Source organism: Klebsiella planticola ATCC 33531 (assembly GCF_000735435.1).
GTDB classification, from domain to species: Bacteria; Pseudomonadota; Gammaproteobacteria; order Enterobacterales; family Enterobacteriaceae; genus Klebsiella; species Klebsiella planticola.
This window is the reverse complement of record NZ_JMPP01000014.1, coordinates 170,928-401,613: the sequence shown is the minus strand read 5'-3', so window position 1 is coordinate 401,613 and position 230,686 is coordinate 170,928. Positions and strand designations below refer to the sequence as shown.

Here is a 230,686-nt window from a genome sequence, read left to right as displayed (position 1 = left end):
TTCTACACCATAAGAAACGGGCGGCGGGGTGGGATTTGCGGCGACGGTAAAACTTCCGCCGGCCAGCAAAGCAGCGATGACCACCTGACGCCAGGAACGCGTGTTTATCATTGTCTTACTCCTGAAGTGTTTTTTTTCCCCGCTTAAGCCTGGTTGATAAGTCCTAAAAAATCATTGTTATGCCGAAAAGGAGGTACACTTAAGTGATCCCACGCACGGGAGGAGAGAACCATGAAAGCACTGTTATTTCTGGCGGCGCTGCTGCCGCTAAGCGTCCTGGCACAGCCACTCAACACCACCAATAATCCCAACCATCCAGGGTACGTCATCCCCAGCCAGCAGCGGATGCAAAATCAGATGCAGGTGCAACAGCAGCAGCACCAAAGCATGCTGAAGCAGGATATGCAGAGCCAGACACGCGCCCAGCAACAGCATCTCCAGACGCAGCTCAACAACAACCAGCAGCGGGTCATTCAGAGCGGTAATTTGAATTCGTCGCAGCAGATGTTGCCGAATAACAACGGAGGGATGTTGCAACGGCAGACGACGCCATAACGGCCGTCTGCCGGTGGATCAGGCCTGGAAGTCAGGACCGATGACATCAATGGCATCGGTACAAATGCAGTCCACGCCCCAGCGCAACAGCTCAGCCGCCCGCTGGGGTTTGTTGACGGTATAGACGAGGATGTGCAGGCCCGCGGCCTTCAGGCTTGCCACTCGCGACTCATCCAGCAGTTTATGGTTAAGGTGGATCGAAACGCACTCCAGGCGCGTGGTCAGCTCGCGCCAGTCCTCGCGCCACTCATCCAGCAGCAGCCCGCGCGGCAGCTCAGGCACCGCCTGCTGCGCCGCCTCCAGCGCGTCAATTTCAAACGATGAGAGCAGCGGCGGCGTCATCCCCTGCCACAGCTCACGGGCCGCCAGCGCCACCGCTTTCCCGGTGAGCGGCCCGGTGCCGGTCGTTGGTTTAATCTCGATATTCGCCATCATGCCGTGCTGACGACAGCGTTCGGCAACCTCGGCCAGCAGCGGCAGCGGCTCGCCTTTGAATTCATGGCTATACCAGCTTCCGGCATCGGCTTTCAGCAGTTCGCTCCAGGCCAGCTCGCCGGCGACGCCCCAGCCGTTGCTGGTGCGCTCGAGATGGTCATCGTGCAGCAAAAAAATCTGTCCGTCTTTCGATAGCTTGGCGTCAAACTCGATCATCGTATGCCCGAAACGGGCGCCGACGTCGATGGCCGCCAGGGTGTTTTCCGGCGCCAGTTTCCCGCCGCCACGATGGGCGACGATGTGAGGATAAGGCCAGTGACTCATGCGCGTTGTCCTGTTTCACCATCAAAGAGGTGCAGATGATCCTCGGGCAGATGCAGCCACAGCGTGCTGCCTGCTGACGGACGCTGCTGATGCGGCAGCCTGACCACCAGTTTCTGCTCGCCCCAGCGACCGTGGGCAAGGTTATCGGCACCTAAAATTTCCAGCGTATCCATCACCAGCGGTACGCCACCTTCCGCCTGGGAGCTTAATGCAAAATGCTCGGGGCGGATACCTAACGTCATCTTACGCCCGGCATGGCGGCGATGCTCGCCATTCATCGGTAAACGCAGGCCGCCTTCCAGTTCAAAACGACGACCATCTTCGCTGATGCGCCCGTCCAGCAGGTTCATCGCCGGACTGCCAATAAAGCTCGCCACAAAGCGGCTGGCCGGTTTCTCGTACACCTCGACGGGGGTGCCAATTTGTTCGGCAATACCTTTATTCATGACCATCACCCGCTGGGCAAGCGTCATCGCTTCCACCTGGTCATGCGTGACGTACAACGAGGTGGTTTTCAGACGACGATGCAGCTGCTGAAGTTCAAGACGCATCTGGACGCGCAGCTTGGCATCGAGGTTCGATAGCGGTTCATCAAACAGAAATACCGCCGGGTCGCGCACGATGGCGCGGCCCATCGCCACACGCTGGCGCTGACCGCCGGAGAGCTCGCGCGGGCGGCGCTTGAGTAGCCCGTCCAGCTCCAGAATGCGCGCCGCTTCCTGCACCCGTTCGGCGATCAGGCCTTTGCCCATACCGCGTATTTTTAGCCCCCAGGCCATGTTCTCTTCCACGCTCATGTGCGGGTAAAGCGCGTAGTTCTGAAACACCATCGCGATCCCGCGATCCTTCGGTTCCATCTCGGTCACACGCTGGCGGTTAATCCAGATATCGCCGCTGGTCACGCGTTCAAGCCCGGCGACCATGCGCAGCAGCGTTGATTTCCCGCAGCCGGACGGTCCGACCATGACGATAAATTCCCCATCCGCGACGTCCAGCGTCAGCGGTTGAATCACCTGGGTTTTGCCATCCCAGCTTTTGGTTACAGCCTGTAGTTTTAAACCTGCCATTTTATTTCTCACTGTCCACTAAACCACGCACAAACGCCCGCTGCATGGCTAAAACGATAACGACCGGGGGAATCAGCGTCAGCAGCATCGCGGCCATCACCTGATTCCACTGCGTGGTGCCTTCTCCGGTGGCGATCATGCCTTTGATACCCGCCACTGCGGTGCCAAGATTGACGTCCTGAATAATCAACAGCGGCCACAGATATTGGTTCCAGCCGTAGATAAAGGTGATAACAAACAGGGCCGCGAGATTGGTTTTCGACAGCGGCAGCACGATGTCGCGGAAAAAGCGCATCGGTGAGGCGCCATCGATACGCGCCGCTTCAATCAGCTCGTCCGGCAGGGTCATAAAGAACTGGCGGAACAGGAAGGTGGCGGTCGCCGAGGCCATCAGCGGTAGCGTCAATCCGGCATAGCTGTCGAGCATCTTCAAATTGGCGATCACTTCCACGGTGGGAAAGATACGTACCTCAACCGGTAGCATCAGGGTAATAAAAATCATCCAGAAGAAGAGGTTACGCAGCGGAAAGCGGAACCAGACGATGGCGAATGCGGAGAGCATCGACACCACGATTTTGCCCACCGTGATGCTGAAGGCCATGATGAAGCTGTTGAGCATCATCAGCCAGAATGGCGCGCTGTTCACGCCAACGCCCTGAGTCCAGATGGTCGCCATATTTTCCAGCAGATGTCCGCCGGGAATCAGCGTCATCGGCGTCTCAAAAACGGCTTTGTTATCCAGCGTCGCGGCAACAAACGCGACATACAGCGGGAACAGGATCACGGCGATCCCCGCAATCAGCATGGTGTGGCTGAAAATCGTCAGCCCGCGACGGTTCTCAATCATTGGTAGCGCACCTTACTTTCAACGTAGCGGAACTGAACGACCGTCAGCACAATCACCAGCAACATCAGAACCACCGACTGGGCGGCGGACGCCGACAGGTCGAGCCCGGCGAAACCTTCGCGATAGATCTTATAAATCAACGTAGTGGTTGCCTGTACCGGGCCGCCGGCGGTGGCGGCATCGATCACCGGGAAGGTATCGAAGAAGGCGTAGACCAGGTTGACCACCAGCAGGAAAAAGCTGACCGGCGCAATCAACGGCAGCGCCAGTTTAAAGAAGCGGCGAATCGGCCCGGCGCCGTCAATGGCGGCAGCCTCAACCAGCGAGCGCGGGATCGACTGCAATGCAGCGAAGAAAAACAAAAAGTTATAGCTGATCTGCTTCCACACCGAGGCAAAGACCACCAGGAACATCGCCTGGCCGCTGTTCTGCGCATGGTTCCAGTCGTAGCCCATCTCGCCGAGGAAATGGGTTATCAGCCCACGACCGGGGTTAAAGAGGAAAATCCACAGTACCGCCGCCACCGCTGGTGCTACGGCATAGGGCAGCAGCATCAGGGTTTGATAAAAGCGGCTGCCGCGCACGACATAATCCACCAGCGCAGCAAAGAACAGAGAAATCATCAGCCCGCTGAAAGTCACCAGGCTACTGAACTTGATGGTGGTCCAGAACGAGTCCAGATAGTACGGGTCGTGGAACAGGGTCACGAAGTTGTCCAGGCCAACGAACTGGCTGGAAAGACCAAACGGATCGACGCTCTGTAGTGAGTACCACAGCGCTTCGCCCGCGGGCCAGATAAAGAAAATAATGGTGATAATCAGCTGCGGCGCGACCAGCACATAAGGCAGCCAGCGCGAGCGGAATACCGGACGGGATGATGACATAGATGGACTCTTTTCCAGAAATCGCCGGGTGGCAGCTTCGCCTTACCCGGCCTACACATGGCACGTCGTCGGCCCGGTGAACATAGCGCCACCGGGCATTTCAACTATTACGATTTAGTTGATTGCTCGAAGCGGCGCAGCAGTTGGTTACCACGTTCTACCGCTGAATCCAGCGCCTGTTGTGGCGTCTTCTTCCCGGTCCACACGCTTTCCAGCTCCTCATCCACAATGGTGCGGATCTGCGGCATGTTGCCCAGACGCAGCCCTTTGGTGAACGGCAACGGCGGCTTGTTCAACATCTGACGAGTGGCAATATCGGCGCCAGGATTCTTATCGTAGAAGCCATGCTGGCGGGTCAGGTCATAAGCGGCGGTGGTAATCGGCAGGTAGCCGGTTTTCTGATGCCATTCCGCTGCGATTTCCGGTTTAGCGAGGAATTCCAGGAATTTCGCCACCCCGGTGTAAGTCTCTTTATCTTTACCCTGCATCACCCACAGGCTGGCCCCGCCGATAATGGCGTTCTGCGGCGCACCCTTCACGTCGGCGTCGTACGGCATCATCCCCACGCCGTAGTTGAACTTCGCGTACTGGCGGATATCGGCCAGCGAACCGGAAGAGGCGGTTGTTATCGCGCAGTCCCCGTTATAGAACTTCTCGGTAGACTCATCTTTACGCCCGAAGTAGCTGAAATCACCCTTCTTGTTCATCGCTTCCAGCATGGCGATATGCTTGACCTGCTCCGGCTTGTTGAACTCCAGAACCGCATCAGTCCCGTCGAAGCCGTTGTTTTTGGTCGCCACCGGCAGGCCATGCCAGGCGCTGAAGTTTTCAATCTGAATCCAGCCCTGCCAGCCGCTGGCATAACCGCACTTCATCCCGGCAGCTTTCAGCTTATCGGTATAGGCCGCCAGCTCTTGCCAGGTTTTCGGCGGCTGATCCGGGTCTAAACCGGCTTTTTTGAAGGCATCTTTGTTGTAGTACAGCACCGGCGTGGAGCTGTTAAACGGCTGGGAGAGCAGATGACCACTTTTGGAATCGGTGTAGTAACCGGAAACCGTCGGGACGAACTGCGATTCATCAAACTTGATACCCGCATCGCTGAACACCTGATACACCGGCTTAATGGCTTTCGAAGCCATCATTGTCGCAGTACCCACTTCATAAACCTGAAGGATCGCCGGCGCATTGCCGGTACGGAATGCCGCAATGCCGGCACTCAGGCTCTGTTCATAGTTACCTTTGTACACCGGCGTAATTTTATAATCCGGATTGGCCGCGTTGAAACGTTGCGCCAGAGAATCAACTTCTTTACCCAACTCCCCTTCCATGGAATGCCAGAACGGAATATTGGTCACTGCCAACGCCTGACCGGCACATGCCAGGCTGAGCGCCAGTCCTAAAGCTGTATGTCGTAACGATATCATCGGTTATCTCTCTTGTTGTTCCAGATGCGCGATTTCACGCGTTTTATGTTCGCGGGGGTAACATGACATGCTCGAATTACAGAAAAATAACTTTTTTATTACAAAAAAAAGATAGTAACGCGTCAGAGAGATGGCAAGACGATGAAGGATTGGAGACAGGAAAGTGGGAGCTGAGGCACGTATAGGGGGCGGAACGGTTCCCGGGGTCGGCGCAGGCGCCTCGCCCGGGTGATGAGTGCAGTTTGTCGCCCGGCCAGACCTGGCGCCGCCGGGGAAAATAACGAATTAGCCGCCCAGATAGGCGCTACGCACCGCCTCGTTAGCCAGAAGCCGCTCGCCGGTGTCTTCCAGCACGACGTGACCGTTTTCCAGCACATAGCCGCGGTCAGCCAGCTTCAGCGCCTGGTTGGCGTTCTGCTCGACAAGGAAGATAGTCATCCCCTGTTCGCGCAGCTGTTCGATGGTGTTGAAAATCTGCTGGATGATGATCGGCGCCAGTCCCAGCGAGGGTTCGTCAAGCAGCAGCAGGCGCGGCTGGCTCATCAGCGCCCGACCAATCGCCAGCATCTGCTGCTCGCCGCCGGACATGGTGCCCGCACGTTGAATACGGCGTTCAAGCAGACGCGGGAACAGTTCGTAAACCCACTTAATACGGCTCTGGAACTGGTCTCGATCGGCAAAAAAACCGCCCATCGCCAGGTTTTCTTCAACGGTCATACGCGAAAAGACGCGCCGCCCTTCCGGGACAATCGCTACCGCTTCACGCATGATTTTTGCGGTCTGCCAGTCGGTAATATCTTTCCCATCGAAGACCACTTTTCCGCTGGAAGCCCGCGGATCGCCGCACAGGGTACCCAGCAGCGTGGTTTTCCCCGCGCCGTTGGCACCGATCAGGGTCACGATTTCCCCCTGATTAATATGCAGACTGACGTTATGTAGCGCCTGAATCTTGCCGTAGTGGGCGCTTACGTTGTCAAAAGATAACATCACTTTTTCCATACTTATGCCTCACCAAGGTATGCGCGGATCACGTCCGGGTTATTGCGGATCTCTTCCGGCGTACCGTTAGCCAGCGGCGTGCCCTGATTGACCACATAAATACGATCGGAAATGCCCATCACCAGCTTCATATCGTGCTCAATCAGCAGGATGGTGGTGTTGTGATGACTGCGCAGCTCGGCGATCAGCTCGTCCAGCTCTTTGGTCTCTTTCGGGTTCAGACCGGCCGCCGGTTCATCCAGCATCAGGATTTCCGGCTGGGTCACCATACAGCGGGCAATCTCCAGACGCCGCTGGTCGCCATAGGCCAGGTTACTGGCCTGGCGGTTAGCATGCTCCAGCAGGCCAATACGCTCCAGCCAGGTCGCGGCGCGATCCAGCGCTTCGCTCTGCGCGCGGCGGAAGGACGGGGTTTTCAGCAAGCCGGAGAAGACCCCGGTTTTCAGCTGCTGATGTTGCGCCACCAGCAGGTTTTCAATCACCGTCATTTCGCGGAACAGACGCACGTGCTGGAAGGTACGGACCACGCCCATCCGGGCGATCTGCTGTCCCGGCAGCCCTTCCAGGTGCTGATCGCGCAGCATGATGGTCCCGCCGGTCGGCTTATAAAAACCGGTCAGGCAGTTGAAGACCGTGGTTTTCCCGGCGCCGTTAGGGCCAATCAGCGACACGATCTCCTGCGGGCGCAGCTCCAGCGACACGTTGTTGACCGCCAGCAGGCCGCCAAAGCGCATCATCAGGCCGCTGACGGATAATAATGGCTGACTCATGCCTGCTCTCCTTTCGCCTGACCTTTTTTCAGCTTCAGCTGCGGACGCGTCATCGGCAGCAGACCCTGCGGACGCCAGATCATCATCAGCACCATCAAACCACCCAGCATCAGCATGCTGTATTCGTTGAAATCACGCATCAGCTCGCGCGATACCACCAGCAGCACCGCGGCGAGAATGACCGCAAACTGCGAGCCCATCCCACCCAGAACCACAATCGCCAGCACGAAAGCCGACTCGGCAAAGGTGAAGGATTCCGGGCTGACAAAGCCCTGGCGCGCGGCGAACAGCGTACCGGCAAAACCGGCAAACGCGGCGCTGATGGTAAAGGCGGTCAGCTTGATGCGCGTCGGGCTAAGGCCCAGCGAACGGCAGGCAATTTCGTCTTCACGCAGCGCTTCCCACGCGCGTCCCAGCGGCATACGCAGCAGGCGGTTAATCACAAACAGCGACAGCACCACCAGCAGCAGCGCCACCAGATAAAGGAAAATCACCCGATCGCCCGGGTCGTACTTCAGGCCGAAGAAGTTACTGAAAGTATCCCAGCCGCCTTCACGGGCGCTGCGGCTAAACTCAAGGCCAAACAGCGTCGGTTTTGGAATCTGGCTGATGCCGTTGGGACCACCGGTGATTTCGGTGTTATTAAGCAGCAAAATACGCACGATTTCGCCGAAGCCAAGCGTGACGATCGCCAGATAGTCGCCGCGCAGACGCAGCACCGGGAACCCCAGCAGGAAGCCCGCGGCGGCGGACACCAGCCCTGCCAACGGCAGACAGGTCCAGAAGCCAAGACCGTAATAGTGGTTCAGCAGCGCAAAGGTGTAAGCGCCGATGGCGTAGAAGCCGCCATAGCCCAGCACCAGCAGGCCGGACAGCCCCACCACCACGTTCAGCCCAAGACCGAGAATGATATAGATCATGGTCAGGGTGGCGATGTCCACCGTCCCGCGCGACACCATAAACGGCCACGCCACGGCGATAACCAGCAGCGCTATCAGGAACAGCTTCTGCTTGACCGTCGAACCGTCGATAGCCGGCATAACAAACTTCGGCCCGGAGACATTTTTCAGGGTTTTCTGGAACAGCGGACGCATCAACTGGAAGAAGAAGACCACCGCGGTGCCGATGAAGATCCACTGCCAGCGGATATCGGCGGCGGTATCCACAACCAGTTTGGTGCCATCCAGCTCCAGCTGTACGCCCATAAACACGCCAGCCAGGACAAAGAACATCGCCGCAGACAGCAGCGACATAGCAATATGCATCGGTTTCATACTTTCTCGACCTCCGGGCGACCCAGAATGCCGGTAGGCATCACCAACAGCACCAGAATCAACAGGGCAAAGGAGACGACGTCTTTATATTCCGTGCTGAGATAGGCAGACGAAAGCGCTTCGGCAATACCGAGGATCAGACCGCCGATCATCGCCCCCGGGATACTGCCGATCCCACCCAGTACCGCAGCGGTAAAGGCTTTCATCCCGGCCATAAAGCCGATATACGGGTTAATAACGCCGTAGAACTGGCCCAGCAGTACACCTGCTACCGCCGCCATTGCCGCGCCGATAACAAACGTCAGGGCAATCACCCGGTCGGTATTGATACCGAGCAGGCTCGCCATTTTGAGGTCTTCTGCGCAGGCGCGGCAGGCGCGGCCCATGCGTGAATAGCGGATAAACAGCGTCAGTGCCAGCATCGCCACAAAAGTCACGACCCAAATCACCAGCTGCATCGTGGTGACGGTCGCGGCGAAGTTTTCGCTGCTGCCGATAATCCACTGGCCGTTAAACAGACTCGGCAGCGCGATATCGCGCGAACCTTCCGTCAGGCTGACGTAGTTTTGCAGGAAAATGGACATCCCGATGGCGGAAATCAGCGCAATCAGACGCTTGGAGCTGCGCACCGGCCGGTAGGCCACGCGTTCAATGCTCCAGCCGTAGGCGCTGGCGATAATAATCGCCCCGATAAACCCGGCGGCCACCAGCAGCCAGCTGGTATCAATCCCCATCATCATGAGGGCGGCGATGATCATGAAGGAGACGTAGCTGCCAATCATGTATACCTCGCCATGGGCGAAGTTAATCATGCCGATAATGCCGTACACCATCGTATAGCCGATGGCGATCAGCGCATAGGTACTGCCCAGCGTGACGCCGTTAAACATCTGCTGCAGAAAGTAGAGAAACTGCTCGGACATAAGGTAACCTTTTTCATGCCGCCCGCTTCACGCGGGCGGTGGGATAACGCATCTTATTTTGCGACAGAGGATGATCCATCCGCATGCCACTGGAAGACACCAAACTCAAATCCCTTCAAATCGCCTTTTTCGTCCCAATTCAGCGGCCCAATCACGGTTTTCGCTCCGTGAGCTTTCAGATCTTTGATTAAGTCCAGCGGCTCCTGACTGCTGCTTCTGTCCATCGCCTGCGCCAATGACTGCACGGCGGCGTAGGTGATCCAGACATACGGACCGCTCGGATCTTTCTTCTCTGTTTTCAGCGCCTCAACGATAGCGCTGTTCGCCGGATCCTGGTCATAGCGTTTCGGCATTGTTACCAGCATGCCTTCCGCTGCTGCGCCGGCAATATTTGACAGCGACGCGTTGCCGACACCCTCAGGTCCCATAAAGACGGTTTTCAGCCCCACGGAGCGAGCCTGACGCAGCATCTGCCCCATTTCAGGGTAGTAGCCGCCATAATAAACGAAGTCGATATTTTCTTTTTTCAGGCGCGCCAGCAGCGCGGAGAAATCTTTCTCCCCCGCGGTGATGCCATCAAAGAAGACGATATTAGCGTTGCCTTTCTTCAGGCTCTCCTGGACGGATCGCGCCAGACCTTCGCCGTACTGCTGTTTGTCATGGATGATGGCGATACGCTGTGGTTTTACTTTCTCCAGGATGTATTTGGCGGCGGTCGGCCCCTGTGCGGAGTCCAGGCCAGCCGTACGCATGATGTACTGATAGCCGCGCTGGGTCAGTTCCGGGTTCGTCGCGCCCGGAGAGATCATCAGAATGCCTTCATCTTCATAGATATCGGAGGCAGGCTGGGTAGAAGAGGAGCACAGATGGCCGATGACGTACTTGATGCCTTCATTAACAATTTTGTTCGCTACCGCAACGGCCTGTTTCGGGTCGCAGGCATCGTCGAACTCAACGCCAACCAGCTTATCGCCTTTAATTCCGCCCTGCGCGTTAATGTCTTTAATGGCCTGCCGCGCGCCGTTGAACTCCATGTCGCCCCACTGAGCTACCGGACCGGACATCGCGCCGACGACGGCGACTTTAATATCCTTAGCCATGACCGCGTGAGACATCGTCAGTGCAACGAATCCCGCAATAATGGTTTTTGCGTTCCTTTTCATGCTTCAGAACCCCGTTCGTGATGTGGTGTAAATATTTTGTATTTTTATGGTTAAAAAGCATTCTGTGCTTTTATTAAACAACGCTACTTTTACCATTATCTTTAATGGTTTAGCGATGTTTTTTGCCTGAATTGGGATTAAAATCTCTATTTTTCAGGCGATTAAGCAAAGATAATATTCTGTATTAAAGCGAAGATAAACAAAAAAAAGTCCTCTTCACAGCATAAAATAACGATACATAAGGCGGAATAAAACGCTGCACATTAGGTTAAAATTCTGCTTATTTTTCGATCCATGACGGATTGCTCTACTCTGCACTCATCAAAAGAACGAATCCCCTAATGAATGGATAAAAAACAGCGCCCCTTCCGACAGCAAATTTGGGTACACTGCCCCATCCGTTTTGACTGGACTTGTCGCGCATGAAACTGACCATTATTCGATTACCGCTTTTCAGCGATCAGGATCGCATCGACTTAGGGAAAATCTGGCCGTCGCAGGATCCCGACGATATCCCTCTGGACGATCGTCACCGAATTTACGCCGCCCGCTTTAACGAACGTCTGCTGGGCGCCGTGCGCGTCACGCTACGCGGCAATGAAGGCGAGCTCAGCGCGCTGTGCGTACGCGAAGTCACCCGTCGGCGCGGCGTCGGGCAATATTTAGTCGAAGAGGTGCTGCAGGACAATCCGCAGATCGAGCGCTGGCGGGTCAGTAATGCGGGGGTGGAAGATAACGCGGTGATGTCCGCCTTTATGCAGGCGCTGGGTTTTAGTGCGCAGCAGAGTGGTTGGGAAAGAGCGCTCCGGTAAACGCCGCATCGCCAGAGGAAAATCCCGGATTACGGCGTAAACGCCTTATCCGGGCTACCTCTAACCGTTGCCCCGGTAAGCGGAGCGCCACCGGGGAAATCCCCGGGTTACGACATCAACGCCTCCCCCGGCGACCTCTAACCGTAGCCCCGGTAAGCGGAGCGCCACCGGGGAAATCCCCGGGTTACGACATCAACGCCTTCCCCGACGACCTCTAACCGTAGCCCCGGTAAGCGGAGCGCCACCGGGGAAATCCCCGGGAGTTGACATCAGTAACTGACCGGGGTTGAAGAACGCCGCCAACGAACCTGCGGCGCGAGAGGCGAAGGTTAAATTATTTGGCGTCGGTTGCCGTACCATCAGCATGCCAGGTAAACACGCCGAACTCGAAGCCTTTCAGATCGCCTTTCTGATCCCAGGAGAGCGGCCCCATAACGGTATCTACAGAGTTGGCCTTCAGGTATTTCGCGATCGCCGCCGGGTCTTCGGACTGATTCAGGCCAGCCTGCAGCGACTGAATTGCCGCGTAGGTTGTCCAGACGAAGGCGCCGCTCGGATCCTGTTTCTTCGCCTTAATCGCGTCCACAATCGGTTTGTTCGCCGGGACCTGGTCGTAGTTCTTCGGTTTCGTGACCAGCATGCCTTCCGCAGACTGACCGGCAATGTTAGACAGGGAGACGTTGGCGACGCCCTCCGGTCCCATAAACTGCGTTTTCAGACCTGCCGCGCGGGACTGACGCAGAATCTGCCCCATTTCCGGGTGGTAGCCGCCGTAATAGACGAAGTCGATATTTTCTTTCTTCAGGCGCGCAACCAGGGTAGAGAAATCTTTCTCCCCGGCGGTGATGCCGTCAAAGAACACCACGTTGGCACCGCCCTTCTTCAGACCATCCTGCACCGCACGCGCCAGACCTTCACCATATTGCTGTTTGTCGTGAACGATAGCGATGCGCTGAGGTTTGACCTTCTCGATAATGTATTTCGCCGCCGTCGGCCCCTGGTCAGAATCGAGACCGGTGGTACGCAGAATCATTTTATAGCCGCGTGCGGTCAGCTCCGGCGCTGTCGCGGCCGGGGTAATCATCAGAACGCCTTCGTCTTCATAGATATCGGACGCCGGCTGGGTAGAGGACGAGCACAAATGGCCGATAACGTACTTAATGCCATCGTTAATCACTTTGTTGGCGACGGCCACCGCCTGTTTCGGGTCGCAGGCATCATCATATTTAACGATCTGCAGCTTGTTACCTTTGATCCCACCCTTCGCGTTAATATCGGCAACCGCCTGCTCAGCACCGGTAAACTCCTGGTCACCGTACTGGGCCACCGGGCCAGACATCGCGCCAACCACGGCAATTTTGATATCTTCCGCAAACGCGGCATTGCTCATAATCAAGGCGATACATCCTGCCAGCAGCGCTTTACCCTTCATGTTCATCCTGAGGCTCCCCATTATTATGGTTTTTTGCATTTGTTGTGATGTTGTTTGTTAGCGCATTATTCTAATTAAAGTCATAAAAAAAGCATATGACGTCTACTTTGAGGTCTGCCGCCTGCGCTTTTGCAGCACACTATGCTAAACATACCGCCATTCAGGAGAATTTGAAATGACAAAATTGCGGGTTATGTAACAGATAAGTGACAAATAAAAAACCGCGTCAGGATGAACCGGACGCGGTGGAGTCAGGCGCCAGATTACCAACCGGCGGGCAGGTAGCCCAATGCGGAAGCTATCGCGTAAACGGCGCTACAAAGGTAAAGCAACACAATGAAGGTCTGGATCAGCGGATGGGTTATCAGCGCCGGACAGGTCCAGCCTGGCGTGATATCACCGCGCTGCCGGGCACCTTTGAGCATCAGAATCGGCATGATGGATAAAATCACGCCGCTGAAGACGCCGGCAAAATAGAGTGCATTCACAAACGACACCATACCGCTGTACGCCAGAATAAATGGCGGGATAGCCACGACAGTCAGCACGATCAGGCGCTTGAGCGGTTGTTCATCGTTACCCAGGCGGAACTGATCGAAAATATTCGTCAGGAAGCTTCCCCCCAGACCCCAGTAAGAAGTCAGCATCGCGCACAGGGCAAACAGGTTAGCCGAGAAAAAGGCCCACTCACCGAGCGCTCTGCCCCAGGAAATCGTCGCCACGTCGGAAATATTATCCAGACCGCTCAGGGCGATCACCGACAGCGGGACCAGCGCCAGCAGGCAGAAAGTCAGCCCCATTCCCACCATAATCGCTTTCGGCAATTTCTCCGGCTTATCCGCAAACCCGCGGGCCATTTCCGGAACGATATACTGCGCCGAGAAGCAGAATGCGACCACGTTGAACACCGGCACCATATATAGCCAGTTGCCGTCGAGCAAATAGCGAACCTGGGTCGTCTCTTTGAGCAGCGTCGCCGCCACCAGCACGGCGATCATGACCACCATGCCGATACTGATGAATTTTTCACCCCGCCCGATGGCCTTCAGCCCGAGATAAAGCACGCCTGCCGCCGGGATAAAAAAGAGCGCACTCCCCAGCGCCGGAGAGATACCGAACAGCGAATGCAGCAGCTTACCGCTTCCGGTCATATAGGCCGTCAACGCGCCGATGCTGTTCACGCAAACGGACAGGAACATCATCAGCGCCCCGAAGCGTCCGACATAGCGATGCGACAGCCCACTCAGCTGTAAATGTTTACGGGTGCGCAGCGTCGATTCCGCGACATACAGCATGGTGATCGTCGTCAGGCTGCCGACCACCACCAGCCAGAACAACAGCGGTAAAAAGCCGGCCTTGCTGGACGCATAGGCGATAGACAGAACCCCGGCACCGATATTGGTGCCGACGATCATTGAGACCCCTTCGACGAAACTAAGGGATTTTGCAGGTACAGCGGTACGCTCCCGGCTCGTCAGAACCGAGGAAAAGGTGGAATGTTCAGACATAATATTTTCCGTTTTATTCCGGCGACATGCGCCGCCGGAAAAAAGGTGATATCAGGGTGATAAACCACTCACGCTGAGTATGAAAACTCATGTGCGGCATCCTGTTTTATCTGGCTTCCTTGCCGCCGCACAGGAGTCGGGCACATCATCCCTTCAGGACGCGCGCCAGAATATCCAGCGCTTTTGTAAACTGCGCATCGGGGATAGTTAACGGATACAGGAAACGGATAACGTTGCCATAGACGCCGCAGCTCAGCAGCAGCAGACCATTTTCCTGCGCCTTTTGCTGGATGTGGCGGGTGAACTCCGGTGACGGCGCGCCGGTCTGCGGATCGTTAAACTCCACGGCAACCATTGAGCCCTGCCCGCGAATATCAACGATCGCCGGGCAATACTCGCGCGCCTGATTCAGCACCTCTTTCAGGTGGCTGCCAAGCTGTTCCGCACGCTGACACAGCTGCTCTTCTTCGATGACGTCAAGGACCGCATGAGCCGCAGCGACCGCCAGCGGGTTACCGGCATAGGTGCCGCCCAGTCCGCCCGGCGCCGGCGCATCCATCACCTCGGCGCGCCCCACTACGCCAGACAGCGGGAAACCGCCGGCAAGGCTTTTCGCCATCGTCATCAGGTCCGGCTTCACATCGTAATGCTGCATGGCAAACAGCTTGCCGGTACGGGCAAAACCGGTCTGTACTTCATCGGCAATCAGCAGGATGCCGTGGGTATCGCACAGCGTACGCAGCGCCTGCATAAACTCCGCTGGCGCGACGTTAAAACCGCCTTCGCCCTGAATCGGTTCGAGGATAATTGCCGCCACCTGGTCCGGAGCGATATCGGCTTTAAAGATACGCTCAAGGCTTTTCATCGCCTCATCGGTGGTAATGCCGTGGGCAGCATTCGGGTATACCCCGTGATAGACCGAACCAGGGAACGGTCCAAAACCGATTTTGTAAGGTGCGACCTTACCGGTCAGCGCCATGGTCATAAAGGTACGGCCATGAAAACCGCCGCCAAAAGTAATCAGCCCCGGACGACCGGTATAAGCGCGGGCAATCTTCACCGCGTTTTCCACGGCTTCCGCACCGGTGGTGAAGAAAGCGGTTTTGGCCGGGCCATCAACCGGCGCCAGCGCGTTAATGCGCTCCGCCAGCGAGACATAGCTTTCGTAAGGGACAATCTGATACGCCGTATGGGTAAAGGCCTCCAGCTGCTGCGCGACGGCGGCAACAATTTTCGGGTGGCGATGGCCGGTATTGAGCACGGCAATTCCCGCAGCAAAATCAATCACCTCATTGCCTTCCACATCCCACAGCGTGGCATTCTCCGCCTTCTCAACAAAGTAATTGCACATTACGCCTACGCCGCGCGGCGTCGCCTGCTGGCGACGTTGATTCAGTTCTGAACTTTTCACCCTCGAATCTCCTGTCATGTATGTCACGTTATCGCAACAATCTCGAAACTATGTCGTTTATTTACACAGGAGTTGGCCCTATAATCGAGTACCAATTTAGATTATCTGAGGGATCCAATTGCGTTCACTCGTCGGTGACCTTGTGCTGGTCAGATTGCAGGAGGAGACAGACCCGCTGCTGCATAAACGCTTATATAACGCGGTTCGTCGCTCAATTCTGGACGGTTCTTTAGCGCCCCATAGCCGCCTGCCCCCCTCGCGAGATCTGGCCGGGGAGCTCGGCGTATCAAGAAACACCATATTAACAACTTATGAACAATTGCAGGCGGAAGGATATGTGGTTTCCCGCCGCGGGAGCGGCACATTCGTCGCGAAAACCGGGCCGGATATTTCTCTTTCTACTGGCAACATCGCCGTAAACAGCAGCGACTTGACGGCAACCCCCTTTTTGTCCCGTCGCGGGCAACAGTTGCTCAGCCACGTCAGCGCCAGTCCGCGCCAGTGGGGAGCTTTTATCCCCGGCGTACCGGACGTCAATGCCTTTCCCCACCCGCTATTTAGCAAGATTCAGGCCCGTATCAGCCGCCGCCCGAAACCCGAGCGACTGAGCTACAGCTGTAACGGCGGTACGCCTGAACTGCAGCAGGCGTTAGTGGACTACCTTCGCGTGTCCCGGGGCGTCCACTGTCAGGCAGATCAAATTCTTATTACGGAAGGGATCCATCAGGCAATCGATCTGGTGACGCGTATGCTCTGCGATAGTGGCGATCTGGCGTGGGTCGAGGAGCCCTCCTACTGGGGGATCCGCCACGTACTGGCGATGAATGATGTGCGGGTCAATCCGATTACCGTCGATGCCAACGGCCTGTGCCCGCCGGAGACCGTTGAGGAGGCGCCGCATCTGATTTTTGTCACCCCATCGCATCAGTACCCGCTGGGGGCGGTGATGAGTCTGGAACGCCGTCAGCGTCTGTTGGCCCTGGCGCGCCAGCACGGCAGCTGGATCGTCGAGGATGATTACGATAGCGAATTTCGCTTTTCCGGCCAGCCGATTCCGGCGCTGCAGGGACTGATTGCCGACGCGCCGGTGGTCTATATCGGAACGTTCAGTAAGACCCTCTATCCGGGGCTGCGGCTGGGGTATGTCGTGTTGCCGCGCCCGCTGATTGCCGATCTGAAAAGCGCCCATGCCGAGCTCTATCGCGGCGGCCACTCGCTGATTCAGATGGCGCTGGCGGAATTCATTAACGCAGGCCATTACTCCGCTCATATCCGACGAATGCGCCTGCTGTACAGTCGCCGTCGCGCCTGCCTGACCGAGCTGATTCAGCGCTATTGCAGCCCGCAGGCGCTGTCAGATTTCAGCGATAACGCCGGTCTGCATCTGATCCTCAACCTGCCAGATGATGCTGACGATGTTACGATCGCCAGACAGGCCAACGCCCGCAATATTCTGGTGCGTCCGCTGTCACGCTACTATCTGACGGAAGAACGTAAGAAGGGGCTATTGATGGGCTTTGCCAGCCTGGCGGAGGCGCAAATGGAGCCGGCCTTCCAGATCCTGCTTGAGTGCCTGCAGACCTTGTGCCCGCAGGCGCTGGCCGTCGGGGAAGAGGCAGAAAAACAAAACGCCCCAACATAATGTGGGGCGTTATCGGGTGCCTGCGCAGAGGCGAGTATGTACGCTGCCGCGTTATGCTTCGATGGCAGTACGCAGTTTCTTCATCGCGTTCTTTTCCAGCTGGCGCACGCGCTCAGCCGACACGCCATAGCGATCCGCCAGTTCCTGCAGCGTCGACTTATTGTCTTCGTCCAGCCAGCGGGCGCGGATGATATCCTGGCTACGCTCGTCCAGGCCCTGCATCGCGTCGGTCAGCTTGTTGGCCGCCTGCTCTTCCCAGTTATCATCTTCAATGCCATCGGCAAAGTTAGACGTTTTATCCTGCAGGTAGAGCACCGGCGCCATCGGCTGGCTATCGGACTCGTCGTCCGACGACATGTCGAAGGTCATGTCCTGCGCCGCCATACGGGATTCCATCTCACGTACGTCTTTGCTCGACACGCCCAGCTCGCGGGCCACCATCTCGACTTCATCCTGGTTAAACCAGCCCAGACGCTGCTTAGTTTTACGCAGGTTAAAGAACAGCTTACGCTGCGCTTTGGTGGTAGCGACTTTCACAATACGCCAGTTACGCAGAACGTATTCGTGAATTTCAGCCTTAATCCAGTGTACGGCGAAGGAAACCAGACGCACGCCCACTTCCGGGTTAAAACGACGCACGGCTTTCATCAGGCCAATGTTGCCTTCCTGAATCAGATCCGCCTGCGGCAGGCCATAGCCCGAGTAATTACGAGCAATATGAACAACAAAGCGCAGGTGAGACAGGATCAGCCTTTTCGCTGCTTCCAGATCGCCCTGGTAATGCAGCTTTTCAGCAAGCTCCCGCTCTTCATCAGCCGATAACATCGGCCAGCTGTTCGCAGCCCGGATATACGATTCCAGGTTACCAACGGGGGCTAAAGCTAAAGTTTGCATATCTTTGGTCATTCAAATCCTCTCAATCGATATCGTCTGACGTGATGGTTCCCATGAGATGAGCAACAAACATGCCAGCGTTTATGAGCAACGAGAATATCACCCACATTAGTATCAGACAGTGATTTTATCCACAAGTTCCATGCAACGATGTGAATAGATTACGCACAAAATGTGACATGGAAATGAAACGTAGGGAAGAGACAACAGGGACTCTTTCCCTGCAGAGAGACATTCATCAGTGCAGGGAAAGATTATATCAGACTTTTTTTAATCGGGGGTAAAGTGACGTAAATGTTGCACGGTAGCCAGCCAGGCCGCAACCCAGCCGATCATCGAGCAGACAATCAGCATCAGCAGACACTCGTCGAAGCCTAACCCGCTGAGTTCAAACCTGGTGCCAAACACCTGCGCGACTTCCGTCACCGCGGACGACAGTCGCATCACCATAATTTCCGACAAAATCAGCGACAAAAAGGCACCGCAGAAGCCCAGCAGCGCACCGCCATACAGGAACGGGCGCAGGATGAAGCCGTCGGTCGCGCCAATCAGTTTTTGCACGTTAATGGTATCGCGACGAGCAAAAATGCTCAGGCGTACGCTGTTGCCGATAACGAGGAACACGGCCGCCACCATCAGCACGCCAATCAGCGCCGACACACGGCCCACCAGCCCGGTCAACGAGGAGAGGCGGGCAAACCAGCTGTCATCCATACGCACTTCGTCCACGCCCTGAATGTGCGTCACGCGATCGCGCAGCGTATTCAGCGCATTGGTGCTCTGGAAATCCAGCTTCGGCACCACAATCGCGACGGCCGGAAGGGGGTTCTCTTCCAGCATATCCAGCGCGCCACCAAAGCCAGACCAGTTGCGGAACTCGCCAAGCGCTTCATCCCGCGACAGATAGTTCACCTTCTCTACGCCTTGTTCCGCCTGGAGCTGGCCAACCACCCGCGCCGCCGCGTCATCATCCAGCGTTTTCTCAAGATAAACGGTGATCTGCGGTGACGGATAGTACTGCGCCGCCGCGCTGTTGACGTTCTTGTACACCATGTAGCACACGCTTGGCAGCGTCAGCGAAATGGCGATAACCATAATGGTCAGGAAGGTAGCCAGCGGCGTACTTTTTAAATCCTGGACCGCTCCATGCCAGGCATAGCGAACCTGTTCGTTAAAGACGTTGCTCTTACGAGAAGCCGGGCCCGGCGCCGCTTTTGGCCGCTTCGGCGCATTACGCCCGCCACCGCCGCCCGCGCCTGCGCCATTGCGGAGGCGATCGAGCCGGCTACCGAACTGGCGAATCTGGTTTATTGCGTCGCGCTTATTCACCCCAATGGCCTCCATGCATATGACCGTCGCTCAGGGTCAGCATGCGATACGAGCGGCTGGAAATCAGCCCCAGGTCGTGCGTCGCCATCAGAACCGTTACCCCTACGCGGTTAAACTCCTCAAACAGGCGTAAAATCCCTTCCGAGAGCGCCTCATCGAGGTTACCGGTGGGTTCATCCGCCAACAACACCGCGGGCTTATTGACCACCGCGCGGGCAATCCCCACGCGCTGCTGTTCACCGCCGGAGAGTTGAATAGGGAGGTTTTTCGCTTTGTCCAGCAGCCCGACCTTGTCCAGCGCCGCCGACACGCGGCGACGAATATCATCGCCGCTGGCGCCGGCAATAATCAGCGGAATAGCGACATTATCAAACACCGTACGGTCCATCAGCAGGTGGTGGTCCTGGAAAATCATGCCGATCTGACGGCGCAAAAACGGCACCTCACGGCTTTTCAGGCGGCTAATGTCGTGGCCGCCGAATAAGATTTTCCCGGCGCTCGGCCGTTCAATACCGCAGATAAGCTTAAGCAGGGTACTTTTCCCTGCGCCGGAGTGGCCGGTCAGAAATGCCATCTCGCCCGACTGCAGGTGGAAATTCACCCCCTGCAGCGCTTGTCTCCCACCGAGATAGGCTTTGCTGACTTGTTCAAAGCGAATCATGATTAATCCTCTCGGGCAAAAAGTGCCTCAATAAAGTCGCCCGCATTAAACGGACGCAGATCCTCAATACGTTCACCGACGCCAATGTAGCGAATCGGAATACCGAACTGGTCGGCGACCGAGAAGATAACCCCACCTTTCGCGGTACCGTCCAGCTTAGTCAACGTGATGCCGGTCAAGCCAACGGCTTCATGGAACAGTTTGGCCTGGCTAATCGCGTTTTGCCCGGTGCTGGCATCGATGGTCAGCATGACCTCATGCGGCGCATCTTCGTCCAGTTTTTTCATCACCCGGACAATTTTCTTCAGCTCTTCCATCAGGTGCGATTTATTCTGCAGACGACCCGCCGTATCGGCGATCAGCACGTCAACGTTTCGCGCCTTCGCGGCCTGAATAGCATCGAAGATCACCGATGCCGAGTCCGCGCCGGTATGCTGAGCAATCACCGGAATGTTGTTGCGCTGACCCCAGACCTGCAGCTGTTCTACCGCCGCGGCGCGGAAGGTGTCCCCGGCCGCCAGCATCACCGATTTGCCCTGCTGTTCGAACTGACGGGCCAGCTTACCGATAGTGGTGGTTTTACCTACGCCGTTCACGCCCACCATCAGAATAACAAATGGCGTTTTCCCTTCAACATTCAGCGGCTCATCCACTTTCGCAAGGATATCGCCCATCTCTTCTTTCAGCAGGCCATACAGCGCTTCCGCATCACGTAGCTGCTTACGGCTGGCGCCTTCGGTAAGATTGGTAATGATCTTCCGGGTCGTTTCCACGCCGACGTCGGCAATCAGCAGCTGCTCTTCCAGCTCTTCAAACAGATCATCGTCGATTTTTTTGCCGCGGAACAGACTGATAAATCCGGAACCGAGATTCTGTTTGGTTTTAATCAGGCTGCGTTTCAGACGGGCGAAAAAGCCCTCTTTCGTCGGTTTTTCCTGCTCCTGTTGGGCGGAATCATCCGGCTGGCTCTGTTCTTCCGCTTCAACAATCTCTTGCTCATCAAGCGGTTGTGAAGCCAGCGCCAGAGCTTCAAGCTCTTCATCAGACAGTGCAGATTCAGGCTGTTCCTCAGCGCGCGTCTCATCACTCACCGCATCGTCCACGGCAGCGACTTGTGGTTCATCCGTCACCGCTTCCGGCGTCTGCCCGGCTACCGCTTCCGCGACAACCGGTTGAGCGATCACTTCTTCGACCAGCGGCTCCAGGGCAGCGAGGTCTTCTGTCGGCAGCGGTTCAGCGACAGCCTCTTCCGCCACGGTCTCCGCCACAACCTGTTCAACGGCGGCCTCTTCGACCCACGTACTGGCGGCTGGCGCCTCGTCAATCGCAGCATGCGGCTGAGGGATCTCTTCGGCTTCAGCCGGGGCTTCGACCACAGGCGTCACCGGCGCTGAGTGCGGTAATTCGCTCTCAACAACCTGTTCCGTCACCTCAACGACCTCGGCCGCAAAAGCTTCCGCGTCCTCTTTCTCCACCGCAGAAGCGCTTACCGTCTCCGCTTCTGGTGCCGCCACCGTCTCAGCAGGCAACGCTGTAGCCGAATGCTGTTCGGCAACGTCGGTTTGCCCTTCTACTTTCTGTTCGGTCTCGGTTTCCTGCGCCTGTTCTTTTTGTCCAAAGCCCAGCCAGGAAAAGAAGCCACGTTTTTTCTCTTTTGCCATTTGCGACGACACTCCCGCTGTTTATTCATGGCACAGCTTCGGCATAACAATAGCGGAAGCTGAAAAATGATGAAATTAGTCGGATAGTCTATCACTTAACTTAACTCGCATCACCGCCCCCGGATTAAGGTTTCGTCATCCGCGTTCGATCGCTAGAATAGCGGACTGAAAGTGGAGACCTGAGCAACGAGATGAAGAAACCAAACCACACGGGCAGCGGCCAGATCCGTATTATTGGTGGGCAATGGCGGGGACGGAAATTACCGGTGCCCGAGAGCCCAGGCCTGCGCCCGACGACCGACCGGGTCCGTGAAACCCTTTTTAACTGGCTGGCGCCTGTCATGGTCGATGCGCAGTGCCTGGATTGCTTTGCCGGCAGCGGAGCCCTCGGGCTGGAAGCGCTGTCGCGCTATGCGGGCAGCACCACGCTGCTGGAAATGGAGCGCGGCGTCGCTCAACAGTTGCAAAAAAACCTGGCGACCCTGAAAGCCAGCCATGGCAAGGTGGTCAATACCAATACGCTCAGCTACCTTAATCAGCCCGGCACGCCGCACCATATCGTGTTTGTCGATCCGCCTTTCCGCAAAGGTCTGCTGGAAGAGACGCTGCGTCTGCTGGAAAATAACGGCTGGCTCGCCGATGAAGCGCTCATCTACGTTGAGAGCGAAGTCGAAAATGGTTTACCGCCGGTGCCGGCATGCTGGCATCTGTATCGTGAGAAAGTGGCCGGACAGGTCGCCTACCGTCTCTATCAACGTGAGGCAAAAGGAGAAAATCATGCTGATTAATTTTGGCCGCGTGTTGATGCTGTGCGTCTGGGCATTTTTATTATTAAACCTGTTTCAGCCTTTCCCGAAGCCACTGAACATCTTCGTTAACGTTGCCCTGATTTTTATGATCCTGATGCACGGTCTGCAGCTGACGCTGCTAAAGGCCACTCAGCCGAAAGATGCCCCGCCGCTGGGCCGCTTTGAACAGATCCGTATTTTTATCTTCGGCGTGTTCGAACTGGTGGCCTGGCAGAAAAAGCTCAAGGCCACGCTGCGTAAGAAGTAACCCCCTGGGCTCAAGGTTCTGGCGTAAACGCGACAAACCTTGAGCCTTTGTAGCTTAGCGTTCCCCGATCACCGACGCTCAACGCATGATATTGCGCCGCCTCAAGTCGAAAACTGACTTCCAGGCCACCGCTTTCCGGCCTGAAGCTCACGTCATAGCGCATATCGCTGCCGGCGGGGGCAACGGTTTGCTGGCGCGACCGGCGATCGTTGAGCACCTTCTCCCGCTTGTTACTCACCACCACCCGCTTTTGTAGCAGCGGCGCGGCGTCGTTATTCATATTTTCCCGTCGTTGCTGCACATAGCGTACCGATGCGGCCACCACAATGATGGCGACGACGATCATAAAAAACAGGGGAACCTTGCTCATTCATCTAACCCATAAGAATTCTCAGGAATAAGCATACCGCGCCTTGATTAACGTTGTCATCTGCCCGCCCGAACCACTACACTAAGTTTCAGTACCGCCAATACACCACTCACTTAATAATAACAGATACAAGGACTTACTATGCTTTGGTCGTTTATTGCTGTCTGTTTCTCCGCATGGCTTTTCGTCGATGCGTCCTATCGCGGCCCCACGTGGCAGCGCTGGGTTTTTAAACCCGTCACGCTGATCCTGCTACTGCTGCTGGCCTGGCAGGCGCCAATGTTCAACGCCATCAGCTACCTGGTACTCGCCGGGCTGTGCGCTTCGCTGCTGGGCGATGCATTAACGCTGCTGCCGCGCCAGCGGGTGATGTATGCGGTGGGGGCCTTTTTCCTGTCGCATCTGCTGTACACGATCTGGTTTGCCAGCCAGATGACGATGTCGTTTTTCTGGCCGCTGCCGCTGGTGCTGCTGGTTATCGGCGCGCTGCTGCTTGCGGTCATCTGGAGCCGGCTGGAAGAGCTGCGCATGCCGGTCTTCACCTTTATCGGTATGACCCTGGTTATGGTCTGGCTGGCCGGTGAGCTGTGGTTCTTCCGCCCGACGGATACCGCGTTCTCTGGCTTCGCCGGCGCGTCATTCCTGCTGTTGAGTAATATTGTCTGGCTGATCAGCCACTATCGTCGTCGCTTCCGCGCCGATAACGCCATCGCTGCCGCCTTCTACTTTGCTGGCCACTTTCTGATCGTCCGCGCGCTGTATCTGTAATTTTGCGCTTGACTCTGGAGTCGACTCCAGAGTGTATCCTTCTGGTAATGAGAAAATTATCATTACCGGGAGGGTCCCATGTCGACTCCAGAAACGCAGGATAAAAAAGTCCCACAGTTCTCGTCATTCAAATTAAAGCCGGTTGTCGCCCAGGCTGACAGCTGCTGCACGGAATCTGGCTGTGCCGCCAATAACGCCACCGACAGCGAGGCGTTAAACGAGGCGCGCTATAGCTGGCTGGTTGAAGGCATGGACTGCGCCGCCTGCGCCCGTAAAGTCGAAACTGCGGTGCGCCAGGTACCAGGCGTCAACCAGGTACAGGTTCTGTTTGCCACCGAAAAACTGCTGGTCAACGCCGATGCCGATATCCGCGCTGCCGTCGAAAGTGCGGTACGTGCCGCGGGCTATACGCTGCGCGATGAAAGCGCCCCGCCGCCGGAAACCTCGCCTCTGCGCGAGAACCTGCCGCTGATAACGCTGGTACTACTGATGGCGCTGAGCTGGGGTCTGGAGCAGTTCAACCACCCCTTCGGCGAGCTGGCATTCATTGCCACCACGCTTGTGGGCCTGTGGCCCGTCGCTCGTCAGGCTCTGCGCCTGATCCGCAGCGGTAGCTGGTTTGCCATTGAAACACTGATGAGCGTCGCCGCCATCGGGGCGCTGTTTATCGGCGCAACGGCCGAAGCCGCGATGGTGCTACTGCTGTTTATGGTTGGCGAGCGTCTTGAAGGCTGGGCGGCCAGCCGTGCCCGCCAGGGGGTAAGCGCGCTGATGGCGTTAAAACCCGATACCGCCACTCGTCTGCGTGACGGCGTGCGGGAAACCGTCGCCCAGCGCGATCTCCGCCCTGGAGACATCATTGAAGTCGCAGCAGGTGGTCGCTTGCCTGCTGATGGCCAGCTGCGCACGCCGTTCGCCAGCTTCGATGAAAGTGCCTTAACCGGTGAGTCGGTGCCGGTCGAGCGCCGGTCCGGCGAACGCGTGGCGGCAGGCGCCACCAGCGTCGACCGTCTGGTTCAACTGACGGTGATTTCCGAGCCGGGCGACAGCGCCATTGACCGTATTCTGAAGCTGATTGAAGAGGCAGAGGAACGTCGGGCACCCATTGAACGCTTTATCGATCGCTTCAGCCGGATTTACACGCCGGCCATTATGGTCGCCGCCCTGCTGGTCGCCATCGTACCGCCGCTGTTCTTTGCCGCCGCCTGGCTGCCGTGGATCTACAAAGGTCTGACGCTGCTGCTGATCGGCTGTCCTTGTGCGCTGGTTATTTCCACTCCGGCGGCCATTACTTCCGGGCTGGCGGTGGCGTCGCGTCACGGTGCCCTGATTAAAGGCGGCGCAGCGCTTGAGCAACTGGGTCGCATACGTCAGGTGGCTTTTGATAAGACCGGGACGCTAACCGTCGGCCAACCGCGCGTCACCGCCGCAATCGCCCTGAATGACGTGGATGAAGATGGCCTGCTGGCACTGGCGGCGGCAGTAGAACAAGGCTCCAGCCACCCGCTGGCGCAGGCCATCGTGCGCGAAGCCCAGCAGCGCCAGCTGACGATTCCGTCTGCCCGCGGTCAGCGCGCGCTGGCGGGTTCGGGTATTGAAGCCGAGGTTGACGGTCGTCAGATACTGATTTGCGCGGCAGGCAATGACGCCGCCGCAGAGCATGAGGCGCAGATTCAGCAGCTGGAGAGCGCGGGTCAGACGGTTGTGCTGGTATTGCGCGAACAGTCTCTGCTCGGCATTCTGGCGCTGCAGGATACGCTGCGCGATGACGCCCGTCAGGCGGTCGACGATCTGCATCGTCTGGGGGTGCAGGGCGTCATTCTGACCGGCGATAACCCGCGTGCGGCTGCCGCCATTGCCGGGGAGCTGGGGCTGGAATTCCGTGCCGGACTGCTGCCGGCCGATAAAGTCGAGGCGGTCACGGCGCTCAATGCCGCTGCGCCGCTGGCCATGGTCGGTGACGGGATTAATGACGCGCCGGCAATGAAGGCCGCCACCATTGGTATCGCCATGGGCAGCGGAACCGACGTGGCGCTGGAAACCGCCGATGCCGCCCTGACGCATAACCGCTTAACCGGTCTGGCGCAGATGATTGCCCTGGCCCGCGCCACCCACGCCAATATTCGGCAGAACATTGCGATTGCGCTTGGCTTAAAGGGGATTTTCCTTATCACCACGCTGCTCGGATTGACCGGGCTGTGGCTGGCAGTGCTGGCCGATACGGGGGCAACGGTGCTGGTGACCGCTAACGCCCTGCGACTGTTACGTAAGAAATAAGCGGAAAGACCCCGGTGGCGCGTTGCTTACCGGGGCTACGGGAGCGTGCGGTCTTTGGATTTTGCAGGCCGGACAGGGACGCAGTCCCGCCTCCGGGAAGACGGTCTACGGCAATCGCACCGTTTATCCCCCGGTGGCGCGCTGCTTACCGGGGCTACGGGAGCGTGCGATCTTTGGATTTTGTAGCCCGGACAGGGGCGCAGCCCCGCCTCCGGGAAAGGCCGTGCGGCACGCAAACCCGTGCTTAATGGCTTTTACGAATCAGATAGCGGTAGGGCAGCGCCGCGGTTTCTTGCGCCAGCAGCTCATGCTCCATAAAGCGGCAAAAACCCGGAATATCGCGGGTTGTCGCCGGATCGTCGGCGATAATCAGCAGCGTTTCGCCCACCGGCATGGTACGTACGGTCTTACGCACCATCATTACCGGCTCCGGGCAACGCAGGCCCTGAGCGTCCAGAGTGTGGTCAGGGCTGGAGAAAAGTTCGGTCATTTTTATCTCACATCAACAAAACGGCCCTAGTTTACCCCCACTTTTCCGCTACGCAAGTCAGGTTAACGTTTGCGCGAAAAACAACCATTGCAATACCCGCTCAACGCAGTATCATTCTGCCGCTTCAAACTGGTACTCGCGCGTTGGCAAGCCACGGCACGAGTATTGATTTATTGGGTTCCCTCACCCCAACTCTCTGGTCCTGAATCATTCGAGTTGCAGAAAGGCGATACCGCAGTGAATTCCCGAGGGCTTACCCAGGTAAGCGACTGGAATACACGAGGAGAGTCAACGCATCTGCAGTCTGAAGGATAACGGGCATAAAAAGGTCACAATATGAATCCGTTTACAACGTCACAGCGTCAAAAAGCGCTGGTCTGGCTTTCTCTTTTTCATTTGCTGGTTATCACCTCCAGCAACTATCTGGTGCAGCTCCCGATCACCATTTTTGGTTTTCATACCACCTGGGGCGCATTCAGCTTTCCGTTTATCTTCCTCGCCACCGATCTGACGGTGCGGATTTTCGGCGCGCCGCTGGCACGACGCATTATCCTGGCGGTGATGGTCCCGGCGCTGCTGATCTCCTATGGCATCTCGTCCCTGTTTTATATGGGCGAGTGGCAAGGCTTTGCCGCGCTGACCCACTTTAACCTGTTCGTCGCCCGTATCGCCGCCGCCAGTTTCATGGCCTACGCGCTGGGCCAGATCCTCGATGTCCACGTCTTTAACCGCCTGCGGCAAAACCGCCGCTGGTGGCTGGCGCCGACTGCCTCGACCCTGTTCGGCAACGTCAGCGATACCCTGGCCTTTTTCTTCATCGCTTTCTGGCGCAGTCCGGACCCGTTTATGGCAGCGAACTGGGGAGAAATCGCGATTGTCGACTACAGCTTCAAGGTACTGATTAGCATTGTTTTCTTCCTGCCGATGTATGGCATGTTGTTGAATATGCTGCTGAAAAAACTGGCAGATAAATCTGATTTATCCGCATTGCAGCCAGGTTAAGAGTACTCGCAGGTTGATGTGATAAGATAAGCGAATGAGCCGTTAATGGCCGTTTATCGAAAGGAAGATGTCAATGCGCAATTTGGTTAAATATGTCGGTATTGGCCTGCTGGTTATGGGGCTCGCGGCCTGTGATAACAGCGACACAAAAACGCCGACTGCCGGGGCAGCTGCGGAAAGCAACGCCAGCGGACAAACTATCAGCCTGCTGGACGGTAAGCTGAGTTTTTCCCTGCCAGCAGGAATGACCGATCAGAGCGGCAAGCTGGGTACCCAGGCCAACAACATGCACGTCTATTCTGACGTCACCGGACAGAAAGCGGTGATCGTGATTGTTGGCGACAGCACCAATGAAGAATTGAGCGTGCTGGCTCAGCGCCTGGAAGATCAGCAGCGCAGCCGCGATCCGCAGCTGCAGGTTGTCACCAATAAATCGATTGATATCAAAGGCCACACGCTGCAGCAGTTGGACAGCATCATCTCCGCCAAAGGCCAGACCGCCTGGTCTTCCGTGATTCTCGGCAAGGTTGACGATAAGCTGCTGACCCTGCAGATCACGCTGCCGGCAGACAACCAGCAGCAGGCGCAAAGCGCGGCTGAAAACATCATCAACACCCTCGTCATCCAGTAACTACTGGCCTGACGTAGCGGCCTCCGGCGCCACCGCCGGGGGCCGTTTTTTTAACCGCCAGCTCAACAACAGCGCCACCGCCACCAGCCCCGCCGCCGCCAGATAAATGGTGGAAATCCCGGCCCATGCCATCAGCAGCCCGGCCAGCGGCCCGGTGATGCCTAAAGACAGATCCATAAATACCGTATAGGTCGCCAGCGCCGAGCCCTGATTTTGCTGCGGCACCGCCTTCACCGCCACCACCCCCAGCGCAGGGAAGACCAGTGAAAAACCGGCGCCAGCGAAGAAGGTCCCGACTTTGGCGATCGGCGAAGTTTCAGCCAACCCCACCAGCAGAAGTCCGACAATCTCAACGCTAAAGCACAGCATCGCGACGTTCAGTCCCCCCAGACGATTAATGCCATTAGGGAACAGCAGACGCGTACCAACAAACGCACAGCTAAATAACGTCAGCGCAAACGCCGCGCCGTCCCAGCCTTTGGCGTCGTAGAACAGGGTAATAAACGTCGCGATCGTGCCAAACCCGGCGGAAGCCAATGCCAGCGCCATCCCATACGGCCAGACCCGGCCCAGCACGGCGCGAAACGTCATCGCTTTACCCTTCGTTGCTCTGACCGCCGCCCTCGGCAGCGCACACAGAATAGCGACCAGCGCCACGGCCATAATCGCCCACGCCAGCCCCGGCAGTCCGACAAGGGAATAACAGAGCACGCCGAGCGGCGCCCCCATCGCCATCGCCCCGTAAGTCACGATACCGTTCCACGAAATAACCCGCCCGATATGCAGCGAGCCCACCACGCCCACCCCCCATAGCGTTGAACCGGTGCCGGCAAAGCTTTGCCCGATGCCGAGAATCACGCGACCGAGGCACAGCAGCGCCAGGCTAAAGATCGGCCAGCCGCTGCCGACGGCCGCCAGCAGATAGCTCAAACCGCTGAGAAAACAGCCGCACAGCCCGAAGATCACGATCTTTTTCGGTCCAAGAAGATCGGCGTAGCGTCCGGCATGAGGGCGGCTGAGGAGAGTGGCAAAATACTGCAGGCTAATGACCAGGCCGGCCCAGAACGCGCTAAATCCCATCACATCATGGACATAGCCCGGCAGAACGGCCAACGGCAGGCCAATTGTCAGGTAGCTGGCAAAATTAAACATCACAACGGAGACAATCCGCAGATTAAGGCGCACGCCATTCAGCGCCGGTTCGTCAACGGGTTCGGGCATGGGGGTCCACCAGACTTTTACAACAGTGTTTCACTATTACCACGTCGTCTGCTCAAAAGCAGCCCGCGGCGCAGAAATTCGCGCGCGACGGGCCGCACGATCAACCTCAGCATCGGGTACAGCTTCTGCCAGCAAGGACTGCTACAGGGCAACTGGCGTTCAGTTTCGCTTCGCCATGGGGGAATGTTTGTGTCGCTAGCCGGAACCGGCCGGCAAGAGAGCCGCATTGGTCAGGAACGAATGTAAATAGCCGAAGGCGGCATCGGTGAGGAGCCAGGATCGCCCGGGAACACAGATAACCCGATAGCCGGAGTGAATGGGCCTGGTCAACACATGCGCAACCGGATGTCTAAGGCATATTTATTTAAATACCGTCAGCGATATACCTGAATATCCCCCGCGAATTAACTGTCTGGCGAATAATAATGTCGTTGGTATAAGCTTCGGAAATTCCCGCTATGCCGTTAAAATTCAACCTCATAAAACCATTCATTATCACTCATTACTGCTGGTGGCCTCGCTCGCTATCCTTTATGATGAAAACCGTCGCATCATTAAGACAACACGAAAATCCATACCGGATATTTATCCGGAACTTTCTGGTGGCCGACATTCATTTTTAACGTCAGCCATTTCATTGTATTACCGGTAATTTGACAGGGAGTGTTCATGAAAAAGTATGTGCAGTGGTTCGCCGCTATTGCGGTTGCAGGCGCGTTGGCCGGCTGTGCGCGCACCGCGCCGGTTGAGCAAATCCGGACCACCGTGAGTGCCGGTCATACTGAGGCTCAGGTGAAACAGGCCATTCTGCGGGCCGGCGTGCAGCGCCAGTGGATCATGTCGCAAACCGCGCCTGGCGCGATCGCCGCGCGTCAGCAGGCTCGCGACCATGTCGTTGAGGTCCGTATTAATTACTCCGCCAGCGGTTATTCTATTCACTACGTCAGCAGCAGCAATATGCTGGCCTCCGGTGGGAAAATCCATAAAAACTATAACCGCTGGGTCCACAATCTGGATAAAGATATTCAGGTAAATTTAGCCGCTGATTCAAGCCTGTGATTGTCCTCGTCATCCCATCATTGATTCAGGAGTCAGCGCGCAAATGCTGACTTCTGAAGAGGCACAGGATCAGAGACTATTCTGATGCTCGACAGGATTCGGCATTATCCTATGTATTCGTTTGCCACCCGGTAGAATATGTGGCGGAAATGTCAGAGTCAGGTCACTGACCTGTTGATGGAATAACAGAATATCTCTCTCAGGCGCGAATAGTTGCCATAATAAATTGCGCTGGCATAGGAAAATATCGAAAATACGCCCTGACTTCGCCGCATAAATTGCCATGCGGTGAATATGCTTGCCGATATGCCCTCAGACTCACCCTGAGGCCGGATATCCGGTCGGCAAAAAGCGGAACGGTAAACAATCCAGGCCGGTAATGCGCCGTTGGTCAAGGCGTTAGCCATACTGTATACGCGTGCCACAACAAAAATAAAAAGTGCCGTTAAAAAATGGCGCTAAGATCACCGATTTATCGCGGATACGCGTTGATGAAATTTGCACTAAACATAGTTGACTGGCAGGGCAGAGCCCCGGGAATGAGCGAAGCGACACAGTGGCAGCAATGGTCACGGCATCCGCACGCCTTCGATCCCTCAGCCCCACAGGCAAAATTAACCGAATTACCGATGATGACCGCCAGACGCCTTAGCTCCGGCAGTAAACTCGCCGTTGAGTGCGGGCTGGCAATGCTGCGCCGTCATCAAATCGACGCCATACTGTACACCAGCCGCCACGGCGAACTTGAACGCAATTATCGTATTCTCCACGCCCTGGCGACGCAGCAGGCCATCTCCCCGACCGACTTTGCCCTGTCCGTCCATAACTCGGCGGTGGGGAATCTGACCATTGCTGCACAGCGGCCGATCGTTTCCTCCTCTCTGTCGGCCGGGCGGGATACCTTCCAGCAAGGGCTATGCGAAGTCATGTGCCTGCTGCAGGCGGGCTATCAGCGGGTATTAATGGTGGATTTCGACGGCTACCTGCCCGAGTTCTACCATCCGCAGCTATCGCCAGAAATGCCAACCTGGCCCTATGCGCTGGCGCTGGTGATTGAAGCCGGGGCGGCATTGCGCTGCGCCACCCGTCGCAGCGCACCGTCCGCAGAGAGCGCGCTGCCGCAAAGCCTGTTATTTTTACAACACTATTTGCAGGACAGCCCGGCCTTTACCCTGCCCGGCGAGCGCGTGCAGTGGCAATGGAGTCGCACATGAGCCCTCTGCTGGCACGTCTGAACCGAGTCTGGCGGGGAGCCATGACCGGCGTCTGTTTCGCCTTGTTCGGTCTTGGTGGACTGCTGCTGTCTCTCATCTGGTTCAACCTGCTGCTGATAGTTATCAGGAACAAACCCCGTCGCCGCCGTCTGGCGCGGCGCAGCATTGCCGCCAGCTTCCGCCTCTTTTTGGCGGTGGTCAGAGCCGTCGGCGTGCTGGATTACCGCATTGAAGGCGGTGACATTCTACGCCAGGAGCGCGGATGTCTGGTGGTGGCCAACCATCCCAGCCTGATCGACTACGTGATGCTGGCGTCGATCATGCCGGAGACCGACTGCATGGTAAAAAGCAGCTTGCTGAAGAACCCGTTCGTCAGCGGCGTGATTCGCGCGGCGGATTATCTGCTTAATGACCAGGCGGATTCGCTGCTGCCCGCCAGCCTGAACCGCCTTCAGCAGGGTGATACCATTTTAATTTTCCCCGAAGGCACGCGGACGCGCCCCGGTGAGCAGATGACGTTGCAGCGCGGTGCGGCCAATATTGCCGTGCGCTGCGCAAGCGATTTACGGGTCGTGACAATCCGCTGCAGCGAACACATGCTTGGCAAGCAGTGCAAATGGTACGATGCGCCGCCCAGCAAACCTCTGTTTACGATTGAGGTGCGGGATCGGATACGTATCAACCAGTTTTTCGATGCCAGCTCACAGACGCCATCGCTGGCGGCACGGCAGCTAAACCGGCATCTTTTGCTTCAATTACAATCAGGTACTACGCCTACTTCAGGAATTAATGATGCAAGCGCTCTATCTTGAAATTAAAAATCTCATAATTACTACGTTGAATCTGGAAGAACTGTCGGCTGACGACATTGACACCGATGCGGCACTCTTTGGCGATGGCCTGGGTCTGGACTCCATCGACGCCCTGGAGCTAGGGCTGGCGGTAAAAAACCGCTATGGCGTGGTGCTCTCCGCCGAAAGCGACGAGATGCGCCAGCATTTCTTCTCCGTTGCCACCCTGGCCGCGTTTATCGACGCTCAACGTACCTGAGGCTCGCCCCATGACTGAATCACATGATATTTATGCCGACGTCTCGGCACTGCTGGTTAAGCTGTTTGAAATCGATCCTGAGGATATCAAACCGGAAGCGCGGCTGTACGAAGACCTGGAGCTGGATAGTATCGACGCGGTCGATATGATCGTCCACCTGCAGAAGAAAACCAGCAAGAAAATCAAAGCAGAAGAATTTAAAGCCGTGCGCACCGTGCAGGATGTGGTTGATGCCCTCGAACGCCTGTCCCGGGAAGCCTGATCCGCATGTCGGGGGCACTTTCACGCAAGGGTATTCTGCTGCTGACAAGCCTGCTCCTGCTGGCCTGGCCTTGTGTTATCTGGCTGGGCCTCGCGCATAACAGCCTGCGCTGGCTGCTTCCTTTAATGGCGCTGCTGCTGTATTTACGCCTGCGCCAGACCCGGCGTCAGGCGGGTCCGCTGCGTATCGTCACCCAGGTGGTTGCGCTGGCGGGGATCGTCCTGTGCGTGGCCAGCACGCTGTTGAAAACGCACCAGCTGCTGCTGTTTTACCCGGTGGTGGTCAACGCCGTGATGCTGGCTGCGTTCGGCGGTTCGCTGTGGACAACCATGCCGCTGGTGGAACGCCTGGCCCGCATACAAGAGCCTCACCTCCCCGCCGCCGCCGTGCGCTATACCCGTCGGGTCACGCAGATCTGGTGCCTGTTTTTTATCGTCAATGGCAGTATCGCCCTCTTTACGGCGCTGTACGGTGATATGGCGCTCTGGACCGCATGGAACGGCATGATCGCCTATCTGCTGATTGGCGCGCTGATGGCCGGAGAGTGGCTGGTACGCCGTCGGGTGATTAAGCGAGAATCCTCATGATGCCGCCTCTTTCTGTGGTCCGCTGGCTGAGTACCCCGCGTTCGGCCGACACCCTCGTGGCCTGGCGAGGCGACCAGGTTTGGACCCTGGGCCATCTGCGCGATGACGTTGCGCACTGCGTGGAGCGGCTGCAGCAGCACCAGGGTCAACGCTGGGCGCTCTGTTTTGACGACAGCTATCTGTTTCTGGTCGCGCTGCTGGCCACGCTGCATGCCCATAAAACGCCGGTGATCCCGGGGCATAGCCGCCTCTCTCAACTGGAAGAGCAACGCGCGCTGTTCGATGGCGTGCTCAGTGAAAAGCCTCTTGGCTGGAGCGGCCCGACATGGGTCATCAGCCGTTCCCGACGCCCTCCCGCGCAGACGGTCACCTTCCACCAGTTGGCTGATGACGCCACCATTGAGCTGTTCACTTCCGGTTCGACGGGGCAGCCGAAGCGAATGATCAAATCGCTGGCCGTTCTCGACCGCGAGGCTGAACTGCTGGCCACGCGCTTTGCCGACCGGCTGGCCGGCTGTCGTATTGTCGCTTCGGTGGCGCCCCAGCATCTTTACGGCCTGACCTTTCGCATTTTCCTGCCCATGGCGCTCGGCCTGCCGCTAGATGCGGCCATGCTGAATTATGCCGAACAGCTCAGCGCGCTGGATCCCCGGCATCGCTATGCGTTTATCAGCAGCCCGGCCTTTTTGAAGCGCCTTGACCCCCGACTGACCCCGCCGCCGGTGGCAATCCTGTTCTCTGCCGGCGGAGTACTGCCCTGGGAACAGGTGACCGGAGCAGCCGACTGGCTTAAATGCTGGCCGGATGAGATTTACGGCAGTACCGAAACCGGCATCCTTGCCTGGCGTTGCCGCGAGCAGGAATATGGCGACTGGCGGCCTTTCCCCGGGGTCAAACTTCTCCCCGAGGGCGAAGCGTTTCGCGTATTTTCGCCGCTGATTGCCGAGCGAGATGGTCTGTTACTCGACGATACCCTGCAACTCACCGCCGACGGACACTTTCGCCTGACCGGGCGCCGTGGACGGGTGGTTAAAATTGAAGAAAAGCGGATTTCGCTCAGCGAAATTGAACAGCGCCTGATGGAACTGGAGGGGATTCGCGACGCGGTGGCTTTACCCGTCAGCCGCGGTGGCCGACAGGCCATCGGTGTCCTGCTGGTGCTCAATGACCATACCCGTCAGCAGTGGCTGTCCGCCAGCAAACCCCTTGAGCAGGCGTGGCGGCGAGCGCTTCGGCCAACGCTTGAGCCGGTCGCCATTCCCCGCTACTGGCGCAGTATCGACGAGATCCCGGTGAACAGCATGAATAAGCGCGTGTATGCGCAATTACAGGAGTTATTTCATGAAACCCCATGAAATTAAAGGGAATCAGGCGCATCAGCAACAGGTTGAGATTGTCTTGTACCTCGATCCTGGCCTTTTCTGGTTTAGCGGCCATTTTGCCATACAGCCGCTGCTGCCCGGCGTTGCCCAGCTGGACTGGGTAATGCATTACGCCACCACGCTGCTGGCGCCAGGCTGGCGGTTCCACAGCATTCAGAACGTCAAATTCCAGGCGCCGCTGCTGCCGGATGCGACCGTCACGCTCACCCTGCACTGGCAGGAAGCGCGCCAGATACTCACTTTCAACTATCAGCGCCACGATGGCGAAGCGCGGCATACCGCCAGCAGCGGGAAAATCCGTCTATGTCAGTAACCTTCGCGCCCTGTGTGGTGATCCCTTGCTACAACCACGGCGCGATGATGCCCCAGGTGCTGGCCCGTTTACGGTCCTGCAATCTGCCGTGCATCGTGGTCGACGATGGCAGCGACGCGCCGACGCGCCGGGTGCTGGAACAACTGGCGGCGCAGGAGCCCGGGTTGACGCTGATTCGCCTGACGGAAAATGCCGGCAAAGGCGCGGCGGTGATCCGCGGCCTACAGGCCGCAGCCGCGGCGGGTTTCAGCCACGCCGTGCAGGTGGATGCCGACGGGCAGCACGCCATTGAGGATATTCCGCAGCTGCTGGCTCTCGCGCAAGCGCACCCGGCCGCGCTGATCTCCGGGCGGCCCGTTTACGACGACACCATTCCCCGATCGCGCCTCTATGGCCGCTGGATTACCCACATCTGGGTGTGGATAGAAACGCTCTCGCTCCAGCTGAAAGACAGCATGTGCGGCTTTCGCGTCTACCCGATTGCGCCGACGCTACAGCTGGCGCAGCGCGTGGCGCTGGGTAAACGAATGGATTTTGATACCGAGGTCATGGTGCGTCTCTACTGGCAGGGCAATGACAGCCATTTTGTGGCGACCCGCGTGACCTACCCCGCGGACGGGCTGTCTCATTTTGATGCGCTAAAGGACAACTGTCGCATCTCCTGGATGCACACTCGCCTGTTCCTCGGCATGCTGCCGCGTATCCCTTCCCTGCTGTTTCGCCGTCGGGCAAGCCACTGGGCGCAGCAGCAGGAGCTCAAAGGGCTGTGGGGAATGCGTCTGATGCTGCTGGTCTGGCGGCTGCTGGGGCGTAGGGCGTTTTCGTGGCTGCTCTACCCGGTGGTGGCCGTCTACTGGCTGACCGCGCACCGCGCCCGTCAGGCCTCGCAAAACTGGCTCTCCCGCGTGCGCGCGCAGCTTAGCGCCCGTCAGCAACCGCTGCCCGCGCACCTCAACAGCTATTGCCATTTTCTGCGCTTTGGCGAGGCGATGCTCAACAAAATCGCCGGCTGGCGCGGCGAATTACGCTTCGGACGCGATGTGGTTTTCGCCCCCGGAGCGGAAGACGCGCTCAGCCACACCACGCCAGGCGGCAAGCTCTTACTGGCCTCCCATCTCGGCGATGTCGAGGCCTGCCGGGCGCTGGCGCAATTGCAGGGCGGTCAGGTCATTAACGCGCTGGTGTTTAGCGATAACGCCCGCCGCTTTAAACAGATCATGGAGGAGATGGCGCCGCAGGCCGGGATCAACCTGATGCCGGTGACCGATATCGGCCCGGAGACCGCGATGCTGCTCAAAGAGAAGCTGGAGCGTAACGAATGGGTGGCTATCGTCGGCGACCGCATCGCCGTGACGCCCCAGCGCGGCGGCGAATGGCGCGTCTGCTGGAGCAAATTCATGGGGCAGCCCGCGCCTTTCCCGCAGGGGCCGTTCATTCTGGCGTCGATCCTGCGCTGTCCGGTGCAGCTGATTTTCGCGCTGCGCCAGCAGGGCAAACTGCATATCCATTGCGAACCCTTCGCCGACCCGCTGACGCTGCCTCGCGCAGAACGCCAGGCGGCGTTACAGCATGCCATTGACCGCTATGCAAAGCGCCTTGAGCACTACGCGCTGCAGTCGCCGCTGGACTGGTTCAATTTTTTCGATTTCTGGCAGCTGCCGGATGCCAAAGAGAAGGAGTAAAGGGTGCTGAACGATCCCCGTTTTACTGCCGAGGTAGAGCTGACCGTACCGTTTCACGACGTCGATATGATGGGCGTGGTGTGGCATGGCAACTACTTTCGCTACTTTGAGATTGCCCGCGAGGCGCTGCTTAATCAGTTCAACTATGGCTACCGCCAGATGAAAGAATCCGGCTATCTCTGGCCGGTGGTGGATACCCGGGTGAAATACCGCGACGTGCTGACCTTTGAACAACGTTTTCGCGTGCGTGCCCGGATAGAAGAGTACGAAAACCGGCTGCGCATCGGCTATGAGATTTTTGCCGCCGACAGCGGAAAACGCACCACCACCGGCTATACCATCCAGGTCGCCGTGGAGGAGAAGAGCCGTGAGATGAGCTTCGTCAGCCCGGATATCCTGTTTGAGCGCATGGGGGTGAAGCCATGAGATGGTGGCCCCTGCTGGCGCTGCTGATTAGCCCGTTGGTCAGCGCCCTGACGCTTGACGATCTGCAGCAGCGCTTTACCGAACAGCCGGTGATCCGCGCCCACTTCGATCAAACCCGTACCATTAAGGATCTGCCGCAGCCGCTGCGATCCCAGGGCCAGATGCTGATCGCCCGCGACCAGGGGCTGCTGTGGGATCAGACCGCACCGTTCCCGATGCAGCTCCTGCTGGATGATAAACGGATGGTACAGGCGATCGGCGGCCAGCCGCCGCAGACGATCACCGCCGAGAACAACCCGCAGATGTTCCAGTTCAACCATCTGCTGCGCGCGCTGTTTCAGGCCGACCGTCAGGTGCTGGAGCAGAACTTCCGCGTTGAGTTTGCCGATACCGGCGAAGGGCGATGGACCCTGCGCCTGACGCCGAAAACCACACCGCTGGATAAAATCTTCGCCACCATCGACCTGGCTGGCCAGCGCTACCTGGAAAATATTCAACTCAATGATAAACAAGGCGATCGTACCGATATCGTCCTCTCTCAACATCAACTGACGCCCGCGCAACTGACCGATGACGAACGACAACGATTTGCTGCACCGTAACCGCCGGAGCATCGCGCTGCTGTGGGGCTGCGCCTGCCTGCTGATGCTGGGCGTTCTGCTGACGCTGCTGCCGCAATCGCGGGTCAACAGCAGCGTGCTGGCGATGTTGCCGAAGCAGACCCTTGGCGCGATTCCCCCGGCCCTGAACGATGGCTTTATGCAGCGGCTGGACCGGCAGATAGTCTGGCTGGTGAGCCCCGGCAAGCAGGCCGGTCCTCAGGCGGCAGGCGAATGGCTCACTCTCCTTCAGCAATCGCACGCTCTCGCAGAGGTGAAAGGCCCGATGGATGCCGCCAGCCAGCAGGCCTGGGGAACATTTTTCTGGCAGCACCGCAACGGGCTTATCGATGATGCTACCCGCGCCCGCCTGCAAAACGGCGGCGCGGCGCAGGCGCAGTGGGTCCTCTCCCAGCTCTACTCCGCCTTCTCCGGCGTCAGCGGCAAAGAGCTGCAAAACGATCCGCTGATGCTGATGCGCGGCTCGCAGCTGGCGATGGCGCAAAACGGCCAGCGTTTGCAGCTCAAAGATGGCTGGCTGGTGACCCAGGATAAGCAGGGAAACGACTGGTATCTGATCCACGGCGAGCTGGCCGGATCCTCATTCGATATGCAGCAGACGCACCGCGTCGTGACGACCCTCGCGGAGCTGGAAGAGCAATTAAAAGCGCGCTACCCGCAGGCACAGGTGCTCGCCCGCGGGACGGTGTTTTACAGCGACTACGCCAGCCAGCAGGCAAAGCAGGATATCTCCACCCTCGGTATCGCCACGCTGCTTGGCGTGATCCTGCTTATCGTTGCGACTTTCCGTTCGCTTCGTCCGCTGCTGCTGTGCGTAATTTCCGTTGGCATTGGCGGGCTGGCGGGCACCGTCGTCACACTGCTGCTGTTTGGCGAACTGCATCTGATGACGCTGGTGATGAGCATGAGCATTATCGGTATCTCCGCCGACTATACGCTGTACTATCTCACGGAACGAATGGTCCACGGGCATGATGCCACGCCGTGGCAAAGCCTTGCCAAAGTCCGCCGCACGTTGCTGCTGGCGCTGCTGACGGCCGTGGTGGCCTATCTTATCATGATGCTCGCCCCCTTCCCCGGTATTCGTCAGATGTCGGTGTTCGCCGCCGTCGGACTGAGCGCCTCCTGCCTGACGGTGATTTTCTGGCATCCGCTGCTGTCCCGCGGTCTGCCGGTTCGCCCGGTGCCGGCGATGGGGCTTATGCTTCGCTGGCTGGCGGCATGGCGACGCAACAAAAAACTGTATATTGGCCTGCCGCTGACGCTGGCGCTCTTATCGCTGGCCGGTATCGCCACCCTGCGGGTCGATGACGATATTTCACAGCTCCAGGCGCTGCCGCAGCATCTTCTGGCCGAAGAAAAAGCGATCGTCGCCCTGACCGGCCAGAGCGTGGATCAGAAATGGTTCGTGGTCTACGGTGCGACGCCGCAGCAGACGCTGGAGCGGCTGGAGGCCTTTACTCCTGCCCTTGCCCAGGCGCAACGTCAGGGGATGCTCAGCGGTTATCGCACGCTTCCGCTCAATTCGCTGGCCCGTCAACGCCAGGATCTGGCGCTGCTCAACGCGGCGGCCCCGGCGGTCACCGCCGCGCTGCAAAACGCCGGGCTCAAAACGGTCGATGCCGATCTTTCCGCCATGCCGGTCACGGTCGATGACTGGCTTGCCAGCCCGGCCCGCGAAGGCTGGCGCCTGCTGTGGCTGACGCTGCCAGGGGGCGAAAGCGGGGTGCTGGTTCCGGTTGACGGCGTGAAAACAAGCGCGGCGCTACGGGCCCTGAGTGAAAAACAGCCCGGCGTCGCGTGGGTAGACAGAAAAAGTGCCTTTGACGAACTGTTTACTCTCTATCGCCATATTTTGACGGGGCTGCTGGTGGTTGCGCTGGCGGTCATCGCCTGTGGCGCCATATTGCGTCTCGGCTGGCGCAAAGGGTCGATCGGCCTGCTGCCCTCCGTGCTGTCATTAGGCTGCGGGCTGGCGGCCCTCGCCTTCAGCGGCCACCCGGTGAATCTGTTTTCACTGCTGGCGCTGGTGCTGGTGCTGGGGATTGGTATCAACTACACCCTGTTTTTCAGCAACCCGCGCGGAACGCCGCTGACGTCACTGCTGGCGATCATCCTCGCCATGATGACCACCCTGTTGACCCTCGGCATGCTGGTCTTCAGCGCCACCCAGGCCATCAGCAGTTTTGGCATTGTGCTGGTCAGCGGTATTTTCACCGCTTTCCTGCTCTCCCCGCTGGCGATGCCCGGTAAAAAAGAGAAAAAAAGACGATGATTAAACACAGACTCCGGTGCGCCGCGGCGCTGGCCGCCACCTTCATCCTCGCCGGGTGCAGCCACTCGTCGAGCCCCATGCAAGGGCGACCGCAGGCATGGCTGGAGCCGGGAACCCGCGTGACGTTACCGGCGCCGGGCATCACCCCGCCGCTGAATGCCCAGCAGCTGCTTACCGGGCGTTTTCACGGCCAGACTCAGTCGCTGCTGGTGATGCTCAACGCGGATGAGCAAAAAGTCACGCTCGCCGGTCTCTCATCGATGGGGATCCGCCTGTTTCTTGTGACCTATGATGAAAAGGGGCTGCACACCGAGCAGTCTATCGTGGCCCCGCAGCTGCCGCCGGCAAGTCAGGTGCTGGCCGATGTGATGCTCAGCCACTGGCCTGTCGCCGCCTGGCAACCGCAGCTGCCGGGCGGCTGGACCCTGACCGACACCGGCGACCGCCGCGAGCTACGCAACGCCAGCGGCCAGCTGGTGACGGCGATCGTCTACCTGAACCGGCATGGTAAGCGCGAGCCGATCAGCATTGAGCAGCGGGCCTTTAAATACCACATCACCATTCAATATCTGGGTGACTGAGATGATCTACATTTCTGCTGTCGGCATGATCAATGCGCTGGGCGACAACTGCGATGAAATCGCCGCGAATCTGACGCGCGGTGTTGCCCCCGGCATGCGCCCGCGTGCGGGCTGGCTAGAGGGACAGCCCGCAGCGGTACTCGGCGGCGTGGATGCCGTCCTGCCTGCCATTGCCGATGATTTTGCGGCCCACCGTTCGCGCAATAACCAGCTGCTGCTGGCGGCGCTGACCCAGATTCGTCCCCAGGTCGATGAAGCCATCGCGCGCTTCGGCAGCGACAGAGTCGCGGTGGTGCTTGGCACCAGCACCTCCGGCCTCGACGAAGGTGATATTCACGTGGCGGCCTCGCTTAACGGCGGGGCCAGCGCTGGCTGGCAATATCCGCAGCAGGAGCTGGGCGATCCTTCGCGTTTTCTGAGCCACTGGCTGGCGCTGGACGGCCCGGCGTTCACCCTCTCCACCGCCTGCTCCTCCAGCGCCAGGGCCATGATCAGCGGGCGACGGCTGATTGAAGCCGACCTTGCCGACGTCGCGATTGTCGGCGGCGCCGATACGCTGAGCCGGATGCCGGTGAACGGTTTTCATAGCCTGGAGTCCCTCTCGGTGACGCGATGCCAGCCTTTTGCCCGCGACCGCTGCGGGATTACCATCGGTGAAGGGGCGGCGCTGATGCTATTGACGCGCGAGCCGCAGCCTATCGCACTGCTGGGCGTCGGCGAATCAAGCGATGCGCACCATATTTCGGCCCCGCATCCACAGGGCGAAGGCGCCATCCGCGCCATTACCCAGGCGCTTGACGATGCCGGCATCACCGCCGGGGCGGTGGGCTACATCAACCTGCACGGCACCGCCACGCCGCTTAACGATCGGGTGGAGTCGCAGGTCGTGCAGCAGCTGTTCGGCGACACCGTGCCGTGCAGCTCAACCAAACACCTCACCGGACATACTCTCGGCGCCGCCGGGATCACCGAAGCGGCAATCGGGATGCTGATTTTGCAGCGTCATTTGCCACTGCCGGCCCAGGATTTCAGCCTCTCGCCGCGCGACCCGGCGCTGGCGGAGTGCGGTATTATCGCCACGGCGCAGCCTCTTGAACGCCCGGTGATTTTGTCCAACTCATTTGCCTTTGGCGGCAACAACGCCAGCATTTTGCTCGGGAGAGTTTCATGAGCCATTACCTGACGCCCGGCGCCTATCTGCCGCACGATGCCCCGATGCTGCTGCTCGAAGAGATGCTGGAGGTGACCGAGGAAACGGCCGCCTGCCGCGTGACCGTCGCCTCCGGGGGCGTACTGACGCCGTTTCTTGATGCCAACGGCGATCTGCCGGGCTGGTTTGCGCTGGAGCTGATGGCGCAGACCATTGGCGTCTGGTCCGGCTGGCATCGTCAGCAGAAAAACCTGGACAACATCGCCCTCGGTATGGTGCTGGGAGCCAGAGAACTGGTATGCGCCGCCGGCGTTCTGCCTGCCGGGCATACGCTGACCATCGCAGTCAGCTTATTAATGCAGGATGAACGTTTCGGTAGCTTCGAATGCACCATCTGCTGCGGGAATGACACGCTGGCAACGGGCCGCATCAACACCTTCCAGCCCACCCAGGAAGAGTTAACGACGCTTTTTAATCAGGGAGAGAAACCATGAGTCGTTCCGTATTAGTGACCGGTGCCAGCAAGGGTATCGGGCGTGCCATCGCCTGCCAGCTGGCGGCCGATGGCTTTATTGTCGGCGTCCATTACCATCGTGACGCAGAGGGCGCGCAGGAGACGCTGAAGAGCCTCCGCGCCGCCGGGGGAGCAGGCCGGACATTGAGTTTTGATGTCGCCAACCGTGAACAGTGCCGCGAGGTGCTGGAGCAGGAGATCGCGACTCATGGGCCGTGGTACGGCGTGGTGAGCAATGCCGGCATTACCCGGGATGGCGCCTTCCCGGCGCTCAGCGACAACGACTGGGATGCGGTGATCCACACCAATCTCGACAGTTTTTATAACGTCATTCAGCCGTGCATCATGCCGATGATCGGCGCCCGTCAGGGCGGACGGATTATCACGCTCTCTTCGGTGTCAGGTGTCATGGGCAACCGCGGGCAGGTTAACTACAGTGCCGCCAAAGCGGGCATTATCGGCGCGACCAAAGCGCTGGCCATTGAGCTGGCAAAACGCAAGATCACCGTCAACTGCATTGCCCCTGGGCTGATTGATACCGGGATGATCGCCATGGAAGAGACCGCCCTCAAAGAGGCGATGTCGATCGTTCCGATGAAACGCATGGGTCAGGCCGAAGAAGTCGCCGGACTCGCCAGCTATTTGATGTCGGATATTGCGGGCTATGTGACGCGTCAGGTGATTTCCATCAATGGAGGTATGCTATGACTCGTCGCGTCGTCATTACCGGCATGGGCGGCGTCACCGCCTTCGGTGAAAGCTGGCAGGCGGTATCCGCCAGACTACAGGCCTACGAGAACGCCGTGCGCGCAATGCCGGAGTGGCAAATCTATGATGGTCTGCATACGCTACTCGGCGCGCCTGTCGACGATTTCACCCTGCCAGAGCACTATACGCGCAAGCGTATTCGCGCCATGGGCCGCGTCTCGCTGATGTCCACCCGCGCCAGCGAACTGGCGCTGGAACAGGCCGGACTGATTGGCGAGGCGGTTCTCACCAATGGCGAAACCGGTATTGCCTACGGTTCCTCTACCGGCAGCACCGGTCCGGTCAGCGAATTCGCCACCATGCTGACGGAAAAGCATACCAATAACATCACCGGCACTACCTACGTCCAGATGATGCCGCACACAACCGCAGTGAACACCGGCCTGTTCTTCGGCCTGCGCGGGCGGGTCATTCCCACCTCCAGCGCCTGCACCTCCGGCAGCCAGGCGATTGGCTATGCCTGGGAGGCGATTCGTCACGGCTATCAGACCATCATGGTGGCCGGCGGCGCTGAAGAGTTGTGTCCGTCGGAAGCCGCTATTTTCGATACGTTGTTCGCGACCAGCCAGCGTAACGATGAGCCGAAAACCACACCGTCGCCGTTCGATGAAGCCCGTGACGGACTGGTGATTGGCGAAGGCGCCGGCACCTTTGTGCTGGAAGAGCTGGAGCATGCCAAAGCCCGAGGGGCGACGATTTACGGTGAAATCATCGGCTTCGCCACCAACTGCGACGCGGCGCATATTACCCAGCCGCAGCGGGAAACCATGCAAATCTGCATGGAGCAATCGCTCAGAATGGCCGGTTTAAGCGCCGAGGATATTGGCTATATTTCGGCGCACGGCACGGCGACCGATCGCGGTGATATTGCCGAGAGCCAGGCCAGCGCGGCCGTGTTTGGCGACCGCGTTCCGATCTCTTCGCTAAAAAGCTATTTTGGCCATACCCTGGGCGCCTGCGGGGCGCTGGAAGCCTGGATGAGCCTGCACATGATGCGGGAGGGTTGGTTTGCCCCTACGCTCAACCTGCGCCGTCCGGACCCACAGTGCGGCGAGCTGGATTACATTATGGGCGAGAGCCGGCGGATCGACTGCGAATTTATTCAGAGTAATAACTTCGCCTTCGGTGGGATCAATACGTCAATCATTATTCAGCGCTGGCCCTGATATGTATCGACTTTTTCTGGGAAAAATCTCGACGTTAAGCACCCGGCCTCTGCCGCAGAACCTCGCGGCTCAGGCGCCGCAGGGCAGTCGTCGCGCAAGCTGGCTGGCGGGTCGGGTCCTGTTGGCGCAGGCGGTGTCGCCGCTGCCTGAGATTATTTACGCTGAACACGGTAAACCGGGGTTCTCCGGCGAGACGGGGCTGTGGTTTAACCTCAGCCACAGTGGCGATGATATCGCCCTGCTGCTCAGCGATGAAGGCGAGGTCGGCTGCGATATCGAAGTGATTCGCCCTCGCCCCAACTGGCGCAGGCTGGCTAACGCCGTATTCAGTCTCGGGGAGCATGCGGAGGTCGAAGCGGAGCATCCGGAACGGCAGCTCGACGCCTTCTGGCGTATCTGGACACGCAAAGAAGCGATGGTTAAGCAGCGCGGCGGCAGCGCCTGGCAGATTGCCAGCGTCGACAGCACACGCGGCGCGACGCTCCCGGTCAGTCAGATTCAGCTTGCCGATCTGAGTCTGGCGGTCTGCACGCCAACGCCGTTTGCGTTGAGGGCCGACAGGATTCGCTGACTCAGGCTTTACGCTTCGCCGGCCAGAAGATTGTCAGCACGCCGGCGATGATAATCAGCACCCCCAGCAGGGAACGCCAGTGGAAAGGCTCATGCCAGCCGGGCAACCAGATGGCGGCGGCCCAGACCAGAATGTAGCTAAGGCTGAGCAGCGCGTAGGCTTTAGCCAGCGGCAGCTGGTGCAGCGCAAAGTACCAGCAGACCATCGACAGCAGGTAGCCGCTCAGCCCCAGACCCAGGCCGATAGTTCCGGCACGCAGGTGTAGAAGATGATTGAGAAACGCGAACAGGTCACTCAGCGGCGGCAGCTCAACCATCGCCCCGCGCAGCAGAAGCTGTGCGGCGCTGACCAGCCCGACGCTGAATAACGCCCAGATTAACCCCATCAGACGCTACTCCCGAGCACCACGATGCCAACCACAATCAGCCCTACGCCGACCCAGTGCCGCCGGGCTACCGGCTCGCGCCAGATCCCCCAGGCCGCTAACGTCACCCAGACAAAATTGAGGCTCAGCATGGGATAGGCCACACTCACCGGAATGGATTGCAGCACGCTCAGCCACAGCAGCATACCGCCGCCGAGCGCCAGGAGCGCAAGGCCCAGCCAGCCGAGAATATGGCGACCGCGCCGCCGTGATTTAGACGGGCGCGTCGCCTGTTTCTGGCACAGCTGCCCGGCGCAGCTTAACAGGCTCGCCAGCGCCAGGCAGATCCAGGTACTCATTGCGGCAGATACTGGAGAAACACAACCCGCTCTAACACATAGCTGCTGTCAGGTTTCGGTAGCGGTAAATCGGCCATGTTTTCTCCTTTATCCATCAACAGCACCAGCGATACCGGTCCTTCCTGGCGATGCGCTGCCAGCCAGCTGGCAAACTCACTCTGGCTCACAAAGCCATTCTTCGCATCCGGCCAGTCTAAACCGTACTTCAGTTCGCCCTGCTTGTCATACATGATGATATCGTTGCGCTTGAGTTCCCACGCCAGACCCGCGGCAATGCCAACGTTGTTGCTCAGCACATAGCGGCTTGGCGCCAGCGATTCACCAATAATATCGACCATGAACTGCGGCTGCTTACTATCAATCACCCGGTCAGGAATAGCAAAGCCAATCAGCAGCGCCAGCCCCAGGGGACAGCAGGCGGCTAATGTCCAGCGACGACCGTTATCTTTCATCGCCAGCCAGCCCATCAGCGCCCAGACGGCAAACGCAATCGCCGCCAGCAGACATTTATACAGCTCGATCTGCGTCCAGACCGGTTTATGCATCACGCCCCACGGCGACACCACCAGCACGGCAATCAGGCCAACCAGACCAAAGACAAGGTTGATGAGGCCGTTAATGCGCAGCGCTTTCGCTCCCGCCTTCGCCGCATCCAGCGCATAGCGTGCCATCAGAATCGATAGCGGCCCGAAGCACGGCAGAATGTAGGTCGGTAGTTTCCCTTTGGCGATGCTGAAAAACAGGAACGGCATCGCCACCCAGCCAAGCAGATACAGCGCGCCGCGCACGTCATCGCGCTCGCTCCAGCCGCGCTTCAGCGCCCCGGGCAGCAGCGCCAGCCACGGCAGGCTTCCGGCGAGCAGGAACGGGATGTAATACCAGAACGGCGCCTTGTGCTGGGCATCTTTTTCGGCAAAGCGTTGAATATGCTCCACCCAGAAGAAATAGCGCCAGAAGTCCGGTTCGCGTTTGGCGATAGCCAGGCCCCAGGGCAGCACCGTCAGGATACAGACGCCCACCGCCAGCCAGCCGTAGGTCAGCACTTCACGCCAGCGTTTCTGGGCAATCACCCACGGCAGGACCCCGACAACCGGCACCGCCAGCGCCAGGAAGCCTTTGGTCATCACCCCCATTCCACAGGCCACCCCCAGCAGCGCGTAGCCGATGAGTTTACCGTTTCGGGTCTGCGCCTGAGCGGCGCCCCAGAAACTGCACATCGCCAGCGCCATCCACAGGGTGATCATCGGGTCCAGCACCGCATAGGTGCCAATAGCGTAAACCAGCAGAGCGGTCAGGAAGATCACGGCGGACAGAATCGCCACCCGTTTGTCCTGCCAGATTCGCCATGCCAGCCACGCAATCAGCAGCGCGGTGACGCTAATGGAGAATACCGAGCCAAAGCGTACGGCAAAGTTATTGTGACCAAACAACCACTGCCCGATGCTGTTAATCCAGTATCCGGCAATCGGTTTTTCAAAATAGCGCAGCCCGAGAAAATGCGGCACCACCCAGTCACCGGACGCCAGCATCTCGCGGCTGATCTCCGCATAGCGCGTTTCATCAGGCTGCCAGAGCAGGCGGAAATTCAACGGAAGTAGATAATACAGCGCAAATAACACCACTAAAGAGACGCTATAACGAATGCTTTTCATACGTCCTGACTCAATAATTGTTCACGCCCAAGCCAGCCTTCCCGGCCAGCCAATTCACCGCGAACCACTTTACCCAGCGGCAGCTCGCTAAAATCTGCGGGCAGCAGTTGGCTCAGCGGGCAAAACTGGATTTCTTCCTGTGCGGCCATCGTCAGCAGTTCATCAAACTGCCGGGCAAAGGCAATTCCTTCCACTTCAGCATGAATGGTGTAGACCGGCGTACCGCTATCCTGATGAATACAATCCAGAAGATAGCGATTGAAGCCCCCGGCATCGACGCTACTGCCGACCACTTCATCCCAGGTAGGCAGCGTAACGGGGATCTGCACCGTACCTGTCACCTTGTCGCCCAGCAACGGCAGGAAGGGACGCGAGCCCCGGCAGTCGCTGTTGTAGAGGAAATTGAAGGACTCTTTGGCTTTAATCACCCGCTGATCCGCGCGCCAGCCCGCCACGGCGGAACAGGTGACCGAACGGCCGATGATCCGCTCCAGCTCGAGCAGGCCACGTTCGACCTCCAGCGCCAGCCGCTCCTGTGGCCAGACGCCGCTCCATGCCTGCCAGCTGTAATGATCCCAGGCATGCAGACCCACTTCATGCGTCTGCGCCGTCGCACGGATAACCTCTTCATTACCCGCGCCAATCCGTCGCCCAGGCCAGGCGGTGCCGGCCAGCAAAATATCCCAGCCGTACAGCGAAGCGGCGTTTGAACGCAGCATCTTCCACAGAAACTTCGGTTTTATCAAGCGCCATAAATGACGCCCCATATTGTCCGGCCCAACGCTGAAGAAGAAGCTTGCCTGAACCCCGTGCTGGCCCAGCAGGCTCAACAGGCGCGGTACCCCGTCCCGGGTACCGCGAAAGGTATCGACATCTATGCGTAAGCCGACCTGTTTCATGATGTCTTATCGTCCACCAGCTCAACCGTGCGCAGGAAGAAGTCGAGCGTATGCTCCACGGTTTCTTCCATCGGAACCGTCGGCGTCCAGTTCAGGCAGCGCTTCGCGTTACGAATGCTCGGCTTACGATGCTCCACATCCTGATAGCCCTTACCGTAGTAATCGCTGCTCTCGACGTCGCGGAAACCGGCGAACGGCGGGAAGTTATTGCGCAGCGGATGACGCTCGAAGCACGCCAGCAGCATCTCCGCTAGCTCTTTGATGCTGGCTTCGTTTTCCGGGTTACCGATGTTGATAATCTGCCCGTCGCAGCGGCCGTCTTTGTTCTCAATAATGCGGAACAGCGCTTCGATACCGTCGCTAATATCGGTGAAGCAGCGTTTTTGTTTACCGCCTTCGATCAGCTTGATCGGCGAACCTTCAACCAGGTTCAGGATCAGCTGAGTAATCGCACGAGAGCTGCCGATACGCGCGGCGTTCAGGTTATCCAGACGTGGTCCCATCCAGTTAAACGGGCGGAACAGGGTGAAGCGCAGACCGGACTTGTCGCCATAGGCCCAGATAACGCGGTCGAGCAGTTGCTTCGATACCGAGTAAATCCAGCGCTGTTTGTTGATCGGGCCGACCACCAGGTTTGAGGTGTCTTCATCGAAGTTTTTGTCGGTGCACATGCCGTACACTTCGGAGGTCGACGGGAAGATAATGCGCTTATCGTATTTCACGCAGTCGCGGATAATCTTCAGGTTCTCTTCGAAGTCCAGCTCGAACACGCGCAGCGGGTTGCGGGTATATTCGATTGGCGTCGCGATGGCCACCAGCGGCAGTACCACGTCGCATTTCTTAATGTGGTATTCGATCCACTCGGAGTGAATGCTGATATCGCCTTCAACGAAGTGGAAGCGCGGGTTGCCGAGGAAACGACTGATCGCGTCCGACCCGATATCCAGGCCATAGATTTCATAGTTGTCGTCGGCGAGCAGGCGCTCGGTCAGGTGGTTGCCGATAAAACCGTTCACGCCAAGGATCAGCACGCGGGTACGACGTTTCATCGCCACAACCGGTTTGCTGCTCAGTACCGCACCGGATACCAGCCCCAGCGCCTGCGCCAGCTGCGTACCCTGCATGTAAACGCCGCGCTCGGTTTGACCGGTTACGATCTCCAGCGCGCCATCCTGACAAGCGACCACCAGCGGAGAGGTCGACATCACCGTTCCAGGCTTCGCCGCTGCCAGGTCCTGACGCACGCGGGATTTCCAGACGATAAATTTATTCGCGCCCACATAGCCAAACGCCCCCGGCCACGGATCGGAAACCGCGCGGACCAGGTTATGCAGCGTCAGCGCAGGTTTGTCCCAATCGAGACGGCCATCTTCCGGCGTGCGGCGCCCAACGTAGGTGGCCTGGCTTTCATCCTGGGCACGAGCCTGGATTTTATCTTCACGAATCGCCGGCAGAGCCTGGTTTAGCAGCTCTGACGCCGCGGCGCACAGCTTGCGATGCAGGCTCAGCGCGACATCATCAGCACCGATAGCCACCGTCTGCTGCGCCACGATATCGCCGGCATCCGCACGGCTGACCATGCGATGCAGGGTCACGCCGGTTTCCGTTTCACCGTTAACCAGCACCCAGTTCAACGGCGCGCGGCCGCGATATTGCGGCAGCAGAGAACCGTGCAGGTTGAAGCCGCCTTTTGGCGCAAGGCTGAGGATATCGTCGCCCAGCATGTTGCGATAGTAGAAAGAGAACAGTACGTCCGGCTTCATGTCGCGGATGCGTTCAATCCACAGCGGGTGGTTAACATCTTCTGGTGCCCACACCGGGATACCTTGTTCAGCAGCAATACGCGCAACCGAGCCAAAGAAATGGTTTTCGCCAGGGTTATCCGGATGGGTGAAAATAGCGGCGATTTCATACCCGGAATCCAGCAGAGACTGAATGCCAGCACAACCCATATCGTGATAAGCGAAGACTACAGCTTTCATGAACGATCTTCCTCTTGAGACGCCGTTTCCGGCTGACGAACAACACGTTGAATAAAGTAGCGGGGACGGGCGCGGACATCGTTATAGATGCGTCCGATATACTCCCCGAGCAGCCCCATGCCGACAAACTGCGCTCCGATGAACATGAACAGTACGGCAAACAGCATGAACACCCCTTCCGCCGCCCACTGCGGGCCAAATACCAGTCGCAGGAACACCAGCAGGAAGGCGAAAGCGAAGCCCAGCAGGGCAATCACGCTGCCAAAGACGCTAAGCAGACGCAGCGGCGTGGTGGTCAAACAGGTCACCAGGTCGTACATCAGATTAATCAGGCGCATAAAGCTGTATTTGGAATCGCCAAATTCACGTTCCGCGTGCATCACCGGGATTTCGACCGCCCGGCGGGCAAAGGTATTTGCCAGAATCGGGATAAACGTACTGCGCTCATGGCAATTGAGCATTGCGTCAATAATGTGGCGACGATAGGCGCGCAGCATGCAGCCGTAGTCCCCCATCGCTTTACCGGTGGTACGTTGAATCAGGCGGTTGATCATCTTCGACGCGCTTTTGCGGAAGAAGGTATCCTGGCGGTTCTGCCGAACGGTACCGACCACGTCGTAACCTTCGTCCGCCTTCGCCACCAGGCGCGGGATCTCTTCCGGCGGGTTTTGCAGGTCGGCATCAAGGGTAATAATCAGATCGCCGGTGGCATGGCTGAAGCCCGCCATAATGGCCGAGTGCTGGCCATAGTTGCGGTTAAGCAACACCGCGACCACATGGCTGCCCTCGGCTTCTGCCGCCTCGGTCAACATACGGGCAGACTCATCGCTGCTGCCATCGTCGACCAGCAGAATCTCATACTGGCGATCCAGCGTCGCGCAGGCGGCATCCGTACGGCGAATCAGCTCGGGCAGGCTCTCCTGTTCGTTATAAACCGGAATAACGACCGAGACTTTTTTCACGGGTGGGTAAGTAAACATATCAACATCCTGACAGCTGGTGCAGCGCGGAAATGACCCGAGTGACGTCATCGTCGGTCATATCCGGGAACAAAGGGAGTGAACAGATACGCGCGCTGTTCCATTCCGTATTCGGTAAGGAAAGCGTCGGGAAACGCTCGCGGTAGTATTTTTGCGTGTGGGCCGCGCGGAAGTGCAGGCCGGTGCCGATGCCCATGGCTTTCAGTTTTTCCATCAACGCATCGCGGCTAATCCCGCAGGTGGCTTCATCCACGCGAATAATAAACAGGTGCCAGGCGTGCTGGTGTTCCCATTCCGGTATCGCCAGCGGCTTAAACGGCGTATCCGCCAGCTCGCGCAGATAGCGTTGGGCAATCTCGCTACGCCGCTGGTTGGCATGGGCCAGTTTATCCAGCTGTACCAGCGCCAGCGCGGCGTTGATATCGGCCAGATTGTATTTAAAGCCCGGCGAAATCACCTCCGCCTGCGGCGCCCGGCCATGCGTCTGACGGTCATAGGCATCGACGCCAAGTCCGTGAAATTTCAGGCTACGAATGCGCGATGCCAGCGCATCGTCATCGGTCACGATCAGACCACCTTCGGCGCAGGTCATATTTTTGATGGCGTGGAAAGAGAAGATCGCGCAGCCGCGTCCGCCCACGTGTTTGCCCTTGTAATACGTCCCCGCCGCGTGCGCGGCATCTTCAATCACCGGAATGCCGTGACGTTCTGCCACGGCGCGAATCGCGTCGATATCCGCAGGCGCACCCGCATAGTGCACGGGAATAATCGCCTTGGTGTTGGGGGTAATCGCCGCTGCCACAGCTTCGGCGGTAATCATCAGATTGTCGCGATCGACATCGATCATCACCGGTGTCGCACCCAGCAGACAAATCATGTTCAGCGTGGAAACCCAGGTCTGGGATGGCGTGATGACTTCATCGCCCGGGCCAATGCCCAACGCCATCAGCGTGACGTGCATGCCGCCAGTCGCCGAACTCACCGCCACGGCGTGACGGTTGCCGGTCAGCGTACAGAATGCCTCTTCCAACGCCTGGTTTTTCGGTCCGGTAGTGATCCAGCCCGATTGCAAAACTTCACGCAGCGCAGCCAGCTCTGCGTCGCCCATCGACGGGCGCGAAAACGGCAAAAATTCGCTCATCATGTTCCTGTTCTGTATATGACCCTTTCAGGGTTACGGGGTCGATAGAAAAAATATCCTGCGCCAGCGGACTTAAACAAAATGAAAATGGAATCTCTTCAGCACCACTTTTCATTCCAGGGTATTTGACGTTATTAAATTTAGACGGGGTTGCTTAGGATAATATTAAGAAATTAATATAATTTGCCAGACAGACAATAATCAATTGTTTTTAAATGGAATTTACAAATGACGAGGCGGGAGAAGAGAGGGAAACCGGCTCCCGTTCATGGGCAAAACAGGAGCACGATGTAGTAAAGTAAACAGACATTAAACGGTTAAACAATAAATAGAATTTTATTCTGCAATCTGAATTTCAAAAACAGATCTTAGCTCACAAAATCATTTCCGGTAGATGACAAATTTGCAGGAAAGTCAGCCGGTAATTGATTAGCCGGGCAATTAATGACGCTGTTATTATCCGCGCCGCAATCACGTATAAAGGTAATGGTGGCGAACTCGTCAATCACTTCCGTCGGGTAAGCCGGTCCGGCTTCACGGTAAGAAACCATCAGCGGGATATGATCGTTCTGGAAGCAGACGGTTTTTTCCGGATTATTCATCACCCAGCGCGGGAAGAAGATGGTGCCGTGAAACAGTTTGTCGCCGAGATTGACGATCAGGCTCACATCAGTGCCTGTCGGTTCGGTCCAGGAAATTTTGTAGATGCTTTCACCAACGCGAACGATGTAAGCCTGCTGATCTTTCACCCAACGATTCGCGACGATACCGCTGTGAATTCGGTAATCCAGGGTGTTGGCGTTTTTCACGTAAATTTCGTAATTCCAGCCGTTATCGTAGGTATAAACCAGATGTTTGCCGATAAAACCGCTCAGGTCATGTTTGTCGAATGTGCTCATAATCTGTTCTCCTCTATTTGTTGAGAACAAGCATACTGCTTTAAAAAATGGATGAATAACGCTATGTTTTGATGAAACTCATTCACTTTTTCGATAAATAATGCACAAAACGACGCTGGAACAATGGGCCTTGCTGGAAAAAGTCATCGCGCTCGGTAGTTTCGCAAAAGCAGCAGAAGAGACTCACCGCAGCCAGTCTTCGGTGAGCTATAACCTCGCCCTGTTGCAGGAAAGGCTGGGCGTCGCGCTGCTGCACCCCTCAGGCCGCCGCGCGGTCCTCACTCCGGCCGGAGAGCTGCTGCTAAGCCAGGTAAAACCGCTCCTGCAGGCATTTTCATACGTTGAAACCCGCGCGGCGACCCTGCACAACGGCGCACGAACCCGTCTGGACCTGGTTGTGGACAGTATTTTCCCTCGCGAACGGCTGTTTGCCATTCTGCGCCAGTTTCAGCAGCGCCATCCGCAGACTCAGGTGAGGCTGACCGAAGTCCTCGAAAACATGAAAGATGAGCAGGAGGCCCGCAGCGAAGCCGACGTGATGGTACTCACCCGCCGCCAGGATATTACCGGGCGCGGCGAATGGTTGATGAACATTGATTTTGTTGCCGTTGCCCACCGGGACCATCCGCTTGCCAGACTGAGCGGCCCCCTCGACGACAGTGCGCTGGCCTCCTGGCCGCTGGTACGTATCGCCGATCGCAGCGACGACCCGCAGACGGGGCGCGAGGCGTGGACGTTTTCCACCATTGATGCCGCTATCGATGCCGTGCTCTATCAGGTCGGCTTCGGCTGGCTCCCGGAAGAGCGCATCCGCTCCCGGTTGGATCAGGGTCTGTTGAAAATATTGCCGCTCAGCCACGGCGCCCGACGCGCTACCCCGCTGCACCTGATCGTCAAACGCGATCTGGCGCCCATTGATGAGCAGCTCGCCACGCTGCTGGCGCTGTTCAGAGCGCCCTGAATCGCCCGCTTGCGCGGGCCTACGGGCCACTCATCCTTCACGTTGTCTCGACCTGGCTAACCTGCAGACAATCTGAATGATGAAGTGTGTATATGAAATTCTTATACTTTCTGTCCTGACATTGATCCAGGTTAGGCCTGAAGTATGATGAATTATTAAAATCATCATACTTTCCTTCCTGTTGAGATAAAGACCTTGTCTATTTTCCGCACCACGCTGCTGGCGCTCCTCGCCTGCGCACCTCTGCTGACCGCCGCCGCTTCCTACGACATCACCACCGCCTGGCCGGTGAACGTGGGTCCGCTGAATCCGCATCTGTATACCCCCAACCAAATGTTTGCCCAAAGCATGGTGTATGAGCCGCTGGTCAAGTACCAGGCGGATGGTGCGGTAAAGCCGTGGCTGGCCACCCGCTGGAGCCACTCTGCGGACGGGAAAGTGTGGCTCTTTACCCTGCGTAACGACGTGCAGTTTTCTAACGGCGAGCCGTTCAATGCGCAGGCTGCGGTCGCCAACTTCCAGGCGGTGCTGGCTAACCGGCAGCGCCATGCCTGGCTGGAGCTCACCAATCAGATTACCGACGTGCGGGCGCTCGGCGATACGCAGCTGCAGATTACGCTCAAAAGCGCCTACTACCCTTTCTTGCAGGAGCTGGCTCTGCCGCGCCCGTTCCGTTTTATCGCCCCTTCGCAGTTTGTGGAAGGGGGAACGCAACACGGTATCAAAGCGCCCATCGGTACCGGCCCCTGGGTACTGAAAACTTCGAAACTCAACCAGTATGATGTGCTGGTACGTAACGACCGCTACTGGGGTGACAAACCGGCGATCCGCCAGGTGACCGTGAAAGTGATTCCGGATCCGATGACCCGCGCCGTGGCCTTTGAAACCGGCGATATCGATCTGCTTTACGGTAACGAGGGCCTGCTGCCGCTGGATACCTTCGCCCGTTTCAGCCATAACCCGGCCTGGCGTACCCAGCTCTCTCAACCTGTGGAAACGGTGATGCTGGCGCTTAACTCCGCCAGAGCCCCCACCAATGAACTGGCGGTGCGTGAAGCGCTGAATTATGCGGTGAACAAAAAATCGCTGATCGACAATGCGCTGTACGGTACGCAGCAGGTGGCCGACACGCTTTTCGCCCCTTCCGTGCCATACGCCAACATTGGTCTGAAACCGCGCCACTACGACCCGCAGCAGGCCAACGCCCTGCTGGAGAACGCCGGTTGGATCCGGCCCGCGGGCAAAGCGATTCGCGAGAAGAACGGCCAGCCGCTGCACATAGAACTGTCGTTTATCGGTACCGATGCCCTGAGTAAGTCGATGGCGGAGATAATCCAGGCGGATATGCGCCAGGTCGGGGTGGATGTGGCGCTGGTCGGTGAAGAGGAGAGCAGCATTTACGCCCGCCAGCGCGACGGCCGCTTTGGCATGATCTTTAACCGTACCTGGGGCGCGCCGTATGACCCGCATGCTTTTATGAGCTCAATGCGCGTCCCCTCGCACGCTGATTACCAGGCGCAGCAAGGGCTAGCGGACAAATCACTGATTGATAAAGAGATTGGTCAGGTTCTGACCACCAGCAACGATGCGCAACGTCAGGCGCTGTATCGCGATATTCTGACTCGTCTGCACAATGACGCGGTCTATCTGCCCGTCAGCTATATCTCAATGATGGTGGTGGCGAAACCCGAGCTGGGAGCGATTCCTTACGCACCGGTTACCGCTGAAATTCCGTTCGAACAGATCCAGCCGGTGAATCCCTGATGCAACGTTATCTGCTGCGCCGCATTCTGCTGCTGATTCCGATGATTTTTGCCGCCTCGGTGATTATCTTCCTGATGCTGCGCCTCGGCACCGGTGACCCGGCGCTCGACTATCTGCGGCTTTCAAACCTGCCGCCCACGCCGGATATGGTGGCCTCTACGCGGGCGATGCTCGGGTTGGATCAACCGCTCGTCGTCCAGTACGGCCGCTGGCTGTGGCGGGCGCTGCATCTCGATTTTGGCGTATCATTTGCCACCCAGCGCCCGGTGCTTGACGATGTGCTGCGCTTCCTGCCCGCCACGCTGCAGCTGGCGGGCGCGGCGCTGGTGCTGATCCTGCTGACCTCGGTACCGCTGGGCATCTGGGCCGCGCGTCACCGCGAGAATTTGCCGGATTTCATCGTGCGGATCATCGCCTTTCTCGGCGTGTCGATGCCAAACTTCTGGCTCGCCTTTTTACTGGTGCTCTTCTTCTCGGTCTATTTACAGTGGCTGCCGGCTCTGGGCTACGGCGGCTGGCAGCATATCATCCTGCCGGCCGTGTCGATTGCGTTTATGTCGCTGGCGATTAACGCCCGCCTCCTGCGCGCCAGCATGCTGGAAGTCGCCGGACAGCGCCATGTCACCTGGGCTCGCCTGCGCGGCCTGAATGCCAGGCAAATCGAACGTCGCCACATTCTACGCAACGCCTCGCTACCGATGATTACCGCCGTGGGAATGCACATTGGCGAACTGATCGGCGGGACGATGATCATCGAAAATATCTTTGCCTGGCCGGGCATCGGGCGCTATGCCGTTTCGGCCATTTTTAACCGTGATTATCCGGTTATTCAATGCTTTACGCTTATCATGGTGGTGGTATTCGCCCTGTGTAATCTGGCGGTCGATCTGGTAAATGCCGCGCTGGACCCGCGCATTCGTCGTCATGAAGGAGCGCGCTCATGAGCTTTTTCTTCTCAGCGCGCGGTTCGGTGCGCGCGGCGCTGGTCATCATCGTCCTGCTGACGCTGGTGGCGCTCACCAGCCAGTGGTGGCTACCGTATGATCCGCAGGCCATTGATTTACCTTCCCGTCTGCTGTCGCCAGACGGCCAGCACTGGCTGGGAACCGACCATCTTGGCCGCGATATTTTCTCCCGTCTGCTGGCGGCGACCCGGGTGTCGCTGGGGGCGGTGATGGCCTGTTTACTGCTGGTTCTGGCGCTGGGGCTCCTCATTGGCGGCTGTGCCGGCTTGATGGGCGGGCGCGTCGATCAGCTCACCATGCGGGTGGCCGATATGTTTATGACCTTTCCTACCTCCATTCTGTCGTTCTTTATGGTCGGCGTGCTGGGGACCGGGTTGAGCAACGTGATTATCGCCATCGCCCTGTCGCACTGGGCGTGGTACGCGCGCATGGTTCGTAGCCTGGTGGTGTCCCTGCGCCAGCGCGAGTTTATTCTCGCCGCGCGGCTGAGCGGCGCAAATCGCTGGCGGCTTTTCCTCGATCACCTGGCCGGCGCGGTGGTGCCGTCGCTGCTGGTCCTCGCTACCCTCGATATCGGTCATATGATGCTGCACGTCGCCGGGATGTCGTTCCTCGGCCTTGGCGTCAGCGCACCCACGGCGGAATGGGGGGTAATGATTAACGATGCGCGGCAGTTTATCTGGACCCAGCCGCTACAGATGCTGTGGCCCGGCCTGGCGCTGTTTATCAGCGTGATGGCCTTTAACCTGGTGGGCGACGCGCTACGCGATCGTCTCGATCCTCACCTGATCGCGGAGCACAGCCACTGATGCCGCAAAAGATCCAGTTAGAACACTTTACCCTGCGCGCCGGCCGCCCGCTGGTGACGGAGCTGTCGCTGACCCTGCGTCGCGGGCAGGTGCTGGCCCTGCTGGGCAGCAGCGGTTGCGGAAAATCGCTGACCTGTGCCGCCGCGCTTGGCGTTCTGCCCCCCGGCGTCCGGCAAACCGCCGGGCGTCTGCTGCTGGACGGCATTCCGGTGCACGGCGAACAGCTACGGGGCGGTACCATTGCCACCATTATGCAGAATCCGCGCAGCGCCTTTAATCCGCTGTATACGATGGCGACTCACGCGCGGGAAACCTGCCGCGCCACCGGCCAGCCTGCGGATGATGCGGCGCTTATTGCCGCCATGACCGCCGTCGGTCTGGAAAACCCGTCTCAGCTGCTGAAACGCTATCCCTTCGAGATGAGCGGCGGGATGTTGCAGCGAATGATGATCGCTCTCGCCCTGCTGAGTAAAGCCCCCTTTATCTTCGCCGATGAACCCACCACCGACCTCGATGCCGTGGCGCAGGGGCGCATTCTGGATCTGCTGGAAGAGATTGTCTCCAGCCGCGGCCAGGGACTGCTGCTGGTGACTCACGACATGGGCGTGGTGGCGCGGCTGGCGCACGAGGTCGCGGTGATGGACCGCGGGCGCATCGTCGAGCATTGCGACGTCAATACCCTGTTCAGCGCTCCCCGGCATCCGGTGAGTCAACGGCTGCTGGCGGCGCACCTGGCGCTGTACGGAATGGAGTTTGCAGGATGAACCTACTGAATGTTACCGACGTCAGCCACGATTACCCGCACCATCCGGGCGTGCTGCGCGACGTCAGCCTGAGCGTCCAGGCGGGTGAAACGGTGGCGCTGCTTGGACGCAGCGGCTGCGGTAAAAGCACCCTGGCGCGGATGCTGGTCGGCCTTGAGACACCGGATCACGGCGAGATAACCTGGCGCGGGACGCCGATTCATACGCTAAAAGGCGACGCGCAACGGGCGTTTCGTCGTGATATCCAGCTGGTTTTCCAGGATGCTCAAAGCGCGGTGAACCCGCGAAAAACGGTGAATGAGATCATCAGCGAGCCGCTGCGCCATCTGTTTCGCTTCGCGCGCGATGAGCGCCAGGCGCGGGTCGAAGCGATGATGCAGGCGGTGGACCTTTCTCCACACCTGCTCGACAAACGCCCGCACCAGCTCAGCGGCGGGCAGCTGCAGCGGGTCTGCCTGGCGCGGGCGCTGGTTGTGCGTCCCCCCTTACTGATCCTCGATGAGGCCGTCTCGAATCTTGACCTCGTTTTGCAGGCGGAGATCGTTGCGCTGCTGAAGCGTCTGCAGGTACAGTTTTCTACCGCCTGCCTGTTTATCACCCACGATCTGCGGCTGGTAGAGCGCTTTTGTCAGCGGGTGATGGTGATGGAAAGCGGGCAGATTCTTGAGACCACGGCGGTCAACACGCCGCTGCGCCTTCAGTCAATGGCAGGACGGACACTTCAACGTGCGGTCCTCCCTGCTTTTCCACCTTCCCTTGCCATAGAGAAACGACCATGCAGCGCGTAACCCTGACTCTTGATGACGATCTTCTGGCGACCCTGGACGCGCTGAGCGCCCAGCGCGGCTATCACAACCGTTCGGAGGCGGTGCGCGATATCTTGCGCAATTCGTTGATGCATGAGCATGCGCAGCGGCCCGAACAGCGCGGTTACGCGGTGCTTTCCTATGTCTATGAACATGAAAAGCGCGAGCTGGCAAGCCGACTGATCGCCACGCAGCATCACCATCATGACCTGTCCGTTGCGACGCTGCATGTACATATCAGCCATGACGACTGTCTGGAGATTGCCGTCCTTAAAGGTGAAATGGGCGAGGTGCGGCATTTTGCCGATGAGGTGATTGCCCAGCGCGGCGTACGTCACGGGCATCTGCACTGCTTAACCGCGCAAGACGAGGGTCCGCACGACTGACCCGCCGATGATGGCGGAAACGCAATTCGACGTATCGCCCTGAAAACCGACCAATTTAACGTGGTTTATCAACAGTTGATAAACCACGTAAATTATATGCTTTCACCACTTTTCTACCTGCCTATAATGGCCGCTCATTTAACGATCTCGTTATGGCGAGGCTCCTGCACAAATACAAGTTACCGCCCTGCTGGTATCGAGAGAGACCACTCAGGGAAATACAGGCATCCATCGAATCAAGGTGTTGCCAAGGTAACTTCTGACGGCATTCATGCCGGACAGATACGTTGTGCAGTGCTAAAACCAGGACGTAGGGATCTGCCTGTGCTCATCCTGTCTTGTTCGCCCCTATGAGTGATTTTTTATAGGGAATTACACCATGTCTTCAATGCAACACTGCGCCGCGCATCTGGCCACTTCCGCCTTCGACGGCGATGCGATCGCCCAGTACATGCGTACCGATTTTATCACTCTGCCCGAGCACCTCAGCGTCTATGAAGCGCGGGAGCTCTTTGTCTCGCAGCTCACCAGCGATGATATTCCAGGCCAGGTCTTTGTGGTGGCCGGAAAGAAGCTGCGCGGCAGTTTATCGATTAAAAAGCTGCTTCAGGAGAGCGATACGGCGCAATCCATTCGCTATCTGATGGACAGCTGCCTGTTTCGCGTGAAGCCCGATGATGAGCGTCAGGAGGTGGTCGCCGAACTGAGCGAGCGCGGACTCGACCTGGTGCCGGTGGTTGAAAAAGGCGAACTGGTCGGCTGCCTGATGGAGAAAGAGATTGCCCATCTGCTGGAAGACGACGTCACCGAAGATGTGCATCGCCAGGGCGCAACGCTCCCGCTGGATAAGCCCTATCTGGAGATCAGCCCGTGGACGCTGTGGAAAAAACGTTCGGTGTGGTTATTGCTGCTGTTCGTCGCGGAAGCCTACACCAGCAGCGTCATTCAACATTTTGAAGAGGCGCTGGAATCGGCCATTGCGCTGGCCTTCTTTATTCCGCTGCTGATCGGTACCGGCGGTAACAGCGGTACGCAGATCACCTCCACGCTGGTCCGTTCCATGGCGCTCGGGGAAGTCCGCCTGCGCGATATGGGCCGGGTGATTCGTAAAGAGATGACGACGTCGCTGCTGATTGCCATCACTCTCGGTCTGGCGGGCTGCCTGCGCGCCTGGATGATGGGCATTGGCATGGAGATCACCCTGATTGTCAGCCTGACGCTGGTATGTATTACGCTGTGGAGCGCGGTGGTATCGTCAGTGATCCCTCTGACGCTTAAGCGCGTGGGCATCGACCCGGCGGTCGTCTCCGCGCCGTTTATCGCCACGCTGATTGATGGCACCGGGCTGATTATCTACTTCAAAATCGCCCAGCACTTTCTTGGTCTGAGCTGATAAACCGGGGGCAGCTTCCCGTAACAGGAGGCTGCCCCTGTCTTACGCTTCGACCAGCGCCTGGGCGCAGGCCCAGGCGGAAGACCATGCCCACTGGAAGTTGTACCCCCCCAGCCAGCCGGTCACATCCATCACTTCACCGATAAAATAGAGCCCCGGCACCTTGCGAGCTTCCATGGTCCGCGACGACAGTTCGTGCGTATCGACGCCGCCGAGGGTCACCTCCGCCGTACGGTAGCCTTCGGTGCCGTTGGGCTGCACGCGCCAGGCGGTCAGCGTCTCCACCAGCATTTCCTGCTCACGCACATTGAGCTGTTTTAGCGTGACGTCCGGAATTTGTCCCAGCTGCTGCAGGCACTCCACCAGCCGCTTCGGCAGCTGCATGGCGAGGGTGTTTTTCAGGCTTTGATTCGGATGTTCGCTACGCTGCTCGTTAAGGAACTCATCAAGATGGCAATCAGGCAGCAGGTTGATGGTGACAAACTCGCCCGGCTGCCAGTAGCTGGAAATCTGCAGCACCGCCGGCCCGGAGAGCCCGCGATGGGTAAACAGCAGATTCTCGCGGAACAGCGTGCCGTCCTGTGCGGTAATGGTTGATGGCACCGAAACGCCCGAGAGCACCTGCAACTGCTCAAGCAGCGGTTTATGCAGCGTAAAGGGCACCAGGCCCGCACGGGTCGGCAGCACCTTGAGACCAAACTGCTCGGCAAGTTTATAGCCAAACGGCGACGCCCCCAGCCCGGGCATCGACAGGCCGCCGGAGGCGACCACCAGTTTTTTCGCCGCCACCTCGTCGCCATTAAGTTGCAGTCTGTAGCCTTCATCATCGCGTTCGACGCTGATAATTTCGCTACGCAGGCGAATTTGCACGCCGCCCTTTTCACATTCCGCCAGCAGCAGGTTGACGATTTGCTCAGCAGAATCATCACAAAACAGCTGGCCGAGGGTCTTCTCATGCCAGGCAATGCCGTGTTTGCCCACCAGTTCGATAAAATCCCATTGGCTATAACGCGCCAGCGCAGATTTGCAAAAATGCGGGTTCAGGCTGAGATACGCTGCCGGCTCAATATACATATTGGTAAAGTTGCAGCGGCCGCCGCCGGACATCAGGATTTTACGGCCTGGCTTTTTGCCATTATCCAGCAACAGCACGCGCAGCCCCGCCTGGCCCGCCTGCGCTGCACAAAACATTCCCGCCGCTCCGGCGCCAATTACAATGGCATCAAACCTTTCCACGCAACTTTCCTCATATCCCGATTGTCGGGAATTGTAAATTTTTCACGCTGGTCGCACCAGCACGAAAATCGATGTATTCATGTACATCATTGAAAGATATAGGATTACTCTCAAGCAGGTAAAATCCAGACAGGAAGAAAATCAAAAAAAGTCTATATTTCACTTTGCCCGCGCCGCTAAAGTCACTGATAATGCGCCGCGTTCATGTCCTCAAAATGGCGTAACGTCCTATGCTACATTTATTTGCCGGTCTGGATTTACATACCGGGCTATTACTATTGCTTGCTTTAGCTTTCGTGCTGTTTTACGAAGCGATTAACGGTTTTCATGATACCGCAAACGCTGTTGCTACTGTGATTTACACACGCGCAATGCGGTCACAACTTGCTGTTGCGATGGCGGCCCTCTTCAACTTCTTCGGCGTTCTGTTGGGTGGTCTCAGCGTCGCTTATGCCATCGTGCATATGCTGCCGACCGACCTGCTGCTTAACATGGGTTCCGCACATGGCCTCGCCATGGTGTTTTCTATGCTGCTGGCAGCGATTATCTGGAACCTCGGTACCTGGTATTTTGGCCTCCCGGCCTCCAGTTCGCACACGTTGATCGGCGCTATCATCGGTATTGGTTTAACCAATGCGCTGATGACCGGCACGTCCGTGGTCGATGCGTTGAATATCCCGAAAGTCATCGGTATTTTTGGCTCACTTATCATCTCACCGATTGTCGGTCTGGTGGTTGCTGGCGGCCTGATTTTCATTTTGCGTCGTTACTGGAGCGGTACCAAAAAACGTGCCCGTATTCACCTGACGCCTGCAGAACGTGAAAAGAAAGACGGTAAGAAAAAGCCGCCATTCTGGACCCGTATTGCTCTGATTCTGTCCGCCATTGGCGTATCGTTCTCACACGGTGCGAACGACGGCCAGAAAGGCATTGGTCTGGTCATGCTGGTGCTGATCGGTGTGGCGCCGGCAGGTTTCGTGGTTAACATGAATGCCTCCGGCTATGAGATAACCCGGACCCGCGATGCGGTGAACAACGTGGAAACCTTCTTCGAACAGCGCCCTGAGCTGTTGAAAAAGGCCACCGGCGTTGATCAGCTGATTCCGTCTCCGGAGGCCGGGACGGCCGCCAGCGGCGGCGAGTTCCATTGCCATCCGGCGAATACCATCAACGCACTGAATCGCGTGAAGACGGCGCTGACCGGTATTGAAAGCTATGACTCGCTCTCCATTGATCAGCGTAGTCAGCTGCGTCGCATCATGCTGTGCATTTCCGACACGACCGATAAAGTCGCGAAGTTGCCGGAAGTGAATGCTGACGATCAGCGCCTGCTGAAGAAACTGAAAACCGATATGCTGAGCACCATCGAGTACGCGCCAATCTGGATCATTATGGCCGTGGCGCTGGCGCTGGGTATCGGCACCATGATCGGCTGGCGTCGCGTGGCGACCACTATCGGCGAGAAGATCGGTAAGAAAGGTATGACCTACGCGCAAGGTATGTCAGCCCAGATGACCGCTGCGGTTTCGATTGGTCTGGCGAGTTACACCGGTATGCCGGTTTCCACCACCCACGTGCTCTCCTCCTCCGTAGCGGGGACGATGCTCGTCGATGGCGGCGGCCTGCAGAGAAAGACCGTCACCAGTATTCTGATGGCGTGGGTGCTGACCTTGCCGGCAGCGATTCTGTTGTCAGGCGGACTGTACTGGATAGCCCTCAAGCTTATCTAAGTCCGGTTATTAGCGCTGAGCGAGCAAACATAAACGGGTCAGGAAACTGGCCCGTTTTTTTTACCTGACATCCGGCTAGTGCCAGATCAGTAACGCGATCAGACTCACCACCACCAGACCGCACAGGGCGCTGGTCAGAATAAACTGCCGCCGTACCCGCTCGCAGCGACGAATAAACTCCTCATCGTGATGATCGCGATAACGTTGGGCATAGATATACCACACCAGGCGCACCTGTTTGCCCGGCTGCCCATGCGAAGTAAAAAAGCCTCCGCCATCAACATATTGATAAAGCAAGGGATCGCAACCACGTAGCACAACCAATAATGCACGCAATGATGAGAAGTAGCGTGCCATATTCACCACACAAACGATACACAGGGCCCAAAACAGCGCAATAGTGCTGATCATACGTCCTCCCCGGCGACCCGCCCTCGGAGACATCTCCGGAGCTAGCGCTTCCCAATACCCAACCCAACATACAATACGAGAGTGCGATTCCGATCACGTTTATTTATCCGATCGGCTCATTAAATAGTGTAGGAGATCAGTCAATTTTTTTACCACAAGGTTAATCGTTATCAATACGTAAGATGAATATATTTGTTTAACTTTTGGTGAACCAGGTGCATTGACGGAGCGCGAGGGGCGCTATAAGGTAGAAATATCTTCTACAATTAAGTCCTTAAAGGGCTGAACCCCCGCGGATTAGCACGCAGGACGCGGGCGAAGCGGCAGCACCAGCTGTCTGGTCCAATGGTCATCGACAACTTATGGAAGGAGTAACACTATGGCTTACAAACATATTCTTATTGCAGTAGACCTCTCCCCGGAAAGCAAAGTTCTGGTAGAGAAAGCCGTTTCTATGGCGCGTCCTTATAATGCCAAAGTCTCTCTGATTCACGTGGATGTTAATTACTCCGACCTGTACACCGGTCTGATCGATGTCAATCTGGGCGATATGCAGAAACGTATTTCCGAAGAGACGCACCACGCGCTGAGCGAGCTGTCCACCAATGCGGGCTACCCCATTACCGAAACCCTGAGCGGCAGCGGCGATCTCGGTCAGGTGCTGGTTGATGCGATTAAAAAATACGATATGGACCTGGTGGTCTGCGGTCACCATCAGGATTTCTGGAGCAAGCTGATGTCTTCCGCACGTCAGCTCATCAACACCGTTCACGTCGATATGCTGATTGTGCCGCTGCGCGATGAAGAAGACGAATAACCGTTCGCGCGGTTAACCATCAGAATGCCAGCGCCCGCCTTTGCGGGCGTTGTTGTTTTTCACGAAGGGCATATTTGCCCGCGCCCCTTGCCTGCCTCCATTGGCCGATTCAAATATTACTTACCCACCTTTACTACCAGGATATCAAACCGAGTATTTATTATTGATTAGTGTGATCAACCAGTTATTAGAAAAATAATCTATATAATAATCTACCGTCAAAGCCAATAGCCGCATCATTGCGCTTCACCATACTTTTTCAGCGCGTTCTGGCATACGCGTTCATACTTTTTTGGGATTGCACTACAAGGCGAAGGAATATGAAAACTACTGCACCTACGGGGCTGTTGCAGCAACCTCGTCCGTTCTTCATGATTTTTTTTGTGGAATTATGGGAGCGATTTGGTTATTACGGCGTTCAGGGGATCCTGGCGGTCTTTTTTGTTAAACAACTTGGATTTTCTCAGGAACAAGCGTTTATTACCTTTGGCGCCTTTGCCGCGCTGGTTTACGGGCTGATCTCCATCGGCGGCTATGTTGGCGACCACCTGCTCGGCACCAAACGCACGCTGGTTCTTGGAGCCGTGGTGCTGGCGCTGGGCTACTTCATGACCGGGCTGTCGCTGCTTAAACCGGACCTGATTTTTATCGCCCTCGGGACGATTGCCGTCGGGAACGGGCTATTTAAAGCCAATCCCGCCAGCCTGCTGTCAAAGTGCTATCCCCCCAAAGATGCTCGTCTCGATGGCGCATTCACCCTGTTTTATATGTCGATTAATATCGGCTCGCTGCTGTCGCTCTCTCTGGCGCCGGTGATCGCGGAAAAATTTGGCTATGCCGTGACCTATAACCTGTGCGGCGCGGGGCTGATTATCGCCCTGCTGGTCTATTTCGCCTGCCGCGGGATGGTGAAAGATATCGGGTCGGAGCCGGACCATCGGCCGCTTATTGTGCGCAACCTGCTGTACGTGCTGGTCGGTACGGTGGCGATGGTGTTCCTTTGCGCCTGGCTGATGCATAACGTCAAAATCGCTAACCTGGTGCTGATTGTCCTCTCTATCATCGTCATTATTTTCTTCTTTCGCGAGGCCTTCAGGCTGGATAAAACCGGGCGCAACAAAATGTTTGTCGCCTTTATCCTGATGCTGGAAGCGGTGCTGTTCTACATTCTGTACGCGCAGATGCCGACCTCGCTGAACTTCTTCGCCATCAATAACGTTCACCACGATATCCTCGGCATGACCATTAACCCGGTCAGCTTCCAGGCACTGAACCCGTTCTGGGTGGTGGTGGCCAGTCCGGTGCTGGCGGCGATTTATACCCGCCTTGGCAACAAAGGCAAAGATCTCACCATGCCGATGAAATTTACCCTCGGCATGTTTTTATGTTCGCTGGGCTTCCTGACCGCCGCCGCCGCGGGAATCTGGTTTGCCGATGCACAGGGGCTGACGTCGCCGTGGTTTATCGTGCTGGTTTATCTGTTCCAGAGTCTGGGGGAGCTGCTGATCAGCGCATTGGGGCTGGCGATGGTCGCCGCGCTGGTGCCACAGCATCTGATGGGCTTTATTCTGGGAATGTGGTTTCTGACTCAGGCGGCGGCCTTCCTGATGGGCGGATACGTCGCCACTTTCACCGCCGTGCCGGAAAATATCACCGACCCGCTGCAAACTCTGCCGGTTTATACCAGCGTGTTTAGCAAAATTGGCCTGGTGACGCTGGGTGTAACCATGGTGATGGCGCTGCTGGTACCGTGGCTCAACAGGATGATTAACACGCCGTCGAGCGACAAATAACAACCTGTTTCACCTCAGCGGCTGGCGCCGCTGAGGTGTTCCTTTCCGCGCGGCAATCCAGTCTCGCACTTCAATGACAAACTCGTCCGGCGCTTCAGGTCGTTGGACATGCATCCCGGATAAGGCTTGCGGCTGCTATCCGGGATAGTCCACAGCAGTGAAACGCTACTCGGGCGTCCCGGCGTAAATATCGAAGCGGTGTCCTTTGGTGACCACTGCGTTCGGCGTGGTGACATCCGCCAGCGGCGGGGCGTAATCCGGACGTTTCACCACCACCCGTTTGGTCGCCAGATGACGCGCGGGTTCCAGCAGGCCGTCGGCATCCAGATCCGGCCCCACCAGCGACTGAAACACGCGCATCTCTTTCTTTACCAGCGCACTTTTCTGCTTATGCGGGAACATCGGGTCAAGATAGACCACCTGCGGGCGCGGCGTAATGTCCGTCAGCGCCGTCAGGCTGGAGGCGTGAATCAGCTGCAAACGCTCCCGAAGCCACGGGCCGATTTCCGGGTCGGCGTAGCCGCGAGCCAGCCCATCATCAAGCAGGGCCGCCACTACCGGGTTACGTTCCAGCATGCGCACACGGCAGCCCACCGAGGCCAGCACGAAGGCATCGCGCCCCAGCCCTGCCGTCGCATCCACCACATCCGGCACGTAGTCGCCTTTGACGCCAACCGCTTTCGCCACCGCCTCGCCGCGACCGCCGCCAAATTTACGTCGGTGGGCCATCGCCCCGCCGACGAAATCAACGAAGATCCCGCCGAGCTTCGGCTCGTCGCGCTTACGCAGCTCCAGATGTTCGCGGGTCATCACCAGCGCCATCGGATTGTCATCGTCCTGCGTCAGGCCCCAGCGAGCGGCAAGAACAGATAAGGCGCCGTCTCCGGCGCCCGTTTCATCAATTAAGCAGATTTTCACGTCCACTTTACCCTAAAGAATTCGCGTTGCCTCAAGACAACAAAAGAACCAGTCCCTGGCCACGTACAGAGAGTATGCGGCCAGGGTGAGTGAGTGCAGTTGCCAAAGAGGCAGCCTGAAGAATGACGGGAAATTAGCCCTTAATCCCGTAATGCTCCAGCATCGCGTCGAGCTGCGGTTCGCGCCCGCGGAAGCGTTTGAACAGCACCATCGGCTCTTCGGAACCGCCGCGGCTCAGAATGTTATCGAGGAACGACTGGCCGGTTTCACGATTGAAAATCCCCTCTTCTTCAAAGCGCGAGAAGGCATCCGCCGCCAGGACATCGGCCCACAGATAGCTGTAGTAGCCTGCCGCATAGCCCCCGGCAAAAATATGGCTGAAGGCATGTGGGAAGCGCCCCCAGGACGGCCCAGGCACCACGGCGACCTGCTTTTTGATTTCCGCCAGCGTTTCGAGGATTTTCGCCCCTTGCTCCGGTTTGTACTCCGCATGCAGACGGAAGTCGAACAGGCCGAACTCCAGCTGACGCAGAATGAATAACGCGGCCTGATAGTTTTTCGCCGCCAGCATTTTTTCCAGCAGCTCCTGCGGCAGCGGTTCACCGGTTTCATAGTGGCCGGAGATAAACGCCAGCGCTTCCGGCTCCCAGCACCAGTTTTCCATAAACTGGCTCGGCAGCTCGACCGCATCCCACGGCACCCCGCTGATGCCGGAGACGCCGGCGGTATCGATACGGGTCAACATATGGTGCAGACCGTGACCAAATTCGTGGAACAGCGTGATCACTTCATCATGGGTAAACAGCGCCGGTTTGCCGTTCACCGGGCGGTTAAAGTTGCAGGTCAGGTAGGCAACCGGCTTTTGCAGCGAACCGTCAAGCTTGCGCATCTGCCCGACGCAGTCGTCCATCCACGCTCCGCCGCGTTTGTGCTCGCGAGCATACAGATCGAGATAGAAGCTGCCGCGCAGTTCGTGGTTCTCATCATACAGTTCAAAGAAACGCACTTCCGGGTGCCAGACGTCCACATCGGTGCGCTCTTTGGCGGTAATCCCGTAAATGCGGTTCACCACTTCAAACAGGCCGTTAACGGCTTTGTTTTCCGGGAAGTAAGGGCGCAGCTGCTCATCGCTGATGCTGTAGAGATGCTGCTTCTGTTTTTCACTGTAGTAAGCGATATCCCACGGCTGCAGCTCGTCGACGCCGAACTCCGCTTTTGCGAAGGCGCGCAGCTGAGCCAGCTCTTTCTCACCCTGCGGACGAGCGCGTTTCGCCAGGTCGGTCAGGAAGTCGAGCACCTGCTGCGGGTTCTCCGCCATTTTGGTCGACAGCGATTTGGCGGCATAGCTGTCAAAGCCCAGCAGCTGGGCCAGCTCGTGGCGCAGCGCGAGAATTTCCGCCATCACCGGGCTGTTGTCCCATTTGCCGGCATTCGGCCCCTGGTCTGACGCGCGGGTGGAGTAGGCGCGATACAGCTCTTCACGCAGCGCCTGGTTGTCGCAGTAGGTCATCACCGGCAGATAGCTCGGAATGTCCAACGTCAGCAGATAACCTTCCTGCTCTTTCGCCTGAGCCTGAGCCTGGGCTGCCGCCAGCGCGCTTTCCGGCATCCCGGACAGCTCAGCGACGTCGGTCACCAGCTTGCTCCAGCCCATGGTGGCGTCGAGCACGTTGTTGCTGTACTGGTTGCCGAGCTCAGACAGGCGTGCGGCAATTTCGCCGTAGCGTTTCTGCTGCTCTTTCGCCAGGCCGATCCCCGACAGTTCAAAATCGCGCAGCGCGTTATCCACCGCTTTTTTCTGCGCGGTATTCAGCGTGGCGTAATGGTCGCCGTCACGCAGATCGCGATACGCTTGATACAACCCTTCATGTTGACCTACCCAGGTGCTGTATTCCGACAACAGCGGCAGCGTTTGTTCATAGGCTTCACGCAGCTCAGGGCTGTTCTTGACCGAGTTCAGATGGCTGACCGGCGAGAAGATGCGTCCCAGCACATCATCCACTTCAGCCAGCGGCTGGCAGAGCGTTTCCCAGCTGTATGGCGCGCCTTGCGCGACCACGCTTTCTACCGCGGCCCGACAGTCGGCCAGCGCTTTGGTCACCGCAGGGACGACGTGTTCCGGCTTGATCGCAGAAAAAGGCGGCAATGAAAAAGGCGTCAATAATGGATTGGTCATATGCGCAGTCCTGTTGAAAAGGGTGAATGAAGCGCGCGTTCCGGCGCTTTAGCATGAGATCTAGAATGGGGGATCGTGACGGGAATTTCAATGTCACACCGTGCCAGGCGCCGGGTATTGCTGCAATAAGTCGGCATTATTGGCGCAGGCAGTTTGCACCCGGCCAGCGCGGAGCAACCGGAGCGGACACGTAGCAGGTGAAGAGTTGATTTGCTTCGCTTCGCTCCCCATTCGGGCCGCCAGGGGGCATTCAAACATAAATCGTTGCGGGCGTCGCCCCGCTTCAAAATGACAAGCAAAACAGTGCTGGTCTGACTCGCGCCGGTTTTCCCCGGCTATATGGGCCGGGGACATTGTCATCCTGCAAACCGGGAAGCTGGATTAATGTGCTTTCTGCGCCATCTGATATGCCGCCGGCAGATTCACCCGCTGCCAGAACTGCTGGTCGGCGGTCTCGCCCGACAGCGGATAACCCGCCGGAAGCGCGGTTTTCACCATCAGCGCCCGGCGCTGGGCGGCGGACAGATGCGGCAGCGCGGTCTCCAGCAGAACCTCTGCGCCTTCCGGCACCGTCAGAGCTGATTTCTCCCCCTTCTGCTGCGGCAGGTTGTAGGTCATGGTGAACGCGTAAAATGCGTTCATCGCCGGGTCGCGGTACGGGTCATCTTTTCCGGCCGGCTTCGCGCACTCGGCCAGTGAGGTCGCGCACTCTTTTTCCAGCGCCGTCCGCAGCTGATCGCGCGCTTCATTGAACAGCGCACGATACTTCGCGTCGTTGAGGTAATGCGCGACATTACGCTGCGCCACCATCCGCGAACCCATCACATCCAGCGGGTAATGTACGCCAAGCACGATGCGGGAATAGCCGTAGCGCGCGCCGCGGGTCACCAGCGCATCAAAGCGCTCCGGGATCATTTCCGCCATCAGCAGCGCATCGGTGTAGCCGGTGTTGGTGTGTCCGCTGGGGAAGGAACCTCCGTCGGCGGTGTAAGGCTGGTTGTCCTTTATCACCACATCGTCCGGCACCAGATGAATGGTATTGCCCTGGATCAGGAACGGGCGCGGATTGTTATAATGCTTTTTCGCCGCCCCCGTACTGACTTCACTGGCCTTAATCAGCGCCGCCGCTTTACCCAGCTCACCTTTGTCGTAGGCCGTGAGGAAGGCTTTGCCGAGCCGCGGACCCAGCGCATCGCTGAGGAAATAGAGATAGCTAATCCCTTCCGCATCCGCCAGCGCCTGATGGCGGGTCGCCTGCGTCGCATCGCGATTAATTGCGGTCACCGTAGCCAGGTTATCCTTCACCACCGAATCCGGGAGCGTGCTGAAGGCGGCAAGCAGCGCGATACCCGCCTGCTGATTCGCTTTCTCCTGGAAATCGTAGCCGCTGGCCTTCAGCCAGGCCTTATCCGCCTGGGTTTTATTCTGTTTTGCGTGCGCGAGCTGACCGCGGGTGAGCGTGGCGGCATCGCCCTTCAGCGCAGCGCGCAGCTGCGCCAGCGTCTGACCTTCAAGATCGTCAAACGCCGGGCTGGCCGCCGCTGGCGTCACGCTACCGGCGATCGCTGCCGCCTGGTTCAGCGGAACCTCTTTCGCCAGGGCCGGCAGCGCCAGGATCAACGCTGAGGTCAGGAGTGTGATTTGCAATTTCATTATTTTTCCTTTTATTCAAACAATTACCTTGCCTTCACGCGACGCTAGCGCTGATATTTGACATTTTTATGACGCAGTCATGTTTTGCAACGCTTTTGACCCCATTGAAACAGCGCGGCGCTACAGCGGTAATCTGTACGGATCTGCGGTAAACTATCGGTCATCTTGTTTAATTCCCGGAATCTCTGCATCCATGCTCAGTTATCGCCACAGCTTTCACGCAGGCAACCACGCCGACGTCCTTAAACACACCGTTCAGAGTCTGATCATTGAATCGCTGAAAGAGAAAGAAAAACCGTTTCTCTATCTGGACACTCACGCCGGCGCGGGCCGCTATCAGCTGAGCGGCGAGCACGCCGAACGTACGGGTGAATACCTGGAAGGCATTTCCCGTATCTGGCAGCAGGACGACCTGCCAGCCGAGATGGAAGCCTACATTTCCGTCATCCAGCATTTCAACCGTAGCGGCCAGCTGCGCTACTACCCGGGTTCTCCGCTGATCGCCCGCCAGCTGCTGCGCGAGCAGGACAGCCTGCAAATGACCGAACTGCACCCGAGCGATTTTCCGCTGCTGCGTTCGGAATTTCAAAAAGATGCCCGTGCCCGCGTGGAAAAAGCCGATGGCTACCTGCAGCTGAAAGCGAAGCTGCCGCCGGTGTCCCGTCGCGGCCTGATTCTTATCGATCCGCCGTACGAGATTAAAAGCGACTACCAGGCGGTCGTGGCCGGCATCCACGAAGGCTACAAACGCTTTGCCACCGGCACCTATGCGCTGTGGTATCCGGTGGTGCTGCGCGCGCAGATTAAGCGCATGATCAAAGATCTGGAAGCGACCGGCATTCGCAAAATCATGCAGATTGAACTTGCCGTGCGTCCTGACAGCGACCAGCGCGGCATGACCGCTTCCGGGATGATCGTCATTAACCCACCGTGGAAGCTGGAACAGCAGATGAACAACGTCCTGCCGTGGTTGCATAAGAAACTCTCGCCGACCGGCATCGGACATGCCACCGTTGGCTGGATCGTACCGGAGTAATCACAGCCATCGGTGGAACCTTTTACGCCTCGCGCTACAATCGCGGTCATTCAACGATTAAGGGCCTACCAGGATAGGTCTTCTAAGGATACAGGCTATGAGCAAACATTATGATTACATCGCTATCGGCGGCGGCAGTGGCGGCATCGCCTCCATCAACCGTGCGGCAATGTATGGCCAGAAGTGCGCGCTGATTGAAGCTAAAGATCTGGGCGGCACCTGCGTCAACGTCGGCTGCGTACCGAAGAAAATCATGTGGCATGCGGCGCAGATTCGCGAAGCGATTCATCTGTATGGCCCGGACTACGGTTTCGATACCACGATTAACCACTTCGACTGGGACAAACTGGTGGCCAGCCGCAGCGCGTATATCGACCGTATCCACACCTCCTACGACAACGTGTTAGGCAAAAACAAGGTTGATGTCATCAAAGGCTTCGCCCGTTTTGTGGATGCCAAAACCGTGGAAGTGAATGGCGAAACGATCACCGCCGATCATATCCTGATCGCCACCGGCGGCCGTCCGAGCCATCCGTCTATTCCGGGCGTTGAGTACGGCATCGACTCTAACGGCTTCTTCGAGCTGCCGGCCCTGCCGAAGCGCGTCGCCGTGGTGGGCGCAGGCTATATTGCCGTTGAGCTGGCTGGCGTCATTAACGGCCTCGGCGCCGAAACGCACCTGTTCGTGCGTAAACATGCGCCGCTGCGCAGCTTCGATCCGCTGATCGTCGATACCCTGGTCGAAGTGATGAACAGCGAAGGGCCGCAGCTGCACACTCACGCCATTCCGCAAGCGGTAGTGAAAAACTCGGACGGCAGCCTGACGCTTCAGCTGGAAGATGGCCGGAGTCAGACCGTGGATTGCCTGATCTGGGCCATTGGGCGTGAGCCGGAGACCGATAATTTCAACCTCGCAGCCGCTGGCGTAAAAACCAACGACCAAGGCTATATCGTGGTGGATAAATTCCAGAACACCAACGTGCCGGGGATCTATGCCGTGGGCGATAACACCGGGGCGGTGGAGCTGACGCCGGTGGCGGTAGCGGCGGGTCGTCGTCTGTCTGAACGCCTGTTCAACAACAAGCCGGAAGAGCATCTGGATTACAGCAATATCCCGACCGTAGTCTTCAGCCATCCGCCGATCGGCACCGTCGGTTTAACCGAGCCGCAGGCGCGCGAGCAGTATGGCGATGACGCCGTGAAGGTCTATAAATCCGCTTTCACCGCCATGTATACCGCCGTGACCTCGCACCGCCAGCCGTGCCGCATGAAGCTGGTATGCGTCGGCCCGGAAGAGAAGATTGTCGGCATTCACGGTATCGGCTTCGGCATGGATGAAATGCTGCAGGGCTTTGCGGTGGCGCTGAAAATGGGCGCCACCAAGAAGGACTTCGACAATACCGTGGCGATTCACCCGACGGCCGCGGAAGAGTTCGTAACCATGCGTTAATCCTCTCAGCCCCGTGTTCTCACGGGGCTTTTAAACCTCATTGCGTGATACCTTCAGGCGCTATCGCCTATCTCAATCAGGACTTTTACAAAAAACGTTTCCCGCTGATATAACCCGGGAAAAATAGCCGGAACATCTTTAAGCGCGACGCGTTTAGTGATTAAAGGCTGAACATCAATGACGCCGGAACTGAGGTACTTAATCGATGTTTCCCACTCCGGGCCTGGAAAAGGCGCTGAAATAGAATTCCACGAACCCAGCACTTTAATTTCATTGCGGATGATTTTCTCAAAGTTAAGCCGGGGGAAAGCGACGTCGCCATAAGGAATACCCAGGAGGACCACGGCCCCACCTTTCGCCGCCAGAAGCATTGCGCTGGCAATCCCCGCGGGATGCCCTGAAGACTCAATAACGATATCTACGCCGGAGCTTTCTGTGAGCTCATGAAAACGGGACAGATAGCCTTCATCCTCGACCGAGAAAACATCTCTGGCCCCGGTCTCTTTGGCGATATCGAGCTTCTTTCGATCGGTATCAAAAGCAAATACTTCCCCGGCACCACAGACCTGGGCCCACTGTACTGCCAGCAGCCCGATGGTACCGCAGCCAACCACCGCCACCCGGCAGCCAACTTTCATATCGACCTGGCGTAGAGCGTGTACCACTACGCTGGAAGGTTCAATAAAGCTTGCCGTCGCAAAATCCATGGTCGCAGGCAGAAGTAAAACATTACGCGACGGCACCACAATATATTCAGCAAAAGCGCCGTTTTTATGTCCCCCGAGAACGTTGAGATCGATGCACTGCGAATAGCGCCCTTGTTGGCAATATTTGCATCGAAAACAGGGGAAGCAATTACAGGCCGTCACGCGATCGCCATTTTTCACTTCCTTCACAGCAGGACCGGTTTTCACCACTTCACCAGAAAATTCGTGCCCCCAGGTCAGCCCAGGGTTATAAGATCCCAGTTTGCCAAAACGAGAAATATCGGAGCCACAGATGCCCGCAACCTGGACCTTAATTAAAACATCGTCATCATTTTCAATGTCGGGTTGGATCGTCTCTTCATATCTCACATCCTGTCGCGAATAAAGATTTAATGCTTTCATATCATCACTCCCGGATAAAAAGTGAATGAGAGTCATAAAGCGAGTGAGCCATTGGGTGAGAAACGACAACAGAAAGCCGTTGAGGCTGCATAAGCGAGCCTCTGTTGCTGATGTGAATCTCACCCAAAATACAGGGGCATAATTTATTTCGTGAATTACTCTTTTTCGCCAAAGCCCGCAGCGAAAGCAGTTTTTAATTCACTCATTAATTCATGTTCATCCTCGCCATTACAGATAATATCAATCATGGTATTACCCTTTACGCCAGCACCAAGAATACTCATCATGCCTTTTATCTGAATCTCTCGCCCTTCATTGACCAGCGTTAATGATGAGGTATATTTCTTCACGATCCGGGCAAGAGTGGCCGCTGGCCTGGCGTGAAGTCCGGTACTGTTGACGACTCTGACGCTTTGTCTAATCATAATTCACTTAGCTCTAATAATTTTCAGGATGCCTGGCGTAGAAACTGATGCCCTTTATTCATCATAAGAATCTTAGAGTAGACATCATCTTCAACGGCTTGTTTTGCCGATGCCATAACTCGTGCCAGATTGGCTTCGTTATTGTTCTGTTGATAAGCTTTGCCAACGGAGGTAATAAAGGCTTTACGTAAATCGCTGGCAATATTCACCTTGACCACGTTATAGTTCACAAAACTACGCAGGATATCTTCGTCAATTCCTGAACCGCCGTGAATGACCAGAGGGACCGGCGAGACTTCAGCAATTCTCTGCAGCAGCGGAATATCAATACGCGGGACATCATCAAGACCGTGGACGTTGCCAATGGAGATAGCCAGCATATCGCAGCCGGTCTGTTCAACAAATGTCCGTACCTTTTCTGGTTCCGTTTTGCAGTCGGCTTCGCTGACATGATCGTCTTCTTTACCTAAAATCGCCCCCAGCTCAGCCTCAACCGGAACGCCATATGATTTACAGAAATCAACGGCAGCGGCGGTGAACGCAATGTTTTCTTCGAAGGAAAATGCTGCGCCATCAATCATAACGGAGGTAAAACCCGCCCGTACGGCCTGTTTGACATCATCAAAAGTTTTACCATGATCGAGGTGCAGGCTAACCGGCACATCCATTTTATCAGCATGACGTTTAACGATTTCATAAATATAGTCATAGCCTGATAATTGCGCATTGGTCGGTGCAATCTGGATGAAGTTTGGTAACCCTGAGCGCTCAATAGCATTGAGAATCGAGATGGTGGTTTCCAGATTCGTGGTATTGAATGCACCGGCAAGTACACGTTTCTCGCGGATACGATCCAGCAAGATTTTACCGTTAACTAATGGCATAGCATTATCCTCTATCTTCGTTGAAGAATAGTACCTAAATAATATTTATCTGATTTTAACCAGACGTTTCCTAAATCAAATGGCATTTTGTTTTCAAGGAAAACAAGTTGTTCGAGGTGCAAAACGGGGGCATCTTCATTGACTTCTAAATAATGACCACGTTCGCTACCAACAATTTTTGCTGCATAACGGCTTTCCGAATAGACAATTTTTTGACCAGATAACTCTTCAACCGTTGGAAACAAATTTTGTTTATTAAAGTCAACATCAGTAATTCCAGGGCAGAGTGCAATGTTGATTCTGTTTTCAATCAGCATCACTCTCTCACCTTCCACGCTACGTACACGTTTAAGGTAAAGAATAGGCGCGCCAGGCTCAATTCTTAATTTCTCGGCAACACTTTTCGACGCTTTCTCAATATATGAAGTAATAACTTCAGTAGTAAATGACAAATGCTGACTTTCAAGTGATTCAGCAAAAGACAATAAACCTTCGCCAAGGGCATAAGAAATATTTTCTTTTTTTACAAATGTCCCCTTCCCCTGAACCTGGACCAGCAAACCTTCATTGACCAGCATGGTGACCGCTTTCTTTACGGTGCCCCGGCTGACCTGCAGTATTTCCATAATCTGATTCTCAGAAGGAATACGATCGCCTTTGCCCAGCTCCCCTTTATAGATGTTTTCACGGATCCATTCAGAAACCTGCATATACAACGGAATTTCTGAATCTTTCAGTATGGTGCTCATGTTGTGCTTCTCCTGTGTAGATCATCTGTATACAAGTATGAACAAGTTACGATAATACAGAGTTTTTTAAAAATCTAACTATATGATCAACTTCACAGTTTCAGCCCAACCCCCTGTTCTCCCTGTAACAAAGCGTTACGTGGCATATCGGCCCCCTCCCGACCGTTGAGCGGGAAGGGGCTCCCCCGCTTAACCCTCAGATTTAATAATTATTTTCAGTACGTCGTTTTCAGGATTTGCCGCAAACTCAATTGCTTCTTCAAGACGAGAAAGAGGCCAGGTATGCGTGATCATCTCTCTGGTATTGATTTTGTCTTTTTCAACGATCTCAATCGCTTCTTTCATGTCGTAAGGGGTGAGGGAGTATGTGCCAACGATGGATATTTCATCCCGGAACAGGCGTCCGGCATCAATTTCCACCACCGGGTTTTTATCAAATGGCGAGAATACAACGACCCGACCTCCCCGCCGCACCACGTTCACCGCCTGAGAAACTAATGACGACACGCCGGCCGCAATAATCACCACGTCGGGCCCTTTCCAATCGGTTATTTCAGCTACCCGCGTTTCAAGATCTTCATTCGCCGGGTCGATCGCATGGGTTACGCCGATTTTCAACGCCAGTTCACGTTTGAAGCGCGAAAGGTCGGAAACGATGACGGTTGATGCCCCCTTCAGCGCGGCAAGCTGTGCGCTGACCAGGCCAATGGTGCCGGAACCCAATACCAGCACCGTATCTTTTGCATGGATATTTGCTAATTTCAGACCATGTAAACAACAGGCCACCGGTTCGATCATCGCCGCACGATCCCAGTCGAGTTGCTCCACAATTCGATGCGTCAGATGCTCAACGTGTAGCTGAGGGATACGAATGAACTCACTGAAACCACCGGGCTCAAGATTGGTTTTTTTAAATTGATCGCAGAGGGTAAAATATCCTCTGTCGCAGTAGTGGCAGTTAAAACAAGGAACGTGAATAGCGGTTACCACGCGTTCGCCCACGCGGTAGCGGGTCACGTTTTTCCCGACCTTCACAACTTCGCCAGAGACTTCATGGCCGAGAATAACAGGCCCCGTTACGGTCTGGTGCTGCGCCTTATGAATATCAGTGCCGCACAGACCGCAGGAGTGCATTTTAATGAGCATATCGCCATCGCCTATTTCAGGCACCGCGATATCTTCATAACGAATATCATTTTTGCTGTAGTAGACGCTGGCTTTCATTGGCTAACTCCATAACAAAGATGCTCAGCACGCATCTTGGATTCATAAAGCGGTTTATACACCTGGCTAAAAATTTGCTGATAATGTGCGACAACCTCAGGCTCTGGCCGATAATTTTTCAGCTCTGCCGGCGCGGTGAGGGCACAGTTATCCATATCCACTCCGACGGCTTTTGCCGCCAGCATTGCCGCCCCTTTGCTCACGGCCTCATCGACATTACAGGCGACAATTTCCCTGTTCAGAATGTTTGCTTTCAGCTGTAGCCAGTAGGGGTTTTTACACGCCGCACCAATGACGTTGACGACCGGGTAGTGGCGCCCTGTCAGGGTTTCATACAAATCGAGAAGATTTTTCAGTTCAAAACACAAGCCCTGGAAAACGAAGCGCAGAACATCTTCAGGCCGGGATTTATCATCAAGTCCATAAATCAACGCCCTGGACCAGGTATTCCTGTCCGGCGGCCCGCTACCCCGCAAATGAGGAATAAAAATGCCGTCCAGTGAGCCTGCAACAACCCGATCTTTTTCATTTCTCAGCGTATCCACCATGCGCAGAAAAGCAGGCATATCGAGTTCAAACAGGTTTCTGAACCATTCAATGGCGTAGCCAGCCGAAGGCAGCGAAGCATACAGTGAATGAAGCCCCGGCAAAACATGGACCCCGTTAGAGACCCTGGCACGGAAAAAGCTTCTGCTGTTGTTGACGGCCTCGGTCACCACCAACAATCCTTCCGTGGTGCCGGTAGAATTCAATATTTGGTTTTCGTTATTCAAGCCGACGGCGACAGAACCACACATATGATCATGCCCGGCAATGGCAACCTGCACATCGTCCGCCAGCCCGGTGAGGCCGGCAACCTCTGGGGTGATATGGCCTATCGACGTTCCGGCATGAACCAGCGGGCTAAACAGGGATGGGGAAAGTTTGGCCGCGGCCAGCATCGTTTCGTCCCAACCTCTCTCCGTGATATTCAATGCCATGGTCCGCGAGGCCAGGGAGTACTCCGAGCGTTTTATGCCTGACAATTTAAAGGCAATATATTCGGCAAGACACAGCCACTTTGTTCCATCTGCGGCATTTTTAATATTGTCATGCAACCATCTAATTTTATTAATACTGTAATTTGAATGCGCCGGGATACCGGTTATTTCATATATACTTTCAACATCCACAGCCGAAATAATACTCTCCAGCTGCCGTTTTGGCCGGGTATCATACCAGGTTAAAGATGGCCCAATAATATTATCATACTCATCGAGCAACACGCCGGCTTCCCCAACGCTGGCAACAGCAACGGCGCGGATATCTGTCACATCGGGTCGATTACCAGTTATCGTTTTCAGGCCATGGACAATACCCTCCCATATCAGGCGGACGTCAAAATCGGTATTATCGCCATCAATAAGTTTGGCGGTCCTGAAACTATACTGTTCAATTAAATCAAGCGAAGGAACCTGAAACAAACACACCTTACAATTTGTCGTACCAACATCGATTCCGATCGTATACATTACTCTCCCCTTCTTTTTGCAAGGGACATAGTTTGTTTTTATTCTGAGGCAGAACATCTCTGCCTCAGAATCAGCAGGATTATTTCGCTAGCGGAATATCACTCGTCGAGACTTCTGTATTTTCAGCCGCCTCTTCTGCCTGAAGCTGTTTTTTCGTTACACGATAGAGCCACAGACATAACAGGAATATGACCGGGATAAGAGCCAAAGCAATTCCATTACCTTCAAAGACTTTCACCGCCCAGAACCGATAAGGGTTACCGCCATCAAGCAGACTTGATATTTCACCATCGGTTTTGATGGGGAAATTCATATCTCGGGCAATTTTAGTCAGAATCGGCGCCGCCGCTGATGCCACATACAGGTTCACAGCAAGACAAGGAATACCGATAATAAATGCTCTGACAATATTCCCACGACAGGCCAGTACAACCATCGATATTGGTACCCAAATATTAGCCAGATCGCCCAACGGTAACAGTCTGTTGCCTGGCAGAATAACGGCAAGGAGCACCCCAACCGGAATCAGTAACAGAGCGGTCGACAGTACGGATGGGTGACCCACGGCGACCGCAATGTCGAGACCAATATAAAGATCGTGACGGTCTGGATAACGCTTACGCAGGAAACTTCTGACGGCATCTGATAATGGCAACAGCCCTTCCATCAACAGTTTTACCATCCGCGGCATAATCAGCATGACTGCCCCAAGGCTCATAGCCAGGTTCAACACACCTTTCAGGTCGTATTCTGCCAGCAGACCAATACCTGCCCCCAGAATCACCCCTAACATCATCGGCTCGCCGAAAACACCAAATCGTTTCTGGATCTGTTCCGGATCAGCATTCAGCTTGTTAATACCAGGGATTTTATCAAGCACCATATTTCCCAGCACGCCGATCGGGAAGAAGATGACGGACGACAATGTGGGCAGTGAAATCCCAGGTAGATTGAAGTATTTCTGGATCATCGGCGCGCACCAGTCCGCCATCACAAAGGTGATAGCCGCCGTCACGCCGGCAATCAGTAACCCGAAGAAGAAGCTGCCGGTAACTCCATATACCATGGCGCCGACCATAGAGAAGTGCCAGAAATTCCAGACATCAATATCGACCGTTTTAGTCCAGTTCAGGGTTAACATAAGTACGTTGATACCGATGGTCATCGGCACGACAAACGGCGCGACCTGTGAAGCCCAGGCAATAGCCGCAAGCGGTGTCCAGCCCAGATCGACGACCGGTAAATCAATGCCGGTGTGGCTAACCATCTCTTTCGCCGCCGGGCCAAGGCTATCGACCAGTAAACCAAAGACCAGGAAGATGCCGATGAAGCCCATACCGATTGTCAGGGCCGAGCGTAATGCCCGGCTAAAACCGGTCTGCAGGCACATTGCCATAATAAAAATAATTATCGGCAACATGATCGTCGGACCGAGCCCCAGAATAAACTGGACTGCGGAAAATACTTTATCCATCATGCTCACCTTTATTTTTTAAGGATGGCTACGATTTTTTCCAGTAACTCTTCTTCACCAAAACCGGTCAGAAGTGGAAGGCCATTCAAAACCGGGGTGGTCAGTTCGGTTTTTACCGCTGAAGTAACAATAATTAAATCAGCCATACCGTCCTGTTTACCAATAGTTCCGATATTTGACTGAATGGGGTCAACATTAATACCTTGGCTTTTACAATACTGAACAACTTTCTCTGTTGCTACGGCGGAAGTAGCGATACCACTGGTACATGCAAAAATAATTTTCTTGTTCATCGTAATCTCCGGGTACATTTATCAGGTGTAGTTGCTATTTTAATTAATGACTTCTTCGAGGAGTGTCTTCACCACTGAAGGTGAACTGGCTTTTAAAATCGCATCCATCTTGTCAGTTTGTCTGAACAAGCCGATCATTTTCATGAGAAAATCAATATGCGCATCTTTTTCTTTTAACAGCAGGAAAAATATAACCTGTACCGACATAACTTCATCGGGATCTTCTGCCTGCTTAAATTCAATCCCTTCCGGGCAGGTCACTACAACCAGTTTTTCCTCTTTAATATGCTCAACATCCACATGAGGAATCGCGACACCAATTCTCTCCAGTTGCATCGCCGTCGGATTATTTTCTTCCCTGCTGATTAAGGCAGAAAGATAAGTACTTTCGACAAAGCCATGCCTATAGAGCAGGTTGCCTACCTCGCCAAACAACGTTTCACGCTCACCCCCAGGGTGGTTTAGCAATATAAAATCGTTATCAAGACTGGTTGCAATGGACATAAAAACACCTCGGGTCCCGGTGAGAGATTTGCGTGTAACATATCTACTGTCAGTCATGGTTGTCTATGTACAACCATGTTCAAGTGATTTAAAGCTATACCTGGTACGAACTTGCTTCAATAGCGCTGGCTTTTTTTTGTGCTATGCATCACACAAAAGATATTCAAGAAGACAGAGTAAAAATAAAAACATTATTTATCATGTAGATAGAAATCCATTTACTCAGTCTTCAGGAGAGTGACGGGACGCGCCTACAGGTGTGAGGACCGCTCAGACAACGGGGGACGTTGGTATACGCTGTCATATCCGCTACAGGGGTTGACCTGTTCGCCAGACAGAGGGGGACTTACCGACGGTGCTGATAGCCGATTTTGCAAAATAGCGTGGCCGATGTAGTTACTCCAGTTAAAGCTGTTTTGCAGCACCACCACCGCATTCTGATTAGCCTTATCAAAACCGATATAGCTGGAATAGCCACCGATATAACCCACCTGATAGGTGATTCTTTGCCCAGCGAGGGTATCGGTCACCCAGGCGATATTGGCCGCCTCTTTTTCCCGCGGATAGTAATCAACGCTGACGTCGGCAAAAGCCTTATCCAGCGCGGCATGTTGGGTCGGAGAAAAATGGGCGCGGGCGTATTCGATCAGATCGCGAGCATCGCTGTACAGGTTCGCCGCTCCGACCATATTGTTGCTGAACTGCCAGTCCGGCGTAAGCGCGCCGCGAGGTTTAAACTTCGGCTGGTCGCCGGCATGGCCGAGGGCCCGCCGGGGATATTCGCGCAGGGTCTGCGGAAGATAGCTGCTATTTCTCATCGCCAGCGGCTGGAAAATCATCCTTGAGGCCAGCGCCGCAACGGATTCGCCGGTCTGATAGGTAAGGATATAACCCAGAATTGCGTAGCCCAGATTGGAGTATTCCGGCTCATGGCTCAGCGGCGCGTTAAAGGTGCTCAGGTAACTCAGTACCCGCTCATTATCCAGTTCGTGATAGAAATTTTCGCCATCACTCAGATAAACCAGCAAATGCTCAAGCGACAGCAGGTTCATCGGCTGGCGCGGCAGGCCTGAAGTGTGCGTCACCAGCTGCAACAAGGTGATTTTTTTCGCGTCATCACTCAGCGGCGTACCCGGCGGTAACAACGTCAGTAGCGTATCGTCCCAGTGCAGTCGCCCCTCGTTGACCAGCAGGGTTATCACCTCGGCGGTGGTGCCTTTACTCAGCGAACCCAGTGCAAAGAGCGTATCCGGGGTAATGGGATAACGGTTTTTGGCATCGGTCACACCATAGCAGTGGAACTCCGCCGGACCGTTGTGATGAATGATCGCCACCACCACGCCGCTGACCTGCTTGCGTTGCATATAGCGGCTGACGAACGCATCGATGGGCAGAACATGGCTATTTTGCCCGACCAGGCTGGTTTCATCTGAGGGGACGCTCATTTGTGAAAGCGTTCCGGAGCATCCTACAAGCAGCAGCGACGCCAATAGCACAGGGCTCAACTGCCTGTTCAAACCACACCTTCCTGCCGTACTGAAATCAAGGGGAGAATAAAGAGTCAGAGATCGTAACGACAGTCAACGGTCATTGCAAAGCGAACAGGCTGAAAAACGTCTGAACGACCGTCTGACACGCTGCCAGACGGTCTGCTCTGATTGGTCTCGTTACACCAGTCCCGTCGCGTAATAAACGCCAATAATGAAAAACGCCCCGAGAATCTTAAACAGCGTAATCCCGAGTATCGGTTTATAGGCCTGACGATGAGTTAACCCCGTCACCGCCAGCAGCGTGATGATCGCCCCGTTGTGCGGCAGCGTATCCATTCCCCCCGCCGCCATCGACGCGACGCGGTGCATCACCTCCAGCGGGATCCCCGCCGCATGGGCCGCCTCAATAAAGCGATCGGCCATCGCCGCCAGCGCAATACTCATGCCGCCCGAGGACGAGCCGGTGATCCCGGAGAGAATATTGATGGTGATCGCCTGATTAATGAGCGGGTTAGGGATAGCTTTCAGCGCATCGGCCACCTGGACAAACCCCGGCAGCGCAGCGATGACGCCGCCAAAACCGTACTCCGATGCGGTATTCAACGACGCGAGCATCGCGCCGCCGACCGCCACCTTACTGCCATCCGCCAGCTTGCCTTTCAGGCTGCGCCAGGCAAACAAAAAGATGGTGACAATACCGCACAACAGCGCCGCCATGACGGCCCAGATGGCGACCATCTTTTTGACATCGCTTGTCAGCGGCGCTTTCAGCCCCGGCAGGTCAATCAGGAAATGGCCGCCGTAGGTCAGAGGAATAAGCCAGGTAAAAATCAGGTTGGCGATACCGACCACCATCAGCGGCAACAGCGCGATAAACGGATGCGGCAAATTGAGGTCCGCCGGGGTTTCCGGCTCATTCACTAAATTTGTGCCATAACCTTCCCCGTTACGCTGCGCTTTACGCCGCATTGCTTCGAGATAGAGCCAGCCGCCGATCGCCACGAAGGCCGATCCGAGAATCCCCAGCCACGGCGCGGCCCAGGAGGTGGTGCCATAAAAGGTGGTCGGGATGATGTTCTGGATCTGCGGCGAACCCGGCAGGGCATCCATGGTGAAGGTAAAGGCCCCCAGCGCAATGGTGGCCGGCATCAGGCGTTTAGGGATCTGGCTCTGACGGAACATTTCAGCGGCAAACGGATAGACTGCGAAGACCACCACAAACAGCGAAACGCCGCCGTAGGTCAGCAGAGCGCACACCAGGATAATCACCGGCATCGCCTTGTTCTGGCCCATTAAGCGGGTCACGGCGCTGACAATCGAGCGGGAAAAGCCGGAAAACTCAATCAGCTTGCCGAAAACCGCCCCGAGCAAAAACACCGGGAAATAGAGCTTCACAAACCCAACCAGCTTATCCATGAAGATATCGCTGAAAACAGGCGCAACCGCCGCCGGTTGAGTTAACAAAACGGCGCCAAGTGCGGCCAGGGGGGCAAAGAGGATCACGCTGTAGCCACGATAGGCGGCTAACATCAATACTCCTAACGCCAGTAAGGCAATCAATACGTCCATAGGGCTATCCATCAGCGTGGCCGCCACTTTTCTCCGAGTTATATGGCGGCCGATGTTATCCAGAGGGGCTTATCCTGCCCTCCGCTTCAGTGCTGAATGCTCACTCGGGGATACCGGCGTAAGGCACATCTTTATGGCCATAGCGACGTACGCGAACGTTGGCCTGCTCGCCGTGTCCGGAGAACCCTTCCAGCGCGCACAGACGCGAGCAGTACTCGCCAATCTGCGCGGAAGCGCTATCGGTCAGTACCTTTTGATAAGTGCAGGTTTTGATGAATTTGCCGACCCACAGCCCCCCGGTATAGCGCGCCGCTTTGCGCGTAGGCAGCGTATGGTTAGTCCCGATAACCTTATCGCCATAGGCCACGTTGGTACGCGGGCCAAGGAACAGCGCGCCGAAGTTCTGCATATTGGCGAGGAACCAGTCAGGATCTTCCGTCATGACCTGCACATGTTCGAAGGCCAGCTCATTGGCAATCTTCAACATCTCTTCCTTGTCCTGGGCGACGATAACCTCGCCAAATTTATCCCACGATTGACGAGCGATTTCCGCCGTCGGCAGCACCGCCAGCAAACGCTCAATCTCCGCCAGGGTTTCGCGCGCCAGCTTCCCGGAAGTGGTCAGCAGAATAGCCGGTGAATCCAGGCCATGCTCGGCCTGGCCCAGCAGGTCGGTGGCGCAGATTTCGCCATCCACGCTCTCATCGGCAATCACCAGGGTTTCGGTTGGCCCGGCAAACAGGTCGATACCGACGCGGCCGAACAGCTGTCGCTTGGCTTCGGCAACAAACGCATTTCCCGGCCCCACCAGCATATCGACCGGAGCAATGCTCTCAGTGCCGACCGCCATCGCCGCCACCGCCTGAATACCGCCCAGACAGTAAATTTCATCCGCACCCGCCATATGCTGCGCCACCACAATGGCCGGAGCCGGTTTACCGTTAAACGGCGGCGCGCAGGTGACGATGCGCGGCACGCCGGCCACTTTAGCCGTAATGATCGACATATGCGCCGAGGCCAGCAGCGGGTACTTGCCGCCCGGGACGTAGCAGCCCGCCGCGCTGACCGGAATATTTTTATGGCCCAGAATGACTCCCGGTAAGGTCTCCACCTCAATATCTTTCATGCTGTCACGCTGATGCTGAGCAAAGTTGCGCACCTGCTCCTGGGCAAAACGGATGTCCGCAATATCGCGTGCGGAGAGCTGGGCATAACAGTCGTCAATCTCCTGCTGGCTGAGACGGAAGTCCTCTCTGTCGAGCTTGTCGAACTTAATCGACAGCTCGCGTACCGCGGCGTCTCCGCGCGCTTCAATGTCCGCCAGAATTTTTTCCACCGCTTCACGAACGGAACGATCGTGCGTTTTTACCGCTTCAGATTCAGCCCCGCGTTTGATCCAGGTCGCCATAATTTGCCTCACTATGATGTTAATAAAATGCTAATGCATTCGAATTCATTTGTATCCTGGCGTGAATAAGATGTGATGAAAAGGATCAATGCATTCGAATGCAACGCAGATCGCAAAATGAGTGACAGCGGGGCAGATTCACGCATAATGACGAGGCATTCGTTAGCGGGAGACAAAGGAATGGCAGGTTCAATCAAACGAGCGGTGACAAGTTATGACGTTGCGAAAGCGGCGGGTGTCTCGCAATCTGCAGTTTCCAGAGCCTTTACCGACGGGGCGAAAATATCGCCCGCCACCCGGGAGAAAGTGCGCAAAGTCGCCGCAGAGCTCGGCTATCGGCCGAGCTTTATCGCGCAATCGCTGATCACCCGCCGCTCCAATCTGATAGGCATTGTGGTACCTGGACTGGTCAATCCGTTCTATTCGGCCGTCCTCGATGAGCTTTCGCATAAGCTTAATCTGATGGGATATCGGGTACTGCTGTTTTCCATGTATCGCGATGACGATACCACGCCGATCATGGAGGAGATCCTGCGCCATCGCGTCGAAGCGCTGGTGCTGGTTTCCAGCAGCCTCTCTTCCCACTTCGCCCAGGAGTGCCAGCACCTCGGGCTCCCGGTTTTGCTGCTCAATCGTAAAAATGACAGCCAGTCCGTCTCCAGCGTCACCAGCGACAACCTCGCCGGCGGCGCGGCGATTGCCGATTTTCTGCTGGATGCCGGCCACCGGCAGCTGGCGTTTATTGCCGGGAGAGATACCTCATCCACCAGCCGCGACCGGGAAACCGGCTTTCGCCACCGGCTGGATACGCGCGGGGCCAGGCCCCCGTTGCGCGATAGCGGGATGTGGTCGATTGAAGAAGCGATGAACGCCACCCGCAGGCTGATGGCCCTGCCAGACCCGCCGGATGCGCTGTTTTGCGCCAATGACATGATGGCGATCGCGGCATTAAACGTCGTGGTGGGCGAAATGGGTATGCGGGCCGGCCACGATATTTCGGTCGTCGGCTTTGACGATATCGCGATGGCCAGCTGGCCGCTGATCGATCTCACCACCTGGGTGCAGCCGCTCTCGGAGATGGTGGAAGCGGCGATCGCGGTATTAAAGACGCAGTTGGATAGTGCGGAGGCGGCCCCCGTGCAGCACGTGTTGAAAGGCAAGCTCATTATCAGGGGCAGTACCCGGCCGCGGCGTTAACTCCTGGAGTCGACCGTCACGCCGTACCGTTATTGCCGTGGCGCATAAACGCCGGCCGCTGATTGAGCATCATATACCAGCGCTCAACCGCCGGCAGCTCCGGATGGGCAAAAGGGGTCATTTTCCAGCGATGTACCGACAGACCCAGTACGATGTCCGCCAGCGTAAACTGCGGGCCGGCGATCCATGCGCCGGTGCGCTGCAGCTGTGATTCAACGATGTGAACACAGCGGGTCCACGTAGCGATGCTCTCCTTAATCGCCGCCGGATCCTGAAAACGCGGGTCTTTGCGCACCAGACCCATAAATGCATAGCGCCAGGCATTGTTAAACTCCGTGGCCTGCCAGTCCATCCAGCGCTCAACATCCGCTGCGCCCTGAGGTGTCACCGGTAGCAGATCCTCACGTCCGGCTTTGCGCGTCAAATAGCGGCAGATGCTGTTTGACTCCCATAGCACGAAGTCATCGTCGAGCAGCACCGGCACCAGGCCGTTTGGGTTCAGGGCGCGAAACTCGGCGCTATCGACCGGCTGGAAACCGCTGCCGTAATCCTCCTGCTGATAGGTCAGACCGACTTCATCGCAGGTCCATAACACTTTACGAACGTTAATTGATGAGCGTTTGCCCAGTATTTTTAGCATCGTGACATCCTTAAGCGAAGGAACGTGACTTCCACCCTACTCTATCCGGCGACAAAGAGGCAGCCTGCCGGATAATGTGTATAGTTGATTTCAGTCTTTTTTGCTGACACAGGGAACCCGCCATGCTGACTCCGTTTACTGTTTTCACGCCCGGCAATATCCGTTTTGGCCGCGGCCTTGCCCGTAGCGCTGCCCCCTGGCTGGCCCAGCGTACCGCGAAGGTACTGCTGGTCCACGGCGCCAGCGCGCAGCGGGCCGGTTTTTTACTCACCGAGCTGCGCGCCCATCATCTTGAAGCGATGACGCTATCCGTAGCCCATGAGCCGACGCTGGAAGATATTGAACAGGGGGTGCGTCTGGCGCGGGAAAATGGCATCGGGGCGGTGGTCAGCCTCGGCGGCGGCGCGGTTATCGACGCAGGAAAAGCGATTGCTGCGCTGGTGCCGGCCTCGGGCCCGGTGATGGAGTATCTGGAAGTGGTGGGCAACGGCCGGGTATTAGAAGGGCATCCGCTGCCGTTTGTCGCTATCCCGACTACCGCCGGTACCGGGGCAGAAGTGACGAAAAATGCGGTGATTAACGTCCCTCAGCAGCGGCGAAAAGTCAGCCTGCGCGACGATCGGATGCTGCCGGAGCTGGCCATCGTCGACCCGGCGCTGACCGATAACGCCCCGCGCGCGGTGACGCTCGGCTCCGGCCTTGACGCGATTACCCAGCTCATTGAGCCCTGGCTCTGTACCCGCGCCAATCCTTTTACCGATGCGCTGTGCCGGGCCGCTATTCCGCGCGGAATCAAAGCGCTCCGCACGCTGATGGAAAAAGAGTGCCCGGACAGCCGCGATGAGATGGCCTGGGTCAGCCTGTGCGGCGGCCTGGCGCTGGCGAATGCTGGTCTTGGCGTCATTCATGGGCTGGCCGGCCCGCTGGGGGGACTGAGCCATGCTTCCCACGGCGCACTCTGCGGCAGCCTGCTGCCTTACGGCCTGGCGCTCAATGAGTCGCAGGTCAGCAACAGGGCTATCCGCGAACGCTTTGACGAAGTCCGCCAGTGGCTGGCCGACGGGCTGGACGTCGAGCCGGAGACGGCCTGGGATAGCCTGCGCGAATGGAGCCGCGGCGCCGGGCTGGGGAATCTGCGCGAACTGGGCGTACCGCACGAGGCCCTGGAGCCTGCTGCGCTGGCAGCCAGCAGCTCCTCATCCATGAAAGCGAATCCGGTGCAGCTGGATAGCGAGCAGCTGCTGGAGATGCTGGAAGCGGCGTGGGAGTGACGCCCCGTTTTATCCGGCATAATTAGATTTTGTTGCAAAACGATTGCTCCGAATTTCCCCCTCCGACCCGGAGCAATTTGATATAAAAAAATCAATAAATTAGCCACGTCTCTACCTAAACTCATCGCTAAAAAACGTGACCTGACGCACACTTTTATTTCCAGACACCGAAGCGAATGACTAAGCTTAATAGTCAGGCCGGGAGAGGCCCGGCGCCCTGAACTGACGCGATCCGGAGGTCCGTATCACTATGTCCAGCCAGACATTACGCAACGAGAATGGCGATAAACCGAAGATCGAGCGCGATCTGTGCTACGAAGCCGATCCGTATGAGTTAAAACTGGATGAAATGTTCGATGCCGAACCGGAGCCGGAGATCATCGAAGGCCTGCCGGCCTCTGATGCCCTGACGCCTGCCGACCGCTATCTGGAACTCTTTACGCATGTGCAGAAATCACGCATCTTTGCCGACAGCAAAACCTTCCCCGACTGCGCGCCAAAGCAAGACCCGCTGGATATCTTGATCCACTACCGGCGGGTGAAGCACCAGCCTGGATTCGACCTGCGCCAGTTTGTTGAAGAGCACTTCTGGATGCCGGACAACCGCACTGACGACTACGTGTCCGATCCCCGGCGATCGCTGAAAGAGCATATCGATAACCTCTGGCCCGTTCTCACCCGCGAGCCGCAGGATCATATTCCCTGGTCATCGCTGCTGGCGCTACCACAGTCTTATATCGTGCCCGGCGGGCGCTTTAGCGAAACCTACTACTGGGACTCCTACTTTACTATGCTGGGGCTGGCGGAAAGCGGCCGCGAAGACCTGCTGAAATGTATGGCGGACAACTTCGCGTGGATGATTGAAACCTACGGTCATATCCCCAACGGCAACCGTACCTACTACCTCAGCCGCTCGCAGCCGCCGGTGTTTGCCCTGATGGTTGAGCTGTTTGAGGAGGATGGCGTGCGCGGCGCGCGGCGCTATCTCGACCATCTGAAACTGGAGTATCAGTTCTGGATGGATGGCGCCGAATCGCTGATCCCGAACCAGGCCTATCGCCACACGGTGCGCATGCCGGACGGATCGTTACTCAATCGCTACTGGGACGACCGCGATACCCCGCGGGATGAATCGTGGCGGGAAGATGTGGAAACGGCGCGCCACTCCGGCCGCCCGGCCAACGAAGTCTACCGGGACCTGCGCGCCGGGGCGGCCTCCGGCTGGGACTATTCCAGCCGCTGGCTGCGCGATATCACCCGGCTGGCAAGCATCCGTACGACCCAGTTTATTCCGATCGATTTAAACGCCTTTTTATTCAAACTGGAAAACACCATTGCCAATCTATCCGGCCTGAAAGGCGACCGGGAAACGGAAACGGCTTTTCGCCAGAAAGCCAGCGATCGCCGGTCCGCGGTAAACCGCTATTTATGGGATGAAGAGGGCGGCTGTTTTCGGGATTACGACTGGCGACGCGAACAGCAGGCGCTCTTCTCCGCCGCCAGCATCGTAGCGCTGTATGTCGGCATGGCTACGCACCAACAGGCCGAGCGGCTCGCCGATGCGGTCCGCGCCCGCCTGCTGACTCCCGGCGGCATCATGGCCACCGAATATGACAGCGGCGAACAGTGGGATAAGCCCAACGGCTGGGCGCCGCTACAGTGGATGGCGATACAGGGATTTAAACTGTACGGCCAGGACCCGCTCGGCGACGAAATTGCCCACAGCTGGCTGCAAACGGTGAACCATTTCTATAAGCAGCACCATAAGCTGATTGAGAAGTACCACATCGCCGGCGGCGTTGCCCACGAAGGCGGCGGCGGCGAATATCCGTTACAGGATGGCTTCGGCTGGACGAACGGCGTGGCGCGTCGGCTGATAGGGCTGTACGGAGAACCCTTATAACCAGGTGCTGTTCCGACAATTCATGTCCTGCTATGGTCATAGCATCGCACTTTGCAGGAATTGTTTTCATGACCGAATTGCTTACGCCACGGCTGCACTGTTCACAGCTGAAGCAGGAGGACTGGTCTTTTTTTCTCGCTCTGCAGAGAGATCCGCAGGCGATGCTGTATATAGCCGATTCACGCCCGCTGTCTGAAATACGCGAGGCCTTCGATTCGCGTATTTCACCGTGGTCGCCAGGGGCAAAACAGTGGCTGTGCCTGGTGGTGCGCGACAGGGAGACCCGTATACCGCTGGGTCTGACCGGCTACCGGCATCATGAAGGCGGTTGCGCTGAAGTGGGCTTTTTATTTACCCCGGCCGCGCAGGGGCGCGGCTATGGCTATGAATCCCTGCGTGCGCTCTGTGATTTTGCCTTCAGCGCCGGAGGCGTACGGCGTCTGACCGCCACGGTTACCGCCGGCAACATAGCCTCGCGAAATCTGCTGCAGAAAACCGGCTTTCTGCAGGAGGGTGAGCTGCGCGAATGCTACTGGCTGAACGGACGCTGGCATAATGACTGGCTGTTTGGCCTGCTGCGTCGCGATTATCACACGCTGAAAATATAAGCTGAACGCTGCGCCTCTCCGCAGACGGAGAGGCGGTCACGATTACAGGAACATGCCGCCGGAAACTTCCACGCGCTGTGCGTTCATCCATCTCAGGTCATCGCTCAACAATGCCGCGATTGCATCGCCGATGTCATCTGGCAGCCCTACCCGACCCAGCGCCGTTTGCGCCGCAATATGCTGATTAACCTGAGCATTATCCCGCACTATTCCACCGCCAAAATCGGTTTCTATCGCGCCTGGCGCGATAATGTTGACCGAAATCCCGCGCCCTCCCAGCTCCTTCGCCTGGTAGCGGGTCAGCACTTCCATCGCCCCTTTCATCGCCGCATAGGCGGCATAGCCCGGCAGCGCGAAGCGGGCCAGCCCGCTCGATACATTGAGGATACGTCCCTTATCCGCCAGAAGTGGCAGCAGGCGCTGGGTCAGGAAGAACGGCCCCTTAAACTGGATATTCATCAGCTCATCAAATTGTGCTTCGCTGGTCTCAGCAAAGGGGACGTTTAAACCGATCCCGGCATTGTTTAATAAATAATCAAAGGTATCGCGCTGCCAGCGCTGTTGCAGCAGCTGAGCCACATTCTGAGCGAAAGTGCCAAAGCTCGCCGTATCACCGACGTTCAACGCCAATGCCGCAGCTTTCACCCCTTTTTGCTCAATTTCATCCACGACTTCCTGGGCAGCCTGCGGGTTGCTATGCCAGGTGAGAATAATATCGGTTCCCTTCTCTGCCAGCTTCAGCGCGGCATTTTTTCCCAGTCCACGGCTGCCGCCGGTCACTAAAGCGATACGTTGTGCCATCAGAAAACCCCTTCTCAGTTGCGTTTGTCTGGTTAAAGAGCTTATTAGCTGCCAGTAAAACAATAAATGCGTTAAATTACGTTTTACTGTTCCAGAATTAACAACAATAGAGTTTCGGTATGGATAAAATTCACGCAATGCAGCTGTTCATCCGCGTCGCGGAGCTGGAGAGTTTTTCCCGCGCCGCCGAAACCTTAAACCTGCCTAAAGGGAGTGTCTCGCGCCAGATTCAGGCGCTGGAAAACCATCTGGGGGTGCGCCTGCTGCACCGCACCACGCGTCGGGTTCAGCTCACCCAGGACGGGATGGTCTATTACGAACGCGCCAGGGACCTGCTCAGCAATCTCGATGAGCTGGACGGCATGTTTCAGCACGATCCGGCCACCATCAGCGGCCGCCTGCGGGTGGATATGCCGGTTGGACTGGCCAGGAAACTGATCATTCCACGCCTGCCGGCTTTTTTGCAGCAGTACCCGGGCGTTGAACTGGAGCTGAGCAGTAGCGACCGGCTGGTGGATGTGATTCGCGAGGGATTTGACTGCGTGGTGCGCGTCGGCACGCTGAAAGACTCCGGCCTGATCGCCCGTCCGCTGGGTAAGCTGACGCAAATTAACTGCGCCAGCCCGCAGTATTTATCACGCTTCGGCTACCCGACCACGCTCGACGATCTGGCCGGTCACGCTCTTATTCACTATGCCAGCACCCCCGGCGCCCGCCCGCTGGGGTTTGAGGTGATGAGCGATGGCGTTGTCCAGTGGGTGAAGACCGGCGGCACGCTCACCGTTAACAGCACGGAAACCTATCAGGCCGCCTGCCTGGCCGGGCTGGGGATTATCCAGGTTCCGCGTACCGGCGTCCGCGAAGCGCTGCGCACCGGCAAGCTGATTGACATCCTGCCGCAGTACCGCGCGGCACCGCTGCCGGTATCGTTAATCTATCCGCACCGACGCAACCTTTCCCGTCGGGTACATCTGTTTATGGAGTGGCTGGGGAGCGTGATGAAAGAGTACGTCGATTAGGCGACGCCGCCCTTTATCCGGCGGTCGTTCGGACGCTTCGCAGGTCTATGAAGGATTTTACGTATATAATTTTGAAGAATCTCGCTGTAAAGAAAGGAAGAAATCACTCATGACATCGGAAAACGACGCGAAACGCCCGACCCAGGATCCGGGCCAGCCGCCGGAAAAAAGTAAAAGCCCGCTGGCCGCCATCAACGACTCTGCCGTGGCGCAGAAGGCGAATCAGGCGTTAAAAAGCGTCACCGGAACAGCAGAAAAAGTTCAGAGGAACCCGATTATTGCGCACCTGCTGCGCGCAACCGAACGGTTTAACGACAGGATGGGAAACCAGTTCGGTGCGGCCATCACCTACTTTTCGTTTCTGTCGATGATCCCGATTCTGATGGTCTCCTTCGCTGCCGCCGGTTTTGTGCTGGCCTGGCACCCGACGCTGCTGCAGGACATTTTTGATAAAATCCTGCTTAATGTCAGCGACCCCACGCTGGCCGCCACGCTGAAAAACACCATTAATACCGCCATCCAGCAACGCACCGCCGTTGGCCTGGTCGGTCTGCTGGTTGCGCTCTATTCCGGTATTAACTGGATGGGCAACCTGCGGGAGGCGATTCGCGCCCAGTCGCGCGACGTCTGGGAGCGAGCGCCGCAGGACCAGGAAAAGATCTGGATGAAATACTTCCGTGATTTTATCTCGTTGATCGGCCTGCTGGTGGCGCTGGTGGTGACGTTATCGATAACCTCGGTCGCCGGTTCCGCGCAGCAGATGATCATCTCCGCGCTCTATCTTGATAATATTGAGTGGTTGAAACCGGCCTGGCGGCTGATCGGCCTTGCTATCTCCATCTTCGCCAACTATTTGCTGTTTTTCTGGATCTTCTGGCGCCTGCCGCGCCACCGTCCGCGGCGTAAGGCGCTGATTCGCGGTACCCTGATTGCAGCTATCGGTTTTGAAATCATAAAAATGATCATGACCTGGACCCTGCCCGCGCTGGTGAAATCGCCTTCCGGCGCCGCCTTTGGCTCCGTATTAGGCCTGATGGCCTTCTTCTATTTCTTCGCCCGCCTGACGCTGTTCTGCGCGGCGTGGATCGCCACGGCCGACTACAAGGATGACCGTCGTATGCCGGGCAAAGCCCACGATTGATGCCGTATCGGGCTGAAGAAAGGTACAAAATTCAGCCCGAATCATCATTTCAGCAGATAAATCCAACATGTAACTTTTATTTAACGCGGAACTGGTTTTATCTACTATTATTTTATTTGTGTGAAGCATTTCATAGAAGTTATTTTTCCGGCACGCAAATTATCCGCTTTTTGACCATTTTTTCACCACTCACGCCCCCTGTTACAGATTGAAATGTCCCTTTTGCTGTGGCTATATGACCTTTCGTTCGCTAAAAATAAGAAAGATCTATGCAAGCCACAGCCACCACACTCGACAAGCAGCAGGAAACCGCTCCGGTTAACTCACGCAATAAAGTCGTCGTCGCCTCCCTCATCGGTACCGCCATTGAGTTCTTCGACTTTTATATCTATGCCACCGCCGCGGTGATCGTATTCCCGCACATTTTCTTCCCGCAGGGTGACCCGGCCGCAGCTACGCTACAGTCGCTGGCGACGTTTGCCATTGCCTTTATTGCCCGTCCGATTGGCTCTGCGCTATTCGGCCACTTCGGCGATCGCGTCGGCCGTAAGGTCACCCTGGTCGCTTCGCTGCTGACCATGGGCATCTCCACGGTGGTGATCGGCCTGCTGCCCGGTTACGAGAGCATTGGTATTCTGGCGCCGATGCTGCTGGCGCTGGCGCGCTTCGGCCAGGGGCTGGGGCTGGGCGGTGAATGGGGCGGCGCGGCGCTGCTGGCGACCGAAAACGCCCCGCCGCGCAAGCGCGCGCTGTACGGCTCTTTCCCGCAGCTCGGCGCGCCTATCGGCTTCTTCTTCGCCAACGGCACCTTCCTGCTGCTCTCGTGGCTGCTGACCGACCAGCAGTTCATGGCATGGGGCTGGCGCGTACCGTTTATCTTCTCCGCCGTGCTGGTGATTATCGGGTTGTATGTGCGCGTGTCGCTGCACGAGACGCCGGTGTTCGCTAAAATCGCCGCCGCGAAGAAACAGGTCAAAATCCCGCTGGGGACCCTGCTGACGAAGCATGTGCGCGTCACCGTGCTCGGCACCTTTATCATGCTGGCGACCTATACCCTGTTCTATATCATGACCGTCTATTCCATGACGTTCAGTACCGGCGCCGCGCCGGTGGGTCTCGGCCTGCCGCGGAACGAAGTGCTGTGGATGCTGATGATGGCGGTCATTGGCTTCGGCGTGATGGTGCCGGTGGCGGGTCTGCTGGCCGACGCGTTTGGTCGCCGTAAGAGCATGATCGTGATTACCACGATGATTATCCTCTTCGCGCTGTTCGCCTTTAAACCGCTGCTGGGCTCCGGTCAGCCGATTCTGGTCTTCGCCTTCCTGCTGTTGGGCCTGAGCCTGATGGGGCTGACCTTCGGCCCGATGGGTGCGCTGCTGCCGGAGCTGTTTCCGACGGAAGTGCGCTACACCGGCGCATCGTTCTCGTATAACGTTTCGTCGATTCTCGGCGCCTCCGTCGCACCGTATATTGCCGCCTGGTTACAGGGCAACTACGGCCTGATGGCGGTCGGCCTCTATCTCGCGGCCATGGCCGGGCTGACGCTGATTGCGCTGCTGTTGACCCACGAAACGCGCCATCAGTCGCTGTAATCCCTTACTGCCCGGCGCGCCGCGCCGGGCACGCTTCTTCCATTCGTTTACTTTTTCATCTGCGATAAAATCGCCCGGCACTGATTGGCATCCCCTTCCGCAGGCGATACCAGCGCCAGCAGGGCCGCCGCCGGCGTGACTAATGTCGCCAGCGCCGCCGCTACCGCGCCGCGCGCGATCAACGGCCCGGCCTTCACCCCGGCATTCGGCGATTGAAAGGTCCCGCGCACGTACAGCGGAGAGCGTAGGGTAATAATACGCAATCCCTTACTCTCCGGATCAATGGTCAGGTCGAGCTGTTCCGAAGCAAAGCTGGCGGTGCCGGTCACGTTAATCAGCGCATTTTCGGTATCAAAGGCAAAAATCTGCGGCCGCGCCACGCCGTTAGTCACATTGATATTTGCCGCCGCGCAGTTCACCCGGACCTCATCATCGCCAAATATCTGCCCGATAACATAGTTACCCACGTTCAGACCGAGGATTTCCATCAGGTTACGGCTAATCAGACCGTCGTTCATCAGCAGCTTCAGATTGCCGTTGCTGTTGCCCAGCAGCGCCGCCACCGAATTGCCGCTCCCGCGCAGCTGTACGTCGCCATTCATCTCCCCGAGCGTCTTCTGCATCATTTCGACTTTCGGCATCAGGGCCTTCAGCTTCAGACGCCGCGCCTGCAGGTTGGCTTCCCCCTGCAATGGTTTCTTATTGCCCTGCAGATGGAGGCTGCCGGCAATTGTGCCGTTCGCCAGGCCAAAGCGCAGCGGCTGCAGGCGCAGGTCACCTCGTTCCAGGATCACATGGGTGGAAAGGTCGCTAACCGGCAAAGTGCCGCCGTGCTCAATCCGCCCACCTTTAAAGCGCACATCGGCGTCCATCAGCTGCCATTTATCGGTATCAAAGCGATCGTACGGTAACACTTTCCCCGCAGGCTGCGCTGAAGCTGCGCCTTTACGTTGCTCGCCTCCGGCGGTTTTTGTGCCTGTATTCACGCCAATGAGCGGGCCGAGATCCGCCAGCCGTAGCTGTCGTGAAGCGACATCGCCCTCCAGCTTCGGTCGCGGTTTGCCGGTGCTGTAGGTCAAGGAACCGTGGATATCACTCTCGCCAATACGGCCGTTAAAATCACGATAGGCGAAACGCGCGCCTTTCGGATCCTGAAAAGTGGCGCGCAGATGGCCGTCGGTCGAGAAGGCCGGCGTATCCGGCAGCACCACCCCGGTCAGCTCGTACAGATCCCGCAGCGAGGCCCCGGAAAACTTCAAACGCAGATCCACACCCCCGAGATTGAGGGGATCGCTGACCGTGCCGCTAAAGGCGACCCGGGTATTGCCGGAGCGAAAGTCCCCCTGCAGCGGGAACGGCTCCCCCTCGCTGCGCAGCGCCAACATGCCGCCGATTTTACCGTCGCCCTGGAGCGGCTGCCCGTTATAGGTCCCCTTGGCCTGCAGGCCAAAAATATAGTCTCCGGCTTTTGCCGACCCCTCTTTGTCCTTCTCGCCGCTCACCTCGCTGAAGGGCAGCGGCTTGCCGAGCGGATCGACCAGGATCGTGATATCCGCGCGCGTCACCTTGTCATCAATGGCTATCCGTCCGCGATCGAACAGAATATTATCCAGGCGGAAAGACCAGCCGGAAGAGGCGGGCCGTTCGGTGGACGCGGCATCGGAGGCCAGGGTAAAGGTCCAGTTATTATTTTTTTCCGACAGCCGAATCAGGCGGGCATCGGGCTGTTCCAGCTTAATCCACGGCAGGTAAACGGTTCTGGTAAGCAACGCCAGCGGCGCCAGGGTGGCTTCAACGCGCGGCAGATGTACCATGGTGACCTGAGGGATCGCCGGCGGGTTGCCGAGAACAATATCTTCGGCATGGATGTGCGGCCAGGGGATCCAGCGCCGCCAGCCGCTCTCGCCTGGCTGGCGCTCCCAGACAATGCCGAGGTCGCCGCGAATCGCAAACGGTCGATTCAGCTCGGCTGAGACCTTCTGGTTGATCGTCGGTTTCAGGCGATTCCAGTCAAAGGTCGCCAGCACGATGAAAAACAGAACGATCGCTACGAGTATCGTTCCCGAGATAATGGCAATCGTTTTACGGGTTCTGGTCATCCCCTCTCCGCTCCTTTTGCGTCTCGTCAGTTCTGAATATAGTTGAAAAGCACATCTTTCTCTGACAAATGCGCTTTTCGTCACATTCCACGCGTCAGGTCAAAAAAATAATGGAACATTGTTTTAATATAATTGACCATAAAAACGGCGCGGCGCACACTCGCGCTTATTCGATTCCATCTCAGGTCATGATTATGTCTAAAAAAATTGCCGTCATTGGCGAATGTATGATTGAGCTGTCAGAGAAAAACGCGGCGGTAAACCGCGGATTTGGCGGCGATACCTTAAACACTTCCGTCTATATTGCGCGCCAGACCGATGCCAGCGCACTCGCCGTCCACTACGTTACCGCGCTAGGTACCGATGGATTCAGCCAGCAGATGCTGGATGCCTGGCAGCAGGAGAAGGTCCACACCAACCTGATTCAACGGATGGCCGACCGCTTACCCGGTCTGTACTACATCGAAACCGACGATACCGGCGAGCGGACGTTTTATTACTGGCGTAACGAGGCAGCGGCAAAATTCTGGCTGGAGAGCGAGCAGGCTGCCGCAATCTGTGAAGAGCTGGCCACCTTTGACTATCTCTATCTCAGCGGAATCAGCCTGGCCATCCTCAGCCCGACCAGCCGCGACAAGCTGCTGACGCTGCTGCGCGAATGCCGCGCTAACGGCGGGAAGGTCATTTTTGATAATAACTACCGTCCGCGCCTGTGGGCCAGCCAGGAAGAGACCCGCCAGGTCTATCAACAGATGCTGGCCTGCACCGATATCGCCTTCCTGACGCTGGATGACGAAGATGCGCTATGGGGTGAAAAGCCGGTCGATGAAGTCATTGCCCGCACTCATGCCGCGGGCGTGCAAGAGGTGGTGGTGAAGCGGGGCGCGGATTCATGCCTGGTGGCGATCGCCGGCCAGCCGCTGCTGGACGTACCGGCCGTGAAGCTGGCAAAAGAGTGCGTAGTGGATACCACCGCGGCAGGCGATTCGTTTAGCGCCGGTTATCTGGCGGTGCGCCTGACCGGCGGCGATGCGGAATCTGCCGCCAGACGCGGCCACCTGACGGCCAGCACGGTCATTCAGTATCGTGGGGCGATTATCCCGCGCGACGCGATGCCGCAGTAGTCCAGGCCGGGCGATCGCACCGCCGTTCGCCAACATCTACCCCGCTCGCGCGGCGTTTAGCGGGGCTACGATCGGTGCCGTATGTAATCTGTAGCCCGGGCAAGGGGTTTACCCCGCCGCCCGGGAACTTCCCGGTCACGCAATGCAGACCGGAGATAGCCGCTGATTTACTGCGCAGGAGGAATATCTGAGGCGTCGTTATGCGCTTCAGCCGCGCCGCCGCTGGTTGCCGCAGCCGGGGCTGGCATCATCAGCCTTTCCCATGTCGCCTTCAGATCCTTCATATTGTATTCCGGCTCACCCTGCGGTTGTTGCAGTACCAGCGCCATATCCTGCGACAGCTGCTGGCGCAGATACTGATTCAGCATATCCACGGTCAGAGAGTCCAGAAACTCCTGACGCAGCTTCTGATACTGCTCCGGCGCGATATCCACCACCTGGTTTTGCAACGAGCGGATACGCTGGCTAATCAGAATGTCGGTATCGGTGCGCGCGTAGGTGGCAAACAGCTTCTGCAGCTCCAGGTTTTTCTGCGCAATCAGCGCATCAAACTCTTCTTCCGGCAAGCCGTTATCGCGTACCTTCGCCAGTTCGCGGGAGACTGCGGTCAGGTTTGCGTTGAGTTTATTGCCCGGTGATTCAATATTAATGGCGCACTGCGCGCGCTGATACAGCACCCGACAATCAAAGCCGAGGTTAACGTCTTTGGCATTGCTCCTGCTCAGGCTCTGTTGCACATGCCAGAACAGCGCCTCACGCGCCAGATCATCACGCCAGTAGCGCTGCAGAGCCACAGAGTCGCGAATCGGCTGCCACGGGGAATCCCACATGATCGACAGCTTATCCTGACGCACCGTTTTGGTCATGATGCTCACCGGCGTCGTCGGGAGCGGCGCCAGCGTCGGCACCGCCGCCGGCGTTTCGCGTTTGCCTTTCAGCTCACCGAAGGTCTTGTTGATCTGCTCCGCCACGCTGCGGCTATCGACGTTACCCACCACGATCAGCGTCATGGCATCCGGGGTATACCATTTCTGATAGAACGCCTTCAGCTGAGCAATATCGACCGGTTTTTTCAACGGGGTGCCCGGATCATGTCCCAGCATCGTGGAACCTTTCAGACGATAGCGCCACCAGCCATCTTTGGTGTCCAGCGGCCAGGTCGCCACCATGTCATCCCCCTGCAGGGCATGATTCACCGATTCCGGCGTCACGACCAGCTTTCCGCTGGCATCCGACAGCCAGTTCAACGCCTCTTTCAGCAGATCATTGCGGTTATTCGGCAGGCTGAGATTAAACATGGTGTAGCTATACGAGACGATCGCGGGCGGCATCGGACGATTGGGGTCGATGCTTTGTTGCCATAGCGAACGCGCCTGCATTGTCGGCAGACTGCCGCTCTGCGTCAGCGCCAGACGAGGAATAAAGTGGCTAAAGCCGCTCTGCTGAGTGCTTTCACTCAGCGAGCCAATATTTACGAACAGACGGACTTCAATACGATCGCTAGGACGCTGCGGCGTGGCTAAAACCTGCCACTGAAGTCCATTCGCGAGAGTCCCCTGTTGCCAGGCCGGGTCCGGCTGGAGCGCTTCTGCTTGCACATAACCGGCTGCTGCCATCATCAGCAAACCACCCGTTAACAGTCGAATTTTTGTGCCCTGCATGTGAACCCCTGATGAACATTCCTGGTTACAAAAGCAACCCGCGCGCGGGCTGCCAAAAAATATGGTGAACGAAGTACGTCGGTTAGACCACGCGGAGATGAAAATGTCGCACGGAGACGTAAAATAATCATTTCGTATCATTCCCCTGCTGCGGGGAATGATACCTAATTATGCGCAGGAGCCCGGAGTCCAGCAAGGACAACGGGCCTAACAGAAGGATTTAAGAGGATAATTCGTGCGATTTGTTGGTTGGCTCGCGGTTATTCAGGACATCATCCAGCTGCTGGCTGTCCAGTTCTTTCACCCATTTTGCCACCACGATAGTCGCCACACCGTTACCCACCAGGTTGGTCAACGCGCGTGCTTCAGACATAAAACGGTCAATCCCCAGGATTAGCGCCAGACCGGCGACCGGCAAATGCCCTACCGCAGAAATCGTTGCCGCCAGAACGATAAAGCCGCTCCCCGTCACCCCCGCCGCTCCTTTTGAGGAGAGCAACAGCACGACCAGCAGGGTAATCTGATGGAAAATATCCATATGACTGTTCGTCGCCTGAGCAATAAAGACCGCCGCCATCGTCAGATAGATCGAGGTCCCGTCGAGGTTAAAGGAGTAGCCGGTTGGAATCACCAGCCCCACGACCGATTTACGACAGCCCAGCTTCTCCATCTTGTCCAGCATACGCGGCAGCGCCGATTCGGACGAAGAGGTCCCAAGGACAATCAGCAGCTCTTCACGGATGTAGCGGATGAACTTGAAAATGCTAAACCCGGTCACGCGGGCAATAGAACCCAGTACCACCACCACGAACAGGATACAGGTGATATAGAAGCAGACGATCAGCTGACCCAGTTGCACCAGGGTGCCGACACCGTATTTCCCGATGGTGAAGGCCATGGCCCCGAAAGCACCGATTGGCGCAAGGCGCATAATCATGTTGATGATGCCGAAGATCACCTGCGAGAAACTTTCGATGACGTTAAAAATGAGCTGGCCTTTGCTCCCGAGGCGATGCAGCGCAAAGCCAAACAGCACGGCAAACATCAGTACCTGAAGGATGTTGCCGCTGGCAAAGGCGCCGATGACGCTGCCGGGGATGATATCCAGCAGGAAGGCGACAATCCCCTGTTCTTTCGCCTGCTCGGCGTAGACCGCCACCGCATGGGCATCCAGGGTCGCCGGGTCGACGTTCATTCCGGCGCCGGGTTGCACCACGTTAACAATAATCAGGCCGATAATCAGCGCTGCGGTACTGACCACTTCGAAATAGAGTAGCGCCACCGCACCGGTACGGCCGACGGCTTTCATACTTTCCATCCCGGCAATACCGGTCACAACCGTACAGAAAATAACCGGCGCGATAACCATTTTTATCAGTTTAACGAAGGCATCGCCGAGAGGTTTCATCTGCGCGCCCAGTTCCGGGTAGAAATGGCCCAGCAGAATACCGATCGCAATGGCCGACAAAACCTGCACATAGAGGCTTTTGAAGAGAGAGGTTTTCATAGGGTGTCCTTTGGGTAAAACCACAGACCTTGAAGGGGTATAGGCTGTCTGTGGCTTAAAAGTAACACCAGGGAAACATTTCAGAAATAACTAACCGCAAAAATGCAACGGAATTGTTAAAAACTTTGAGCTGACACGCACAAGTTCACCACGCGCGTTACAAGCTTGCACCCTCTTCATTCTTGCCTCGCAAGAACTGCGTCATAAAGGCCTCCTGCGACAAAGCGCAACCAAACAGGAACCCCTGAACGACATCCACGCCGGCCGCCTGCAACCAGTGATACTGCGGCTCTTTTTCTACCCCTTCCGCCACGATGCGCAGATTAAGGCCGCGCGCCAGCTGGATAATCGCCGGAACCATGCTGGTATCCTCGGGCAACATATCAATAAAGGCTTTATCGATTTTCAGGATATCGACCGGCAGCGATTTCATATGCTGGAGCTGACGCAGCCCGGCGTAGCCCATACCGAAATCATCCAGCGCGATCCGCACGCCGGCCTCACGTAGCGGGCGCAGCAGCGACACCACCGTCTGCGGGTCGTCCAGATGACGGCTTTCCGTAATCTCCAGCACCAGCGTCCCAGGCGCAATGCGATAGCGATCCAGTAACGTCAGCATCTCGGTACCGCGATCGTGGTGCAGCAGCTGCAGCAGCGAAACGTTCACCGACAGCGGCAACATGATGCCCAGGCTTTGCCATGCGGCCAGCTGACGACAGGCTTCTTCCATCACCCAGTAACCTACCGGCACCATCAGCCCGCAGGCTTCAATGCGTTCAATCAGATCCGCAGGGAGCGACCAGCTACCGTCGGGCTGGCGTTGCCGCAGCAGCACTTCCGCCCCGCAGACCTCACCGCTGGCGGCATCAACCTGGGGCTGAAGCCAGATAGCAAACTGATGATTATCCAGCGCGGTCAGGATGTCGTGCTCTTCCATCAGCCGACGCTGGGCTTTTTCCATCTGCGCCGGATCGAAGAATTCAATCTGGTTTTTACCTTTGTGCCGCGCGGCGATGGCGGCAGAAAACGCCCGACGATAGAGCTGTTCCGCGCTCAGTTCGCCGTTAAACATCGCAATACCCACGCTGGCGCAGGGGCGCAGTTGAATACCCTGTAGCGGCAGCCGTTCATTTATGACAGTGAGCACTTGCTTACTTAATGTCACCGCGTACCACGGCTCGCTCATTCCGTGGGCAAGAATCGCGAAGTCATAGCCGCTAATCTGAGCCAGCACCATCCGCGACGGGATAATCCCCCGCAGCTTCTCCACCAGCGTCAGCAGCAGGATCTCGCGCTGGGTCTCTTTCAGTACCCCCGCGGTGTCCTGCAATGTTTCGCAGGCGATAACCAGCAAAGCCGAGCTTTGCGGCCGGGCGACGGTCTGCTCCAGCAGGGCCATCAAAAAAGCCTTATTCGGCAGCTCGGATACCGGGAAGCGGGTGGACTGTAAGGTCAGCTCATCGTGCTGGCGCAGCAGGGTCTGCTGATTGCGGTTATAGCTGCGCACCAGCAGGCCTATTTCATCGTCATGGTGCAGACGCGGCAGCGTCAGCTGGTGCCCGAGCCGGTCCTGCGGCGCAACATCATTGAGCTCACGGGCCAGCTTACGCAGCGGACGGACGATCAGACGGTTGATACACCATGTGATCGCCACCGTCAGAATAAGCACCAGCAAGAAGTAAGCGGTCACTAACGTAGAAAGCACGCTCATGACGAATTTGTAGGTCTGCCAGGAGTCGGCCTGCAGCACCAGATAGGCTATCGGCTGCGGGTTGGCTGGCCTCTCCAGGGAGTAAATCGGCAGGGAGATCTGTACCGGGAGTTCGAAAATGCGAGTCACCATCACCGGTACCGGGCGCTCCGGGATAAAACGCATCCGCAGCGCCTGAAATTGATTGGGCAACACCACATCTGCCCGGCTGACAATACCAGCAGGCTGGATACGCCCCAGAATGGCTTCCGCCTCAGGGATATCCGCTTTCAGAATAGCCCCCGACAGGGGTTCGCGAACGGAACGAGCGATACTTTCTAATTGCGTGGCCGTAATGAAGCGACTCTGTTGCACAAAGTGAAACAGCAAAATAGAACAAAATACCAATACAAACGCCATGGACACGCCCGCGACCATCGCCATCTGTTTAATTGTAAGTGAGCGGCTGACGCGCAACTGGGTTCTCCACTGATACTTAACACCAACCCGGTTTAATTCCATCAAAACCGGTCGTTTTCGGGATGATTATATACTTAAATCCTTCGCTCGCGTCCGCAAGGGGTGACGTGATGTCTGCGCGTTATTTTCCCGGATTGCCGCTGACCCCTTACCGGAGCCAGGCGACGGCATTGGTCTGTCGCCCCGATAAGCGTAGCGCCAGCGAGGGAAAGACGGCCAGAATTAACAAAGACGGGCGAAGTTTGACGAGTATACGCGAACCGGCGGGTGGAGTGACGCCCGATCGCGTAATTCAGGCTATTCTGCTACCAGTCCGCGTAAGGCACCAGCGGCTGCGGCGGCATATCCATATCACCCTGCCAGCCGGCGGCCGAATAGCGCACGTAGAGCAGCGCATGGCTCGGGGTATAATCCTTCGCCTGTTGAATATCCACCGCCGCCCCCACGAACCAGTTGCCGGTGACACGTCGCTCAACCAGCGCCCGGGCGGTATAACCAAAGCCCTGGCTGCTGCTGCCTTGTTCCGTCAACTGACTGGCATCGGCCCGATAGTCCGAGGGAATCAAATTCAGCAACGGATAGCGCGGCATGGTTTTGGTACGCGAGTGCGACCAGGAGACGGATCCCCCCAGTTCCCATGACCAGTTTTCCGTACGCTGACGCCAGGTGACCGGTACCGCGAACGAAATATACTCCTGCGGGCTATAGTAGCCGCCCTGGCCCAGGGTATAGCCGCTCAGGTCTTTGTCATAATGCCAGAGCATATTGTTCAGGCCCACCGTGACGCGGCGGTTATCTTCATTGATGACTTTATAGTAGTAACCGGTCATCCAGCGCACGCGCCAGTTGTCGGCCACGTTTTTCCCCGTGAGTCGATCGACGCCCAACGAAGACCAGACGCCGTTGGCTTCGCCCTTATCGTAGCTCATGCTCACGCCGCCGCCGTCAGCCCGGACGCCGCCCCAGGTTATCCCGGTATGGCTGCTGCTGTCTTTCTGTCCGCCAAAGGCGAGCAGCGAGCTGGAAACCGGCCGACGATGCATATTGAGGGTGTAGCCGATCGGTCCGAGATCGTTGCTGTAGCTCAGGCCGCCCACCACATCAACCACGTTAAAGCCCATCGGGGTGGTACCGATATCCGCGCTCCAGGTCTCGTTCTTCCAGCCCACCGCAACGCTGGCTCCACCGTCGGTCTGGTTTTTGCTACCGCTGGTGCAGGCAATTTCACCGCAGGTCCCCCAGTTTGGCGAATAGCTGCCGTCGCTGTTCGTTGAGAAGCTGCCGGCATCCATATTGACCAGGTCGGTGCGGAAGAACATGCGTCCGTCGGCAAGCGGCGCATCCACATGCAGCATCGTGGTGTGCGCTTTGAGATCGGAATAGCCGCCGGTGCCGCTGGATCCCCAGAAATCATGTTCCAGGGTGACATTCAGATCCTGCTGGCGATAGAGATCCGCGGCATCGCTGCGGATCCCACGCTTCAGCCAGTCATCGCTGCTGTTGTTCCGGGTCAGACGGGTAAAGGCATCGTTATCCTGCGGGCGGACCGGGGTCACGCCGGAGGCCACCATTGCATCTTTATAACTCTCCAGCGCCATCTGCGGCTGGCCGTTCTGGGTCTGGAATCGGGCCGCATCGCGCAGCACCAGCGCGCTTTCCATCGACGGTGGCTGCGCTTTAGCCTGCGGGATAATACGGTTAAAAATTTGCTGCGCCTGGGTTGTATCGCCAAACCCTGCGTTCGCCAGGGCCACCCGCCGCTGCATATTGATGGAGTCGGTCTCACCGCCTTTCAGCTGGCTGACCTGCGCGCGCGCGGCATTTTTATCGCCTTCGGCAAGATAGACTTCCGCCAGTCCCAGACGGGCATCACCGTTGTCAGCCTCTTTACTCAGCACCGCGTTGTACTGCGCAATCGCCGTCTGGCTATCGCCGCGTTGCTGCGCCCAGTCCGCAAGCGTAAGCTGGTAGCGAACCAACGGCGGCTGCTGTTGAATGAGGGCGATAGCCTGTGCTTCGTGGCCGCTGTCACGCAGCTGGTTAGCCTGACGTATCACCTTATCGCTCTGTAGGCGCGCATCCAGCTCACGAATGTTATCCGTCCACTGACTGCGCGGCAGGGCAGCAAGCTGCGCCAGCGCCAGATCGTCCTGATTATTGCCGGATAAATAGAGACCCCAGGCATAAACCCGCTCGGCATCCCCCGGCTTGCGGCTGACCATATTACGCATCAGCGTATCGGCCTGTGCCTGTTCGCCTGCGCTGACTAAATCGCGGGATAAACGGTAGGTAATCCACACGCTATCCGGGTCAAGCGCCAGACGCCGACGCTGGACTTCCGCCGCCTGCGCCCAGTTGCTTTGGCTCTCCAGCGCTGCGGCCTGTTTTTCCAGTCGTTCATTGGTCAGGCTGCGCTCGATATCATCAATGCTGCGCCGCTGGGCAGGCGACAGACCGGCGATATAGGCGCTGGCTTTTTCCGGCGATTGCGCACGATAAAGATTAGCCAACCCGCGAACCGCCAGGTTGTTGCCGCGATCCATCCGCAGGGTGCGCTGATAATAGCGCTCCGCTGCGGCATTATCTTTGCGCGCTGCCGCCACATCTCCGAGCCCGAGCACCGCATAGCTATCGGTACCGTCGACTCGCTGAGCCTGCGCATAATAGTTTTGCGCCCGATCCAGCTCTCCGGCCTTCAGCGCGGTATCGCCCTGTTTGATCAACAACCAGTAGCGGTTCGTCTGGAGCAGGCTGTCCCATTTATCGCGATTCGGGCTTTTCGGATCCATCGCGATCGCTTTGTTCAGCTGTGCGACGGCACGGGCTCTGTCGCCACGCTGCGAATAGGCCTGGCCCAGGGCGCCCACGGCATCGCTGTCCCGGGCATCGGCCCGTACGGCCTGCTGTAAATTGGCCACGGCCTGGGCGGGGTTGTCATTTTTAACCGCCGCCAGCCCTTCAGAACGCACGCGAAACGTCGGATCCTGCAGTTGAGTCTGCTGCTGAGCCAGCAACACGCGGGCATTCGCTGCCGATTCACCGGTTGTAAACAGGGCCAGGAAACGCTGCAGTTCCTGCACGCTGGCCCGGCTGACCGGCATATCTTTGATTTCGCTGAGCCACATATCGGCGGCAGCGCCGCGACCGGCGGCCGAACGCGACATTTGTTCTAAATAGGCAAACCCTTCCGCCGGCTTATTGTCAGCAAACATCTGTTTGGCCAACGCCGCCTGCAGGTCGGCATTGCCCGGAGAGCTGGCATCCAGCTTCTTCAGTTGAGCGACGGCTTCTTTATGTCGCGCCGGGAGACGCGCCACCAGCGCCCAGTATTCAATCGCGAGGGTCTGATCGGGCGGCACGCCGCCGAACAATTTTTCAAAGGCGGCCACGCCCTCTTCTACACGTCCCGATACACCCAGCAGGCGCGCCTGTTGAAGCTCCTGCCTCCCGTCGCCGGTGTTGAGGTTCATTTCGCTACGGGAGGATTTCAGCTCTGCGGAATCGGGGGCCAGTTTTGCCAGCCTGTCGAGCTGTTTTCTGGCGCCGTCGCTGTCGCCCTGGCGCAGCAGATAACGCATTCGCGCGGCAATTAATTGCGGATTATTCGGGTCAATCAGCTCGAGGCGATAGAGGGATTGCTTAACCAGATCTTCACGATGGCTCGCTTCGCCCAGCCGAACCTGCTCCAGCAGATGCTCCTGGGCAGGGGTTGTCGCCGCCTGCGCCACCGGCAGCAGGGCGAGCCCGAGAGACAGCGTGATAATACTTAATCTGAACTTACGCATTCCTGGTCCCAGTCAGGTCGTAATTCGCCACCCGCAGTGAAACGAAAACGATGTTGATCCCATCCCTGGCCAAAAAGAGTCAGGACCGCACTATAGTAGGCATCGGCACCTGGATAGTGGTCTGCGACGCGCTGGCGCTGTATCGCCCGGGCGTCGTCATTTTGTAAAAACGGCAGCATCGACGCGGAAAATCCGACCGGGCCGTTGCCGGTCGTTTTACCGGTTGCGATATTCGCTTTTTCCGGCGGAACGCCCTGGCGAATCGTCTGCGCTTCCATCGGTTTAAAACCAGCCAGCAGTCGCGCTTTCTGTTTATCCCCGTCATCCAGCATCCCGACCCACAGATAGACGCGGATCGCGTCGTAGCTGCCGATTATCGGTTTGTCCGCCTTCAGCTGCCAGCCTTGTCCTTTTTCGTAACGCACCCAGTCAGGGGAAAAACCTTTGGGCGCCGTCTCCAGCAGAAAACGCAGGTTGCTGTCGCGCAGTTTCAGCCAGGGGGCGCCAAAGCGGCTGAAGTAGCTGGCAAGCTGTGGCGGAAGGTAGCTGGGGTTAAAGCGCCAGCCTTTATCGTCGGCAAAGCCAACTTTGCCGGGGAGAACCATGGGTCCGAACCCCGGCACATCCGTCACTTCTTCATCGGCGATACGCGACAAGAGCGCCTTGCCCACCTCGGTGTACTGCGGCATCTGCCACAGCCGCCCCGCTTCCAGCAACGACCAGGCTATCCATAAATCGGAGTCAGACGCGGAGTTGCTGTCCAGCAGCGTCCACTCCTCATCGCTCTTTTTGCCCCACAGCCAGCCCGGCAGGTGCGCACGCAGGTCGCCCGCCGCCAGGTTGTTCTGGGTCCACTGGAACAGCTTGCCGAAAGCGTCGCGATCGTTTGCCGCCAGCGCGAAGAACAAGGCGTAGCTTTGTCCTTCGGAGGTGGTGATTTTTCGCGAATCGGCGGGATCAACCACCCGCCCTTCGCTACTCACATACTCTTTTTTAAATTGCTCCCAGGCCGGCCACTGGCAGGCGGCGCTCACCTGCGCCGCCGCCAGCATCAGAACCGCCAGGATGACTCCGCGAATCGGGTTCATCATCGCTTACTCATCATCAAGGTGGAGACGACGACGGCTGACAATACGCAGCATGCGCCACAGCACCCAGGCCAGAAGCACAATGCTCACCGCAGCCAGAATCGCCAGCAGCACCGGGTGGCTGGACAGCGCAAACCAGATACGCTCAAACCACGGCAGGTGTCCGACATAATAGACGTCGCCCACGCGCAGGCTGTTCACCCCGGATTCACGAATCACCGACGCGGAACCAAACATCGCCGCCCGCTTACCGCTGTCGTTTAGCGCACCGTTCAGCAGCTCGTTACCGCGCGGACTGTCCGCCAGCAGCGCCACGACGCTGCGTTGATCGTAATACGGCGACTGGAAGCTGATAATGGCCGCCATTGGCCCGGAGGAGGTGATATCCGTGCGCGTATTGGGCGTTCTGGCCTCATCATCCGGATAGATGCTCGGCAGATCGTAATGGCGCATCGGCATCTTCACCCAGCTCTTTGTCGCATCGACCAGCAGGCTAATTTTGGTCTCATCTTTCAGCGCTGCCGGAATCGAGCCAATCAACAGCAGGTCGGCGTCTTTATCCTTAATTTTGTTGCCATCATCGGTGACCTGCACATTGATAGCCGCCAGGCCAGTCTGCGCGCCGATACCGCCAACGGATTCCAGTAGCGTCGCCACCTGGCCCTCAGTCGGGGCGGATGGCACCACAATCAGCGTGTCAGCAAGGTCGGCCATCCGGCTATACGGGAAGCCCGAATTGGCAAACACGCGCAGATCCGGCATGGCAATAAAGTGGTAATACTTCGAGAAGTCGATCGTTGAATCGTCACCGATCACCACGTGGTTCTGCACCGGCTGAAAGGTAATACAGTTATCAATAGAGCCGCCCGGCATCGGGTTCATGTACTGGAAATCAAAACGCAGATGGTTGAGCGCCCCGAGGCGCAGCGCCGGGATACTGACGTTGGTCTTACCGTCCAGCAGCCCCTGCAACACCGGCAGACGCAATATTAATTTATTCACGTCCTGAGAGCTGTTCAGGCTGAAGGATTGCAGGAACTGGTCATTGAGGCTGATATCCATCCGCGAACTGTCTTTGATCGGCGGCATGGTGTAGCGATAGTTCAGCTTCATATCGATGCCGTTGGCGCGCAGCAAATAGAGATCCGGCGGCAAATTCAGCGCCACGTTAATGGAATCTGGCACCAGGCCGCTGGACTGCAGCTGCTGTTCGTAGGTTTTCAGTTCGCCGAAGGTGACTTCACGATCGGTTCGCACCCAGTTCGGCGCATCATAGGGTTTACGCGCCTGCAGCTCTTTGACGTCGTCGACCACGACGCTACTGCCGCGGAACAGAATATTGCCCTGTGCGATCCCCCTGGCGGCCAGCAGCAGATCTTTGTCATCACGGCCAAAGACCACCAGCAGCTTGACGTAAGGGTTGTCCGGATGGTCGATCATTTCGATGGTCGGCGCCTTCACCGGCGGATGTTCGCGCAGGAAGTCCGGGCGCTTATCGTTGGTCGCAAACACGATGGCGTTGCGATCCGGCAGTTTGTTAAACAGTACCGGGAACGCCTGGCCGCGCCAGCCGGCTTTACTGCCGAACCAGGAGGCCACAATCGCCGCCGCCTGCTGCTGCTGCGCATCCGGCGAGGAGGCGAAAACCATCGGCAGCGTCAGCGATCGGTTGTCCCGGGGGTCGTAGAACGGCACCGGGAAATGGGACAGATCGTTACGCACCGCCAGCGCCTGATAGGTCAGGTCCAGGTTGCTGTCACGCCCGACGTCCAGCCATAACGTACTGCTGGCCGGGTTCTCGCACACATCGCGATAATGGCCGACGAACACCAGACGCACGCGGTTAAAGTCGGTGATATACAGAGGATCGATAGGGATCTGCGCGCTGACTTTTTTACCCAGCTGCTCTTTAGTAACCGGCAGGACGCCCATCAGCTCATCATTGAGGTACACCTTCAGCTGCGACTGCACCGGCAGCAGTGAAGGGGACGGCGTATAGTCGAGATTCAGCAGGGCTTTCGTCACGACCTCATCGCTGCGCATACCAAATTCTACCGAGCCGTCGGGATGCGCCCCGCGCAGTACCATGCTGCCCGGAGGCGGGGCGATACTGGCGAAAGAGAGCTTCACGTCGCGGGTCGGAACATTCTCCATGACGACCGCCGGCGCTGGCGGTGCGGCAAGGGTTGCCGTCGGCTGGCTGTCGGCAATGACCGGGGCCGTCAGGCCACCGTCCAGCGGATCCGTCGCCGCAGGCGCTGGCGCTGCCGCCACGACTGTCGTCGGCGCCGCAAAAGAGGCGAAGGATGACCAACCAGCCATGCCCACTGCCACTGCACAAATCAAGGAGAGTTTTCTTTTCATCGCATTATCATCATTGTTGAGCCATTTCTGGTTCCGCAGAGAGTATCGCCGCGGCACGCTCAGGCCGACGGGGAACAAACGAGACTATCCAGGCAACCAGCATGGTGAGCGAGCGGAAAATAACCTTCACCGACGGCGGCGAGAACTCCGCCAGGTGACGATATCCACGGAACCCCAGCTTCAGGATATCCAGCAGGCTTTCCATCGGTTTATCTTCCGGGAAGCTATCCTGCCAAAGCGCCCACGTATCAGCACGGGCAAACGTACACTGTACAAAATCAATATGTTGTTGATTGGTCAACGGCATCAGCTGCAAACCGACTTCGCTGCCGTTCACGCGCGCAACCCTGACCGGGAAGGCATATTCCTGCTGTCCGCGTTTGAGCAGCAGATTCACCTTTTGCCCTTCCAGCACCTGCGCCTTACCGTTAATTTTGATCCCCAGCCCGCCATCGGAATAGTCATGTACGGTACAGGAGAACAGGTGGCCATCTTCGCGCGCAATTGCCGCCGGCATGCTCATTTCGACGCGATGCGAGCGACGGACCTGTTTACTTTCCACCGAGACCGCCACCGCGCCGCCAAGGATAATCAGGTTATAGAACACCCAGACGATACTGACCCAAACGGTCAGGATCTCATTTTCCGGGCCATAGAAGTGACGCCAGACCCCAGCCGCCACGCCCACCAGGTTCAGCAGCACCAGATAGATATAGGGACGGGAAATGACCCAGTCGACATATTCGTCCTCCACCAGTCCTCCTTTCGCCGTCACGTTGAACTTACCTTTATGCGGGTTAATCAGCGCGACAAAGGTCGGCGGCGCGATATACCAGGCCAGCGTGGTTTCGTAGATTTCGCTCCAGAAAGAGTGGCGATATTTGCCCTGAATCTTCGAGTTCGTCAGGCTCGCATGAATCATATGCGGCAAGACGAAGAGCGCGATCATCAGCGCCGGCGCATAGATGATATAGGCGTGCAGCAGTAAAAATGCCAACGGCGCGACGAGGAAGATCAGCCGGGGAATGCCGGATAAAAAGTGCATCATCGCATTGACGTAACAGAGCCGCTGCGCAAACTTAAGCCCTTTACCAAACAAAGGGTTATCGAGGCGGAAAATCTGCACCATGCCACGCGCCCAGCGAATACGCTGGCCAATATGCGCTGAAAGGCTTTCGGTCGCCAGGCCGGCGGCCTGCGGAATGCGCATATAGGCGGACGTGTAGCCGCGACGGTGCAGACGCAGGGAGGTGTGGGCATCCTCGGTCACCGTTTCCACAGCAATACCGCCAATCTCATCCAGCGGGCCGCGCCGAATCACCGCGCAGGAGCCGCAGAAGAAGGTGGCGTCCCACATATCGTTGCCATCCTGCACCAGGCCATAAAACAGGGTCCCCTCGTTTGGCGTTTTCCTGAAACGTCCCAGATTGCGTTCAAACGGGTCGGGCGAGAAGAAATGGTGCGGCGTCTGCATCATCGCCAGCGCTTTCTCTTTCAGGAACCACCCCATGGTCATCTGCAGGAAAGAGCGTGTCGGCACGTGGTCGCAGTCGAAGATCGACACAAATTCGCCTTTGGCGTACTTAAGCGCGTTGTTGATATTCCCGGCTTTAGCGTGCTCGTGAGTGGCGCGGGCGATGTAATGCACGCCGACGTCTTTGGCGAACTGGCGAAACTCTTCGCGCCCGCCGTCATCGAGGATCCAGATATTGAGCTTATCTTTCGGCCAGTCGATACCTTGCGACGCATAAATGGTGTTTTTCACCACGTTAAGGTCTTCATTGTAGGTGGGAACGAAAATATCCACCGTCGGCCACTCGGCCATATCTTTGGGTAACGGAACCGGCTGGCGATTCAATGGCCATATCACCTGGAAATAGCCCAGCACCAACACCAGCCAGGCATAGGTTTCAGCAAACAGCAGCACAATGCCGCACACCAGGCTGACGGGATCGTCCCAGTTCAGCGTCGAGGTATAGCGCCACCAGATGTAGCGGCAGGAGACGGTCAGCGAGAGGACAATCAGCATCAGGGCCGAAAAACGCCCGGGAATACGGCGCACCAGCAGCGCCACGCCCCACAGCAACATCAGGAAAATAAACTGCGAAAGCGGGTTAAACGGCTGAGTAATACACAGCAGCGACAGCACCAGCGAGAAAGTGACCACCACGCCAAGAATCGCCTTGCGCAGTTTCGGGCTGACATGCGCCAGCTCTTTGTGTTTATTCAGATGGGCAGTACGGCTGTTCGTCCGCTCGGGAAGCGTCTCCAGCCACTGGGTGTAGCGCCCGTGAACCCCTTTGATGGCGGCAAACGAACGCCAGTTCGCCTTTTTATCCGCCCCGGGTACATGCGTCACCAGCAGCCACAGGGACTGCAGCAGATAGCGCAGCGGATCCAGCAGCCGCGGGCGATGGGGATTAATATGCGGAAAGTAGTCACGATGGTTGTTCAGAATCGCCTGCCAGCGCGGTGTTTCCAGCGGCATCAGCGCCCAGACCAGCGACGCCCACAGGCAGCCCAGCGAGGCGGACAGCCACGATGCGCCGTGCTGGCGATAATCGCTGTAGCGTTCGCTCAGGCGTTCCGCAACCGCAGGCGCCAGGAGCAAAGTACTGAGGCGCATCATTGCGTCCCCTTGCCGGAATAGTGCAGCAAGCACCAGTTAGCGAGGGTCAGGATCTCTTCGGCGGCCAGCGAATCAGAACGATATTCCCCGAGCGGCTGCTTCGCCGCCAGACACTCCGCCATCGCCTCATCACGATGGACGGTGACCGGCAAAATACGGCGCTGGCTCTCCAGCCACAGCTGATACAAATCTTCCTGTAGCTGGCTGCCGACGCGCAGATCGTTAATCAGAATATCGCCCTTCGCCGGCAGCGCCTGTTGATGCAGGCGAATATGGCTGTTGCCATCCGGATGCACCACCACCAGCGTGCGATCGCAGGCGCTAAGCAGCGAACGAGTCAGCGGGGAATAACCTTCCGGTAAATCCAGCAGCAGCCAGCGATGATCGCCCTGCTGTTCCAGTTTCTCCACCATGCCGACAAACGATTCCAGCAGCGGATAGAGCTTATCAACGTTCTCTCTTTCACCGGGCGAGAGCAGACCAAAAGGCAAAATATCGATATGCGAGGTATAACGGATGCCGGCGTCACGCCAGTCGCCTCCGTCAATTAACGCGCGTGCCCAACCGTCGCGATGCGTCGCATCAACGTTGAAAAAATAGCGCAGCATATTATCCGGGCTGGCGTCGATCGCCAGAACCGTCTCCCCGAGGAGCTGTAACGCCCAGGCGAGCGCGGCGGTAATCGACGTGGTGCCCACGCCACCGCGGATACCCTGTAATCCAAGAATAGCCATCGACGGCGTCCTTACTTTTTCTCTGCGAGTTCCGCCAATAGTGGCCAGCGTTTCAGCGCCGCGGCTAACTGCTCGCGCCGGGAAATGTCGTGGTAATCAATTTCGGGCAGGGAAAATGCCCGGCTTAACGCCAGGAAATCATTTTGAAAGGTGTAACCCAGCGTTGCATCTGAGGGTACTGAAGGCTCTTTTCCCGGCATTTCGCTGTCCATTCAAAAAACACATAAATAAAACCCGATGTATAATAGGCTCAATCTCAAGTCACCTATATATGCTAAAACTGATACCCTTTAAATTCAATGTTAGGTTTACTCTGACGCTTTCGCTAGTAAACTGATCCAGTATGAATCAGGGCTGACGAGGAACGACGTGAATATCGTTTATACTTTAGGTATTTCATCATTATGGGACGAGGTCTGCCATATGCCCGTCGGGGGCGTGTGGTGGCTTAACGTCGATCGCTATCCTGACGCGGTAAGCCTGCTCAATCAAACCCTGGCGGCCCAGGATAAAGAGTGTAAAGTCGCCGCCATCGTCATGGGTGAGAAACCAAATAAAATCATATCATTAAAAAAAGATCGCGGCCCGGAAAAAGTGGCGTTATTCAGTATGCCTGACCTGACGGCCGGGCTGGAAGAAATGCATCGTGATTTACTCTGCTCGATCGATCCGGCCAATTACTTTTTTATTTTGCTGTGCGCCGAAAATGCATGGAAAAACATAAAAAGTGAGAAAATAAGCGCATGGGTTGAAAAATCTCATCAATGGGCTAAATACCATAAGTGTTCGTTATTAATTCTTAATTCAGATAATGATATAGACAAGCAACTCTCGCCATTATTACACGAGTATCGCGCGCTTTCCGGGCTGGCGAGCATTCGTTATCAGGGCGATAGTTTTCTGTATGATATTGCCTGGTGGGGCAGCGAAAAAGGAATGAGCGCCCAGCAACAGCTGACGGTAATTCAGGATGACGACGGCTGGCGACTGGCTGAAGAAGAAGAGGCCACGGTGCAGCCGCGCAGCGATGAGAAGGTCGTCCTGAGTAACCTGCGAGTCCTGGAAGGGGCGCCTGCCCTGTCTGAATACTGGACGCTGTTTGATACCAATGACGGCGTGTTTAATGCCGCCCGCACCGCGCAGGCGGCAACGCTGTTATTTTCCGTGACGCAGAACGAACAAATTGAGCAACTGGGTCGCTATATTCACACGCTGCGCCGGCAGCGCGGCAGCGCGTTGAAAATCGTCGTCCGCGAACAGCTACCCAGCCTGCGAACTACCGATGAGCGACTGCTACTCAGCAGCGGCGCGAATATGGTGATCCCCTTCAGCGCCCCGCTTTCCCGCTGCCTGACGTTAGTGGAAAGCGTGCAAAAACAGAAGTTCACCCGCCATATTCCGGAAGAGTTCGCCACCCTGCTGACCTGGAGTCAGCCGCTCAAACTGCGCGGCTACCAAAAGTGGGGAGATTTCTGCGCCGCGGTACATAACATTATGACCAACACCATGCTGCCTGCGGACAGCAAGGGGGTGATGGTAGCGCTGCGCCCGGCGCCGGGGCTGCGCGTCGAGCAAGCGCTGACGCTGTGCCGGCCGAACCGTATGGGCGATATCATGACGATCGGTAACAACCGATTAGTGCTGTTTCTGTCGTTTTGTCGCGTAAACGACCTGGACACCGCGCTAAACCATATTTTCCCGTTGCCCACCGGCGATATTTTTTCGAACCGCATGGTCTGGTTTGAAGATAAACAAATCACGGCGGAAATTGGGCTGATGCGGGGTATTTCGCCGGCGCAGTGGAACACGCCGCTGCCTATTACGATGGAGAAAAACACCCCCATTAACGCGGCCCATGACGGACGCAGCTGGCGACGTATTCCGCAGCCGCATCGTTTGTCTACCGACAGGGAGAAAACGTCATGATGTCCATCAGTGATATTCTTCAGCTGATCGTACTGTGTGCCCTGCTGTTTTTTCCGCTGGGATATCTGGCGCGCCATTATCAGCGCCGAATTCGCACCACCTTACGCTTAATGTTCTTTAAACCTCGTTATGTCAAACCGGCTGGCGTATTACGCCGGGAAGCAACAACTCAGCAAGGCAAACTGAATAAATGACGAATCCAAAAACTAATGCGACGCCGCTGCCGCTGTGGCAATACTGGCGTGGCCTGGCCGGTTGGAATTTTTACTTCCTGGTGAAGTTTGCGCTGCTTTGGGCGGGATATCTTAATTTTCATCCCATGCTCAACCTGGTCTTTCTCGCGTTTTTACTGGTCCCGCTGCCAAAATATAAACTGCACCGCCTGCGGCACTGGATTGCTATTCCGATCGGCATCGGATTGTTCTGGCATGATACCTGGCTACCGGGGCCGGAAAGTATTTTCAGCCAGGGCTCACAGCTTGCTGGCTTCAGCGCCGGTTATATCTGGGACCTGATCACCCGCTTTATTAACTGGAATATGGTCGGCGCCTTCTTCCTGCTGCTGGTACTGTGGATGTTCATCAGCCAGTGGCTGCGCGTCACGGTGGTGGTCTCCGCGATTATGGTGTGGCTGGCGATCAGCCCACTGCTTCCGGCCTTTACCTTATGGCCCGTGGGCCAACCGACGGCAGCGGCGACCACCGCGAAGACTACCACCGCGACGATGGCGCCGGCGAGCACCTCGGCCGCCGGCGGCGATATTCCGGCCCAGACCGAACCGCCCACCTCGGCGAATTTGACCAACTGGCTGAACGCGTTCTACGCCTCAGAACAGAAGCGTAAAACGCCGTTCCCGGATCAGCTGCCGGCCGATGCCCAGCCGTTTGACCTGCTGGTTATCAACATTTGCTCGCTATCATGGTCCGATATCGAAGCCGCCGGGCTGATGGATCATCCGCTGTGGAAGCATTTTGATATTGTGTTCAAAAACTTTAACTCGGCGACCTCCTACAGCGGCCCGGCGGCGGTACGACTGCTGCGCGCAAGCTGTGGCCAGCTGTCGCATTCGAACCTCTATCAACCGTCGGGCAGCGACTGTTACCTGTTCGAAAATCTGGCAAAACTCGGCTTTACCCAACAGCTGATGCTCGGCCACAACGGCCTGTTCGGCGACTTCCTGAAAGAGGTGCGCAGCTTAGGCGGGATGCAAAGCCCGCTGATGGATCAAACGGGGCTGCCGGTCAGCCTGCAGGCTTTTGATGGCTCGCCGGTCTATGACGACTTAGCGACCCTCAACCGCTGGCTGGAAACCGAAAATAAACAGGGTAACGCCCGCAACGCCACCTTCTATAACACTCTGCCGCTGCACGACGGCAACCACTTCCCGGGCCAGAGCAAAACGGCGGATTACAAAGTTCGCGCGCAGAAACTCTTCGACGAGCTGGACAGCTTCTTTACCGCGCTGGAAAAATCGGGCCGTAAAGTGATGGTCGTGGTCGTACCGGAGCACGGCGGCGCGCTGAAGGGCGACAAAATGCAGGTTTCCGGCCTGCGTGATATCCCGAGTCCGTCCATTACCAACGTACCGACGGCGGTGAAATTTTTCGGCATGAAGGCACCGCATCAGGGCGCCCCGCTGATTATCGACCAGCCAACCAGCTATCTGGCGGTGTCGGAGCTGGTGGTACGCGCGCTGGACGGCAAGATGTTTACCGAAGATAACGTGGACTGGCAGCAGTACACCGCCAACCTGCCGCAAAGCGCCGCGGTATCGGAAAACGCCAACGCCATCGTTCTGCAGTACCAGGGGAAACCTTACGTTCAGCTGAACGGCGGAAGCTGGGTACCGTACCCGCAATAACCCCGCCAATGGCCGCAGGGGCGTTCCCTGCGGCCATGATGCGCCAGTAGTCAACTGCCCCTCGCCTCCTCGTTAATCTCCCGGTGAAACCGCCAACGACCGCACAGGGTCGCTATCTCTGATGGCGTACTCCAGACGACCGTCGCTGGCAAAAAACGCCGTGACAGCGTTCGCCTGGGGCTATACGATATATATATGAATCATTACGGAACATATATATGGGAATCGTAAAAATCTCCGACCTGCTGCATGACGACATCCGCGACGCCAGCAAGGCCATGTCACGCTCAGTGAATGCTCAGGCGGAATACTGGATTCGGCTTGGGATGATGAGCGAACTCTACCCGGAGCTTAACCACCAGCAAATCAAGATGATGATGCTTAAATCGGGATCCGATCGTTTACTGGAGGTGATCAATGCCATCAATTCCCATTAAAACGGCGGACGAATTAGCCCGACAGCGCCGGGCAGGCGCGCTGCTGGCCTCGGTGTTCGACATGCTGGATAAGCATATTCAGCCCGGCATCACCACCATGGAGATCAACAACCTGGCGGAAGCGTTTATCGTCAACCAGCTCCATTCCCGACCGGCCAGCAAAGGGCAATACGATTATCCTTTCGTCTTAAATACCTCGGTGAATGAAGTGGTGTGCCACGGTATGCCAAAAGAAACGGAGCATCTGAAGTCAGGCGCGATCGTCAACGTCGACATTACGCTGGAAAAAGATGGTCTGATTGCGGACTCCAGCAAAATGTACTTAATCGGCGACGTTTCGCCGCTGGCCCGTCGACTGGTGAAGAAAACGTATGAAGCGATGTGGAAAGGTATCAAGGTTGTCAGGCCCGGCGCCACGCTGGGTGATATCGGCCATGCGATTCAGAGCTATGTTGAAAGCAACGGCTACAGCGTCGTACGCGAGTATTGCGGTCACGGTGTCGGGCAAGAGATGCATGAAGAGCCTCAGGTGCTGCACTACGGCAAGCCGGGTGAAGGCGCCGTGCTGCGAGAGGGCATGGTTTTTACCATCGAACCGATGGTCAACCAGGGCGATAGCCGGACAAAAATCAAGAAGGATGGCTGGACCGTGGTGACCCGCGATAAGAAGCTCTCGGCGCAGTGGGAACACACCGTGGCCGTCACCGCCGACGGCGTAGAAGTCCTGACGCTACGCGAGGACGAAATTATCCCGTTCTGAGCCGTTCCGGCTGTCGATATCGCCTTCAGCAAGCCAGAGCGCGCCTGGCGAAGGCGCTAACATTACCGATCGCGCCCTGCCAGCCAGACCAGCAGTTTCAGGCTGGCGGAGTAGTAATCATCCTGGGCGGTAATTTGTGGATCCTCCGCCGTCTCGCCCATGGTCAGATCGCGCACCGCCAGCAGGCCGCCGGTCATAAACCACGGGGAGACGTTATTGGTGCTGACGTTAATCCACGCGGGCGTTTGCAGCCGCGGATAGCTCTGGAACCAGTTTTTCCACGGCGTCAGCAGAGGGCTCTGCGGATCGGCCCAGGTGAGATACAGCGGGATACGAATCGCGTCATAGCTCATCCGCGGCGGCCACTCTTTCGCCGGCTCCATCTTACCGTCAGCTTTCAGCGCAACCCAGTCGGTAGGGAGCTGGGTTTTGCCCCATGCCATTTTACCCAGTAGCGTCTGACCATCGCTTTGCAGCTTACGCCAGGCGATCAGATGCGTACGCTCAGCAAACGCCTGCCATGCCGGGAAGATAAAGTAGGAGGGGTTAAGATTGAGATGGTCATTGCGGTTGAAGCCTTTGGCGCCCGGCATCATGACCTGATATCCGGCAAAGGTCACCACCGTATTTTTCAGCAGCGAGGCGGTAATGGCATCAGACGCGTTACCGTAGGATTTGTCCCCCCACTGTTGCTGTGCGCGCAGCAGCGCCCATGCAATCAGGGTATCGCCGTCGGTGGCATCGTTCTTATCGGCGACAGGGTCCGGCGCCACGGGGTTATAGCGCCAGTAAAAGAGCCCGTTGTCTTTATTGCGTAGCGTTTTATCGGTCCATTGCCATAGCTTGTCGAAGGCCGGCCGATCGTTTTTCGCGACCGCCAGCAGCATCGCGAATCCCTGGCCTTCGGTATGCGAAACGTTACCGTTGCCCGTATCCACAATGCGCCCGTCCGCCATCATAAAACGCGATTTATAGCTTTCCCAGGCGGCGTCTGCCCACGCGCGGGGCAGCACCATCATCGTCACCATGACTGCGATTACAGCACGCAAAGACATATGTTCACCCGTTATGGATGGAAGTAGAGGAACTGAACATCGGAAACCGAGAACAGCCGCTCACGCTGTAACACCACATGCGCACCGCCCCCTTGTCCCTGTAGCCAGCGAGAATAAAGCCCCTCGAGTATGGCACAAAATGCATTGCACCAGCGTACGCGGCGCGCATCGTCACGGCTCACCGGCAGCGCGCGATGACGTAAGCGCAGGCCGTCATCGCCCACCTCCACGCTGACGACGCCCCACTGAAAGCGGCTGAGCAGCTGGTTGATATTGGCCTCCAGCTGTCCGACTGTTTCTGACTCTGGCAGCGGATAGTTATCGGCCAGCGCTTCCCCCATCTGGCGTAAAAATGGCTGGCTCTCCAGCTCACCGGCGTTGTTCAGCATCCCGTCAATCATAATGAGCAGCAGATCAAACCATCCCGCGGGGGTTTGCTGCTGTTGAAACCAGGCCATGACTTCCGCGTTGTTTTTGTCCGTCATGATCAGTTATCTCCCAACATATAGCGGATATAGAGACCGGCGGTACTCTCGTTGTAATCACCGAAGGTGTCGTAGCCAATCTGGCCGCCCAGCGTCATCTGTTTGTTCACCTTATAATCCGCCCCGGCGCGCAGCGTGTAGCCAATGCCGCTTTTCGAGGTCGCTGAATAGTACGCCTCTTTGGCAAAACCATTGGCCACCGCGGTCTCCAGGGTCTGCTGCCATTCGGAGTTGGTCGGGAAGTAGGCGCTCTTATCCTGACTATAGGATTGATAGCCCACCGAGCCGCCAAGCTTCATGGTCCAGTTGTCATACTTCTCCGTCAGGTTAACCGGCAGCGAAACGCTCACGTAGTTTTGCGGGCTGAAGTAGCCCCCCTGACCATAGGTGAAGTAGCTCAGGTTCTTCGAGTAATCCATGTAGCTCATACTCAAACCGGCCTGCAGCTGGCGATACTCATCATGGTAAGGTCGCAGATAGACCCCGGCATTGGCGTTGATACTGGTGTTGCTGGCCACGTCGCTGCCAATGTAGCTGTAGCCACCGCCGCCGACGTAAAAACCGGCGTCGCCATCGTCATAGCTGAGCTGCAGGGTTCCGCCATTTTTTGTCACCTGCCCCCAGGTTTTCCCGGAGTAGGTGTCTTTCAGCCCCACGTAAGAGAGCAGGCTGTCGGTCAGCGAACGGCGCTCACCGGTGAAGATCAATGACAGGTAGTTGGTGAGTTTCGGCGACCATTTCACGCCCCCGACCACGGTGTTGAGATCCTGACCCAACGGCGTGCTGCCGATATCCACGCGATAATCATCGCCGCTCAGCGCCAGGGCTAATTCGACGCCATTTGCCTTCTGCGAATCCGTCGAACCGCTGGTCTGATCGACATTCGGTTTCTGGCTGGAGGAAGCCAGATAGCTGGCGACCTGTCCGGAGTCATAGGCGCCAAGTTTCGCCAGATTCTCCATCCCGCTGCTGGTCGTGGCGTTAAAGTCTGCCGCATTCAGCGTCCCCAGCGAACTCAAGGCTTCGGCTCCCGGATTGCTGGCAAAGTATGCCGTACGCTCCGTCTCAGTCATCGCCGCAATCGCCGCCTGTTCGCTGGTGGCAGTGGAAATCATGTTGGAAACCGCATTGGAGAGCGGGTTCGCGCCGTAGCGCCGCCAGGCGTCGCCGCTGGCGGTGCCGGCATTCAGCGAAATCGGCGTCACGGTAAAGTCAAAACGCGAGTCGCCAAACGGCGATGAGGACCAGGTCAGCGGCGTTTTCATCTCGGTCAGCTTACTGGTCCCGGATTCACCGTCGCGCCCACGCACCTCCATCCCCCCCTGCAGCGAGGTGCCGGTTTTATCCTGCAGCGACTCCATCATGGTATCAACCTGGCGCAGCATGCGGGTTTGCGCGGTCTCCACCGGCAGGTCGGGACGTTGGATGCCGGGCAGCGTGGTTCCGCTGCCTGTTGACACCTGGGCAACCTGCCACGGCATATATTGCCCGTAAGCCGATGCCGTTCGCGTCGTGGACGGCGTGCGGGAGACGCCCACAAAGGGGTTATCCGCCGCCAGCACACCGCCAACGGTCGGCGTTTGCGCGCTGTTGCTGCTCTGCAGCCCCAGCAGTTTGCCGCGCGCGCTGCGCAGATACGTCATAGCCTGCTGATGGTGTCCCTGCGCTTCCGCGACGCGCGCCAGCAGCAGCAGGCGATCCGGCGTATTGTCCTGACGCAATCCGCCGGCCAGCTGTTCCGCCCGGTCGTTATCGCCGGCCGACAGCGCAACATCGATAGCGCCGGAGCGCGCCGCCTGATCCGGCGTATCGCGGGTCATCAGATAGTCATAGACCACCCCGGCTTCTTTGTTCATTTTGCCGCTTTGATAGAGACGCGCCATCGCGAACATCAGATCGGTATTTTGCGGATCGCTTTGCATCGCCCCCATCAGCTTGTCATACGCCGCGGCATAGTTGCCCTGCTCCCGCAGTCGATCGGCTTCGTTGATCACGTAGCCGTTGCGGATGCTCGCCAGCTGCGTTGGCGTACTGCTTGCCTGAAGCTGCGGGTTCGACAGCAGAGTCTGCGCTTCATTGGTCAGCCCCGCCTGGTTGAGGACCGCCACCTGATCGGCATAGTCGCCGGCGTTCCCGGTGATTCCGCCGCTGATATTGTTGCGCACCAGCGTGACCGCCGTGGAAACATCGCCGCTCTGCGCCAGCAATCGCGCCAGTTTCCCCACGTCAGCCGGTGATTTTGGCGGCGTGGCCGACATCGCTTTCAGGGTATTGGACGCCGCCACCATGTTGCCCTGGGCGAGATAGTCTTGCGCGGTGGTCAGCTGCAGGTTGTAGTTTACCCGCTGACGCAGGTCGCGCATCTGGCTGGTCTGGCTGGCGGCGGGAATCCGCCCCAGCAGCGTCTGTGCCTGCTGCCAGCCGCCGCTCTCACTGGCAAACAGCGCTGCGGCATAGAGGTCGTTACTGCTGGCACCGGGACGATACGCGGCGGCCATCGTTGACGCGGCCTCGCTGTCATTGCCGGATTTTTGCAGGAGCCGGGCTAAGTCGAGGCGCATCCAGGCGTCATCCGGGTAGCGGGAGACCCCCTGGCGCAATGTCGCGATAGCGCCGCTGACGTTGCCGCTGTTGACCTGCTCCTGCGCCTGGCGACGTAGCGAATCTCCCGGCATACCGGTCACGATGCGCGGCTGCAGCTTTTGCTGCAAACTCTCCGGCAGCGTGCGTAACATCGCCTGCGCTTCCGCCGTTTTATTTTGCTCGCGCAGGATGTAGTAAAGGTTCTCGCGCGCCGGGCCATTTTGCGGCTGCTCGCTGAGCAGCGAGCGCAGCGTTTGTTCGGCCTGAGGGAGATCTTTGTTATGGCGCAATACATCGGCACGGAACAGTTTAGCCGATGAGCCACGCGTCCCGCTCTGCTGAGCCAGCGGAGCAGAGAGCGCCAGCGCCTGACTAATATTGCCTTGCTTGTACGCCTGCTGAGCCTGCGCCAGCTGCCCATAGAAGAGCGCGTCCGCCGCCTGCTGACGGCGCGCCGCTGAATCATTACCGCCGAGATCCGCCGCCCGGCTTAAATATTGCGATGCGGCCTGGAAGTCACCGTTGCGCTGGGCGATATATCCCATCCCGGCCAGCGCGTCCGCATCCTGCGGATTGGTTTGCAGCACTTGTTCAAACTGCTGCTTCGCCGCTGCGGTATTACCGCTATTGAGGTTAACGAACCCCTGACCACGCGCCTGGCCGCTTATCCGCTGGCGATAGTAATTCTGTACTTCGGTATCCTGCGGGTGGCGCTGCATCCAGGTATCGTAAAACGCCCGATCGCCCTCTTGCGGCCCCAGCCACAGCAGCGCCTGGCGCAGGCCGCTGTCGGCATCTTTACTGCCGCTGGCCATCGATTCCAGCATTGAGATCCCTTCCCGCCGGGTATCTTCCCGCCAGGTCAGCGCCTTGCCTAAAGCCACGCGTGGGGCGTTCTCCTGCGGATACTGCGCCACGTACTGACGCAGTTCGCTGACCGCCTGAGGATACAGCGCTTTGTCGCTGGCCATGGTCATGTAGTACTCGCCAGCCAGCCCCGGCGGCGGCGTGTTGCCGTTGAACATGCTGCGCCAGGTCGTCAGCGCAGCCGGAATATTGCCGCTGCGCGCCTGCTGTCTGGCCAGACCCAGCTGCCCCTGCGGCACCTGAGCCATTTTTTTAGCGTTATCCAGCTCCTGCAGGTTTGGGCTCTCTGGCGACACTTTCGCCAGGCGCGCCCGCCACTGGGCCGCCGCCTGAAGGTCGCCGCCCTGCTGTGCCCACAGCGCCATCAGATACATGGCCTGCGTGTTGTTGGCATCAACCAGCAGAACTTTCTGCAGCGACTCTATCGCCAGCTCATCGTGCGATTTTTCATGCCAGTAGTTCGCCTGGGCAAACAGCGCCTGCAGCGCGGCATCATTCCCCGCGGCCATGGCATCGCCGAGGGCGCCCAGGGTCAGCGCGCCGGACAGACAAAACGTGGATAATCCGCGGGTCGCCCTGCTCTTCATTTTAGTGGCTCGTTTCATTGGCTATCCCCCGAACTCAGACGCTTGCGTGCATGGCGTTTAAACATGGCGGTAAGCGCCAGGCCGATGATCGTTGTCGCCAGCAGTCCCAGCAGCGCCAGCAGACCGGAGTGCTGGTTGGCATACCAAACGGCCATCATGTACCACGGCATCTGCCCGCCAGGGTATGGCGTGCTCACCTGGAAGCTGCGAACCCCATTATCACTGGTGATAACCGCCGTATCACCGCGGATACCGGCGTTGATTCGCGGTGAATCAAGGTCGCTTTTCAGCTTCGTCAGCTGATCATCGTTGCTGGCCATCGCCACCACCACCGTCCGCCGTGGGTTCCACGGTGAACGGTAGCTAATAAAGCCGCGCCAGGCGCTGCTGGAGGAGAGATAGCGATCGGCATCCAGGCTGGCGGATGTCCAGTCGCCGGCCAGCCATCGCTGTACTTTTGAACTCAGTCCCGACTCGCGCACGCCCAGCTGATTATCCGTCTGATAATAAGGAGAATCTTCCAACAAGCGCTGGTTAAACGTTTTCTGATCGAGGGCGCTGACCGCCAGCACATCGCGATCGTGCAGATACTGAAGGCCAGCTCCACCGCTGGGGATGCCTAAAACAACCCGGTTGTTCGCCAGCGCCGTACCGGTCGCATTCCCCGAGCGGGCCGCGAGGTTTAACAGCGTGGCGACCTGCGTTTCCGACGGTTTTTCCGCCAGCAGCAGCGTGGTTTGTGAATAGTCCGCCAGCCGCGAGAACGGGAACGAAGCGCCGACGAAATAGGAGAGATTGGGCAGCAGCGAGAAGTGTCGCGTATTGCTCAAATCAATCCACGAATCATCGGTAATCCGGCTCTTGATATTGTTATTGAGCACCACCGAACAGGGGGCGTTTTGTTTCGGCACCACGTTGAAATAGAGCGACAGCTGGTTATCGCCGTAAATCAGATACGGCGCCAGCGGAATGGTAAACCGCTCCTGACGCACATCGCCGCCCAGATAACGCCATAATTTCTCCAGCGGCCCCTGCTTGTTTAGCGGCAGGTTGTGCAGGAATGTGTTATTGAGCGTCACGCTTAATAACGACTGCTCCTCATTAATCCAGTTTTCCGACGGGAAACGGTAGCCAATCTGCAAGGGAATCGTTTCCCCGTCCCACAGATAGAGATCCGGCGCCGCGCGGAAAGCTACGCGCAGCGGTTCATGCCAGACGCCGTTTACGGTCATACTCTGATCTTTACGCAGCAGCTCGCTGATTTTTACCGGCCGATCGGTTGGGATCCAGCGCGGGGCATCATACGGCTTGCCGATCGGGATCGCCTGCGGATCCACGCTCAGACTCGCGGTCTGCGGGGCAATATTACCGCGGGTCAGCCGCCAGGCCGCCGCACGCAGCGCCGCATCATTTTGCCCGACGATCAACAGCAGTTTGTAGGTGGGGTTACCCGGGTTATCGACAATCTGCAGCAGCGGTTTATCGGTTTGCGGCAGCGTCAGCCCGCCGACCTGGTCACCCGGATGGCCGATAATAATGCCGTGGCGCTCCGGTAAGCGGTCGCGCAGCGCGCTAAAAGCAATCCCGCGATAATCCGCCTGAATACCCAGCCACGACGAGAGCAGCGCTGCGGCGCTGAAGATATCCGCTCCCGATTTCTCCGGGTAGGCCACCGCGATATCCGCCGGGGTCATCTGCATGCTGTCGAAGAATGGCCGCGGGAAGTGACTCAAATCATTGCTGAGATTCAGCGGCTGGCTTTCCCAGTTAAAACGCGAAGCCGGTAAAATCGTGACGCCCGACGTGTCATGCGTATTGAGCTGGCACTGCATGTTGTCGCCATCATTCACTTTAAAGCTCAGATTGTTGCTGGAGACCATCAGCGCCGCCGGAATATCCAGCTGATAGTGCGAAATGTCCGCCCCGTCGGTGCCCAGCGGCACCGTGCCTAAAGGCTGGCCGTTGAGCATCAATTGCAGCGTGGCGTTGCGAGCGGCCATATCCGGCGAGACCTGAACATCCAGCATCAGCTCTGCATGGGTCACCACCTGGTCCGAAGGCAGCGTAAAACCCGCACCGCCCTGCTGTTGACCGCCGCTGAGGATAATGCCATCCGGCATCCCCATCTGAGCCAGATTCAGACTGCCCCCGACCACCGCTGTTAACGGCGCGACATCCGGCATTGCCGTATTGGTCGGTGGAGGCATGACGGGAAGCGAGGTGGCCGGATCCGCCGCCGCGGGTTCTGCTGTCGTGGGTGTCGATGCGGTCGACGACCCGGACGCGGCAGAGGGTTCTGGGATCACCGGAACCTCCGGTGTGGCCGACGGATCCGCGCCGGTGGTCGACGCGGATTCATCGGCGGGAACGCCGCCCGTGGTCGCGCCCGGTAACGGGAAATTGAGCGGCGCAGAACGATCGGCCGGCGCCTCTTCACCGTGCAGCACCGGTATGGAAAACATGCCGGCCAGCAGCGCAAGCGTGGTTAATCGCTTCATAGTTGCCCATCCTCCTGCGCGCTACTCGCGACAGGTTTCTGCTGGCGACGGCCGCGTCGTGTTTTCCAGCTCAGCCAGAACAGTTCAAACACGCAGCGTAAGATGGTGAAAAATGACCGGAACGGGTTGTCCTGCGGGCGCGGCGGGTTAATCCATGCATCGGCGCGCGCCAGCACCACTCGCACCAGTTCACGGCGCAAAGAGAGGGGAATATTTTCATCAAACTTGAGGCGAATAAAGTCCTCGTCCGCGGTCACCTGTTCAGCCGGAATACAAATCGCGCCAGATTGCAGAATCAGTTCAATCTCTTCGATCTCATCCTGCAGATGACGATCGTCCGGGACCGAGATGCGGCATCCGCCCATCGACAGATCTGCGGTGTGGCTGCGCGACACGATGCCGCTGGCGTAGTGAATCAACACCGGAATATTGACGTCGATACGGATCGTTTTCCGCACCTGGCGGGTTTCCCGGGCAACGGCAATCGCCGCCAGCAGGAAGATCAGGCTGTACAGCCCCCAGCCGACGTTCAGCGCGATAACGTTAGGATCCGAGCCGAAATAGTCATGGCCAATGGCCCTGACGATACCGACAATCACGCCAACCGCGAGCAAACATGCCACCACCAGATGCGGCCTGACGACGGTAAAGTCGAAGTAGCCCACATCCAGCAGCCCCCCTTTGTCGGTCACGTTGAATTTACCGCGTTTGGGGAAGATCATCGTCACCAGCGTCGGCAGCACCAGGTGGAATGCCAGCACGATGTCATAGATTTCCCCCCAGAAGCTGTAGCGATAGCGACCGTTCATCCGTGAGCCGACATAAATCGCCAGGAACAGATGCGGTAGCGCATACGAGACAATCAGGCTCGCTGAGGAGTAGATAATATTCAGGTTAAACAACAGATACGCTAACGGTGCGGTGACAAACACGACCCGTGGCAGGGCGAACTGATAGTAGAGCATGGCGCTGAGATAACACAGGCGCTGCTGGAAGGTCAGCCCGCGGCCCAGTAGCGGGTTATCGAGGCGGAAAATTTGCGTCATCCCACGCGCCCAGCGGGTACGCTGAATGACGTGCACGACCAAACGTTCGGTGGCTAAACCCGCAGCCAGTGGAATATCGAGAAACGATGATTTCCAGCCCAGGCGCTGAAATTTAAGCGCGGTGTGCGCATCTTCGGTCACAGTTTCTACGGCAAAACCACCGATATCATCCAGCGCTTTACGACGAATCACGGCGCAGGAACCGCAGAAGAAGGTCGCGTTCCAGTTATCGTTGCCCTGCTGAATCGGGCCATAGAACAGCATCCCTTCATTGGGGATATTGCGGCCGACGGAGAGGTTGCGTTCAAACGGGTCCGGCGAATAAAAATAGTGCGGGGTCTGCACCAGCGCCAGCATCGGGTCTTTGAGGAAGCCGCCGACCGTCGCCTGCAGGAACACGCGGGTCGCCACGTGGTCACAGTCGAAAACGCAAATCAGCTCCCCATGAGTCAGGGTCATCGCGTGGTTCAGGTTACCCGCCTTGGCGTGTTTATTATCATTACGGGTGATATAGCCAACGCCGACATCGGCGGCGAACACCGCAAACTCGCTACGTTTGCCATCGTCCAGCAGATAAATTTTCATTTTATCCGCCGGGTAATCGATACACTGCGCAGCCAACACGGTATCACGTACCACTTCCAGCGGTTCGTTATAGCTGGGAATATAAATATCGACCGTCGGCCATGTGCTCATATCATCCGGCAGCGGGACGATTTCTCGCTTCAGCGGCCAGACCGTTTGCAGATAGTTCAGCAGCAGCATCACCCAGATATAGACTTCCGCCAGAAACAGCCCCATCCCCAGCACCGTCTCAATAGTGGAGTTAAAATGCAGGGTCTGCGTCAGGCGAAAATACATATAGCGGGTAGACATCAGCAGCGAAGTCACGACCATAATGACCGAAATACTGCGCTTTTTGCTAAAGCCCATTAAGAACAGAATACCGATGCTTAGCAGACCAAAAAGGTACTGCTTTTGGCTGTCCATCGGCGTAATAATGACCAGAACGGCAATCGGCGATAGCACCAGTGCCAGCAACCAGAAAAGAGACTTTTTCATTCAGCAGCCCTGCAATAAGTTAAAGCCCTGACATACGAGGCTGGCTGTGCACCGTGCCGTCGCCAATTTTAATACCCAACAGCGCAGAGATTTTTTTTGCCATGATTTCAATATCAAAGGCGGCTGCAGAGGAAGAGCTAAAGTCGAGAATCGACTTCTGGGAAGCATTCGCTTCAACGACGCTCTCATCGCGATGGATAATACCCAACAGACGATCGCCCAGTTTATCCTCCATCAGAGCAGTGACGTCACGGCTGACCTGACGGCGGTTATCGCTCTGATTCAGCACGAAAAAGTGCCCAAGTTTGTGGTTAAGCTTACCGCCGGTTAAACGCTGCTTTTCCACGTGCGACAGCGTCGACATCGAGGCGGTATCCGCCAGCAGCGGCACCAGGTGCAGATCGGCCAGCGACGTTAATGCCGTCAGCGCCGGTGAAGGGCCGGGAGGCAGGTCGGCGATGATAATCAACCCGGGATAATTCAATAATGCCGCCAGCCCACGGGTGAGGAAATGGGCGTCGCTGACAAGGTGTTGGTCAAAAGCCTGATGCTGCGCCTCGCTAACATCGCCATACGGCAGGACAAAAATATTGCTGCCCGCGCTCAGTACGCACTGGCTCCAGTCATGAAGCTCCAGCGCTTTCGCGACATAGCCGCGCTCATCGCTCAGAGGGACGCCAAAATGCAGACGCAGCGCATTTTGCACGTCAAAATCGATCGCCAGGACTTTGCTGCCTGCGCGAGCTAATGAATAGGCCAGATTTGCCGCGAGGGTCGTTTTTCCTACGCCGCCTTTGGGAGAACACACGCAGATCAACGGCATGTCGCAATCCTTTCTAAAAGTGATTTCAGCGGCTGATCTTTATTTTTCGCCACCGGTTCAACGGCTTTTGCCGCAAATAAATGAGCATAGCCTTCCGCCGCCTGCACAGACGGCACGGCCGGGCGAACCGCTACCGGTGGTGCTGGCGCGACGGCTGGAGCTGGGGCTGGCGCAACGGCTGGAGCTGGCGCAAGGGGGACGGCCATTGCCGGCGCAGGTTCCGCTACCCGCGTATTTTCTGCAACCGAAAGGGGGTCATGTGGGGCTGAGACGGAGACAGGCGGCGGCATTACCGGAGCCGGGGCTACAGGTGATGATGGCAGCGGCGTGTGCGCGGGTTGTGCCTCGACCCAATGAAACATATCCGTAGGGACCGGCTGCGGTATCGGTAACGATACCGATCCTCCCATGGCCAGAGAGGATTCTTTTTCTTCCCCAGGCGAGAGCTGATTGAGAATAACCCAATCGCCCTGTTCCCTGGCGGCTGCGTGTGATGAAAGGTCCTTAAAATCGAGACTTTGCGTACGAGTCTTTTCCTTGAAGCGCTGCAAATCATCATAATGGTTCATGGATAACCTCATGATTCTAAAAAATAATATTTTAGCTGTTTTTATTTTGATACTACGCCTTTAGAGCATAGTTTATTTTATTGTTTTTCATCAACTTAAGTTGGTCAGAATGACCAACAATACAATGACGTTGTAGAGGAGTATTGGTCAAGGTGGCGTAAATCACTGATAATTTTGTAGTTACCCTATCATTTATTATAAGAAATGATAGCTCCATTTTTTAGGAGGTCCCATGATCCCAGCAAAGCTGAGCCCAGCGCACCCTTAAAATAACCCGTTTTTTCTCTAATTGATCTTTAGATAATGCGCAGAACAAAATAACTCTGCCGCGTGATGGAATATATTTTAGACTTTTTATATCGTTGTATAAATAGGTCAAATAAATTATTTAAGCCAAAAAATATCGGCCAGGTACTTTCTCAAGCCTGACTCTTCTCTGGGCATAATAAGCGGCTGCTGCCGAAAGTTTTGGCTCCTTCGACAGCAGCAGGGGACATCAGGCGAGCGGTTTTTGCTGGTTTTCATCCTGGTCAACGGCAAAACAGGCGACCAACTGACCCCGGTAATCTTTCAACTGCGGCTGCAGCTGGGTGCACGGGCCGAAACGACGGCGGCAGCGGGCGTTAAAAGCGCAGCCCGGTGGCGGATTCAACGGGCTCGGCAGTTCGCCGGTCAGCTTAATACGTTCGCGACGATCGTCCGGGTTCAGGCGTGGCGTGGCCGACAGCAGGGCCTGGGTATACGGATGCTGCGGATTGTTGAAGATCTGATCCTTGGACCCTTTCTCCACGCAGCGGCCGAGATACATCACCATCACTTCATCCGCAATGTGCTCCACGACCGACAGGTCATGGGAGATGAACACATACGACAGCCCCATATCCTGCTGCAGATCCATCATCAGGTTCAGCACCTGCGCACGAACCGACACGTCCAGCGCGGAGACGGGTTCATCGGCAATCACCACGTCCGGGTCCAGCATCAGACCACGGGCAATCGCGATACGCTGCCGCTGACCGCCGGAGAACATGTGCGGATAGCGATCGTAATGCTCCGTTTTCAGCCCGACCTTCGCCATCATCGCCAGCGCTTTTTCACGGCGCTGTTCTTTGCTCAGCGAGGTGTTGATCTGCAACGGTTCTTCCAGAATCTGCCCCACTTTCTTACGCGGATTCAGCGAGCCGTAGGGGTTCTGGAACACAATCTGGATTTTCTGCCGACGCAGCTTTTGCGCCGTGGCGTCTGGCTTTAATAAATCCTGGCCCTGATAGTAAAGCTCGCCACCGGTCGGGATCTCAATCATCGTCAGCAGACGGCCCAGCGTTGATTTGCCGCAGCCGGACTCGCCGACCACCGCCAGCGTTTTCCCGCGTTCGAGGGTAAACGAGACCCCGTCCAGCGCCTTAACCAGCCTTTCCGGAGCAAACAGCCCCTTCTTCACCGGGTAATATTTTTTCAGGTCAATGGCCTGCAACAAGAACTGTTGCGTGGTGGCCTCATGGGTACTCATAGCGTAGGCCTCCCGGCATCATCCAGTGGGTAGTGGCATTTCGACTGACGGGCGCCGTCGACGCGGTTCAGCTCAGGCTCCTCGCTGCGGCACTTATCCGTGGCATAGGGGCAGCGCGGGTTTAACAGACAGCCGTTGGGGCGGTCATATTTCCCTGGCACTACGCCCGGCAGCGACGCCAGCCGCGCTTTATCCTGGGCAAACTCCGGCAACGCGCGCAGCAGCGCCTGAGTATACGGATGGCGCGGCGCGCGGAAGATATCCTTCGCATCGCCCGTCTCCACAACCTGACCGGCATACATCACAATAATTTTGTGTGCCGCCTCGGCCACCAGCGCCAGATCGTGGGTGATCAGGACCAGTGCCATGTTCTCTTTTTGCTGCAACTCCAGCAGCAGCTCAATGATCTGCGCCTGGATGGTCACATCCAGCGCGGTGGTCGGTTCATCCGCAATCAGCAGCTTTGGTCGGCAGGCAATCGCCATGGCGATCATCACGCGCTGGCTCATCCCACCGGAAAGCTGATGCGGATAGACATCAAGACGCGATGCCGGGTCAGGAATGCCAACCAGCGTCAGCAGATCGATCGCCCGCTGGATACGGGTTTTCTTATTTCCGCCCTGATGTACTTTAATGGCTTCCATTATCTGGTAGCCGACGGTGTAACACGGATTCAGGCTGGTCATCGGGTCCTGGAAGATCATCGCCACTTCCGCCCCCACCAGCTGGCGGCGCTCTTTTTCTGAAATACGCTTCAGATCGCGGCCATTAAATTCCAGCTTATCCGCCATCACCCGGCCGGGATAATCAATCAGCCCCATGATCGCCAGTGAGCTGACCGATTTACCGGAGCCGGACTCACCGACAATGCCAACCACTTCACCCTGATTCACGCTGTAACTCACGCGGTCTACCGCGCGAAACGGTGTCCCTTCGTCGCCGAAGTGCACCGATAATTTATCAACATTCAATAACGCCATCTCGAACCTCTTACTGCTTCAGTTTGGGATCGAGCGCGTCACGCAGACCGTCACCCATCAGGTTAAATGCCAGCACCGTCAGCAGAATCGCGACACCCGGGAAGGTGACGACCCACCAGGCACTCTGCGCGAACTGCAACACGTCGGAGAGCATCGTGCCCCACTCCGGTGTCGGCGGCTGCGCACCCATGCCAAGGAAGCCAAGAGCGGCCATATCGAGAATGGCGTTAGAAAAACCGAGCGACGCCTGAACAATCAGCGGAGCAAGGCAGTTAGGAAGAATGTTGATGAACATCTGACGTATTGCCCCCGCTCCTGCCACCCGTGAAGCGGTGACGTAGTCGCGGTTCACTTCCACCAGCACCGCCGCACGGGTCAATCGCACGTAGTGCGGCAGGGCGACAAAGGTGAGCGCCAGCGAAGCGTTGACGATCGAGGGGCCGAAGATAGCCACCAGCACCAGCGCCAGCAGCAGGCTCGGCAACGCCAGCATAATATCGACAACACGCATAATGATGGAGTCAATCACCCCGCCGAAGTAGCCGGCAATCAGGCCCAGTACCACGCCGAGAATCAGCGACAGCACCACAACCAGACAGCCAACCAGCAGCGATAAACGCGCGCCGTACATCAGTCGCGACAGAATATCGCGGCCCACGTCATCGGTCCCCAGCAGATGCGCAAAACTTCCCCCGTCCTGCCAGGCCGGCGGCGCCAGCAGCACGTCGCGGAACTGATCCGCCGGGTTATAGGGGGCGAGGAAGTTAGCGAACACGGCAATGATAATCATAATCGCCACGTACACCAGGCCGACAACCGCCCCTTTATTGCGTTTGAAATAGTGCCAGAACTCCTGCAAAGGGGTCATTGGCACCGGTGCGGCGACAACTTTATTTTCAGTAATTTGTGACATGATGGCCCCTTACTTCTTATGCCGAATACGCGGGTTCACCACGCCGTACAGCAGATCGACCAGCAGGTTGACGAGGATAATCATCGTCGCCACCAGCAGTACCCCACCCTGAACCACCGGGTAATCACGGCGTTGCAGCGCATCGATCAGCCAGCGCCCTAAACCAGGCCAGGAGAAGATGGTTTCGGTCAAAATAGCGCCCGCCAGCAGCGTCCCTACCTGTAGCCCAATCACCGTGACCACCGGCAGCATAGCGTTACGCAGCGCGTGGACCACGATGACGCGCATACGGGTCAGCCCCTTGGCGCGCGCGGTGCGAATGTAATCTTCGCCCAGTACTTCCAGCATCGAGGAGCGGGTCATACGTACGATAACGGCCAGCGGAATGGTGCCCAGCACCACGGCTGGCAGAATCATGTGCATTAAGGCATCAATAAAATCGCCCGGCTCGCCCCAGATAGCGGTATCGATGAGCATAAAACCGGTCAGCGGCAGGGTATCGTCAAGAAACACGGTATCGCTGATACGTCCGGAGACTGGCGTCAGGTTGAGCTGGACCGAAACCAGCATGATCAACATCATTCCCCACCAGAAGATCGGCATGGAATAGCCGGTCAGCGCAAGGCCGACGGAGGTGTGATCGAAGATAGAACCGCGTTTGACCGCCGCCAGCACGCCCACCGGAATACCGACGATAACGGCGAAAATCATCGCGCACACGCCCAGTTCCAGCGTGGCTTTAAAGCGCGGCACGAACTCCTGCCACACGGGAATACGGCTTTTCAGCGAGATGCCTAAATCCCCATGCAATACACCCCAGATATAGTGGGCATACTGCTGCCACATCGGCTTATCAAGGCCCATTTCAGCCAGCAGCTGAGCGTGACGTTCAGGGGAGATACCACGTTCGCCCGCCATAATCATCACCGGGTCACCGGGAATCATATGCACAAAGGCAAAGGTGAGAAGGGTAATACCGATAAAGGTCGGGATGACAAGTCCCAAACGTCGGAGGATGAACTGCAACATAACCCGGATTCTCTATAGTGACGCCCCGCCTGGTGACCGGACGTCTGTATTGCTCACAAATGTCAATTCCCTCTCCCCAAGGCGGGGAGAGGGGGAACATACTGTTTATTATTCGACAGAGACGTTATCGAAGTGGTGCTTGCCTAATGGATCGACCACGTAGCCTTTGACTTCTTTACGCACTGGCTCATAGACGGTGGAGTGAGCGACGATCAGCGCCGGAGCCTGGTCATGCATCACCACCTGAGCCTGCTTGTAGAGCTCGATACGTTTGTTGTGGTCGTCGGTGGCACGTGCCGGCTGAATCAGATCTTCAAACGGTTTGTAGCACCAGCGAGAGTAGTTCGAGCCGTCTTTTGCAGCCGCGCAGCTGAACAGGGTGGCGAAGAAGTTATCCGGATCCCCGTTGTCGCCGGTCCAGCCCATCATCACGGTCTGGTGCTCGCCTGCTTTCGCACGCTTCAGATATTCGCCCCACTCGTAGGTGACGATCTTGGCCTGGACGCCAATTTTGGCCCAGTCAGCCTGGATCATCTCAGCCATACGGCGCGCGTTCGGGTTGTACGGACGCTGTACCGGCATTGCCCACAGATCGATGGAGAAGCCTTTTTCCATCCCGGCTTCTTTCAGCAGCGCTTTCGCTTTTTCCGGATCGTAAGTGTAGTCTTTAACGTCGTCGTTATAGCCCCACATGGTCGGTGGAATCAGGTTTTTCGCGGACTGACCTGCGCCCTGGTAAACGGCTTTGATAATCGCTTCTTTATTTACCGCATAGGTCAACGCCTGGCGGACCTTCACGTTATCCAGCGGTTTCTTCTCGGTGTTGAAGGAGAGATAGCCGACGTTCAGGCCCGGCTGTTCCAGCAGGTTAATGCTCTTATCTTCTTTCATGCGCGCGATGTCGGCCGGGTTCGGGTACGGCATCACCTGGCACTCATTCTTCTGCAGTTTGGCATAGCGCACGGAAGCATCAGGCGTAATGGAGAAGACCAGGCGATCGATCTTCGGCTTGGTGCCCCAGTAGCCCGGGAAGGCTTTATAGAGAATACGGGAGTCTTTTTGATACTGCAGCAGCTGGAACGGACCGGTACCGATTGGGTTCAGGTCCACTTTTTCCGGCGAACCGGCTTTCAGCATGTTGTCGGCATACTCTTTCGACAGAATAGAGGCGAAGTCCATCGCCAGGTCAGCGAGGAACGGCGCTTCCGGGCGAGTCAGCACAAACTGGACGGTTTTATCGTCGACTTTCTTCACTTCGCTAATCAGGTCAGGCAGGCCCATCCCTTCGAAGTATTCATAGCTGCCGCCGGACACTTTATGGTACGGGTTTTGCGCGTTTTTCTGGCGATCGAACGAGAATACAACGTCGTCGGCATTCAGGTCGCGAGTAGGTTTAAAGTCTTTATTATCCTGCCACTTCACGCCCTGACGCAGGTGGAACGTATAGATTTTGCCGTCCTCACTCACTTCCCATTTTTCCGCCAGCCCCGGAATCACTTCCGTAGTACCGGTTTTGAATTCAACCAGGCGGTTATAGATGGGCACCGAGCTGGCGTCATAGGTTGTACCAGAAGTGAATAGCTGTGGGTTAAAGCCTTCCGGCGAACCTTCAGAACAATAAACCAGGGTCTTAGCCTGAACGCTTGCTGCAACGGTCAGGGCGACCAGGCTCAGACCAAGCTTCAGCATCCCTGACTTTTTCAAGGAAATACTCATTATTCTGCTCCAAATGTGATGTTGTTTGCATATATCCGCCAGGCCTTTATTTATTTTTTACCCGGTCTGGTCGGTGGTGCCCGAAGGCCTGGATGAGAGATGGGGATTCCTTTCACAAAAACGCCTGAGTTGCAGTGCGGATTCTCCATGAAATGCCCCTCATGCCCTACAATCTGTCAACAGAATGCGTAAACGTCAATACAGCCAACCGGGTTTTACACCCGGGGTGAGAATCAGCAGGCAAAGATTAAAAAAACTTCAAGACGCTATTTTCAGCAGAGAAATTTATGCTAGCGGCGAGCGGGCAGCATAAATGTCTTAATACTTCGTAACAGCCAGTGATAAGCAATTCTGGTAAATGGTGAAAATTTATTACGATATGGCCAATATGTGAGCGATTAATAGCGCGAACGTTAAAACGCACAGCGGAAAATGCTGCAGTTATCCATAAGCTTCGCGAAAAAAGAGCCTTAGATATATAAAAAAATACAATGGAAGATGTCACAAAATAGTTAACAGGCAACATGAAACAAGGATTCGTGCTTTTTTTGTGACTTTGGTTGACTATCACACTCCGACATCGTGGCGCCCGGCCCGCAGCCCAACGCCATTGATGCAAAGGATTTCATTTTACGGTGGCCTGGACGAGGCCTGTTTTTGCTGTCAGCAGGGGGAGACAGGCCAATACACCAGGGCGGTGTTAAGCCGGCTAAAAATTGCTGAGGTACAAATGAGCGCTCTGGGCCGCCAGCATAGCCGAACCTCTGCCCCCGGAGGCTCTCATCCTCATCGGCTTCAGATGCAAAAAAGCCTGCTCATTGAGCAGGCTTTTAAATTTGGTCGGTGATAGAGGATTCGAACCTCCGACCCCTTCGTCCCGAACGAAGTGCGCTACCAGGCTGCGCCAATCACCGAATGCGGGCGCATCTTACTGCTGAGACTCACACCCGTCAATGCCTTATTTGGAAAAAATAGCTCAAGCGGCGAGAAACTCGCCACTCCCGCTATTTCGCCACGGTTTTCCCCGCATCGGCAACGCGGCACCAGTTGTTATTCTCATTAATCCCACCGTCCGGCGAGGTGTAGCCCAGACAACCCATGATGGTGTCATACAGCTCAACGTGACGACGCGGGACTTTCATCGCCGCCTGCTCTTTAAGGCGGGCAAACGAAGCAGCATGGTCCGGCGCTGCCAGATATTTATCCGACATCCACACCATCATCGGCACACGGAACTGTTCCGGCGGCGCCATCTTACGCGGCGTACCGTGCAGGTGCTCATGCTCGTTGATTGACTCCCCATGATCGGCGGCATAGAACACAATCGCCTTCTTATCACGCAGTTGATCCAGCACGCTCACGATAAAGTGATCGACATAGGTCACGCTATTATCGTAAGAGTTGATCAGCTCCGCTTTCGAGCATTTGCTGTCCACGCCCACGCACTCCGGCTGCCACTGCGCGAAGCTGCGCGGGTAACGCTGGGTATAGTTAAAGTGCGACCCTTTGGTATGCAGAATGATCAGGTGCTTACCCTGGTTATTCTTGGTCAGTGAACGCTTCACTTCATCCACCAGCAGCATATCGTCCACGCTCTTACCGCGGTTACGCGGCTCCGCGCCAATCTGCTCGCGATAGGCAATGCTGTTCGCCATAGTATTGCTGTAGAACCACATCTCGCTCTGCATCGCATACAGGTCGCCGGTAAAGCCGAGCTGGTGCAGGACCGCAAAGACGTTTTGCTCTTTCAGCGTTCGCTGCGGGTTGTCTTCCGCCCCGCCCTCGCGCACAAACATGCAGCGCAAGGAGAGCTTGGTCGCGGTGTCGCACGAATACCCGCGGAAGGCGACCAGGTTTTTCTCCTGGGCCAGCTTTGGCGTGGTATTGCGGCCATAACCCAGGATCCCCATATGATCCCAGCGGGTGGTTTCACCGATAATGAACACCACGTAGGTATCATCCAGGCCCTGCGGCTCCACATAGGTGAATTTTTTGGCAGGGTTTATCAACGACTTGTTATCTGAGGACTCATCCACCTGCGCCCAGGCGTACAGCCCCAGCGCAGAAAGCCAGTTTGACGGCAGATACGAGTTGGCAATCACCCCGCCATAGCTCGGCATATCGACTTCAGAGCTACGCTCCACGTCCTTCTGCCGCAGTTCGAGCAGGCGAATCGGTCCCCAGACCATTAATCCGGCAAGGGCAACGATGGCGATATTTTTTACCCGCTGGCCCGGCGTGCGAATTTGCCGCAGCAGAGTATGTTGACAGCGGTTGCTCCAGATAAGCAGCAGCGGCGGAGCGCTGACCAGCGCCAGCCACAGAATCAAATACCAGCCCACCACCTCCTGAGAGAGGTCGATATCCGTGGTCATAACCGACGCGATGATGCCGTAACCAATCACCACGTTCAGGAAGGTCATGTAATAGCTGGCGGCAGCGGAGAAAATTACCACCAGCGTAGCGAGTATTCGCCAGACGCGCCGACCCAGCAGCGACAGAACACGTAACAGGAAAAACGTCACCAGCACGGTGGCAACCAGTTCCACAATCCCGGAAAGCCCTTTCCAGAGGGTAAATTCCTGCGCATAACCATCAAGGCGACGGAAAAGCACAGCAACGTTCATAAACCAGCCGATGTACAGCGCCAGCCAAAGGCTGACTTTCTGCTGTGTCATCGTTCTAATATAATTCATGCATGAAACCTGGAAAAAGAAGAGATAAAACCACCTGACTTACGCGATATAAGCGGGCAGGTTAATAGGGTGCGTTCAGGTTGATTAACTACTCAAACCCATTCGAGATGCCTTGCGGCGACGGGCTCGTGAATCCTCTGGAGCTTACTCAAGTAAGTGACTGAGGCGAACGAGCGCAGTCAACAATAAGGCAGTTTGAAGGACGGAGAGTATAAGAAACCTCTACAAAGCGCGCTAAGTAGACCACAGAGAAAGGAAAAAGTACCAGGCGGGAGTGTGATCCAACCAAACATTTACAAAACATTTGGTTGGACAAGCACAAATAGCTCAGGAATATCGATATGACGCCGCGAAGATGGCGTATCAGGCGTGGGCTTCGCTGTAAACTTCACCTTTCGGCTGGCGAATCGTCGTGGAAAGCGCCAGAGAGAGAATCAGCAGGGCAAAGATAACGCAGAAGGTCACGTAGAACCCACCGAACAGCGAGGCAATCAGCGAGCCGCAGATACTGCCGATACCAAAGCCCAGATAGATGACGCCGTAGTTTTTTGCCAGGTTATTCAGACCGAAAAATTCACTGACCAGCGACGGGAACACGGTAATCGTTCCGCCGAAGTTAAAGGCGACGCAGGCAATCGCGGCAAAGAAGGTTATCGCGTTCAGCGGCGCGAACAGCAGCGCGGCCATGCCGACCAGTGAAACCACCTGGCCGATAGTAATGACGCGGATACGGGAAATTTTATCCGACAGAATCCCCAGCACCAGACGTCCGCTCAGGTTGGCGATAGAGATAACGGTGACCGCATTCGCCGCCGTCGCGACATCCAGATGCACCATCCCTTGAGCGATATCTTTCGCTACGCCAATAACATACAGGCCGCTCATGCAGGCCGTCAGGAACATCACGGCGAGCATCCAGTACTGCGGTTTACGCATCGACTCGGCCAGCGTGAAGTCATTCTCCACCACGCCATTATGCGAGGCGGCGGTATGATTCGGCGCATCTTTCATTAAGGTTGCGCCGAAGACAATCATCACCAGGACAATGGCGCCCCAGATAATAAAGGTTTTCTCCAGCCCGACGGTGGCCAGCAGATGGCTATCAATAAATTTGAACCCGAGGCTACCGAGGCCATAGGAACCAATGGAAAAGGCGGAAATCAGCCCTTTACGCTCCGGGAACCACTTCACGCAGTTGGAGAGCGTCAGCAGATAGCCCGCGCCATCCGCCAGCCCCACCAACAGGCCTGCGCTCAGCCAGAGCATCATCAGGCTGTTGGCGTGGGCGGTAAGGAAAAAGCCGAGCCCCAGCAGAACACCGGACGCCATCGTGACGCGCCTGACGCCAAAGCGTTCCTGCAGTTTACCGGCGACGGAAGAGGATAGCGCCAGACCGAGGCTTAACAGACCGAAGGAGAAAGCCACCTGGCTTACCGGTTCGTCCAGTTTTGCGGAAAGGGAACTGTTGAACAAACTCCATGTATAAACCGATCCCAGCGCGAATTGTGTAACGATCGTGCCGGCCAGCGTAAGCCAGCGGGTATATTGACTGTTTGCAGCGTTCATAGCAGATATCCTGAATAATTAACTGCCGCCACAATAGCGAAGCCGCCTGAACGCCAGGGTAAAAAAGGCATGAAATGCCATCAGCAAGGAATGAAATGCATGTGAGCCGGAATGAATGACATTGAAAAAGGCAGGCGCATGACAGCAGCAGAAATAAGTTAGTGACTACTATCTTACAACAATGCGCCATTACTGTGTTTTTTAAGTAACAAGAACGTTTCACGCATGCTAAATAAAGGCTAAAAGTTAGCGCTCACTCCCATCACATAGAGATAGTTGGCTCCCGTTGGCGTATTCTCCGCCTGCGATAATGCCGCCCAGGCGGCAAGGTGTGAATTGAGAGCCATATCCGCCCCGAAGGTGACATCGCGCCAGGCGCCATCCTGCCCGCGATTAGGGCCAATCAGATCCGAAGAGAGCGGCTGGTTGTAGCTCACCTGCGCCCACGGATGGACGCCCCATAGCGCCTGATAATCCATACGCCAGCCAAGCGTATTCACATAGGGGTTGTCTGACGCGCGGCGCGCGGGGGCGGTCGATATCACCTCGCTACGCAAACTCGCCACCGGGCCGGAAGTGACGCCGTTGGCCAGCGTAAAATTCCATCCCACGCTCATCCCGCGGCCGCCATCCGGCGGCGCCACCGCCTGATTCAGCGCAATACCGGGAAGATCGCCGGACGCATTCATACGCTCCGCCAGAATATCTTCATAGCGGGGTTGGTGATCGCTATCCCACGTATAGCGTTCAGGGGTGTTACTTTTGGTATCGATAGCGATATATTCCTGTTGCCAGGCATTCGCGCCACTGATAAACGAGACCCAGACGACGGCACACGCCGGGAGCATAATCCCCCGAAGGCCATTGCATTTCTTTATTATCATTAATGCGACTCCAGAAAAGAGCCAAACCGGCATTATTGCTGTGTTTTTATGGGACGGGCTTCCCTGAATACCTTGAATAATGTGATTGGGCGAACGAATGCAGCCAATGCACATGCAACCTGAATAATGGCGGGTATATTTGAGAGTGGTATCCCTGTATTAACTATTATCTTTATCTTTCAGCCGTCAAGGCGAACGCGTAAGTTTTATTGCTAAAGGGAGAGAGACATGCAGCGTTGCGGTTGGGTAAGCCAGGACCCGCTTTATATTCAGTACCATGATAACGAGTGGGGCGTTGCGCAAAGAGATGCCCGCAAACTGTTCGAAATGATCTGCCTTGAGGGCCAGCAGGCCGGTCTGTCGTGGATTACGGTGCTGAAAAAGCGGGAAAATTACCGCCAGGCCTTTCATCAGTTCGATCCGGTCCGCGTTGCCGCCATGAATGAGACCGATATTGAACGCCTGCTCCAGGACGCCGGAATTATTCGCCATCGTGGGAAAATTCAGGCCATTATTGGCAACGCCCGCGCCTTCCTGACCATGGAAGAGAGCGGCGAATCGTTTACCGACTTTGTCTGGTCTTTCGTCGACAATCAGCCACAGATTTCCCATGCCGCCACGCTGGCGGAGATCCCCACCACCACACCGGCTTCCGACGCCCTCTCCAGGGCGCTGAAAAAGCGCGGTTTTAAGTTTGTCGGCTCCACCATCTGCTACTCCTTTATGCAGGCCTGCGGACTGGTCAACGATCATGTGACGAGCTGTTTCTGTCACCCGGGAGGCGATGATGATCCGCAAGTGGGACGCTAAAGAGACCCGCCCGCTACTCACGCTGTGGCTGGAAAGCACGATTCATGCCCATCCCTTTATCGACGAAACATACTGGCACGAGAGTGTCGCCGTCGTACGCGATGTCTACCTGCCTGCCGCCAGCACCTGGGTGTGGGAAGAGAGCGCGACGATCAAGGGTTTTGTCAGCGTGATGGAGTCCCGCTTTATCGGTGCGCTGTTTGTCGCGCCGGACGCTATCCGCCGCGGCATCGGCAGCGCGCTGCTGAACGAGGTCAAACAGCATTACCGCTGGCTCAGTCTCGAGGTTTACCAGAAAAACGTTCAGGCGGTGAATTTCTACCATGCGCAAGGCTTCCGGATAGAAGACTGCGCATGGCAGGACGATACGCTACAACCGACCTGGATTATGCATTGGCCGGCGGATCAAACGCCGTAAGCGTCAGCGCCGGGCCGTCATATTTTTCCAGCCACGCCAGCGCCGTATTCCCGGCGCAGCCGTTGCCCAGCCGCGAGGTCGGAATATCTTTGGTCAGAACATTCACCGCGCCGTTTTTGCAGATACCGGCCTGCGGGTCGATATCAGGCCAGGCCCCTTCGTGTAAACAGATAACCCCTGGACGAATACCTTCCGTCACCACGGCGCCGGCCAGCACCTGGCCGCGCGCGTTCCACACCCGCACGACATCGCCGTCGGCAATATTGCGCGCCTGCGCGTCCAGCGGATGAAGAGTTAATGGCTCACGGCCGGCGACAGCGTACTTTTCGCGCAGCGACGTGTGGTTCAGCTGGCTGTGCAGACGATGCGCCGGATGAGCGGACAGCACCTGCAGCTGGCCAGGCCGGGCATTGCCGTGCCACTCGTCCGGTTCCAGCCACATTGGGTGCGGTGGACAGTCGGGGTAGGCAAAGCCGGCAATCGTTGGAGAGTGAATTTCAATTTTGCCGCTCGCGGTTTTCAGCGGATTGGCCTGCGGATCGGCACGAAATGCCGCGAAGCGCGCAAAACGGGCATTTTCCGGGTTTTCCGGCATTTCTATCAGCTGGTTAGCCTGCCAGAACTGGTCAAATGGCGGCAGCGTCACCTGCTGGCTCGCCCCGCGTTGCGCGGCAATCTGATAGAAGGACTCCAGCCACTGTAGATCGGTTTTCCCTTCGGTAAAACGCGCGCGCCCTCCCTCTTCCCAGCGCTCGCTGAGATCGGCAAAGACGTCAAAATCATCCCGGGCTTCATCGCGCGGCGCGACCACGCGCTTCATCGGCACCAGGTGCTGGTTACTGTAATCGCCGGTCATGGTCATATCGTGACGTTCAAACGAAGTTGTCGCCGGCAGGACAATATCGGCATGGCGGGCGGCAGCGGTCCAGAAGCACTCCGAAATGACGATAAGCTCCGGCTTCTGCCAGGCCCGAATCAAGCGGTTGGTATCCTGATGATGGGTAAAGTTCGCGCCGCCACACCACCAGACGAAGCGAATATCCGGAAAATGCCGGTCCATTCCGTTGTGTTGATACGGCGCACCGGGATTTTCCAGCGCTTCCACAATGCGCGCCACCGGTATTTTTTCGACCGCCTCGGTACCGCCCGCCACACAGCCTTGCATCGAAGCCAGTACCGCCGCCCGACGGGTCGGGTTACCGCCGTTGGCAAAGTGGTAGGAAAGGCCAAAACCGCCGCCGGGAGTACCAATCTGCCCCAGCATCGCCGCAAGCGTCACCAGCATCCAGTGTTTCTGCTCGCCAAACTGCTGACGCTGCATCCCCCAACCGGACATCAGCATGGTGGTATTGTCATGGAATAGCGCGGCCAGTTCGCGGATCTTCTCCGCGCTAACGCCGCAGATCTCCGCCGCCCACTCTGCGGTTTTCGGCGTGCCATCGCTTTCACCGGTCAGATAGCGGGCAAAAACGTCATAGCCGCTGGTACAGCGGGCGAGAAACGCATCGTCCTGCCAGCCGTTCTCCACCAGCGTATGGGCAATGCCGAGCATCATCGCGACATCCGTACCCATATGCGGAGCGATCCATTCGCCCACCTCACCAAAGAATTCCGCCGTTTCCGATCGCATCGGATCGATACAGATCACCCGCTTCCCACTTTTGCGCAACCGATCGAACCACGGGATCCCCTGCTCATCGGAAGCGTTCCAGGCAATTTTTAGCGTATTCAGCGGGTTGGCGCTCCAGAGCACCACCACATCGCTATGTTCCAGTACCATCGGCCAACTGGTCTGCTGCTGATAAACCTCATTGCCGCCAACCACATAGGGCATGATCGCCTGTGCCGCGCCGGTGGAATAATCCCCCAGATGTCCGGTATATCCGCCTGCGAGGCTCATGTAGCGCTGCAGCAACGTCGCCGCCTTGTGGAGCACGCCGTTAGAGCGCCAGCCGTAGGAACCGGCAAAAATCGCTGCCGGGCCGTGGTTTTCCCGAATCCGCCGATGCTGTGCGTGGATAAGATCCAATGCCTCCTGCCAGCTTACCCGCACAAACTCGTCCTGGCCGCGTACGCCCTGCGGACTCTCCGGCGAAGCAAGGAAACCTTTACGTACCATCGGATAGCGGACGCGGGTTTTGCTGTGGACCTGCTCACGCACGGCGGTTTGCAAGGAGTTGGCGAAAGAGGTCTCCAGCGCACCGCGGGAAGAGAGGACATTTTCACCATCCGTTTCAACCAGCATAGGCCCCCAGTGAGCCGCGGTTAAGATGGTTTTGGTTGCAGATGAGGTTGGCAAAGCGAGCTCCTGGTCAGCGAATGCAGGTGTTGTGACGGTCTGTGATACTGACCGTTCAATGTTATTTACAAAAAGAGAGCCGGTACGGGGAATTTTCTACGTAATTGGACGTCATAATCAACCGTCACGCGCGCTGTGACAACGAATAAAAAGGATTAAGGAAATAACATGAAAAAACGCGTACTCATGATTGCGGCTGTGGTGAGCGGCACCCTGGCGATTTCTGGCTGTACCACTAACCCGTATACCGGCGAACGCGAAGCGGGGAAATCCGGCATCGGCGCCGGGATCGGTTCGCTGGTCGGCGCGGGCGTCGGCGCACTCTCCTCGTCGAAAAAAGATCGCGGCAAAGGCGCGCTGATTGGCGCAGCGGCCGGGGCGGCGCTGGGCGGCGGCATCGGTTATTACATGGATGTGCAGGAAGCAAAACTGCGCGAGAAAATGCAGGGAACGGGCGTCACCGTGACGCGAAATGGCGATAACATCGTGCTGAATATGCCAAATAACGTCACCTTTGACAGCAGCAGTGCCAACCTGAAACCGGCCGGGGCAAACACCCTCACCGGCGTGGCCATGGTGCTGAAAGAGTATGAGAAAACCGCGGTTAACGTCGTAGGTTACACCGACAGCACCGGCGGTCAGGATCTGAATATGCGCCTGTCGCAGCAGCGCGCCGACAGCGTTGCCAGCGCCCTCATCACCCAGGGCGTGGCGGCAAACCGTATTCGTACCAGCGGCATGGGCCCGGCAAACCCCATCGCCAGCAACACCACGGCGGAAGGGAAAGCGCAAAACCGTCGCGTAGAAATCACCCTCAGCCCGCTCCAGTAAGTCCGGCGGTCGACCCCGACCACCGTATCCTTCGCCCGGTAAGCGCCACTTGCCGGGCAAAATGCTTGATATAGCGGATTTTCGCGCTAAGGTGTTCTCCAGATTTCAGCAAAGGAAGCCATCATGGCGAAAGCGGCGCGAGCAACCATTAGCGATGTGGCGAAAGCCGCAAAGACCGGAAAAACCAGCATTTCACGCTACCTCAATGGCGAAAAGCACCTGCTTTCCGATGACCTGCTGGCGCGCATTGAAAAAGCGATTGCCGAACTTAACTACCGTCCCAGCCTGATGGCCCGTGGCCTGAAACATGGCCGAACCCGGCTGATTGGCCTGATCATCGCCGATATCACCAATCCTTACTCGGTCAATGTCCTCAGCGGCATCGAAGCGGCCTGTCGCGAAAAGGGCTTTACACTGCTGGTGTGTAATACCAATAACGAGCTCGACCAGGAGCTGCACTATCTCGACCTGCTGCGCAGCTACCAGGTAGAGGGGATCGTGGTCAACGCCGTTGGGATGCGCGAAGAGGGGCTGAATCGCCTGCAGCAGTCGGCGCTACCGATGGTACTCATTGACCGCAAGATTCCGGACTTCGCCTGCGATGTCGTCGGTCTGGACAACACTCAGGCCGCGACGACCGCCACAGAACATCTGGTGGAGAAAGGGTTTGAAGCCCTGCTGTTCCTGAGCGAGCCGCTCGGTTCGGTCAACACCCGTCGCGAACGCCTGAGCGCGTTTCGCGCCACCCTCCAGCGCTACGCCGGCATCGTCGCAGAAAACGCTGAAGTTCCGCTGAACGACGGCGCCATGCTCGATACGGTGCTGCGTCAGTTTCACTCCCGCCATCGCGGCATGCGCAAGGCGCTGATTTCCGCCAACGGCGCCCTGACGCTACAGGTTGCGCGCGCGCTCAAGCGAATCGACCTGGTTTGGGGCAGCGACATCGGCCTGCTCGGCTTCGACGAGCTGGAGTGGGCGGAGCTGGCGGGCGTGGGTATTACCACGCTCAAACAGCCCACGTGGCAGATTGGCTATGCCGCGGTTGAGCAGGTGGTGCGCCGGATTGAAGGCACTAACGACCCCATCTGCGAGCGGGTCTTCTCCGGTGAACTGATCGTGCGGGGATCGACCTCCCGATAGCCCTCCTTCGTGATGGTGATCATAAATTAGACATCCTCTCCTTTCCTTTGGAACCGGTACCATCTAGCGTAATAGAGTGATTTGCTACAGCGCTACCGGGAGTTTGTCAGATGGCCAGAAAAATTATTGTCGTGACCGCCGCCTATGGTCATGATTGCATTAAAGAACTTGGCGGGCAGTCCGCCGTACTGCCGTTTATCGCCGGATCCGGCGCCGACGGCGTGGAAATCCGCCGTGAGTTATTCAGCGCTGACGAGCTCAATCAGCTGCCGGCGCTGGCCGCCACCATTGAACGCCACAACCTGCTGGCCTGCTACTCTGCGCCGGAAGCGCTGTTTGAAGCGAATGGCGCCCTTAACCCGCGTCTGCCGGCGCTGTTACGCGAAGCGCAGACCCTCAACGCCCTGTGGTTAAAACTGTCTCTCGGCCATTTTACCCATAACAACGAACTGGAATCGCTGCGCCGCATCCTGCAGGAGAGCGGCATGGCGCTGGTGGTGGAAAACGACCAGACCGACTGCGGCCAGTTGGCGCCAATGCAGCGCTTTAAAGCCTCCTGTCGGGTGAACCAACTGCCGGTTACGTTAACCTTCGATATGGGTAACTGGCTGTGGGTCGGCGATTCGCCGGAAGAGGCCGCACGTCATCTGGCCCCCGCCGTCAGCTATATCCATGTCAAAGCCGCAGAGCCGCATCATGCGCACTTTCGCGCCGTCCCGCCAGACGAAGCTCCGGCACGCTGGCTGGCGCTGCTCGACAACCTGCCTGCCGATGCCCCGCGCGGTATCGAATTTCCGCTGGTGGGCCACGATCTGACGGCCGTGACCCGTCGCTATGTGAATTTGTTACGCGAGGAGTAAGCCATGGAAAACGCATTAGATGTCATCACCATCGGAGAGGCGATGGCGATGTTTGTCGCGACGGAAACCGGCGACCTGGCCGAAGTAGAACACTTTATGAAACGGGTAGCCGGCGCAGAGCTGAATGTCGCCACCGGCCTGGCTCGCCTGGGGCTGAAAGTCGGCTGGGTTAGCCGCGTAGGCAAAGACAGCTTCGGCCGTTTTGTGCTTCATTCGCTGGCCAAAGAAGGGATTGATGCACGCGGCGTCAGCGAAGACAGCCGCTATGCAACCGGCTTCCAGATGAAATCTAAAGTCGAAAATGGAACCGATCCCATTGTGGAGTACTTCCGCAAGGGTTCTGCCGCCAGCCATCTGTCGCCCGAGGACTTTCGCGCCGAATATTTCACCAGCGCTCGCCACCTGCACCTCAGCGGCGTGGCCGCTGCGCTGTCGGAGAGTTCATACGCCCTGCTGGAGCAGGCGGCCACCACGATGAAAGCCCAGGGGAAGACGATCTCGTTCGATCCGAATCTGCGCCCGGTACTGTGGAAAAGCGAAGCCGAGATGGTGGAAAAACTCAATCAGCTGGCGTTTCAGGCCGACTGGGTTCTGCCGGGTCTCAAAGAAGGCATGATCCTTACCGGCCAACGGACCCCGGAGGGGATTGCCGATTTCTATCTCACGCGCGGCGTTCAGGCCGTGATCATTAAAACCGGCGGCGACGGCGCCTGGTTCAAAACCGCCGCGGGCGAACAGGGCGCAGTCGCCGCCATCAAAGTCGATAACGTCGTGGATACCGTGGGCGCCGGCGATGGTTTTGCCGTCGGCGTGATTAGCGCTCTGCTGGAGGGCAGAACGCTGCAGCAGGCGATAGGCCGCGGCAACAAAATTGGCTCGCTGGCCATTCAGGTCCAGGGCGACAGCGAAGGATTACCCACACGCGAGGCGCTGGGCGAATAGCCCGGGCCGGCGTCATAATAACGGCCTCCTCTGTACCCTACATACGGCGGCGGCGTCATGAACCTCAACTTTAGAGGCAAGCCTATGAACAGCTCTACCAATGCAACGAAACGCTGGTGGTACATCATGCCTATCGTGTTTATCACGTATAGCCTGGCGTATCTCGACCGCGCAAACTTCAGCTTTGCTTCGGCAGCGGGCATTACGGAAGATTTAGGCATTACCAAAGGCATCTCGTCGCTTCTTGGCGCACTTTTCTTCCTCGGCTATTTCTTCTTCCAGATCCCGGGGGCGATTTACGCTGAACGCCGTAGCGTACGGAAGCTGATTTTCATCTGTCTGATCCTGTGGGGCGCCTGCGCCTCGCTGACCGGGATGGTGCACAATATTCCAGCGCTGGCGGCGATCCGTTTTATTCTCGGCGTCGTGGAAGCGGCGGTCATGCCGGCGATGCTGATTTACATCAGTAACTGGTTTACCAAATCAGAACGTTCACGCGCCAACACCTTCTTAATCCTCGGCAACCCGGTCACGGTACTGTGGATGTCGGTGGTCTCCGGCTACCTGATTCAGTCCTTCGGCTGGCGTGAAATGTTTATTATTGAAGGCGTCCCGGCCGTCCTCTGGGCCTTCTGCTGGTGGGTGCTGGTCAAGGATAAACCGTCGCAGGTGAACTGGCTGTCAGAAAACGAGAAAGCCGCGCTGCAGGCGCAGCTGGAGAGCGAGCAGCAGGGTATTAAAGCCGTGCGTAACTACGGCGAAGCCTTCCGCTCACGCAACGTCATTCTGCTGTGCATGCAGTATTTTGCCTGGAGTATCGGCGTGTACGGTTTTGTGCTGTGGCTGCCGTCAATTATTCGCAGCGGCGGCGTCAATATGGGGATGGTGGAAGTCGGCTGGCTCTCTTCGGTACCTTATCTGGCCGCGACTATTGCGATGATCGTCGTCTCCTGGGCTTCCGATAAAATGCAGAACCGTAAACTGTTCGTCTGGCCGCTGCTGCTGATTGGCGGACTGGCTTTTATTGGCTCATGGGCCGTCGGCGCTAACCATTTCTGGGCCTCTTATACCCTGCTGGTGATTGCCGGTGCGGCAATGTACGCCCCTTACGGTCCGTTTTTCGCCATCATTCCGGAAATGCTGCCGCGTAACGTCGCCGGTGGCGCAATGGCGCTCATCAACAGCATGGGGGCCTTAGGTTCATTCTTTGGTTCGTGGTTCGTGGGCTACCTGAACGGCACCACCGGCAGTCCATCAGCCTCATACATTTTCATGGGAGTGGCGCTTTTCGCCTCGGTATGGCTTACTTTAATTGTTAAGCCTGCTAACAATCAAAAGCTTCCCATCGGCGCTCGTCACGCCTGACCTTTACTACTTACGGAGATCCGCATGAAGCCGTCCGTTATTCTCTATAAAACGCTTCCCGACGACTTGCAGCAACGTCTGGAAAAACACTTTACCGTCACTCAGGTGAAAAACCTGAGCCCTGACACCGTCCAGCAGCACGCGGAAGCCTTTGCCCAGGCGGAAGGTCTGCTGGGGTCGAGCGAAAAAGTTGATGCCGCGTTACTGGAGAAAATGCCCAGGCTTCGTGCGACCTCCACGATTTCCGTCGGCTATGACAACTTCGACGTTGAGGCGCTGAATGCGCGCAAGGTGCTGCTGATGCATACGCCGACCGTGCTGACTGAAACCGTTGCCGATACGGTGATGGCGCTGGTGCTCAGCACATCCCGTCGGGTGGTGGAAGTCGCCAACCGGGTGAAAGCCGGAGAGTGGACGAAAAGCATCGGCCCGGACTGGTTCGGCAGCGATGTGCACCATAAAACGCTGGGGATCGTGGGCATGGGCCGTATCGGGATGGCCCTGGCGCAGCGCGCGCACGCCGGTTTTGGCATGCCGATTCTGTATAACGCCCGCAGCCGTCACCCGCAGGCGGAAGAGCGCTTTAACGCGCGTTACTGCGATCTGGATACGCTGCTGCAGGAAGCCGACTTTGTCTGTCTGATCCTGCCGCTGACCGCCGAGACTCATCACCTGTTCAACGCGGAAAAATTCGCGAAAATGAAGCCTTCCGCCATCTTTATTAATGCAGGGCGCGGCCCGGTGGTCGATGAAAAGGCGCTGATCTCAGCCTTGCAGAAGGGCCAAATCCACGCGGCCGGTCTGGACGTTTTCGAGCAGGAGCCACTGGCGAAAGAGTCGCCGCTGCTCACTCTGCCGAACGTCGTCGCGCTGCCGCATATCGGTTCTGCCACTCATGAGACCCGCTACAATATGGCGGCTTGTGCGGTCGATAATTTGATTGATGCACTGAATGGTCAGGTCGAAAAGAACTGCGTCAATCCGCAGGTGAAGTGAAGGTAAGCTGAAGTAACCCGGGTCGAGGTCAACGCCTGACCCGGGTTGACGAACCGGTTAACGCGTTGCGTTAACTGCCGCCGTCCACGCCTGGTTGAAAGCCTGATGCTGGGCAGCCAGCGGGCCAATCAGCGCGTTGTACTGGCTGGCCTGCTGCGAGGTCGGGAACTGAATCCCGTTTGCCACGAAGCTCACCTGAGTATTTTGCTGAGCGATAAAATCACCGACCTGCACCAGTTGCTGAGTAAAGACCTGCGCGGCAGGAATCAGCGGCTGCAGGGCGTTTGCCGGTGCGGTCACGACTTTGTTGTAAACCTGGTCAAAGACCGGTTTCAGATCGTCACTCTGCTTCAGCGCGCTATGTGCGCCATCGGCCTGCATTTTCGCATTTTCCAGCTGCTGGCTCAGCACGCCCAGCGCGCCGTTTGCCTGGCGCAGCGGTTCACGCTGAGTCACATAATCCTGCGGGACGCGAATCGCATTCACGCTGTCTACGACCGGACGCAGACCCGCATCCATCGCCTGACTTACCTGCTGTGAATAGCCGTAAATCACCGCGTAATCGGAAACAAAAGGACCGAACTGTTTTTTCTGATCGGCAGTCAGCGTCGGCAGACGTTCGCCGCTACGCATTGCCGTATTTTGCAGGAAGTCGATAAACGCTTTGCGCTGATCGCCTTCTTTATCAAAACACCCACTCAGGCTAACCACCATTAATAAGGCCGCAATAGCCGCAAACCAGCGAGAGCAGGACTTTCCTGTCGCCATTTTTTTACTCCTTTCAGCCAAAAAAAGCGCACACAGACACACACGTGCCAGACGCTGACAAGGATAGTCCAGGTCGGCCTTGCAGGATACTCTTTCCTGACAATCTTACGCAGGAAAAGCACCGTTGGCGGCGTTTGACGGGCGAACGCGAGCGTCTGTTAAGCCCATCACAATTAACGCCATAACCCTGCCGAGAAAAATGACCAATAACAATTTGATTTTATTATAAATAAAATCACTATTGTGGGGCAAACCCGTGAAAGCGAACGATAATCGCACGCTTCCTGGGCCGACTGCGTTGCCTGAAGCCAGGTTCAGTGATTTGATAAATGAGCGATTAACGGCGATACGTTCGATTATCGCACAAATCACATTAACGACAGCGAGGGAGGCGGTAATCGCCCGGCTCCGTCCCCCGCTCCGGCTGCCAGGAATGCTGTATGAATAAGACAACTATCGATATTCAGGCTTTTATCAACGAACATCCGTTTACGAAGTACCAGTGGATGATTCTGGCCCTGTGTTTTATCACCGTCGCGATGGACGGGTTTGATACCGCCATCATCGGTTTTATTGCCTCCGACCTGGTGCAGGAATGGGGCGTGGAAAAATCTGCGTTAGGCCCGGTGATGAGCGCTGCGCTCGTCGGTCTGGCGGTAGGTGCGCTGACCGCAGGCCCGTTGGCCGACCGCATTGGGCGAAAAAAAGTTCTGCTGATGTCGATTGTGGTTTTCGGTAGCTTTAGTCTGTTGACCGCCTTCGCCACCAGCCTGAATCAACTGACGCTGCTGCGTTTTCTGACCGGCCTCGGACTGGGCGCCGCCATGCCAAACGCAGCCACGCTGATGAGCGAGTATGCGCCGGAACGCCGTCGCGCTTTGCTGGTCAATCTGATGTTCGTCGGGTTCCCGATGGGATCTTCGCTGGGTGGCTTCCTCTCGGCCTGGATGATTCCGCATTACGGCTGGCAAAGCGTGCTGATACTGGGCGGCGTGATGCCTCTGCTGCTTGCCGTCGCGCTGGTGTTCTTACTGCCGGAATCGGCGCGCTATCTGGTGGTCAAGCGCCAGCCATCGCAGCGTATTGCCACCATTCTGCGTCGTATTGCCCCGCTGCCTGAACAGGTTGAATTCGAGCTGCGCGAAGCCGGACAGGTGAAAGACAAATCGGCCCTTGCGGTTATTTTCTCCCCCCGTTATCTCGTCGGTACCGTGATGCTGTGCATGACCTACTTTCTGGGGCTGCTGATTTTCTATTTATTGACCAGTTGGCTTCCGCTGCTGATTCGCGAAACCGGCGCATCAATGAGCCAGGCGTCGATTATCACCGCGCTGTTCCCGCTGGGCGGCGGCATCGGGGTGCTGATCCTCGGCGCCCTGATGGACAAAATTAACCCCAATAAAGTGGTCGCCGTAGGCTGGCTGTTGACCGGCGTGTTCGTCTTTCTGGTCGGCTTCTCAACCAACAACCTGGTGTTAATGGGCGTGATGGTCTTTATTGCCGGCAGCATTATGAACGGCGCGCAATCATCCATGCCGGCCCTGGCCGCCGGATTTTATCCCACCCAGGGCCGGGCGACCGGCGTTGCCTGGATGCTGGGTATCGGCCGGTTTGGCGGGATCCTTGGCGCCTTCAGCGGAGCCTTCCTGATGCAGGCGCAGCTCTCCTTCGTGACCATCTTTACCTTGTTGTCGATCCCGGCGTTTTTATCCGCCATCGCGCTGCTGGTGAAATATAAGACCAGCAAGAGCCAGCCGATATCTGCGCAGACGAAAGCCGACAATATGCAAAAAGCCTGACCCTCAGGCCAGCGGGCAACCGCTGGCCTGGCGGATTTATTCGCCGTTTACAAAAGTTTTCCATTGCGACACGTCTGATGATTAATCATCACCTTATCTGCCGTTTTCACCGCCGAATACCCGTTAAGACGATAGGCTGTCTGCACATAATCACTCCCGTGACTATTCTTTGCGTTTTTTCTGACTATTCTTAATAGGCTTCACTAAATATCTCTTTTGCTGTGTGACAGAAGGAGTTCTCTATGGAATATAAAGATCCCGTGTTTGAACTGCTTAGCAGCCTGGAACAAATTGTTTTTAAAGATATTTCTCAAACGATCGCCCAGCCTCGTAAGCAGACCGCATTTAGCGAGTTTGAACAGCTTCGCAAAGGCACTGGCCTGAAAATTGATGATTTTGCCAATGCCATGGGCGTCAGCGTGGCGATGGTACAAGAGTGGGAGTCGAGACGGGTGAAGCCGTCATCCACGGAGCTCAAATTAATGCGCCTGATTCAGGCAAACCCACAGCTTTCAAGGCAGCTTATCGACTAAAGTTCTATAATAAGAATCAGGTCTGGTTACGGTCCTGTATCGGGACCGTTTTTATTTCTGTGAAAAAAGGTTTGCTATCGCACCGCAAAAATGAGTTAATGCTCGCAGGTTTGATGTACAGACCACAGAGCATTAGTATAGAGTAGTCCTTGAGCGGTTATCATAGATACCCCGGTAGTGAACTTTCCCTTTATAGCTTCAAATCTGTAGTCCAGACCGTATCGCCGAAAGGTTCATTTATTATTTAAAGGTATTTCGCTATGTCCGGTAAAATGACTGGTATCGTAAAATGGTTCAACGCTGACAAAGGCTTCGGCTTCATCACTCCTGATGACGGTTCTAAAGATGTATTCGTACACTTCTCCGCTATCATGAACGATGGCTACAAATCTCTGGATGAAGGTCAGAAAGTTTCCTTCACCATCGAAAGCGGCGCTAAAGGCCCGGCAGCTGGCAACGTAACCAGCCTGTAAGCTTAAATTAAGCTCAGAATTTAAGATCCCTGCCTCGCGGCGGGGATTTTTTTTATCTGATAATAAAGAACCGCCGCTCATCAGAGGGCGGTTTTTTGTCTTCAAAGCGCTGAGAAATGCCAGCCATCCTCCTGCCACGTCAGAGAGTGGGTCAGCCGCAGTCCGCGCAGAAAATCCTCATCATGAGAGACGACAATCATCGCGCCAGGAAAGGTGGCTAAAGCCGACTCAATGGCCCGAACGGAAGCCAAATCAAGATGGTTTGTCGGCTCATCCAGCAGCAGAAGCTGCGCCGCTTCACGCCGCCACAGCACGCAGGCTAGCGCGGCTTTAAGCCGTTCGCCGCCGCTTAAAGCCGACAGCGGCAGATTAATTTTATCCGCGCCCAGCTGCAGCCGGGCAAGACGGCTGCGTAATACCCCCGCCTCCAGCGGGGTATCATCAAGATTCAAGTGCGCCATGACCGACAGCGACAGGTCCAGCTGCGTGAGATGCTGATCCAGCCAGGCCGCATGCACCGACACCCGACACTCGCCGGATAGCGGCGATTCCAGACCGATCAACGTTTTCAGCAGCGTGGTTTTCCCGCAGCCGTTGGGGCCACGCAACGCCACGCGCAGCGGCCCGTCAAGACGCCAGTCGAGTGGCGGCATGGCAGAGAATGCCAGCTGCAAAGCCTCGAGGACCAACACCTGTTTGCCAGCGGCAACCTGGCTTCCCGGCAGAGTGAACATCACCGCAGCGTCCTCCTCCACCCGCTCACGGGCCTGAACCACCGCGGCATTTAGCGCACTATTTTGCTCCCGGTGCTGGCGATGCAGTGCGCCAGGCCGCTCCTTCGCCGCCCCTTTATATTTTACCCGTTCAAAAGAGGCGATATTCAGCGTATCCACCACGCGCAGCGTCTGAGCAGAACGTCTCTGGCTGGCATCGTGTTCTTTTTGCATCCGCGCACGCGTGCGACGACGCTCGGTAGCGGCATGGTCTAACGCCGCGCGCGCCGCCTGCTGCTCCGCATCGCGCTGCTGTTGGTAATCGGCATAGTTACCGCCGTAGCTTCGCAACGCACCGGGCGTCAGTTCGAGTATGCGCGACATGCGGGCCAACAGCGCGCGATCGTGGCTGGCTATCAACGCTCCGCCGGACCAGCATTCAAGCTGGTGATACAGCCAGTCGCGCCCCTGCCTGTCGAGGTGATTGGTTGGCTCATCCAGCAGCAGGTAATCGGCCGCGGAGAGAAAGGCGCCGCACAGCAGAGCCTTCACCCGCTCCCCGCCGCTCAATGATGATGCGGGTCGGTCAGGATCGAAATCCGCTAAGCCGGCCTGGCGGAAACCTGCGCTCAGGCGATCCGGGAGATCCCAGAAACCTTCGAGGCAATCGACATCGTCAGCCAGAGCCTCACCGCGCCCGAGGCGCTGCAAGGCAGCAAAGTGTGATCCGTAGCCCAGCAGTGCGGCCAGCGTGGTCTGCGGGGTTATCGTCTGCTGCTGAGCAACACAGGCCAGAGAAACAGGCCGTTCGATATGGCCACCAGAAGGCGCATCGATACCGGCCAGTAGGCGCAGAAGGCGGGTTTTCCCGACGCCATTCCGTCCGACCAGGCCACAGAGGGAATTTTCCAGCGAGATATTCAACGGGCCAAAAAGCGTTTCTCCCGTCGCAAACTGACAGATGACCTGATGCAAAATAAAAGAGGGGGATTGGGCACAATGGGCCATAAGCACTCCTGAATGAAATTCATACTTCCCCTACAGACGCAGTGCGCCAGCAAGGACCGAATTCAGCAGGTGTGTTTATCCATTTTCAGTGTGCTCTCTGTGAGACGAGGGATTCGTCGGGGCACAGGATAGCCATACTCACCCCTTCATTTCAAGATTATTTTTTCAGCAAATGCGTTCGGGTTGCGCGGCTCTCCCGCAGCAGGAACGTCAAACGGCCTCGAAATCACCCCGTTTCCCACGCTTAATTTTCATTCTGTTTTTTTGAATGAAATGCGCAAATTGTTCCAATTTTAATCGATCGATAATCGTCCTATTATTTATCACATCAGAGCAACAACGCTCTATACCAAACAAAAACACTTAAGGAATACGACCATGAAATCCATCAAAACTTTCGTTGCAGTTTCTGCCCTTTCTCTGATGTCTTTCGGTGCATTCGCACAGAGCGTCAGCGCCACCGCCTCCACGCTGGATCGCGCTGAAGCAAAAATTGCCGCCCAGGCCGCAGAACAAGGTGCCTCTTATAAAATTACCAGCGCCCAGTTCAACAACCGCGTGCACATGACCGCCGAACTGACCAAATAACGTAATCTGCTCTTGCCGGGCCGCCGGTGGTTAACCAGACAGGCGACAACGACAACACGATGAAAAGGAAGATAAAATGAAAAATCTCAGCGTGATCTCTGCCCTGTTTCTGGCCGCGTCATTGTCATCCGGCGCCATCGCCGCAGAGCAGCGTCCCGCGCAACCAGAAGCCGGTTCCAGTATGGATACCTCAGTGCATCAGAACCGTATTAACGTCAGCCACGCTTTTGATAAAGAGAGTCTGACCGCGGGGAATTTGCAGTAAATCTGGCCGCCGAAAAGCGTCAGGGGAGCGAGAGAGTCGCTTACCGCCATAAAAAAACCTGCCCTGGGGCAGGTTTTTTGTTATGCAAAACAGGCGATTATTGCAGCAGGGAAATATCCGCCACCTGCAGGAACAGGTCACGCAATTTCGACAGCAGCGTCAGACGGTTGATACGGACTTCTTTATCTTCCGCATTCACCATCACGTTTTCGAAGAACTCATCTACCGGTTCGCGCAGGGAAGCCAGTTCGATCAGCGCTTCCTGATAACGGCCTTCGGCGAAGAACGGCTGCAGTTTGTCGCGCAGCACGACCAGATGGGTCGCCAGCTTGATCTCTGCGGCTTCTTTTAGCACGGAGGCGTGAACGGCATCATTCAACGTCTCTTCGGATTTCGCCAGGATATTAGATACGCGCTTGTTGGCAGCTGCCAGCGCGGCCGCTTCTTCCAGAGTGCGGAAGTGAGACACCGCTTTCATGCGCGCGTCGAAATCCGCCGGACGAGTCGGACGACGTGCCAGTACCGCCTGGATGGTGTCGACCGTGTAGCCTTCATCCTGATACCAGGCGCGGAAGCGACCAAGCATGAAGTCAATGACGTCATCAACTACGTTGGCGTTAGTTAGCTTATCACCATACAGACGCGCCGCTTCTTCGGTCAGCGTTTGCAGGTCCAGGTTCAGGTTCTTCTCAACGATGATGCGCAGTACGCCGAGCGCGGCACGACGCAGCGCAAACGGGTCTTTATCGCCCTTCGGATGCTGACCGATGCCGAAGATGCCCGCGAGGGTATCCATCTTATCGGCAATCGCTACGGCACAGGCCACCGGGTTGGACGGCAGATCGTCACCGGCAAAGCGCGGCTGATACTGCTCGTTCAGCGCCACCGCAACATCTTCGGCTTCACCATCGTGACGCGCATAGTGCATGCCCATGATGCCCTGGGTGTCGGTAAACTCGAACACCATGTTGGTCATCAGGTCACACTTGGAAAGCAGGCCCGCACGCGTTGCGTGGTTAACGTCAGCGCCAATTTGACCAGCAATCCAGCCCGCCAGCGCCTGAATACGGTCAGTCTTGTCGCGCAGCGTACCCAGCTGCTGCTGGAACAGCACGGTTTGCAGACGCGGCAGATGATCTTCCAGACGCTTTTTACGGTCGGTGTTGAAGAAGAACTCGGCATCCGCCAGACGCGGGCGCACCACTTTTTCGTTCCCGGAGATAATCTGCAGCGGATCTTTCGACTCAATGTTGGTAACGAAAATAAAGTTCGGCAGCAGTTTGCCGTCGTTGCCGTAGACCGGGAAGTACTTCTGGTCACCCTTCATGGTGTAGACCAGCGCTTCCGCAGGGACCGCGAGGAATTTCTCTTCGAATTTCGCGGTCAGCACTACCGGCCATTCAACCAGAGAGGCCACTTCTTCCAGCAGGCTTTCGCTCAGATCGGCGTTGCCGCCAATTTTGCGCGCCGCTTCTTCGGCATCGGCTTTAATTTTGGCTTTACGCTGCTCGTAGTCAGCAATAACTTTGCCGCGCTCCAGCAGAATTTGCGGGTACTGGTCGGCGTTATCGATGGTGAATTCCGGCTCGCCCATAAAGCGATGGCCGCGAATCACGCGATCGGAGGCAATGCCCAGAATGGTTGCCGGGACGACTTTATCGCCAAGCAGCAGGGTCACGGTGTGAACCGGACGCACGAACTGCACGTCGGAGGCGCCCCAGCGCATCAGTTTCGGGATCGGCAGTTTTGCCAGGGACGTGGCCACCATGTTCGGCAACAGCGCTTCTGCGCTTTCGCCTTTGACATGGGCGCGATACAGCAGCCATTCGCCTTTGTCGGTGACCATGCGCTCGGCCTGGTCAACGGTGATGCCGCAGCCGCGCGCCCAGCCTTCGGCCGCTTTGCTCGGTTTGCCTTCCGCGTCGAACGCGGCAGAAACCGCCGGGCCGCGTTTTTCAACTTCGCGATCGGGCTGAGCGGCCGCCAGGTTAGCGACTTTCAGCGCCAGACGGCGCGGAGCAGCGAACCACTCGACGTTGCCGTGAGCGAGGCCAGCGTTATCCAGCTCCGCGGTAAAGTTCGCAGCAAAAGATTCCGCCAGGCTGCGCAGGGCTTTTGGTGGCAGCTCTTCGGTGCCGATTTCCACCAGGAAAGTTTTTTCAGACATGGCCGCCTCTTATTTATTCTTGTTGCACATCGGGAAGCCCAGGGCTTCACGGGAAGCGTAGTACGCTTCTGCCACGGCTTTGGTCAGGGTGCGAATGCGCAGAATGTAGCGCTGACGCTCGGTGACGGAGATGGCTTTACGCGCGTCCAGCAGGTTGAAGCTGTGGGCGGCTTTCAGAATGCGCTCGTAGGCAGGCAGCGGCAGCGGGTTTTCCAGCGCCAGCAGCTGCTGCGCTTCTTTCTCATACTGCTCGAAGCAGGAGAACAGGAAGTCGACGTCTGCGTATTCAAAGTTATAGGTAGACTGCTCCACTTCGTTCTGATGGAACACGTCGCCGTAGGTGGTTTTACCCAGCGGACCGTCGCTCCAGACCAGGTCGTAAACGCTGTCAACGCCCTGAATGTACATCGCCAGTCGTTCCAGACCGTAGGTGATCTCGCCGGTCACCGGCTTACACTCCAGACCGCCGACCTGCTGGAAGTAGGTGAACTGCGTCACTTCCATCCCGTTCAGCCACACTTCCCAGCCCAGACCCCAGGCACCCAGCGTCGGGTTTTCCCAGTTGTCTTCCACGAAGCGGATGTCGTGAATCGTCGGATCCATACCCAGCTCTTTCAAAGACCCGAGGTACAGCTCCTGAATGTTGTCCGGCGATGGCTTAATGACCACCTGGAACTGATAGTAGTGCTGTAAGCGGTTCGGGTTTTCGCCGTAGCGGCCGTCAGTCGGGCGACGGGAAGGCTGAACATAGGCAGTCGCCATCGGCTCAGGCCCCAGCGCACGCAGACAGGTCATTGGATGAGAGGTGCCGGCGCCAACTTCCATGTCCAGTGGTTGAACAATGGTGCAGCCCTGACGAGCCCAGTAATCCTGTAAGGTCAGGATCAGGCCCTGGAAGGTCCTGGTATCAAACTTTTGCATATTATTTCGTGCTGGATACGTGTGGATTTAAAGGAAGGGATCAGTATACCCGCTGGCTGCGAGATATACAGTACGAAACGGCGCTGTTTAAATAAAATTGCCGAAATTAACGCCATCACGCGGCATCAGGCGCCGATTTAGCGCATAGAAAGATGTAAAAACTGACCATCTGGATCGAAAGAACAGATAAAGCGCTCATTCTGCGATGTCAGACCCGACAGCTCGTAGCTCCCCTGGAACTGCTCGAAGTGGCTGACGTCCACCATACGGGGCCCCGTGCTGTAGCGTTTTGCCGCCTGATCCTTGCACAGTTGCTCCATGTTCAGGGTAATTTGCGGCGTAATCCGGGCACGTTGCGCTTTCTGTACCGGCTGAGGCGGCTGTTGGCTGCAGCCCGCCAGCAGGAGCAATAACAGTCCAGAAAAGAAATATTTCATCACTATTTTCCTCAACCGCCTTGTTAGCAAATTGTTATCGTGCAGGTTACGTGAAATTACCGGGGCATTGTGCGAATCTCTCCGCATCTCTACAAGAGTGTCGCGATAAACTCGGAATTTTCCATTGCGATATGGCCGGTCAGGAGGAGTCAGACCCTCTTTAAGCAGGAGCAACTGAGGTATCGATGCAAGAAAAAATAAACTGGATAACAAGTTTGCGCGGCATCGCATGCCTGATGGTGGTGATGATTCACAGCACAACCTGGTATATCACCCACCCTCACTCCATCAGCTTGCTGGACTGGGATATCGCCAACCTGCTTAATTCGGCTTCTCGCGTCAGCGTCCCGCTGTTTTTCATGATGTCCGGCTATCTGTTTTTCGGTGAGCGCAGCGCCCAACCGCGACATTTTCTGCGGATCGTACTGTGCGTGGTGTTTTACAGCGCCCTGTCCCTGCTCTACATCACGCTGTTCACCCATATCAATGTGGTGCTGTCGCTGAAACATTTGCTGCAAAAGCCGGTGTTCTACCATCTGTGGTTTTTCTTCGCGATTATCGTCATTTACCTGCTCTCGCCGTTGCTGCAGGTTAAGCAGGTCAGCGGCAAGATGCTGTTGATTCTGATGCTGGTAATTGGTCTTCTGGCCAACCCCAACATGGTGTCGGTCAAGGCCGGCGGCGTCGAATGGCTACCGCTCAATCTCTATATCAACGGCGATACATTTTACTATGTCCTGTATGGCGTGCTGGGGCGGGCGATCGGCATGATGGATACCGATAAAAAGTGGCTCACGCTGCTGTGCGCCGCGCTTTTCGCTACCGCAGTGTGGATTATTTCCCGCGGGACATTGCACGAGCTGAAGTGGCGCGGCGACTTCGGCGATACCTGGTACTTGTATTGCGGCCCGGCGGTGTTTGTCTGCGCGATAACCCTGCTCACGCTGGTGAAGAATACCCTTAACACACGCCCGGTCCCTGCCCTGACGCTGATTGCGCGCCATTCGCTGGGGATCTACGGATTTCATGCCCTGATTATTCATGCGTTACGGGCCAGCGGGCTGGAGCTGACGCGCTGGCCGCTGCTGGATATCTTCTGGATATTCGGCGCAGCGTTGGGGGGCAGCCTGCTGCTGTCGACGCTGGTGCAGCGCCTGGATAGCCGACGCCTGGTCAGCTAGCGCGGCGTAAAAGTTAACCCGCCCCATTCGGGGCGGATGTTTATGACGACATCAGAGGCAGAAGCTGCTGATAAATCTGGCGGAACGTTTCGCGGCGCGGCGCATAGTGAGCAACACGCCCGGCATCCGGTCGATGGGCCTGTTCCAGCGGCAGCTGCGGCAGCAGATCTGAAAAAGCCGCCTCTTTATGCTGCGCCAGCTGCGCTAACCGGGCGGCCCCAAGCGCAGGCCCAACGTCGCCACCGGTACGGTAATCCAGCTGCTGGCCACTGATATCAGCCAGCATCTGCCGCCACCAGGCGCTGCGCGCGCCGCCGCCAATCAGAGTGATGCTCTCCGGCGTCACGCCGCAGGCATGCACCACATCCATCCCATCGGCTAATGCGTAACCCACCCCTTCCAGTACCGCACGCGCCAGTTCTGCCGGGCCGTGCTGATGCGTCAGGCCAAAAAAGACGCCTTTAGCATGAGGGTTGTTATGCGGCGTGCGCTCGCCGGAAAGATAGGGCAAAAACCAGATGGGATCGGCATTTTCACGCGCCGATTCCGCCGCCGCCAGCAGCGCAGGAACCGTGCCGAGGCCGGTCAGTTTTGCCGCCCAGTCGAGGCAGGAAGCGGCGCTCAACATCACCGACATCAAATGCCAGCGTCCCGGCAGGGCGTGGCAAAAGCTGTGTACAGCGCTTTCCGGTTTGCTGAGAAACCCGTTGCTGACGGCAAAATAGACCCCGGAGGTTCCCAGGGACAACATCGCCTGCCCGGCATCCGCCATGCCGACGCCTACCGCACCGGCAGCGTTATCGCCGCCGCCAGCGACCACCAGCGCCTGCGGCATATTCCACGCCTGGGCAATAGCGGGGCGCAGCGTTCCCGTCACTTCACAGCCTTCAAATAACGCCGGCATGTTATCGCGGCTCAGGCCGCAGGCGGCGAGCAGCTCATCGCTCCAGTCGCGTTTGGCCACATCCAGCCACATCGTCCCGGCGGCGTCCGACATATCGCTGGCAAATTCACCGGTCATGCGCAGGCGGAGATAATCTTTCGGTAACAGCACCTTATCCACCTGGCGGAAGATATCAGGCTCATGGTGCTGGACCCAGAGCAATTTTGGCGCCGTAAACCCCGGCATCATCAGGTTACCGGCAATTTGCCGCGAGCGGCTTACCGCTTTTTCCAGCTGGACACACTCGTCGCCGCTGCGGCCGTCATTCCACAAAATAGCCGGGCGCAGCACGCGTTGTTGTTTATCCAGCAACGTTGCGCCGTGCATCTGCCCGGCGATCCCCACCGCTTTTACATCGCGCAGCGCATGCTGTTCAGCCAACGCTTTCATTGCGCGGTCCGTCGCCTGCCACCAGTGCTCGGGGTCTTGCTCGGACCATAGCGGGTGTGGGCGCGATACGGTGAGGGGCGCAGTGTGCGAAGCCAGCACCTCACCTTGCTCATTGAGCAAAATGGCCTTGACGCCCGAGGTGCCCAAATCAATCCCGATGTACATACGGTCTCTCCTTAACAGTGCGCCACGGCTAACCGTGGCGCAAGAAAGCGTGCTCTCACTCATACCCGGCGGCGCCGGGTAGCCTTATTACTTATCAAAGAGATAATGGTTAACCAGGTTTTCCAGCTGCTCCTGATGGCCGCTCTGGTGCTGGGGAGCCAGATTATGCTGCGCCGCGTACTGTGCAATCTCCGTCAGCGTCATCTGCCCTTTCAGGATTTGCTGCCCCAGGTCGCCATTCCAGCCGGCATAGCGTTTCGCGACCCGCTTATCCAGCTCGCCCTCTTCGATCATACGGGCCGCCACTTTCAGCGACAGCGCCATCGTATCCATCGCCCCAATATGACCATAGAACAGATCGTATTTATCGGTGCTCTGACGACGAACTTTGGCATCAAAATTCAGGCCGCCGGTGGTAAAGCCACCTGCTTTAAGAATTTCATACATCACCAGAGCATTCTCTTCCACGCTGTTCGGGAACTGATCGGTATCCCAGCCCAACTGCGGGTCGCCGCGGTTGGCATCCACGGAGCCGAACAGACCCAGCGCAATGGCGGTCGCAATCTCATGGTGGAAAGAGTGTCCGGCCAGGGTCGCATGGTTCGCTTCGATATTCAGTTTGATCTCTTTTTCGAGACCAAACTGCTTGAGGAAACCATAGACGGTAGAGGCGTCATAATCGTACTGATGTTTGGTCGGCTCCTGCGGTTTTGGCTCAATCAGCAGCGTGCCCTGGAAACCGATTTTATGTTTGTGTTCCACCACCAGCTGCATAAAGCGGCCAATTTGCTCACGCTCCTGGCGCAGATCGGTATTGAGCAGGGTTTCGTAGCCTTCGCGGCCGCCCCACAGGACATAGTTTTCCCCGCCCAGTTTGTGTGTGGCATTCATGGCGGTCACTACCTGAGTCGCCGCCCAGCTGAAAACCTCCGGATCCGGATTGGTCGCCGCCCCTGCGCCGTAACGCGGGTTGGTAAAGCAGTTTGCCGTCCCCCACAGCAGCTTCACGCCGCTCTGTTCTTGCTTCGCCGCCAGTACGTCAACCATCCGGGCAAAATTGTCCAGATACTCCTTCAACGATGCCCCTTCCGGAGAGACATCCACATCATGGAAGCAGTAGTACGGCACATTCAGCTTATGGAAAAACTCAAAGGCGACATCGGCTTTACGTTTCGCCATTTCCAGCGCGTCGCCCGGCTGCTGCCACGGACGATTGAAGGAGCCCACGCCAAACATATCTGCCCCGTTCCAGCAGAAGGTGTGCCAGTAGCAGGCGGCAAACCGCAGATGCTCTTCCATGCGCTTGCCCAGCACCATCTCGTCCGGGTTATAGTGACGGAACGCGAGCGGGTTGGTGGTTTTTGGGCCTTCATAACGTACGCGATCGAGTTGATCGAAATAGGTTTGCATAATGAACTCCATATTCAGGGATGCGGCGGATAACAAGTCATAAGCCAATATAGAATTCATGTTTTGCTTTCCTCAATTACGTTATTTCACACCGCGATTGAGAGAATCCACAAACGTGCGCCAGATCGCACAACTGAATATTATCAACGGCCTCCCCACCTTCGTTTCAATGACATATCAATGATATAGCTATTTTATTTATTTTTAAAAACCAGATCGCGGTCATAAATCAGAAAACAAACTAAATTTCGTAATCCCAAAATAAGCACAGATAATTGCCAGTCTTCCTTTAGCTGTTAAGAATCTACTACGTATCAGGCCGTTTCTTTACCCCGTTCGTCTTATCCTGCACTTTACAAAAAAGGCTGATTATTATGAAGATAAAGAACCTTTGCCTCACGCTCTGTGCTTCGCTCCTGCTGACCAGTATGGCGGGGATGGCGAAAGAAGTTAAGATTGGTATGGCCATTGACGATCTCCGCCTTGAGCGCTGGCAGAAAGACCGTGATATATTTGTCAACAAAGCCGAATCATTAGGTGCCAAAGTATTTGTTCAGTCCGCCAATGGTAATGAAGAAACACAAATGTCGCAAATTGAAAATATGATAAACCGCGGCGTTGATGTTCTGGTTATTATTCCCTACAACGGTCAGGTCTTAAGCAATGTGATTAAAGAAGCCAAACAGGAAGGCATTAAAGTTCTGGCCTATGATCGCATGATCAACAACGCAGATATTGATTTCTATATTTCCTTTGATAATGAAAAAGTGGGCGAAATGCAGGCCCAAAGTCTGGTGGCTAAAACTCCTCAGGGAAATTACTTTCTGATGGGGGGTTCTCCGGTGGATAATAACGCCAAGCTGTTCCGTGCCGGACAAATGAAAGTCCTCAAGCCTTATATTGACGAAGGTAAAATTAAGATCGTTGGCGACCAGTGGGTTGACGGCTGGCTGCCGGAAAATGCATTAAAAATTATGGAGAACGCCCTCACCGCTAACAATAACAAAATCGACGCGGTTGTCGCTTCTAACGATGCCACCGCCGGCGGCGCGATTCAGGCATTAAGCGCGCAGGGTCTGGCGGGGAAAGTCGCCATTTCCGGCCAGGATGCCGACCTTGCTGGCGTCAAGCGCATTATTTCCGGCACGCAGACCATGACCGTCTATAAGCCGATTACCACCCTTGCCACTACCGCCGCGGAAATTGCCGTCGAGCTCGGCAATGATAAAGCGCCGCATGCTGATACCACGTTGAATAACGGACTTAAAGATGTCCCGTCCCGCCTGCTCACCCCGATCGAAGTGAATAAAGACAATATTGAACAGACGGTCATCAAAGACGGTTTCCACAAAAAGAGCGAATTATAACTCCTGACGCCCCTCGCCGGGGCGTCATTCTCGTCCAGCCGGATATCGCTTATGCGGAGCATCTATGTCCTGGTTACTAGAAATGAAAAATATCACCAAAACCTTCGGAACCGTGAAGGCGGTAGATAATATCAGCCTGCGACTTAACGCCGGGGAAGTGGTCTCACTTTGCGGCGAAAATGGTTCTGGTAAATCCACGCTCATGAAAGTCCTGTGCGGAATTTATCCGCACGGTAGCTATGACGGTGAGATTATTTTCGCCGGTGAAACGCTTAAGCCCAATCATATTCGCGACACCGAACGCAAGGGTATCGCTATTATTCACCAGGAGCTCGCGCTGGTTAAACACCTGAGCGTTCTGGAGAATATTTTTCTTGGTGCGGAAATCTCCCGCTATGGTCTCCTTGATTATGAAACCATGACTCTGCGCTGCCAGAAGCTGCTGGCGCAGGTGAATTTGACCATTTCACCCGATACCCGCGTCGGCGATCTCGGCCTTGGGCAGCAACAGCTGGTTGAAATTGCCAAAGCGCTCAATAAGCAGGTGCGTTTATTAATACTTGATGAACCCACCGCCTCATTAACCGAGCAAGAAACGGCCATTCTGCTGGATATCATTCGCGATCTGCAGGCCCACGGTATCGCCTGTATTTATATTTCCCACAAATTGAATGAGGTGAAAGCCATCTCTGACACCATTTGCGTCATTCGCGACGGCCAGCATATCGGCACCCGCGACGCCAGCGGCATGAATGAAGATGATGTGATAACCATGATGGTTGGCCGCGAACTCACCGCCCTTTACCCGAACGAGCCGCACGACTGCGGCGATGAAATTCTACGCGTCGAGCATTTAACCGCCTGGCATCCGGTCAACCGGCACATTAAGCGGGTCAACGATATCTCTTTTTCATTGCATCGCGGTGAAATCCTCGGCATTGCCGGGCTGGTCGGCGCCGGGCGTACCGAGGCCGTCCAGTGCCTGTTTGGTGTCTGGCCGGGGCGCTGGGAAGGGAAAGTGTTCATTGACGGTCAACCGGTGGCTATCCACCACTGCCAGCAGGCTATCGCCCACGGTATTGCCATGGTCCCTGAGGACCGCAAAAAAGACGGGATCGTGCCGGTAATGGCGGTGGGTAAGAACATCACTCTGGCGGCGTTAAGTCAGTTTACCGGCCGGCTAAGCAGCCTGGATGACGCCGGGGAGCAGCACTGCATCCAGCAATCCATCCAGCGGCTGAAAATCAAAACGTCATCGCCTGAGCTGGCCATTGGCCGCCTGAGCGGCGGCAATCAGCAGAAAGCGATTCTGGCCCGCTGTCTGTTGCTGAATCCGCGCATCCTGATTCTCGATGAACCCACTCGCGGCATCGATATCGGCGCGAAATACGAAATCTACAAATTGATTAATCAGCTGGTGCAGCAGGGGATCGCCGTCATCGTCATCTCATCAGAACTGCCGGAAGTTCTCGGGTTAAGCGATCGGGTGCTGGTGATGCATGAAGGCAAGCTGAAAGCCAATTTAGTCAATCATCATCTGACCCAGGAACAGGTGATGGAAGCCGCGTTGAGGAGCGAACACCATGTCGAAAAACACGTCGTCTGAGATAAAAATCATCCCGCCCGCCCCTGCCGGTGTGTCTGGATTCAAAGGGCTGAACCTACAGGTTTTCGTGATGATCGCCGCGATTGTGGTGATTATGCTGTTCTTCACCTGGGCCACCGAAGGAGCCTATTTAAGCGCGCGAAACATTTCTAACCTGCTGCGGCAGACGGCGATTACCGGCATCCTGGCGGTCGGGATGGTTTTCGTCATTATTTCCGCCGAGATCGATCTCTCCGTGGGCTCGATGATGGGGCTGCTCGGCGGCGCGGCGGCGATTTTTGACGTCTGGCTCGGCTGGCCGCTGCCGTTGACCATTGCGGTCACGCTGGTGATGGGGCTGGTACTCGGCGCCTGGAACGGCTGGTGGGTCGCCTACCGCAAAGTCCCGTCGTTTATCGTCACCCTCGCCGGGATGCTGGCGTTCCGCGGCATTCTGATCGGTATTACCAACGGCACCACCGTCTCTCCCACCAGCCCGGCCATGTCGCAAATTGGACAAAGCTATCTGCCTGACGGCCTCGGTTTCGGCATCGGCGTCATCGGCATGGCGGCCTTTATTGTCTGGCAATGGCGCGGTCGCCTGCGTCGTCAATCCCTGGGATTAACCACACCCGCGCCAACCTCGATGGTGGCACGCCAGAGCATTACTGCGGTTATCGTGCTCGGCGCCATCTGGCTATTAAACGATTATCGCGGCGTCCCCACGCCGGTTCTCATCCTGGCAGCTCTGCTGCTGGCGGGAATGTTTATGGCCACCCGAACAGCCTTTGGCCGGCGAATTTATGCCATTGGCGGTAACCTGGAAGCGGCACGCCTGTCCGGGATTAGCGTTGAACGCACCAAGCTGGCCGTTTTCGCCATCAACGGTCTGATGGTGGCCATCGCCGGTCTGATCCTCAGCTCGCGTCTGGGCGCCGGTTCGCCTTCAGCCGGTAACATTGCCGAGCTGGATGCTATCGCCGCCTGCGTCATCGGCGGCACCAGCCTCGCCGGCGGGGTAGGTAGCGTCGCCGGAGCCGTCATGGGGGCATTTATCATGTCGGCGCTGGATAATGGTATGAGCATGATGGACGTCGCCACCTTCTGGCAGTACATCGTCAAAGGCGCCATTTTACTGCTGGCAGTATGGATGGATTCGGCGACGAAGCGCAGAACATAAGCCAGCTAAAGGGAAGAATGCCCGAATTCTATGCGCTACCACCAGATTTACGCATAAGACGCTTGTCATTATTCGGGCATTGGCCGGTATTGTATGGCCAGAAAGAGAGACCAGGAAAAGAGACTATGTTTGCAAAGCGCCACCGTATTACGCTGCTATTCAATGCCAACAAAGCCTACGACCGGCAGGTGGTCGAGGGGGTAGGAGAATATTTACAGGCATCGCAACAGGAATGGGATATCTTCATTGAAGAGGATTTTCGGGCGCGTATTGAGAATATCAGGGAGTGGCTGGGCGACGGCGTGATTGCTGATTATGACGACCCGGAAATCGAAAGACTGCTGGCCGACGTCGAGGTCCCGATTGTCGGCGTCGGCGGCTCCTACCATCGCCCCGAATGCTATCCCCCGGTGCACTATATTGCGACGGATAACGCCGCGCTGGTCGAAAGCGCCTTCCTGCATCTGAAAGAAAAAGGCGTCCAGCGCTTCGCCTTTTACGGGCTACCCACCTCCAGCGGAAAACGCTGGGCTGTCGAGCGCGAACACGCGTTTTGCCAGCTGGTCGCGAAGGAGAAATATCGCGGCGTGGTTTATCAGGGACTTGAGACCGCACCGGAAAACTGGCAACACGCGCAGAACCGCCTCGCGGACTGGCTGCAAACGCTCCCTCCGCAAACCGGAATTATCGCCGTGACCGATGCCCGCGCCCGTCACGTGCTTCAGGCCTGCGAGCTGCTGCATATCCCGGTGCCGGAAAAGCTGTGCGTCATCGGTATTGATAATGAAGAGCTGACCCGCTACCTGTCACGCGTCGCGCTCTCCTCCGTCGCGCAGGGGACCCGGCAGATGGGTTACCAGGCGGCCAAGCTGCTGCATCGACTGCTGGATAAAGAGCCGCTGCCGCTGCAGCGCCGGCTGGTGCCGCCGATGCGCGTCGTTGAACGGCGCTCCACGGACTATCGCTCGCTCACCGACCCGTCGGTGATTCAGGCGATGCACTATATCCGCAATAACGCCTGCAAGGGCATCAAGGTCGAACAGGTGCTGGATGCCGTCGGCATCTCCCGCTCTAACCTCGAGAAGCGTTTCAAGGAGGAGGTCGGCGACACCATTCACTCCATCATTCACCGCGAGAAACTCGAAAAGGCCCGCAGCCTGCTGGTCTCCACCACGCTGTCGATTAATGAAATTTCGCAAATGTGCGGCTATCCATCGCTGCAATATTTCTATTCGGTATTTAAGAAAGAGTACGACGTGACGCCGAAGGAGTACCGGGATCGGCACAGTGAAGTGATGATGTAGAGCCAGTGAGATCGAAAAGAAAAATGCCCGGGGCTTACGCTCCGGGCATTCGCTATTACATATGGGCAGCAATCAGCCGCTGGTTGTCCTGATACATCGCGAAGAGATAGTTGTTGTAGCTCGACCCTTTCGTCGAATAACCCTTCAGCTTATGAATCATGGTGCTGGCTGTCACTTCCTGATCCGTTTTACGCAGCTGCGCGCGGGATTTACGGAAGGACTTGTATGCCGGATGGGTGTTCAGGTTCGTCACGTAAGCCTGTACAGACTCCTCCACGGAATCAAACTGGGAGTAGCCTTTCATCGCACCGCGGCAGTTTCCGCCGCCGCATTTCATACCAAACAGATTGTTGTTCATGCGCGCCAGTTTGGACGTACCCCAGCCGCTTTCCGCCGCTGCCATGGTCGCCACCATGCTGTTCGGAATGATGTCGACGCGCTCCATCAGCGTGTTCCATGGAATATGGCGGGTGTTGCCAGACCATTTCACTTTATAGCGTGCAGTAATATCCTTCAGGCGCGAGCGCTCTGTCGGTGACCAGCGCGAATCGTATTGCTTGGCAACAAGCCAGTTACGATCGGCGGTAATCACCTGATTTTGTTTAGTAATATAAGGCATTACTGTCCGGAGAAACGCTTTTTTCCTTGGGGTTCCGGAAGGGTATTTTCGCAAATCAGGAAGTGAACTACTCTTTACACTATTGCGAGAATACTCTTGTTTACTGCTTACCTTAACTTGACTACTTTTCTTTACTTGTGAGGCTTTATGACTCGTTGTTGCTGTGTGGGTTGTTGCCAACACACTACCTGAAAATATGCAGGTAAGTAACATGAGTATCGCAGCCCCATATCGTCGCATGGGAATCGATATCATTAGGTCTCCTGGTCGGATTTAATCATTCCAACACCTTGTTTTACGCAAAAAAACGTTAATTGAGTCGCGAATAGTATCAAAAATACCCAGTGAGAGCACTAACAGAAATAGTCCAATTCCTAAAAGCTGTCATCTGAAATCGGTTTCCGCGCCGTCATCAGGGGGCGAAAATGCTAGCGCCGTCTCATTTTTTGCCTGTTTTTTGACCTCTGTCACTCACCCCTTTTTGTCATCCCTGCAAAAGCGCAGGTGGGATGAGTTCATTATCCGGTTTGCCGGGCAAACTGAACAAAAAACCGCTCACAGGACTCCAGAATGAAACTCGCTGCGCTCGCGTCGCTCTTGTTGCCAGGAATGGCCTTCGCCGCCTGGACCACCGCCGATTTCCCGGCCTTTACCGAAGAGGGCACCGGCAGGTTTATCAGTCAAAACGAGGTGGCGAAGGGTACACGTCCGCTACAAATTAATTTTGACCAACAGTGCTGGCAGCCCGTCGGAGCCATCAAACTCAACCAGATGCTGTCCATGGAACCCTGCCGCGGCACCCCGGCACAATGGCGGGTCTTCCGCGAAGGTCGCTACACGCTTGAAGTGGATACCCGCTCCGGTACGCCGACGCTGATGCTTTCTCTGGAGGAAAAAGAGGCGGCGACAGCTTCCGCGCCGCAGCTGCGTCAGTGTCCAAAATGGGATGGTAAGCCGCTAACGCTGGATGTCAGCAAGACCTTTGCCGAGGGTAGCAAAGTCCGTGATTTCTACAGCGGCAATGTCGCCACGGTCAGCGCCGGGAAAATTACGCTGCAGCCGGCCCCCAACAGCAACGGTTTACTGCTCCTTGAGCGGGCAGACACCACCGCCGACGCCCCCTTCAACTGGCATAACGCCACGGTCTATTTCGTGCTGACCGACCGTTTCGTCAACGGCAACCCGGCTAACGACAACAGTTATGGGCGGCACAAAGACGGTATGCAGGAAATCGGCACCTTCCACGGCGGCGACCTGCAAGGGCTGACCAGCAAACTCGACTACCTGAAAGAGTTAGGCGTTAACGCGCTGTGGATAAGCTCGCCGCTGGAACAAATTCACGGCTGGGTCGGCGGCGGAACCAAGGGCGATTTCCCGCATTACGCCTATCACGGCTACTACGCCCAGGACTGGACAAAGCTGGATGCCAATATGGGTACCGAGGAGGATTTGCGTCGCCTTGTCGATGAGGCGCACAAGCGCGGTATCCGCATCCTGTTCGATGTGGTGATGAACCACACTGGCTATGCCACCCTCGCCGATATGCAGGAGTTCAAATTCGGCTCGCTGTATCTGCAGGGCGACGAGTTGAAAAAAACGCTCGGGGAACACTGGACCAACTGGAAACCCGGCCCGGGCCAGACCTGGCACAGCTTCAACGACTACATCAACTTCAGCGATAAAGCCGGCTGGGAAAAATGGTGGGGGAAAAAGTGGATTCGTACCGATATCGGCGACTACGACAACCCCGGCTTTGACGATCTGACCATGTCCCTGGCCTTCCTGCCGGATCTGAAAACCGAATCGACCACCCCTTCCGGGCTGCCGAATTTCTATCAACAAAAGCCTGATACGGCGGCAAAAGTGATTCCAGGCTATACGCCGCGCGATTATCTGACCCACTGGTTGAGTCAGTGGGTACGTGATTACGGCATTGACGGTTTCCGCGTCGATACCGCCAAACACGTCGAGCAGGCCGCCTGGCAACAGTTGAAAACCCAGGCCACTGCGGCGCTGGCGGAATGGAAAAAGGCCAATCCGGATAAAGCGCTGGATAACGCGCCGTTCTGGATGACCGGTGAAGCCTGGGGCCATGGGGTGATGCAGAGCGATTACTACCGCCACGGTTTTGATGCGATGATTAACTTCGACTACCAGGATCAGGCGGCGAAAGCATCAGGCTGTCTCTCCAGTATTGACCTGACCTGGCAGCAGATGGCGGATAAACTGCAGACGTTTAACGTTCTGAGCTATCTCTCATCCCACGACACGCGTCTGTTCCGCGAAGGCGGCAGCACCGCGGCAGAACTGCTGCTGCTCGCGCCAGGCGCGGTACAGCTCTTCTATGGCGATGAGTCCGCGCGGCCGTTCGGGCCTACCGGCTCAGATCCGCTGCAGGGGACACGTTCGGATATGAACTGGCAGGACGTCGAGGGTAAAGCCGCGCTCAGCGTCACCCACTGGCAGAAGCTCGGCCAGTTCCGCGCCCGCCACCCGGCAATCGGGATGGGCAAACAAACCACGCTCTCTATGCCGCAAGGTTACGGTTTCGTCCGTGAAAACGCCGATGACAAAGTCATGGTGGTATGGGCAGGCCAACGATAACCCCTTTTCTGATGGCTCTCCGGTCTCCCCGGGGAGCCTTTACAGAATAAAAAACTAATATCTATCGATAATCCAGCATAAAAATGAAATCTTCGACATTCCTGCCGATTTGCACCGCATCGAAGCTGGCGTTATGGTTACCCACTTTCCAGGAAGACCGATAGATTATCCGCAATGACATTTTCACTTTTCGGCGACAAATTCACCCGTCATTCAGGCATCACCCGCTTGATGGAAGACCTCAATGACGGCCTGCGCACTCCGGGCGCAATCATGCTGGGCGGCGGTAATCCCGCGCAGATCCCGGAAATGAACGAATACTTCCAGACCCTGCTGGCTGACATGCTCGCCAACGGCAAAGCCCTTGATGCGCTTTGTAATTACGACGGTCCGCAGGGAAAAAGCGAGCTTCTGACCGTGCTGGCGCAGATGCTGCGCGAAGAACTGGGCTGGGAGATTGAACCACAGAATATTGCGCTAACAAATGGCAGTCAGAGTGCATTTTTCTACTTGTTTAACCTCTTTGCCGGACGCCGTGCGGATGGCACCACCCGCAAAGTCCTGTTCCCGCTGACGCCGGAATATATCGGCTACGCCGACTCGGGTCTCGAAGAGGATCTGTTTGTCGCCACCCGCCCGAATATTGAGTTGCTGCCAGAAGGCCAGTTTAAATACCACGTCGATTTTGAACACCTGCAGGTCACGGAAGAGACGGGGATGATTTGCGTCTCTCGCCCGACCAACCCGACCGGTAACGTGATCACTGACGAAGAGCTGATCAAGCTGGATGCGCTGGCCCACCAACACGGCGTTCCGCTGGTGATTGATAACGCGTATGGCGTGCCTTTCCCGGGAATTATTTTCAGCGACGCCAGGCCGCTCTGGAACCCGAATATTGTACTGTGTATGAGCCTGTCCAAGCTGGGCCTGCCGGGCAGTCGCTGCGGGATCATCGTGGCCAATGAGAAAATCATTACCGCCATCAGCAACATGAACGGGATTATCAGCCTTGCGCCCGGCGGAATGGGTCCGGCGATGATGTGCGAAATGATCAAACGCCATGACCTGCTGCGCCTGTCAGAAACGGTCATCAAGCCGTTCTACTACCAGCGCGTACAGGAAACTATCGCCATTATTCGCCGCTATCTGCCGGAAGATCGCTGCCTGATTCATAAACCTGAAGGGGCGATTTTCCTCTGGCTGTGGTTTAAAGATCTGCCGATCTCCACCGAACTGCTGTACCAGCGGCTGAAAAAACGCGGCGTATTGATGGTGCCGGGCGACTACTTCTTCCCGGGGCTGGATAAACCCTGGCCGCACACGCACCAGTGCATGCGCATGAACTACGTACCGGACCCGGAGAAAATTGAAGCGGGCGTGAAGATTCTCGCCGAAGAGGTTGAGCGGGCCTGGGGCGAAGCGCACGCGTAACGCCTGCTCACAAAGCGTAACCCCGACCTCTTATGGCCTGCCGGACGGCGGGCCATATCGCCCGGCTAAGGCGTATTGGTGCCGCTATCCGGGCCTCTCGCACGCCTACATCGCCAACGCCATTCGCCGACGCCGCTGCGCGCTCAGTCGCTCCAGCTCCGCACCTTCCAGACAGCGCAACGCCTGAGTCGGGCACGCGGCAATACAGGCAGGTCCCTCCGCGCGATGGCGGCATAAATCGCATTTCAGCGCCTGCACGCCCTCCCCGGTCAACATGACGGTTATTGCGCCATAAGGGCAGGCGACCATGCAGCTTTTACAGCCGATACAGCGACGCTGGTCAACGTACCAGGCGGCATTTTCACGTTGAATGGCGTCAACCGGGCAGACATTTGCACAAGGTGCATCTTCACACTGGCGACACAGCGTGGCCGTCGACAGCTCGTCACTTTTCACCACCCGGATACGGGGCGCAAACTGCGGCGCAGAAACCGTGGTACAGCTTTGATCGTGCTGATGCGAGACCACGCAGGCCACTTCACAGGTCCGGCAGCCAATACATTTTTGTGCATCCGCGATGATAAAACGGTTCATCCGCTGCTCCATTGAGGATAAAAAAGCAGCGTGCCAGAAAACGCGGTCCCCGCGCCTTGATCCTGAATGGAATCAGCCCTTTTTTTACCTCTCGCCGGGGAATTTTAGTCATTTGCCTGAGTCTTCCTGCCGTAAGCAATGACGACGGGAAAAGATAGCGCGTATGGCAAAGACGCTTCCCGTCTGGGGGATGCCTCGCCTACGCCGAGTTAATATGCTCCTTACAGTAACGACGCTTCCACGCCGCCGGCGTCAGGCTGGTATGTTTACGGAAAATTTTGCGGAAATAGCCGACGTCATTGAAGCCGCATTTCATTGCCACTTCGGTCAGCGACAAGGAGTCGCTGATGAGCAACTTTTCCGCGGCCCTCACCCGTTGGCGGTGCAGCGCTTCAGTGAGCGTCAGCCGAAAAACATGACGATAAACGCGTCCCAGATAATCGGCGTTACAGTGCAGCTCTTTCGCTAAGGTTGAAGCGGAAACCGGTAAATGAAACCGGGTATGAATGATTTGCTGCGCTTTCCACGCCAGCGCATTCCCGGGACTATCCGTTGTCTGCTCGCTTGCGGCTGCCGAGATTTGTTGCAGAATGAGCAGCAGAATCAATTCCAGTGCCGTGCTACGGTGGATATTTTCCTGCTCACGCAAGAATTGCCTGAACAGAGAAATAATATACTGCGGCTCACTCACCCGGGAGTGCTGTGGGATAGACAGCGGCGCTTTGGGAGTCAAATCGCCCTCATCCGGCATCACTTCAAAATGCAACCAGTAGAATTTTAAATCCGCCGGGAACGGGTCAATACCGACATGTGAACGCTGCGGCCAAAGCAGTAAACTTTCTCCGGCATTCACCCTGAATATTTGATTTTCTTCGCGAATCGTTAATATCCCTTTTTCGACAAAAATGAGCTCCCAGGAAAGAAGCCGTCGCGCCGGATGGCTACCAATACCCCGGGAAATAAATAACCCGCCATTTTGTACTTTAATCGGAAGAGACATGGATAATTCAAGCATAGATATTCAATTTCTCGCTTTTTGCGCCACTTATAACTCTGTTTATATCTGATTATTAACGATAAAAGCGCATCATATCGGATCGAAATCACACTTTTACGATGAAGTCGGAATCGTCATCTTTTTATACTTTTCCCTTCCCTTGTTGGTACCTGTATTTCGTGCAGAATAAATACCGTACTTTGCAAATTACACAATAAAACCCGCGATTAAGTGGGTTATTTTCCGCATATCATCTCCGGGAGTTATTTATGACTTCGGCTCCGATTACGACCAACGATTTGGCACTGCGTGCACAAAACGAAAAATTATCCCTCCGTGAAAAAATAGGTTACGGACTGGGCGATGCCGGCGGGACGGTCATTACCTGCCTGATAATGAACTTTCTCACGTTTTTCTATACCGATGTTTTTGGGTTGACGCCCGCATTGGTCGGAACGCTGTTCCTCGCGCTGCGCGTTTTTGACGCCATTTCCGACCCGATCATGGGCGTTCTGGCCGACCGCACCCAAAGTCGCTGGGGACGTTTTCGTCCCTGGCAGCTGTGGATTGCCGTGCCGATCGGCATCATCGGCGTACTGACGTTTACCGTACCTGATGCCAGCATGGGGGTAAAAATCGCCTGGGCATTCGGCACCTATCTGCTGCTGTCGATGAGCTACACCGCGATTAACGTGCCGTACTGCGCGCTGATCAACACCATGACCACTCGCCATAGCGAGGTTATCTCGTGCCAGGCCTGGCGCTTTGTCCTGTGCGGCGTAGCGGGTTTTTTGGTCTCCGTCGGGCTGCCGTGGCTGGTAAAAGCGCTGGGTCAGGGAAATACCGCTCAGGGCTATCAGTATGGCGTTGGCGTACTCTGTGCCATTGCGGTGGTGATGTTCCTGTGCTGTTTCTTCTGGGTTCGCGAACGTGTCTCACTGGATGTGATGGGCAAATTTACCCTGCGCGAACATATTGCCGGGCTGCGCAGAAACGACCAGCTGCTGTTGATGCTGGTGATGTCATTCCTGCTGATCAATGTTTTTAATATCCGTGGCGGCGGCTACATGTACTTCATCACCTACGTCCTTGGCGGTTCAACTGGCTATACCTCCCTGTTTTTCACTATGGTGACCTTTGCCTCTATTTTCGGCGCCGTCATCATCAACCTGTTATCCCGCCGTTTTGATACCGTCACCCTCTACTACTACACCAACCTGGTGTTAGCGGCGCTTGCCGTCGTGATGTGGTTTTTACCCACCGGCCCGGCCTACCAGACCCTGTGGCTGGGAGTGATCCTCAGCAACGGTATTATTCTCGGCTTCACTTTGCCGCTGCACTTCTCGCTGATGGCCTTCTCCGATGACTACGGCGAATGGAAGACCGGCGTGCGCTCTTCCGGCATGAACTTCGCCTTTAACCTGTTCTTCATCAAGCTGGCATGGGCCTCCAGCGCCGGCATCATCAGCCTCGTGTTTATTTACGTGGCCTATCAGCCGGGCGCCGATAATCAGACGGCATCATCGCTGGCCGGTATCACCACAATGGAAACCCTGCTGCCCGCACTTTTCCATCTGCTGCTCGCCTTCGCGATCCGCGCCTGCAAACTCAATAATCCGATGATGGCGCGCATTGCCAGCGACCTGCGCACGCGCCACGTTCAGCCCTAAGGAGTCCGTCATGTCTGTTATGGAAGTCGATCTGCACAAACTGAAAATCACCGATCCATTCCTCGGTCAGTACCAGCAGCTGGTGCGCGATGTGGTGATCCCCTACCAGTGGGATGCGCTTAACGACCGCATCGACGAGGCCGATCCGAGCCATGCGATAGAAAACTTCCGTATCGCCGCCGGGCGTCAGCAAGGCGAATTTTACGGTATGGTTTTTCAGGACAGTGACGTGGCGAAATGGCTGGAAGCCGTCGCCTGGTCGCTGTGCCAGAAGCCAGATAGCGAGCTGGAAAAGACCGCTGATGAAGTGATTGAACTGGTGGCTGACGCCCAGTGTGAAGATGGCTACCTGAATACCTACTTCACGGTCAAAGCTCCAGCGCAACGCTGGACGAATCTCGCCGAGTGCCACGAGCTTTACTGTGCCGGGCACATGATTGAAGCTGGCGTCGCCTTCTTCCAGGCCACCGGCAAACGCCGCCTGCTGGAGGTGGTCTGTCGCCTGGCGGACCATATCGACAGCGTGTTTGGCCCCGGAGAACATCAGCTACACGGCTATCCCGGGCACCCGGAAATTGAGCTGGCATTGATGCGCCTGTATGACGTCACCCAGCAACCTCGCTACCTGGCGTTGACGAACTATTTCGTTGAGGAGCGCGGAACACAGCCGCATTTTTACGATATCGAATATGAAAAGCGCGGCAAAACCTCCTACTGGAATACCTACGGCCCGGCATGGATGGTGATGGATAAGCCCTATAGCCAGGCGCACCAACCGATCGCTGAACAGCCTGTCGCCATCGGTCATGCGGTGCGCTTTGTCTACCTGATGACCGGCGTTGCCCATCTCGCCCGTTTAAGCCAGGACGAGGGCAAGCGCCGGGACTGCCTGCGGCTGTGGCAGAACATGGCCCGGCGCCAGCTGTATATCACCGGCGGCATCGGTTCGCAGAGCAGCGGAGAGGCCTTCAGCAGCGACTACGACCTGCCAAACGATACGGTGTATGCCGAAAGCTGCGCCTCCATTGGCCTGATGATGTTTGCCCGCCGGATGCTGGAGATGGAAGCCGACAGTCAGTATGCCGACGTAATGGAGCGCGCGCTGTATAACACCGTGCTGGGCGGAATGGCGCTGGACGGTAAGCACTTTTTCTACGTCAATCCGCTGGAGGTCCACCCAAAATCATTGAAATTTAACCATATTTACGACCACGTGAAGCCCGTTCGTCAGCGCTGGTTCGGCTGCGCCTGCTGCCCGCCGAATATCGCCCGCGTACTCACGTCGCTGGGACACTACATCTACACGCCGCATGCAGAGGCGCTCTATATCAATCTGTATATCGGCAACCATGCAGAGATCCCGGTGGGCGATAAGACATTGCGGCTGTGCATCAGCGGCAACTATCCGTGGCAGGAGCAGGTAAAAATCACCATTGACTCCTCCATGCCGGTCAAGCATACCCTCGCGCTGCGCCTGCCAGACTGGTGCGATAACCCGCAGGTGACGCTGAACGGCGTGGCGGTTTCACGGGATGTCCGCAAAGGCTATCTGCACATCCACCATCGCTGGCAGGAAGGCGACACTCTGCTGCTAACGCTACCGATGCCGGTGCGCCGCGTCTACGGTAATCCGCTGGTGCGCCATCAGGCCGGCCAGGTCGCCGTACAGCGAGGTCCATTGGTCTATTGTCTGGAACAGGCGGACAACGGCGAACAGTTGCATAACCTGCAGCTGCCGCGAAACGCCCGGTTCAGCGCTTTTGCAGGAAAAGGTATGTTTGCGCATAAGGTGCTTCTTCAGGCGCCGGGTTATAAGCAAACGGCGGAGAATGCGCAAAGCCAGGCGCTGTGGAGTTATGACCACACGCCGGCCACGCGCCAGCCGCAGACCTTAACCTTTGTTCCGTGGTTTAGCTGGGCGAATCGCGGCGAAGGAGAAATGCGCATCTGGGTGAAAGAAACGGACGAATAAACGCGGGAGGTAGTGCCGCGCCCCGAGGGAGTTCAACCTAAACATCCGCGCCGGCGCTACGCTGACCGGGCAGCGCAGGCTGGCCCGGTCGCCTGAAAAGACTTAAAGAAACAAGGCTTTATCGCGCAGAATATGGTCATTACCACGACGGCGGGTAAAGCCAATCCGGTCGAAATATTCAAGAATTTGAATCGCCAGTTTACGCCCGACGTTCAGCGTATCGCGGAAATCTGCCGCGCAGGTTGAACCGCGTAGCTGATCCAACTCGCGGATCATTCTGGCAAAGGCCACGATCCGATCGTTGCGATAATAACGATCTTTGACGATCGCGGTAATCATGCCCTGCTGCGCCGCCTGACGCAGCACCGCGCGCATCAGCGCCTCTTCAACGCCCGCCTCTTTCGCCAGGTCGCGCACCCACCATGGCTCATCGGCAAACAGGTCGGCAACCCGTAGCCAGATGGCCTGCTGCTCCTCGGTAAAGCCCGCTTTGTGTTCCGGCAGATGCAACCATCCGTGATGGCTGTCGATAGTCCCACTGGCGCGCATCTGCTCAATCAGCAGCAGTACCAGCGCTTCGTCCTCCATCGGCAGCGCAATACGCCGCAGACGTTCGCGGCCCGGTCCAGGCTCGTCGCGATGCTGATCGTGATAGCGCGCCAGCGCATCAAGGAGTTTTGTCTGCCAGCGCGCCGCCAGCGCAGGGCTGAGCAGGTTATAACCGGCCTGCAGATAGCCGGCGTTGCGGGTCAGCGCCGCCAGGCCATTTTCGTTCAGCTGACGGGCCCAGGCAAATTCATCCAGACGTACCGCGTCGCGCTGCAGGTGCGTCTCCAGCGCCTGGGCATCATCCGCAGCCGCCGCTAGCGCATGGAGCCACTGCAGATATTCCGCTTTCCGTTTGCCGCGCCGCGGCGGATTTAGCGTCACCACGCGGGCACCCGCCAGGGTAACGCGGGCGGAGATATCGCGCAGCACCAGGCGGTCGTTATCTGCCAGCCACAGCGGAGTATCGAGTACCAGTTCGGCGAGATTCCCCTCCAGCAGCGAGACGCGTCCGGTAATATGGCTGGCGGCATGATGGATATGCAAAGACTGCCATTGCGTCAACGGCGTATGGCACTGTAGTTCAACAATCACCCGCCCGGACGCTTCGGGAGGCTGAACGGACAGCAGCCAGTCGCCGCGATTGAGCGCCTCTTTCTGCGCATCGCCGACAATGTTCAGCGCAATTCGCTGACCGGCCCGCGCCCGGTCGACCGGCTGGTTTTGCGCATGCAGCCCGCGCACGCGCATCGGCTTATCCACCCCGGTCAGCCATAGCGTATCGCCGACGTTGACCTCGCCGCTGAGCGCGGTGCCGGTCACCACCAGGCCCGCTCCTTTTACGGTGAAGGCGCGATCGATAGCCAGGCGAAAACGCTGATGCTGTGGGTGGGTGCGTTCAGGCAGCTGGCGCAGATGCGCGCGTAGCTCGTCGACCCCCCGGTTTTCCGTCGCCGCCGTGGCAAACAGCGTGGCGTGGGTAAAGCCAAATTCGGCCAGCACCGCGGCCACCTCGGCACGCACCTCGCTCACGCGCGCCCCATCAACGCGATCGGCCTTAGTCAACGCCACCGTCAGCGACGGCTTTCCCGTCAGCTGCAGGATGGCCAGATGCTCGCGGGTCTGCGCCATCACGCCATCATCGCAGGCCACCACCAGCAGCGCGTGGTCAATACCGCCCACCCCCGCCAGCATGTTAGACAAAAACTTTTCGTGGCCAGGCACATCGATAAACCCCAGCACGCGACCGTCGGGCTGTGGCCAGTAGGCGTACCCCAGATCGATCGTCATCCCGCGTGATTTCTCTTCCGGCAGACGGTCGGCATTAACGCCGGTGATCGCCTGCAGCAGCGTCGTTTTGCCGTGGTCAACATGTCCGGCAGTGGCAATAATCATTGTAATAACATCTCCATAAACCGGGGTTCATCTTCAAGACAGCGCAAGTCCAGCCACAGACGCCCATCGTAAATCCGTCCGATCACCGGGATCGTCAGCCCACGCCAACGGGCCGCCAGCGCCTCCAGCTGACTGCCTCGACCATCGCGCGGCGTAAAGGTCAGCGCCGCCCCAGGCAGACGGTCCACCGGTAGCGAACCGCTGCCAATTTGCGACTGACAGGGCTCCACCCGCACCTCAAACTGCGCGTAATGCGCGGCCAGCAATGGCTGCAGGCGCAGCGCCTGTGCCTGAATCGCCTCCGCCGTGCGGATCAGCAGGCGTAGCGTGGGCAGCCGATCGGCCAGCGTTTCCGGATGCAGATAGAGCCGCAGAGTGGCTTCCAGCGCGGCAAGGGTCATTTTATCCGCCCGCAGCGCGCGCTTAAGCGGGTGCTGCTGCAGACGGGCAATCATCGCCTTCTCACCAACGATAATCCCCGCCTGCGGGCCGCCCAGCAGCTTATCGCCGGAGAAGCTCACCAGACTGACGCCCGCCGCGATCATCTCCTGCGGCATCGGCTCTTTCGGCAGGCCATACTGGCTCAAATCAACCAGCGAACCGCTGCCCAAATCCGCCACCACCGGAATACCCGTTTCGCGGCCAATCATCGCCAGCTCGGCTTCATCGACGGCCGCCGTGAAGCCCTCGATGCTGTAATTGCTGGTATGGACCTTCATCAATAGCCCGGTATTGTCATTCACGGCCTGGCGATAATCTTTCGCATGGGTGCGGTTGGTGGTACCAACTTCATGCAGGATACAACCCGCCTGGCGCATCACATCGGGAATACGGAATGCTCCGCCGATCTCCACCAGCTCGCCGCGCGAGAGCACCACCTCTTTACCGCCGGCGGTGGCCGCCAGCATCAGCAGCACCGCCGCGGCGTTATTGTTGACGATACAGGCATCTTCTGCACCGGTGATGCGGCACAGCAGTTCCGCCAGCGCCCGATCGCGGTGGCCGCGTCCGGCATCATCCAGGCTGTACTCCAGCGTGACCGGCGCACGCATCGCCTGGGCGACGGCATCAACCGCCGTTTCTGCCTGGATTGCGCGCCCCAGGTTGGTATGCAGCACCGTGCCGGTGAGATTGAACACCGGGCGCAGCGCGCTTTGCAATGTTTGCGCCAGCCGTCGCCCGGTTTCCTGCGGCCAGTCATCGCACCAGCCCGGCAGCGCCTGCTGCTGACGAATGTATTCCCGCGCCTCCTCCAGCATCTGGCGCAGCAGCGTCACCACCTGAGCATGACCATAGCGGGCCAGCACAGCAGAAAAAGCGGGGTCGCGAAGCAAACGGTCGGTGGCCGGAAGCCGGGTGTAAAGCGCACGAATATCGGTAGTCATGAATGGACCTGGCGGTAAGTTATTTACCCCCCTCCCGACGGGAGAGGGAGTCAACAAATCAGCGGTGATTGTAACGTCTCCGGGGGGAAACTGTTACCTGCCTGGGTCAAGTCCTTGGCGGTTCGGTACGGGCAAAACTGGCGCGCTGAAAAAGCGCATCGACCAGCTTAATCAGCTGAGGCCGCGTCGCACACCAGCCGGGCGCAACCCGCCGAAAGTTTAGATAGGCAATCGCGCACGCCGCTGAAATCGTGGCCAGATTGACCTCATCGATACGCAGGCTGCCATCGGCAACATAGGCTTCCAGCGCATCGAGGCCCCGGGTCACTTTCTCCCGCTGGCGCAGCAGCTCGCTTTCTGACTGCTGCGCCGCCGGACGGCTCTTTTCACGCACCAGTGCCTGCGCCGCCTCCATTACGCCATCGGCCAGGGCCTCCAGCAGGCGCATTTTCAACGCCGCTTTCGGGTCCGATGGCACCATTGCCGGCGCCGCGCCGAGCTGATCGAGGTATTGCGCGATAATGGGAGAGTCATACCAGCATTCGCCGCCGTCGGTGACCAGCACCGGCACCTTGCCCAAGGGATTGTATTGGCCGACGCCGTTCTCGTCGTGGTAGGGAGATTCATTGACGAATGCGAAGGGGAGGTTTTTCTCCAGCAGAATGACGGAGATTTTACGTACAAAGGGACTGGTGTAGCTGCCGATCAGTTTCATTGCCTGCTCCTTTCGCCAACAAAAAGGTAAGTATGGTTCAGGCGCAGGCAAAAGGCAGGTCAGACTTAACGTCAGCCTGCCTTCATCGCAATTAATGATCCAGGTAGAGGTAGTGCATCCAGCTGGTCATGCGTAGCAAGACCTTTCTCATGACCGATACATGGCTGAAGTGGTCAGAATAGACCGCCACCTGGGCATAAATACCGTCCGGCAGCGAGTCGACATCCGCGTTGGGATCCAGCTCAATTGTCGCCAGGACGCCATCGGTTCCCGGTAAGACCGTCAGCGACTGCAATGCCCCTTGCGCCTGGTAAGATCCCCCCGGGACCACCGGAAGAATATTGGTCAGCTTGCCATGGAATACCTGGCCCGGCAGCGCGTTAAAGACCACTTCGGCATCATCGCCTGGCTTCAGTCGCAGCAGCGAGTTTTGGCGGAACTGGGCAACAATCTGCCGTTTTTGTTCCGGGATAAAGACCATCACCGGGCGCAGCGGCAGCGCTGCCGCATAGGTGCCGGGACGGATCAGCACCTGGGTAACATAGCCGTTGCTTGGCGCGCGAATCACGGTCTGGTCGAGGTTATATTTCGCCTCCGTCAACTGCGCGCGCAGACTGACAACCTGCGACTGCTCACCCCCCACCATGCTGTCCAGTTGACTCTGTATCTGCGCCTGCTCGGCAACGGATGCTTTCACTAACGCATCCTGCGCCAGATAGTTTTGCCGGGCGTTATCGATATCGCTTTCAGAGAACGGGTTGACCCGCGCCTGGCTGCCTTTCAGATAGCGCTGGTAGTCCTTGTAGAGCCGATCGCGCTCGGCGGAAACACGTACCGTGTTGGCCTGCGCTTCTGAAAGCTGCGCCTTCAGAGTGTTGATGCTGTGCAGCGCGGTCACCAGATCGGCCTGCAGTCTGTCCACCCGGGCCTGATAACGCACGGGATCAATCGTAAACAGGACATCACCCTTATTAACACGTTGATTCGTTTTATCCGTCACGGTACTGACGATACCGGTCACCTGCGGCGTAATGGGAATAGAAATAACCGCCTTTTGTGCGGTAAATGTATAAGGATGATTATAGTTCATTAATAAAATAAGGGCGCTGACGAGAAATATGCCGCCTAATGCCGCCGTGGCTAAAGTCCACTGGTTAACCGGAATGCGAAATATCTTAAAAACCGCCCATGCAATCGCTACATAGGTCAATACAATTAACAGATCCATGATTAGCGCTCCGGGGTCTCTTTATCTGCGGATGATGGCACCGCACCCAGTCTTTTTTCCAACTCGGCAACGCGTTGTGAAAGCCTTTCGATATCGGGATCGCGTTCAGCTGGAGGAATATGAGATTTCATTCCCCACCCGCGCTCAGGTTGATAGAGCGTGGCCCAAATCCACAGGAATGGCCAGATAACATGCAGCGTAAACAGGCTCACCCACCCGGCGGTATGGATGGCATCAGCATGGGGATGATTACGTTTTTTGGCCATTAAATAGGGAATATCATGAATTGCAATGATTCCATAAAAGAGAACCAGAAAAACGAAGATCAATACACCCAACGCAAAATAGTTGAGAAACATATGTGCCTCACTAAACACGACGACAGCTCATCAATAATATAAAATGGTAAGCAACCAAATTAATTAATGAAATTTAAGTAAAAGAAAAATACGCTTATAATTTAAGGCCGAGGAGTATTGTTTTTAGTTATTCTCCTTGCAAGTTTTTAAGCGTGACAAAATATATCCTGAAGAACGATATACTTATCTTTACAACTTGAGCTTAAGCCACATGCTGACTTTTTTCCATACGGCGCGCCGATGATGTTTTTTCATTGTGAAGTCTGTGGACCAACGCCAGCCGCAAAGCGAGGGAGCAGAGTTTGCCGGCGATCACATCTGCAAAATTCAACGAATTATTTTTTGTGAACATGATCACAATATAGAGACAAACCAAAAACAATATTATGTGATGTAATTCACATTAATTGCCCTAATCAGGCTAATTTTGACCCATTGTGTTTTTTTTGCACACCAATTTTGTGATGCACATCACTACGAATAGCTGTCAGACACCTATATTCATGTGATCAGAATCACACAAAAACCCACCGACTGGACAGTTTAACCATTCAGTGCCAGATTCGCTTTATCAATCAGGGTCCGGCGACCTCTGCCGCCATATTCACAACAAGCCTCAGGCTTTTAGCCTACGCGATAAGCAAAACAGAAGAAGGGGTGTTTTATGTCATCCGATATCAAGATCAAGGTGCAAAGCTTTGGTCGTTTCCTCAGCAATATGGTGATGCCAAACATCGGCGCGTTTATCGCGTGGGGTATCATCACCGCATTATTCATACCGACAGGGTGGTTACCGAACGAGACGCTGGCGAAGTTAGTCGGCCCGATGATCACCTACCTGCTGCCGCTGCTTATCGGCTATACCGGCGGTAAATTAATTGGCGGTGAGCGTGGCGGCGTCGTCGGTGCCATCACCACAATGGGCGTCATCGTCGGCGCGGACATGCCGATGTTCCTCGGCGCCATGATCGCAGGTCCGCTGGGCGGCTGGGCGATTAAACATTTTGATGGCTGGGTAGACGGTAAGATTAAGTCCGGTTTCGAGATGCTGGTGAACAACTTCTCCGCCGGTATTATCGGGATGATCCTCGCGATTCTGGCATTCCTCGGCATTGGCCCGGCGGTTGAAGTCCTGTCCAAAATTCTGGCGGCGGGCGTTAACTTCATGGTTGTCCATGACATGCTGCCGCTGGCATCTATCTTCGTTGAACCGGCGAAAATCCTGTTCCTGAACAACGCTATCAACCACGGTATCTTCTCGCCGCTGGGTATTCAGCAGTCTCATGAGCTGGGCAAATCAATCTTCTTCCTGATTGAAGCCAACCCGGGTCCGGGGATGGGCGTGCTGCTGGCATACATGTTCTTTGGTCGCGGTAATGCGAAGCAGTCTGCAGGCGGTGCCGCAATCATCCACTTCCTGGGCGGTATCCACGAAATCTACTTCCCGTATGTGCTGATGAATCCGCGTCTGATCCTTGCCGTTATTCTCGGCGGTATGACCGGCGTGTTCACTCTGACTATCCTCAACGGCGGTCTGGTTTCTCCTGCTTCCCCGGGTTCTATTCTTGCGGTGCTGGCGATGACGCCGAAAGGCGCGTACTTCGCTAACATCGCGGCAATTATTGCGGCAATGGCCGTCTCCTTTGTGGTCTCCGCCATTCTGCTGAAAACCAGCAAAGTGAAAGAGGAAGATGATATCGATGCGGCGACTCGTCGCATGCAGGATATGAAAGCCGAATCTAAAGGCGCGGCTACCCCGCTGTCTGCAGGTACCGTAGCTAACGACCTGAGCCACGTGCGCAAAATCATCGTCGCCTGCGATGCCGGCATGGGTTCCAGCGCCATGGGTGCCGGGGTGCTGCGTAAAAAAGTGCAGGATGCGGGGCTGAGCAATATCTCCGTCACCAACTGCGCGATTAACAATCTGCCGCCGGATGTCGACCTGGTGATTACCCACCGCGATCTGACCGAGCGTGCGATGCGCCAGGTGCCGCAGGCCCAGCACATTTCGCTGACCAACTTCCTCGACAGCGGCCTGTACACCAGCCTGACCGAGCGTCTGGTTGCGGCGCAGCGCCATACTGACAACGAAGAGAAAGTCCGCGGCAGTCTGAAAGACAGCTTCGATACCGCCGACACAAATCTGTTCAAGCTTGGCGCAGAGAATATCTTCCTCGGTCGCAAAGCGGCGACGAAAGAAGAAGCGATCCGCTTTGCGGGCGAGCAGCTGGTGAAAGGCGGCTACGTTGAGCCGGAATATGTGCAGGCGATGCTGGATCGTGAAAAACTGACCTCCACCTATCTGGGCGAGTCCATCGCGGTACCACACGGCACGATTGAAGCTAAAGACCGCGTCCTGAAGACCGGCGTGGTGTTCTGCCAGTATCCGGAAGGGGTACGCTTTGGCGAAGACGAAGATGACGTAGCCCGTCTGGTTATCGGTATCGCGGCACGCAATAACGAGCACATTCATGTGATTACCAGCCTGACTAACGCGCTGGATGATGAGTCGGTGATTGAGCGCCTGACCCACACCACCAGCGTTGAGGAAGTGCTGGCGCTGCTGAAAGGCAACAAAGCGTAAACGGTCCCGGCCACGCCGGGAGACGAATCCCTCTCTCTCTGACTGGAGAGAGAGGGTTCGGGTGAGGGGCAGGCCTCACCCGAACCCTCTCAGGTAAAAACATTAATGAAGGTTAATACTATGAATGCATTACATTTTGGCGCAGGTAATATCGGACGTGGCTTCATCGGCAAATTGCTGGCTGACGCGGGGATCGCTTTAACATTCGCCGATGTGAATCAGGTGGTACTTGATGCCCTGAATGCCCGTCATAGCTATCAGGTTCACGTCGTCGGTGAAAACGAGCAGGTCGATACCGTTTCCGGCGTCAATGCCGTCAGCAGCATCGGCGAGGAAGTGATTGACCTGATTGCCCGCGTTGACCTGATCACCACCGCCGTCGGCCCGGTTGTGCTGGAGCGCATTGCGCCGGCTATTGCGAAAGGGCTGGCGAAGCGTAAAGCGCAGGGGATAACCGCCCCGCTAAACATCATTGCCTGTGAAAACATGGTGCGCGGAACCACGCAGCTCAAAGGCCACGTGTTTAATGCCCTGGCGGAAGAAGACAAAGCCTGGGTAGAAGCCAACGTCGGCTTTGTCGATTCCGCGGTTGACCGTATTGTTCCCCCGTCCGCCTCTGCGACGCATGACCCGCTGGAAGTGACCGTGGAAACCTTCAGCGAGTGGATCGTCGATAAAACTCAGTTTAAAGGCACGCTGCCGGCGATCCCGGGAATGGAATTAACCGACAACCTGATGGCATTTGTCGAACGTAAGCTATTCACCTTAAACACCGGACATGCTATAACCGCCTACCTCGGAAAACTGGCCGGGCACCAGACGATCCGCGACGCGATTCTTGATGAGAACATTCGCGCCGTGGTGAAAGGGGCTATGGAAGAGAGCGGCGCGGTGCTGATCAAACGCTACGGCTTTGATGCACAGAAGCACGCCGCCTACATCCAGAAAATCCTCGGCCGTTTCGAGAATCCGTACCTGAAAGATGACGTTGAGCGCGTGGGTCGTCAGCCGCTGCGTAAACTGAGCGCGGGCGATCGTTTGATTAAGCCGCTGCTTGGTACGCTGGAATATGCTCTGCCGCACGTCAATCTGGTCAAAGGGATCGCGGCGGCAATGCACTTCCGCAGCGAAGAAGACCCGCAGGCGCAGGAGCTGGCAGCCTTGATTAACGACAAGGGCCCCCAGGCTGCGCTGGCACAGATTTCTGGCCTGGATGCAGCAAGTGCCGTGGTGACCGAGGCCGTTAACGACTACAACGCCACCAAATGAGGCAAGACCTGGCGCGGAATGAACCGCGCCCATTACTACTCCTGTCAGATATGCAGGCAATAATGGAAGAAACACAGGCATTTGAAAACCGCGTGCTTGAGCGTCTGAATGCTGGCAAAACCGTACGAAGCTTCCTGATCGCCACCGTCGAGCTACTCACGGAAGCGGTCAATATTCTGGTGCTTCAGGTGTTCCGTAAAGACGACTACGCGGTGAAATACGCAGTGGAGCCATTGCTGGATGGCGATGGGCCGCTGGGGGACCTTTCTGTACGCCTGAAGCTGATTTACGGCCTTGGGGTGATTAGCCGCGCCGAATACGAAGACGCCGAGCTGCTGATGGCCCTGCGTGAAGAGTTGAATCACGACGGAAATGAGTACAATTTTACCGATGATGAGATTCTTGGGCCTTTTGGCGAACTGCATTGCGTGACCGCCCTACCGCCGACGCCGCTGTTTGATGAGAGCGATGAAGAACTGCTGGCAATGCAGAAGCTGCGCTACCAGCAGGTGGTACGTTCAACAATGATGCTGTCTCTGACCGAGCTGATTTCCCGAATCAGCTTAAAAAAAACCTTCCAGAAATCAACGCTCTGATTCAGGTTCAGACTGATCGCAGGTTGGCCGGTAAAGTTGCCGGTAATACTCCAGCCGATTCAAAAATAGCGCCTCTTTGTTCTGCGGAATCTCCGGTGGCACATGCTGTAAACGCGGGGATTTTTTCAGATACTCCATAAAAGCCTGGCTTGAAGCCATAAAATCAACTGTCTTGTCGATAATACGCGGTACGCCGTCACCGATTTTTGCCATCTCGCCCTCCTGTGTTCAGGGATCATCCTGTAAAGGATTAGCGAAAAGCGAGGTCAGGGTTGAGGAAAACGTGCTGTATTGACGACAGACTTCACAGAGATGAAAAACAGGCCACTCTTAGTCACAATATGATTAACATTCATATAATTATAAATCATTGCCTCTGAGACTTCCGCGGAAAAAACGCCGGATTCTGGATAAATGACTACCCACAACAGAAGTCACAGCACATACTATATGTTGTCGAAATCCCTTTATTAATAGATTAAGTCATCATGAAAGAAGTCGAAAAGAATGAAATCAAGCGTTTGAGCGACCGCCTCGACGCCATCCGCCACCAGCAGGCAGACCTGTCGCTGGTGGAAGCGGCGGACAAATACGCCGAGCTGGAAAAAGAAAAAGCCACCCTCGAAGCCGAAATTATTCGCCTGCGCGAAGTTCAGGGCCAGAAACTGAGCAAAGAAGCACAGAAGCTGATGAGCCTGCCACATCGCCGCGCGATTACCAAAAAAGAGCAGGCCGATATGGGCAAGCTGAAGAAAAGCGTTCGCGGACTGGTGATTGTTCATCCGATGACTGCCCTCGGTCGCGAAATGAACCTCAAAGAAATGACCGGCTTCGCTAAAACCGAGTTCTAAGCTTTTAGCCGCGAGAACCTCCCCCGGTGGCGCTGCGCTGACCGGGGCGACGGGAACGCGTACGCCGGCGATCGGTGACCAGACAGGCGTATCAGGCGCCGTGTCCGGGAATCCCACGGTCTCCCGACGGCGCTGCGCTGACCGGGGCGACGGGAACGCGTACGCTGGCAGTCGGTGGCCGGACAAGCGTATCAGGCGCCGTGTCCGGGAATCCCACGGCCTCCCGACGGCGCTGCGCAGACACCGAGGCGACGGGAACGCGTACGCTGGCAGTCGGTGACCGGACAGGCGCTGATTCGCATACCCTTCACATCCATGATTCCCCCACCCCATTGGCCCTACCAATTATTTCTTAAACCACTCAACGGTTCACATATCCATCATTTTTAGTCACAGATATATTGCCTGCCAATAACATTTGGTTAACCATTCGTTGTCGTTAACCCTACAACTAAATTTTGGCTGGGCCAGTTTTACAAAAGATGTGATCTGCAAGGAGCGCAGACTCAGCACCGCATCTTTTTGGCCCGATGGAGACCTGCATGAACCTCTGGCAACAAAATTACGATCCGGCCGGTAATATCTGGCTCTCAAGTCTTATCGCATCGTTACCGATTCTGTTTTTCTTTTTTGCCCTGATAAAGCTCAAGCTCAAAGGGTACCTGGCGGCGACATGGACCGTGGCCATTGCGCTGTCGGTCGCGCTGCTGTTCTATAAGATGCCCGTCGATCGCGCGCTGACTTCCGTGGTCTACGGTTTCTTTTACGGCCTGTGGCCCATCGCGTGGATTATTATCGCCGCGGTATTCGTCTATAAAATTTCGGTTAAGACCGGACAGTTCGATATTATTCGCTCGTCGATTCTCTCGATTACCCCTGACCAGCGCCTGCAGATGCTGATTGTCGGCTTCTCCTTCGGGGCTTTCCTCGAGGGTGCGGCCGGTTTTGGCGCCCCGGTGGCGATTACCGCCGCGCTGCTGGTCGGCCTGGGCTTTAACCCGCTGTATGCCGCGGGGCTGTGTCTGATTGTCAACACTGCGCCGGTGGCCTTTGGTGCGATGGGCATTCCGATTCTGGTCGCCGGCCAGGTCACCGGTATCGACAGCTTTGCCATCGGCCAGATGGTCGGTCGTCAACTGCCGTTCCTGACCATTATCGTCCTGTTCTGGATTATGGCGATTATGGACGGCTGGCGCGGTATCAAAGAGACCTGGCCGGCGGTCATGGTTGCCGGCGGCTCGTTCGCCATCGCGCAGTATCTCAGCTCTAACTTCCTTGGCCCGGAACTGCCGGACATCATCTCCTCTCTGGTGTCACTGGTTTGCCTGACCCTGTTCCTCAAACGCTGGCAGCCGGTCCGTATCTTCCGCTTCGGCGATATGGGCGCCGCCCAGGTCGATCAAACGCTGGCGCGTACCCATTACAGCGCCGGGCAGGTCGTCCGCGCCTGGTCGCCGTTCCTGTTCCTGACCGCCACCGTGACTTTGTGGAGTATTCCGCCGTTTAAGGCCCTGTTTGCTCCCGGCGGCGCGATGTATGACTTCGTTATCAATATCTCCGTGCCGTTCCTCGATAAGATGGTGGCCCGCATGCCGCCGGTTGTCAGCGCCGCCACCCCTTACGCGGCGGTGTATAAGTTCGACTGGCTGTCTGCCACCGGCACCGCCATCCTGTTTGCGGCTATACTTTCCGTCGTCTGGCTGCGTATGAAGCCAAAAGATGCGCTGATCACCTTTGGCAGCACGTTAAAAGAACTGGCTCTACCGATTTACTCCATCGGCATGGTGCTGGCGTTCGCCTTTATCTCTAACTATTCCGGGCTGTCGTCGACGCTGGCCCTCGCGCTGGCGCACACCGGCCACGCGTTTACCTTCTTCTCGCCATTCCTCGGCTGGCTGGGGGTATTCCTGACCGGTTCAGACACCTCGTCTAACGCGCTGTTCGCCGCGCTGCAGGCGACCGCGGCACAGCAGATCGGCGTCTCCGATATTCTGCTGGTCGCGGCCAACACCACCGGCGGCGTCACCGGCAAAATGATTTCGCCGCAGTCCATCGCTATCGCCTGTGCGGCGGTAGGCCTGGTGGGGAAAGAGTCGGACCTGTTCCGCTTTACCGTAAAACACAGCCTGATCTTTACCTGCATGGTCGGTGTTATTACCACGCTACAGGCCTATGTCTTAACCTGGATGATCCCATGATAGTGATGCCCCGGCGCCTCGCAGACGATGTAGCCCGTCGTGTGCGGGCGCTGATTGAAGAACAGAAGCTGGAGGCGGGCATGCGACTGCCCGCCGAGCGCCAGCTGGCCGCCCTGCTTGGCGTCTCACGCAACTCGCTGCGCGAAGCGCTGGCGATGCTGGTGAGCGAAGGCCTGCTGGTCAGCCGCCGCGGCGGCGGGACTTTCGTGCGCTGGCAGCACGAGGCGTGGTCGGAACAGAATATCGTTCAGCCGCTAAAAACGCTGCTCGCCGACGACCCCGATTACAGTTTTGATATTCTGGAAGCGCGCCACGCCATCGAAGCCAGCACGGCCTGGCATGCGGCGATGCGCGCAACTGACGCCGAAAAAGAGCGCATTCGCCTGTGCTTTGAAGCGACCCAGAGCGAAGACCCGGACCTGGCCTCACAGGCTGACGTTCGCTTTCACCTGGCGATTGCCGAAGCCTCGCACAATGTGGTTCTGCTACAAACCATGCGCGGCTTTTTCGACCTCCTGCAATCCTCGGTCAAACAGAGCCGCCAGCGGATGTATCTTGTCCCGCCGGTATTCGCCCGCCTGACTGAACAGCACCAGGCCGTGATGGAGGCCATTTTCGCCGGTGACGCCGAAGGCGCGCGGCAGGCGATGATGGCGCACCTAGGCTTTGTCCACGCCACGATTAAACACTTTGATGAAGACCAGGCCCGCCAGGCGCGCATTACCCGCCTGCCCGGTGACCACAACGAAAATGCCAGGGAGAACCCGTGATGATTATTTCAGCCGCCAGCGACTATCGCGCAGCCGCACAGCGTATCCTGCCACCGTTCCTGTTCCACTACATCGACGGCGGCGCCTATGCCGAACACACGCTGCGCCGCAACGTTGAAGATCTGTCTGATGTGGCGCTCCGCCAGCGGGTGCTGAAGAATATGTCGGACCTGAGCCTGGAGACCACGCTGTTCAAAGAAAAGCTCTCTATGCCGGTGGCGCTGGCGCCGGTCGGACTGTGCGGAATGTACGCTCGCCGCGGTGAAGTGCAGGCGGCAGGCGCCGCGGATGATAAAGGCATTCCGTTTACCCTCTCCACCGTTTCCGTCTGCCCGATAGAGGAAGTCGCGCCGACCATCAAGCGCCCGATGTGGTTCCAGCTGTACGTCCTGCGCGATCGCGGCTTTATGCGCAATGCGCTGGAGCGCGCCAAAGCGGCGGGATGTTCAACCCTGGTGTTTACCGTCGATATGCCCACCCCCGGCGCTCGCTATCGTGATGCCCATTCCGGAATGAGTGGCCCGAATGCGGCGATGCGCCGCTACTGGCAGGCGATGACCCACCCGCAGTGGGCGTGGGATGTCGGTTTAAACGGCCGCCCTCACGATCTTGGCAATATCTCCACCTATCTTGGCAAGCCTACCGGTCTTGAGGACTACATTGGCTGGCTGGCGAACAACTTCGATCCGTCTATTTCGTGGAAAGACCTCGAGTGGATCCGCGAATTCTGGGACGGTCCGATGGTGATCAAAGGGATCCTCGATCCGCAGGATGCGCGCGACGCCGTACGCTTCGGCGCCGACGGGATCGTGGTCTCCAACCACGGCGGTCGCCAGCTCGACGGCGTTCTCTCCTCAGCCCGTGCGCTGCCGGCCATCGCCGATGCGGTAAAAGGCGATATCACCATCCTCGCCGATAGCGGTATTCGTAACGGTCTCGATGTGGTGCGCATGATCGCGCTGGGCGCCGATAGCGTACTGCTGGGCCGCGCCTATCTGTACGCGCTGGCCACCCACGGCAAGCAGGGTGTAGCCAACCTGCTGAATCTGATCGAGAAAGAGATGAAGGTGGCCATGACCCTGACCGGAACCAAAACCATCGGTGAAATCAGCCGCGACTCACTGGTTCAGAACGCCGACGCGCTGCATACCTTCAATGCGATGACGCAGGGCAACGCGGCATAATCCCCCTGCCCGGCGCTCCCCCACGGGGATGAGGGCCGGGCAAATATCTGCTATTCTGCCCGCGCGATTAAGAGCCTAATGAGACAGGGCAGCATGCTGAACATTGTACTATTCGAACCTGAGATCCCGCCAAATACCGGGAACATCATCCGCCTGTGCGCCAACACCGGCTTCAATCTGCATATTATCGAGCCGATGGGTTTCACCTGGGACGATAAGCGCCTGCGCCGCGCCGGGCTGGATTACCATGAATTCGCCGCCGTTCAGCGCCATCGTGACTATGCTGCCTTCGTGGAAAGCGCCAGGCCGCAGCGCCTGTTCGCTCTGACCACAAAGGGCACGCCGGCTCACAGCGCGGTCAGCTATCAGGATGGTGATTTCTTGATGTTTGGCCCGGAAACGCGCGGCCTGCCGGCCAGCATTCTTGATGCCCTGCCGCCACAGCAAAAAATCCGTATTCCGATGATGCCGGACAGTCGCAGTATGAACCTGTCAAATGCGGTGTCGGTGGTGGTGTATGAGGCCTGGCGCCAGCTGGGGTATCCGGGGGCGGTATTACGCAGTTAGCCTGAGTCATTCCCGGATTGCGAGGCGCTGCGCCTGAGCCGGGCTACCCGATCTCACCGGCCCGTCGCCCGGCTACGCGCAGCGCCAGCCGGGGGAAAGCAGTCCGGCAGCAAATGCCAGAATAGCCGCGCAGGCGCCTGCTCCTCGCAACGTCGGCAGCGCGTTATCGGGATAGCCCGATTCTAGATACCGTCGCCGTACTCGAAGGTATGGTGAATACCGTTAAAGTGCTGATCCATATCCATCGCCGGCTTGTCGCTCTCTGGCTTACCGACGATACGCGCCGGTACGCCGGCTGCGGTGGTGTGCGGCGGTACGGGCTGTAGCACCACGGAACCGGCGCCAATTTTCGCCCCCCGACCAACTTCGATATTACCGAGGATCTTCGCACCGGCGCCAATCATGACGCCTTCACGGATTTTCGGGTGACGGTCGCCGCTGGTTTTACCGGTACCGCCGAGGGTCACGGACTGCAGAATCGACACGTCGTCCTCAATCACCGCCGTTTCGCCGACCACAATGCCGGTGGCATGATCGAGCATAATCCCACGGCCAATTTTCGCCGCCGGATGGATATCCACCTGGAAAGAAACGGAAACCTGATTTTGCAGGAAAATCGCCAGCGCCCGGCGCCCCTGATTCCACAGCCAGTGGCCAATGCGATAGGCCTGCAGCGCGTGGAAACCTTTCAGGTACAGCAGCGGCGTGGAGTACTTATCGACCGCCGGATCGCGGGTACGCACGGCCTGAATATCGCAGGCGGCGGAGGCGATCATCTCCGGATCAGCGGCATATGCCTCTTCCACTACCTCACGAATGGCAATGGCGGGCATAATCGGCGACGCCAGTTTATTCGCCAGCATATAGCTCAGGGCGCTGCCCAGATTTTCGTGCTTGAGTAGCGTTGCGTGGTAAAAACTGGCGAGCATAGGCTCACAGTCGGCCAGAGCCCGGGCTTCGGCTTTAATATTGTTCCAGACGATATCCAGTTCTTCACACGGCATTGCTGACTCCAGGCGATAGCAGAATGACCGGCCAGTTCTACGCTGACCGGGTCATCGAGGTGACAAAGGTTCCTTTAAGCTTAATTGCTGCGCTCGTCCTTGCGTGCGCGGCCCAATAAAGTCAATGCTGCCTCGCGCGCAATTTTTCCGCAATACAATACCTGATAAATTTCCTCGGTTATTGGCATTTCGACACCTAAACGCTGTGCCAGAACGCGAACTTCCTTGGTATTGCGATAGCCTTCAACCACCTGGCCAATCTTATCCTGCGCGCTTTGCACATCCATACCCTGGCCGAGCATCATGCCAAAGCGGCGGTTACGCGATTGGTTATCGGTACAGGTCAGCACCAGATCGCCCAGCCCCGCCATCCCCATAAAGGTTTCCGGATCGGCGCCCAGCGCGGTACCGAGACGAGACATTTCAACCAGACCACGGGTTATCAGCGCCGTACGCGCATTGGCGCCAAAGCCGATACCGTCAGACATCCCGGCGCCAATGGCGATGACGTTTTTCACCGCCCCGCCAAGCTGCACGCCGATAAAGTCCGGGTTGATATAGACGCGGAAGCTTTTACCGCAGTGCAGCAAGCGCTGCAGGTCGTCGGCAAATTGCGGCTCCGTGGACGCCAGCGAAATGGCCGTCGGCAGCCCTGCCGCCAGCTCTTTGGCGAAGGTCGGGCCGGAAATCACCGCCAGCGGGATTGTGTCGCCCAGCGCTTCGCGCGCGACATCCTGCAGCAGGCGACCGGTTTCAGCCTCAAGGCCTTTCGTCGCCCAGACCAGGCGCGCATCCGAACGCATCAGCGGTTTAATCTGGCGCAGGACCTCACCAAAGACATGGCTTGGCACCACAACCAGAATGTCGCGGCTGGCAGCCAGCGCGGCAGACAGATCGCTTTCAAGATGCAGCGTGTCAGGGAAAGGGACGTCAGGAAGGAAAGCGGCATTGCAGCGGTCATGTTGCAGCGTCGCGATATGTTTCGGGTCATGGCCCCAGAGCACAACATGGTGGCCATTTCTTGCCAGAGTGATGGCAAGAGCGGTGCCGTATGAGCCGGCACCGATCACAGTCATTGCAGCATTAAGTGCGTTCATCAGGCATCCTGATGTTGTTCGGCACCTTCGCCAGCTTGCTGCTGCAGATAGTTCATGAACAGCGCATCGAAGTTCACTGGCGCAAGGTTCAGTTGCGGGAAGGTACCGCGAGACACCAGGCTGGTAATGCACTCACGCGCATACGGGAACAGAATGTTCGGGCAGTATGCGCCGAGGCAATGCGCCATCTGGTTGCCGTCAATGCCGTCGATGGAGAAGATGCCGCCCTGCTGTACTTCACACAGGAACGCGGTTTCTTCGCCCAGCGCAGCGGTTACGGTTACGCGCAGCACCACTTCGTAGACGCCTTCAGCCAGTTGGCTGGAAGCTGTGTCCAGATCAAGTTTAACTTCCGGCTGCCAGTCTTTCTGGAAAACTTGCGGCGCATTTGGCGCTTCAAAGGAAATATCCTTGGTATAGATACGCTGGATCTGGAAAGTCATTTCGGTGCTGTTTTGTTCTGACATAGTAAAACCCTTTCGTGTTGTCCTTAAATACGCCTACCCGGCCTGGGTGGACGCAAAATTAGCGCAGCAGGGGATCAAGTCCACCACGTGAATCAAGCGCATACAAGTCGTCACAGCCGCCAATGTGCTGCTCATCAATAAAAATCTGCGGAACCGTCGTGCGACCACTGCGTTGAATCATCTCTTCACGCTTCGCGGCATTGCCATCAATCGGCAGTTCATTGAACGTTACGCCTTTGCTGTTCAGCAGTGCTTTCGCACGGATACAGAACGGACAGGTCGCTTTGGTGTAGATATCAATATTGGCCATGACTTCACTCCTGTTTTTACCCGCAGGATGTTACGCCGCAGACAAGGCTGCCCCCCAACGGATCGCCGCAGCGGGGGAAACCTGGCTACGTCATAAAGACGCGGGTAAATTTATTTGCCGCGTACCAGCGGAAGGTTTTCGCCGCTCCAGCCAGCGATGCCTTCTTTGAGTACAAAGACCTTTTCGAATCCGGCTTTATTCAGCGCGCTGGCAGGCTCTTGCGCCTGCATACCGGAACCGTCTACCACTATAATGGGTTGTGCTTTGTGTTTTTCCAACTCACCAACGTTATTTGCCTTGATTTCGGTCGGCAGCAGGTTGATGGAGCCCGCGATATGGCCTTTACGGAAGTCGTCACGCTGACGCAGGTCGACAACCACGGCATCTTCTTTGTTGATCAGACGCGTCGCTTCACCACGGGTAATGACTTTAACTTTCGACATCAGCCCCTTAAAGGTGGTGAACAGCACCGCCACCAGCAGCGCGATCCACGCGATGCTCAGGACGGGGTGACGGCCGACGAATTGCATAATTTCTTGCATGGGGGGTTACAACTCCCGACTAAGTGATAAAAAAACCAGGGAAGGAGTATACCTGTGCATTGCGGCAAATACAGCCAGTGAGCGCGATGTAATGTATTTTCTGCGGCCCGTCACGAAAAAATCCCCTTCCGACGACTTTCATGCGGGCCCGACGCTCTCTTTCTTTGATCTTTCACGGTGCTTTGAACGATTCAGCTGTAGTAAAATTACGCAAATTTTCTGTCTTTGAGCATGAGGTTGTCGCAATGTCGAATTCTAAAAAGCCGATGGTACTGGTCATTCTGGATGGCTATGGCTATCGTGAAGACCAGCAGGATAACGCGATTTATAGCGCGAAAACGCCAGTCATGGACGCATTGTGGGCGAAACGTCCCCATACGCTGATTGATGCTTCTGGCCTGGAGGTCGGTCTGCCGGATCGCCAGATGGGCAACTCTGAAGTGGGTCACGTTAACCTCGGCGCCGGTCGTATCGTTTACCAGGATCTGACCCGTCTTGATGTCGAAATCAAAGAACGCACGTTCTTTGCAAACCCGGTGCTGACCGCCGCGGTCGACAAAGCCGTTACTGCGGGTAAAGCCGTGCACATTATGGGCCTGATGTCCCCTGGCGGCGTTCACAGCCACGAAGACCACATTATGGCGATGGTAGAGCTGGCCGCTGAACGTGGGGCAGAAAAAATCTACCTGCACGCTTTCCTCGATGGCCGCGACACGCCGCCGCGCAGCGCTGAAAAATCACTGGCGAAATTTGAAGAAAAATTTGCCGCTCTCGGTAAAGGCCGCGTGGCTTCCATTATTGGCCGTTACTACGCCATGGACCGCGACAATCGCTGGGACCGCGTTGAGCAGGCATATGATCTGATGACCCTGGCGCAGGGCGAGTTCCAGGCCGATACCGCCGTTGCCGGTCTGCAGGCCGCTTACGCTCGCGATGAAAATGATGAGTTCGTGAAGGCGACCGTGATCCGTGCCGCAGGCCAGGCCGATGCCGCGATGGAAGACGGCGATGCGCTGATTTTCATGAACTTCCGTGCTGACCGCGCCCGTGAAATCACCCGTGCCTTCGTCAACGCCGATTTCGACGGTTTTGCCCGTAAGAAAGAGGTCAAACTCGACTTCGTGATGCTGACCGAATATGCCGCAGACATCAAAGTCGCCTGCGCATACCCGCCGGCGTCCCTGGCCAATACCTTCGGCGAGTGGATGGCGAAGAACGACAAGACTCAGCTGCGCATCTCCGAAACCGAGAAGTACGCGCACGTGACCTTCTTCTTTAACGGCGGCGTTGAAGAGCCGTTCAAAGGCGAAGAGCGTATTCTGATCAACTCGCCAAAAGTCGCAACCTACGACCTGCAGCCGGAAATGAGCTCCGCCGAGCTGACCGAAAAACTGGTTGCTGCTATCAAGGGCGGTCAGTACGACACCATCATCTGTAACTATCCGAACGGCGATATGGTCGGTCATACCGGCGTCATGGCAGCGGCAATTAAAGCCGTTGAAACGCTGGACAATTGCATCGATCAGGTTGCCAAAGCGGTAGAATCCGTCGGCGGCCAGCTGCTGATTACCGCCGATCACGGTAACGCTGAACAGATGCGCGATCCGGCTACCGGCCAGGCCCATACGGCCCACACCAACCTGCCGGTACCGCTGATCTACGTTGGCGATAAAACCGTAAAAGTCGCCGAAGGTGGCAAGCTTTCCGATATCGCGCCAACCATGTTGTCGCTGATGGGAATGGAAATCCCGCAAGAGATGACTGGCAAGCCGCTGTTCATCGTGGAATAATCCTTCCCCATGAGGGGAAAGGCGACTTATTCAAATACATGGATCGCAACGGCTGTTCGATCCGTCCTTTACGCCAGCGCACTCAGCGCTGGCGTATTGCTGTGCGCCGCACCCGCTCAGGCGGATGACCGCGACCAGCTCAAATCTATTCAGGCCGATATCGCCGCAAAGCAGCGGGCGATCAAGCAACAACAACAGCAACGCGCCTCTCTGCTTGCCCAGCTAAAAGCGCAGGAAGAGGCCATCTCTGCCGCCGCCCGCAAACTGCGTGAAACCCAGGATACCCTGAACCAGCTGAATAAGCAGATTGACGAGATGAACGCGTCAATCGCAAAGCTGGAACGTCAGCGCGCCACTCAGGAGCGTAACCTGTCCGCGCAGCTTGATGCCGCGTTCCGCCAGGGGCCGCATACCGGGATGCAAATGATCCTCAGCGGTGAAGAGGGTCAACGTAACCAGCGCATGCAGGTCTACTACGGTTATCTTAACCAGGCCCGCCAGGAGACCATCGCCCAGTTGAAACAGACGCGCGAAGAGGTCGCCGCGCAAAAGGCGGAGCTGGAAGAAAAGCAGAGCCAGCAGCAGACGCTGGTTTACGAGCAGCGCGCACAGCAGGCAAAGCTGGAACAGGCGCGGAACGAACGTAAGAAAACCCTTTCAGGCCTTGAATCGTCTATTCAGCAAGGTCAGCAGCAGCTGGGCGAAATGCGGGCTAACGAATCGCGCCTGCGCGGTCGGATCGCGCAAGCAGAAGCCGCAGCGAAGGCCCGCGCAGAGCGAGAAGCTCGCGAGGCTCAGGCCGTGCGCGATCGTCAGCAGGATGCATCCCGTAAAGGCACCACCTACAAACCAACCGAAAGCGAGCGTTCGCTGATGTCCCGCACCGGTGGTCTGGGCTCTCCGCGCGGTCAGGCCTACTGGCCGGTTCGCGGAACGTTGCTTCATCGTTATGGCGAACAGCTGCAAGGTGAACTACGTTGGAAAGGGATGGTTATCGCTGCGTCTGAAGGCACCGAGGTTAAGGCAATTGCCGATGGCCGGGTGATTCTCGCCGACTGGCTACAGGGCTACGGCCTGGTTGTGGTCGTTGAACACGGTAAAGGCGATATGAGCCTTTACGGCTATAACCAAAGCGCGCTGGTCAGCGTCGGCACTCAGGTCCGGGCGGGCCAGCCGATTGCTCTCGTAGGCAGCAGCGGCGGTCAGGGCCGTCCGTCGCTCTATTTCGAAATTCGTCGCCAGGGTCAGGCGGTCAATCCACAGCCGTGGTTGGGAAGATAAGTTTTGCTTCAATTTCGCAGAATTGCATTCGCGGTAGCCGGTACGCTGGCTATGGCATCACCGGCATTTGCCGGTAAACTCTCCATTGTTATTGACGACTTTGGCTATCGTCCACAGACTGAAAATCAGGTACTGGCGCTGCCAGCGACCATCTCCGTCGCCGTATTACCCAACGCGCCGCACGCCCGTGAAATGGCGACCAAAGCGCACAATCTCGGTCACGAGGTGCTTATCCACCTGCCGATGGCGCCGCTCAGCAAGCAACCGCTGGAAAAAGATACGCTGCGCCCGGATATGAGCAGTAACGAGATCGAGCGCATCATCCGCGACGCCTATGGCAAAGTGCCGTACGCCGTGGGCCTGAACAACCATATGGGCAGCGCGATGACCTCCAGCCTGTTCGGAATGCAAAAGGTGATGCAGGCCCTGGAGCGCTACAATCTCTACTTCCTCGACAGCGTCACCATCGGTAATACTCAGGCCATGCGCGCGGCGCAGGGTACCGGAGTGAAGGTGATCAAGCGGAAGGTGTTCCTCGATGACACGCAGAATGAAGCCGATATTCGCGTGCAGTTCAACCGCGCCATCGCGCTGGCGCGCCGCAACGGTTCCGCCATTGCTATCGGTCATCCGCACCCCACCACGGTGCGCGTCCTGCAGCAAATGGTCTATAACCTGCCGCCGGATATCACCCTGGTGCGTCCGAGCAACCTGCTGAACGAGCCGCAGGTCGATACCTCAAGGCCGGACAGCGGGCTACCGCCGTCGAAAACGACGCCGCCAACGTCGCCGCGTAATCCGTTCCGCGGCGTGAAGTTCTGTAAGCCGAAGCATCCGCCGGAGCCGGTGTACGCCAGCCGCTTCTTCAGCATCCTGAGCGAAAGCATCAGCCAGAGCCCTCTGGTGCAGTACTACCAGCTGAAATGGCAGGGCTGGGACAACCCAACGAACTAAACGGATCGGGAATCTGTTCGTTTTTCAGCGGCAGATTCCCGTTTATCTTCAAAGGCATACCAGGCTTTAAAATACTTCATAAAACTGTACAGGGTTGCATACAGCCCGGTCACGGCACCCACCTTCCCATTCCGCCATGCCCCGCTAAACAGATACCACTTAAAAAAAGCGCCAGTCGCGCTGATGATCCCGCGGCTCAGCGAGGGTTTGATCTTCTGATGTTTCACCAGCCGGGTAGTATAACTATTGAGCTTACTAAAGACTTCGTGCAGCGAATAAAAGGTATCGTGACGCACCCGGCCCGGGAGTTTGACGGACCTGACGTGGCCGACCACCTGATCGTCAACCGGGCGGTTATTAAAGGCCGCCGTGGTACGATTGAATAAGCGAACCGGATAATCCGGCGATGAGACGGGATAAATTGTCCTGACGGCTTCGCCAAGCACATACCAGTAACGCGGCAGGCGCCAGGCACAGACAGGGTCGAGATCCTCGCCGGCTTTCAGCCTCAGAATCTCAGCGACAACCTCATTATCGAGAATTTCATCGCTATCCATGCACAGCACCCAGTCATAGCTGGCCAGCGTCGTCGCGTAGTTCATCTGCGCCCCGTGAGCGGTATAGGGGTGATGATGTACCGTCAGCCCAAACTGGCGACAGATATCCAGCGTCGTATCGGTACTGCCTGAATCCACGACAATGCACTCATCCGCCACCTTCAGGAGCGGAGGTAAAACCTGGCTCAGCAGACGGGCAGAATTACAGGTCAGCAAGCATACAGAGAGTTTAAGCATGGTGTTTATAAAATTAAACGGTAGTTAAACGAACTGTATAAACGAATAGGCCAAAAATCGATTTAGAAAAAGTGCGTTCACGATGAAGGATCTGTGAAATGTTATCCAAATCTAAATAAAAAAAAGCGCCCGCAGGCGCTCAGCGTAAAACCCGACCGCAGCCGGGCTGCCGTTTTATCAGATTTAATCCCAGCTCAGCACCACTTTTCCGGACTGGCCGGAGCGCATCGCATCAAAGCCCTGCTGGAACTCATCGATGCCAAAACGGTGGGTAATGATCGGCGACAAATCCAGCCCAGACTGGATCAATGCGGCCATCTTGTACCAGGTCTCGAACATTTCCCGGCCATAAATCCCTTTGATAAACAGCCCCTTGAAGATAACTTTTGTCCAGTCGATGGACATATCCGACGGCGGAATACCGAGCATCGCAATACGGCCGCCGTGGTTCATGGTATCCAGCATGGTACGGAATGCCGGCGGCGCACCGGACATTTCCAGCCCCACGTCGAACCCTTCGGTCATCCCCAGTTCGGCCATCACATCGGTCAGGCTCTCTTGCGCGACATTCACGGCACGCGTCACGCCCATTTTACGCGCCAGACCCAGTCGATATTCGTTCACGTCAGTAATAACCACATTACGGGCGCCGACGTGTTTTGCGACCGCAGCCGCCATGATCCCAATTGGGCCTGCGCCGGATACCAGCACATCTTCACCAACCAGATCGAACGAGAGCGCCGTGTGGACCGCGTTACCAAACGGGTCAAAAATCGACGCCAGATCGTCAGAAATGTTGTCCGGGATTTTGAAGGCGTTGAAAGCCGGAATGACCAGATATTCCGCGAAACAGCCCGGACGGTTCACGCCTACGCCGATCGTGTTACGGCACAGATGTGTACGGCCAGCACGGCAGTTACGGCAGTGGCCGCAGGTAATATGCCCTTCGCCGGAAACGCGATCGCCAATCTTAAAGCCGCGTACTTCCTGGCCGATACCCACGACTTCCCCCACGTACTCATGCCCTACTACCATCGGCACCGGGATAGTTTTTTGCGACCATTCATCCCAGTTATAAATGTGTACGTCGGTACCGCAAATGGCGGTCTTGCGGATTTTGATCAGCAGATCGTTATGGCCGACTTCCGGTTCCGGTACGTCGGTCATCCAGATGCCTTCTTCCGCTTTCAGTTTGGATAACGCTTTCATCTCACGCCCTCAGGCAATCACGCCCAGTTGTTTACCGATGCGGGTAAAGGCTTCTACCGCACGTTCAATTTGTTCAGGGGTATGCGCCGCCGACATCTGGGTGCGAATACGCGCCTGGCCTTTTGGTACCACCGGATAGAAGAACCCGGTGACGTAAATCCCTTCTTTTTGCAGCTCGCGCGCAAAGTTTTGCGCAATCACGGCTTCGCCCAGCATAACCGGGATAATCGCGTGGTCGGCGCCGGCCAGCGTAAAGCCCGCGGCGGTCATTTTTTCGCGGAACAGGCGCGCGTTGGACCACAGGCGATCGCGCAGTTCAGCACCGGACTCCACCATCTCCAGCACTTTGATAGAGGCCGCAACAATCGCCGGGGCCAGCGAGTTGGAGAACAGATACGGACGCGAACGCTGGCGCAGCCATTCAACGACCTCTTTACGCGCGGCGGTATAGCCGCCGGATGCGCCGCCCAGCGCTTTACCTAATGTCCCGGTGATGATATCGACACGGCCCATCACATCGCAGTATTCATGCGAGCCGCGACCGTTTTCACCCACAAAGCCGACGGCGTGGGAATCGTCGACCATCACCAGCGCATCGAACTGGTCCGCCAGGTCGCAGACGCCTTTCAGGTTGGCGATCACGCCGTCCATGGAGAATACGCCGTCGGTGGCGATCAGCACGTGGCGTGCGCCGGCTTCACGGGCCTCTTTCAGACGTGCTTCCAGCTCCTGCATATCGTTATTGGCATAACGGTAGCGTTTTGCTTTGCACAGGCGAACGCCGTCAATGATCGAGGCGTGGTTCAGGGCATCGGAAATAATGGCATCTTCCGGGCCTAACAGGGTTTCAAACAGACCGCCGTTGGCATCGAAGCAGGAGGAGTAGAGAATCGCATCTTCCATGCCGAGGAACTCAGCCAGCTTCTTCTCAAGCGCTTTGTGGCTGTCCTGCGTCCCGCAAATAAAGCGCACGGAAGCCATACCAAAACCGTGGCTGTCCATCCCGGCTTTCGCGGCAGCAATCAGCTGCGGATGGTTAGCCAGACCCAGATAGTTATTGGCGCAGAAGTTAATCACATTGCTGCCGCCGACGGTAATATCCGCCTGCTGCGCCGACGTAATAATGCGTTCTTCTTTAAATAACCCTTCCGCACGAGCGGTCTCAAGGCTATTGGTCAACTGTTCGTAAAAATCACCACGCATTGCAACTCTCCAGATTTGGCAAAATTTGGCACATATTACCCAAAGCTATACGCTGATACGAGATGATGCATGCCTGGATGAATTATTTGCAGCATAAATCACGCTCACCACCCCGCTTTTCGGCGAATGGCTGAAGCCTGCTCCATGTGGTGATATGATATGAGTATTCATGTCCGGATTGTCTCTGGACTCCATACTTCAAAGGTTACAGTTATGATCATCGTTACCGGCGGCGCAGGGTTTATCGGCAGCAACATCGTTAAGGCCCTGAATGACAAAGGCATTACCGACATTTTGGTCGTAGATAATCTGAAAGACGGCACCAAGTTTGCTAACCTGGTAGACCTGGATATCGCTGATTACATGGATAAAGAAGACTTCCTGATTCAGGTGATGGCCGGGGAAGAGTTCGGTGAAATTGAAGCCATATTCCACGAAGGCGCCTGCTCTTCCACCACAGAGTGGGACGGCAAGTACATGATGGATAACAACTATCAGTACTCTAAAGAGGTGCTGCACTACTGCCTGGAGCGTCAGATTCCGTTCCTGTACGCCTCGTCGGCGGCAACCTACGGCGGCCGCACCAGCGACTTTATCGAATCCCGTGAATATGAGCAGCCGCTGAACGTTTACGGCTACTCCAAATTCCTGTTTGACGAATACGTCCGTCAGATCCTGCCGGAAGCCGACTCGCAGATCGTAGGCTTCCGCTATTTCAACGTCTACGGGCCGCGCGAAGGGCACAAAGGCAGCATGGCGAGCGTGGCTTTCCACCTCAACACCCAGTTGAATAACGGCGAAAGCCCGAAACTGTTCGAAGGCAGCGATGGCTTCAAACGCGATTTCGTCTACGTAGGCGACGTGGCGGCGGTAAACCTGTGGTTCTGGGAAAACGGCGTATCCGGTATTTTCAACCTCGGCACCGGCCGTGCGGAATCTTTCCAGGCGGTAGCCGATGCCACGCTGGCATACCATAAGAAAGGCAGCATCGAATACATCCCGTTCCCCGAGAAGCTGAAAGGCCGCTACCAGGCATTTACCCAGGCGGATCTGACCAACCTGCGCGCTGCGGGCTACGATAAGCCGTTCAAGACCGTTGCCGAAGGCGTAACGGAATATATGGCCTGGCTCAACCGCGACGCGTAAGACATAACATGAAAATATTGGTGGTTGGCCCGTCTTGGGTGGGCGACATGATGATGTCGCAAAGTCTCTATCGCACGCTCAGGGCGCGCTATCCCCAGGCGATAATCGACGTGATGGCACCTGCGTGGTGCCGCCCGCTGCTGTCGCGCATGCCGGAAGTTAACGAAGCCATCCCGATGCCGCTCGGTCATGGCGCGCTGGCAATCGGCGAGCGCCGTAAGCTCGGACACAGCCTGCGCGAACGTCGCTACGATCGTGCTTATGTGCTACCGAACTCGTTTAAATCGGCGCTGGTCCCCTTCTTCGCCAACATCCCGCACCGCACCGGCTGGCGCGGCGAGATGCGCTACGGTCTGCTGAACGACGCGCGAGTGCTGGATAAAGACGCCTGGCCGCTGATGGTTGAACGCTATGTCGCGCTGGCCTATGACAAGGGCGTCATGCGCAGCGCCAAAGATCTGCCGCAGCCGCTGCTGTGGCCGCAGCTGCAGGTTCATGAAGGTGAAAAATCGCAGGCCTGTAGCGCGTTTAATCTCTCAGCCGATCGCCCGATGATCGGCTTCTGCCCCGGCGCAGAGTTTGGCCCGGCAAAACGCTGGCCGCACTATCACTACGCCGAGCTGGCGAAACAGCTTATCGACGACGGTTACCAGATAGTCCTGTTCGGTTCGGCCAAAGATAACGAAGCGGGCAAAGAGATCATCGCCGCGCTGAGCAGCGAACAGCAGGCCTGGTGTCGCAATCTGGCCGGGGAGACCCAGCTTGAGCAGGCCGTCATTCTGCTTGCCGCCTGTAAAGCGGTGGTCAGCAACGATTCCGGCCTGATGCACGTCGCCGCTGCGCTGGACCGCCCGCTGGTGGCGCTGTATGGCCCAAGCAGCCCGGACTTCACTCCCCCACTGTCACACAAAGCACGGGTGATTCGCCTGATTAGCGGCTACCACAAAGTCCGTAAGGGCGATGCCGCGGAAGGTTATCATCAGAGCCTGATCGATATTACGCCGCAGCGCGTACAGGAAGAGCTAAACGCGCTCCTGCAGGAAAAAACCGATAAAGAGGAAGCGTAACGGATGCGGGTATTGATCGTAAAAACCTCGTCCATGGGCGACGTCCTGCATACGCTGCCCGCGCTGACCGATGCCGCGCAAGCTTTTCCCGGCATTCGCTTTGACTGGGTCGTCGAGGAAGGGTTCGCCCAGATCCCGTCCTGGCATGAAGCGGTGGATCGGGTGATTCCCGTCGCCATTCGCCGCTGGCGTAAAGCCTGGTTTTCGGCCCCCATCAGGGCCGAACGCAAGGCCTTTCGCGACGCCGTACGGGCACAGAAATATGACGCGATTATCGACGCCCAGGGTCTGGTCAAAAGCGCCGCGCTGGTCACCCGGCTGGCGCGCGGCGTGAAGCACGGTATGGACTGGCAAACCGCCCGCGAGCCGCTGGCCAGCCTGTTCTACAATCGCCGTCACCATATCGCGAAGCAGCAGCATGCCGTTGAGCGCACCCGCGAACTGTTCGCCAAAAGCCTGGGCTATGCCCGACCGGAAAGCCAGGGGGATTATGCCATCGCCCGCCACTTTACCCGCCCGGAAACCGCCACTGCTGTGCCGTACCTCGTCTTCCTGCATGCCACGACCCGCGATGACAAACACTGGCCAGAAAGCCACTGGCAGGCGCTTATCGCCCTGCTGGCCGACAGCGGCCTGCAGATTAAGCTGCCGTGGGGCGCCCCGCATGAAGAAGCGCGGGCTAAACGGCTGGCGGAGGGTCACGACTTTGTCGACGTTCTGCCGCGCATGAGCCTGGAACAGGTCGCTCAGGTTCTGGCGGGCGCCAGAGGCGTGGTTTCCGTTGATACCGGCCTGAGCCATCTGACCGCCGCGCTCGATAAACCCAATTTTACGTTATATGGCCCCACCGACCCGGGGTTGATTGGCGGTTACGGTAAAAATCAGTATGTCGTACGTCCGGAAAGCGGCAACAGCACCGGGGATATTTCCGCCGCCCGCATCGCGCAGCTGCTGCAATCTCAGGGGCTGATTTAATGGGTTCACTGTACAAGCAAATTTACCGCTACACGCACCCGCGTGCTTTTCGCCATAACGAAAATCTCTGGCCGTATACCAAAATCACCCGGGGCGAAAGCGGTGAAATCCGCACGCTGCAGTACAAAGGTCAAAATATTCCGCTGGTCAGCCTGAGCGCGTTAAAAAACAGCGCGCATGGCGAGGTTTTGTTGACGGCGACCGGCCCCTCTACCCGCGGTATTGATTTTTCACGACTGCCGGAGAGCGTGCCGGTGATGGGCGTCAACGGCGCCTGGTTTCTCTCTGATACGCTGCGGTTTTCGTTCTACACCATTGTCGATATGGAGTTTTACGACAAGCAGCCCGACATTATTCGCTCGGTGATCGGCCAGCCCGATCTTGTGCTGTTTACCACCATGCACGGGATCGCCAAAATCTACGATCGCTATCCGGCCGATCTGCGCTGCCGCCTGGCGCTGATTGAAGACGGCTGCTATAAAATTTACCAGCCTAAGGTCGCCAGCAGCGTGATGCGGAAAACCTATCAGCATATCGAAGCGCTGCGTTTCCACCCTGAGCGTCAGGATATCTGCTTTAGCACCGATATCCGCCACGGGGTCTTTGATGCCGGAACCGTGGTCTACTGGTCCTTACAGATCCTCGCCTGGCTGGGATTCGACACCATTCTTATCAGCGGGCTGGACATGAATAATTTCCACCAACCGCGGTTCTACGAAACACAACAGAATAAACTGCCTTCCTACCTGGCAAACAAAGTGGATGACCTGGTCATCCCGTCCTTTTCGCACGCCGCTTGTGTGCTACAACAAAACCATATTCGGGTCATCAATTTCTCTCAGGAGAGTGCGGTGCCGGAAACGATTTTTGCAAAGGTTTCTTTTGATGCGTACTTTAAAAATAAGTAACTATGCCATTCAGGGTTACTCCCTTTTCTTTCCCTTATTTTTATTTTTCAGCGCTATTTTTTGCATCTCCACCCGGACGAATAACCTGCTCCACCTGTCAATTCTGCTGTTCCTGCTGTCTTTACTGAACAAAGACCATCGCCAGGCGCTGGCGGAGAGTACCCGCCAGCAATGGCCGACCTATGCGCTGCTGGTGCTCTTCTTTGTCTACTATGCGCTCAGCAATCTCTGGGGGCATACGCCGCAACATATTGACTCGCCGCTGACTCACGGGACCTATCTCATCTTCTACCTGTTGCTGCTCGCCACCCTGCTGGGCCATCCCCGCACCCGGCATCTGGCGCTGCTCAGCGTGGTTGCCGGAGTCACCGTGCTGTCTGTCTGGACGCTGGCGATAGACCATACGCTGGTTCTGACCCTGCGCGAAGTCTCACCGGAAAACCCAGGCCCGACCAACGTTATCGACCTGGCAGGATACTGCGGCATCGCCATCTTAATTTGCTGCCTGCTGTTGAAAGAGAAAGCCGGCCATTATCTCTATCTGCCGATCGCTATCCTGCTGGTGATGATGGTCTTTACCCAGAGCCGCGGGCCGATTATCGCCCTGGCGCTGGCCTTCTGCTGCACGCTGCATCTCCAGGTATTTACGCGCCGTAATTTAGCGATCGTCGCCACGCTGGCGGTGGTGCTCGGGCTGGTCTTCTCCCTGACACCGGTTGGGGACCTGCTGCTAGCCCGCTTTGAGGAGATGGGGACGCAGAGTGGTCTACGTTTCAGCATCTGGCGCCATACGCTTGCCGAAATCGCGGACCATCCCTGGCTGGGCCGGGGGTTCGATTATGGACTCGAATTCATTAACTACAGCGGTGAACACATTACCACCACCCACAGCGTCTATCTCGGCTCGCTGTTGAAAGGCGGCATCATTGGCCTGCTGCTGCTGCTGGCGGTCATCGCCAGCGGATTATGGCGGGCATGGTGCAAACGCCGCGGCGACAGCCGGTACGGCCTGGCGATCTTCATGTACGCATTGATTTTTATGGCGTCGCAGGGGATGTTTATCGTCAGCAACCCGCGAGAAACCTGGGTGCTGTTCTGGCTACCGCTCGGGATTGCGTTAAGCAATAACCTGACGGCAAAACGGCCGTAAGGCCGTCGTGAAACCGTAACAGAAAAGGGCCCGTCCGGGCCCTTTTTTATTGCCGCAAGCGCGTGGCCACCAGACTATCAGCCTGTTCTTTGATCATCGGCCATATGGCGTCAATCGAGACATCCGCCACGTTCTCTTCCTCGCAGACAATCTGTCTGGCCTTAGCATAACCCGGGGCCCAGATGGTATAACCCGGCAGGCCAGTATCCTTGAGCTTGCGCTTGTTATAGACCGCCACCATTGGTTTATCAAACACTCTGGCAATGTGCACAATGGAAGTGTCAGCGGTAATCACCAGATCGCAGCAGCGGATAACTTCTACTGCCGAGTTGATATTGCTGTCAGCCAGATACAGCGCCATATCCAGCCCAAGTTGACGGATTTTCTCACTGCGGCCAACCATCACCACGCTCACTTTATAGGGTAGCTGACGGAGTCGCTCAATGAGCGTGGCGACCTGATGACGGCAGAAGTCCTTATCGGTTGATGCGGTAAAGGGATTGATGGCGACGCATAGCTGTCTGTCACTTTCTGTCGCCAGTAACTTTTCCACTCGCTCACGCTCGCGTATATCGCCGGGAACGTGATAATGATAGTGCTCATCTCTCACGCCAAAAAGCTTAACCACCTGTTTATAACGGGCGGAAATATGGCTTTTGCTATCATAAAAGGCGATTGACTGGTCATACAGCTTATATTTCTCTTTATTAAAACCAATCACGCAGGGCGCGCGTAAATCAGAGAGAAACTTAAACCGTTCATAGGTTTTCACATCATCAAAATCGATGACCACATCAAAATTAAGTGCCCGTAATGCAGCGAGAGACATCCGTGGTTTATACAAATATATATTCTCAAGAAATATTGAGCCTGCTAATATTTGCATACAGACAGGACCGGTGAGAACAGAGACTTTATAGCCGCGCTCGGCAAGAAGTCTGGCACAGCCTGTGGTCACCACCATGTCACCGACTTTGTCATCCAGACGCAGTAATAAAATGCGTTTCACCTGAGCCGGATTAAACGGCTGGCGCTCAGCTTTATTTCTATAACGAAAATTAATTAAATTAAATTTAATGTCGCGGAAGAAAGCATTCTTCTTCCGCGTCAGTTGTTTAAGGATACGCATACGGTACCTTAGGGTGCCTTTTATCGCTGTGTGTGTTTCCGCTGGTAATATTCTGCCAACGTCATTCCCTTCACCTGCGGCGCCAGCCAGTTAAAAAATGCTTCCAGGTCGACATATAACTGCTCGATATCCTGTTTATTTTTAAATGTTGGGCTGCCGCCAGGCATATACTCAGAAGAGTGCAGCATATATTCGACGTAATCATTACCCTGAGTCAATGTCTGCTGCACCACTTTCTTCATGGTGTCGACATTTCCCCCCATCGGGCGCAGCCAGTGAACGGAAGGCGAGCGCACTTTGCCGCGCAAGCGATCGTAGCCCTGCTTCACGCTGTTCATCCAGCCGGAGTGCTTATACTGAATGCTCATCGGCACTTCCAGCAGCGAAGAGCGGCCTTCGCGACTGATATCATTCTCATCAAGGAAATAGGCATGCTGCGGGAAACGACGGTAATCGGTCCCACCGTCCCCCTGCGGGGCGCCTTTCGCCGTCTTCCAGTTGACCCGCGGCGTGACCGAGCAGTCAACCAGATAGCCATGCTCCACCAGCAGACGGGCGTAGCGCTCATCAAACGCCCAGCGTCCGGCGCGATGGCTGACCATTTTCGTCTGGAAAGTGTCTTCCAGCAGATGGGTCATGTAAGCGACTTTTTCGCGCATCGCCGCATCGGAATATTCAATCAGATAGGGCTTATGACGCCAGTCGTCATCGGTCAACGGGTCCGTCGGCGGACTGTTCCAGGCGTGGAGGTGCATGCCGATTTCCGCCGTCCCGCGGGCAATCACATCTTTGGCGAATTCGATATAAAAGGGATCAATCGCCATTTCATAGTTGGTCAAATAGACGGGTTTAAAACCATACTTTTCGCAAAGCTGCTGAAAACGCGGTAAATAGCGCGCATTCTCGGTGGTAATGCTGTCATGTTTTTGCCAGAGGTTATCGCCCTCTGTATCAATCGTGATGAGAAATGCGGGATTGTGCACGAAAACGTCCTCAGAGCATACGTATCGGGTCATGGTAGAGCAATACAACGCTTCTCTCAATCAGTCTGATCCCCTAGAATCGGAAACCTGATATTGAATGAAGAACAGAGAATGACGCCTGAAACCCGCACTTCCGGCCCTGTGACCCCGACGCGAATCCTGGTTATTAAGCTGCGCCATCATGGCGATATGCTGCTGATCACGCCGCTCATTCACGCCCTCAAACAGCAATATCCCGCGGCCAGCGTTGATGTTCTGCTTTATGAAGAAACCCGGGATATGCTCGCCGCCAATCCTGATATCAACCAGATTTTCGCCATTGACCGGCGCTGGAAAAAACAGGGTACCGGCCACCAGCTCAAGATGGAGTGGCAGCTGATTCGCGCGCTGCGCCAGCAGCGCTACGATATGGTGCTCAATCTTGCCGATCAGTGGCCAAGCGCAATTATCACCAAACTGACCGGCGCGCCAACCCGTATCGGCTTTGACTTCCCGAAGCGTCGTCACCCGGCATGGCGTTTTTGTCATACCGCTCTCGCCGCAACGCAGCAGCATAACCAGCTGCACACCGTGCAGCAGAATCTGTCGATTCTGGCGCCGCTTGGGCTGGATATTAATGACGCGCCGGCGAAAATGGGCTACAGCGAGCAGGACTGGGACGCCAGCCGTGCGCGGCTGCCGGAAGGATTTCAGGACAACTATATCGTCATTCAGCCGACCTCCCGCTGGTTCTTTAAGTGCTGGCGCGAAGAGCGGATGAGCGCCCTGATTAACGCTCTCTCTGACGCGGGCTATCCGGTCGTGCTGACCTCCGGTCCTGATATCAAAGAGAAGCAGATGATCGAAACCATTATGGCGGGCTGCCCCAATGCGCGTTTGCACTCCCTCGCCGGTCAGCTGACTCTACGCCAGCTGGCATCCGTCATCGACCATGGCCGCCTGTTTATCGGCGTCGACTCCGTACCGATGCATATGGCCGCCGCGCTGGGTACGCCGCTGGTGGCGCTGTTCGGCCCCTCCAAGCTCACCTTCTGGCGTCCATGGCAGGCCAAAGGCGAGGTGATCTGGGCGGGGGATTTCGGCTCTATTCCCGACCCGGATGATATCGATACCGGCACAGACGAACGTTATCTCGATTTAATTCCCACCGACGCGGTTATCGCGGCGGCGAAAAAGGTACTGGCATGAGCAAATTCAGGCTGGCCCTGGTGCGACAGAAATATCGCCCGGACGGCGGCGCGGAGCGCTTTGTCTCCCGCGCGCTGGAAGCCCTTGATAGCAGCAATCTTGAACTGAACGTCATTACTCGCGAATGGCAAGGGCCGGTGAAACCCGACTGGAATATTCATATCTGCAACCCGCGTAAGTGGGGGCGGATCAGCCGCGAACGCGGTTTTGCCGACGCCGCCCGCCAGCTGTGGCAGAGCGAACATTTCGATCTGGTGCAGAGCCATGAACGCATTCCCGGCTGCGACCTGTACCGCGCCGGAGACGGCGTACACCGCCGCTGGCTACAGCAGCGCTCGCGCATTTTGCCCGGCTGGAAAAGCCGCCTGCTGTTTGCCGACCGCTACCATCGCTATGTGATGCAGGCTGAGCGCGAAATGTACCAGGACTCGCACCTGCGCGGCGTCATCTGCAACGCGGAAATGATAAAACGCGAGATTATTGAAGACTTCGGCCTGCCGGCGGAGAAAATCCACGTTATCTATAACGCCATCGATAGCCAGCGTTTTCTGCCGCCTACGGAAGCGGCCTTTGTTGCGCTACGTAACCAATGGAATCTGCCGCTCCAGGCAACCTGCCTGATCTACGTCGGCTCCGGCTTTGAGCGCAAGGGGCTGGATGCGGCGATCCGCGCCATCGCCCCCACCGATCGCTATCTGCTGGTCGTCGGTAAAGACAAAGATCAGCATCGCTATCAGGCGCTGGCGAAAACCCTCAACTGCGAGGAACGGGTCCGCTTTTTCGGCATGCAGTCGGAAACCCTGCCGTTCTATCAGATGGCCGACGGCCTGCTGCTGCCGACGCTGTACGATCCGTTCCCTAACGTTATTCTCGAAGCGATGGCCTGCGGCCTGCCGGTCATTACCACCACCGGCTGCGGCGGCGCTGAGTTTATCGTTCAGGGCAGCAATGGCTATGTTTGCGATGCGCTGGATATCCCGGCGCTTCAGCAGGCGGTGATGGCGCTTCCTGCCCACGCGTCAGGTTCTGCGGAAGGCCAACGCGCCCGCGAACGCATCATGACCTGCACCAGCGAACGGCTCTCGACGCAGCTGCTCTCCCTCTATCAGGATCTGGTGAAATAACGATGCGTATACTGTTTGTGATCGACGGCCTGCCCGGCGGCGGAGCGGAAAAGGTCGTGCTGACCCTGGCTGAGCGTTTTCTGCGCCAGGGCGAACGGGTCTCGCTGTTTTCCCTGCGCGACGTCTGTGATTATGCGCTGCCGGAAGGGCTGGATTATCAGGTTGTGAGCGATCGCAGCCGGACACCCTGGCGCAAAATCACCGAACTTTCGCGCCGTGCCCGCCAGCTGGATGCAGCCATAGTCAACGCCGAGCAGCAGGGCGAATTCGATCTGGTGCTCTCCAACCTGCATAAAACCGATCGCATTGTCGCCCGCAGCCGGTCGCTGAAAAACCGGAACGTCTGGTTCTGCCTGCATGGCGTCTTTTCCACATCCTATCTGGGCCATCGCAGCGGATTTGATCGCTGGATGAAGCAGCAGAAGATTAAGCGTGTCTATCAGGGGCGCAACGTCATTACCGTCTCCGATGCGGTAGGCCAGGATCTGGTCGAACAGTTCGCTATTCGCCCGGCACAGTTAAAAACTATTTATAACCCATTCGACATTCCCGCTCTGCGCGCCGCCGCCGATGCCCCTGGCGAGCAGCCCGCGGGTGATTATATTATTCACGTCGGTCGGTTCCACCCGGGGAAACGCCACGATCGCCTGATCGAAGCCTATGCGCAAAGCGGAATCAGCGCGCCGCTGGTGCTGCTGGGTCAGGGTAAACCGGAGCAGGAACAGCGCCTGCGCCAGCTGGCACAGCAGCTACAGGTTGCCGATCGTGTCCTGTTTAAAGGCTTCCAGAAAAACCCGCTGCCGTGGATTAAGCATGCGCGGATGCTGGTGCTCAGCTCCGACAGCGAAGGCTTTGGTAACGTGGTGGTTGAGGCTCTTCTGCTCAATACCCCGGTCGCCAGCACCCGCTGTCCTGGCGGGGTGACGGAAATTCTCACCGGCGAATTAGCCCGCGGTCTGGCCGATCTGAACAGCCCGGCGCTGGCCCGGACGATGCAAAGCATTTACCATAACCCACCCGCTATCGAACCTTCTGCACTGGAAAAATTCAGTGTGGATACGATTTGTCAGCAGTACCGTCAGCTGCGTCGCGGCTGACGCCGCTATTTAACCAGGATCGAATGATTTATGAGTCAAACGCCTTTACTGAGCATTGTGGCTGCCGTTTATAACGGCGAAAAATTCCTTGCGCAATTCTTTGAGTGCATTGAACAACAGCAGCTGGAAAGCTATGAGCTGATCCTGGTCAACGACGGTTCGACGGACGGTAGCCTGGCGGTTATCGACGAATGGAAAGCACGCTTACCCCATATTATCGTGCTGGAACAGGAAAACCAGGGCGTCTCGGTTGCGCGTAATACCGGCCTGGCTGTGGCAAGCGGCAAGTACCTGGCCTTCCCGGATATTGACGATAAGCTTTATCCTGGAATGTACCGCACGCTGCTGGAGATGGCCGAAAAGGGCCGCCTTGATGTCGCCACCTGTAACGGCCGCTACGTTTACGAAACCCGAAAAGATATCCACCCGATTCTTCCACCGGACCGTCTGCCGTCGACCGGTATCCTGCCAGGCCACGTCTGGCTTAAACAGGCGTTGGATTCGCGCAAATTCCTGCACGTAACCTGGCTGAACATCTATCGCCGCGAATTTATCATGCAGCACAAGTTCCACTTCGAGCCCGGATTACGTCATCAGGACATTCCATGGACCACCGAAGCGCTGCTGGCGGCTGAACGCGTGCAGTACACCAGCGAACAGTTCTACGATTACTATATTCACTCGGAATCGGTATCGCACAAGCCGGACAACGACGACACGCTGATGCGCTCGGCGCGCCACTACATGAAAATTCTGGAGATGCTGGAAGCCATCAACCAACGCTATCCCGATAAGGTGCGTCATATTGCCGCCTGCCGCTGGCAAATCGCCAAAGAGGGGCTGGGAATTATTCATACCTTTGATAGCATGAAAGATGAGTCAAAAAAGCATATTATCATTAAAGAATTCTTTGACCGCGGAATCTGGCGTCTGATCTGGAAAAATGCGCGTACCTTCCGTTTACGCTGGCGCCTTGGCCGACGCTACCTGCGCATTAAACGCTATCGCGACGCGGCCTGACTCTGAATCCCGTTGTTTCCGCCAAAGAGATAGCTTTACGCGGGCTAAATGCTTAGAATTTGCCCGCTAAAACATAAATCGGATAAATCGCTTGGAATTGCTTTATACCACCCTACTCTATCTTATTCAGCCGCTGGTATGGCTGCGACTGCTGCTGCGCAGCCGTAAGGCCCCTGCCTACCGAAAGCGCTGGGCTGAACGTTATGGCTTCTGTCAGAACAAGGTAGCGCCGGATGGGATTCTGCTGCATTCCGTTTCCGTGGGTGAGACGCTTGCTGCTATCCCGCTCGTGCGCGCGCTGCGCCACCGCTACCCCTCGCTGCCTATCACCGTCACCACCATGACGCCGACCGGCTCAGAACGCGCCATGTCCGCCTTCGGCAAAGATGTTCACCATGTCTATCTGCCTTACGATTTGCCCTGCGCCATGAACCGCTTTCTCAACACGGTGCAACCGAAGCTGGTTATCGTGATGGAAACCGAGCTGTGGCCGAATATGGTCGCCGCGCTGCACAAACGTAAAATCCCGCTGGTCATCGCTAACGCCCGTTTGTCGGAGCGTTCCGCCAAAGGCTACGCGAAACTTGGGAAATTTATGCGTCGGCTGCTCAGTCGCATCACGCTGATTGCTGCGCAGAATGAAGAAGACGGCAATCGCTTTCTGGCGCTGGGTCTGAAGCGCAACCAGCTGGCGGTTACCGGCAGCCTCAAATTTGATATTTCCGTGACGCCAGAGCTGGCGGCACGCGCGATTACCCTCCGTCGCCAGTGGGCGCCGCACCGCAAAGTCTGGATCGCCACCAGCACCCATGATGGTGAAGAACAAATTATCCTGCAGGCGCACAGGAAGCTGCTCGATACCTTCCCGGACCTGCTGTTGATTCTCGTCCCTCGTCACCCGGAGCGCTTCGCCGATGCACGAGAAATGGTGCAGAAAGCGGGGATGAGCTTCACGCTGCGCAGTACCGGCGAAATCCCGTCGAACAGCACCCAGGTGGTGATCGGCGATACCATGGGCGAGCTGATGCTGCTGTACGGCATTGCCGACCTCGCCTTCGTCGGCGGCAGTCTGGTCGAGCGCGGCGGTCACAACCCGCTGGAGCCGGCGGCACACGCCATCCCGGTACTGATGGGCCCGCACACCTTCAACTTCAAAGATATTTGCGCCAAGTTGCAGCAGGACGATGGCCTGATTACGGTCACCGACGTCAGTTCGCTGGTCACCCAGGTCGCCAATCTGCTCACCGATGAAGACTATCGTCTGTGGTACGGCCGTCACGCGGTGGAAGTGTTGCATCAAAACCAGGGTGCGCTCTCGCGTCTGCTACATTTACTGCAACCCTATCTGCCGCAGCGGAGCCACTAATGTCGACCCGACTGTCCGTCGTGATGATCGCCAAAAATGCGGCGGATCTGCTGGCTGATTGCCTGGCCTCGGTAGACTGGGCCGATGAAATCGTGCTGCTGGACTCTGGCAGTAGCGATAACACCGTCGAACTGGCCCGCAGCCTCGGCGCAACGGTCTACATCAACAGCGACTGGCAAGGCTACGGTATTCAGCGTCAGCGCGCCCAGGACTACGCGACCGGCGACTATGTGCTGATGATTGATACCGATGAGCGCGTGACGCCGGAGCTGGCCAGCTCGCTTCGCCGCGTACTGGAGGCGCCCCAAAGCGGCGCCGTCTACAGCATCGCCCGGCGTAACTATTTCCTTGGCCGCTTTATGCGCCATAGCGGCTGGTATCCCGACCGCGTCATGCGTTTGTACGAACGCAGCCGTTTCCGCTATAACAATAATCTGGTGCACGAATCGCTTGATGCCAAAGGCGCGCAGGTTATCGAGCTGCCGGGCGATTTACTGCATCTGACCTGCCGCGACTTCTCCGGCTTCCAGCAAAAGCAGCTGGCCTATGCCTCAGCCTGGGCACGGGAGCGTCACCAGAAGGGGAAGAAAACCTCTCTGGCGAGCATCTTCGGCCATACGCTGGGAGCTTTTGTGAAAACGCTGCTGCTGCGTGGCGGCGTGCTGGATGGTAAACAGGGCTGGCTACTCGCCGTGGTCAATGCGCAGTATACGTTTAATAAATACACCGAGCTGTGGGCGCTGAGCCGCGGCTATTCAGAGAAAGTGTAATTATGAGCACAAAAGCGATCTATCCGGGCACCTTCGACCCCATTACCAACGGGCATATCGATATCGTCACGCGTGCCGCCAGCATGTTTGACAAGGTGCTGCTGGCCATTGCCGCCAGCCCGAGCAAAAAACCGATGTTCACGCTCGACGAGCGTATTGCGCTGGCGGAGCAGGCAACGGTGCATCTGGTCAACGTCGAGGTGGTTGGTTTCAGCGATCTGATGGCGAATTTTGCCCGCGCGCAGCAGGCGAATATCCTCATTCGCGGTTTACGCGCGGTAGCGGATTTCGAATATGAGATGCAGCTGGCACATATGAACCGCCACCTGATGCCGACCCTGGAAAGCGTCTTCCTGATGCCCTGCAAAGAGTGGTCGTTTATCTCTTCATCGCTGGTGAAGGAAGTGGCCCGCCACCAGGGCGATGTTTCCCACTTCCTGCCGGCCAACGTACACCAGGCGCTGCTGAAAAAGCTGTCATCTTGCGCCGCAGAATGATGCCCGGCCCCCGTCCGGGCTACCCGTCAGCAATCGCGTAGACTCGTAGCCCGCTCAGCGAAGCGTCACCGGGATGGTGGCAACATCAGCCCTTACTTCTGGCACTGGCGGCAATAAAATGTTGCCCGCTGAGCATGTTTGCTGGCCGTAATCGGCGTACCACAAACGCGACAAAGTTCGCCCTTGCGGCCATAAACCTGCAGCTCCTGGGCGAAGTAGCCCGGCTTGCCATCACTTTGCAGGAAATCCTTCAGCGTCGTTCCCCCCTGCTCAATCGAGCGTAGCAGCACCGCTTTAATCACTTTTACCAGCCGTTCGCACTCTTCGCGCGACAGCGAAGACGCCAGCCGATCGGGATGGATCCCGGCCGAAAACAGCGATTCGCTGGCGTAGATATTGCCTACCCCGACCACCAGCTTGTTATCCATCAGCCAGGGCTTAATGGCGGTTTTCTTTTTCGCGCACTTGTGCTGCAAATAGTCGGCATTAAAATCATCGCTTAAGGGCTCTGGACCAAGATGCGCCAACGCAGGATGTCCTTCCAGCGTGCGGGTCCACAGCCAGGCGCCAAAGCGGCGCGGGTCGGTGTAGCGCAGGACCTTGCCATTACTCATCACCAGGTCAACGTGATCGTGCTTTTCTGCAGGCAGCTCTTCACTCAGAATCCGCAGACTTCCCGACATCCCAAGGTGGATAATAATCCAGCCGCCGGGAAGCTCGAGCAGCAGATATTTGGCACGCCGCTGCACGCTCAGCACCGGTATGTCGCTCAACCGATAGATTTCTTCACTGACCGGCCAGCGCAGACGTCCGTTGCGAATAACAGCATGCAGAATGGTCGCGCCCACCAGGTATGGTTCGATGCCACGCCGGCTGGTTTCTACCTCAGGTAATTCAGGCATTCGTTTTCCTCCGTTAACCCAGAGTATTGTGATGCAGCAACAGACGGTAGGGAAGTAAATTCCCGGCAGGGTTTATCCGACGGTGTCTGCCGGACAAAAACAAAAAACCCCGCCGGGGCGGGGTTTTCTTTACAAGGAAACTAAAATTATTTGATTTTAGCTTCTTTGTATAAAACGTGCTGACGGACAACTGGATCGAATTTTTTCAGTTCCAGTTTTTCCGGCTTAGTACGTTTGTTCTTCGTGGTGGTATAGAAGTGACCAGTACCAGCAGAAGAAACCAGCTTGATTTTCTCACGAATACCTTTAGCCATGATTTATTTCCTCTTAGTACTTAGTACTTTTCGCCACGGGCACGCAGTTCAGACAGAACTGTATCGATGCCTTTCTTATCAATAACACGCATACCTTTAGCAGATACACGCAGGGTGACAAAACGCTTTTCGCTCTCAACCCAGAAACGGTGAGAGTGCAGGTTCGGCAGGAAACGGCGTTTGGTCGCGTTCAGTGCGTGGGAACGGTTGTTACCGGTCACCGGACGCTTGCCAGTAACTTGGCAGACTCGGGACATGTCTATTCTCCAAAAATCAAATTAGCTCGAGCTTCGTATGGGGTATCGGCGCCTCGTCAGGCTTTACAGCCCGGTCATCGCAGTTCTAAGTGAACCATCGATTGCCAGGCCCAAATGCCAAACCCGAGATTCTCAAAGGTGGCGTAGTATACGCTGACTCGGCGATGTGCTCAAGTCCCGAACAGACAAAGATCCCGCTGGATCGCGTGATCGGGGCTAAATCCAGCCGCGTTCGGCAAAAGATACGTACGCACCGCGGCCGATTACGAGATGATCGAGTACTCGTATATCCATGAAACCACAACACTTTACCACACGTTCGGTCATCAGTCTGTCGGCCTTACTCGGCTCGGGACTACCGGACGGATGATTATGTGCAAGGATCACCGCAGCGGCGTTCACTTTGATGGCTTCGCGTACAATTTCTCGCGGATGCACCTCTACGTGGCTAAGAGTACCAGAAAAAAGCCGGCTATGTTTCAATACCCGGTTCTGATTATCTAAAAAGATCACGATGAAGATCTCCCGCTCTTCATCAGAGAGATGGCTTTGCAAAAACTCCAGCGTCATCATCGGCGTGACCAGAGAAGGCTCTTCAACCAGCCGCAGGCTAAAATAACGCCGCGCCAGCTCAGCCACCCCTTTTAGCTGGGCATATTTCGCCAGGCCAATCCCGTCTACCGTCTCAAACTGTGCTTTATTCGCTGACAGCAGACCATACAGCGAACCAAAACGCTGTAGCAGGTCATGCGAGTACGTCATGACATCTTTATCCCGCGTTCCGGTGCGTAAAAACAGCGCCAGCAGCTCAACGTCCGACAACGTTTCAATGCCGTAAAGCCACATTTTTTCCCGTGGCATCAGGGGTTCCGGTGTATCCATAGGGCCTCTCCTTTCTCGTGCCCCCCATCCTGGCACAGCCCGACGGTGCTGCCGACTACCGCATGTACCTCTTGCGCAGCGCCTCGCAAAGTGAATTCCTGGCAGTCACGCGACGGCGACCGGATTGTGGTAATATGCGCGGATTCTGGTGTACTGCAACAGGAAAGAATCATGATGAGTCTGGCTGGTAAAAAGATCGTTCTTGGCGTGAGCGGCGGCATTGCTGCCTATAAAACGCCGGAACTGGTGCGCCGCCTGCGTGACCGAGGCGCGGATGTGCGTGTTGCCATGACGGAAGCCGCCAAAGCCTTCATTACGCCACTGAGCCTGCAGGCAGTGTCTGGCTATCCGGTCTCCGATAGTCTGCTCGATCCGGCCGCGGAAGCTGCGATGGGTCACATAGAGCTGGGCAAGTGGGCGGACCTGGTTATCCTCGCCCCGGCAACCGCCGATCTGATTGCCCGCGTCGCGGCCGGTATGGCCAACGATCTGGTTTCCACTATCTGCCTCGCGACCCCCTCTCCGGTTGCCGTTGTCCCGGCGATGAATCAGCAAATGTACCGCGCAGCGGCTACGCAGCATAACCTTGAGGTGCTTGCCTCACGCGGCTTACTGCTCTGGGGCCCAGACAGCGGTAGCCAGGCCTGTGGCGACATTGGCCCTGGCCGCATGCTGGATCCGATGACGATTGTTGATTTAGCCGCCGCGCATTTTTCGCCTGTCAAAGATTTGCAACATCTCAACATCATGATTACCGCGGGCCCCACGCGTGAACCGCTGGATCCGGTGCGTTATATTACTAACCACAGCTCCGGCAAGATGGGGTTTGCCATTGCCGCCGCTGCCGCAAGCCGCGGGGCGAACGTCACGCTGGTGAGCGGGCCGGTTGCATTACCGACGCCGCCGTTTGTCCAGCGAATCGATGTAACGACCGCGCTGGAAATGGAAGCGGCGGTCCAGCAAAGCGCTCAGCAGCAGCAGATTTTTATTGGTTGTGCCGCCGTAGCCGACTATCGTGCCGTCGCCATCGCTGAAGAAAAAATTAAAAAGCAAGGTGATGAACTCACCCTCAAAATGGTCAAAAATCCGGATATTGTTGCCGGGGTGGCAGCACTCACGGCTAATCGGCCTTTTGTCGTAGGGTTTGCCGCCGAAACGAATAATGTGGAAGAATACGCGAGGCAAAAACGCGCGCGCAAAAATCTCGACCTGATTTGCGCTAACGATGTTTCGCAGCCTGATCAAGGATTTAACAGCGACAGCAACGCATTACACCTTTTCTGGCAGGATGGAGATAAGCGCTTACCACTTGAGCGTAAAGAACTCCTTGGCCAATTATTACTCGACGAGATCGTGACCCGTTATGATGAAAAAAATCGACGTTAAGATTCTGGACCCGCGCGTTGGCCAGCAATTTCCGCTGCCGACCTATGCCACCTCCGGCTCCGCCGGACTTGACCTGCGAGCCTGTCTCGACGACGCCGTAGAGCTGGCGCCGGGTGCAACCACGCTGTTGCCGACCGGTCTGGCTATTCATATCGCCGATCCGTCTCTGGCGGCGGTGATTCTACCGCGCTCCGGGCTGGGTCATAAGCACGGCGTGGTTCTGGGCAACCTGGTTGGTCTTATCGACTCCGACTACCAGGGGCAGCTGATGGTTTCCGTCTGGAACCGCGGCCAGCAGAGCTTTACGATTGAACCTGGCGAGCGCATCGCTCAAATGGTCTTTGTACCCGTCGTACAGGCGGAATTTAACCTGGTGGAAGATTTTGACGCCACCGAACGTGGCGAAGGTGGCTTTGGTCACTCAGGGCGCGCATAAGCCCGACCACATCGAATCCGCATCCCAAAGTGCACTAATGCAATAACATCACCGCAAACGACCGTTTGCGGTCACTTTGTGGATGCCTGCCTGACAAGTGCTTATTTTCAGGGGTATTTTAAAACATGGCAGAAAAACAAACTGCGAAAAGGAATCGTCGCGAAGAAATACTTCAGTCTCTGGCCCTGATGCTTGAATCCAGCGATGGTAGCCAACGCATTACCACAGCGAAACTGGCGGCGTCTGTCGGCGTGTCCGAAGCGGCGTTGTACCGCCATTTCCCCAGTAAAACCCGCATGTTCGATAGCCTGATCGAGTTTATCGAAGACAGTCTGATTACGCGCATCAATTTGATTTTAAAAGATGAAAAAGATACATCAGCGCGCCTGCGTCTGATTGTGCTGCTGATTCTTGGGTTTGGTGAGCGTAATCCTGGGCTGACGCGCATTCTGACCGGCCATGCGCTGATGTTCGAACAGGATCGTCTCCAGGGGCGGATTAACCAGCTGTTTGAGCGTATCGAGGTTCAGCTACGCCAGGTCATGCGTGAGAAGAAAATGCGTGAAGGTGAAGGCTACACCATCGATGAGGCGCTACTGGCCAGCCAGCTACTGGCATTTTGCGAAGGCATGCTGTCGCGTTTTGTGCGCAGCGAGTTTAAATATCGTCCGACGGATGATTTTGACGCCCGCTGGCCGCTGGTCGCCGCACAGCTGCGGTAGCGGAAATCCCGGAGGCATATCGCCTCCGGGGCTTTTGACTTATACGCCAAACTCTTCGCGGTAAGCACGTACCGTCGCCAGATGCTCAGCCATCTCCGGCTTCTCTTCCAGATAGGCAATCAGGTCTTTCAGAGTAACGATAGAAATCACTTTGCAGCCGTAGTCACGCTCGACCTCCTGAATCGCCGAGATTTCGCCGCGACCGCGTTCCTGACGGTCCAGAGAGATCAGCACGCCGGCCAGTTCCGCGCCGTGCGCCTGGATAATTTCCATCGACTCGCGAATCGCGGTGCCTGCGGTAATCACATCGTCAACCAGCATGACGCGTCCCTGCAGGGGACTGCCGACCAGGTTGCCCCCTTCACCGTGGGTTTTTGCTTCTTTGCGGTTAAAGCAGTAAGGCAAATCCAGGTCATGGTGCTCCGCCAGCGCAACCGCGGTAGTCGTCGCGATAGGAATCCCTTTATAAGCCGGCCCAAACAGCAGATCGAAATCAATTCCGGAATCGACCAGCGCTTCGGCGTAGAAACGGCCTAACAGTGCCAGATCGCGCCCGGTATTAAACAGGCCGGCGTTGAAGAAATAGGGGCTCTTGCGCCCGGATTTCAGCGTAAATTCGCCAAACTTAAGTACCTGCTTGTTAAGCGCAAACTCAATAAACTGGCGCTGATACGGTTTCATGGATTCGCTCCTCATCTTACTTTTCATCATTTAGGTTTACGCCAAATACTTCACGCGTCATCAGGCGGCACAGATACGTCGATAACGCTGTGAGCTGGTCGCGTGTGGCAGCCGAGAAAGACCGCATGAAGGATAAAACGTAAAAAAAAGGGCGGCTCATCAGCCGCCCTTAAAATTAATTTTCTAACGCCGCTTTCTGCGTCGCGACAATGGATTCGATACCCCCGCGGGCCAGCGCCAGCAAGGTGAGTAGCTCTTCGTGGGTAAACGGCTCGCCTTCCGCGGTGCCCTGTACCTCAATGATGCGACCATCTTCGGTCATCACCACGTTCATATCGGTTTCCGCCGCTGAATCCTCGACATATTCCAGATCGCAAAGCGCTTCGCCATTGACGATACCGACAGAAACCGCCGCCACCATCCCTTTCATCGGGTTGGTTTTCAGTTTACCCGCCGCCACCAGCTTATTCAGCGCATCGGCCAGCGCCACACAGGCGCCGGTAATCGATGCGGTACGAGTACCGCCGTCTGCCTGCAGCACGTCGCAATCAAGGGTAATGGTGAATTCGCCAAGCGCTTTCAGGTCTACCGCCGCGCGCAGGGCACGGGCAATCAGACGCTGGATTTCCATGGTACGGCCGCCCTGTTTCCCTTTCGCGGCTTCACGCGCGTTACGGGTATGCGTTGCACGCGGCAGCATGCCATATTCCGCCGTGATCCAACCCTGGCCCTGACCTTTCAGGAAGCGCGGCACGCCTTCATCGATCGATGCGGTGCACAACACTTTAGTGTCACCAAATTCGACCAGCACGGAGCCTTCTGCGTGTATTGTATAGTTACGGGTCAGGGTGACGGGACGCACCTGATTAGCGCTACGACCTGCTGGACGCATAATGATCTCTCCGGCTTGAAACGAATGTGGCGCGCATTATACACAAAATCATGCGGGATGCATGAGGTGACGCGCCCCTGACAGCATAGATAACTGGCGCTCAGGGCGGAGCGATGCCACCAACAGAGGGG

The 230,686-nt window shown here is 56.8% G+C and carries 206 protein-coding genes, 1 tRNA gene, 2 pseudogenes and 1 riboswitch (1 of these 210 running past the window's edge); of the genes and pseudogenes, 102 read left to right on the top strand and 107 right to left on the bottom strand.

The window, feature by feature from the left end; genetic code table 11:
• Positions 1 to 111: the start of a gamma-glutamyltransferase gene (gene ggt / locus GRPL_RS19460; RefSeq protein WP_032690422.1), read on the bottom strand. It extends 1,632 nt beyond the left edge of the window; 111 of the gene's 1,743 nt are visible here — the first part of the coding sequence; the start codon lies at positions 109 to 111; its stop codon lies off the left edge, out of view.
• A gap of 120 nt (positions 112 to 231) precedes the next feature.
• Between ggt and GRPL_RS19465 the strand changes: the two genes are divergently transcribed.
• The gene (locus tag GRPL_RS19465; protein ID WP_032698649.1) at positions 232 to 555 is read left to right on the top strand and encodes a DUF2756 family protein; all 324 of its coding nucleotides are present in this window, start codon (positions 232 to 234) and stop codon (positions 553 to 555) included.
• A gap of 18 nt (positions 556 to 573) precedes the next feature.
• Here the strand turns inward: GRPL_RS19465 and ugpQ are convergent, their stop codons facing one another.
• The 10 genes from ugpQ to livK all read right to left on the bottom strand — a co-directional run bounded on the left by ugpQ (position 574) and on the right by livK (position 10,665).
• On the bottom strand, positions 574 to 1,314 hold the full coding sequence (gene ugpQ / locus GRPL_RS19470; RefSeq protein WP_032698648.1) for a glycerophosphodiester phosphodiesterase: 741 nt from the start codon (positions 1,312 to 1,314) through the stop codon (positions 574 to 576).
• Positions 1,311 to 2,381, bottom strand: coding sequence for a sn-glycerol-3-phosphate import ATP-binding protein UgpC (locus GRPL_RS19475; RefSeq protein WP_032690420.1), 1,071 nt, complete (start codon positions 2,379 to 2,381; stop codon positions 1,311 to 1,313). The genes ugpQ and GRPL_RS19475 overlap by 4 nt, the downstream gene beginning before the upstream one ends.
• Before the next feature lies 1 nt (position 2,382).
• Positions 2,383 to 3,228, bottom strand: coding sequence for a sn-glycerol-3-phosphate ABC transporter permease UgpE (ugpE, locus tag GRPL_RS19480; protein ID WP_032698646.1), 846 nt, complete (start codon positions 3,226 to 3,228; stop codon positions 2,383 to 2,385).
• Positions 3,225 to 4,112, bottom strand: coding sequence for a sn-glycerol-3-phosphate ABC transporter permease UgpA (ugpA, locus tag GRPL_RS19485; protein WP_032690419.1), 888 nt, complete (start codon positions 4,110 to 4,112; stop codon positions 3,225 to 3,227). The genes ugpE and ugpA overlap by 4 nt, the downstream gene beginning before the upstream one ends.
• Before the next feature lie 107 nt (positions 4,113 to 4,219).
• Positions 4,220 to 5,536: a sn-glycerol-3-phosphate ABC transporter substrate-binding protein UgpB gene (gene ugpB / locus GRPL_RS19490; RefSeq protein ID WP_032698644.1), complete on the bottom strand. Its 1,317-nt coding sequence runs from the start codon at positions 5,534 to 5,536 to the stop codon at positions 4,220 to 4,222.
• A 285-nt stretch (positions 5,537 to 5,821) separates the two neighbouring features.
• A complete protein-coding gene (gene livF / locus GRPL_RS19495; RefSeq protein ID WP_094898159.1) occupies positions 5,822 to 6,535 on the bottom strand; it encodes a high-affinity branched-chain amino acid ABC transporter ATP-binding protein LivF in 714 nt (237 codons plus the stop codon).
• 2 nt (positions 6,536 to 6,537) lie between these two features.
• Positions 6,538 to 7,305 carry a high-affinity branched-chain amino acid ABC transporter ATP-binding protein LivG gene (gene livG / locus GRPL_RS19500; protein WP_032690417.1) on the bottom strand — a complete coding sequence of 256 codons (768 nt, stop codon included), beginning with the start codon at positions 7,303 to 7,305 and terminating at the stop codon, positions 6,538 to 6,540.
• The gene (gene livM / locus GRPL_RS19505; RefSeq protein ID WP_032690416.1) at positions 7,302 to 8,579 is read right to left on the bottom strand and encodes a branched chain amino acid ABC transporter permease LivM; all 1,278 of its coding nucleotides are present in this window, start codon (positions 8,577 to 8,579) and stop codon (positions 7,302 to 7,304) included. Before livM ends, livG begins: the two co-directional genes overlap by 4 nt.
• Complete coding sequence (livH, locus tag GRPL_RS19510) at positions 8,576 to 9,502, bottom strand: high-affinity branched-chain amino acid ABC transporter permease LivH (protein WP_004868550.1); 927 nt, start codon at positions 9,500 to 9,502, stop codon at positions 8,576 to 8,578. The genes livM and livH overlap by 4 nt, the downstream gene beginning before the upstream one ends.
• A 53-nt stretch (positions 9,503 to 9,555) precedes the next feature.
• On the bottom strand, positions 9,556 to 10,665 hold the full coding sequence (gene livK / locus GRPL_RS19515; RefSeq protein ID WP_032696920.1) for a high-affinity branched-chain amino acid ABC transporter substrate-binding protein LivK: 1,110 nt from the start codon (positions 10,663 to 10,665) through the stop codon (positions 9,556 to 9,558).
• 422 nt (positions 10,666 to 11,087) lie between these two features.
• Between livK and panM the strand changes: the two genes are divergently transcribed.
• Positions 11,088 to 11,477, top strand: coding sequence for an aspartate 1-decarboxylase autocleavage activator PanM (gene panM / locus GRPL_RS19520; RefSeq protein WP_032690414.1), 390 nt, complete (start codon positions 11,088 to 11,090; stop codon positions 11,475 to 11,477).
• A 334-nt stretch (positions 11,478 to 11,811) separates the two neighbouring features.
• On the opposite strand, the gene livJ is transcribed toward panM, so the two are convergent.
• The 3 genes from livJ to GRPL_RS19535 form a co-directional block, all read right to left on the bottom strand.
• Positions 11,812 to 12,915, bottom strand: coding sequence for a branched chain amino acid ABC transporter substrate-binding protein LivJ (livJ, locus tag GRPL_RS19525; protein WP_094898160.1), 1,104 nt, complete (start codon positions 12,913 to 12,915; stop codon positions 11,812 to 11,814).
• Positions 12,916 to 13,172: 257 nt separating this feature from the next.
• A complete protein-coding gene (locus GRPL_RS19530) occupies positions 13,173 to 14,417 on the bottom strand; it encodes an aromatic amino acid transport family protein (protein WP_032698643.1) in 1,245 nt (414 codons plus the stop codon).
• A gap of 145 nt (positions 14,418 to 14,562) precedes the next feature.
• Positions 14,563 to 15,828, bottom strand: a complete 1,266-nt coding sequence (locus tag GRPL_RS19535) for a 4-aminobutyrate--2-oxoglutarate transaminase (protein ID WP_032690411.1) — start codon at positions 15,826 to 15,828, stop codon at positions 14,563 to 14,565.
• A gap of 118 nt (positions 15,829 to 15,946) precedes the next feature.
• On the opposite strand from GRPL_RS19535, the gene pdxR reads away from it, so the two are divergent.
• Positions 15,947 to 17,470 carry a MocR-like pyridoxine biosynthesis transcription factor PdxR gene (pdxR, locus tag GRPL_RS19540; RefSeq protein WP_032698641.1) on the top strand — a complete coding sequence of 508 codons (1,524 nt, stop codon included), beginning with the start codon at positions 15,947 to 15,949 and terminating at the stop codon, positions 17,468 to 17,470.
• 51 nt (positions 17,471 to 17,521) lie between these two features.
• On the opposite strand, the gene rpoH is transcribed toward pdxR, so the two are convergent.
• From rpoH to ftsY, 4 genes are all read right to left on the bottom strand, one after another.
• Entirely contained in the window at positions 17,522 to 18,376 is an 855-nt protein-coding gene (gene rpoH, locus GRPL_RS19545) for an RNA polymerase sigma factor RpoH (RefSeq protein WP_004868561.1), read from the bottom strand.
• A gap of 258 nt (positions 18,377 to 18,634) precedes the next feature.
• Positions 18,635 to 19,693 carry a permease-like cell division protein FtsX gene (ftsX, locus tag GRPL_RS19550; protein WP_032690503.1) on the bottom strand — a complete coding sequence of 353 codons (1,059 nt, stop codon included), beginning with the start codon at positions 19,691 to 19,693 and terminating at the stop codon, positions 18,635 to 18,637.
• Positions 19,686 to 20,354 (bottom strand): cell division ATP-binding protein FtsE, encoded by a 669-nt coding sequence (gene ftsE, locus GRPL_RS19555; RefSeq protein WP_004868565.1) that lies wholly within the window; start codon positions 20,352 to 20,354, stop codon positions 19,686 to 19,688. Before ftsE ends, ftsX begins: the two co-directional genes overlap by 8 nt.
• A gap of 2 nt (positions 20,355 to 20,356) precedes the next feature.
• The gene (gene ftsY, locus GRPL_RS19560) at positions 20,357 to 22,015 is read right to left on the bottom strand and encodes a signal recognition particle-docking protein FtsY (RefSeq protein WP_032698639.1); all 1,659 of its coding nucleotides are present in this window, start codon (positions 22,013 to 22,015) and stop codon (positions 20,357 to 20,359) included.
• Between the two features lie 191 nt (positions 22,016 to 22,206).
• Between ftsY and rsmD the strand changes: the two genes are divergently transcribed.
• Both rsmD and GRPL_RS19570 read left to right on the top strand, forming a co-directional pair.
• Positions 22,207 to 22,803 carry a 16S rRNA (guanine(966)-N(2))-methyltransferase gene (gene rsmD / locus GRPL_RS19565; RefSeq protein ID WP_032690408.1) on the top strand — a complete coding sequence of 199 codons (597 nt, stop codon included), beginning with the start codon at positions 22,207 to 22,209 and terminating at the stop codon, positions 22,801 to 22,803.
• Positions 22,793 to 23,071 (top strand): DUF1145 family protein, encoded by a 279-nt coding sequence (locus GRPL_RS19570; protein WP_032698638.1) that lies wholly within the window; start codon positions 22,793 to 22,795, stop codon positions 23,069 to 23,071. Before rsmD ends, GRPL_RS19570 begins: the two co-directional genes overlap by 11 nt.
• A gap of 10 nt (positions 23,072 to 23,081) precedes the next feature.
• On the opposite strand, the gene GRPL_RS19575 is transcribed toward GRPL_RS19570, so the two are convergent.
• Entirely contained in the window at positions 23,082 to 23,441 is a 360-nt protein-coding gene (locus GRPL_RS19575; RefSeq protein ID WP_032698636.1) for a DUF2500 domain-containing protein, read from the bottom strand.
• Between the two features lie 141 nt (positions 23,442 to 23,582).
• Here GRPL_RS19575 and GRPL_RS19580 point away from each other — a divergent pair, with 141 nt between their 5' ends.
• The gene (locus GRPL_RS19580) at positions 23,583 to 24,209 is read left to right on the top strand and encodes a lysoplasmalogenase (RefSeq protein ID WP_032698635.1); all 627 of its coding nucleotides are present in this window, start codon (positions 23,583 to 23,585) and stop codon (positions 24,207 to 24,209) included.
• 78 nt (positions 24,210 to 24,287) lie between these two features.
• On the top strand, positions 24,288 to 26,486 hold the full coding sequence (gene zntA / locus GRPL_RS19585) for a Zn(II)/Cd(II)/Pb(II) translocating P-type ATPase ZntA (RefSeq protein ID WP_032698633.1): 2,199 nt from the start codon (positions 24,288 to 24,290) through the stop codon (positions 26,484 to 26,486).
• Positions 26,487 to 26,730: 244 nt separating this feature from the next.
• Here the strand turns inward: zntA and tusA are convergent, their stop codons facing one another.
• Positions 26,731 to 26,976 (bottom strand): sulfurtransferase TusA, encoded by a 246-nt coding sequence (gene tusA / locus GRPL_RS0125540; RefSeq protein ID WP_004868581.1) that lies wholly within the window; start codon positions 26,974 to 26,976, stop codon positions 26,731 to 26,733.
• Positions 26,977 to 27,312: 336 nt separating this feature from the next.
• Between tusA and GRPL_RS19590 the strand changes: the two genes are divergently transcribed.
• Positions 27,313 to 27,978, top strand: coding sequence for a 7-cyano-7-deazaguanine/7-aminomethyl-7-deazaguanine transporter (locus GRPL_RS19590; protein WP_032696925.1), 666 nt, complete (start codon positions 27,313 to 27,315; stop codon positions 27,976 to 27,978).
• Between the two features lie 73 nt (positions 27,979 to 28,051).
• Positions 28,052 to 28,609, top strand: coding sequence for a DcrB family lipoprotein (locus tag GRPL_RS19595; protein WP_032690403.1), 558 nt, complete (start codon positions 28,052 to 28,054; stop codon positions 28,607 to 28,609).
• Here the strand turns inward: GRPL_RS19595 and GRPL_RS19600 are convergent, their stop codons facing one another.
• The gene (locus GRPL_RS19600) at positions 28,610 to 29,830 is read right to left on the bottom strand and encodes an MFS transporter (protein WP_032696926.1); all 1,221 of its coding nucleotides are present in this window, start codon (positions 29,828 to 29,830) and stop codon (positions 28,610 to 28,612) included.
• A 316-nt stretch (positions 29,831 to 30,146) separates the two neighbouring features.
• Here GRPL_RS19600 and GRPL_RS27990 point away from each other — a divergent pair, with 316 nt between their 5' ends.
• The 19 genes from GRPL_RS27990 to acpT all read left to right on the top strand — a co-directional run bounded on the left by GRPL_RS27990 (position 30,147) and on the right by acpT (position 45,450).
• Positions 30,147 to 30,482 (top strand): hypothetical protein, encoded by a 336-nt coding sequence (locus GRPL_RS27990; protein ID WP_127624801.1) that lies wholly within the window; start codon positions 30,147 to 30,149, stop codon positions 30,480 to 30,482.
• 17 nt (positions 30,483 to 30,499) lie between these two features.
• Positions 30,500 to 30,889 carry a hypothetical protein gene (locus GRPL_RS19605; protein WP_032698631.1) on the top strand — a complete coding sequence of 130 codons (390 nt, stop codon included), beginning with the start codon at positions 30,500 to 30,502 and terminating at the stop codon, positions 30,887 to 30,889.
• Positions 30,890 to 31,380: 491 nt separating this feature from the next.
• A complete protein-coding gene (locus tag GRPL_RS19610) occupies positions 31,381 to 32,103 on the top strand; it encodes a beta-ketoacyl synthase chain length factor (protein WP_032698629.1) in 723 nt (240 codons plus the stop codon).
• Positions 32,100 to 32,915, top strand: a complete 816-nt coding sequence (locus tag GRPL_RS19615; RefSeq protein WP_032690399.1) for a lysophospholipid acyltransferase family protein — start codon at positions 32,100 to 32,102, stop codon at positions 32,913 to 32,915. The genes GRPL_RS19610 and GRPL_RS19615 overlap by 4 nt, the downstream gene beginning before the upstream one ends.
• Positions 32,896 to 33,153, top strand: coding sequence for a phosphopantetheine-binding protein (locus GRPL_RS19620; protein ID WP_004868598.1), 258 nt, complete (start codon positions 32,896 to 32,898; stop codon positions 33,151 to 33,153). The genes GRPL_RS19615 and GRPL_RS19620 overlap by 20 nt, the downstream gene beginning before the upstream one ends.
• A gap of 10 nt (positions 33,154 to 33,163) precedes the next feature.
• Positions 33,164 to 33,415 (top strand): acyl carrier protein, encoded by a 252-nt coding sequence (locus tag GRPL_RS19625; RefSeq protein ID WP_004868599.1) that lies wholly within the window; start codon positions 33,164 to 33,166, stop codon positions 33,413 to 33,415.
• A gap of 5 nt (positions 33,416 to 33,420) precedes the next feature.
• Positions 33,421 to 34,002: a COG4648 family protein gene (locus tag GRPL_RS19630; RefSeq protein WP_032690398.1), complete on the top strand. Its 582-nt coding sequence runs from the start codon at positions 33,421 to 33,423 to the stop codon at positions 34,000 to 34,002.
• Entirely contained in the window at positions 33,999 to 35,357 is a 1,359-nt protein-coding gene (locus tag GRPL_RS19635) for a class I adenylate-forming enzyme family protein (protein WP_032698627.1), read from the top strand. Before GRPL_RS19630 ends, GRPL_RS19635 begins: the two co-directional genes overlap by 4 nt.
• Entirely contained in the window at positions 35,344 to 35,697 is a 354-nt protein-coding gene (locus tag GRPL_RS19640; protein ID WP_032696931.1) for an ApeI family dehydratase, read from the top strand. The genes GRPL_RS19635 and GRPL_RS19640 overlap by 14 nt, the downstream gene beginning before the upstream one ends.
• A complete protein-coding gene (locus GRPL_RS19645) occupies positions 35,688 to 37,379 on the top strand; it encodes a glycosyltransferase family 2 protein (protein WP_032698625.1) in 1,692 nt (563 codons plus the stop codon). The genes GRPL_RS19640 and GRPL_RS19645 overlap by 10 nt, the downstream gene beginning before the upstream one ends.
• A 3-nt stretch (positions 37,380 to 37,382) precedes the next feature.
• Positions 37,383 to 37,805 carry an acyl-CoA thioesterase gene (locus GRPL_RS19650; protein WP_004868610.1) on the top strand — a complete coding sequence of 141 codons (423 nt, stop codon included), beginning with the start codon at positions 37,383 to 37,385 and terminating at the stop codon, positions 37,803 to 37,805.
• Positions 37,802 to 38,407 (top strand): LolA family protein, encoded by a 606-nt coding sequence (locus GRPL_RS19655; protein WP_032690394.1) that lies wholly within the window; start codon positions 37,802 to 37,804, stop codon positions 38,405 to 38,407. Before GRPL_RS19650 ends, GRPL_RS19655 begins: the two co-directional genes overlap by 4 nt.
• Entirely contained in the window at positions 38,376 to 40,700 is a 2,325-nt protein-coding gene (locus tag GRPL_RS19660; protein WP_032698624.1) for an MMPL family transporter, read from the top strand. The genes GRPL_RS19655 and GRPL_RS19660 overlap by 32 nt, the downstream gene beginning before the upstream one ends.
• On the top strand, positions 40,697 to 41,281 hold the full coding sequence (locus tag GRPL_RS19665) for a DUF3261 domain-containing protein (RefSeq protein ID WP_032690392.1): 585 nt from the start codon (positions 40,697 to 40,699) through the stop codon (positions 41,279 to 41,281). The genes GRPL_RS19660 and GRPL_RS19665 overlap by 4 nt, the downstream gene beginning before the upstream one ends.
• Position 41,282: 1 nt before the next feature.
• The gene (locus GRPL_RS19670; protein WP_032698622.1) at positions 41,283 to 42,452 is read left to right on the top strand and encodes a beta-ketoacyl-[acyl-carrier-protein] synthase family protein; all 1,170 of its coding nucleotides are present in this window, start codon (positions 41,283 to 41,285) and stop codon (positions 42,450 to 42,452) included.
• Positions 42,449 to 42,925 (top strand): hotdog family protein, encoded by a 477-nt coding sequence (locus GRPL_RS19675; RefSeq protein WP_032698620.1) that lies wholly within the window; start codon positions 42,449 to 42,451, stop codon positions 42,923 to 42,925. The genes GRPL_RS19670 and GRPL_RS19675 overlap by 4 nt, the downstream gene beginning before the upstream one ends.
• The gene (locus tag GRPL_RS19680) at positions 42,922 to 43,653 is read left to right on the top strand and encodes a 3-ketoacyl-ACP reductase FabG2 (RefSeq protein WP_032690389.1); all 732 of its coding nucleotides are present in this window, start codon (positions 42,922 to 42,924) and stop codon (positions 43,651 to 43,653) included. The genes GRPL_RS19675 and GRPL_RS19680 overlap by 4 nt, the downstream gene beginning before the upstream one ends.
• Positions 43,650 to 44,879 carry a beta-ketoacyl-ACP synthase gene (locus GRPL_RS19685; RefSeq protein ID WP_032698619.1) on the top strand — a complete coding sequence of 410 codons (1,230 nt, stop codon included), beginning with the start codon at positions 43,650 to 43,652 and terminating at the stop codon, positions 44,877 to 44,879. Before GRPL_RS19680 ends, GRPL_RS19685 begins: the two co-directional genes overlap by 4 nt.
• A gap of 1 nt (position 44,880) precedes the next feature.
• Entirely contained in the window at positions 44,881 to 45,450 is a 570-nt protein-coding gene (gene acpT, locus GRPL_RS19690; protein ID WP_032698617.1) for a 4'-phosphopantetheinyl transferase AcpT, read from the top strand.
• A 1-nt stretch (position 45,451) separates the two neighbouring features.
• On the opposite strand, the gene arnF is transcribed toward acpT, so the two are convergent.
• The 8 genes from arnF to GRPL_RS19730 form a co-directional block, all read right to left on the bottom strand.
• Positions 45,452 to 45,835: a 4-amino-4-deoxy-L-arabinose-phosphoundecaprenol flippase subunit ArnF gene (gene arnF / locus GRPL_RS19695; RefSeq protein ID WP_032690386.1), complete on the bottom strand. Its 384-nt coding sequence runs from the start codon at positions 45,833 to 45,835 to the stop codon at positions 45,452 to 45,454.
• Complete coding sequence (gene arnE / locus GRPL_RS19700; RefSeq protein ID WP_004868642.1) at positions 45,835 to 46,173, bottom strand: 4-amino-4-deoxy-L-arabinose-phosphoundecaprenol flippase subunit ArnE; 339 nt, start codon at positions 46,171 to 46,173, stop codon at positions 45,835 to 45,837. Before arnE ends, arnF begins: the two co-directional genes overlap by 1 nt.
• Positions 46,170 to 47,825 carry a lipid IV(A) 4-amino-4-deoxy-L-arabinosyltransferase gene (gene arnT / locus GRPL_RS19705; protein ID WP_032696939.1) on the bottom strand — a complete coding sequence of 552 codons (1,656 nt, stop codon included), beginning with the start codon at positions 47,823 to 47,825 and terminating at the stop codon, positions 46,170 to 46,172. Before arnT ends, arnE begins: the two co-directional genes overlap by 4 nt.
• Positions 47,822 to 48,724 (bottom strand): 4-deoxy-4-formamido-L-arabinose-phosphoundecaprenol deformylase, encoded by a 903-nt coding sequence (gene arnD / locus GRPL_RS19710; RefSeq protein WP_032696940.1) that lies wholly within the window; start codon positions 48,722 to 48,724, stop codon positions 47,822 to 47,824. Before arnD ends, arnT begins: the two co-directional genes overlap by 4 nt.
• Positions 48,721 to 50,706: a bifunctional UDP-4-amino-4-deoxy-L-arabinose formyltransferase/UDP-glucuronic acid oxidase ArnA gene (arnA, locus tag GRPL_RS19715; RefSeq protein ID WP_032698615.1), complete on the bottom strand. Its 1,986-nt coding sequence runs from the start codon at positions 50,704 to 50,706 to the stop codon at positions 48,721 to 48,723. Before arnA ends, arnD begins: the two co-directional genes overlap by 4 nt.
• Positions 50,703 to 51,686, bottom strand: coding sequence for an undecaprenyl-phosphate 4-deoxy-4-formamido-L-arabinose transferase (arnC, locus tag GRPL_RS19720; protein WP_032698613.1), 984 nt, complete (start codon positions 51,684 to 51,686; stop codon positions 50,703 to 50,705). Before arnC ends, arnA begins: the two co-directional genes overlap by 4 nt.
• Position 51,687: 1 nt before the next feature.
• Complete coding sequence (gene arnB, locus GRPL_RS19725) at positions 51,688 to 52,827, bottom strand: UDP-4-amino-4-deoxy-L-arabinose aminotransferase (protein ID WP_032690381.1); 1,140 nt, start codon at positions 52,825 to 52,827, stop codon at positions 51,688 to 51,690.
• Positions 52,828 to 53,195: 368 nt separating this feature from the next.
• Positions 53,196 to 53,729 carry a phenolic acid decarboxylase gene (locus GRPL_RS19730; protein ID WP_162180062.1) on the bottom strand — a complete coding sequence of 178 codons (534 nt, stop codon included), beginning with the start codon at positions 53,727 to 53,729 and terminating at the stop codon, positions 53,196 to 53,198.
• A 97-nt stretch (positions 53,730 to 53,826) separates the two neighbouring features.
• Here GRPL_RS19730 and GRPL_RS19735 point away from each other — a divergent pair, with 97 nt between their 5' ends.
• From GRPL_RS19735 to GRPL_RS19770, 8 genes are all read left to right on the top strand, one after another.
• Positions 53,827 to 54,687 carry a LysR family transcriptional regulator gene (locus GRPL_RS19735; protein WP_032690379.1) on the top strand — a complete coding sequence of 287 codons (861 nt, stop codon included), beginning with the start codon at positions 53,827 to 53,829 and terminating at the stop codon, positions 54,685 to 54,687.
• 195 nt (positions 54,688 to 54,882) lie between these two features.
• Positions 54,883 to 56,451, top strand: coding sequence for a nickel ABC transporter substrate-binding protein (gene nikA, locus GRPL_RS19740; protein WP_032698611.1), 1,569 nt, complete (start codon positions 54,883 to 54,885; stop codon positions 56,449 to 56,451).
• Positions 56,451 to 57,395, top strand: coding sequence for a nickel ABC transporter permease subunit NikB (gene nikB / locus GRPL_RS19745; RefSeq protein ID WP_032690377.1), 945 nt, complete (start codon positions 56,451 to 56,453; stop codon positions 57,393 to 57,395). The genes nikA and nikB overlap by 1 nt, the downstream gene beginning before the upstream one ends.
• On the top strand, positions 57,392 to 58,225 hold the full coding sequence (gene nikC, locus GRPL_RS19750; RefSeq protein WP_032690376.1) for a nickel ABC transporter permease subunit NikC: 834 nt from the start codon (positions 57,392 to 57,394) through the stop codon (positions 58,223 to 58,225). Before nikB ends, nikC begins: the two co-directional genes overlap by 4 nt.
• A complete protein-coding gene (gene nikD, locus GRPL_RS19755; protein ID WP_032698609.1) occupies positions 58,225 to 58,989 on the top strand; it encodes a nickel import ATP-binding protein NikD in 765 nt (254 codons plus the stop codon). Before nikC ends, nikD begins: the two co-directional genes overlap by 1 nt.
• A complete protein-coding gene (gene nikE / locus GRPL_RS19760) occupies positions 58,986 to 59,777 on the top strand; it encodes a nickel import ATP-binding protein NikE (RefSeq protein WP_032698607.1) in 792 nt (263 codons plus the stop codon). Before nikD ends, nikE begins: the two co-directional genes overlap by 4 nt.
• A complete protein-coding gene (gene nikR / locus GRPL_RS19765) occupies positions 59,765 to 60,181 on the top strand; it encodes a nickel-responsive transcriptional regulator NikR (RefSeq protein ID WP_032690373.1) in 417 nt (138 codons plus the stop codon). Before nikE ends, nikR begins: the two co-directional genes overlap by 13 nt.
• A gap of 139 nt (positions 60,182 to 60,320) precedes the next feature.
• Positions 60,321 to 60,504: riboswitch (M-box (ykoK) riboswitch) on the top strand.
• A 56-nt stretch (positions 60,505 to 60,560) separates the two neighbouring features.
• Positions 60,561 to 61,574, top strand: coding sequence for a magnesium transporter (locus GRPL_RS19770; protein WP_032690372.1), 1,014 nt, complete (start codon positions 60,561 to 60,563; stop codon positions 61,572 to 61,574).
• A gap of 42 nt (positions 61,575 to 61,616) precedes the next feature.
• Here the strand turns inward: GRPL_RS19770 and GRPL_RS19775 are convergent, their stop codons facing one another.
• Positions 61,617 to 62,810 carry a BaiN/RdsA family NAD(P)/FAD-dependent oxidoreductase gene (locus tag GRPL_RS19775; RefSeq protein ID WP_032696944.1) on the bottom strand — a complete coding sequence of 398 codons (1,194 nt, stop codon included), beginning with the start codon at positions 62,808 to 62,810 and terminating at the stop codon, positions 61,617 to 61,619.
• A gap of 230 nt (positions 62,811 to 63,040) precedes the next feature.
• Between GRPL_RS19775 and pitA the strand changes: the two genes are divergently transcribed.
• On the top strand, positions 63,041 to 64,540 hold the full coding sequence (gene pitA, locus GRPL_RS19780) for an inorganic phosphate transporter PitA (RefSeq protein ID WP_032696945.1): 1,500 nt from the start codon (positions 63,041 to 63,043) through the stop codon (positions 64,538 to 64,540).
• Between the two features lie 75 nt (positions 64,541 to 64,615).
• On the opposite strand, the gene uspB is transcribed toward pitA, so the two are convergent.
• Positions 64,616 to 64,951, bottom strand: coding sequence for a universal stress protein UspB (gene uspB / locus GRPL_RS19785; protein ID WP_032696946.1), 336 nt, complete (start codon positions 64,949 to 64,951; stop codon positions 64,616 to 64,618).
• Between the two features lie 379 nt (positions 64,952 to 65,330).
• Between uspB and uspA the strand changes: the two genes are divergently transcribed.
• Together uspA and dtpB are read left to right on the top strand one after the other, a co-directional pair.
• The gene (uspA, locus tag GRPL_RS19790; protein ID WP_004126268.1) at positions 65,331 to 65,768 is read left to right on the top strand and encodes a universal stress protein UspA; all 438 of its coding nucleotides are present in this window, start codon (positions 65,331 to 65,333) and stop codon (positions 65,766 to 65,768) included.
• A 320-nt stretch (positions 65,769 to 66,088) separates the two neighbouring features.
• The gene (gene dtpB / locus GRPL_RS19795) at positions 66,089 to 67,561 is read left to right on the top strand and encodes a dipeptide/tripeptide permease DtpB (RefSeq protein ID WP_032696947.1); all 1,473 of its coding nucleotides are present in this window, start codon (positions 66,089 to 66,091) and stop codon (positions 67,559 to 67,561) included.
• Positions 67,562 to 67,726: 165 nt separating this feature from the next.
• Here the strand turns inward: dtpB and rsmJ are convergent, their stop codons facing one another.
• From rsmJ to GRPL_RS19810, 3 genes are all read right to left on the bottom strand, one after another.
• Entirely contained in the window at positions 67,727 to 68,479 is a 753-nt protein-coding gene (gene rsmJ / locus GRPL_RS19800) for a 16S rRNA (guanine(1516)-N(2))-methyltransferase RsmJ (RefSeq protein ID WP_032698680.1), read from the bottom strand.
• 133 nt (positions 68,480 to 68,612) lie between these two features.
• Positions 68,613 to 70,655: an oligopeptidase A gene (gene prlC, locus GRPL_RS19805; RefSeq protein WP_032690366.1), complete on the bottom strand. Its 2,043-nt coding sequence runs from the start codon at positions 70,653 to 70,655 to the stop codon at positions 68,613 to 68,615.
• A gap of 381 nt (positions 70,656 to 71,036) precedes the next feature.
• A complete protein-coding gene (locus GRPL_RS19810) occupies positions 71,037 to 72,308 on the bottom strand; it encodes an acid phosphatase (RefSeq protein WP_032698606.1) in 1,272 nt (423 codons plus the stop codon).
• 193 nt (positions 72,309 to 72,501) lie between these two features.
• Between GRPL_RS19810 and GRPL_RS19815 the strand changes: the two genes are divergently transcribed.
• Both GRPL_RS19815 and gorA read left to right on the top strand, forming a co-directional pair.
• Entirely contained in the window at positions 72,502 to 73,344 is an 843-nt protein-coding gene (locus GRPL_RS19815) for a 23S rRNA (adenine(2030)-N(6))-methyltransferase RlmJ (RefSeq protein ID WP_032690364.1), read from the top strand.
• Positions 73,345 to 73,441: 97 nt separating this feature from the next.
• Entirely contained in the window at positions 73,442 to 74,794 is a 1,353-nt protein-coding gene (gorA, locus tag GRPL_RS19820; RefSeq protein WP_032698604.1) for a glutathione-disulfide reductase, read from the top strand.
• Between the two features lie 53 nt (positions 74,795 to 74,847).
• Here gorA and GRPL_RS19825 read toward each other — a convergent pair whose 3' ends face one another.
• From GRPL_RS19825 to hisD, 12 genes and pseudogenes are all read right to left on the bottom strand, one after another.
• Positions 74,848 to 75,903, bottom strand: coding sequence for a galactitol-1-phosphate 5-dehydrogenase (locus GRPL_RS19825; protein ID WP_032698602.1), 1,056 nt, complete (start codon positions 75,901 to 75,903; stop codon positions 74,848 to 74,850).
• Between the two features lie 155 nt (positions 75,904 to 76,058).
• Positions 76,059 to 76,328: an HPr family phosphocarrier protein gene (locus GRPL_RS0125535; RefSeq protein WP_032696952.1), complete on the bottom strand. Its 270-nt coding sequence runs from the start codon at positions 76,326 to 76,328 to the stop codon at positions 76,059 to 76,061.
• 23 nt (positions 76,329 to 76,351) lie between these two features.
• Positions 76,352 to 77,212 carry a class II aldolase gene (locus GRPL_RS19830; RefSeq protein ID WP_032690360.1) on the bottom strand — a complete coding sequence of 287 codons (861 nt, stop codon included), beginning with the start codon at positions 77,210 to 77,212 and terminating at the stop codon, positions 76,352 to 76,354.
• An 11-nt stretch (positions 77,213 to 77,223) separates the two neighbouring features.
• Positions 77,224 to 77,961: a GntR family transcriptional regulator gene (locus tag GRPL_RS19835; protein ID WP_032690359.1), complete on the bottom strand. Its 738-nt coding sequence runs from the start codon at positions 77,959 to 77,961 to the stop codon at positions 77,224 to 77,226.
• 189 nt (positions 77,962 to 78,150) lie between these two features.
• Positions 78,151 to 79,185, bottom strand: a complete 1,035-nt coding sequence (locus GRPL_RS19840; RefSeq protein ID WP_032698600.1) for a zinc-binding dehydrogenase — start codon at positions 79,183 to 79,185, stop codon at positions 78,151 to 78,153.
• Positions 79,182 to 80,696, bottom strand: a complete 1,515-nt coding sequence (locus GRPL_RS19845; protein WP_032698599.1) for an FGGY-family carbohydrate kinase — start codon at positions 80,694 to 80,696, stop codon at positions 79,182 to 79,184. The genes GRPL_RS19840 and GRPL_RS19845 overlap by 4 nt, the downstream gene beginning before the upstream one ends.
• A 79-nt stretch (positions 80,697 to 80,775) precedes the next feature.
• On the bottom strand, positions 80,776 to 82,173 hold the full coding sequence (locus GRPL_RS19850) for a PTS galactitol transporter subunit IIC (RefSeq protein WP_049267930.1): 1,398 nt from the start codon (positions 82,171 to 82,173) through the stop codon (positions 80,776 to 80,778).
• A gap of 8 nt (positions 82,174 to 82,181) precedes the next feature.
• Positions 82,182 to 82,463, bottom strand: coding sequence for a PTS sugar transporter subunit IIB (locus tag GRPL_RS19855; RefSeq protein WP_032690356.1), 282 nt, complete (start codon positions 82,461 to 82,463; stop codon positions 82,182 to 82,184).
• Between the two features lie 39 nt (positions 82,464 to 82,502).
• On the bottom strand, positions 82,503 to 82,967 hold the full coding sequence (locus GRPL_RS19860; protein ID WP_032690355.1) for a PTS sugar transporter subunit IIA: 465 nt from the start codon (positions 82,965 to 82,967) through the stop codon (positions 82,503 to 82,505).
• Between the two features lie 251 nt (positions 82,968 to 83,218).
• On the bottom strand, positions 83,219 to 84,412 hold the full coding sequence (locus tag GRPL_RS19865) for a serine hydrolase domain-containing protein (RefSeq protein ID WP_080718622.1): 1,194 nt from the start codon (positions 84,410 to 84,412) through the stop codon (positions 83,219 to 83,221).
• A 1,248-nt stretch (positions 84,413 to 85,660) separates the two neighbouring features.
• Positions 85,661 to 86,026 (bottom strand): annotated as a pseudogene (locus tag GRPL_RS28555) (GntP family permease); the annotation flags it as partial.
• A gap of 100 nt (positions 86,027 to 86,126) precedes the next feature.
• On the bottom strand, positions 86,127 to 87,434 hold the full coding sequence (gene hisD / locus GRPL_RS19875; RefSeq protein ID WP_032696956.1) for a histidinol dehydrogenase: 1,308 nt from the start codon (positions 87,432 to 87,434) through the stop codon (positions 86,127 to 86,129).
• Between the two features lie 180 nt (positions 87,435 to 87,614).
• Here hisD and GRPL_RS19880 point away from each other — a divergent pair, with 180 nt between their 5' ends.
• A complete protein-coding gene (locus GRPL_RS19880) occupies positions 87,615 to 88,631 on the top strand; it encodes a LacI family DNA-binding transcriptional regulator (protein ID WP_032690352.1) in 1,017 nt (338 codons plus the stop codon).
• Positions 88,632 to 88,647: 16 nt separating this feature from the next.
• On the opposite strand, the gene GRPL_RS19885 is transcribed toward GRPL_RS19880, so the two are convergent.
• Complete coding sequence (locus GRPL_RS19885) at positions 88,648 to 89,271, bottom strand: glutathione S-transferase family protein (protein WP_032698598.1); 624 nt, start codon at positions 89,269 to 89,271, stop codon at positions 88,648 to 88,650.
• Positions 89,272 to 89,393: 122 nt separating this feature from the next.
• Between GRPL_RS19885 and GRPL_RS19890 the strand changes: the two genes are divergently transcribed.
• From GRPL_RS19890 to GRPL_RS19900, 3 genes are all read left to right on the top strand, one after another.
• Positions 89,394 to 90,542: an iron-containing alcohol dehydrogenase gene (locus tag GRPL_RS19890; RefSeq protein WP_032690350.1), complete on the top strand. Its 1,149-nt coding sequence runs from the start codon at positions 89,394 to 89,396 to the stop codon at positions 90,540 to 90,542.
• Positions 90,543 to 90,792: 250 nt separating this feature from the next.
• A complete protein-coding gene (locus GRPL_RS19895) occupies positions 90,793 to 92,445 on the top strand; it encodes an alpha,alpha-trehalase (RefSeq protein WP_032690349.1) in 1,653 nt (550 codons plus the stop codon).
• A gap of 68 nt (positions 92,446 to 92,513) precedes the next feature.
• Positions 92,514 to 93,053, top strand: coding sequence for a GNAT family N-acetyltransferase (locus GRPL_RS19900; RefSeq protein WP_032690348.1), 540 nt, complete (start codon positions 92,514 to 92,516; stop codon positions 93,051 to 93,053).
• 42 nt (positions 93,054 to 93,095) lie between these two features.
• Here GRPL_RS19900 and GRPL_RS19905 read toward each other — a convergent pair whose 3' ends face one another.
• Entirely contained in the window at positions 93,096 to 93,854 is a 759-nt protein-coding gene (locus GRPL_RS19905; RefSeq protein WP_032698597.1) for an SDR family NAD(P)-dependent oxidoreductase, read from the bottom strand.
• Positions 93,855 to 93,973: 119 nt separating this feature from the next.
• Between GRPL_RS19905 and GRPL_RS19910 the strand changes: the two genes are divergently transcribed.
• The 3 genes from GRPL_RS19910 (at position 93,974) to GRPL_RS19920 (ending at position 97,606) form a co-directional block, all read left to right on the top strand.
• Entirely contained in the window at positions 93,974 to 94,873 is a 900-nt protein-coding gene (locus GRPL_RS19910) for a LysR family transcriptional regulator (RefSeq protein WP_032690346.1), read from the top strand.
• A gap of 109 nt (positions 94,874 to 94,982) precedes the next feature.
• The gene (yhjD, locus tag GRPL_RS19915; protein ID WP_032690345.1) at positions 94,983 to 96,014 is read left to right on the top strand and encodes an inner membrane protein YhjD; all 1,032 of its coding nucleotides are present in this window, start codon (positions 94,983 to 94,985) and stop codon (positions 96,012 to 96,014) included.
• Between the two features lie 269 nt (positions 96,015 to 96,283).
• A complete protein-coding gene (locus GRPL_RS19920; RefSeq protein WP_032698595.1) occupies positions 96,284 to 97,606 on the top strand; it encodes an MFS transporter in 1,323 nt (440 codons plus the stop codon).
• A 47-nt stretch (positions 97,607 to 97,653) separates the two neighbouring features.
• Here the strand turns inward: GRPL_RS19920 and GRPL_RS19925 are convergent, their stop codons facing one another.
• Positions 97,654 to 99,705 (bottom strand): AsmA family protein, encoded by a 2,052-nt coding sequence (locus GRPL_RS19925; protein ID WP_032698593.1) that lies wholly within the window; start codon positions 99,703 to 99,705, stop codon positions 97,654 to 97,656.
• 194 nt (positions 99,706 to 99,899) lie between these two features.
• On the opposite strand from GRPL_RS19925, the gene kdgK reads away from it, so the two are divergent.
• Positions 99,900 to 100,829, top strand: coding sequence for a 2-dehydro-3-deoxygluconokinase (gene kdgK, locus GRPL_RS19930; RefSeq protein WP_032697076.1), 930 nt, complete (start codon positions 99,900 to 99,902; stop codon positions 100,827 to 100,829).
• 167 nt (positions 100,830 to 100,996) lie between these two features.
• Here the strand turns inward: kdgK and GRPL_RS19935 are convergent, their stop codons facing one another.
• From GRPL_RS19935 to bcsR, 9 genes are all read right to left on the bottom strand, one after another.
• The gene (locus GRPL_RS19935) at positions 100,997 to 102,490 is read right to left on the bottom strand and encodes a M16 family metallopeptidase (RefSeq protein WP_032696960.1); all 1,494 of its coding nucleotides are present in this window, start codon (positions 102,488 to 102,490) and stop codon (positions 100,997 to 100,999) included.
• Between the two features lie 220 nt (positions 102,491 to 102,710).
• Positions 102,711 to 103,997 carry a dicarboxylate/amino acid:cation symporter gene (locus GRPL_RS19940; RefSeq protein ID WP_032690342.1) on the bottom strand — a complete coding sequence of 429 codons (1,287 nt, stop codon included), beginning with the start codon at positions 103,995 to 103,997 and terminating at the stop codon, positions 102,711 to 102,713.
• A 157-nt stretch (positions 103,998 to 104,154) separates the two neighbouring features.
• On the bottom strand, positions 104,155 to 106,164 hold the full coding sequence (gene hmsP / locus GRPL_RS19945) for a biofilm formation regulator HmsP (RefSeq protein ID WP_032698592.1): 2,010 nt from the start codon (positions 106,162 to 106,164) through the stop codon (positions 104,155 to 104,157).
• Between the two features lie 308 nt (positions 106,165 to 106,472).
• Positions 106,473 to 109,952 carry a cellulose synthase complex outer membrane protein BcsC gene (gene bcsC, locus GRPL_RS19950; protein WP_032698591.1) on the bottom strand — a complete coding sequence of 1,160 codons (3,480 nt, stop codon included), beginning with the start codon at positions 109,950 to 109,952 and terminating at the stop codon, positions 106,473 to 106,475.
• Entirely contained in the window at positions 109,934 to 111,043 is a 1,110-nt protein-coding gene (bcsZ, locus tag GRPL_RS19955) for a cellulose synthase complex periplasmic endoglucanase BcsZ (RefSeq protein ID WP_032698677.1), read from the bottom strand. Before bcsZ ends, bcsC begins: the two co-directional genes overlap by 19 nt.
• Positions 111,044 to 111,046: 3 nt before the next feature.
• The gene (bcsB, locus tag GRPL_RS19960; RefSeq protein ID WP_049267925.1) at positions 111,047 to 113,404 is read right to left on the bottom strand and encodes a cellulose biosynthesis cyclic di-GMP-binding regulatory protein BcsB; all 2,358 of its coding nucleotides are present in this window, start codon (positions 113,402 to 113,404) and stop codon (positions 111,047 to 111,049) included.
• A 10-nt stretch (positions 113,405 to 113,414) separates the two neighbouring features.
• Complete coding sequence (gene bcsA / locus GRPL_RS19965) at positions 113,415 to 116,033, bottom strand: UDP-forming cellulose synthase catalytic subunit (RefSeq protein ID WP_032698588.1); 2,619 nt, start codon at positions 116,031 to 116,033, stop codon at positions 113,415 to 113,417.
• Positions 116,030 to 116,767: a cellulose biosynthesis protein BcsQ gene (gene bcsQ / locus GRPL_RS19970; RefSeq protein ID WP_032690337.1), complete on the bottom strand. Its 738-nt coding sequence runs from the start codon at positions 116,765 to 116,767 to the stop codon at positions 116,030 to 116,032. Before bcsQ ends, bcsA (GRPL_RS19965) begins: the two co-directional genes overlap by 4 nt.
• 11 nt (positions 116,768 to 116,778) lie before the next feature.
• Positions 116,779 to 116,967, bottom strand: a complete 189-nt coding sequence (gene bcsR / locus GRPL_RS19975; protein WP_004868728.1) for a cellulose biosynthesis protein BcsR — start codon at positions 116,965 to 116,967, stop codon at positions 116,779 to 116,781.
• A gap of 169 nt (positions 116,968 to 117,136) precedes the next feature.
• On the opposite strand from bcsR, the gene bcsE reads away from it, so the two are divergent.
• From bcsE to map, 5 genes are all read left to right on the top strand, one after another.
• The gene (gene bcsE, locus GRPL_RS19980) at positions 117,137 to 118,693 is read left to right on the top strand and encodes a cellulose biosynthesis protein BcsE (protein WP_032698586.1); all 1,557 of its coding nucleotides are present in this window, start codon (positions 117,137 to 117,139) and stop codon (positions 118,691 to 118,693) included.
• Entirely contained in the window at positions 118,690 to 118,887 is a 198-nt protein-coding gene (bcsF, locus tag GRPL_RS19985; protein ID WP_032690335.1) for a cellulose biosynthesis protein BcsF, read from the top strand. The genes bcsE and bcsF overlap by 4 nt, the downstream gene beginning before the upstream one ends.
• Entirely contained in the window at positions 118,884 to 120,554 is a 1,671-nt protein-coding gene (gene bcsG, locus GRPL_RS19990) for a cellulose biosynthesis protein BcsG (protein WP_032690334.1), read from the top strand. Before bcsF ends, bcsG begins: the two co-directional genes overlap by 4 nt.
• A gap of 218 nt (positions 120,555 to 120,772) precedes the next feature.
• Positions 120,773 to 120,991, top strand: coding sequence for a ParD-like family protein (locus GRPL_RS19995; protein WP_004868736.1), 219 nt, complete (start codon positions 120,773 to 120,775; stop codon positions 120,989 to 120,991).
• Positions 120,972 to 121,751: a type I methionyl aminopeptidase gene (gene map, locus GRPL_RS20000; protein ID WP_032696968.1), complete on the top strand. Its 780-nt coding sequence runs from the start codon at positions 120,972 to 120,974 to the stop codon at positions 121,749 to 121,751. Before GRPL_RS19995 ends, map begins: the two co-directional genes overlap by 20 nt.
• 62 nt (positions 121,752 to 121,813) lie before the next feature.
• Here map and GRPL_RS20005 read toward each other — a convergent pair whose 3' ends face one another.
• From GRPL_RS20005 to GRPL_RS20075, 16 genes and pseudogenes are all read right to left on the bottom strand, one after another.
• Complete coding sequence (locus GRPL_RS20005) at positions 121,814 to 122,806, bottom strand: family 8 glycosyl hydrolase (RefSeq protein WP_032698584.1); 993 nt, start codon at positions 122,804 to 122,806, stop codon at positions 121,814 to 121,816.
• Between the two features lie 11 nt (positions 122,807 to 122,817).
• Positions 122,818 to 123,294 carry a cellulose biosynthesis protein BcsD gene (bcsD, locus tag GRPL_RS20010; protein WP_162180061.1) on the bottom strand — a complete coding sequence of 159 codons (477 nt, stop codon included), beginning with the start codon at positions 123,292 to 123,294 and terminating at the stop codon, positions 122,818 to 122,820.
• Positions 123,294 to 127,346 carry a cellulose biosynthesis protein BcsC gene (locus GRPL_RS20015; RefSeq protein WP_032698583.1) on the bottom strand — a complete coding sequence of 1,351 codons (4,053 nt, stop codon included), beginning with the start codon at positions 127,344 to 127,346 and terminating at the stop codon, positions 123,294 to 123,296. Before GRPL_RS20015 ends, bcsD begins: the two co-directional genes overlap by 1 nt.
• The gene (gene bcsB, locus GRPL_RS20020; RefSeq protein ID WP_032696969.1) at positions 127,343 to 129,826 is read right to left on the bottom strand and encodes a cellulose biosynthesis cyclic di-GMP-binding regulatory protein BcsB; all 2,484 of its coding nucleotides are present in this window, start codon (positions 129,824 to 129,826) and stop codon (positions 127,343 to 127,345) included. Before bcsB (GRPL_RS20020) ends, GRPL_RS20015 begins: the two co-directional genes overlap by 4 nt.
• Complete coding sequence (bcsA, locus tag GRPL_RS20025) at positions 129,823 to 131,934, bottom strand: UDP-forming cellulose synthase catalytic subunit (protein ID WP_032698675.1); 2,112 nt, start codon at positions 131,932 to 131,934, stop codon at positions 129,823 to 129,825. The genes bcsB (GRPL_RS20020) and bcsA (GRPL_RS20025) overlap by 4 nt, the downstream gene beginning before the upstream one ends.
• Positions 131,935 to 131,953: 19 nt before the next feature.
• Positions 131,954 to 132,746: pseudogene (locus tag GRPL_RS20030) on the bottom strand (cellulose synthase operon protein YhjQ/BcsQ).
• A 1-nt stretch (position 132,747) separates the two neighbouring features.
• A complete protein-coding gene (gene bcsO, locus GRPL_RS0125530; protein ID WP_032698581.1) occupies positions 132,748 to 133,326 on the bottom strand; it encodes a cellulose biosynthesis protein BcsO in 579 nt (192 codons plus the stop codon).
• A 496-nt stretch (positions 133,327 to 133,822) separates the two neighbouring features.
• Positions 133,823 to 134,836 (bottom strand): dipeptide ABC transporter ATP-binding subunit DppF, encoded by a 1,014-nt coding sequence (gene dppF, locus GRPL_RS20035; RefSeq protein WP_032690326.1) that lies wholly within the window; start codon positions 134,834 to 134,836, stop codon positions 133,823 to 133,825.
• Entirely contained in the window at positions 134,833 to 135,816 is a 984-nt protein-coding gene (gene dppD, locus GRPL_RS20040) for a dipeptide ABC transporter ATP-binding protein (protein WP_015585548.1), read from the bottom strand. Before dppD ends, dppF begins: the two co-directional genes overlap by 4 nt.
• Before the next feature lie 10 nt (positions 135,817 to 135,826).
• Complete coding sequence (dppC, locus tag GRPL_RS20045) at positions 135,827 to 136,729, bottom strand: dipeptide ABC transporter permease DppC (protein ID WP_032690325.1); 903 nt, start codon at positions 136,727 to 136,729, stop codon at positions 135,827 to 135,829.
• Positions 136,730 to 136,738: 9 nt separating this feature from the next.
• A complete protein-coding gene (gene dppB / locus GRPL_RS20050) occupies positions 136,739 to 137,758 on the bottom strand; it encodes a dipeptide ABC transporter permease DppB (protein WP_032690324.1) in 1,020 nt (339 codons plus the stop codon).
• A gap of 108 nt (positions 137,759 to 137,866) precedes the next feature.
• The gene (gene dppA, locus GRPL_RS20055; protein ID WP_032696973.1) at positions 137,867 to 139,474 is read right to left on the bottom strand and encodes a dipeptide ABC transporter periplasmic-binding protein DppA; all 1,608 of its coding nucleotides are present in this window, start codon (positions 139,472 to 139,474) and stop codon (positions 137,867 to 137,869) included.
• An 837-nt stretch (positions 139,475 to 140,311) separates the two neighbouring features.
• Positions 140,312 to 140,388 (bottom strand) — tRNA-Pro (locus tag GRPL_RS20060).
• A 90-nt stretch (positions 140,389 to 140,478) separates the two neighbouring features.
• Entirely contained in the window at positions 140,479 to 142,170 is a 1,692-nt protein-coding gene (gene eptB / locus GRPL_RS20065) for a kdo(2)-lipid A phosphoethanolamine 7''-transferase (protein ID WP_032690322.1), read from the bottom strand.
• A 363-nt stretch (positions 142,171 to 142,533) separates the two neighbouring features.
• The gene (locus tag GRPL_RS20070) at positions 142,534 to 143,736 is read right to left on the bottom strand and encodes an L-lactate MFS transporter (protein ID WP_032696974.1); all 1,203 of its coding nucleotides are present in this window, start codon (positions 143,734 to 143,736) and stop codon (positions 142,534 to 142,536) included.
• 239 nt (positions 143,737 to 143,975) lie between these two features.
• Positions 143,976 to 144,584, bottom strand: a complete 609-nt coding sequence (locus GRPL_RS20075) for an autotransporter outer membrane beta-barrel domain-containing protein (RefSeq protein ID WP_162180060.1) — start codon at positions 144,582 to 144,584, stop codon at positions 143,976 to 143,978.
• A 264-nt stretch (positions 144,585 to 144,848) separates the two neighbouring features.
• Between GRPL_RS20075 and tag the strand changes: the two genes are divergently transcribed.
• Both tag and GRPL_RS20085 read left to right on the top strand, forming a co-directional pair.
• Positions 144,849 to 145,430: a DNA-3-methyladenine glycosylase I gene (gene tag / locus GRPL_RS20080; protein ID WP_032690319.1), complete on the top strand. Its 582-nt coding sequence runs from the start codon at positions 144,849 to 144,851 to the stop codon at positions 145,428 to 145,430.
• Positions 145,408 to 145,848 (top strand): N-acetyltransferase, encoded by a 441-nt coding sequence (locus tag GRPL_RS20085; protein WP_032698579.1) that lies wholly within the window; start codon positions 145,408 to 145,410, stop codon positions 145,846 to 145,848. The genes tag and GRPL_RS20085 overlap by 23 nt, the downstream gene beginning before the upstream one ends.
• Here GRPL_RS20085 and GRPL_RS20090 read toward each other — a convergent pair.
• Entirely contained in the window at positions 145,817 to 148,147 is a 2,331-nt protein-coding gene (locus GRPL_RS20090; protein WP_032696976.1) for a molybdopterin guanine dinucleotide-containing S/N-oxide reductase, read from the bottom strand. The genes GRPL_RS20085 and GRPL_RS20090 overlap by 32 nt on opposite strands.
• Before the next feature lie 168 nt (positions 148,148 to 148,315).
• On the opposite strand from GRPL_RS20090, the gene GRPL_RS20095 reads away from it, so the two are divergent.
• From GRPL_RS20095 to ghrB, 6 genes are all read left to right on the top strand, one after another.
• Positions 148,316 to 148,978, top strand: coding sequence for an OmpA family lipoprotein (locus GRPL_RS20095; protein WP_032696977.1), 663 nt, complete (start codon positions 148,316 to 148,318; stop codon positions 148,976 to 148,978).
• A 123-nt stretch (positions 148,979 to 149,101) separates the two neighbouring features.
• Complete coding sequence (locus GRPL_RS20100) at positions 149,102 to 150,118, top strand: LacI family DNA-binding transcriptional regulator (RefSeq protein WP_004868782.1); 1,017 nt, start codon at positions 149,102 to 149,104, stop codon at positions 150,116 to 150,118.
• A gap of 110 nt (positions 150,119 to 150,228) precedes the next feature.
• Positions 150,229 to 150,978, top strand: coding sequence for a sugar phosphate isomerase/epimerase family protein (locus GRPL_RS20105; protein WP_032696978.1), 750 nt, complete (start codon positions 150,229 to 150,231; stop codon positions 150,976 to 150,978).
• Positions 150,979 to 150,981: 3 nt separating this feature from the next.
• Complete coding sequence (locus tag GRPL_RS20110) at positions 150,982 to 151,920, top strand: sugar kinase (RefSeq protein ID WP_032698576.1); 939 nt, start codon at positions 150,982 to 150,984, stop codon at positions 151,918 to 151,920.
• Positions 151,921 to 152,004: 84 nt separating this feature from the next.
• A complete protein-coding gene (locus tag GRPL_RS20115) occupies positions 152,005 to 153,285 on the top strand; it encodes an MFS transporter (protein ID WP_004868788.1) in 1,281 nt (426 codons plus the stop codon).
• A gap of 24 nt (positions 153,286 to 153,309) precedes the next feature.
• A complete protein-coding gene (ghrB, locus tag GRPL_RS20120; RefSeq protein WP_004868790.1) occupies positions 153,310 to 154,281 on the top strand; it encodes a glyoxylate/hydroxypyruvate reductase GhrB in 972 nt (323 codons plus the stop codon).
• Positions 154,282 to 154,338: 57 nt separating this feature from the next.
• Here the strand turns inward: ghrB and GRPL_RS20125 are convergent, their stop codons facing one another.
• Complete coding sequence (locus tag GRPL_RS20125; RefSeq protein WP_004868792.1) at positions 154,339 to 155,049, bottom strand: DUF3053 domain-containing protein; 711 nt, start codon at positions 155,047 to 155,049, stop codon at positions 154,339 to 154,341.
• A 440-nt stretch (positions 155,050 to 155,489) separates the two neighbouring features.
• On the opposite strand from GRPL_RS20125, the gene GRPL_RS20130 reads away from it, so the two are divergent.
• From GRPL_RS20130 to cspE, 3 genes are all read left to right on the top strand, one after another.
• On the top strand, positions 155,490 to 156,848 hold the full coding sequence (locus tag GRPL_RS20130) for an MFS transporter (protein WP_032696980.1): 1,359 nt from the start codon (positions 155,490 to 155,492) through the stop codon (positions 156,846 to 156,848).
• Between the two features lie 242 nt (positions 156,849 to 157,090).
• A complete protein-coding gene (locus GRPL_RS20135) occupies positions 157,091 to 157,381 on the top strand; it encodes an HTH-type transcriptional regulator (protein ID WP_032690313.1) in 291 nt (96 codons plus the stop codon).
• 260 nt (positions 157,382 to 157,641) lie between these two features.
• Positions 157,642 to 157,854: a transcription antiterminator/RNA stability regulator CspE gene (gene cspE / locus GRPL_RS20140; RefSeq protein ID WP_004868803.1), complete on the top strand. Its 213-nt coding sequence runs from the start codon at positions 157,642 to 157,644 to the stop codon at positions 157,852 to 157,854.
• A gap of 101 nt (positions 157,855 to 157,955) precedes the next feature.
• On the opposite strand, the gene GRPL_RS20145 is transcribed toward cspE, so the two are convergent.
• Positions 157,956 to 159,575, bottom strand: a complete 1,620-nt coding sequence (locus GRPL_RS20145) for an ABC-F family ATP-binding cassette domain-containing protein (protein ID WP_032698574.1) — start codon at positions 159,573 to 159,575, stop codon at positions 157,956 to 157,958.
• Between the two features lie 378 nt (positions 159,576 to 159,953).
• Between GRPL_RS20145 and GRPL_RS20150 the strand changes: the two genes are divergently transcribed.
• Entirely contained in the window at positions 159,954 to 160,163 is a 210-nt protein-coding gene (locus GRPL_RS20150; RefSeq protein ID WP_032690311.1) for a YdgH/BhsA/McbA-like domain containing protein, read from the top strand.
• A gap of 76 nt (positions 160,164 to 160,239) precedes the next feature.
• Positions 160,240 to 160,428, top strand: coding sequence for a hypothetical protein (locus GRPL_RS20155; protein ID WP_032696983.1), 189 nt, complete (start codon positions 160,240 to 160,242; stop codon positions 160,426 to 160,428).
• A gap of 97 nt (positions 160,429 to 160,525) precedes the next feature.
• Here GRPL_RS20155 and glyS read toward each other — a convergent pair whose 3' ends face one another.
• From glyS to GRPL_RS20170, 3 genes are all read right to left on the bottom strand, one after another.
• Positions 160,526 to 162,595 carry a glycine--tRNA ligase subunit beta gene (gene glyS, locus GRPL_RS20160; protein WP_032696985.1) on the bottom strand — a complete coding sequence of 690 codons (2,070 nt, stop codon included), beginning with the start codon at positions 162,593 to 162,595 and terminating at the stop codon, positions 160,526 to 160,528.
• Positions 162,596 to 162,604: 9 nt separating this feature from the next.
• On the bottom strand, positions 162,605 to 163,516 hold the full coding sequence (gene glyQ / locus GRPL_RS20165) for a glycine--tRNA ligase subunit alpha (protein ID WP_004126458.1): 912 nt from the start codon (positions 163,514 to 163,516) through the stop codon (positions 162,605 to 162,607).
• A 137-nt stretch (positions 163,517 to 163,653) separates the two neighbouring features.
• Positions 163,654 to 163,953 carry a YsaB family lipoprotein gene (locus tag GRPL_RS20170; protein ID WP_032690308.1) on the bottom strand — a complete coding sequence of 100 codons (300 nt, stop codon included), beginning with the start codon at positions 163,951 to 163,953 and terminating at the stop codon, positions 163,654 to 163,656.
• A gap of 185 nt (positions 163,954 to 164,138) precedes the next feature.
• Between GRPL_RS20170 and GRPL_RS20175 the strand changes: the two genes are divergently transcribed.
• Entirely contained in the window at positions 164,139 to 165,134 is a 996-nt protein-coding gene (locus tag GRPL_RS20175; protein ID WP_032698572.1) for an acyltransferase, read from the top strand.
• A 40-nt stretch (positions 165,135 to 165,174) separates the two neighbouring features.
• Here the strand turns inward: GRPL_RS20175 and xylB are convergent, their stop codons facing one another.
• The gene (gene xylB / locus GRPL_RS20180) at positions 165,175 to 166,632 is read right to left on the bottom strand and encodes a xylulokinase (protein ID WP_032690306.1); all 1,458 of its coding nucleotides are present in this window, start codon (positions 166,630 to 166,632) and stop codon (positions 165,175 to 165,177) included.
• Between the two features lie 87 nt (positions 166,633 to 166,719).
• A complete protein-coding gene (xylA, locus tag GRPL_RS20185) occupies positions 166,720 to 168,042 on the bottom strand; it encodes a xylose isomerase (protein ID WP_032690496.1) in 1,323 nt (440 codons plus the stop codon).
• A 374-nt stretch (positions 168,043 to 168,416) separates the two neighbouring features.
• Between xylA and xylF the strand changes: the two genes are divergently transcribed.
• From xylF to xylR, 4 genes are all read left to right on the top strand, one after another.
• Complete coding sequence (xylF, locus tag GRPL_RS20190) at positions 168,417 to 169,409, top strand: D-xylose ABC transporter substrate-binding protein (RefSeq protein ID WP_032696987.1); 993 nt, start codon at positions 168,417 to 168,419, stop codon at positions 169,407 to 169,409.
• 64 nt (positions 169,410 to 169,473) lie between these two features.
• The gene (locus tag GRPL_RS20195; protein ID WP_032690304.1) at positions 169,474 to 171,015 is read left to right on the top strand and encodes a xylose ABC transporter ATP-binding protein; all 1,542 of its coding nucleotides are present in this window, start codon (positions 169,474 to 169,476) and stop codon (positions 171,013 to 171,015) included.
• A complete protein-coding gene (xylH, locus tag GRPL_RS20200; protein ID WP_032698570.1) occupies positions 170,993 to 172,174 on the top strand; it encodes a xylose ABC transporter permease XylH in 1,182 nt (393 codons plus the stop codon). Before GRPL_RS20195 ends, xylH begins: the two co-directional genes overlap by 23 nt.
• A gap of 125 nt (positions 172,175 to 172,299) precedes the next feature.
• The gene (xylR, locus tag GRPL_RS20205) at positions 172,300 to 173,478 is read left to right on the top strand and encodes a D-xylose utilization transcriptional activator XylR (protein WP_004868824.1); all 1,179 of its coding nucleotides are present in this window, start codon (positions 172,300 to 172,302) and stop codon (positions 173,476 to 173,478) included.
• Between the two features lie 55 nt (positions 173,479 to 173,533).
• Here the strand turns inward: xylR and GRPL_RS20210 are convergent, their stop codons facing one another.
• Positions 173,534 to 174,352, bottom strand: coding sequence for a protein bax (locus tag GRPL_RS20210; protein WP_072000061.1), 819 nt, complete (start codon positions 174,350 to 174,352; stop codon positions 173,534 to 173,536).
• A 315-nt stretch (positions 174,353 to 174,667) separates the two neighbouring features.
• Here GRPL_RS20210 and GRPL_RS20215 point away from each other — a divergent pair, with 315 nt between their 5' ends.
• Both GRPL_RS20215 and avtA read left to right on the top strand, forming a co-directional pair.
• The gene (locus GRPL_RS20215) at positions 174,668 to 176,701 is read left to right on the top strand and encodes an alpha-amylase (RefSeq protein WP_032690301.1); all 2,034 of its coding nucleotides are present in this window, start codon (positions 174,668 to 174,670) and stop codon (positions 176,699 to 176,701) included.
• A gap of 174 nt (positions 176,702 to 176,875) precedes the next feature.
• Entirely contained in the window at positions 176,876 to 178,132 is a 1,257-nt protein-coding gene (gene avtA, locus GRPL_RS20220; RefSeq protein ID WP_032698568.1) for a valine--pyruvate transaminase, read from the top strand.
• Positions 178,133 to 178,237: 105 nt separating this feature from the next.
• On the opposite strand, the gene GRPL_RS20225 is transcribed toward avtA, so the two are convergent.
• On the bottom strand, positions 178,238 to 178,726 hold the full coding sequence (locus GRPL_RS20225) for a 4Fe-4S binding protein (RefSeq protein WP_032690299.1): 489 nt from the start codon (positions 178,724 to 178,726) through the stop codon (positions 178,238 to 178,240).
• 199 nt (positions 178,727 to 178,925) lie between these two features.
• Positions 178,926 to 179,741, bottom strand: coding sequence for an AraC family transcriptional regulator (locus GRPL_RS20230; protein ID WP_032696991.1), 816 nt, complete (start codon positions 179,739 to 179,741; stop codon positions 178,926 to 178,928).
• 251 nt (positions 179,742 to 179,992) lie between these two features.
• Here GRPL_RS20230 and GRPL_RS20235 point away from each other — a divergent pair, with 251 nt between their 5' ends.
• Both GRPL_RS20235 and GRPL_RS20240 read left to right on the top strand, forming a co-directional pair.
• A complete protein-coding gene (locus GRPL_RS20235; protein ID WP_032698566.1) occupies positions 179,993 to 181,393 on the top strand; it encodes an MFS transporter in 1,401 nt (466 codons plus the stop codon).
• Positions 181,394 to 181,403: 10 nt separating this feature from the next.
• Positions 181,404 to 183,365, top strand: a complete 1,962-nt coding sequence (locus GRPL_RS20240; RefSeq protein WP_032698565.1) for a glycoside hydrolase family 127 protein — start codon at positions 181,404 to 181,406, stop codon at positions 183,363 to 183,365.
• A gap of 102 nt (positions 183,366 to 183,467) precedes the next feature.
• Here the strand turns inward: GRPL_RS20240 and selB are convergent, their stop codons facing one another.
• From selB to GRPL_RS20265, 5 genes are all read right to left on the bottom strand, one after another.
• Entirely contained in the window at positions 183,468 to 185,306 is a 1,839-nt protein-coding gene (gene selB / locus GRPL_RS20245; protein ID WP_032698564.1) for a selenocysteine-specific translation elongation factor, read from the bottom strand.
• Positions 185,303 to 186,691 carry an L-seryl-tRNA(Sec) selenium transferase gene (selA, locus tag GRPL_RS20250; protein ID WP_032698563.1) on the bottom strand — a complete coding sequence of 463 codons (1,389 nt, stop codon included), beginning with the start codon at positions 186,689 to 186,691 and terminating at the stop codon, positions 185,303 to 185,305. Before selA ends, selB begins: the two co-directional genes overlap by 4 nt.
• 106 nt (positions 186,692 to 186,797) lie before the next feature.
• The gene (locus GRPL_RS20255; protein ID WP_032698562.1) at positions 186,798 to 187,406 is read right to left on the bottom strand and encodes a glutathione S-transferase; all 609 of its coding nucleotides are present in this window, start codon (positions 187,404 to 187,406) and stop codon (positions 186,798 to 186,800) included.
• Positions 187,407 to 187,497: 91 nt separating this feature from the next.
• Complete coding sequence (locus GRPL_RS20260; protein ID WP_032698560.1) at positions 187,498 to 188,634, bottom strand: HlyD family secretion protein; 1,137 nt, start codon at positions 188,632 to 188,634, stop codon at positions 187,498 to 187,500.
• Between the two features lie 2 nt (positions 188,635 to 188,636).
• Positions 188,637 to 188,993 (bottom strand): DUF3302 domain-containing protein, encoded by a 357-nt coding sequence (locus tag GRPL_RS20265; protein WP_032696998.1) that lies wholly within the window; start codon positions 188,991 to 188,993, stop codon positions 188,637 to 188,639.
• Positions 188,994 to 189,657: 664 nt separating this feature from the next.
• Between GRPL_RS20265 and mtlA the strand changes: the two genes are divergently transcribed.
• The 3 genes from mtlA to mtlR all read left to right on the top strand — a co-directional run bounded on the left by mtlA (position 189,658) and on the right by mtlR (position 193,442).
• Entirely contained in the window at positions 189,658 to 191,577 is a 1,920-nt protein-coding gene (gene mtlA, locus GRPL_RS20270; protein WP_032690291.1) for a PTS mannitol transporter subunit IICBA, read from the top strand.
• Positions 191,578 to 191,697: 120 nt separating this feature from the next.
• On the top strand, positions 191,698 to 192,846 hold the full coding sequence (mtlD, locus tag GRPL_RS20275) for a mannitol-1-phosphate 5-dehydrogenase (RefSeq protein WP_032690290.1): 1,149 nt from the start codon (positions 191,698 to 191,700) through the stop codon (positions 192,844 to 192,846).
• Entirely contained in the window at positions 192,843 to 193,442 is a 600-nt protein-coding gene (gene mtlR / locus GRPL_RS20280) for a mannitol operon repressor MtlR (protein WP_032698559.1), read from the top strand. The genes mtlD and mtlR overlap by 4 nt, the downstream gene beginning before the upstream one ends.
• Here mtlR and GRPL_RS20285 read toward each other — a convergent pair.
• Entirely contained in the window at positions 193,431 to 193,655 is a 225-nt protein-coding gene (locus tag GRPL_RS20285) for a hypothetical protein (protein ID WP_032690288.1), read from the bottom strand. The two genes, mtlR and GRPL_RS20285, sit on opposite strands and share 12 nt — an antisense overlap.
• Positions 193,656 to 193,930: 275 nt before the next feature.
• Between GRPL_RS20285 and GRPL_RS20290 the strand changes: the two genes are divergently transcribed.
• The 5 genes from GRPL_RS20290 (at position 193,931) to trmL (ending at position 199,012) form a co-directional block, all read left to right on the top strand.
• Positions 193,931 to 194,293 carry a YibL family ribosome-associated protein gene (locus tag GRPL_RS20290; RefSeq protein WP_032690287.1) on the top strand — a complete coding sequence of 121 codons (363 nt, stop codon included), beginning with the start codon at positions 193,931 to 193,933 and terminating at the stop codon, positions 194,291 to 194,293.
• Positions 194,294 to 194,835: 542 nt separating this feature from the next.
• The gene (gene lldP / locus GRPL_RS20295) at positions 194,836 to 196,491 is read left to right on the top strand and encodes an L-lactate permease (RefSeq protein ID WP_032690286.1); all 1,656 of its coding nucleotides are present in this window, start codon (positions 194,836 to 194,838) and stop codon (positions 196,489 to 196,491) included.
• Positions 196,488 to 197,261 (top strand): transcriptional regulator LldR, encoded by a 774-nt coding sequence (lldR, locus tag GRPL_RS20300; protein ID WP_032690285.1) that lies wholly within the window; start codon positions 196,488 to 196,490, stop codon positions 197,259 to 197,261. Before lldP ends, lldR begins: the two co-directional genes overlap by 4 nt.
• Complete coding sequence (gene lldD / locus GRPL_RS20305) at positions 197,261 to 198,445, top strand: FMN-dependent L-lactate dehydrogenase LldD (protein WP_032690284.1); 1,185 nt, start codon at positions 197,261 to 197,263, stop codon at positions 198,443 to 198,445. The genes lldR and lldD overlap by 1 nt, the downstream gene beginning before the upstream one ends.
• A gap of 93 nt (positions 198,446 to 198,538) precedes the next feature.
• Positions 198,539 to 199,012 carry a tRNA (uridine(34)/cytosine(34)/5-carboxymethylaminomethyluridine(34)-2'-O)-methyltransferase TrmL gene (gene trmL / locus GRPL_RS20310; RefSeq protein WP_032690283.1) on the top strand — a complete coding sequence of 158 codons (474 nt, stop codon included), beginning with the start codon at positions 198,539 to 198,541 and terminating at the stop codon, positions 199,010 to 199,012.
• A 182-nt stretch (positions 199,013 to 199,194) separates the two neighbouring features.
• On the opposite strand, the gene cysE is transcribed toward trmL, so the two are convergent.
• The 5 genes from cysE to GRPL_RS20335 all read right to left on the bottom strand — a co-directional run bounded on the left by cysE (position 199,195) and on the right by GRPL_RS20335 (position 202,432).
• Positions 199,195 to 200,016: a serine O-acetyltransferase gene (gene cysE, locus GRPL_RS20315; protein WP_004106845.1), complete on the bottom strand. Its 822-nt coding sequence runs from the start codon at positions 200,014 to 200,016 to the stop codon at positions 199,195 to 199,197.
• An 80-nt stretch (positions 200,017 to 200,096) separates the two neighbouring features.
• Entirely contained in the window at positions 200,097 to 201,113 is a 1,017-nt protein-coding gene (gene gpsA, locus GRPL_RS20320; protein ID WP_032690282.1) for an NAD(P)H-dependent glycerol-3-phosphate dehydrogenase, read from the bottom strand.
• Positions 201,113 to 201,580: a protein-export chaperone SecB gene (gene secB / locus GRPL_RS20325; protein ID WP_004868904.1), complete on the bottom strand. Its 468-nt coding sequence runs from the start codon at positions 201,578 to 201,580 to the stop codon at positions 201,113 to 201,115. The genes gpsA and secB overlap by 1 nt, the downstream gene beginning before the upstream one ends.
• Before the next feature lie 58 nt (positions 201,581 to 201,638).
• Complete coding sequence (gene grxC / locus GRPL_RS20330) at positions 201,639 to 201,890, bottom strand: glutaredoxin 3 (protein ID WP_004868906.1); 252 nt, start codon at positions 201,888 to 201,890, stop codon at positions 201,639 to 201,641.
• Positions 201,891 to 202,000: 110 nt separating this feature from the next.
• Positions 202,001 to 202,432, bottom strand: a complete 432-nt coding sequence (locus GRPL_RS20335) for a rhodanese-like domain-containing protein (protein ID WP_004868909.1) — start codon at positions 202,430 to 202,432, stop codon at positions 202,001 to 202,003.
• A 245-nt stretch (positions 202,433 to 202,677) separates the two neighbouring features.
• Between GRPL_RS20335 and gpmM the strand changes: the two genes are divergently transcribed.
• Genes gpmM through GRPL_RS20350 form a run of 3 tightly spaced genes read left to right on the top strand, consistent with a single transcriptional unit; the run spans position 202,678 to position 206,457 of the window.
• On the top strand, positions 202,678 to 204,222 hold the full coding sequence (gene gpmM / locus GRPL_RS20340; RefSeq protein WP_032698557.1) for a 2,3-bisphosphoglycerate-independent phosphoglycerate mutase: 1,545 nt from the start codon (positions 202,678 to 202,680) through the stop codon (positions 204,220 to 204,222).
• A 9-nt stretch (positions 204,223 to 204,231) separates the two neighbouring features.
• On the top strand, positions 204,232 to 205,503 hold the full coding sequence (gene envC, locus GRPL_RS20345; protein ID WP_015585524.1) for a murein hydrolase activator EnvC: 1,272 nt from the start codon (positions 204,232 to 204,234) through the stop codon (positions 205,501 to 205,503).
• Between the two features lie 3 nt (positions 205,504 to 205,506).
• Positions 205,507 to 206,457 (top strand): divergent polysaccharide deacetylase family protein, encoded by a 951-nt coding sequence (locus GRPL_RS20350; protein WP_032698555.1) that lies wholly within the window; start codon positions 205,507 to 205,509, stop codon positions 206,455 to 206,457.
• On the opposite strand, the gene GRPL_RS20355 is transcribed toward GRPL_RS20350, so the two are convergent.
• From GRPL_RS20355 to kbl, 3 genes are all read right to left on the bottom strand, one after another.
• Positions 206,454 to 207,251: a glycosyltransferase family 2 protein gene (locus tag GRPL_RS20355; protein ID WP_032690279.1), complete on the bottom strand. Its 798-nt coding sequence runs from the start codon at positions 207,249 to 207,251 to the stop codon at positions 206,454 to 206,456. The genes GRPL_RS20350 and GRPL_RS20355 overlap by 4 nt on opposite strands.
• 183 nt (positions 207,252 to 207,434) lie before the next feature.
• Positions 207,435 to 208,460: an L-threonine 3-dehydrogenase gene (gene tdh, locus GRPL_RS20360; RefSeq protein WP_004868917.1), complete on the bottom strand. Its 1,026-nt coding sequence runs from the start codon at positions 208,458 to 208,460 to the stop codon at positions 207,435 to 207,437.
• A 9-nt stretch (positions 208,461 to 208,469) separates the two neighbouring features.
• Positions 208,470 to 209,663 carry a glycine C-acetyltransferase gene (kbl, locus tag GRPL_RS20365; RefSeq protein ID WP_032690278.1) on the bottom strand — a complete coding sequence of 398 codons (1,194 nt, stop codon included), beginning with the start codon at positions 209,661 to 209,663 and terminating at the stop codon, positions 208,470 to 208,472.
• Positions 209,664 to 209,876: 213 nt separating this feature from the next.
• On the opposite strand from kbl, the gene rfaD reads away from it, so the two are divergent.
• Genes rfaD through GRPL_RS20390 form a run of 5 tightly spaced genes read left to right on the top strand, consistent with a single transcriptional unit; the run spans position 209,877 to position 214,909 of the window.
• Complete coding sequence (gene rfaD, locus GRPL_RS20370; RefSeq protein ID WP_032690277.1) at positions 209,877 to 210,809, top strand: ADP-glyceromanno-heptose 6-epimerase; 933 nt, start codon at positions 209,877 to 209,879, stop codon at positions 210,807 to 210,809.
• 8 nt (positions 210,810 to 210,817) lie between these two features.
• Positions 210,818 to 211,876 (top strand): ADP-heptose--LPS heptosyltransferase RfaF, encoded by a 1,059-nt coding sequence (rfaF, locus tag GRPL_RS20375; RefSeq protein WP_032690276.1) that lies wholly within the window; start codon positions 210,818 to 210,820, stop codon positions 211,874 to 211,876.
• A gap of 3 nt (positions 211,877 to 211,879) precedes the next feature.
• Positions 211,880 to 212,851 (top strand): lipopolysaccharide heptosyltransferase RfaC, encoded by a 972-nt coding sequence (gene rfaC / locus GRPL_RS20380; RefSeq protein ID WP_032698554.1) that lies wholly within the window; start codon positions 211,880 to 211,882, stop codon positions 212,849 to 212,851.
• The gene (locus GRPL_RS20385) at positions 212,851 to 213,759 is read left to right on the top strand and encodes a WaaZ-like lipopolysaccharide core biosynthesis protein (RefSeq protein ID WP_032690274.1); all 909 of its coding nucleotides are present in this window, start codon (positions 212,851 to 212,853) and stop codon (positions 213,757 to 213,759) included. Before rfaC ends, GRPL_RS20385 begins: the two co-directional genes overlap by 1 nt.
• On the top strand, positions 213,737 to 214,909 hold the full coding sequence (locus GRPL_RS20390; RefSeq protein WP_032698552.1) for an O-antigen ligase family protein: 1,173 nt from the start codon (positions 213,737 to 213,739) through the stop codon (positions 214,907 to 214,909). Before GRPL_RS20385 ends, GRPL_RS20390 begins: the two co-directional genes overlap by 23 nt.
• 46 nt (positions 214,910 to 214,955) lie before the next feature.
• On the opposite strand, the gene GRPL_RS20395 is transcribed toward GRPL_RS20390, so the two are convergent.
• A complete protein-coding gene (locus GRPL_RS20395) occupies positions 214,956 to 216,038 on the bottom strand; it encodes a glycosyltransferase family 9 protein (protein WP_032690272.1) in 1,083 nt (360 codons plus the stop codon).
• 20 nt (positions 216,039 to 216,058) lie between these two features.
• Positions 216,059 to 217,021 carry a polysaccharide deacetylase family protein gene (locus GRPL_RS20400; RefSeq protein ID WP_032690271.1) on the bottom strand — a complete coding sequence of 321 codons (963 nt, stop codon included), beginning with the start codon at positions 217,019 to 217,021 and terminating at the stop codon, positions 216,059 to 216,061.
• A 111-nt stretch (positions 217,022 to 217,132) separates the two neighbouring features.
• Between GRPL_RS20400 and rfaQ the strand changes: the two genes are divergently transcribed.
• From rfaQ to coaD, 7 genes are all read left to right on the top strand, one after another.
• The gene (gene rfaQ, locus GRPL_RS20405; protein WP_032698551.1) at positions 217,133 to 218,209 is read left to right on the top strand and encodes a putative lipopolysaccharide heptosyltransferase III; all 1,077 of its coding nucleotides are present in this window, start codon (positions 217,133 to 217,135) and stop codon (positions 218,207 to 218,209) included.
• Positions 218,206 to 219,333, top strand: coding sequence for a glycosyltransferase family 4 protein (locus tag GRPL_RS20410; RefSeq protein ID WP_032698549.1), 1,128 nt, complete (start codon positions 218,206 to 218,208; stop codon positions 219,331 to 219,333). Before rfaQ ends, GRPL_RS20410 begins: the two co-directional genes overlap by 4 nt.
• Before the next feature lie 2 nt (positions 219,334 to 219,335).
• On the top strand, positions 219,336 to 220,430 hold the full coding sequence (locus GRPL_RS20415; protein ID WP_032698548.1) for a glycosyltransferase: 1,095 nt from the start codon (positions 219,336 to 219,338) through the stop codon (positions 220,428 to 220,430).
• A gap of 30 nt (positions 220,431 to 220,460) precedes the next feature.
• Entirely contained in the window at positions 220,461 to 221,450 is a 990-nt protein-coding gene (locus tag GRPL_RS20420) for a glycosyltransferase (RefSeq protein ID WP_032690267.1), read from the top strand.
• A 91-nt stretch (positions 221,451 to 221,541) separates the two neighbouring features.
• A complete protein-coding gene (gene waaA, locus GRPL_RS20425) occupies positions 221,542 to 222,816 on the top strand; it encodes a lipid IV(A) 3-deoxy-D-manno-octulosonic acid transferase (protein ID WP_032690266.1) in 1,275 nt (424 codons plus the stop codon).
• The gene (locus tag GRPL_RS20430) at positions 222,816 to 223,586 is read left to right on the top strand and encodes a glycosyltransferase family 2 protein (protein ID WP_032690265.1); all 771 of its coding nucleotides are present in this window, start codon (positions 222,816 to 222,818) and stop codon (positions 223,584 to 223,586) included. The genes waaA and GRPL_RS20430 overlap by 1 nt, the downstream gene beginning before the upstream one ends.
• Before the next feature lie 2 nt (positions 223,587 to 223,588).
• Positions 223,589 to 224,083 (top strand): pantetheine-phosphate adenylyltransferase, encoded by a 495-nt coding sequence (gene coaD / locus GRPL_RS20435; RefSeq protein WP_032698546.1) that lies wholly within the window; start codon positions 223,589 to 223,591, stop codon positions 224,081 to 224,083.
• Positions 224,084 to 224,175: 92 nt separating this feature from the next.
• Here coaD and mutM read toward each other — a convergent pair whose 3' ends face one another.
• The 4 genes from mutM to radC form a co-directional block, all read right to left on the bottom strand.
• A complete protein-coding gene (gene mutM, locus GRPL_RS20440) occupies positions 224,176 to 224,985 on the bottom strand; it encodes a bifunctional DNA-formamidopyrimidine glycosylase/DNA-(apurinic or apyrimidinic site) lyase (protein ID WP_032697013.1) in 810 nt (269 codons plus the stop codon).
• 146 nt (positions 224,986 to 225,131) lie between these two features.
• Positions 225,132 to 225,299: a 50S ribosomal protein L33 gene (gene rpmG / locus GRPL_RS20445; RefSeq protein ID WP_003024094.1), complete on the bottom strand. Its 168-nt coding sequence runs from the start codon at positions 225,297 to 225,299 to the stop codon at positions 225,132 to 225,134.
• Between the two features lie 20 nt (positions 225,300 to 225,319).
• Entirely contained in the window at positions 225,320 to 225,556 is a 237-nt protein-coding gene (gene rpmB, locus GRPL_RS20450) for a 50S ribosomal protein L28 (protein WP_002436699.1), read from the bottom strand.
• A gap of 216 nt (positions 225,557 to 225,772) precedes the next feature.
• Positions 225,773 to 226,438, bottom strand: coding sequence for a RadC family protein (gene radC, locus GRPL_RS20455; RefSeq protein ID WP_032690262.1), 666 nt, complete (start codon positions 226,436 to 226,438; stop codon positions 225,773 to 225,775).
• Positions 226,439 to 226,612: 174 nt separating this feature from the next.
• On the opposite strand from radC, the gene coaBC reads away from it, so the two are divergent.
• The 3 genes from coaBC (at position 226,613) to slmA (ending at position 228,982) form a co-directional block, all read left to right on the top strand.
• Complete coding sequence (gene coaBC / locus GRPL_RS20460; RefSeq protein ID WP_072000064.1) at positions 226,613 to 227,824, top strand: bifunctional phosphopantothenoylcysteine decarboxylase/phosphopantothenate--cysteine ligase CoaBC; 1,212 nt, start codon at positions 226,613 to 226,615, stop codon at positions 227,822 to 227,824.
• A complete protein-coding gene (gene dut / locus GRPL_RS20465; protein WP_004868951.1) occupies positions 227,802 to 228,260 on the top strand; it encodes a dUTP diphosphatase in 459 nt (152 codons plus the stop codon). Before coaBC ends, dut begins: the two co-directional genes overlap by 23 nt.
• Before the next feature lie 125 nt (positions 228,261 to 228,385).
• A complete protein-coding gene (slmA, locus tag GRPL_RS20470; protein WP_032690260.1) occupies positions 228,386 to 228,982 on the top strand; it encodes a nucleoid occlusion factor SlmA in 597 nt (198 codons plus the stop codon).
• A gap of 39 nt (positions 228,983 to 229,021) precedes the next feature.
• Here the strand turns inward: slmA and pyrE are convergent, their stop codons facing one another.
• Together pyrE and rph are read right to left on the bottom strand one after the other, a co-directional pair.
• Complete coding sequence (pyrE, locus tag GRPL_RS20475) at positions 229,022 to 229,663, bottom strand: orotate phosphoribosyltransferase (RefSeq protein WP_004868953.1); 642 nt, start codon at positions 229,661 to 229,663, stop codon at positions 229,022 to 229,024.
• 175 nt (positions 229,664 to 229,838) lie between these two features.
• Positions 229,839 to 230,555, bottom strand: a complete 717-nt coding sequence (gene rph / locus GRPL_RS20480) for a ribonuclease PH (RefSeq protein ID WP_032690259.1) — start codon at positions 230,553 to 230,555, stop codon at positions 229,839 to 229,841.
• Positions 230,556 to 230,686: the final 131 nt, after the last annotated feature.

Coding starts and splice junctions, on each gene's coding strand:
- rpmB (WP_002436699.1), bottom strand. CDS start 225,556: ATGTCCCGAGTCTGCCAAGTTACTGGCAAGCGTCCGGTGACCGGTAAC.
- coaBC (WP_072000064.1), top strand. CDS start 226,613: ATGAGTCTGGCTGGTAAAAAGATCGTTCTTGGCGTGAGCGGCGGCATT.
- GRPL_RS20385 (WP_032690274.1), top strand. CDS start 212,851: ATGGGTTCACTGTACAAGCAAATTTACCGCTACACGCACCCGCGTGCT.
- GRPL_RS19860 (WP_032690355.1), bottom strand. CDS start 82,967: ATGTCCATTGCAACCAGTCTTGATAACGATTTTATATTGCTAAACCAC.
- GRPL_RS19845 (WP_032698599.1), bottom strand. CDS start 80,696: ATGTATACGATCGGAATCGATGTTGGTACGACAAATTGTAAGGTGTGT.
- dtpB (WP_032696947.1), top strand. CDS start 66,089: ATGAAAACTACTGCACCTACGGGGCTGTTGCAGCAACCTCGTCCGTTC.
- GRPL_RS19905 (WP_032698597.1), bottom strand. CDS start 93,854: ATGGCACAACGTATCGCTTTAGTGACCGGCGGCAGCCGTGGACTGGGA.
- dppC (WP_032690325.1), bottom strand. CDS start 136,729: ATGTCACAAATTACTGAAAATAAAGTTGTCGCCGCACCGGTGCCAATG.
- GRPL_RS20175 (WP_032698572.1), top strand. CDS start 164,139: ATGCAAGAAAAAATAAACTGGATAACAAGTTTGCGCGGCATCGCATGC.
- glyS (WP_032696985.1), bottom strand. CDS start 162,595: ATGTCTGAAAAAACTTTCCTGGTGGAAATCGGCACCGAAGAGCTGCCA.
- GRPL_RS20070 (WP_032696974.1), bottom strand. CDS start 143,736: ATGAACGCTGCAAACAGTCAATATACCCGCTGGCTTACGCTGGCCGGC.
- livM (WP_032690416.1), bottom strand. CDS start 8,579: ATGAAACCGATGCATATTGCTATGTCGCTGCTGTCTGCGGCGATGTTC.
- GRPL_RS19620 (WP_004868598.1), top strand. CDS start 32,896: ATGCAAGCGCTCTATCTTGAAATTAAAAATCTCATAATTACTACGTTG.
- GRPL_RS20155 (WP_032696983.1), top strand. CDS start 160,240: ATGAAAAATCTCAGCGTGATCTCTGCCCTGTTTCTGGCCGCGTCATTG.
- GRPL_RS19840 (WP_032698600.1), bottom strand. CDS start 79,185: ATGAAAGCCAGCGTCTACTACAGCAAAAATGATATTCGTTATGAAGAT.
- GRPL_RS20235 (WP_032698566.1), top strand. CDS start 179,993: ATGACTTCGGCTCCGATTACGACCAACGATTTGGCACTGCGTGCACAA.
- arnA (WP_032698615.1), bottom strand. CDS start 50,706: ATGAAAGCTGTAGTCTTCGCTTATCACGATATGGGTTGTGCTGGCATT.
- GRPL_RS19570 (WP_032698638.1), top strand. CDS start 22,793: ATGCTGATTAATTTTGGCCGCGTGTTGATGCTGTGCGTCTGGGCATTT.
- bcsO (WP_032698581.1), bottom strand. CDS start 133,326: ATGAACCATTATGATGATTTGCAGCGCTTCAAGGAAAAGACTCGTACG.
- GRPL_RS19925 (WP_032698593.1), bottom strand. CDS start 99,705: ATGACCAGAACCCGTAAAACGATTGCCATTATCTCGGGAACGATACTC.
- GRPL_RS19865 (WP_080718622.1), bottom strand. CDS start 84,412: ATGAGCGTCCCCTCAGATGAAACCAGCCTGGTCGGGCAAAATAGCCAT.
- GRPL_RS19530 (WP_032698643.1), bottom strand. CDS start 14,417: ATGTCTGAACATTCCACCTTTTCCTCGGTTCTGACGAGCCGGGAGCGT.
- GRPL_RS19645 (WP_032698625.1), top strand. CDS start 35,688: ATGTCAGTAACCTTCGCGCCCTGTGTGGTGATCCCTTGCTACAACCAC.
- gorA (WP_032698604.1), top strand. CDS start 73,442: ATGAGCAAACATTATGATTACATCGCTATCGGCGGCGGCAGTGGCGGC.
- GRPL_RS20145 (WP_032698574.1), bottom strand. CDS start 159,575: ATGGCCCATTGTGCCCAATCCCCCTCTTTTATTTTGCATCAGGTCATC.
- bcsB (WP_032696969.1), bottom strand. CDS start 129,826: ATGAAGCGATTAACCACGCTTGCGCTGCTGGCCGGCATGTTTTCCATA.
- GRPL_RS20265 (WP_032696998.1), bottom strand. CDS start 188,993: ATGTTTCTCAACTATTTTGCGTTGGGTGTATTGATCTTCGTTTTTCTG.
- livF (WP_094898159.1), bottom strand. CDS start 6,535: ATGGAAAAAGTGATGTTATCTTTTGACAACGTAAGCGCCCACTACGGC.
- arnC (WP_032698613.1), bottom strand. CDS start 51,686: ATGTTTACTTACCCACCCGTGAAAAAAGTCTCGGTCGTTATTCCGGTT.
- tusA (WP_004868581.1), bottom strand. CDS start 26,976: ATGACCGAACTTTTCTCCAGCCCTGACCACACTCTGGACGCTCAGGGC.
- rfaQ (WP_032698551.1), top strand. CDS start 217,133: ATGACGCCTGAAACCCGCACTTCCGGCCCTGTGACCCCGACGCGAATC.
- GRPL_RS20335 (WP_004868909.1), bottom strand. CDS start 202,432: ATGCAAGAAATTATGCAATTCGTCGGCCGTCACCCCGTCCTGAGCATC.
- kbl (WP_032690278.1), bottom strand. CDS start 209,663: ATGCGTGGTGATTTTTACGAACAGTTGACCAATAGCCTTGAGACCGCT.
- zntA (WP_032698633.1), top strand. CDS start 24,288: ATGTCGACTCCAGAAACGCAGGATAAAAAAGTCCCACAGTTCTCGTCA.
- GRPL_RS0125535 (WP_032696952.1), bottom strand. CDS start 76,328: ATGATTAGACAAAGCGTCAGAGTCGTCAACAGTACCGGACTTCACGCC.
- lldR (WP_032690285.1), top strand. CDS start 196,488: ATGATAGTGATGCCCCGGCGCCTCGCAGACGATGTAGCCCGTCGTGTG.
- cysE (WP_004106845.1), bottom strand. CDS start 200,016: ATGCCGTGTGAAGAACTGGATATCGTCTGGAACAATATTAAAGCCGAA.
- GRPL_RS20215 (WP_032690301.1), top strand. CDS start 174,668: ATGAAACTCGCTGCGCTCGCGTCGCTCTTGTTGCCAGGAATGGCCTTC.
- GRPL_RS19475 (WP_032690420.1), bottom strand. CDS start 2,381: ATGGCAGGTTTAAAACTACAGGCTGTAACCAAAAGCTGGGATGGCAAA.
- GRPL_RS19850 (WP_049267930.1), bottom strand. CDS start 82,173: ATGATGGATAAAGTATTTTCCGCAGTCCAGTTTATTCTGGGGCTCGGT.
- GRPL_RS19770 (WP_032690372.1), top strand. CDS start 60,561: ATGTCTTCAATGCAACACTGCGCCGCGCATCTGGCCACTTCCGCCTTC.
- GRPL_RS19855 (WP_032690356.1), bottom strand. CDS start 82,463: ATGAACAAGAAAATTATTTTTGCATGTACCAGTGGTATCGCTACTTCC.
- uspB (WP_032696946.1), bottom strand. CDS start 64,951: ATGATCAGCACTATTGCGCTGTTTTGGGCCCTGTGTATCGTTTGTGTG.
- GRPL_RS27990 (WP_127624801.1), top strand. CDS start 30,147: ATGGGCCTGGTCAACACATGCGCAACCGGATGTCTAAGGCATATTTAT.
- glyQ (WP_004126458.1), bottom strand. CDS start 163,516: ATGCAAAAGTTTGATACCAGGACCTTCCAGGGCCTGATCCTGACCTTA.
- arnB (WP_032690381.1), bottom strand. CDS start 52,827: ATGAGCGAATTTTTGCCGTTTTCGCGCCCGTCGATGGGCGACGCAGAG.
- rpmG (WP_003024094.1), bottom strand. CDS start 225,299: ATGGCTAAAGGTATTCGTGAGAAAATCAAGCTGGTTTCTTCTGCTGGT.
- map (WP_032696968.1), top strand. CDS start 120,972: ATGCCATCAATTCCCATTAAAACGGCGGACGAATTAGCCCGACAGCGC.
- GRPL_RS19825 (WP_032698602.1), bottom strand. CDS start 75,903: ATGAAAGCATTAAATCTTTATTCGCGACAGGATGTGAGATATGAAGAG.
- GRPL_RS19665 (WP_032690392.1), top strand. CDS start 40,697: ATGATTAAACACAGACTCCGGTGCGCCGCGGCGCTGGCCGCCACCTTC.
- lldP (WP_032690286.1), top strand. CDS start 194,836: ATGAACCTCTGGCAACAAAATTACGATCCGGCCGGTAATATCTGGCTC.
- rpoH (WP_004868561.1), bottom strand. CDS start 18,376: ATGACCAAAGATATGCAAACTTTAGCTTTAGCCCCCGTTGGTAACCTG.
- bcsR (WP_004868728.1), bottom strand. CDS start 116,967: ATGCCGGGAAAAGAGCCTTCAGTACCCTCAGATGCAACGCTGGGTTAC.
- GRPL_RS19940 (WP_032690342.1), bottom strand. CDS start 103,997: ATGAAAACCTCTCTCTTCAAAAGCCTCTATGTGCAGGTTTTGTCGGCC.
- dppF (WP_032690326.1), bottom strand. CDS start 134,836: ATGAGTACCCATGAGGCCACCACGCAACAGTTCTTGTTGCAGGCCATT.
- mtlD (WP_032690290.1), top strand. CDS start 191,698: ATGAATGCATTACATTTTGGCGCAGGTAATATCGGACGTGGCTTCATC.
- rfaC (WP_032698554.1), top strand. CDS start 211,880: ATGCGGGTATTGATCGTAAAAACCTCGTCCATGGGCGACGTCCTGCAT.
- GRPL_RS19680 (WP_032690389.1), top strand. CDS start 42,922: ATGAGTCGTTCCGTATTAGTGACCGGTGCCAGCAAGGGTATCGGGCGT.
- gpsA (WP_032690282.1), bottom strand. CDS start 201,113: ATGAACGCACTTAATGCTGCAATGACTGTGATCGGTGCCGGCTCATAC.
- dppA (WP_032696973.1), bottom strand. CDS start 139,474: ATGAGTATTTCCTTGAAAAAGTCAGGGATGCTGAAGCTTGGTCTGAGC.
- acpT (WP_032698617.1), top strand. CDS start 44,881: ATGTATCGACTTTTTCTGGGAAAAATCTCGACGTTAAGCACCCGGCCT.
- GRPL_RS19880 (WP_032690352.1), top strand. CDS start 87,615: ATGGCAGGTTCAATCAAACGAGCGGTGACAAGTTATGACGTTGCGAAA.
- GRPL_RS20195 (WP_032690304.1), top strand. CDS start 169,474: ATGTCCTGGTTACTAGAAATGAAAAATATCACCAAAACCTTCGGAACC.
- GRPL_RS20150 (WP_032690311.1), top strand. CDS start 159,954: ATGAAATCCATCAAAACTTTCGTTGCAGTTTCTGCCCTTTCTCTGATG.
- GRPL_RS20110 (WP_032698576.1), top strand. CDS start 150,982: ATGGAAAACGCATTAGATGTCATCACCATCGGAGAGGCGATGGCGATG.
- livJ (WP_094898160.1), bottom strand. CDS start 12,915: ATGAACATGAAGGGTAAAGCGCTGCTGGCAGGATGTATCGCCTTGATT.
- bcsB (WP_049267925.1), bottom strand. CDS start 113,404: ATGAAAAGAAAACTCTCCTTGATTTGTGCAGTGGCAGTGGGCATGGCT.
- ugpQ (WP_032698648.1), bottom strand. CDS start 1,314: ATGAGTCACTGGCCTTATCCTCACATCGTCGCCCATCGTGGCGGCGGG.
- nikE (WP_032698607.1), top strand. CDS start 58,986: ATGAACCTACTGAATGTTACCGACGTCAGCCACGATTACCCGCACCAT.
- arnD (WP_032696940.1), bottom strand. CDS start 48,724: ATGAAACAGGTCGGCTTACGCATAGATGTCGATACCTTTCGCGGTACC.
- GRPL_RS19830 (WP_032690360.1), bottom strand. CDS start 77,212: ATGCCATTAGTTAACGGTAAAATCTTGCTGGATCGTATCCGCGAGAAA.
- mutM (WP_032697013.1), bottom strand. CDS start 224,985: ATGCCTGAATTACCTGAGGTAGAAACCAGCCGGCGTGGCATCGAACCA.
- slmA (WP_032690260.1), top strand. CDS start 228,386: ATGGCAGAAAAACAAACTGCGAAAAGGAATCGTCGCGAAGAAATACTT.
- GRPL_RS20230 (WP_032696991.1), bottom strand. CDS start 179,741: ATGCTTGAATTATCCATGTCTCTTCCGATTAAAGTACAAAATGGCGGG.
- secB (WP_004868904.1), bottom strand. CDS start 201,580: ATGTCAGAACAAAACAGCACCGAAATGACTTTCCAGATCCAGCGTATC.
- GRPL_RS19910 (WP_032690346.1), top strand. CDS start 93,974: ATGGATAAAATTCACGCAATGCAGCTGTTCATCCGCGTCGCGGAGCTG.
- cspE (WP_004868803.1), top strand. CDS start 157,642: ATGTCCGGTAAAATGACTGGTATCGTAAAATGGTTCAACGCTGACAAA.
- GRPL_RS19895 (WP_032690349.1), top strand. CDS start 90,793: ATGTCCAGCCAGACATTACGCAACGAGAATGGCGATAAACCGAAGATC.
- tag (WP_032690319.1), top strand. CDS start 144,849: ATGCAGCGTTGCGGTTGGGTAAGCCAGGACCCGCTTTATATTCAGTAC.
- GRPL_RS20105 (WP_032696978.1), top strand. CDS start 150,229: ATGGCCAGAAAAATTATTGTCGTGACCGCCGCCTATGGTCATGATTGC.
- GRPL_RS20415 (WP_032698548.1), top strand. CDS start 219,336: ATGCGTATACTGTTTGTGATCGACGGCCTGCCCGGCGGCGGAGCGGAA.
- ftsE (WP_004868565.1), bottom strand. CDS start 20,354: ATGATTCGCTTTGAACAAGTCAGCAAAGCCTATCTCGGTGGGAGACAA.
- grxC (WP_004868906.1), bottom strand. CDS start 201,890: ATGGCCAATATTGATATCTACACCAAAGCGACCTGTCCGTTCTGTATC.
- GRPL_RS19575 (WP_032698636.1), bottom strand. CDS start 23,441: ATGAGCAAGGTTCCCCTGTTTTTTATGATCGTCGTCGCCATCATTGTG.
- GRPL_RS19580 (WP_032698635.1), top strand. CDS start 23,583: ATGCTTTGGTCGTTTATTGCTGTCTGTTTCTCCGCATGGCTTTTCGTC.
- gpmM (WP_032698557.1), top strand. CDS start 202,678: ATGTCGAATTCTAAAAAGCCGATGGTACTGGTCATTCTGGATGGCTAT.
- arnT (WP_032696939.1), bottom strand. CDS start 47,825: ATGAAAAGCATTCGTTATAGCGTCTCTTTAGTGGTGTTATTTGCGCTG.
- GRPL_RS20115 (WP_004868788.1), top strand. CDS start 152,005: ATGAACAGCTCTACCAATGCAACGAAACGCTGGTGGTACATCATGCCT.
- bcsQ (WP_032690337.1), bottom strand. CDS start 116,767: ATGGCTATTCTTGGATTACAGGGTATCCGCGGTGGCGTGGGCACCACG.
- envC (WP_015585524.1), top strand. CDS start 204,232: ATGAGGGGAAAGGCGACTTATTCAAATACATGGATCGCAACGGCTGTT.
- GRPL_RS19885 (WP_032698598.1), bottom strand. CDS start 89,271: ATGCTAAAAATACTGGGCAAACGCTCATCAATTAACGTTCGTAAAGTG.
- GRPL_RS19615 (WP_032690399.1), top strand. CDS start 32,100: ATGAGCCCTCTGCTGGCACGTCTGAACCGAGTCTGGCGGGGAGCCATG.
- GRPL_RS20005 (WP_032698584.1), bottom strand. CDS start 122,806: ATGTCTTTGCGTGCTGTAATCGCAGTCATGGTGACGATGATGGTGCTG.
- avtA (WP_032698568.1), top strand. CDS start 176,876: ATGACATTTTCACTTTTCGGCGACAAATTCACCCGTCATTCAGGCATC.
- GRPL_RS20135 (WP_032690313.1), top strand. CDS start 157,091: ATGGAATATAAAGATCCCGTGTTTGAACTGCTTAGCAGCCTGGAACAA.
- GRPL_RS20290 (WP_032690287.1), top strand. CDS start 193,931: ATGAAAGAAGTCGAAAAGAATGAAATCAAGCGTTTGAGCGACCGCCTC.
- xylR (WP_004868824.1), top strand. CDS start 172,300: ATGTTTGCAAAGCGCCACCGTATTACGCTGCTATTCAATGCCAACAAA.
- GRPL_RS20255 (WP_032698562.1), bottom strand. CDS start 187,406: ATGAAACTGATCGGCAGCTACACCAGTCCCTTTGTACGTAAAATCTCC.
- mtlA (WP_032690291.1), top strand. CDS start 189,658: ATGTCATCCGATATCAAGATCAAGGTGCAAAGCTTTGGTCGTTTCCTC.
- xylA (WP_032690496.1), bottom strand. CDS start 168,042: ATGCAAACCTATTTCGATCAACTCGATCGCGTACGTTATGAAGGCCCA.
- prlC (WP_032690366.1), bottom strand. CDS start 70,655: ATGACCAATCCATTATTGACGCCTTTTTCATTGCCGCCTTTTTCTGCG.
- nikB (WP_032690377.1), top strand. CDS start 56,451: ATGCAACGTTATCTGCTGCGCCGCATTCTGCTGCTGATTCCGATGATT.
- ftsY (WP_032698639.1), bottom strand. CDS start 22,015: ATGGCAAAAGAGAAAAAACGTGGCTTCTTTTCCTGGCTGGGCTTTGGA.
- GRPL_RS20015 (WP_032698583.1), bottom strand. CDS start 127,346: ATGAAACGAGCCACTAAAATGAAGAGCAGGGCGACCCGCGGATTATCC.
- bcsF (WP_032690335.1), top strand. CDS start 118,690: ATGATGTCCATCAGTGATATTCTTCAGCTGATCGTACTGTGTGCCCTG.
- GRPL_RS19640 (WP_032696931.1), top strand. CDS start 35,344: ATGAAACCCCATGAAATTAAAGGGAATCAGGCGCATCAGCAACAGGTT.
- GRPL_RS20410 (WP_032698549.1), top strand. CDS start 218,206: ATGAGCAAATTCAGGCTGGCCCTGGTGCGACAGAAATATCGCCCGGAC.
- GRPL_RS20085 (WP_032698579.1), top strand. CDS start 145,408: ATGATCCGCAAGTGGGACGCTAAAGAGACCCGCCCGCTACTCACGCTG.
- bcsZ (WP_032698677.1), bottom strand. CDS start 111,043: ATGATGAACCCGATTCGCGGAGTCATCCTGGCGGTTCTGATGCTGGCG.
- bcsA (WP_032698588.1), bottom strand. CDS start 116,033: ATGATGCGCCTCAGTACTTTGCTCCTGGCGCCTGCGGTTGCGGAACGC.
- bcsC (WP_032698591.1), bottom strand. CDS start 109,952: ATGCGTAAGTTCAGATTAAGTATTATCACGCTGTCTCTCGGGCTCGCC.
- GRPL_RS19660 (WP_032698624.1), top strand. CDS start 38,376: ATGACGAACGACAACGATTTGCTGCACCGTAACCGCCGGAGCATCGCG.
- GRPL_RS19610 (WP_032698629.1), top strand. CDS start 31,381: ATGAAATTTGCACTAAACATAGTTGACTGGCAGGGCAGAGCCCCGGGA.
- dppD (WP_015585548.1), bottom strand. CDS start 135,816: ATGGCGTTATTGAATGTTGATAAATTATCGGTGCACTTCGGCGACGAA.
- GRPL_RS20390 (WP_032698552.1), top strand. CDS start 213,737: ATGCGTACTTTAAAAATAAGTAACTATGCCATTCAGGGTTACTCCCTT.
- livH (WP_004868550.1), bottom strand. CDS start 9,502: ATGTCCGAGCAGTTTCTCTACTTTCTGCAGCAGATGTTTAACGGCGTC.
- dut (WP_004868951.1), top strand. CDS start 227,802: ATGATGAAAAAAATCGACGTTAAGATTCTGGACCCGCGCGTTGGCCAG.
- selB (WP_032698564.1), bottom strand. CDS start 185,306: ATGATTATTGCCACTGCCGGACATGTTGACCACGGCAAAACGACGCTG.
- GRPL_RS20095 (WP_032696977.1), top strand. CDS start 148,316: ATGAAAAAACGCGTACTCATGATTGCGGCTGTGGTGAGCGGCACCCTG.
- lldD (WP_032690284.1), top strand. CDS start 197,261: ATGATTATTTCAGCCGCCAGCGACTATCGCGCAGCCGCACAGCGTATC.
- radC (WP_032690262.1), bottom strand. CDS start 226,438: ATGGATACACCGGAACCCCTGATGCCACGGGAAAAAATGTGGCTTTAC.
- selA (WP_032698563.1), bottom strand. CDS start 186,691: ATGACTACCGATATTCGTGCGCTTTACACCCGGCTTCCGGCCACCGAC.
- GRPL_RS19590 (WP_032696925.1), top strand. CDS start 27,313: ATGAATCCGTTTACAACGTCACAGCGTCAAAAAGCGCTGGTCTGGCTT.
- nikR (WP_032690373.1), top strand. CDS start 59,765: ATGCAGCGCGTAACCCTGACTCTTGATGACGATCTTCTGGCGACCCTG.
- GRPL_RS19675 (WP_032698620.1), top strand. CDS start 42,449: ATGAGCCATTACCTGACGCCCGGCGCCTATCTGCCGCACGATGCCCCG.
- eptB (WP_032690322.1), bottom strand. CDS start 142,170: ATGAATTATATTAGAACGATGACACAGCAGAAAGTCAGCCTTTGGCTG.
- arnE (WP_004868642.1), bottom strand. CDS start 46,173: ATGAGTACCTGGATCTGCCTGGCGCTGGCGAGCCTGTTAAGCTGCGCC.
- GRPL_RS19920 (WP_032698595.1), top strand. CDS start 96,284: ATGCAAGCCACAGCCACCACACTCGACAAGCAGCAGGAAACCGCTCCG.
- GRPL_RS19810 (WP_032698606.1), bottom strand. CDS start 72,308: ATGAAATTGCAAATCACACTCCTGACCTCAGCGTTGATCCTGGCGCTG.
- mtlR (WP_032698559.1), top strand. CDS start 192,843: ATGAGGCAAGACCTGGCGCGGAATGAACCGCGCCCATTACTACTCCTG.
- panM (WP_032690414.1), top strand. CDS start 11,088: ATGAAACTGACCATTATTCGATTACCGCTTTTCAGCGATCAGGATCGC.
- GRPL_RS19600 (WP_032696926.1), bottom strand. CDS start 29,830: ATGCCCGAACCCGTTGACGAACCGGCGCTGAATGGCGTGCGCCTTAAT.
- nikC (WP_032690376.1), top strand. CDS start 57,392: ATGAGCTTTTTCTTCTCAGCGCGCGGTTCGGTGCGCGCGGCGCTGGTC.
- rfaD (WP_032690277.1), top strand. CDS start 209,877: ATGATCATCGTTACCGGCGGCGCAGGGTTTATCGGCAGCAACATCGTT.
- GRPL_RS20285 (WP_032690288.1), bottom strand. CDS start 193,655: ATGGCAAAAATCGGTGACGGCGTACCGCGTATTATCGACAAGACAGTT.
- pitA (WP_032696945.1), top strand. CDS start 63,041: ATGCTACATTTATTTGCCGGTCTGGATTTACATACCGGGCTATTACTA.
- GRPL_RS19890 (WP_032690350.1), top strand. CDS start 89,394: ATGCTGACTCCGTTTACTGTTTTCACGCCCGGCAATATCCGTTTTGGC.
- bcsA (WP_032698675.1), bottom strand. CDS start 131,934: ATGAAAAAGTCTCTTTTCTGGTTGCTGGCACTGGTGCTATCGCCGATT.
- GRPL_RS19995 (WP_004868736.1), top strand. CDS start 120,773: ATGGGAATCGTAAAAATCTCCGACCTGCTGCATGACGACATCCGCGAC.
- GRPL_RS20170 (WP_032690308.1), bottom strand. CDS start 163,953: ATGAAATATTTCTTTTCTGGACTGTTATTGCTCCTGCTGGCGGGCTGC.
- GRPL_RS20210 (WP_072000061.1), bottom strand. CDS start 174,352: ATGATATCGATTCCCATGCGACGATATGGGGCTGCGATACTCATGTTA.
- GRPL_RS19815 (WP_032690364.1), top strand. CDS start 72,502: ATGCTCAGTTATCGCCACAGCTTTCACGCAGGCAACCACGCCGACGTC.
- GRPL_RS20260 (WP_032698560.1), bottom strand. CDS start 188,634: ATGGATCTGTTAATTGTATTGACCTATGTAGCGATTGCATGGGCGGTT.
- GRPL_RS20395 (WP_032690272.1), bottom strand. CDS start 216,038: ATGCGTATCCTTAAACAACTGACGCGGAAGAAGAATGCTTTCTTCCGC.
- trmL (WP_032690283.1), top strand. CDS start 198,539: ATGCTGAACATTGTACTATTCGAACCTGAGATCCCGCCAAATACCGGG.
- GRPL_RS19670 (WP_032698622.1), top strand. CDS start 41,283: ATGATCTACATTTCTGCTGTCGGCATGATCAATGCGCTGGGCGACAAC.
- GRPL_RS20430 (WP_032690265.1), top strand. CDS start 222,816: ATGTCGACCCGACTGTCCGTCGTGATGATCGCCAAAAATGCGGCGGAT.
- rsmD (WP_032690408.1), top strand. CDS start 22,207: ATGAAGAAACCAAACCACACGGGCAGCGGCCAGATCCGTATTATTGGT.
- tdh (WP_004868917.1), bottom strand. CDS start 208,460: ATGAAAGCGTTATCCAAACTGAAAGCGGAAGAAGGCATCTGGATGACC.
- uspA (WP_004126268.1), top strand. CDS start 65,331: ATGGCTTACAAACATATTCTTATTGCAGTAGACCTCTCCCCGGAAAGC.
- GRPL_RS20100 (WP_004868782.1), top strand. CDS start 149,102: ATGGCGAAAGCGGCGCGAGCAACCATTAGCGATGTGGCGAAAGCCGCA.
- GRPL_RS19735 (WP_032690379.1), top strand. CDS start 53,827: ATGCACAAAACGACGCTGGAACAATGGGCCTTGCTGGAAAAAGTCATC.
- nikD (WP_032698609.1), top strand. CDS start 58,225: ATGCCGCAAAAGATCCAGTTAGAACACTTTACCCTGCGCGCCGGCCGC.
- GRPL_RS19935 (WP_032696960.1), bottom strand. CDS start 102,490: ATGCAGGGCACAAAAATTCGACTGTTAACGGGTGGTTTGCTGATGATG.
- GRPL_RS19685 (WP_032698619.1), top strand. CDS start 43,650: ATGACTCGTCGCGTCGTCATTACCGGCATGGGCGGCGTCACCGCCTTC.
- xylF (WP_032696987.1), top strand. CDS start 168,417: ATGAAGATAAAGAACCTTTGCCTCACGCTCTGTGCTTCGCTCCTGCTG.
- ugpA (WP_032690419.1), bottom strand. CDS start 4,112: ATGTCATCATCCCGTCCGGTATTCCGCTCGCGCTGGCTGCCTTATGTG.
- GRPL_RS20125 (WP_004868792.1), bottom strand. CDS start 155,049: ATGGCGACAGGAAAGTCCTGCTCTCGCTGGTTTGCGGCTATTGCGGCC.
- coaD (WP_032698546.1), top strand. CDS start 223,589: ATGAGCACAAAAGCGATCTATCCGGGCACCTTCGACCCCATTACCAAC.
- GRPL_RS19900 (WP_032690348.1), top strand. CDS start 92,514: ATGACCGAATTGCTTACGCCACGGCTGCACTGTTCACAGCTGAAGCAG.
- GRPL_RS19595 (WP_032690403.1), top strand. CDS start 28,052: ATGCGCAATTTGGTTAAATATGTCGGTATTGGCCTGCTGGTTATGGGG.
- GRPL_RS20130 (WP_032696980.1), top strand. CDS start 155,490: ATGAATAAGACAACTATCGATATTCAGGCTTTTATCAACGAACATCCG.
- GRPL_RS19630 (WP_032690398.1), top strand. CDS start 33,421: ATGTCGGGGGCACTTTCACGCAAGGGTATTCTGCTGCTGACAAGCCTG.
- ugpB (WP_032698644.1), bottom strand. CDS start 5,536: ATGATATCGTTACGACATACAGCTTTAGGACTGGCGCTCAGCCTGGCA.
- rph (WP_032690259.1), bottom strand. CDS start 230,555: ATGCGTCCAGCAGGTCGTAGCGCTAATCAGGTGCGTCCCGTCACCCTG.
- GRPL_RS20420 (WP_032690267.1), top strand. CDS start 220,461: ATGAGTCAAACGCCTTTACTGAGCATTGTGGCTGCCGTTTATAACGGC.
- livG (WP_032690417.1), bottom strand. CDS start 7,305: ATGAGTCAGCCATTATTATCCGTCAGCGGCCTGATGATGCGCTTTGGC.
- ghrB (WP_004868790.1), top strand. CDS start 153,310: ATGAAGCCGTCCGTTATTCTCTATAAAACGCTTCCCGACGACTTGCAG.
- pyrE (WP_004868953.1), bottom strand. CDS start 229,663: ATGAAACCGTATCAGCGCCAGTTTATTGAGTTTGCGCTTAACAAGCAG.
- rfaF (WP_032690276.1), top strand. CDS start 210,818: ATGAAAATATTGGTGGTTGGCCCGTCTTGGGTGGGCGACATGATGATG.
- GRPL_RS19655 (WP_032690394.1), top strand. CDS start 37,802: ATGAGATGGTGGCCCCTGCTGGCGCTGCTGATTAGCCCGTTGGTCAGC.
- GRPL_RS19465 (WP_032698649.1), top strand. CDS start 232: ATGAAAGCACTGTTATTTCTGGCGGCGCTGCTGCCGCTAAGCGTCCTG.
- GRPL_RS19625 (WP_004868599.1), top strand. CDS start 33,164: ATGACTGAATCACATGATATTTATGCCGACGTCTCGGCACTGCTGGTT.
- GRPL_RS20240 (WP_032698565.1), top strand. CDS start 181,404: ATGTCTGTTATGGAAGTCGATCTGCACAAACTGAAAATCACCGATCCA.
- xylB (WP_032690306.1), bottom strand. CDS start 166,632: ATGTACATCGGGATTGATTTGGGCACCTCGGGCGTCAAGGCCATTTTG.
- GRPL_RS19635 (WP_032698627.1), top strand. CDS start 33,999: ATGATGCCGCCTCTTTCTGTGGTCCGCTGGCTGAGTACCCCGCGTTCG.
- GRPL_RS19835 (WP_032690359.1), bottom strand. CDS start 77,961: ATGAGCACCATACTGAAAGATTCAGAAATTCCGTTGTATATGCAGGTT.
- livK (WP_032696920.1), bottom strand. CDS start 10,665: ATGAAAAGGAACGCAAAAACCATTATTGCGGGATTCGTTGCACTGACG.
- arnF (WP_032690386.1), bottom strand. CDS start 45,835: ATGGGGTTAATCTGGGCGTTATTCAGCGTCGGGCTGGTCAGCGCCGCA.
- yhjD (WP_032690345.1), top strand. CDS start 94,983: ATGACATCGGAAAACGACGCGAAACGCCCGACCCAGGATCCGGGCCAG.
- xylH (WP_032698570.1), top strand. CDS start 170,993: ATGTCGAAAAACACGTCGTCTGAGATAAAAATCATCCCGCCCGCCCCT.
- hisD (WP_032696956.1), bottom strand. CDS start 87,434: ATGGCGACCTGGATCAAACGCGGGGCTGAATCTGAAGCGGTAAAAACG.
- kdgK (WP_032697076.1), top strand. CDS start 99,900: ATGTCTAAAAAAATTGCCGTCATTGGCGAATGTATGATTGAGCTGTCA.
- dppB (WP_032690324.1), bottom strand. CDS start 137,758: ATGTTGCAGTTCATCCTCCGACGTTTGGGACTTGTCATCCCGACCTTT.
- ugpE (WP_032698646.1), bottom strand. CDS start 3,228: ATGATTGAGAACCGTCGCGGGCTGACGATTTTCAGCCACACCATGCTG.
- bcsG (WP_032690334.1), top strand. CDS start 118,884: ATGACGAATCCAAAAACTAATGCGACGCCGCTGCCGCTGTGGCAATAC.
- GRPL_RS19605 (WP_032698631.1), top strand. CDS start 30,500: ATGAAAAAGTATGTGCAGTGGTTCGCCGCTATTGCGGTTGCAGGCGCG.
- GRPL_RS20355 (WP_032690279.1), bottom strand. CDS start 207,251: ATGCTTAAACTCTCTGTATGCTTGCTGACCTGTAATTCTGCCCGTCTG.
- GRPL_RS20075 (WP_162180060.1), bottom strand. CDS start 144,584: ATGCTCCCGGCGTGTGCCGTCGTCTGGGTCTCGTTTATCAGTGGCGCG.
- GRPL_RS20225 (WP_032690299.1), bottom strand. CDS start 178,726: ATGAACCGTTTTATCATCGCGGATGCACAAAAATGTATTGGCTGCCGG.